This is a genomic window from Methylobacterium sp. Leaf361 (assembly GCF_001424445.1).
Taxonomy (GTDB): domain Bacteria; phylum Pseudomonadota; class Alphaproteobacteria; order Rhizobiales; family Beijerinckiaceae; genus Methylobacterium.
The window spans coordinates 1-229,733 of record NZ_LMPY01000078.1 but is presented as its reverse complement, the minus strand read 5'-3'; the positions used below and the strand labels follow the sequence as shown (position 1 = coordinate 229,733).

Annotated in this window: 194 protein-coding genes, 1 tRNA gene and 3 pseudogenes (1 of these 198 running past the window's edge); 111 read left to right on the top strand and 87 right to left on the bottom strand. The window is 72.7% G+C overall.

Annotation, left to right across the window (positions count from 1 at the left end; translation table 11 throughout):
- The 4 genes from ASG32_RS30630 to purQ form a co-directional block, all read left to right on the top strand.
- A protein-coding gene (locus tag ASG32_RS30630; protein ID WP_012321283.1) for an ActR/PrrA/RegA family redox response regulator transcription factor crosses the window boundary here: on the top strand, positions 1-165 show its 3' portion. It extends 435 nt beyond the left edge of the window; only the last 165 of its 600 coding nucleotides appear in the window; the start codon falls outside the window, past its left edge; its stop codon occupies positions 163-165.
- 104 nt (positions 166-269) lie between these two features.
- A complete protein-coding gene (locus ASG32_RS30625) occupies positions 270-509 on the top strand; it encodes a hypothetical protein (protein ID WP_012321282.1) in 240 nt (79 codons plus the stop codon).
- 176 nt (positions 510-685) lie between these two features.
- A complete protein-coding gene (gene purS / locus ASG32_RS30620; protein ID WP_056533729.1) occupies positions 686-925 on the top strand; it encodes a phosphoribosylformylglycinamidine synthase subunit PurS in 240 nt (79 codons plus the stop codon).
- Complete coding sequence (gene purQ / locus ASG32_RS30615) at positions 925-1,605, top strand: phosphoribosylformylglycinamidine synthase subunit PurQ (protein WP_056533727.1); 681 nt, start codon at positions 925-927, stop codon at positions 1,603-1,605. Before purS ends, purQ begins: the two co-directional genes overlap by 1 nt.
- Positions 1,606-2,036: 431 nt before the next feature.
- Here purQ and ASG32_RS30610 read toward each other — a convergent pair whose 3' ends face one another.
- The 5 genes from ASG32_RS30610 to ASG32_RS30590 form a co-directional block, all read right to left on the bottom strand.
- A complete protein-coding gene (locus ASG32_RS30610; RefSeq protein WP_056533724.1) occupies positions 2,037-4,472 on the bottom strand; it encodes a penicillin-binding protein 1A in 2,436 nt (811 codons plus the stop codon).
- A 170-nt stretch (positions 4,473-4,642) separates the two neighbouring features.
- The gene (locus tag ASG32_RS30605; RefSeq protein ID WP_056533722.1) at positions 4,643-5,902 is read right to left on the bottom strand and encodes an N-acetylmuramoyl-L-alanine amidase; all 1,260 of its coding nucleotides are present in this window, start codon (positions 5,900-5,902) and stop codon (positions 4,643-4,645) included.
- A 136-nt stretch (positions 5,903-6,038) separates the two neighbouring features.
- Entirely contained in the window at positions 6,039-6,482 is a 444-nt protein-coding gene (locus ASG32_RS30600) for a hypothetical protein (RefSeq protein ID WP_244492307.1), read from the bottom strand.
- A gap of 409 nt (positions 6,483-6,891) precedes the next feature.
- Positions 6,892-7,248: a phasin gene (locus tag ASG32_RS30595; RefSeq protein ID WP_026605054.1), complete on the bottom strand. Its 357-nt coding sequence runs from the start codon at positions 7,246-7,248 to the stop codon at positions 6,892-6,894.
- Positions 7,249-7,578: 330 nt separating this feature from the next.
- Entirely contained in the window at positions 7,579-8,850 is a 1,272-nt protein-coding gene (locus ASG32_RS30590) for a glycosyltransferase (protein WP_056533718.1), read from the bottom strand.
- 124 nt (positions 8,851-8,974) lie between these two features.
- On the opposite strand from ASG32_RS30590, the gene ASG32_RS30585 reads away from it, so the two are divergent.
- Complete coding sequence (locus ASG32_RS30585; RefSeq protein ID WP_056533716.1) at positions 8,975-10,240, top strand: glycosyltransferase family 4 protein; 1,266 nt, start codon at positions 8,975-8,977, stop codon at positions 10,238-10,240.
- Positions 10,241-10,451: 211 nt separating this feature from the next.
- Entirely contained in the window at positions 10,452-10,628 is a 177-nt protein-coding gene (locus tag ASG32_RS34665; RefSeq protein WP_165923182.1) for a hypothetical protein, read from the top strand.
- Positions 10,629-10,649: 21 nt separating this feature from the next.
- Here the strand turns inward: ASG32_RS34665 and ASG32_RS30580 are convergent, their stop codons facing one another.
- The 5 genes from ASG32_RS30580 to ASG32_RS30560 form a co-directional block, all read right to left on the bottom strand.
- Entirely contained in the window at positions 10,650-13,169 is a 2,520-nt protein-coding gene (locus tag ASG32_RS30580; RefSeq protein ID WP_082558118.1) for an EAL domain-containing protein, read from the bottom strand.
- A 94-nt stretch (positions 13,170-13,263) separates the two neighbouring features.
- Positions 13,264-14,946 carry an acyl-CoA dehydrogenase family protein gene (locus tag ASG32_RS30575; protein WP_056533714.1) on the bottom strand — a complete coding sequence of 561 codons (1,683 nt, stop codon included), beginning with the start codon at positions 14,944-14,946 and terminating at the stop codon, positions 13,264-13,266.
- A gap of 232 nt (positions 14,947-15,178) precedes the next feature.
- Positions 15,179-15,385, bottom strand: coding sequence for a hypothetical protein (locus ASG32_RS30570; protein WP_012321270.1), 207 nt, complete (start codon positions 15,383-15,385; stop codon positions 15,179-15,181).
- A gap of 116 nt (positions 15,386-15,501) precedes the next feature.
- The gene (locus ASG32_RS30565; protein WP_056533712.1) at positions 15,502-17,064 is read right to left on the bottom strand and encodes an FAD-dependent oxidoreductase; all 1,563 of its coding nucleotides are present in this window, start codon (positions 17,062-17,064) and stop codon (positions 15,502-15,504) included.
- A gap of 126 nt (positions 17,065-17,190) precedes the next feature.
- Positions 17,191-18,099 carry a DMT family transporter gene (locus ASG32_RS30560; RefSeq protein ID WP_056533711.1) on the bottom strand — a complete coding sequence of 303 codons (909 nt, stop codon included), beginning with the start codon at positions 18,097-18,099 and terminating at the stop codon, positions 17,191-17,193.
- A 229-nt stretch (positions 18,100-18,328) separates the two neighbouring features.
- Here ASG32_RS30560 and ASG32_RS30555 point away from each other — a divergent pair, with 229 nt between their 5' ends.
- Positions 18,329-19,216 carry a YihY/virulence factor BrkB family protein gene (locus ASG32_RS30555; RefSeq protein ID WP_056533709.1) on the top strand — a complete coding sequence of 296 codons (888 nt, stop codon included), beginning with the start codon at positions 18,329-18,331 and terminating at the stop codon, positions 19,214-19,216.
- A gap of 49 nt (positions 19,217-19,265) precedes the next feature.
- On the opposite strand, the gene ASG32_RS30550 is transcribed toward ASG32_RS30555, so the two are convergent.
- Together ASG32_RS30550 and ASG32_RS30545 are read right to left on the bottom strand one after the other, a co-directional pair.
- Entirely contained in the window at positions 19,266-21,041 is a 1,776-nt protein-coding gene (locus tag ASG32_RS30550) for a glucan ABC transporter ATP-binding protein/ permease (RefSeq protein WP_056533707.1), read from the bottom strand.
- 368 nt (positions 21,042-21,409) lie between these two features.
- Positions 21,410-21,907 (bottom strand): CAP domain-containing protein, encoded by a 498-nt coding sequence (locus ASG32_RS30545; protein WP_056533705.1) that lies wholly within the window; start codon positions 21,905-21,907, stop codon positions 21,410-21,412.
- A gap of 186 nt (positions 21,908-22,093) precedes the next feature.
- Between ASG32_RS30545 and ASG32_RS30540 the strand changes: the two genes are divergently transcribed.
- Positions 22,094-23,194: a GGDEF domain-containing protein gene (locus ASG32_RS30540; RefSeq protein WP_056533703.1), complete on the top strand. Its 1,101-nt coding sequence runs from the start codon at positions 22,094-22,096 to the stop codon at positions 23,192-23,194.
- Here ASG32_RS30540 and ASG32_RS30535 read toward each other — a convergent pair.
- On the bottom strand, positions 23,147-25,864 hold the full coding sequence (locus tag ASG32_RS30535; protein ID WP_056533701.1) for a DUF3772 domain-containing protein: 2,718 nt from the start codon (positions 25,862-25,864) through the stop codon (positions 23,147-23,149). The two genes, ASG32_RS30540 and ASG32_RS30535, sit on opposite strands and share 48 nt — an antisense overlap.
- Before the next feature lie 521 nt (positions 25,865-26,385).
- Here ASG32_RS30535 and ASG32_RS30530 point away from each other — a divergent pair.
- Positions 26,386-26,934: an HNH endonuclease gene (locus ASG32_RS30530; RefSeq protein WP_020094004.1), complete on the top strand. Its 549-nt coding sequence runs from the start codon at positions 26,386-26,388 to the stop codon at positions 26,932-26,934.
- Between the two features lie 16 nt (positions 26,935-26,950).
- Here ASG32_RS30530 and ASG32_RS30525 read toward each other — a convergent pair whose 3' ends face one another.
- From ASG32_RS30525 to ASG32_RS30515, 3 genes are all read right to left on the bottom strand, one after another.
- Entirely contained in the window at positions 26,951-27,154 is a 204-nt protein-coding gene (locus ASG32_RS30525; protein ID WP_244492306.1) for a hypothetical protein, read from the bottom strand.
- Positions 27,155-27,232: 78 nt separating this feature from the next.
- Positions 27,233-28,177 (bottom strand): outer membrane beta-barrel protein, encoded by a 945-nt coding sequence (locus ASG32_RS30520; protein WP_056533697.1) that lies wholly within the window; start codon positions 28,175-28,177, stop codon positions 27,233-27,235.
- Between the two features lie 275 nt (positions 28,178-28,452).
- Entirely contained in the window at positions 28,453-29,427 is a 975-nt protein-coding gene (locus ASG32_RS30515) for an outer membrane beta-barrel protein (protein WP_056533695.1), read from the bottom strand.
- Positions 29,428-29,663: 236 nt separating this feature from the next.
- Here ASG32_RS30515 and ASG32_RS30510 point away from each other — a divergent pair, with 236 nt between their 5' ends.
- Positions 29,664-30,005: an MmcQ/YjbR family DNA-binding protein gene (locus ASG32_RS30510; protein ID WP_056533693.1), complete on the top strand. Its 342-nt coding sequence runs from the start codon at positions 29,664-29,666 to the stop codon at positions 30,003-30,005.
- A gap of 50 nt (positions 30,006-30,055) precedes the next feature.
- On the opposite strand, the gene glmM is transcribed toward ASG32_RS30510, so the two are convergent.
- The 6 genes from glmM to pal form a co-directional block, all read right to left on the bottom strand.
- A complete protein-coding gene (gene glmM, locus ASG32_RS30505) occupies positions 30,056-31,396 on the bottom strand; it encodes a phosphoglucosamine mutase (RefSeq protein ID WP_026605059.1) in 1,341 nt (446 codons plus the stop codon).
- Positions 31,397-31,465: 69 nt separating this feature from the next.
- A complete protein-coding gene (locus tag ASG32_RS30500) occupies positions 31,466-32,278 on the bottom strand; it encodes a sulfite exporter TauE/SafE family protein (protein ID WP_056533691.1) in 813 nt (270 codons plus the stop codon).
- A 303-nt stretch (positions 32,279-32,581) separates the two neighbouring features.
- Positions 32,582-34,504, bottom strand: coding sequence for an ATP-dependent zinc metalloprotease FtsH (gene ftsH, locus ASG32_RS30495; RefSeq protein WP_056533689.1), 1,923 nt, complete (start codon positions 34,502-34,504; stop codon positions 32,582-32,584).
- A 48-nt stretch (positions 34,505-34,552) separates the two neighbouring features.
- Entirely contained in the window at positions 34,553-35,590 is a 1,038-nt protein-coding gene (gene tilS / locus ASG32_RS30490; protein WP_056533833.1) for a tRNA lysidine(34) synthetase TilS, read from the bottom strand.
- A gap of 107 nt (positions 35,591-35,697) precedes the next feature.
- Positions 35,698-36,687, bottom strand: coding sequence for a tol-pal system protein YbgF (ybgF, locus tag ASG32_RS30485; protein WP_056533687.1), 990 nt, complete (start codon positions 36,685-36,687; stop codon positions 35,698-35,700).
- 113 nt (positions 36,688-36,800) lie between these two features.
- The gene (gene pal, locus ASG32_RS30480) at positions 36,801-37,295 is read right to left on the bottom strand and encodes a peptidoglycan-associated lipoprotein Pal (RefSeq protein WP_012321252.1); all 495 of its coding nucleotides are present in this window, start codon (positions 37,293-37,295) and stop codon (positions 36,801-36,803) included.
- 350 nt (positions 37,296-37,645) lie between these two features.
- Here pal and ASG32_RS30475 point away from each other — a divergent pair, with 350 nt between their 5' ends.
- Positions 37,646-38,050 (top strand): response regulator, encoded by a 405-nt coding sequence (locus ASG32_RS30475; protein ID WP_056533685.1) that lies wholly within the window; start codon positions 37,646-37,648, stop codon positions 38,048-38,050.
- Positions 38,051-38,129: 79 nt separating this feature from the next.
- Here the strand turns inward: ASG32_RS30475 and ASG32_RS30470 are convergent, their stop codons facing one another.
- Positions 38,130-39,179, bottom strand: coding sequence for a WcbI family polysaccharide biosynthesis putative acetyltransferase (locus ASG32_RS30470; RefSeq protein ID WP_042675849.1), 1,050 nt, complete (start codon positions 39,177-39,179; stop codon positions 38,130-38,132).
- A gap of 74 nt (positions 39,180-39,253) precedes the next feature.
- Between ASG32_RS30470 and ASG32_RS30465 the strand changes: the two genes are divergently transcribed.
- The 3 genes from ASG32_RS30465 (at position 39,254) to ASG32_RS30455 (ending at position 42,204) form a co-directional block, all read left to right on the top strand.
- The gene (locus ASG32_RS30465) at positions 39,254-40,321 is read left to right on the top strand and encodes a GSCFA domain-containing protein (protein WP_042675851.1); all 1,068 of its coding nucleotides are present in this window, start codon (positions 39,254-39,256) and stop codon (positions 40,319-40,321) included.
- Between the two features lie 288 nt (positions 40,322-40,609).
- Positions 40,610-41,209 carry a nitroreductase family protein gene (locus tag ASG32_RS30460; RefSeq protein WP_056533683.1) on the top strand — a complete coding sequence of 200 codons (600 nt, stop codon included), beginning with the start codon at positions 40,610-40,612 and terminating at the stop codon, positions 41,207-41,209.
- A 155-nt stretch (positions 41,210-41,364) separates the two neighbouring features.
- Positions 41,365-42,204 carry an SHOCT domain-containing protein gene (locus ASG32_RS30455; protein ID WP_082558125.1) on the top strand — a complete coding sequence of 280 codons (840 nt, stop codon included), beginning with the start codon at positions 41,365-41,367 and terminating at the stop codon, positions 42,202-42,204.
- A 94-nt stretch (positions 42,205-42,298) separates the two neighbouring features.
- On the opposite strand, the gene ASG32_RS30450 is transcribed toward ASG32_RS30455, so the two are convergent.
- The gene (locus tag ASG32_RS30450) at positions 42,299-43,324 is read right to left on the bottom strand and encodes a KpsF/GutQ family sugar-phosphate isomerase (RefSeq protein ID WP_056533680.1); all 1,026 of its coding nucleotides are present in this window, start codon (positions 43,322-43,324) and stop codon (positions 42,299-42,301) included.
- Positions 43,325-43,552: 228 nt separating this feature from the next.
- On the opposite strand from ASG32_RS30450, the gene ASG32_RS30445 reads away from it, so the two are divergent.
- Positions 43,553-44,986, top strand: coding sequence for an FAD-linked oxidase C-terminal domain-containing protein (locus ASG32_RS30445; protein WP_056533678.1), 1,434 nt, complete (start codon positions 43,553-43,555; stop codon positions 44,984-44,986).
- 131 nt (positions 44,987-45,117) lie between these two features.
- On the opposite strand, the gene ASG32_RS30440 is transcribed toward ASG32_RS30445, so the two are convergent.
- The 4 genes from ASG32_RS30440 to ASG32_RS30425 form a co-directional block, all read right to left on the bottom strand.
- Entirely contained in the window at positions 45,118-45,651 is a 534-nt protein-coding gene (locus ASG32_RS30440) for a MucR family transcriptional regulator (protein WP_026605062.1), read from the bottom strand.
- A 391-nt stretch (positions 45,652-46,042) separates the two neighbouring features.
- Positions 46,043-47,263 carry an ABC transporter permease gene (locus ASG32_RS30435; protein WP_056533675.1) on the bottom strand — a complete coding sequence of 407 codons (1,221 nt, stop codon included), beginning with the start codon at positions 47,261-47,263 and terminating at the stop codon, positions 46,043-46,045.
- A gap of 97 nt (positions 47,264-47,360) precedes the next feature.
- Positions 47,361-47,855, bottom strand: a complete 495-nt coding sequence (locus ASG32_RS30430) for a DUF4112 domain-containing protein (protein ID WP_056533673.1) — start codon at positions 47,853-47,855, stop codon at positions 47,361-47,363.
- A 141-nt stretch (positions 47,856-47,996) separates the two neighbouring features.
- Positions 47,997-49,166 (bottom strand): aminotransferase, encoded by a 1,170-nt coding sequence (locus tag ASG32_RS30425; RefSeq protein ID WP_199866182.1) that lies wholly within the window; start codon positions 49,164-49,166, stop codon positions 47,997-47,999.
- A gap of 366 nt (positions 49,167-49,532) precedes the next feature.
- Here ASG32_RS30425 and ASG32_RS33605 point away from each other — a divergent pair, with 366 nt between their 5' ends.
- The 5 genes from ASG32_RS33605 to ASG32_RS30405 all read left to right on the top strand — a co-directional run bounded on the left by ASG32_RS33605 (position 49,533) and on the right by ASG32_RS30405 (position 59,753).
- Positions 49,533-49,709, top strand: a complete 177-nt coding sequence (locus ASG32_RS33605; protein ID WP_199866181.1) for a hypothetical protein — start codon at positions 49,533-49,535, stop codon at positions 49,707-49,709.
- A gap of 298 nt (positions 49,710-50,007) precedes the next feature.
- The gene (locus ASG32_RS30420; protein ID WP_056533671.1) at positions 50,008-51,414 is read left to right on the top strand and encodes an MdtA/MuxA family multidrug efflux RND transporter periplasmic adaptor subunit; all 1,407 of its coding nucleotides are present in this window, start codon (positions 50,008-50,010) and stop codon (positions 51,412-51,414) included.
- A gap of 64 nt (positions 51,415-51,478) precedes the next feature.
- Complete coding sequence (locus ASG32_RS30415) at positions 51,479-54,604, top strand: MdtB/MuxB family multidrug efflux RND transporter permease subunit (RefSeq protein ID WP_056533669.1); 3,126 nt, start codon at positions 51,479-51,481, stop codon at positions 54,602-54,604.
- The gene (locus ASG32_RS30410; RefSeq protein WP_020094027.1) at positions 54,601-58,068 is read left to right on the top strand and encodes an efflux RND transporter permease subunit; all 3,468 of its coding nucleotides are present in this window, start codon (positions 54,601-54,603) and stop codon (positions 58,066-58,068) included. The genes ASG32_RS30415 and ASG32_RS30410 overlap by 4 nt, the downstream gene beginning before the upstream one ends.
- A gap of 170 nt (positions 58,069-58,238) precedes the next feature.
- Positions 58,239-59,753 (top strand): efflux transporter outer membrane subunit, encoded by a 1,515-nt coding sequence (locus ASG32_RS30405; RefSeq protein ID WP_082558117.1) that lies wholly within the window; start codon positions 58,239-58,241, stop codon positions 59,751-59,753.
- Between the two features lie 53 nt (positions 59,754-59,806).
- Here ASG32_RS30405 and dmeF read toward each other — a convergent pair whose 3' ends face one another.
- Positions 59,807-60,784, bottom strand: coding sequence for a CDF family Co(II)/Ni(II) efflux transporter DmeF (gene dmeF / locus ASG32_RS30400; protein ID WP_056533667.1), 978 nt, complete (start codon positions 60,782-60,784; stop codon positions 59,807-59,809).
- Positions 60,785-60,900: 116 nt separating this feature from the next.
- On the opposite strand from dmeF, the gene zwf reads away from it, so the two are divergent.
- A complete protein-coding gene (gene zwf, locus ASG32_RS30395) occupies positions 60,901-62,427 on the top strand; it encodes a glucose-6-phosphate dehydrogenase (protein ID WP_056533665.1) in 1,527 nt (508 codons plus the stop codon).
- A 164-nt stretch (positions 62,428-62,591) separates the two neighbouring features.
- Here zwf and ASG32_RS30390 read toward each other — a convergent pair whose 3' ends face one another.
- The 3 genes from ASG32_RS30390 to ASG32_RS30380 form a co-directional block, all read right to left on the bottom strand.
- Entirely contained in the window at positions 62,592-63,557 is a 966-nt protein-coding gene (locus ASG32_RS30390; RefSeq protein ID WP_056533663.1) for a homoserine kinase, read from the bottom strand.
- A 117-nt stretch (positions 63,558-63,674) separates the two neighbouring features.
- The gene (gene ispH, locus ASG32_RS30385) at positions 63,675-64,676 is read right to left on the bottom strand and encodes a 4-hydroxy-3-methylbut-2-enyl diphosphate reductase (protein WP_056533661.1); all 1,002 of its coding nucleotides are present in this window, start codon (positions 64,674-64,676) and stop codon (positions 63,675-63,677) included.
- Between the two features lie 136 nt (positions 64,677-64,812).
- Entirely contained in the window at positions 64,813-65,673 is an 861-nt protein-coding gene (locus tag ASG32_RS30380) for an NlpC/P60 family protein (RefSeq protein WP_056533659.1), read from the bottom strand.
- 345 nt (positions 65,674-66,018) lie between these two features.
- On the opposite strand from ASG32_RS30380, the gene ASG32_RS30375 reads away from it, so the two are divergent.
- Positions 66,019-66,351, top strand: a complete 333-nt coding sequence (locus tag ASG32_RS30375) for a hypothetical protein (protein WP_020094034.1) — start codon at positions 66,019-66,021, stop codon at positions 66,349-66,351.
- Between the two features lie 61 nt (positions 66,352-66,412).
- Here the strand turns inward: ASG32_RS30375 and ASG32_RS30370 are convergent, their stop codons facing one another.
- Complete coding sequence (locus ASG32_RS30370) at positions 66,413-67,123, bottom strand: MgtC/SapB family protein (protein ID WP_056533658.1); 711 nt, start codon at positions 67,121-67,123, stop codon at positions 66,413-66,415.
- A 245-nt stretch (positions 67,124-67,368) separates the two neighbouring features.
- Here ASG32_RS30370 and ASG32_RS30365 point away from each other — a divergent pair, with 245 nt between their 5' ends.
- From ASG32_RS30365 to ASG32_RS30325, 9 genes are all read left to right on the top strand, one after another.
- On the top strand, positions 67,369-68,406 hold the full coding sequence (locus ASG32_RS30365) for a MoxR family ATPase (RefSeq protein ID WP_056533656.1): 1,038 nt from the start codon (positions 67,369-67,371) through the stop codon (positions 68,404-68,406).
- A gap of 146 nt (positions 68,407-68,552) precedes the next feature.
- Complete coding sequence (locus ASG32_RS30360) at positions 68,553-69,422, top strand: DUF58 domain-containing protein (RefSeq protein WP_199866180.1); 870 nt, start codon at positions 68,553-68,555, stop codon at positions 69,420-69,422.
- A gap of 51 nt (positions 69,423-69,473) precedes the next feature.
- Positions 69,474-69,971, top strand: a complete 498-nt coding sequence (locus ASG32_RS30355) for a DUF4381 family protein (protein WP_056533654.1) — start codon at positions 69,474-69,476, stop codon at positions 69,969-69,971.
- A gap of 8 nt (positions 69,972-69,979) precedes the next feature.
- Positions 69,980-71,002, top strand: a complete 1,023-nt coding sequence (locus ASG32_RS30350; RefSeq protein WP_026605067.1) for a VWA domain-containing protein — start codon at positions 69,980-69,982, stop codon at positions 71,000-71,002.
- Positions 71,003-71,102: 100 nt separating this feature from the next.
- Positions 71,103-72,032, top strand: a complete 930-nt coding sequence (locus ASG32_RS30345; RefSeq protein WP_056533652.1) for a VWA domain-containing protein — start codon at positions 71,103-71,105, stop codon at positions 72,030-72,032.
- Positions 72,032-72,952, top strand: a complete 921-nt coding sequence (locus ASG32_RS30340; protein WP_056533650.1) for a tetratricopeptide repeat protein — start codon at positions 72,032-72,034, stop codon at positions 72,950-72,952. Before ASG32_RS30345 ends, ASG32_RS30340 begins: the two co-directional genes overlap by 1 nt.
- Positions 72,946-74,247, top strand: coding sequence for a BatD family protein (locus tag ASG32_RS30335; protein ID WP_056533648.1), 1,302 nt, complete (start codon positions 72,946-72,948; stop codon positions 74,245-74,247). Before ASG32_RS30340 ends, ASG32_RS30335 begins: the two co-directional genes overlap by 7 nt.
- Before the next feature lie 96 nt (positions 74,248-74,343).
- Entirely contained in the window at positions 74,344-74,814 is a 471-nt protein-coding gene (locus ASG32_RS30330; protein WP_199866179.1) for an EF-hand domain-containing protein, read from the top strand.
- A gap of 179 nt (positions 74,815-74,993) precedes the next feature.
- Positions 74,994-75,503, top strand: a complete 510-nt coding sequence (locus ASG32_RS30325; protein ID WP_020094045.1) for a hypothetical protein — start codon at positions 74,994-74,996, stop codon at positions 75,501-75,503.
- A 113-nt stretch (positions 75,504-75,616) separates the two neighbouring features.
- On the opposite strand, the gene ASG32_RS30320 is transcribed toward ASG32_RS30325, so the two are convergent.
- On the bottom strand, positions 75,617-76,447 hold the full coding sequence (locus ASG32_RS30320) for a pyruvate, water dikinase regulatory protein (RefSeq protein ID WP_020094046.1): 831 nt from the start codon (positions 76,445-76,447) through the stop codon (positions 75,617-75,619).
- 487 nt (positions 76,448-76,934) lie between these two features.
- Between ASG32_RS30320 and ASG32_RS30315 the strand changes: the two genes are divergently transcribed.
- From ASG32_RS30315 to ASG32_RS30305, 3 genes are all read left to right on the top strand, one after another.
- Positions 76,935-78,125 (top strand): uroporphyrinogen decarboxylase, encoded by a 1,191-nt coding sequence (locus ASG32_RS30315; protein ID WP_056533646.1) that lies wholly within the window; start codon positions 76,935-76,937, stop codon positions 78,123-78,125.
- Positions 78,126-78,133: 8 nt separating this feature from the next.
- Entirely contained in the window at positions 78,134-78,565 is a 432-nt protein-coding gene (gene hemJ, locus ASG32_RS30310) for a protoporphyrinogen oxidase HemJ (protein ID WP_020094048.1), read from the top strand.
- Positions 78,566-78,630: 65 nt separating this feature from the next.
- Positions 78,631-78,996 carry a lysozyme inhibitor LprI family protein gene (locus ASG32_RS30305; protein ID WP_056533644.1) on the top strand — a complete coding sequence of 122 codons (366 nt, stop codon included), beginning with the start codon at positions 78,631-78,633 and terminating at the stop codon, positions 78,994-78,996.
- A 10-nt stretch (positions 78,997-79,006) separates the two neighbouring features.
- On the opposite strand, the gene ASG32_RS30300 is transcribed toward ASG32_RS30305, so the two are convergent.
- The 7 genes from ASG32_RS30300 to ASG32_RS30270 all read right to left on the bottom strand — a co-directional run bounded on the left by ASG32_RS30300 (position 79,007) and on the right by ASG32_RS30270 (position 85,827).
- Positions 79,007-79,735 (bottom strand): amino acid racemase, encoded by a 729-nt coding sequence (locus ASG32_RS30300; RefSeq protein WP_056533641.1) that lies wholly within the window; start codon positions 79,733-79,735, stop codon positions 79,007-79,009.
- A 96-nt stretch (positions 79,736-79,831) separates the two neighbouring features.
- The gene (locus tag ASG32_RS30295) at positions 79,832-80,683 is read right to left on the bottom strand and encodes a LysR family transcriptional regulator (RefSeq protein ID WP_056533639.1); all 852 of its coding nucleotides are present in this window, start codon (positions 80,681-80,683) and stop codon (positions 79,832-79,834) included.
- 23 nt (positions 80,684-80,706) lie between these two features.
- Positions 80,707-81,699 carry an ATP phosphoribosyltransferase gene (gene hisG / locus ASG32_RS30290; protein ID WP_056533637.1) on the bottom strand — a complete coding sequence of 331 codons (993 nt, stop codon included), beginning with the start codon at positions 81,697-81,699 and terminating at the stop codon, positions 80,707-80,709.
- Positions 81,696-82,838: an ATP phosphoribosyltransferase regulatory subunit gene (locus ASG32_RS30285; RefSeq protein WP_056533635.1), complete on the bottom strand. Its 1,143-nt coding sequence runs from the start codon at positions 82,836-82,838 to the stop codon at positions 81,696-81,698. The genes hisG and ASG32_RS30285 overlap by 4 nt, the downstream gene beginning before the upstream one ends.
- A gap of 194 nt (positions 82,839-83,032) precedes the next feature.
- Positions 83,033-83,275 carry a hypothetical protein gene (locus tag ASG32_RS30280; protein WP_056533633.1) on the bottom strand — a complete coding sequence of 81 codons (243 nt, stop codon included), beginning with the start codon at positions 83,273-83,275 and terminating at the stop codon, positions 83,033-83,035.
- 92 nt (positions 83,276-83,367) lie between these two features.
- On the bottom strand, positions 83,368-84,915 hold the full coding sequence (gene hisS / locus ASG32_RS30275; protein ID WP_056533631.1) for a histidine--tRNA ligase: 1,548 nt from the start codon (positions 84,913-84,915) through the stop codon (positions 83,368-83,370).
- 408 nt (positions 84,916-85,323) lie between these two features.
- Positions 85,324-85,827, bottom strand: coding sequence for a DUF3429 domain-containing protein (locus tag ASG32_RS30270; protein ID WP_056533629.1), 504 nt, complete (start codon positions 85,825-85,827; stop codon positions 85,324-85,326).
- A gap of 502 nt (positions 85,828-86,329) precedes the next feature.
- Between ASG32_RS30270 and rho the strand changes: the two genes are divergently transcribed.
- The 12 genes from rho to ASG32_RS30210 all read left to right on the top strand — a co-directional run bounded on the left by rho (position 86,330) and on the right by ASG32_RS30210 (position 97,153).
- Positions 86,330-87,616 (top strand): transcription termination factor Rho, encoded by a 1,287-nt coding sequence (rho, locus tag ASG32_RS30265; RefSeq protein ID WP_085986776.1) that lies wholly within the window; start codon positions 86,330-86,332, stop codon positions 87,614-87,616.
- A gap of 358 nt (positions 87,617-87,974) precedes the next feature.
- The gene (locus tag ASG32_RS30260; protein ID WP_056533625.1) at positions 87,975-88,586 is read left to right on the top strand and encodes a nucleoside triphosphate pyrophosphatase; all 612 of its coding nucleotides are present in this window, start codon (positions 87,975-87,977) and stop codon (positions 88,584-88,586) included.
- Between the two features lie 12 nt (positions 88,587-88,598).
- The gene (locus tag ASG32_RS30255) at positions 88,599-89,594 is read left to right on the top strand and encodes a cation diffusion facilitator family transporter (RefSeq protein WP_056533623.1); all 996 of its coding nucleotides are present in this window, start codon (positions 88,599-88,601) and stop codon (positions 89,592-89,594) included.
- Positions 89,591-90,439: a shikimate dehydrogenase gene (locus ASG32_RS30250; protein ID WP_056533819.1), complete on the top strand. Its 849-nt coding sequence runs from the start codon at positions 89,591-89,593 to the stop codon at positions 90,437-90,439. The genes ASG32_RS30255 and ASG32_RS30250 overlap by 4 nt, the downstream gene beginning before the upstream one ends.
- Complete coding sequence (gene coaE, locus ASG32_RS30245; protein WP_056533621.1) at positions 90,436-91,074, top strand: dephospho-CoA kinase; 639 nt, start codon at positions 90,436-90,438, stop codon at positions 91,072-91,074. The genes ASG32_RS30250 and coaE overlap by 4 nt, the downstream gene beginning before the upstream one ends.
- Positions 91,075-91,140: 66 nt before the next feature.
- Positions 91,141-91,356: a hypothetical protein gene (locus tag ASG32_RS30240; protein ID WP_056533818.1), complete on the top strand. Its 216-nt coding sequence runs from the start codon at positions 91,141-91,143 to the stop codon at positions 91,354-91,356.
- 72 nt (positions 91,357-91,428) lie between these two features.
- A complete protein-coding gene (gene dnaQ / locus ASG32_RS30235; protein WP_056533619.1) occupies positions 91,429-92,154 on the top strand; it encodes a DNA polymerase III subunit epsilon in 726 nt (241 codons plus the stop codon).
- A gap of 223 nt (positions 92,155-92,377) precedes the next feature.
- Positions 92,378-93,610: a PHB depolymerase family esterase gene (locus ASG32_RS30230; RefSeq protein WP_056533617.1), complete on the top strand. Its 1,233-nt coding sequence runs from the start codon at positions 92,378-92,380 to the stop codon at positions 93,608-93,610.
- Positions 93,611-93,726: 116 nt separating this feature from the next.
- Positions 93,727-94,632, top strand: coding sequence for a TIGR01459 family HAD-type hydrolase (locus ASG32_RS30225; protein WP_056533615.1), 906 nt, complete (start codon positions 93,727-93,729; stop codon positions 94,630-94,632).
- A gap of 244 nt (positions 94,633-94,876) precedes the next feature.
- Complete coding sequence (locus tag ASG32_RS30220; protein ID WP_020094066.1) at positions 94,877-95,275, top strand: DUF350 domain-containing protein; 399 nt, start codon at positions 94,877-94,879, stop codon at positions 95,273-95,275.
- A 7-nt stretch (positions 95,276-95,282) separates the two neighbouring features.
- Positions 95,283-95,993, top strand: a complete 711-nt coding sequence (locus ASG32_RS30215) for a DUF1190 domain-containing protein (RefSeq protein WP_056533613.1) — start codon at positions 95,283-95,285, stop codon at positions 95,991-95,993.
- Positions 95,993-97,153 (top strand): glutathionylspermidine synthase family protein, encoded by a 1,161-nt coding sequence (locus ASG32_RS30210; RefSeq protein ID WP_056533611.1) that lies wholly within the window; start codon positions 95,993-95,995, stop codon positions 97,151-97,153. Before ASG32_RS30215 ends, ASG32_RS30210 begins: the two co-directional genes overlap by 1 nt.
- 22 nt (positions 97,154-97,175) lie before the next feature.
- On the opposite strand, the gene ASG32_RS30205 is transcribed toward ASG32_RS30210, so the two are convergent.
- Positions 97,176-97,763: a hypothetical protein gene (locus tag ASG32_RS30205; RefSeq protein ID WP_056533609.1), complete on the bottom strand. Its 588-nt coding sequence runs from the start codon at positions 97,761-97,763 to the stop codon at positions 97,176-97,178.
- Positions 97,764-98,052: 289 nt separating this feature from the next.
- On the opposite strand from ASG32_RS30205, the gene ASG32_RS30200 reads away from it, so the two are divergent.
- Positions 98,053-99,018, top strand: a complete 966-nt coding sequence (locus tag ASG32_RS30200; RefSeq protein ID WP_056533607.1) for a YiiG family protein — start codon at positions 98,053-98,055, stop codon at positions 99,016-99,018.
- A 28-nt stretch (positions 99,019-99,046) separates the two neighbouring features.
- Here the strand turns inward: ASG32_RS30200 and ASG32_RS30195 are convergent, their stop codons facing one another.
- Positions 99,047-99,883: a hypothetical protein gene (locus tag ASG32_RS30195; protein WP_056533605.1), complete on the bottom strand. Its 837-nt coding sequence runs from the start codon at positions 99,881-99,883 to the stop codon at positions 99,047-99,049.
- A gap of 101 nt (positions 99,884-99,984) precedes the next feature.
- A complete protein-coding gene (locus tag ASG32_RS30190) occupies positions 99,985-101,055 on the bottom strand; it encodes a DUF4424 domain-containing protein (RefSeq protein ID WP_056533603.1) in 1,071 nt (356 codons plus the stop codon).
- Positions 101,056-101,525: 470 nt separating this feature from the next.
- Here ASG32_RS30190 and ASG32_RS30185 point away from each other — a divergent pair, with 470 nt between their 5' ends.
- The 8 genes from ASG32_RS30185 (at position 101,526) to ASG32_RS30150 (ending at position 114,451) form a co-directional block, all read left to right on the top strand.
- Complete coding sequence (locus tag ASG32_RS30185) at positions 101,526-102,104, top strand: peroxidase-related enzyme (protein ID WP_056533601.1); 579 nt, start codon at positions 101,526-101,528, stop codon at positions 102,102-102,104.
- Positions 102,105-102,431: 327 nt separating this feature from the next.
- Positions 102,432-104,687 (top strand): ATP-binding protein, encoded by a 2,256-nt coding sequence (locus tag ASG32_RS30180; protein WP_056533600.1) that lies wholly within the window; start codon positions 102,432-102,434, stop codon positions 104,685-104,687.
- Positions 104,687-105,148, top strand: a complete 462-nt coding sequence (locus ASG32_RS30175) for a response regulator (RefSeq protein WP_020094074.1) — start codon at positions 104,687-104,689, stop codon at positions 105,146-105,148. The genes ASG32_RS30180 and ASG32_RS30175 overlap by 1 nt, the downstream gene beginning before the upstream one ends.
- The gene (locus tag ASG32_RS30170) at positions 105,145-106,872 is read left to right on the top strand and encodes a response regulator (protein ID WP_056533599.1); all 1,728 of its coding nucleotides are present in this window, start codon (positions 105,145-105,147) and stop codon (positions 106,870-106,872) included. Before ASG32_RS30175 ends, ASG32_RS30170 begins: the two co-directional genes overlap by 4 nt.
- A 210-nt stretch (positions 106,873-107,082) precedes the next feature.
- Complete coding sequence (locus tag ASG32_RS30165) at positions 107,083-110,322, top strand: PAS domain-containing protein (RefSeq protein ID WP_056533597.1); 3,240 nt, start codon at positions 107,083-107,085, stop codon at positions 110,320-110,322.
- Between the two features lie 175 nt (positions 110,323-110,497).
- Positions 110,498-111,115: a heme-binding protein gene (locus ASG32_RS30160; protein ID WP_056533595.1), complete on the top strand. Its 618-nt coding sequence runs from the start codon at positions 110,498-110,500 to the stop codon at positions 111,113-111,115.
- A gap of 290 nt (positions 111,116-111,405) precedes the next feature.
- Entirely contained in the window at positions 111,406-114,012 is a 2,607-nt protein-coding gene (locus tag ASG32_RS30155; protein WP_056533593.1) for a TonB-dependent receptor, read from the top strand.
- 208 nt (positions 114,013-114,220) lie between these two features.
- Positions 114,221-114,451: a hypothetical protein gene (locus ASG32_RS30150; protein WP_056533591.1), complete on the top strand. Its 231-nt coding sequence runs from the start codon at positions 114,221-114,223 to the stop codon at positions 114,449-114,451.
- A gap of 32 nt (positions 114,452-114,483) precedes the next feature.
- Here the strand turns inward: ASG32_RS30150 and paoC are convergent, their stop codons facing one another.
- From paoC to ASG32_RS30120, 6 genes are all read right to left on the bottom strand, one after another.
- Positions 114,484-116,703, bottom strand: coding sequence for an aldehyde oxidoreductase molybdenum-binding subunit PaoC (gene paoC / locus ASG32_RS30145; RefSeq protein ID WP_056533589.1), 2,220 nt, complete (start codon positions 116,701-116,703; stop codon positions 114,484-114,486).
- Between the two features lie 3 nt (positions 116,704-116,706).
- A complete protein-coding gene (locus ASG32_RS30140) occupies positions 116,707-117,657 on the bottom strand; it encodes a xanthine dehydrogenase family protein subunit M (protein WP_056533587.1) in 951 nt (316 codons plus the stop codon).
- A complete protein-coding gene (gene paoA, locus ASG32_RS30135) occupies positions 117,654-118,229 on the bottom strand; it encodes an aldehyde dehydrogenase iron-sulfur subunit PaoA (RefSeq protein WP_020094082.1) in 576 nt (191 codons plus the stop codon). The genes ASG32_RS30140 and paoA overlap by 4 nt, the downstream gene beginning before the upstream one ends.
- A 294-nt stretch (positions 118,230-118,523) precedes the next feature.
- Positions 118,524-118,721, bottom strand: coding sequence for a hypothetical protein (locus tag ASG32_RS30130; RefSeq protein WP_012321181.1), 198 nt, complete (start codon positions 118,719-118,721; stop codon positions 118,524-118,526).
- A gap of 138 nt (positions 118,722-118,859) precedes the next feature.
- Positions 118,860-121,319: an EAL domain-containing protein gene (locus ASG32_RS30125; RefSeq protein WP_056533585.1), complete on the bottom strand. Its 2,460-nt coding sequence runs from the start codon at positions 121,317-121,319 to the stop codon at positions 118,860-118,862.
- A 228-nt stretch (positions 121,320-121,547) separates the two neighbouring features.
- A complete protein-coding gene (locus ASG32_RS30120) occupies positions 121,548-122,018 on the bottom strand; it encodes an NUDIX hydrolase (RefSeq protein WP_020094084.1) in 471 nt (156 codons plus the stop codon).
- Between the two features lie 245 nt (positions 122,019-122,263).
- On the opposite strand from ASG32_RS30120, the gene ASG32_RS30115 reads away from it, so the two are divergent.
- Positions 122,264-122,737, top strand: coding sequence for a CYTH domain-containing protein (locus ASG32_RS30115; protein ID WP_056533583.1), 474 nt, complete (start codon positions 122,264-122,266; stop codon positions 122,735-122,737).
- 89 nt (positions 122,738-122,826) lie between these two features.
- Positions 122,827-123,075 (top strand): hypothetical protein, encoded by a 249-nt coding sequence (locus ASG32_RS30110; protein WP_020094086.1) that lies wholly within the window; start codon positions 122,827-122,829, stop codon positions 123,073-123,075.
- Between the two features lie 42 nt (positions 123,076-123,117).
- Here the strand turns inward: ASG32_RS30110 and ASG32_RS30105 are convergent, their stop codons facing one another.
- The 3 genes from ASG32_RS30105 to ASG32_RS30095 all read right to left on the bottom strand — a co-directional run bounded on the left by ASG32_RS30105 (position 123,118) and on the right by ASG32_RS30095 (position 125,049).
- Positions 123,118-123,702, bottom strand: coding sequence for a hypothetical protein (locus ASG32_RS30105; RefSeq protein ID WP_056533581.1), 585 nt, complete (start codon positions 123,700-123,702; stop codon positions 123,118-123,120).
- Between the two features lie 283 nt (positions 123,703-123,985).
- Positions 123,986-124,213 carry a hypothetical protein gene (locus ASG32_RS30100; protein WP_056533579.1) on the bottom strand — a complete coding sequence of 76 codons (228 nt, stop codon included), beginning with the start codon at positions 124,211-124,213 and terminating at the stop codon, positions 123,986-123,988.
- Positions 124,214-124,440: 227 nt separating this feature from the next.
- Positions 124,441-125,049 (bottom strand): PAS domain-containing protein, encoded by a 609-nt coding sequence (locus ASG32_RS30095; protein WP_056533577.1) that lies wholly within the window; start codon positions 125,047-125,049, stop codon positions 124,441-124,443.
- Between the two features lie 170 nt (positions 125,050-125,219).
- On the opposite strand from ASG32_RS30095, the gene ASG32_RS30090 reads away from it, so the two are divergent.
- From ASG32_RS30090 to ASG32_RS30075, 4 genes are all read left to right on the top strand, one after another.
- Complete coding sequence (locus ASG32_RS30090; protein ID WP_056533575.1) at positions 125,220-125,525, top strand: hypothetical protein; 306 nt, start codon at positions 125,220-125,222, stop codon at positions 125,523-125,525.
- An 84-nt stretch (positions 125,526-125,609) separates the two neighbouring features.
- On the top strand, positions 125,610-127,181 hold the full coding sequence (locus ASG32_RS30085) for an ABC transporter substrate-binding protein (protein WP_056533573.1): 1,572 nt from the start codon (positions 125,610-125,612) through the stop codon (positions 127,179-127,181).
- A gap of 534 nt (positions 127,182-127,715) precedes the next feature.
- On the top strand, positions 127,716-129,050 hold the full coding sequence (locus ASG32_RS30080) for an MFS transporter (protein ID WP_056533571.1): 1,335 nt from the start codon (positions 127,716-127,718) through the stop codon (positions 129,048-129,050).
- A 143-nt stretch (positions 129,051-129,193) separates the two neighbouring features.
- Positions 129,194-129,607, top strand: a complete 414-nt coding sequence (locus tag ASG32_RS30075; protein ID WP_020094093.1) for a VOC family protein — start codon at positions 129,194-129,196, stop codon at positions 129,605-129,607.
- A 166-nt stretch (positions 129,608-129,773) separates the two neighbouring features.
- On the opposite strand, the pseudogene ASG32_RS35500 reads toward ASG32_RS30075, so the two are convergent.
- Both ASG32_RS35500 and ASG32_RS30070 read right to left on the bottom strand, forming a co-directional pair.
- Positions 129,774-129,869, bottom strand: a pseudogene (locus ASG32_RS35500) (porin family protein); the annotation flags it as partial.
- Between the two features lie 4 nt (positions 129,870-129,873).
- Entirely contained in the window at positions 129,874-130,611 is a 738-nt protein-coding gene (locus tag ASG32_RS30070; protein ID WP_056533569.1) for an outer membrane beta-barrel protein, read from the bottom strand.
- Between the two features lie 503 nt (positions 130,612-131,114).
- On the opposite strand from ASG32_RS30070, the gene ASG32_RS30065 reads away from it, so the two are divergent.
- Together ASG32_RS30065 and ASG32_RS33140 are read left to right on the top strand one after the other, a co-directional pair.
- Entirely contained in the window at positions 131,115-132,635 is a 1,521-nt protein-coding gene (locus ASG32_RS30065) for a hypothetical protein (RefSeq protein WP_056533567.1), read from the top strand.
- An 84-nt stretch (positions 132,636-132,719) separates the two neighbouring features.
- Positions 132,720-132,881 carry a YqaE/Pmp3 family membrane protein gene (locus ASG32_RS33140; RefSeq protein ID WP_020096541.1) on the top strand — a complete coding sequence of 54 codons (162 nt, stop codon included), beginning with the start codon at positions 132,720-132,722 and terminating at the stop codon, positions 132,879-132,881.
- 691 nt (positions 132,882-133,572) lie between these two features.
- Here the strand turns inward: ASG32_RS33140 and ASG32_RS30060 are convergent.
- Positions 133,573-134,181 (bottom strand): glutathione S-transferase family protein, encoded by a 609-nt coding sequence (locus ASG32_RS30060; RefSeq protein WP_056533565.1) that lies wholly within the window; start codon positions 134,179-134,181, stop codon positions 133,573-133,575.
- 96 nt (positions 134,182-134,277) lie between these two features.
- Between ASG32_RS30060 and ASG32_RS30055 the strand changes: the two genes are divergently transcribed.
- The gene (locus ASG32_RS30055) at positions 134,278-134,997 is read left to right on the top strand and encodes a YafY family protein (RefSeq protein ID WP_056533563.1); all 720 of its coding nucleotides are present in this window, start codon (positions 134,278-134,280) and stop codon (positions 134,995-134,997) included.
- A 30-nt stretch (positions 134,998-135,027) separates the two neighbouring features.
- Here ASG32_RS30055 and ASG32_RS30050 read toward each other — a convergent pair.
- Positions 135,028-135,104: transfer RNA gene (locus ASG32_RS30050), tRNA-Arg, on the bottom strand.
- 235 nt (positions 135,105-135,339) lie between these two features.
- Here ASG32_RS30050 and ASG32_RS30045 point away from each other — a divergent pair.
- Positions 135,340-137,529, top strand: coding sequence for an FUSC family protein (locus ASG32_RS30045; RefSeq protein WP_199866178.1), 2,190 nt, complete (start codon positions 135,340-135,342; stop codon positions 137,527-137,529).
- 14 nt (positions 137,530-137,543) lie between these two features.
- Here the strand turns inward: ASG32_RS30045 and ASG32_RS30040 are convergent, their stop codons facing one another.
- Positions 137,544-137,774, bottom strand: coding sequence for a hypothetical protein (locus ASG32_RS30040; RefSeq protein WP_020094261.1), 231 nt, complete (start codon positions 137,772-137,774; stop codon positions 137,544-137,546).
- 295 nt (positions 137,775-138,069) lie between these two features.
- Between ASG32_RS30040 and pth the strand changes: the two genes are divergently transcribed.
- From pth to ASG32_RS30020, 4 genes are all read left to right on the top strand, one after another.
- A complete protein-coding gene (gene pth, locus ASG32_RS30035; protein ID WP_026605103.1) occupies positions 138,070-138,678 on the top strand; it encodes an aminoacyl-tRNA hydrolase in 609 nt (202 codons plus the stop codon).
- 45 nt (positions 138,679-138,723) lie between these two features.
- The gene (locus tag ASG32_RS30030; RefSeq protein ID WP_056533559.1) at positions 138,724-138,903 is read left to right on the top strand and encodes a hypothetical protein; all 180 of its coding nucleotides are present in this window, start codon (positions 138,724-138,726) and stop codon (positions 138,901-138,903) included.
- A 3-nt stretch (positions 138,904-138,906) separates the two neighbouring features.
- Positions 138,907-140,004: a redox-regulated ATPase YchF gene (gene ychF / locus ASG32_RS30025; RefSeq protein ID WP_056533557.1), complete on the top strand. Its 1,098-nt coding sequence runs from the start codon at positions 138,907-138,909 to the stop codon at positions 140,002-140,004.
- 150 nt (positions 140,005-140,154) lie between these two features.
- Entirely contained in the window at positions 140,155-141,144 is a 990-nt protein-coding gene (locus tag ASG32_RS30020) for a MaoC family dehydratase (protein WP_056533555.1), read from the top strand.
- Positions 141,145-141,151: 7 nt separating this feature from the next.
- On the opposite strand, the gene ASG32_RS30015 is transcribed toward ASG32_RS30020, so the two are convergent.
- Both ASG32_RS30015 and mtnA read right to left on the bottom strand, forming a co-directional pair.
- The gene (locus ASG32_RS30015) at positions 141,152-141,847 is read right to left on the bottom strand and encodes a class I SAM-dependent methyltransferase (protein ID WP_056533815.1); all 696 of its coding nucleotides are present in this window, start codon (positions 141,845-141,847) and stop codon (positions 141,152-141,154) included.
- Between the two features lie 234 nt (positions 141,848-142,081).
- Positions 142,082-143,185 (bottom strand): S-methyl-5-thioribose-1-phosphate isomerase, encoded by a 1,104-nt coding sequence (gene mtnA, locus ASG32_RS30010; protein ID WP_056533553.1) that lies wholly within the window; start codon positions 143,183-143,185, stop codon positions 142,082-142,084.
- Between the two features lie 166 nt (positions 143,186-143,351).
- Here mtnA and ASG32_RS35495 point away from each other — a divergent pair.
- The 7 genes and pseudogenes from ASG32_RS35495 to ASG32_RS29980 all read left to right on the top strand — a co-directional run.
- A pseudogene (locus ASG32_RS35495) lies at positions 143,352-145,076 on the top strand (DNA translocase FtsK 4TM domain-containing protein); the annotation flags it as partial.
- A gap of 1 nt (position 145,077) precedes the next feature.
- Positions 145,078-146,083: pseudogene (locus tag ASG32_RS35490) on the top strand (FtsK/SpoIIIE domain-containing protein); the annotation flags it as partial.
- Between the two features lie 692 nt (positions 146,084-146,775).
- The gene (locus ASG32_RS30000; RefSeq protein WP_020094268.1) at positions 146,776-147,258 is read left to right on the top strand and encodes an Hsp20 family protein; all 483 of its coding nucleotides are present in this window, start codon (positions 146,776-146,778) and stop codon (positions 147,256-147,258) included.
- A gap of 142 nt (positions 147,259-147,400) precedes the next feature.
- Entirely contained in the window at positions 147,401-147,919 is a 519-nt protein-coding gene (locus ASG32_RS29995; protein ID WP_056533551.1) for an Hsp20/alpha crystallin family protein, read from the top strand.
- A gap of 131 nt (positions 147,920-148,050) precedes the next feature.
- Positions 148,051-148,479, top strand: a complete 429-nt coding sequence (locus ASG32_RS29990; RefSeq protein ID WP_056533549.1) for a hypothetical protein — start codon at positions 148,051-148,053, stop codon at positions 148,477-148,479.
- Between the two features lie 28 nt (positions 148,480-148,507).
- Entirely contained in the window at positions 148,508-148,852 is a 345-nt protein-coding gene (locus ASG32_RS29985; RefSeq protein WP_056533547.1) for a hypothetical protein, read from the top strand.
- A gap of 24 nt (positions 148,853-148,876) precedes the next feature.
- Complete coding sequence (locus tag ASG32_RS29980) at positions 148,877-149,233, top strand: hypothetical protein (RefSeq protein WP_244492304.1); 357 nt, start codon at positions 148,877-148,879, stop codon at positions 149,231-149,233.
- 25 nt (positions 149,234-149,258) lie between these two features.
- On the opposite strand, the gene ASG32_RS29975 is transcribed toward ASG32_RS29980, so the two are convergent.
- The 3 genes from ASG32_RS29975 to ASG32_RS29965 form a co-directional block, all read right to left on the bottom strand.
- Positions 149,259-150,299, bottom strand: a complete 1,041-nt coding sequence (locus ASG32_RS29975; RefSeq protein ID WP_056533545.1) for an aldose epimerase family protein — start codon at positions 150,297-150,299, stop codon at positions 149,259-149,261.
- A 4-nt stretch (positions 150,300-150,303) separates the two neighbouring features.
- Positions 150,304-151,578 (bottom strand): hypothetical protein, encoded by a 1,275-nt coding sequence (locus ASG32_RS29970; RefSeq protein WP_056533543.1) that lies wholly within the window; start codon positions 151,576-151,578, stop codon positions 150,304-150,306.
- A gap of 245 nt (positions 151,579-151,823) precedes the next feature.
- Positions 151,824-152,657, bottom strand: a complete 834-nt coding sequence (locus tag ASG32_RS29965; RefSeq protein WP_244492302.1) for a hypothetical protein — start codon at positions 152,655-152,657, stop codon at positions 151,824-151,826.
- 302 nt (positions 152,658-152,959) lie between these two features.
- Here ASG32_RS29965 and ASG32_RS29960 point away from each other — a divergent pair, with 302 nt between their 5' ends.
- Genes ASG32_RS29960 through ASG32_RS29950 form a run of 3 tightly spaced genes read left to right on the top strand, consistent with a single transcriptional unit; the run spans position 152,960 to position 155,481 of the window.
- Positions 152,960-153,913, top strand: a complete 954-nt coding sequence (locus tag ASG32_RS29960; protein WP_020094276.1) for a lipid kinase — start codon at positions 152,960-152,962, stop codon at positions 153,911-153,913.
- On the top strand, positions 153,910-154,680 hold the full coding sequence (locus ASG32_RS29955; protein WP_056533539.1) for a TerC family protein: 771 nt from the start codon (positions 153,910-153,912) through the stop codon (positions 154,678-154,680). Before ASG32_RS29960 ends, ASG32_RS29955 begins: the two co-directional genes overlap by 4 nt.
- Positions 154,681-154,695: 15 nt before the next feature.
- Positions 154,696-155,481: an ABC transporter substrate-binding protein gene (locus ASG32_RS29950; protein WP_082558115.1), complete on the top strand. Its 786-nt coding sequence runs from the start codon at positions 154,696-154,698 to the stop codon at positions 155,479-155,481.
- Positions 155,482-155,851: 370 nt separating this feature from the next.
- Here the strand turns inward: ASG32_RS29950 and leuS are convergent, their stop codons facing one another.
- Positions 155,852-158,437, bottom strand: coding sequence for a leucine--tRNA ligase (gene leuS, locus ASG32_RS29945; RefSeq protein ID WP_056533537.1), 2,586 nt, complete (start codon positions 158,435-158,437; stop codon positions 155,852-155,854).
- 268 nt (positions 158,438-158,705) lie between these two features.
- Between leuS and ASG32_RS29940 the strand changes: the two genes are divergently transcribed.
- The gene (locus tag ASG32_RS29940; protein ID WP_199866183.1) at positions 158,706-159,413 is read left to right on the top strand and encodes a YggS family pyridoxal phosphate-dependent enzyme; all 708 of its coding nucleotides are present in this window, start codon (positions 158,706-158,708) and stop codon (positions 159,411-159,413) included.
- 33 nt (positions 159,414-159,446) lie between these two features.
- On the opposite strand, the gene ASG32_RS29935 is transcribed toward ASG32_RS29940, so the two are convergent.
- Positions 159,447-160,004, bottom strand: a complete 558-nt coding sequence (locus tag ASG32_RS29935) for a L,D-transpeptidase family protein (protein WP_056533533.1) — start codon at positions 160,002-160,004, stop codon at positions 159,447-159,449.
- A gap of 377 nt (positions 160,005-160,381) precedes the next feature.
- On the opposite strand from ASG32_RS29935, the gene ASG32_RS29930 reads away from it, so the two are divergent.
- The 9 genes from ASG32_RS29930 to holA all read left to right on the top strand — a co-directional run bounded on the left by ASG32_RS29930 (position 160,382) and on the right by holA (position 169,655).
- A complete protein-coding gene (locus ASG32_RS29930) occupies positions 160,382-161,068 on the top strand; it encodes a response regulator transcription factor (protein WP_020094282.1) in 687 nt (228 codons plus the stop codon).
- A 65-nt stretch (positions 161,069-161,133) separates the two neighbouring features.
- Positions 161,134-161,625, top strand: a complete 492-nt coding sequence (locus ASG32_RS29925; RefSeq protein ID WP_020094283.1) for a Crp/Fnr family transcriptional regulator — start codon at positions 161,134-161,136, stop codon at positions 161,623-161,625.
- Positions 161,626-161,661: 36 nt separating this feature from the next.
- Positions 161,662-162,537, top strand: a complete 876-nt coding sequence (dapD, locus tag ASG32_RS29920; RefSeq protein ID WP_020094284.1) for a 2,3,4,5-tetrahydropyridine-2,6-dicarboxylate N-succinyltransferase — start codon at positions 161,662-161,664, stop codon at positions 162,535-162,537.
- Positions 162,538-162,563: 26 nt separating this feature from the next.
- Positions 162,564-163,418 carry an alpha/beta hydrolase gene (locus ASG32_RS29915; RefSeq protein WP_056533531.1) on the top strand — a complete coding sequence of 285 codons (855 nt, stop codon included), beginning with the start codon at positions 162,564-162,566 and terminating at the stop codon, positions 163,416-163,418.
- Between the two features lie 161 nt (positions 163,419-163,579).
- Entirely contained in the window at positions 163,580-164,467 is an 888-nt protein-coding gene (locus tag ASG32_RS29910; RefSeq protein ID WP_056533529.1) for a phosphatase PAP2 family protein, read from the top strand.
- A gap of 130 nt (positions 164,468-164,597) precedes the next feature.
- A complete protein-coding gene (locus tag ASG32_RS29905; protein WP_056533527.1) occupies positions 164,598-166,829 on the top strand; it encodes a TonB-dependent siderophore receptor in 2,232 nt (743 codons plus the stop codon).
- 107 nt (positions 166,830-166,936) lie between these two features.
- Entirely contained in the window at positions 166,937-167,896 is a 960-nt protein-coding gene (locus tag ASG32_RS29900) for an AEC family transporter (protein ID WP_056533525.1), read from the top strand.
- A gap of 169 nt (positions 167,897-168,065) precedes the next feature.
- Positions 168,066-168,611, top strand: coding sequence for an LPS assembly lipoprotein LptE (gene lptE / locus ASG32_RS29895; protein WP_056533523.1), 546 nt, complete (start codon positions 168,066-168,068; stop codon positions 168,609-168,611).
- Between the two features lie 6 nt (positions 168,612-168,617).
- Positions 168,618-169,655: a DNA polymerase III subunit delta gene (holA, locus tag ASG32_RS29890; RefSeq protein WP_056533521.1), complete on the top strand. Its 1,038-nt coding sequence runs from the start codon at positions 168,618-168,620 to the stop codon at positions 169,653-169,655.
- Positions 169,656-169,946: 291 nt separating this feature from the next.
- Here the strand turns inward: holA and ASG32_RS29885 are convergent, their stop codons facing one another.
- The 4 genes from ASG32_RS29885 to mnmG all read right to left on the bottom strand — a co-directional run bounded on the left by ASG32_RS29885 (position 169,947) and on the right by mnmG (position 174,289).
- Positions 169,947-170,840 carry a ParB/RepB/Spo0J family partition protein gene (locus tag ASG32_RS29885; RefSeq protein WP_026605106.1) on the bottom strand — a complete coding sequence of 298 codons (894 nt, stop codon included), beginning with the start codon at positions 170,838-170,840 and terminating at the stop codon, positions 169,947-169,949.
- 61 nt (positions 170,841-170,901) lie between these two features.
- On the bottom strand, positions 170,902-171,759 hold the full coding sequence (locus ASG32_RS29880; RefSeq protein WP_020094293.1) for an AAA family ATPase: 858 nt from the start codon (positions 171,757-171,759) through the stop codon (positions 170,902-170,904).
- Positions 171,756-172,391: a 16S rRNA (guanine(527)-N(7))-methyltransferase RsmG gene (gene rsmG / locus ASG32_RS29875; protein ID WP_056533519.1), complete on the bottom strand. Its 636-nt coding sequence runs from the start codon at positions 172,389-172,391 to the stop codon at positions 171,756-171,758. Before rsmG ends, ASG32_RS29880 begins: the two co-directional genes overlap by 4 nt.
- Entirely contained in the window at positions 172,388-174,289 is a 1,902-nt protein-coding gene (gene mnmG, locus ASG32_RS29870; RefSeq protein ID WP_056533517.1) for a tRNA uridine-5-carboxymethylaminomethyl(34) synthesis enzyme MnmG, read from the bottom strand. Before mnmG ends, rsmG begins: the two co-directional genes overlap by 4 nt.
- A gap of 402 nt (positions 174,290-174,691) precedes the next feature.
- Here mnmG and ASG32_RS34660 point away from each other — a divergent pair, with 402 nt between their 5' ends.
- Positions 174,692-174,841 carry a hypothetical protein gene (locus ASG32_RS34660; RefSeq protein WP_020094296.1) on the top strand — a complete coding sequence of 50 codons (150 nt, stop codon included), beginning with the start codon at positions 174,692-174,694 and terminating at the stop codon, positions 174,839-174,841.
- Positions 174,842-174,989: 148 nt separating this feature from the next.
- Here the strand turns inward: ASG32_RS34660 and ASG32_RS29865 are convergent, their stop codons facing one another.
- Positions 174,990-175,211: a heavy-metal-associated domain-containing protein gene (locus tag ASG32_RS29865; RefSeq protein WP_026605107.1), complete on the bottom strand. Its 222-nt coding sequence runs from the start codon at positions 175,209-175,211 to the stop codon at positions 174,990-174,992.
- 68 nt (positions 175,212-175,279) lie between these two features.
- Positions 175,280-176,152 (bottom strand): MipA/OmpV family protein, encoded by an 873-nt coding sequence (locus tag ASG32_RS29860; protein ID WP_244492316.1) that lies wholly within the window; start codon positions 176,150-176,152, stop codon positions 175,280-175,282.
- A 240-nt stretch (positions 176,153-176,392) separates the two neighbouring features.
- Between ASG32_RS29860 and ASG32_RS29855 the strand changes: the two genes are divergently transcribed.
- Complete coding sequence (locus ASG32_RS29855) at positions 176,393-177,928, top strand: EAL domain-containing protein (protein WP_082558114.1); 1,536 nt, start codon at positions 176,393-176,395, stop codon at positions 177,926-177,928.
- Between the two features lie 52 nt (positions 177,929-177,980).
- Here ASG32_RS29855 and ASG32_RS29850 read toward each other — a convergent pair whose 3' ends face one another.
- The 5 genes from ASG32_RS29850 to bla form a co-directional block, all read right to left on the bottom strand.
- The gene (locus tag ASG32_RS29850) at positions 177,981-179,267 is read right to left on the bottom strand and encodes a porin (protein ID WP_056533513.1); all 1,287 of its coding nucleotides are present in this window, start codon (positions 179,265-179,267) and stop codon (positions 177,981-177,983) included.
- 117 nt (positions 179,268-179,384) lie between these two features.
- On the bottom strand, positions 179,385-180,233 hold the full coding sequence (panC, locus tag ASG32_RS29845) for a pantoate--beta-alanine ligase (protein ID WP_056533511.1): 849 nt from the start codon (positions 180,231-180,233) through the stop codon (positions 179,385-179,387).
- Positions 180,234-180,329: 96 nt separating this feature from the next.
- Positions 180,330-180,686, bottom strand: coding sequence for a hypothetical protein (locus ASG32_RS29840; protein ID WP_020094302.1), 357 nt, complete (start codon positions 180,684-180,686; stop codon positions 180,330-180,332).
- 78 nt (positions 180,687-180,764) lie between these two features.
- Entirely contained in the window at positions 180,765-181,274 is a 510-nt protein-coding gene (locus ASG32_RS29835; protein WP_056533509.1) for an aminoacyl-tRNA deacylase, read from the bottom strand.
- An 11-nt stretch (positions 181,275-181,285) separates the two neighbouring features.
- Positions 181,286-182,188: a class A beta-lactamase gene (gene bla, locus ASG32_RS29830; RefSeq protein WP_056533506.1), complete on the bottom strand. Its 903-nt coding sequence runs from the start codon at positions 182,186-182,188 to the stop codon at positions 181,286-181,288.
- 122 nt (positions 182,189-182,310) lie between these two features.
- On the opposite strand from bla, the gene mnmE reads away from it, so the two are divergent.
- Entirely contained in the window at positions 182,311-183,636 is a 1,326-nt protein-coding gene (mnmE, locus tag ASG32_RS29825) for a tRNA uridine-5-carboxymethylaminomethyl(34) synthesis GTPase MnmE (RefSeq protein WP_056533504.1), read from the top strand.
- A 50-nt stretch (positions 183,637-183,686) separates the two neighbouring features.
- On the opposite strand, the gene ASG32_RS29820 is transcribed toward mnmE, so the two are convergent.
- Together ASG32_RS29820 and ASG32_RS29815 are read right to left on the bottom strand one after the other, a co-directional pair.
- A complete protein-coding gene (locus ASG32_RS29820; RefSeq protein ID WP_056533502.1) occupies positions 183,687-184,166 on the bottom strand; it encodes a hypothetical protein in 480 nt (159 codons plus the stop codon).
- Positions 184,167-184,284: 118 nt separating this feature from the next.
- Positions 184,285-185,907, bottom strand: coding sequence for an ABC-F family ATP-binding cassette domain-containing protein (locus ASG32_RS29815; RefSeq protein WP_056533501.1), 1,623 nt, complete (start codon positions 185,905-185,907; stop codon positions 184,285-184,287).
- 195 nt (positions 185,908-186,102) lie between these two features.
- Here ASG32_RS29815 and ASG32_RS29810 point away from each other — a divergent pair, with 195 nt between their 5' ends.
- Positions 186,103-186,363 (top strand): hypothetical protein, encoded by a 261-nt coding sequence (locus tag ASG32_RS29810; protein WP_020094308.1) that lies wholly within the window; start codon positions 186,103-186,105, stop codon positions 186,361-186,363.
- 147 nt (positions 186,364-186,510) lie between these two features.
- On the opposite strand, the gene ASG32_RS29805 is transcribed toward ASG32_RS29810, so the two are convergent.
- Positions 186,511-187,422 (bottom strand): neutral zinc metallopeptidase, encoded by a 912-nt coding sequence (locus ASG32_RS29805; protein WP_056533500.1) that lies wholly within the window; start codon positions 187,420-187,422, stop codon positions 186,511-186,513.
- 155 nt (positions 187,423-187,577) lie between these two features.
- Positions 187,578-188,483 carry a uracil-DNA glycosylase gene (locus ASG32_RS29800; RefSeq protein ID WP_082558113.1) on the bottom strand — a complete coding sequence of 302 codons (906 nt, stop codon included), beginning with the start codon at positions 188,481-188,483 and terminating at the stop codon, positions 187,578-187,580.
- A 237-nt stretch (positions 188,484-188,720) separates the two neighbouring features.
- Between ASG32_RS29800 and ASG32_RS29795 the strand changes: the two genes are divergently transcribed.
- The 4 genes from ASG32_RS29795 to ASG32_RS29780 all read left to right on the top strand — a co-directional run bounded on the left by ASG32_RS29795 (position 188,721) and on the right by ASG32_RS29780 (position 195,566).
- Positions 188,721-190,394, top strand: coding sequence for an electron transfer flavoprotein-ubiquinone oxidoreductase (locus tag ASG32_RS29795; RefSeq protein ID WP_056533498.1), 1,674 nt, complete (start codon positions 188,721-188,723; stop codon positions 190,392-190,394).
- 186 nt (positions 190,395-190,580) lie between these two features.
- Positions 190,581-192,449: a tetratricopeptide repeat protein gene (locus ASG32_RS29790; RefSeq protein ID WP_020094312.1), complete on the top strand. Its 1,869-nt coding sequence runs from the start codon at positions 190,581-190,583 to the stop codon at positions 192,447-192,449.
- A gap of 223 nt (positions 192,450-192,672) precedes the next feature.
- The gene (locus tag ASG32_RS29785; RefSeq protein WP_056533809.1) at positions 192,673-193,632 is read left to right on the top strand and encodes an OmpA family protein; all 960 of its coding nucleotides are present in this window, start codon (positions 192,673-192,675) and stop codon (positions 193,630-193,632) included.
- 260 nt (positions 193,633-193,892) lie between these two features.
- Positions 193,893-195,566, top strand: a complete 1,674-nt coding sequence (locus ASG32_RS29780) for a formate--tetrahydrofolate ligase (RefSeq protein WP_056533496.1) — start codon at positions 193,893-193,895, stop codon at positions 195,564-195,566.
- A 154-nt stretch (positions 195,567-195,720) separates the two neighbouring features.
- On the opposite strand, the gene ASG32_RS29775 is transcribed toward ASG32_RS29780, so the two are convergent.
- On the bottom strand, positions 195,721-197,088 hold the full coding sequence (locus ASG32_RS29775) for an 8-oxoguanine deaminase (RefSeq protein ID WP_056533494.1): 1,368 nt from the start codon (positions 197,086-197,088) through the stop codon (positions 195,721-195,723).
- Between the two features lie 215 nt (positions 197,089-197,303).
- Here ASG32_RS29775 and ASG32_RS29770 point away from each other — a divergent pair, with 215 nt between their 5' ends.
- Positions 197,304-197,831, top strand: coding sequence for a MarR family transcriptional regulator (locus ASG32_RS29770; protein ID WP_020094317.1), 528 nt, complete (start codon positions 197,304-197,306; stop codon positions 197,829-197,831).
- Complete coding sequence (locus ASG32_RS29765) at positions 197,828-198,535, top strand: response regulator (protein WP_020094318.1); 708 nt, start codon at positions 197,828-197,830, stop codon at positions 198,533-198,535. The genes ASG32_RS29770 and ASG32_RS29765 overlap by 4 nt, the downstream gene beginning before the upstream one ends.
- A gap of 27 nt (positions 198,536-198,562) precedes the next feature.
- Here the strand turns inward: ASG32_RS29765 and ASG32_RS29760 are convergent, their stop codons facing one another.
- Positions 198,563-198,799, bottom strand: a complete 237-nt coding sequence (locus tag ASG32_RS29760; protein ID WP_056533491.1) for a hypothetical protein — start codon at positions 198,797-198,799, stop codon at positions 198,563-198,565.
- Positions 198,800-198,900: 101 nt separating this feature from the next.
- Positions 198,901-199,725, bottom strand: a complete 825-nt coding sequence (locus ASG32_RS29755; RefSeq protein WP_056533489.1) for a hydratase — start codon at positions 199,723-199,725, stop codon at positions 198,901-198,903.
- Positions 199,726-200,049: 324 nt separating this feature from the next.
- On the opposite strand from ASG32_RS29755, the gene ASG32_RS29750 reads away from it, so the two are divergent.
- The 4 genes from ASG32_RS29750 to ASG32_RS29735 all read left to right on the top strand — a co-directional run bounded on the left by ASG32_RS29750 (position 200,050) and on the right by ASG32_RS29735 (position 207,183).
- On the top strand, positions 200,050-202,392 hold the full coding sequence (locus ASG32_RS29750; RefSeq protein WP_056533488.1) for a TonB-dependent siderophore receptor: 2,343 nt from the start codon (positions 200,050-200,052) through the stop codon (positions 202,390-202,392).
- A gap of 10 nt (positions 202,393-202,402) precedes the next feature.
- Positions 202,403-204,022: a PepSY-associated TM helix domain-containing protein gene (locus ASG32_RS29745; protein WP_056533486.1), complete on the top strand. Its 1,620-nt coding sequence runs from the start codon at positions 202,403-202,405 to the stop codon at positions 204,020-204,022.
- Positions 204,023-204,372: 350 nt separating this feature from the next.
- On the top strand, positions 204,373-204,819 hold the full coding sequence (gene nikR / locus ASG32_RS29740) for a nickel-responsive transcriptional regulator NikR (protein ID WP_056533484.1): 447 nt from the start codon (positions 204,373-204,375) through the stop codon (positions 204,817-204,819).
- 225 nt (positions 204,820-205,044) lie between these two features.
- Positions 205,045-207,183 carry a TonB-dependent receptor plug domain-containing protein gene (locus ASG32_RS29735; RefSeq protein ID WP_199866177.1) on the top strand — a complete coding sequence of 713 codons (2,139 nt, stop codon included), beginning with the start codon at positions 205,045-205,047 and terminating at the stop codon, positions 207,181-207,183.
- Positions 207,184-207,270: 87 nt separating this feature from the next.
- On the opposite strand, the gene ASG32_RS29730 is transcribed toward ASG32_RS29735, so the two are convergent.
- Positions 207,271-208,206: a helix-turn-helix domain-containing protein gene (locus ASG32_RS29730; RefSeq protein WP_056533482.1), complete on the bottom strand. Its 936-nt coding sequence runs from the start codon at positions 208,204-208,206 to the stop codon at positions 207,271-207,273.
- A gap of 226 nt (positions 208,207-208,432) precedes the next feature.
- Between ASG32_RS29730 and ASG32_RS29725 the strand changes: the two genes are divergently transcribed.
- Both ASG32_RS29725 and ASG32_RS29720 read left to right on the top strand, forming a co-directional pair.
- Positions 208,433-209,404, top strand: coding sequence for a bifunctional helix-turn-helix transcriptional regulator/GNAT family N-acetyltransferase (locus ASG32_RS29725; protein WP_056533480.1), 972 nt, complete (start codon positions 208,433-208,435; stop codon positions 209,402-209,404).
- A 322-nt stretch (positions 209,405-209,726) separates the two neighbouring features.
- A complete protein-coding gene (locus tag ASG32_RS29720; protein WP_056533478.1) occupies positions 209,727-211,418 on the top strand; it encodes a methyl-accepting chemotaxis protein in 1,692 nt (563 codons plus the stop codon).
- Positions 211,419-211,647: 229 nt separating this feature from the next.
- On the opposite strand, the gene ASG32_RS29715 is transcribed toward ASG32_RS29720, so the two are convergent.
- Positions 211,648-211,920 (bottom strand): hypothetical protein, encoded by a 273-nt coding sequence (locus ASG32_RS29715; RefSeq protein ID WP_020094328.1) that lies wholly within the window; start codon positions 211,918-211,920, stop codon positions 211,648-211,650.
- A gap of 319 nt (positions 211,921-212,239) precedes the next feature.
- On the opposite strand from ASG32_RS29715, the gene ASG32_RS29710 reads away from it, so the two are divergent.
- The gene (locus tag ASG32_RS29710; RefSeq protein WP_199866176.1) at positions 212,240-214,060 is read left to right on the top strand and encodes an amidohydrolase; all 1,821 of its coding nucleotides are present in this window, start codon (positions 212,240-212,242) and stop codon (positions 214,058-214,060) included.
- 16 nt (positions 214,061-214,076) lie between these two features.
- Here the strand turns inward: ASG32_RS29710 and ASG32_RS29705 are convergent, their stop codons facing one another.
- On the bottom strand, positions 214,077-215,003 hold the full coding sequence (locus tag ASG32_RS29705; protein WP_056533477.1) for a LysR family transcriptional regulator: 927 nt from the start codon (positions 215,001-215,003) through the stop codon (positions 214,077-214,079).
- A gap of 116 nt (positions 215,004-215,119) precedes the next feature.
- On the opposite strand from ASG32_RS29705, the gene ASG32_RS29700 reads away from it, so the two are divergent.
- From ASG32_RS29700 to ASG32_RS29680, 5 genes are all read left to right on the top strand, one after another.
- A complete protein-coding gene (locus ASG32_RS29700; RefSeq protein ID WP_056533475.1) occupies positions 215,120-216,436 on the top strand; it encodes a citrate:proton symporter in 1,317 nt (438 codons plus the stop codon).
- Between the two features lie 37 nt (positions 216,437-216,473).
- Positions 216,474-217,811 carry an acyclic terpene utilization AtuA family protein gene (locus ASG32_RS29695; protein ID WP_056533473.1) on the top strand — a complete coding sequence of 446 codons (1,338 nt, stop codon included), beginning with the start codon at positions 216,474-216,476 and terminating at the stop codon, positions 217,809-217,811.
- A gap of 18 nt (positions 217,812-217,829) precedes the next feature.
- Positions 217,830-218,174 (top strand): hypothetical protein, encoded by a 345-nt coding sequence (locus tag ASG32_RS29690; protein WP_056533471.1) that lies wholly within the window; start codon positions 217,830-217,832, stop codon positions 218,172-218,174.
- 98 nt (positions 218,175-218,272) lie between these two features.
- The gene (locus ASG32_RS29685) at positions 218,273-218,560 is read left to right on the top strand and encodes a hypothetical protein (protein WP_020094334.1); all 288 of its coding nucleotides are present in this window, start codon (positions 218,273-218,275) and stop codon (positions 218,558-218,560) included.
- A 574-nt stretch (positions 218,561-219,134) separates the two neighbouring features.
- Positions 219,135-221,171 carry a TonB-dependent siderophore receptor gene (locus ASG32_RS29680; RefSeq protein ID WP_056533469.1) on the top strand — a complete coding sequence of 679 codons (2,037 nt, stop codon included), beginning with the start codon at positions 219,135-219,137 and terminating at the stop codon, positions 221,169-221,171.
- Positions 221,172-221,455: 284 nt separating this feature from the next.
- Here the strand turns inward: ASG32_RS29680 and ASG32_RS34795 are convergent, their stop codons facing one another.
- On the bottom strand, positions 221,456-225,574 hold the full coding sequence (locus ASG32_RS34795) for a non-ribosomal peptide synthetase (protein ID WP_056533805.1): 4,119 nt from the start codon (positions 225,572-225,574) through the stop codon (positions 221,456-221,458).
- Positions 225,575-229,733: the final 4,159 nt, after the last annotated feature.

Here is a 229,733-nt window from a genome sequence, read left to right as displayed (position 1 = left end):
CGGGCCGACCCGCCCGAGAACCCGATGTCGGCGGACCGGGTCCGCTGGGAGCACATCCAGCGCGTCTACGAGCTGTGCAGCCGCAACGTCAGCGAGACCGCCCGGCGCCTCAACATGCACCGGCGGACCCTGCAGCGGATCCTGGCCAAGCGCGCGCCGCGCTAGGCGGTCGCCCGGGCCGATCGGTTGCATCGCCCCGCCTCTGTGGGCTAGCTGCGCGGGTCCCGGACGGTTCGTCCGGGACCCGAATCTTTTCGAGGGCGGATCTCGTGAACGGGCGCAACGCCATCACCATCATCAGCATGATGGTCCTCGTCGGCACCGAGGTGTTCGCCGTGGCCATCGCGGCGGGCTGGGCAATCGCGGGCATCTTCGATCTCGGCGACCGGGTCGGGCACGTCCTGATGGGGCTGTTCAGCCTGTTCGCGGCCTGGATCATGCTCCAGCTCTGGCGCCGGGCGACCAGCATCGAGCCCCTGCGGGGCCCGGCTCCGGCGGCGCATCGCTGAACGAGCGCGCACGGGCGACTTTTCCGTTCAAGTTGCATCCAGCAGCGGAATGATCCCTATGCGTGCGGCGTGTTCGACAGTGCGCCGGCCTTCCTGTTAGAAGCGACCGGCGACGGTCTGTGTGACGTTGTCGCAGGTCACACCCCCGTCCCGACACGCGTGAGACCCGTAGATCCATGAAAGCCCGTATCATCGTCACCCTGAAGACCGGTGTGCTGGACCCGCAGGGCAAGGCGATCGAGGCCGCCCTCAGGTCCCTCGGCATCGAGGGCGTCGACGGCGTCCGTCAGGGCAAGGTCTTCGACATCGAGGTGTCGGCGGCCGACGGCGCCGCCGCCGAGGCGACGCTGCGCGCGGCCTGCGAGAAGCTCCTGGCCAACACCGTCGTCGAGAACTACGCGATCGAGATCCTCTGATGCACGCCGCGGTCGTCGTCTTCCCGGGTTCCAACCGCGAACCGGACGTCGTCCGGGCCCTGCGACGCTCCGGCGCGCAGGTGAGCCTCGTCTGGCACGCGGACCACGCGCTCCCCGCCGGCACCGACCTCGCCGTCCTGCCCGGCGGCTTCTCGTACGGCGACTACCTGCGCTGCGGCGCCATCGCCGGCCGGGCCGCCGCCATGGACGCAGTCCGGGCCCACGCGGCCCGCGGCGGCCTCGTGCTCGGTATCTGCAACGGCTTCCAGATCCTGTGCGAATCGGGCCTGCTGCCCGGCGTGCTGATGCGCAACATCGACCGGCGCTTCATCTGCCACCGGCAGACGCTGCGGGTGGAGCGCACCGACACCCGCTTCACCAGCGCCTACACTCAGGGTCAGGTGATCGACGTCTGCGTCGCCCACGGCGAAGGCAACTACTTCGCCGATCCCGAGACGCTGGCGCGGATCGAGGGCGAGGGCCGGGTCGCCTTCCGCTACTGCGACGCGACCGGGGCGATCACCGTCGAGGCGAACCGCAATGGCTCCCTCAACGCCATCGCGGGCGTCCTGTCGGAGACCGGGAACGTCCTCGGGATGATGCCGCACCCGGAGAACTTCGTCGAGGACCTGGTCGGCGGGACCGACGGGCGCGGGCTTTTCGACAGTCTGGCGGCCTGAGATCGACGCTCGAAAATTTGTCTTAACCCGGCATTAAGGTTTTCGAGGCATAAACAGGCATCCAGTGATCTGGATGTCGAGTTGGACATGTTCGTCCGCTCTGTTTTGATGCCTCCCTGATGACTCCTCGAGCCGCTCCCTCCGGGGCGGCTTTTTTCTGTGCGCCTGCGGAGCGCGACGCGGGTCGGTGCCGAGGGGCGGGTCTCGCCCGAGAACGGCCCGCGCGGACTTGGCCGCCGCACCTTCCGGCCCTTCGGGCAAAGCTGCGCGATCCCGGACGGCGCCGGTCGCGATCGCGGGCCTCTCGCCCCGGCGATGACCCGTCCGTCGCACCGTCGCCCCGGATCCGTAACGCGAAAGCCCAGGCCGGGCGGACCCGACCTGGGCTGAGAGCGATCTCGGCTGACAGAGGCTGGGCGGGGCGAGCCGCCTCAGTACAATCCGCCGGCCTGAGCGGCCCGGTCGGGATCGGGCGCGACCGCCGCCGGGGCGGCCGCCTGGCCGCCACCGCCGCCGGAGGACGGTGCCGAGTAGGAATCCGGCGGCGCGGTGCCCGGCTTGAACGCCTCCAGGATCGTCCCGGCGCCCTCCCCCGAGCCGGCGCGGGTGCCGCTCGCGAGGTTGATGCGGATCAGCTTGATGCCCGGGGGCACGCGGAACGGCGTCGGCGGCTTGTCCTTGAGGGCCGTCTTCAGGAACTCCAGGGCGATCGGCGCCGCCAGGCCGCCGCCGGTGGCGCGGTCGCCGAGCGAGCGGGGCTTGTCGAAGCCGATATAGATGCCGACCGCCAAGTCCGGCGAGAAGCCCACGAACCACGCGTCCTTGGCGTCGTTCGTCGTGCCGGTCTTACCGGCGAGCGGCTTGCCGATCTGCTTCAGGATCGTGGCGGTGCCGCGCTGGACCACGCCCTCCATGATCGAGACCATCTGGTAGGCGGTCAGCGGGTCGAGCACCTGCTCGGAATCGTCCACCAGCTTCGGCTCGTCCTGGCCCGACCACTTCTCGGCGTCGCAGCCGATGCACTTGCGGTTGTCGTGCCGGTAGATCGTCTCGCCGATGCGGTCCTGGATCCGGTCGATCAAGGTCGGCCGGATGCGCCGGCCGCCGTTGGCCAGCATCGAGTAGGCGGTGACCATGCGCATGACCGTGGTCTCGCCCGCGCCGAGCGACATGGGCAGCACCGGCAGCATGTCGTCGTAGACGCCGAAGCGGCGGGCGTACTCGGCGATGAGCGGCATGCCGACATCCTTGGCGAGCCGGACCGTCATCAGGTTCTTCGAGTGCTCGATGCCGTAGCGCAGGGTGTGCGGGCCGCCCGACTTGCCGTCGTAGTTCGAGGGCGTCCAGGCCTCCTGGCCGGGGCCGGCCTCGATGGTGATCGGGGTGTCCTGGATGATCGAGGCGGGGGTGTAGCCGTTGTCCAGCGCCGCCGAGTAGACGATCGGCTTGAACGAGGAGCCGGGCTGGCGCATCGCCTGGGTGGCGCGGTTGAACTCGGACTCGTCGTACGAGAAGCCGCCGACCATCGCGTGCACGCGGCCCGTATTCGGGTCCATGGCCACGATGGCGCCCGAGACCTCGGGCTTCTGGCGCAGGCGGAACTGGCCGCGGCCGCCGTCCATCGCCTCGACATAGACCATGTCGCCGGGCTGGAGATTGGCGCGGCCGGCCCAGCGCATGCCCTCGGGGACGATCACGCCGGTCTCGCGGTCTTTGCCGACCTGGCCGGAGGCCTCGCGCCGGGGCTGCAGGCCGATCTGCACGCCGCCGCCGCCGTTGCCCAGCACCACGGCGAGCCGCCAGGGCGCCACGTCGCCGAGCGCCGGAACCTCGGCCGCCGCCATGCCCCAGTCGCGCCCGGTCAGGTCGACCTTGGTGACCGGACCGCGCCAGCCATGGGCCTGGTCGTAGCGCACGAGGCCGTCGACCAGCGCCTTGCGCGCCCAGGCCTGCATCTTCGGGTCGAGGGTCGTGCGCACCGAGAGGCCGCCCTCGTAGAGCTTCTTCTCGCCGTAGCGCTCGGAGATCTCGCGGCGGACCTCCTCGGTGAAGTAGTTGGCGTTGGCGGCGTTCGGGAAGGCGACGCGCGGGTTGACGCCGAGCGGCATCTTCTTGGCGGACTCCGCCTCCTCCCGGGTGATGTAGCCGTTCTCCGCCATCAGGCGGATGATCTCGTTGCGGCGGTCGAGGGCCGCCTGGGTCTTGCGGTAGGGGTGGTAGTTGTTCGGCCCCTTCGGCAGGGCGGCGAGGTAGGCCGCCTCGTTGATGGTCAGTTCGTGGACCGACTTGCCGAAATAGTCGAGCGCGGCGGCCGCGACGCCGTGCAGGTTGCGGCCGGGCACGATCGTGCCGAGGAAGATCTCGTTGAGGTAGAGCTCGAGGATCTTGTCCTTCGAGTAGGCCGCCTCGATGCGGAGCGCCAGCAGCGCCTCCTTGATCTTGCGGTCGTAGGTCTGCTCGGAGGAGAGCAGGAAGTTCTTGGCGACCTGCTGGGTGATGGTCGAGGCGCCCTGCCGCTTGCCCGACTTGGCGTTGGTCAGGAAGGCGCGCACGATCCCCTCGGGGTCGATGCCGCCGTGCTTGTAGAAGTTCTTGTCCTCGGCCGACAGGAAGGCCGCCACGACGATCTTCGGCATCGCCTGGATCGGCAGGTACAGCCGGCGCTCGCGGGCGTACTCGGCCAGCAGCGAGCCGTCCGCCGCGTGGACGCGGGTCATCACCGGCGGCTCGTAATTGGAGAGCGCGGCGTGGTCGGGCAGGTCCTGGCTGTACTTCCAGTAGAAGTAACCGCCCACCGCCGCGCCGACCACGAACAGCACCGCGGCGGCGCTGAACAGGATCCCAAAGAAACGGAGGATCAGACGCATCCGGTGTTCCGCTCGTCGCTGGCCCGGCCGAATGCCGGAATCGGCTCATCCGGCGCGTGCACCCCGCGCGCTGCGCGGCCGGCCCCCGGACGGTCCCGTGAGACCCCCTCGGAATGCCGGTTTCGGCGGCCATGCGACGGGGCGTCGGACGTCCCGTATCGACACTCTATCTATGGTGAAACTGGGGCGGCGGCCGCCGCGCGGCGCGTCGGGGCCGGCCGGCCGAGCGTGGCGCGGTTGGTGAAGAACTGGTCGATCGCCTTGGCCATGGAGCCGGTGACGTCGGCCCGCCACTCCGGCGATTGCAGCATCTCCAGGTCGCGCTTGCTGGAGAGGTAGCCGAGCTCCACGAGCACGCTCGGCACGTCGGGGGAGCGCAGCACCACGAAGCGCGCCTCGCGGTGGGGCTTGGCGCTCATCTTCATCACGGGGGCGAGCTGGCCCATCAGCGTGCGGGCGAAGCCCGACGAGAAGCCCCGCGTCTCGCGCAGGGTCAGCTCCTGCAGGATGTCGGCGATGTCCGGCGGCGCCTCGGCGGCGTCGACGCCCGCGGCGGAATCCGCCCGGTTCTCGCGCTCGGCGAGCTTGGCGGATTCGGCGTCCGTGGCCTTCTCGGAATTGGTGTAGATCGTGGCGCCGCTCACCTGGGGTGCCGCCGAGATCGAGTCCGCGTGGATCGACACGAACAGGTCGGCCCTGGCGTCGCGGGCGAGGCGCACTCGCTCGGCCAGCGGCACGAAAACGTCGCGGTCGCGGGTCATCCGGACCCGGTAGCGGCCGCCCGCCTCCAGCTTCGCCACGAGGGCCTGGGCGAAGCCGAACACGATGTCCTTCTCGAACACGCCGCCCACCGCGATGGCGCCGGGATCGGTGCCGCCGTGGCCGGCATCGACCATGATCAGCGGCCGCTGGTCGGCGGGCTCCGGCGCCGCGGCGCGGGCCTGGGCGGGGGCGGGATCGGCGGTGGCGGCGGCCTTGCGGAACGCGTCGCGGTCGGCGCGCTGCAGCGGGATCGTGAGCAGCACCGCGCCGTCGCGCGGCCGCGTCGCGGTCTCGATCTTCCCGACGATGGCGGGCGCGGTGAGGTCGATCACGATGCGGGACCGCCCGGGCGCGAACAGGCCGTAGCGGAAGCTCTGCACGAGGCCGTCGCGGCGGCTGCCGGTCCCGGAATCGAGCTGGAAGTTGACCTCGGGCAGGTCGATCACCGCGCGGTCGGGCCGCTCCATCACGAAGCCGCGGGCCTCGACGGCCCGGGACAGCGTCAGGGTGAGGCGCGTGGTGCCGGCCTGGCTCGCGACGTCGGTCCCGATGGCGACGGCCGGCTTCTCGCCGTTCTGCGCGGCAGCCGGCATCCCCGCCAGCGCCGGCAGGAGCGCGACGGCGAGGCGGAGCCATGCGGAACGGATCAGGCGCGCGCAGTTCGGCATCGGTCCGGTGTCGTCTCCCGTGCCCTCCGTTAAGGCATGGGACCGGCTTGGTTAACGGGTCGTTGCCGCCGCGGGTTCGATCGGGCCGGCCTTGTGGCCGGGATGCGACAAGTCCCGGCCGCCCGGGCGCCGCGCCTCAGCGGTACGCGACGACCCGGCTCGCCTGCCCGACCACCGTGACCCAGCAGGTCAGGGACGCGTCGGCGGCCCGCTGGACCTCGCCGACCTGCAGGCGGATGACGTCGGCCGGCGAGCGGGCACCCGAGAGCGCCCGCAGATGCGCGACGGCCGCCTCGCCCTCGCCGCGCACGTAGCGGGCGATGATCGAGCCGATCTCGACGACGTCGAGGCGGTCGGGGGTGAAGCTGATTCGGTTCGCGGCCGCGGCGCGTCCCGGACCCGCGCCCGGCACCGGCGGGGGGGCGATGTCGATCACTGCCTCGTCTCCGGAGTCGGCTTCGAACTCGGCTTCGGACGTCGTCGCGGCGGCTGTGGCCCCCTGGTCGGACGGGACCACCGCGCTGTCGGGCGCGGTCTCGGCCGCGGCTTCGGACGCCCCACCGGGTGCCGCGGCGGTCATGACGGCGTCCACCGTCTCGGCGCCGGTCCGGACGGCCTCGGCGGAGTGGTCAGGCGATTGGTCAGGCGCCGGAGCGGGCGCTGTTGCGGGCGCTTGATCAAGTTCATCCGCCGCGATCGGGGCGGCTGCGGCCTGGATCTCGGGGGGGGCCGACGCGTCCTGCAACGGCTGGGGCGTCCCGGCGGGACGGCTCCTCGGTCGACGCGGCTTTCCCATCGCGCGATCTCCTCCTGTCGGCGTCGGCCCGTCTCGACGGAGCGGCGGCCGGAGGTCGTGCGCGGCCGGCTCGCCGGCGGTGTCGGCGCCGGGCCCGTGACGCCCGGGCGTCAGAGCGGGGGATCCGGCGGGCCTGCACGGCCCTGCCGGATCCCAGTCTTCGTGCCCCGATCGCGGACCGGGGCAGCCGGCCTCAGCGGGCGGCGGCGTTCTGCGCCAGGGTGCCGTAATCCTTGGCCTGGGCCTGGAGCGCGGCGAACTGGCTGCGGACGAACTCGGACTGGAGCTCGAACGCCTCGCGGAGATCCTTCGTGCGCACCAGCTTCTGGGCGAAGTCGAAGGTCGCGTTGGCGTTGGCCTGCGCGTGATCGAACCCCTTCGCGACCGCGGCGCTGAGGGTCGACTGGAAGGTCTGACCCGAGGCCTGGACCTGCTCGGCGGCCTTCACGGCGTTCGCCATCATGGTGCCGACGGCGGTCCGGGCCTGGTCGACGCTCTTGTCGGCGAAGTCGCGCATCTCGGTCGGGATCTCAAAGTTCGGGGTCTGCATCGATGTCTCCAGCATCATCCTTGGAGCGGGACGCCGCATGCGTCCGCGTTGACGCCCCCCTATATGTTGCACCGCAACAAGAAGTCAAGTGCAGGTTCGGGGCGCACTCACGGATCCGGAGGCCCGATAAAGTTCCGATCCGATGATATCACGAAGTCATCGGCACGGTGCCGCGGCCCGATAGCAGGTTGCGAGCAAGCTACAACATTGACTCAGGCGGCTAAGATTGCTGATCCGGGCGGAAACCCGAGTGGCAAAAAACTATCTCCCTGTCCAGAGGGGCGCGAACGGATCGTGAATTCTTCTGGTATACCAAGCACACCGGAGGATTCAGGATCGTTGCTCCAGGGCGAGCGCGGGTGGATGCTGCATCGCACCGGCCGCCGATTCGGCTAGGCCGGCGTAGAGCGCGCGGAGCGCCGCCGTGTGCGCCGCCAGACCCATCGGGGCCACCCGGAAGAGGCGGCGCGCCTCGGCCCCGAGGGCGGCCGCCAGGGCGTCGTCCCGGAGCGCCGCGAACGCCTCGGCGAGGGGCGCGATCTCCGGCGCGACCACGAAGCCGGTCCGGCCGTGCCGGACCTTCTCGGCGGCGCCGGAGCGGTCGGAAGCCACGACCGGAATGCCGGCCGCCAGCGCCTCGTAGACCGTGAGCGGCCCGGTCTCGTACCAGCGGGAGGGCGCGGCGAGCGCCCGGGCGCGGGCCCGGAGCGTCGCCCAAACCGCCTCGGGCCGCTGCCAGCCGATCACCTCGACGCCGTCCCGGGCGCGAAGCTCCGCCTCCAGGGGGCCGGCGCCGATGAACAGGGCCGGGAGCCCCGCGGCGCGGGCGGCGTCGGCCACGAGGTCGGCGCCCTTCTCGCGGGTGAGGCGCCCCACATAGGCGATCGCGTCGCCGCAGGCGGGCTCGGCCGCCGGCCCGTCCGGGAGCCGGACGGGATTGTCGATCCTGTGATGCGCTAGGGCGTAGCCGCCGAGGAGGGCGCCGAGCCGCTGGCGGCTGGCGTCGCAGACATGGATGGCGTGGAGCGGGCGGCGTCGGCTGGCCCTGCCGACGACCTGACGCAGCGCCGCGGCGCGGGCGACCCGCACCGCCTTGTGCACCCGGCTGCGCGGGTCGCAGGGCGCCGCCAGGCAGGCGGCCGACAGGGGCGCGAGCCCGCAGGGCTCGGCCCGGTCGAAGCGGTAGTAGACGCCGTTCGGACAGGCCAGGGCGTAGTCGTGCAGCGTGACGACCAGCGGCACCCCGGTCTCCGACAGGACCGGGACGATCGCCGGCGACAGGGTCCGGGTCCACTGGTGCAGGTGGATGCAGTCCGGCGGCGCCGCGAGGCCGGCGAGGGCGGCGGCGAGCCGGCGTGCGGCGGCCGCATGCCAGATCCCGGCGGCCGCGGCCCGCGCGGCGCCGAGCGACCAGATGTCGGGCAGGCCGAGGTCGATCCGGCGGATGCCGGCATGGTCGAGGAGCGGGTCGACGGGACCCGGGATCGCCTGGATGTAGGTGACGCCGAGGCCGGCCTCGGCGAGCCCGCGAGCCGATTCGAGCGCGACCTTCTCGGCGCCGCCGCTGGCGGCCGCGAACTCGGCCAGGATCACGACGTGCACGGTGAACCCTCCCGGGGATCGATCGCTCTCGCGCGCCGGGAGGATGAGGCAAACCGGTTTACGGGCGATCAACCGCGGCCGGATACAGCTGTCGGTCCCGGATCGCAGCGGCGGAAGTCCTGACGTGCACGTCGTCCTCGTCGCAGACCACGCCGCGATCAACGGCGGCCAGGCCAAGGTCGCCATCGAATCCGCCCTGGGGCTCGCCGCCCGGGGGGTCCGCGTCAGCCTGTTCGCCGCGGTCGGCCCGGTGGACCCGCGGCTCGAGCCGGCCGGCGTCCGGGTGGTCTGCCTGGACCAGGACGACGTCACCACGGCGCGCAGCAAGCTCGCCTTCGCGGCCCAGGCGATCTGGAACGGGCCGGCCTGCCGCGCCCTGGCGGCGGAACTCGCCGCCTGCGATCCCCGCGACACGCTGGTCCACGTCCACGCCTTCGCCAAGGCGCTGTCGCCGTCGATCGGCACCGCGCTCCGGGCCTCGGGGCTGCCCTGCCTCTACACGATGCACGAGTTCTTCCTCGTCTGCCCGACCGGCGGCTTCTACGCCTACCCGGCGCAGCGGATCTGCCACCGCACCCCGATGTCGCCCGCCTGCATCGTGGCGAACTGCGACGCGCGCAGCTACCCGCGCAAGGTGGCCCGGATGGTCCGCCATGCCGGCCTCGCCCACGTGGCCCGGTTGCCGGAGCTGTTCGCCCACGTCATCACGATCAGCGACCTGCAGGAGAGCGTCGTGCGGCCGCTCCTGCCCCGCGGCACCGCCTTTCACCGGGTCGACAACCCCATCGCGGTGGCGCCGGCGCCGGTCCACGACGGGCCGCCGGGCGACTTCCTGTTCGTCGGGAGGATCTCTACCGAGAAGGGCGCGCCGATCTTCGCCGAGGCGGCCCGCCGGGCGGGCGTGCGGGCGGCCTTCGTGGGCGACGGCCCCGAACGGGCCGACCTCGCCGCGCGCTATCCCGAGGCGGTGATGCTCGGCTGGCGCGACGCCGCGGCCGTGCAGGCGCTGATGCGGCGGGCCCGGGCGCTGGTCTTCCCGAGCGTCTGGTACGAGGGCCAGCCGCTCACCGTCTACGAGGCGCTGGCCTGCGGCGCGCCGGTGATCGTGAGCGACGCCTGCGCGGGCCGCGAGGCCGTGGCCGACGGCGAGACCGGATTCTGGTTCCGCTCGGGCGACCCGGACGACCTCGCCGCGCACCTGCGCCGCCTGACCGACGACGGCCTCGCCGCCCGGATGGGCCGGGCCGCGCACGAGCGCTACTGGGCCGCGCCCCTGACCCTGGACACCCATCTCGACCGTCTCGAGGCCGTCTACGGGACGGTCCTGCGCGAGGCCGCGGCCCGCGTGCCGGCCCACGGCCCGCTCGGGCGGCCGTTCGCGACCGCCTGAGGACGATTCCGGTGCGCACGTCCTCGCGAGCGCGGCGGAGCAATCCAGGGCAGCGGGTCGCCTCGGCACGCGGCGCGGTTCTGCGTCGCTCCGCTGCGCGCGCGATGACGGGGCGCACCGATCAGGCCCGAAAGATCGGAAACACCCGCCCTCCCTCGCGTTGATGCCCACCGGCACCCTTGCGTGCCTCCGTCACGGACGAGCGAGCGACATGGCCGAGACCCACAAGCCGAACGAGACCAAGCCGGGCTTCCAGCAGGGCAGCGCCAAGCCGGGCGACGCCAAGAACCCCGACAACAAGCAGGAGAAGCTGAACGAGCGCCTGGACGACGCCCTGGAGGAGACCTTCCCGTCGAGCGACCCGGTCTCGGTGAAGGTCACCAAGTAGGTCCCGCGCGGGCCGGGCGGATCAGGCCGCCCGGTCGTCCGGGACCGCCTCCCGCGCGCGCTCGATCAGGCGGCGGGCCTCGGGGCCCGGGACCGCGCGGCTGAACAGGAAGCCCTGCACCTCGTCGTAGCCCTCGGCGCGGAGCATCGCGAGTTGATCGGCGGTCTCGACGCCCTCGGCCGTGGTGGCGATGCCGAGGCTGGTGCCCAGGCTCGCCACCGCGCGCACGATCGCCGTGCAGTGGGTGTTCTCGCCGACTTGGCTCACGAAGGAGCGGTCGAGCTTGATCTTGTCGAACGGGAAGCTGCGCAGGTAGCCGAGGCTGGAATAGCCGGTCCCGAAATCGTCCATCGCGATCCGGATGCCCATGGCCCGCAACGCGTGCAGCGTCGCGAGGTTGGCGGCGCTGTCGACGAGCAGGACCGATTCGGTGATCTCCAGCTCGAGGCGCCGCGGGTCGAGCCCCGCGGCGGCGAGCGCCCCGCGCACGGTCTCGACCAAGTCGCGGTTGCGGAACTGGATCGGGGAGAGGTTCACGGCGAGCCGGATCGCCTCCGGCCAAGTCGCCGCCTCGGCGAAGGCGGTCTGCATCACCCAGGCGCCGATCGGCACGATCAGGCCGGTCTCCTCGGCGAGCGGCACGAACTCGGCCGGAGAGACCGGGCCGTGCTCCGGGTGGTGCCAGCGCAGCAGCGCCTCGAAGGCGAGGATCCGACCGGCGCGGGCATCCATCAGCGGCTGGTAGACCAGCGAGAACTGGCCGCGGGCGAAAGCCTCGCGCAGCTCGTTCTCGCGCCGCCGCCGCGCCTGCACCCAGGCATCCATCTCCGGCTCGAAGCACCGGAAGGTGCCGCCGCCCTCGGCCTTCGCCCGGTAGAGGGCGAGGTCGGCGTTCTTCATCAGCGTCTCGGGATCGGTTCCGTCCCGGGGCAGGCAGGCGACGCCGATGCTGGTGCCGATGTGGCAATCCTGGCCGTCCAGCCGGAAGGGGCGGCCGAGCTCGGCGATCACCCGCGCGACCAGCCCGTCGGCCAGCGCCGGGAGGTCCGGCCCGCGCACCAGGATGGCGAACTCGTCGCCGCCGAGCCGGGCCACGAGGTCGTCCTCGCGCAGGCAGCCGGCGATCCGCTCGGCCGCCTCGCGCAGCAGCGCGTCGCCGACCGGGTGGCCCAGCGTGTCGTTGACGATCTTGAACTTGTCGAGGTCGAGGCAGAGCAGCACCGCCGCCTCGCCGTCCCGGGCGTGGCGGGCGATCGCCTCGGCGAGGCGGTCCCGGAACAGCACGCGGTTCGGCAGCCCGGTGAGCGCGTCGTGATGGGCCATGTGGGCGATGCGGGCCTCGGCCCGGCGCCGCTCGGTCATGTCGATGGCGGCCTCGAGCACCGCCTGCCGCCCCTCGAACGGCATCGCCCGCTGGAACAGGGACACCTCGATCGCGGAGCCGTCGGCGCGGCGGTGGAGGGTGCCGGTGGGCGGCAGGCCGGGTGCCGGCGCCGCGTCGGCGGCCATGGCGAGATCGGCCGGCGCCCGCTCCAGGAACTGCTCGCGGCTGTAGCCGTAATGGGCGATGGCCGCGTCGTTGACCGCCAGGAACCGGTCGCGCGCGTCGGCCACGACCCACATCGGCACCGGGTTGTTCTCGAACAGGAGCCGGAACGAGGCCTCTCGGGCCTTGATGTCGCCGACATCCGTCATCGTGACCGAGACGAGATCGCCGACGCAGCCCGCCTCGACCTTGAGGTAGAGCGTGCCGCCGTCGGAGCGGGGACGGCTCAGCTCGAAGGCCGCGCGCCCGCCCCGCTCGACCATGGCGGCGAGCGTCGCGATCGTCCGCGCGGTGACGGCCCCCGGGAAGAGCTGGCCCACGCGCTGCCACTGCAGGGCGGCGGCGGGGCGCTCCAGCAGGCGCTCGGCCCCGCGGTTGAGGGCGACGATCTTGAAATCGACCGGCCGGCCGGCCGCGTCCCGGACCGTGCTGAGGGCCAGGATGCCCTGGTCGGTGGCGGTGAACATCGCCTGGACCAGCTCGGTCCGGACGCTCGCCCCGTCGAACCCGACCAGCACGAACGGCTCGCCCCAGCGGTTGCCCAGGGGCACGCCGACGAGGCGGGTCGACGTCACCACCCCGGCGGCGAGGCGATCGCACCGGGCGTAGGCGGGCTGGCCGGACGTGAGGGCGGCCGCGACCATCTCGTCGACGGGCTCGCGCAGCTCGATCGGGAGCGCGTCGACTGGGAGGGTCTTCGTCGGGATGATCTCGGCCGGGACGATCCCGGACAACGAGCCCTCCGCGCCTTCGGCACCCTGCGCGAGCCAGGCGCCGAAGACCTGGCCCGCCCAGAGGATCCGGTCGGCCCGCCCGTCGCGGGTCGTCACCAGGGCGGCCCGGTCGGCGAGGCGGCCGAGGCTCCCGAGCACGACGGCCTCGTAGGACGGGATCGGCGCCCCCGGCGTCCGGCAATCCTGCCAGTGCCGGAGGAGGTTCTTGCCCGTCTGTCCGTCATCGTGCTGCGCGCTCACCGAGCCGCCCCAGTTGTTCACCGGGCGCCAGGAAGCAGGGACTTCGTTTAAGCCGGGTTCATATGCCGACTTATAATCCCATGATACGTACTATTCCCCAGCTCTAGCCAGGATTTCAGGCAGACTCGAGCAGCCGGCGGGCGATCACCTGCGCCTGGATCTCCGCAGCGCCCTCGAAGATCGAGAGGATGCGCGCGTCGCACAGGATCCGGCTCACCGGGTACTCGAGCGCGAAGCCGTTGCCGCCGTGGATCTGGAGGGCGTTGTCGGCCGCCGCCCAGGCGACGCGGGCGCCGAGCAGCTTCGCCATCCCGGCCTCTAGGTCGCAGCGCTTGCCCTCGTCTTTCTCGCGGGCCGAGAAGTAGGTGAGCTGGCGGGCGATGTTGATCTCCACCGCCATCATGGCGAGCTTGTCGGCCACCCGCGGGAAGTTCACCAGCGCCTTACCGAACTGGACCCGCTCCTCGGCGTAGCGCAGGCCGACGTCGAGGGCCGACTGGGCGACGCCGATGGCGCGGGCCGCGGTCTGGATGCGGGCCGACTCGAAGGTCTGCATCAGCTGGGCGAAGCCCTTGCCCTCGACCTCGCCGAGCAGGTTGCCGCCCGGCACCTCGAAGCCCTCGAAGGCGAGCTCGTACTCCTTCATGCCGCGGTAGCCGAGCACCTCGATCTCGCCGCCCGACAGGCCCTGGACCGGGAAGGGATCCTCATCCGTGCCGCGGGGCTTCTCGGCGATCAGCATGGAGAGGCCCTTGTGGCCCTTCTCCTCGGGCTTGGTGCGCACCAGCACCGTCATGATGTCGGCGCGGACCGGGTGGGTGATCCAGGTCTTGTTGCCGGTAATCTTCCAGACGTCGCCCTCCTTCACCGCGCGGGTACGCAGGCTCGCGAGGTCGGAACCGGTGTTCGGCTCGGTGAAGACGGCGGTGGGCAGGATGTCGCCGGAGGCGATCTTCGGCAGGAAGCGCTGCTTCTGCTCCTCGGTGCCGCCGCACAGGATCAGCTCCGCGGCGATCTCCGAGCGGGTGCCCAGCGAGCCGACGCCGATATAGGCGCGGGACAGCTCCTCCGAGACCACGCACATGGCGGTCTTCGGCAGGCCCATGCCGCCGTACTCCTCGGGGATCGTCAGGCCGAAGACGCCGAGTTCGGCCATCTTCTGCACGATCTCCATCGGGATGTAGGCGTTCTTCAGGTGCCACTCGTGCGCCTGATCGACCACCTCGGCCTTGCCGAAGCGGCGCATCTCGGAGCGGATCGCCTCCATGTCCTCGTCGAGGCCCGAGGCGCCGACGGTCGCCGAGCCGCCGCCGTCGCGCATCAGCGCCACCAGGGCGGCGCGGTTCTCGGGGGTGTTGCCATCGGCGATCAGAGTCTCGACCGCGTCCGTGCGGTACGGGGCCACCTCCTTGGCGGTGAGGCCGAGCGACCCGGTGACGCGGACCATCTCGCCCTGGCTCATCGGGATGCCGGAGAACAGCTGGTCGAGATACTCGCCGGCGCCGATCCGGACGAGGAGCGCCTCGGTCTCGCCGAACCGGCCCTCCCCTTGCAGGCGCTCGGCGTAGCCGCCGAGCTCGTTCACCGCCTCCGCGTAGGTCGCGAGCCACGCGAGCCCGTGGGCGGCGTGCTGCTGGCCCTCGAGCTTGGCCGCGTCGATCCGCCCGTCCGTCCCGAGGATCCGCGTGCGGACCCGGCGCGTGGCCTCGGCGGCCAGCGCCTTCGCGCTCTCACCGGCGGCCTTGGTGAGGGCCACGAGATCCTGCGGCTCGGTCTGGATGGCGGGGGATGCGGACATGGTTCTCTGCTCGCGTGGCGTCTTCTTGGATCGGGTCTTTTAACCTGCCGCGGTCCAGAGCCGAAGCAGATTTCGTTTGCCTCGCCTTGAACTGAAGTTGAATACCGGCGCTGGCGGGCCGGCGCGCAGCCCTGCGAAGTCAAGGCCTGACCGGCGCGGCGACGCGCGACGCTCCGGACACTGATGATCGTGCCTTCAGCCTACTGAAACCTGCTCGCCGGACGGCCCCGGCTCAGCGCCTCTGCTCGCACCGGGTCTTCAGGTAGGACCCGTCCTCGCCCTTGAAGCCGGCATTGGCCGCCAGGACCGGACCCTGGACGAGGCATTCCTGGAGCGTGTGGGCCGGGCCCGTCACCACGTCGATAGCGGTCTCGCGCGAGCAGTCCGGGGCCTGGACGGAGGCGGCGCAGATGAGGGCGACGACGATGATCTGGTTCATGGGGCCTCCCGTGCGGGCCCGGCTCACGAGACGGCGGGCGGCGTCTACCGAAAGATGGACCGCCCGACCTTGTTCCCTCGGTCCGGCCGCCCCGACGTGGCGCCGATGTCGCGCCGTCACACCAGCCCGGCGAGATCCGCACCGGCCTCGATCCGGTCGGGGGCGGGCACGCGGCCCTCGCCCAGCAGGTGGAGGAACGCCGTGAAGGCGGGGTTGCGGCCGATGCTGCAGGCGGCCACCGCGCGGTTGTCGCGGACGTAGTAGGCGATGAAGTCGAGCGCCGCCGGGTCGCCCTGCAGGATGATCCGCTCGAAATCCGGCGCGTAGCCGCCGTAATCCAGGCGCTTGTCGCCCTGGTTGCTCCAGAAGAACGGCGCCCCCGCGAAGGCGCCGGTGGCGCCGAGCATCGCCCGGGCGACGTGCGTGCCGTGCTGCTGCGCCAGCCGCCAGTGCTCGATCCGCGCCGTGACGCCGCTGCCGCGCTCCGGGAAGGCCGCGATGTCGCCCGCGACCCAGACGTTGTCGGCGAGCTTCAGTTCGGCGCCGACCGGGAGGCCGCCGGACTCGTCCGGCTCCACCCCGGCGACGATCCCGGTCTCCGGCGCGGCGCCGGCGCCGATCAGCACGAGGTCGCCCGGAAGCCGCGCGCCGTCCTCGGTCTCGACGGCCTCGACGGAGCCGGTGCCGGCGATCCGCGCGACCGTGCCGGTCACGAAGGTCACGCCGTTGCCGGCGTGGTAGCGCTTCAGCGCCGCACCCACGGCCTCGCCGAAGCGCTTGGCGAAGGGGACCTCCTCCCGGGACAGGACCGTCACCGACAGGCCGCGCTTGGTCAGGAAGGCCGCGGCCTCCAGGCCGATGAAGCCCGCGCCGATCACCACCACGCGCGTCGCCCGTTCCACCGCGGCGCTGAGGCGCACCGCGTCGTCGAGGCTGCGCAGGGTCATGACGCCGTCGAGATCCCTTCCCTCGAAGTCCGGCACCACCGCGCGGCTGCCGGTAGCGATCAGCAGCGCGTCGCCGGTGAGTGTGCGCCCGTCCGCCAGCGCGACGCTGCGGCCGGCCGGATCGATCCGGGTCGCCTCGGCCTCGACCCGCTCGACCCGGTGGGCGGCGGCGAAATCCGGCTCCAGCAGGGTCTTCTCGGCCGGGGTGGGCTTGGCCAGGAACTGCTTGGACAGCTTGGTCCGGTCGTAGGGCGGGTGGCCCTCGCGGCCGACCAGGGTGATCGCCCCCGCGAAGCCCTCGCGCCGGAGCGTGGTGACGCAGGCGGCGGCGGCCGCACCGGTGCCGACGATCAGGACATGCGCGACGGGCGTTTCCGCCCGCTTGGCCGGAGGAGGCTCAGGGCTGAGGGTCGCCACCGCCTCGCCGCCCTCGATCCGGACGGGATAGCGGGTCAGCGCCTCCAGCGCCGGCGGCTCCTCTAGGCTGCCGTCGGCGACCGCGAAGGCCGCCTTGTGCCAGGGGCAGTAGAGCCGGCCGCCGCAGATCTCGCCCTTGGCCAGCGGCGCGCCGAGATGCGGGCACTTCGCCTGGAAGGCGCGCACCCCGTCGGCGTCGCGCACGAACAGCACCGCGTCGTCGCCCGCGGCCCCCTCGCCCTTGCCCTCGGCCTTGCCGCCGAGAGGGATCGCGTCGAGGGCGAGGCGGATCTCGCGGGGCTTGTCCTGGTTCATCCTCGCCTCGCGCGCTGCCGGCCCGGGCCGATCCGGCCCGCGCGCACCAAACCGCGAGGGCGCGAAGGGTTTCCGCGCCTTCCGTCGCAGGGGTCGCGGCCTCGGCGGCGACCGCCCGCGGCCATCTCAGCCGCGGCTCGCCACCGCAACGCCGAGGGCGGCGAGCGCCATGCCGGCGCCCTGCATGGGGGTCAGCACCTCGCCGAACAGCAGGTAGCCGAGGACGGCCGCGACCGGCGGCACGAGGAAGAACAGGGCGGCGACGCCCGCCACCGCGCCCCGCCGGATCAGCACCAGCAGCAGCAGGATCCCGGCGACCGAGTTGACCAGGACCGCCCAGCTGAGGCCGAGCCACAGGGCGGGCGCCGGATCGAACGCGGTGCCGCCGAAGGCGAGCGCCAGCGGGATGGCGCAGGCCATGCCGCCGACGAACTGGAGGGTCGCGCCGGCCAGGAGATCGACCTGGCCGCCGGTGCGCTTCTGCCAGAGCGTGCCGAGGGTCAGCGCCAGCACCCCCAGGAGGCTGACGGCCAGCGCCGCCGGCGGGATCCCGGACGGGTCCGTGGCGCCGAGCTTCGGGGCGAGCACGAGGCCGGTGCCGACGAAGCCCATGAGGATCCCGAGCGCCCGCCGGCCGCTGACGCGCTCGCCCAGCAGCGGCTGCGCCAGGAGCGCGGTGAGCAGCGGCTGGAGGCTGCCGACGAGCGCCGCGATTCCGGCCGGCAGCCCGTGGCTCACCGCCCAGAAGACGCCCGACAGGTAGACGCCCTGCATCAGGAAGCCCGCGACGACCGGGTCGCGCCACCCCGCCCGGTCCGCCGGCCAGCGCACCCGGGCGGCCGCAGCGATCAGGGCCAGCACCAGGGCGACGGCCGTGAAGCGGATTGCGGTGAAGGCCAGCGGATCGACGTGCGGCACGACCGCCCGGGCCGAGATGAAGCCCGTGGCCCAGATCGGGATGAACAGCGCCGGGAGAGCGCCGGACGCGAGCGTCGACGGGCGGGAGAGCGTAGGCATGGCCGCCGGACGGAGCATGCCGGCGCGCCCGGCGCAACGGTGATCTTGCCCGTGGGGCGCGACCGGCACCGGCGTGGCGCGGACGCGTCACCGGCCGCCGATCGGGACCGGAGCGGGCCGACGGCGTTGACGCGCGGGTGCCGGCGCCGTTCATCGGCGGACCTCTCCCGGAGAGGGCCGCCCCGAGGATCGCGCGATCGAGGATCGTTGGACACCCGTGAAACCCCTCCGCAGCGGATTACAGGTCATGGGCGTCGCCGCGCAGCGCTTCGTCTCCCATGACGGCTGGGCGATCGCGAGCCACATCGCGCTCTCGAGCCTGACCTCGCTGTTCCCGTTCCTGATCCTGCTGGCGGCGCTCGCCGGCCTGTTCGGCACCCAGTCGCTGGCCGACGAGGCCGGGGTGCTGATCTTCGACGCGTGGCCGCGGGAGATCGCCAAGCCGATCGTCGGCGAGGTGCACCGGGTGCTCACCGAGCAGCGCAGCGGCGTGCTGACGCTCGGCGCGCTGTTCGCCCTGTACTTCTCCTCCTCGGGCGTCGAGAGCCTGCGGGTCGGGTTGAACCGGGCCTACGGCCTGCGCGAGAGCCGGCCCTGGTGGCTGACCCGCCTCGAATCGATCGGCTACGTGATCTGCGGCGCCTTCGCGATGCTGGCCTTCGCGCTGCTCGTGGTGCTGGGGCCGCTGATCTGGCGCAACGTCGTCCTGGTGGCGCCGGGCCTGGAGCCCCTGAGCCTCACGGTGGCGATCGGGCGGATCGCCGTCACGGCCCTGCTGCTCGCCGTCGTGCTGGTCATCGCCCACAAGTTCGTCGCGGCCGGGCGGCGCTCGATCCTGTCGGTGCTGCCGGGGATCGGGGTGACCCTGCTCCTGTGGTTCTTCGCCGGCCTCGGCTTCGGCTACTACCTGGACCGGTTCTCCAACGCCTACGCGTCGACCTACGGGGGGCTGGCCACGGCGATGGTGTTCCTGGTCTTCCTCTACTGGCTCGCCGCCATGTTCCTGTTCGGCGGCGAGATCAACGGCACGGTGATCGCCGCCCGCCGCACCCGCCTGCAGGCGAAGATGCTGGCGCGCCGGGCCGAGATGGAGGGCCGCAGGGCCGGGACGGGGGTCCCGGGACCAGGCGCCTGACGCCTCTCGGCCCCCGCCCCGACGACGCGGTGGCCCCGGCGGCGGCGGCTCACGCCGCCAGCGCCAGCCCCTCGTCCTCCTCCGCCTGGGCCGCCATGAACTGCGCCCGGGCGAGCTCGGCGAAGCGGCCGCCCTCGGCCACCAGCTGGTCGAAGGTGCCGGCCTCGACGATCCGGCCCTCGTGGAACACCAGGATCCGGTCGGCGTCGCGGATCGTCGCGAGGCGGTGGGCGATCACGAAGGTGGTCCGCCCCTCCATCACGGTCTCCAGGGCGCCCTGGAGCTTGCGCTCGGTGGCGGCGTCCAGCGCCGAGGTCGCCTCGTCGAGGATCAGGATCGGCGGGTTCTTCAGGAGCGCCCGGGCGATCGAGAGCCGCTGGCGCTCGCCGCCCGAGAGCGACCGGCCGCGCTCGCCGATCACCGTGTCGAGCCCGTCGGCCTGGCGCGCCATGAAGGCGCTGGCCTGGGCGCGCTCCAGCGCGTCGAGCATCTCGGCGTCGGTGGCGTCGGGGCAGCCGACCTGCAGGTTCTCGCGGATCGAGCGGGCGAACAGCATCGGCTCCTGGAACACCACGCCGATGTTGTGGCGCAGCGAGGCGAGGCCGACGTCGCGGATGTCCATGCCGTCGATCCGGATCGCGCCGGAGGCCGGGTCGAAGCTGCGGTGCAGGAGGCCGAGCGTCGTCGACTTGCCCGAGCCGGTGGTCCCGACCAGCGCGATCGTCTCGCCGGGCTTGGCGGTGAACGAGACCCCGTCGAGCGCCTGGCGCCTTCCGTCGTACGAGAAGGCGACGTCCTCGAAGGTGACCGCGCCCTCGAAGCGGGCGACCTGCCGGGCGTGCGGCCGGTCGGCCACCGCCGGGACGGTGTCGTAGATCTCGAAGAACTCGGCGATCTTCGGCGCCTGCTGGAACAGGCCGTTGACGAAGCCGACCACGTGGTCGAGCCGGGCCACGAAGGCGGTGGCGAGGCTCATGAAGGCCACGACCTCGCCCACCGTGGTGGTGCCGGCCTGGTAGAGCCAGATGCCGGTGACGAAGATCGCCGTCATGGTGATGGTCGCGGAGGCGCGGGTCGCCACGTTGGCGAGCGCCCACCAGGACAGGACCGGGATCTGCGCGGCGAGCAGGTTGGTGATGATGCCGCGCATCGCCTCCTTCTCGGCCTTGGCGCGGGTGAAGGACTGGATCACCGCGACGTTGCCGAGGGCGTCAGAGGCGTGGGCGGCCAGCCCCGAGTTGAACGCCTCGACCTGGCCCTGCAGCGTCTCGGTCCGGCGCATGACGAAGGTGGTGAGCGCCGTGAAGGCCAGCACCAGCACCACTAGGATCGAGCCGAGCTGCCAGTTGATGAACAGGGTCATCGGCAGGAGCACGCCGAGCGAGACCAGGGCGACGAGGTGGTCGCGGAAGAAGCCGAGCCACAGCCACGCCATGCCGTTCGTGCCCTCCAGCATCGCCTTCAGGACGCGGCCGGAATGGTTGGCCGAGTGGAAGGCGAGCGGCAGGTCGAGGACGTGCTCGAAGTAGCTCGCCATCGACGACAGGCGGTTGCGGTGCGCCAGCCGGTCGGCGTGGAGCGCGATGAACACGCCCGCCGCGATGGTGAAGAAGCCGAACGCCACCCAGGCGGCGAGCAGGGGCAGCATCGTGCCCATGGCGTCGCCGCCGCGCTTGAGATGGGTCAGCTGGTCGATGATCCGGCCCATCAGCAGGGGCTCGGCGAAGGCCGCGATCGCCAGGACCACGTTGGTGACGGCCAGGCCTATCGCCAGCCGCCGCTCTGCCTTCAGAAATCCCAGGACCCGCCCGTACAGACGAACCATCGTACCGCTCCGCCACCCCTGGCGCGGCCCGTGTGACCCGGGTCTCACGCCTTCACCGAGGAGGTCCGCGCGGCCGGCATGCGTGCCGGATCCGCGTCAAACCCCTCGTACGAAACGGGTATGCCAGCGCCTGCCTGAACGGGCGATGACGGGCCGATACAGGTTCGAAACAGTCGCCTTTACGGTTGCTTCAGCAAAGTTTCTCGAAGCTTAGCGCGGACCCGCCGCGTCCTGGACGCGCGGGCGGTGCCCGACGGCTCGGCGGCATCGGCGCGCCGTTCATGATCGACGGCGTCCGGCTGTCCGGACGACCGATTCGCCTCCCGCCGGCGAGGCCCCCTCCATGCCGGCCGACCGGTGGGGTGCCGCTACTTCGCGGTGAGGAGCGCCCAGTAGACCTTGTACTTCGAGCCCGGGGCGTAGGCGGTGGCGATCCCCATCCGGGTCGCCCCGGGCGCCAGCATGGTGGCGTCGTGGGGCGGGCTCTCGCGCCAGCCCGAGAAGGCCTCGGCCAGGGTGTGGTAGCCCGCCGAGAGGTTGGCGTTGACGTTCGCGTAGCCGAGCCGCTCGACGGCGGCTTTGACGGTCTGGGCCCGGCTCGGCCGGTCGGCGAGCGCCATGGCGGCCGCCTCGGCCTCGGCGAGGCGCTGCAGTTCGGGATCGACCGTCAGCGGCGGCGCGCCGCGGTTGCGGCGGTAGGACGAGATCATGTCGCGGGCCGCCTCGACGTCGATATGCGCGCTGTTGCTGGCGAGCGGCAGGTAGATGCTCGGCAGCCCGGCGCTGCTCGGCAGCCCGGCGCTGCTCGGCGGCTGGGCGGCGCAGCCGCCGAGCAGCGCCGCCGCCAGTGCGGCCGGGCCGACCATCCGGGCCCCGGTCCTGATCCGGGCGAGCCCGCGCCCCGCATGTCGACCGTCCCGATCGCGTCTCGTCACGTTTCACCCATCCCTGCGACGGCCCCACCGCCCAGCCGCCATATAGGGGCTGCCGCTCGGCCGCGCATCGGACGGTTAGGGCTTCCTCAAAGGCCCTCCGTCTAAAATCGCACACCGATGACGACCGCGCGTTCCCTGGCCCCGGTGGATCCGCCCCGCGACCGACCCGTCGGCGGGTGCGCGGACCCGTCGACCGCGTCTGAGGCCGCAGTCGAGGCGGCGTCGGAGGCCGCGGCCGCGCGCGCCCTCCAGCGGGCGATCCTCCGCCAGCAGGCCGGCCTGCTGGCGCGGCAGGAGCGTGCCCTCGCGTCCGCCGGGATGGGCCTCTGGTCCTGCCGCCTGCGCGACGGCGCCCTCGACTGGTCCGGGGGCGTCCACGACCTGTTCGGCGTCCCCCGGGGCGCGGCGCTGCACCGGCCCCGGATCCTGGACCTCTACGAGCCGACCTCGCGACGCCTGCTGGAGACGGTCCGGCACCGGGCGATCGCCGGGAGCGGCGCCTTCGTGCTCGACGCCGAGATCCAGGCCGGGGGCCGGCGGCGCTGGATCCGGATCCGCGCCGCGGTCGAGGCAGAGGACGGGCACCCCGCCCGGCTGTTCGGAACCAAGCAGGACGTCACCGAGGAGATCGCCCGGTTGGCCGAGCTGAGCCGGCGCGCCGAGTGCGACCCGCTCACCGGGCTGGCGAACCGCCGCGGCTTCGAGGCGCGGTTCGAGGCCTGGACGGACGGCGCCGGTTCGGATCCCCTCGGCGCCCTGCTGCTGATCGACCTCGACGGGTTCAAGCCGGTCAACGACGTCCACGGCCACGCGGCCGGCGACCTGTGCCTCCGGCGCTCGGCCGCGCGGCTCGCCGCCGTCTGCCGGGACGCGGCCCTCGTGGCCCGCATCGGCGGCGACGAGTTCGCCGTGCTCCTGCGGGCGCCCGTCGACCCGCTCGCGCTGGTGGAGCGCGGCCGGCGCGTCGTCGCCGCCCTGAGCCGGCCGATCCCGTATCGCGGCCGGGAGTTGCGGATCGGCGCCTCCGTGGGGATCGCGGTGGGAGACGCCGCGGGTATGTCCAGCGGGCGCGGGGGCCGCGCCCGGCTGTTCGACTGGGCGGACGCGGCCCTCTACGCCGCCAAGGACGCGGGCGGGAACGCCGTCCGGATCGTCCTCGGCGGCGGCCGGTCAGGCACCGGCGCTGCGCAGCCCGCGGTCGCGCTGGGGGCGGGCTGATTCGCCGCCCTCGGGGACCGGCGCCGGCTGGATGAAGCGGCTGGCGATCTCGCCCATCGCGCTCTGCATCGTGTCGAGGCCCTGCACGGTGACGATGCTGGAGCCGGGCCCGAGCGGCGGGATGAAGCCCGCCTCCGAGAGGGTCGCGAACACCGAGAAGTTCAGGTCGGTCACCACCTTCTGGCCGAGGCTCACGTCCACGATCCAGACGAGCAGCTCGAATTCCAGGAACGGGTCGCCGATCTTCTTGAACACCACCCGGGGCGGGGGCTCCTTCAGGATGTCGGAGTGGCTCTGCGCGCAGGCCGTGATCATCTCGGCGGCGCGCACCGGGTCCTGGTTGCGCAGGACGCTCACCGTGATGCTGACGCGCCCGGTCCGGTCGCCCCGCACCCGGTTCTTCACCACCCCGGAGATCAGGTTCGAGTTCGGCACGATCACGGCCGAGCGGTCGAAGGTCTGGATCTCGGTGGAGCGGACCGAGATCCGCTTCACGATGCCCTCGGAATCGCCGATCACCACCTGGTCGCCGACCCGGATCGGGCGCTCCCACAGGAGGAGCAGGCCGGAGACGAAGTTGTTGACGATCGACTGGAGGCCGAAACCGATACCGACCGACAGGGCGCCGGCCACGATGGTGAGCTTCTCCAGGCTCAGGCCGAGATACGAGAAGGCCAGCGCCAGCGCGATCAGGAAGCCGCAATAGCCCGCCACCGTGGTGATCGAGTTGCGCAGGCCCGCGTCGAGGTCGGTGGCCGGCAGGTAGGTGTTCTCCAGCCAGCGCTGCACCCCGCGGGTGATGAACACGCCCATCACCAGGATGCCGATCCCGAAGGCGATGCTCGAGAGCGAGATCGTGACGTCGCCGACCTTGAAGCCGAAGAAGGCCTGCCGGACCGACGAGACGATGTCGGTGGAATCGAGTCCCCAGGGCGCCAGCACGAGGATCGCGGCCGCGAGGAACAGGACGAGCCGGGTCGCGCCGGTCGTCAGGACCGAGATCTGGTTGAGCGAGCGCTTGCGCAGGCCGGTATTGGCCTGGAGCGTGGTGGCGAGCCGCGTCTCGTCGCTGAGCGCGCGGCCGACGAAGATGTCGACGCTCTGGACCAGCAGGTAGAGCAGCACGAGGACGGCGGCGTCCCAGATCAGCTGGTCGATCAGGAAGGCCGCGAAGGCCACGTAGCCCACCAGCGCGCCGAGCCCGATCAGCGCCACCGCGGCCCAGCCCAGGAGCCGCGCCGGCCCGCCGATGCCCGTCGTGGTCTTGGTCGGCACGTAGGGGCCGAAGCAGGCCTCCTCCTCCTGCTCGGTGTCGGCGAACCGGTGGAGGCCGACCGCGAGGATCAGCGCGGTGGCGACCGCCCCGATGCCCCGCGTGGCGATGGAGATCGGCAGGGCCGCCGAGATCCCGGAATTCAGGGCCTCGACGGACTTCACCACGGTGATCACCGTGGCGATGCCGACGGCGAGCCGGGTCAGGCGCGTGGCCGCCGCGTCGCTCACCGGGGCGGGCCGCCACGCCGGCTTCTCGGGGCTGAGCAGCCCGTCGCAGAGGGCCTCCACGAAGGCGATGAAGGCCAGCCCTCCGAGGATCGCGGCGGCGACCGGCAGGAGCCGGGACGGCAGCAGGTTGGTGGAATCGAGGGCGTAGTAGACCGCGTAGGATCCGGCCACCGCCGGCACCGTGCCGAGCAGGATCACCCGCCAGGCGGCGAGCATCACGGCGCGCCGCGACGGGTCGGTCTTGGTGGCGTCCCGGCGGGCGCCCTTGGGGGCGATGTTGCGCCGGCCGAAATACAGCGCCACCGAGATCCCGAAGGCGAGCCCCAGGAACAGCAGGTTGGCGAGGTTGCCGTTGCGGGAAAACAGCAGCCCGATATCCGACACGGCGCTCTGCAGGGCGCGCGTGTCCCGGGGGACGTCGCCCATCACCTTGGTCCAGAGACCGGGGCCGACCAGCGGCTGGGAGCGCTGGAGCAGGTCGCGGGTGAACGATTCGCGGCGGCGATTCGAGACGCGGTCGACGATCTGGTCACCCTGCACCACCAGGGAGCGGGCGAGGCGCTGGGTCTCGTCGATGCGGGTGACGGCGGCCTCGCGCTCGGCGCGCTCGGCGGCGACGTCGGCGCTCTCCTGGGTATCCTTGGGTTTCGGCCCGAGCTGGGCCAGGCGCTCGCGCGCGGCCTCCAGCGGCGCGTCGAGCCGGGTGACCAGGGTGCGGATCTCGTCGGTGACCGTCACGGCGCTGTCGCGGATGGCGGTGAGGTCGGCCACCGTCAGCTCCGTGTGGCCGAGCTGCTTCTCGCGGGCGTCGAGCTCGGTCTTGGCGGCGTCGAGCTTGGCTCGGACCTTCTTGAACTGCTCGGGAACCTCGGCCTTGGCGGCCGGCGGGGGCGCGGGCTTCGCTTCGGCGGGTTTCGCGTCGGGCGCCTTCGCGTCGGGCGCCTTGCCGTCCGCGGGCTTGGCGTCGGGCGCGGCCTTGGTGTCGGCGGACTTGTGATCGGCGGGCTTCTGATCGGAAGACTTGGCGGCGGGCGCCGGATCCTGGGCGAAGGCCGGCAGGGTCAGGGCCGCCGGGGTTGCGAACACCAGCGCGGCGAGCAGGGCGAGTGCGCGGGACGGGCGCGGCGCGCCCTCCGGCTTCCGGGTCCGCGCTGGGATACGATGCATGAGCAACCTCTCGTCGGGCGCGCGGCGGCCGGCCGGAGTCCGGCATCGGCGAATCGGCGGCGATCGGGGACCGGGCGGGCCTCCTGGCGGCCGGGCGCTCTGGGCGAGCAATAGGGCGAAACCGTGCCGCTGCCCACCCCGGGCCTGATCCCGCGCCGGGTCCCGACTCCTCGAGCCCGCTGTGGGTGCGTCCCCGGGGCTCATCCGGAAAAGCTTCACAAGGGTGTCACGCTGGGATTAGATGAACACCTGATGGACAGGGCCTTTTCGTTGCTACGCGAAAGGGCGCGGCCGGTGGCGATACCGGCTCGGCCCGGCCGCGTTCCGGATGCTACCGCATCGACCGGCGCCCCCGCGCGCCGGCCCGCCGCCCTGTTGTTCCCTCTGTCTCTCCCGTCAAGCCGTCGCTCCGCGCGCCGGCTCGTCCCGTATCGGCCCCGGGCCGGTTCGGACGGGCCGGCGGGGCGGCGGCATGGTCCCGCGCGTCTCACGCGCCAGAGCTAGTCCGAAGAGTCGCGCCGATGATGGATCTCCAAACCCTCGTCCTCAACGCGGATTATCGGCCGCTCTCGTACAATCCGCTCTCCCTCTGGTCGTGGAAGGACGCCTTCACAGCCCTGTTCCTCGACCGCGTCACCCTGGTGGCGAGCTACGACGTCGAGGCGCGCTCGCCCTCGCGCGCGCTGCGGGTGCCGAGCGTCGTGGCGCTGAAGAACTACGTGGCGCTGGCCCGCAGCCCGGCCTTCACCCGCTACAACATCTACCTGCGCGACGGTTTCAGCTGCCAGTATTGCGGCCTGCGGCTGCCCTCGGGCGGCCTGACCTTCGACCACGTGGTGCCGCGCTCCCGGGGCGGCCTGTCGAGCTGGGAGAACGTCGTGGCGGCCTGCTCGCCCTGCAACCTGCGCAAGGCCAACCGAACGCCGGACGAGGCGGACATGCCGCTGATGACCGAGCCCCGGCGGCCGACGCGCTACGAGCTGCACCACCGGCAGCCCGAGTTCGATCACCGCCAATACCATCACACCTGGCTCGACTACCTGTACTGGGACAGCGAGCTGGAGAGTTGAGGGCGGCGCGGAGACCTCACCAAGCCGGCTCGCGGCGGGGCGGCTCGTTGTACATCGGGACGTTGTGGTTGCGCGGCAGGTAGCCCCGCACCAGGACGGGCGGGGGGACGGCGGGAACGGCCGGCACCGGCCTCACCCGGACGATCCGGCGCGTCGGGTGATGCGCCCCGCGGCGCTCCGCGAAAGCCGGTCCGTGGGCGAGCACGAGACCAGCGAGCAACGCAGTGCGCGACGCCAGGTGCCACAGCCTCGAGGGACGGTCAGTCATTGTCAGGATCCGGCCGGCGCGGGGGAATGATCAGAACTTGAGGGCCGCACCGCCGCGGACGGTATTCAGCTCCGCCTTGTGACCGTTGAAGTCCTGGAACCGCACATACTGGTACTCGCCGCGCACCAGGATGTTCGGCGTGATGGCGTATTCCAGGCCGAATCCGAGGGCGACGCCGCCGATGGTCTTGGTCCGGGCATTCGCGGTCAGCGTCGTCGGCGCGTACGGGACGGTCTGGACGCCCTGCCCGGTCGGCGTCGAGTTGTTAAGCGGGAAGTTCGGATTGAAGCTCGCGTAGCCGTGATTGTAGACGGCCACGGGCTGCCCAGTGGTCAGGGCCTGGTTCGCCGCGTAGGTGGTGGCGCTGTAGCCGTAATTCTGAACCGCCACGGTGTCGTTGATAGTCACGCGGCCGATCGCGGCGCCGGCGGTGACGTAGGGGAGCAGATTGCCGAACGCGTAGCCGGCCCGGCCCCGGATGGTACCGTAATCCTCGATCCGCGTGTTCGAGGTTCCGGACAGATTCACGTCTTCGGAGACACCTCCGGCGGTCGTCACGTTGCGACCGATGCGGTTGGTCGACCAGCTTCTCTGATCCGTGTGCGTGTAGTCGGCCTCGATGCCGAGGACGATATCGTCGAATTGCACGTTGTATCCGGCGAAGGCACCGAAGCTCGCCCCGTGGGTTCGCGTGCCCGGCAATGACAGAATTTTAGAGACGCTGAATTCAGTCTCGATGTCGCGATAGCTGAAGTAATTCGCCAGCGTGGACTGCATCGCGTTGCGCTGCGACAGGCCGCCCGACGTGAAGCCGCCGTGGCCGCCGACATATACGCCGCTCCAGTCGACCACCGGGGCCGGGACCGGGTCGTAATCCGCGCCGCGCAGGTAATCGTAATCCAGATCCGCGGCGCGCGCGGTGTTCACGCCGCAGAGACCGAGAACCGCCAGCAGCGGGAAAGTGACGGTACGCATCGGGATCGTCCTGGGACGGAAAAGACGGACGGCGGATCGAGCCTCGACACGGTGATACGCCGGTAACCTTAATTCTCCGTTGCTCGACTGCGATAGGTCAGTCCCGATCCGGGGATGCCAGTCCCGGGACGTCGTGGCGGTTATTGGGTCGGGCAAGGACGGGCTGAGGACAGGCCGAGAACCGGACCTGTCGCGACGGGGCGCCGAAACGCGAGACGGCGCGGAGACCCTCCGCGCCGTCGTCGTCCGTCAAGGGGATCGCGGTCGAGGCGCGATCAGTACTTGCGCACCAGCGGGCCGGGGATGGGCTCCGGCATCAGCGGCGGCAGCGGGGCCGCCACGAAGCCGCCGAGGTAGTAGCGCAGGCCGATCTTCACGTCGTGCGCCTCGATGTCCTTGATCTTGATCGCCTGCAGGCTGCCGGTGCAGCACGGGACGAAGCCCGGGCCGGTCTCGGCCTTGCCGAGGTTCAGGTAGCGGTAGGCGAGTTCGATCTTCAGCGCGTCGGTCACGTTGTAGGCGAGACCGGCGTGGAGCGCCCAGGCGAAGCTGCCGCCGGTCTTGTCCTTGTAGAACTTGCTGCCGCTGTTGGTGTTGTAGACCGGATTGCCGTTCGGGTCGTAGACCGGGGCGTACGGGATGCAGCCGCAGCCGGCATTGGTGTAATCGTACGCGTAGGTCGGGCTGGTGAACTGCTGGTTGGTCGAGTAGCTCGAGACGTGGTTAAATGCGTAGCCGACGCCGCCGCCGATGAACGGCGTGATGCCGTACCACGTGCCGAGGTCGAAATAGGCGTTGGCCAGCACCACCGCGGAGTCGAAGTTGCCGCTCGACTTGTTCACGCCGTACGAGCCGAGCCCGTTGTCGAAATCCGGGCCCTTGTAGTACTCGCTGCCGCGCAGGCCGGTGGAGTAGCGGTACTCACCGGTGATGTCGCCGCGCAGGAACGGGGTGAACTGGTAGCCGACGCCGACGCCCGCGAAACCGCCGCCGCCGACCGCGTTGCCGAAGGCGCGGTTGGACTCGGCGTAGCCGGTGTAGTCGTAGGCGTCGCTGTAGCGCGGACGGGTGTAGATGCTCGCGCCCACGTCGCCACGCAGGTACCAGCCGCCGCCGACCTCGATCGGCGGGGGCGGCGGGGGCGGGGGCGGCGGCAGCATCAGATCCGCGGCCGCGGCGAGGCAGGGCGCACCGACGCTCGCCGCGAGCGTCAGGCTACGCACCAAAGCGTTCAGCTTGGAGCGGGCCATGAGGATTCCTTCACTGGACTCGTGAGCCGGACGCGCGGCGCGCGGTCCCGGGGTACGAGGGCAGGATGGAAGGAACGTCTTAAATCCGGCTTAACGTTAAATGTTAGGCTTGCGCATCCGTTGCCGAACTGTCGAAACGGATATCCGGGCGAGACTTGCTTGTTTCGGCTGCGCTGCGCCGCCGGGGTCAGCGCAGTTCTTCTGTGGGGGCCGGACGGCGCGGGGGCTGAGGCCGCATGGGACCCGACGACGTGCGCATCCTGGCGCTGATGCTGCCCGAGGCGGTAGCGGGCGCCCACAGCGGCAACCCGGATTTCCGGGTCGGCGGCCGGGTCTTCGCGACCCTCTGGGTCGAGGAGGCGCGGGTCGTGCTGCGCCTCGCGCCCGCCGATCAGGCCGCCCTCTGCGAGGCCGAGCCGGACCTGTTCGCGCCGCTCGACGGCGCCTGGGGGCGGCGGGGCTGGACCAATCTCGACCTCGACCCGTGTGCGGAGGAGATTCTGCGAGCGGCGCTGCTGGCGGCGTGGCGGATGACCGCACCCGCGGAGCTGCGCGCCGCCTACGCCGATCTGGGCTGACTCGGGCTGCCCCCTTCGGAGTCGAGCCGCGCCCCTCCGGGGCTCCGGCCTCAGGCCGCCGCGCGGGTGACGGCGTCGACCACCTCGTCGACCACCGCGTTGACGAGGCCGCGGTCGTCGCCCTCGGCCATGACGCGGATCACCGGCTCGGTGCCCGACGGGCGGATCACGAGGCGGCCGGCATTGCCGAGCCGCTCGCGGGCGTGCTCGATGGCGCTGACCACGCTGTCCTCGCGCAGGGGCTCGCCGCTCCGGTAGCGGACGTTCTTGAGGATCTGCGGCAGCGGGTCGAAGCAGTGGCAGACCTCGCTCACGGGCCGGTTCTGCCGCTGCACCACGCTCAGCAGCTGCAGGGCGGCCACGAGGCCGTCGCCGGTGGTCGTGTAGTCCGACATGATGATGTGGCCGGACTGCTCGCCGCCGAGGTTGTAGCCGTGCGCCCGCATGTGCTCGAGGACGTAGCGGTCCCCCACCGCCGTGCGGGCCAGGGTCAGGCCGAGGCCGCCGAGGAACCGCTCCAGGCCGAGATTCGACATGATCGTCGCGACCACGCCCGGCTGCGTCAGGCGCTCGTCCTCCTTCCAGGAGCGCGCCACGACGGCCATGAGCTGGTCGCCGTCGACCACTTGGCCCTTCTCGTCCACGATCAGCACCCGGTCGGCGTCGCCGTCCAGCGCGATGCCGATATCGGCCCGGCGCTCGCGCACCATGTCGATCAGGGCCGCGGGCGCGGTCGAGCCGACATCCCGGTTGATGTTGAACCCGTCCGGCTCGGTGCCGATGGCGATCACCTCGGCGCCGAGCTCCCACAGGGTCTCGGGGGCGACCCGGTAGGCCGCGCCGTTGGCGCAGTCGACCACGACTCGCAGCCCGTCCAGCGTCACCTGCCGCGGCAGGGTCCGCTTGGCGAACTCGATGTAACGGGCGTGCACGCTCTCGATGCGCTTGGCCCGGCCGAGGTCGTTCGAGCCGGAGAGGCGCTTGTGCATGTCGGCGTCGATCAGCCCCTCGATCTCGTGCTCGATCGCGTCGTTGAGCTTGAAGCCGTCGGGCCCGAACAGCTTGATGCCGTTGTCCTCGAACGGGTTGTGCGAGGCCGAGATCATCACGCCGAGATCGGCCCGCATCGAGCGGGTCAGCATCGCCACGGCCGGCGTCGGCACCGGCCCGAGCAGGAGCACGTCCATGCCCACCGAGGTGAAGCCGGCGACGAGCGCGGTCTCGATCATGTAGCCCGAGAGGCGGGTGTCCTTGCCGATCACCACCCGGTGGCGGTGGTCGCCGCGCTGGAACACGAGGCCGGCGGCCTGACCGACCTTGAGGGCGAGCTCCGGCGTGATCACGCCGTTGGCCCGGCCCCGGATGCCGTCGGTTCCGAAATACTTGCGCACCATCACGTCTCCGGCGCCCGGTCTCGCGGACCCGGCACAGCTTAGCAGATTATCGCGCCCGCCGGCGGCTCACCGGCCGGCAGAGTCAACGGGGTGCTCCCCGACAAAGGCGGTCGAAATGGGGCGCCCGGCGCGCTGCAGGAGCCGCGGCGCCGAGGCCGAGACCAGCGCGAGGCCCGAGACGGTCAGCAAGCCGAGCACGAGCCGGCGGAAGGCGACCTCGCTGAGGCCGAGATAGATCCGGGTGCCGAGCAGCGTCGGGACCAGCATCGCCGGCAGGACCACCGCCAGGATCGGCAGCGTCGCCCGGGTGACGAGCCCCGCGGCGAGGTAGGTCGCCAGGGTGACGCTGAGCATCGCGAGGTTGAAGTTCTGGATCACCGAGCGCTGCACGTCGCGCTCGTAGCGGCGCAGGGTGCACCAGAGGGTCGGCAGCACGCCCGTGAAGCCGCCGAGCCCGCCCATCATCCCGCCGCCGAGGCCCACCGCGGCGTCGGCGAGCCGGCCGCCGGCCGCGATCCGCGGCAGGTTCCGGGCGAACAGCATGGTCGGGCACCAGACCATCAGCAGGAGGCCGAGGAGCGTCTTGAACCAGTCGGCGTCGAGCCGCGGCAGCAGGAGGACGCCGAGGGGGATGCCGGCGAGGCCGCCGAGCACGAAGGGCGCGAGGCGCCCGGTCTCGAACCCGCGCCGGACCGAGACCGCCGCGATGACCTGGCCCGTGAAGGCGCCGGAGACGGCCAGCACGGCGGCGAGCTGCGGGTCGATCACCCAGGCCCAGAACGACAGGGCCGTGAGGCCGAAGCCGAAGCCCGACAGGCCCTGGACGAAGCCGGCGACGACGGCGCCGAGGGCGACGACGAGATAGGTCGAGACCGGCATCGGGGGTTTCGCGGCGGCCTGTGGAAGGGACCTGTGTTTCCGATTCGGCGGAGTCCGCCGAGCCTCCGGCCAAGCCGACGCGCGCGATCCGCCGACAGGAGGGCCGGTTTGTCACGGGAGACGCGGCGACAATCACGCGTCGCCGGCGAACGCCGCCGCTGATGAGGGAGCGCGACGCGGCCCCGCGCGCGGTCCTGACAGCGTCCTGAAAGCGCGCCGAATCCGCACGCGCGTCGAAGGAGGCCGCACGGAACGAAAAAGGGCGCCTCGCGGCGCCCCCTTCGCTCGTCCGATTCCGCGACCTCAGGCCTGGGGCTGCGGCTCCAGGCCGCCGTCGCTCTCCTTCGGCCGGCCGCGGCCCGCCGAGGGGACCGAGGAGCCCCGGGCCGGGGTCGGCGGCACGTCGCCGCCGTCGCGGATCGGGGGCTGGCCCTTGAGCAGGTTGCGGATCTCCTCGCCCGAGAGGGTCTCGTACTCGAGGAGCCCCTGGGCCAGGGCCTCCAGGTCGTCCTTGTGCTCGGCCAGGATGCGGCGCGCCTCCTCCAGGCCGGTCTCCACGAGGCGGCGGACCTCGGCGTCGATCTTCTGGGCGGTCGACTCGGAGACCGATTGCTGCCGGCCCATCGACATGCCGAGGAAGACCTCGTCGTTGTTGTCGCCGTACGCGACGGTGCCGAGCTCGGGGCTGAAGCCCCAGCGGGTCACCATCATCTTGGCGAGCCGCGTCGCCTGCTCAATGTCCGACTGCGCGCCCGAGGTCACCTTCTCGCGCCCGAAGATCATCTCCTCGGCGATGCGGCCGCCCATCATGATCGCCAGCCGCGAGGTCATCTGCTCGAAGCTCATGGAGAGCTTGTCGCGCTCGGGCAGCTGCATGACCATGCCCAGCGCCCGACCGCGCGGGATGATGGTCGCCTTGTGCACCGGGTCGGTGGCCGGGACGTTCAGCGCCACGATGGCGTGGCCGCCCTCGTGGTAGGCGGTGAGCCGCTTCTCGTCCTCGGTCATCACGAGGGTGCGCCGCTCGGCGCCCATCATGACCTTGTCCTTGGCGTCCTCGAACTCGTGCATCGTCACGATGCGTTTTCCGCGTCGAGCGGCGAGGAGCGCCGATTCGTTGACGAGGTTCATCAGGTCGGCGCCCGAGAAGCCCGGGGTGCCGCGCGCGATGGTCTTGAGGTCGACGTCGGGGGCCAGCGGCACCTTGCGGACGTGGACGCGCAGGATGCGCTCGCGGCCGGTGACGTCCGGGTTCGGCACCATGATCTGGCGGTCGAAGCGGCCGGGACGCAGCAGCGCCGGGTCGAGCACGTCGGGGCGGTTGGTCGCCGCGATGATGATGACGCCCTCGTTGGCCTCGAACCCGTCCATCTCCACGAGGAGCTGGTTCAGGGTCTGCTCGCGCTCGTCGTTGCCGCCGCCGAGGCCGGCGCCGCGGTGGCGGCCGACCGCGTCGATCTCGTCGATGAAGATGATGCAGGGCGCGTTCTTCTTGGCCTGCTCGAACATGTCGCGCACGCGGCTGGCGCCGACGCCCACGAACATCTCGACGAAGTCGGAACCCGAGATGGTGAAGAACGGCACGTTGGCCTCGCCCGCGACCGCCCGGGCGATCAGGGTCTTACCGGTGCCGGGCGGGCCGACGAGCAGCACGCCGCGCGGGATCCGACCGCCGAGCCGCTGGAACTTCTGCGGGTCGCGCAGGAACTCGACGATCTCCTGGAGATCCTCCTTCGCCTCCTCGACGCCGGCGACGTCGTCGAACGACACGCGGCCGTGGGCCTCGTTAAGGAGCTTGGCCTTCGACTTGCCGAAGCCCATGGCGCGGCCGGCGCCGGACTGCATCTGGCGCGAGAGGAAGATCCAGGCGCCGATGAAGACGAGGATCGGCAGCCAGCTCACCAGCAGCTGGATGAACCAGGGGGTGTTGTCGGACGGCGGGCGGGCGGTGATCGTCACGCCCTTGCCCTGGAGCTTGGAGACCAGGCTCGGGTCGTTGGGCGCGTAGCTCGTGAAGTTGCCGCCGCCCACGTAGGTGCCGGACACGTCCTGCCCGGAGATCACCACCGACTGGATCTTGCCGGCATCGGCGTCGTTCAGGAGCTGGCTGTAGGCGATCTCGCTGCCGCCGCCCCGGTGACCCGGGTTCTGGAACAGGGTGACGAGGGCCAGCACCAGCAGGAAGATGACGACCCACAAGGCAAAGTTGCGAAAATTCGGGTTCATCGATCAATCCCTGGCGCGTGCGACCCCCAGGACGGACCCGCCACGCGGCTATTCCGATCCATCCGTGCACACTCCGCCAATGTAGGCGGGGGGCTCTCCCTTGCCAAGTAAGTCGGGAGACCCTGCGGCGAGGGCAGCACCTGCGGGTCCGTGCCGGCGCGGCGGCTCCGGGGCGAGGTTCACGCCCCCGCCCGCGTCGGCGGCGACGAGGATCCCCGCGAGGGTGCGGCGGACCGGCTCCCGGCGACGCAGGGCCGGCAGGAGCGATTCGAGGACAAGGGCCTCGAGGCGCTCGAGGCGGCGCGGCGCCGCGCCGGCCCGGGCCAGGGCGAGATCCAGGCAGCGAAGGGCCACGGCGTCCGGCAGGACCGCCAGGGCGCGCCCGTCGAGGCGCAGGCCCGCGCCCGTCTCCGACCCGGGCCGGAGCGCCCCGTCGAGGGCCTGCTCGGCCGCGCCCCGGAGCGCGGCCTCGTCGCGGGCGGCGCGCTCGGCGAGCCGGGCGAGGCGCGCCCGGGTCAGGCCCTCGCGCTCCAGGGCCGGCCAGGCCGCGCGCAGGCGGCCGCGGGCGAAGCGCGGATCGCCGTTGGCGGGATCGCGCAGATACCCGATGCCGCGCGCCGCGCACCACGCCACCAGGCTCGCCTTCGGCAGGTGCAGGAACGGGCGCCCGAGGGCGAGGCCGGGACCGAGGTCCCGCTCGGCGCGCATGCCGGCGAGCCCCGCGGGGCCGCTGCCGGCCGCGAGCCGGATCAGCACCGTCTCGGCCTGGTCATCCCGCGTGTGGCCCGTCAGCACGAGCCCGGCCCCGACCGCCCCGGCATGGGCGGCGAGGAGTGCGTAGCGGGCGGTGCGGGCCGCGTCCTGCAGGCCGGTGCCGGGCTTCGCGCCCGTCCAGGTCAGGGTCGCGTGGGGCAGGTCCAGCGCCCGGGCGGCACGGCCGACGCCCTCGGCCTCCGCGCCGGATTCCGGCCGCAGGCCGTGATCGACGGTCGCCACGCGCAGGGACGCGCCGGTCGCGTCGCGCAGGTGCGCGGCGGCGTGCATCAGGGCGCTCGAATCGGGACCGCCCGAGACGGCGAGGAGCACGCTCCGCCCGCCGCGCGCGGTCCGGTCGAGCCAGGGGCGGAGGGCGCCGAGGACTGGGTCGCCCGAGTCGCCCGAGTCGCCCAAGTCGCTCAGAGCGCCCGAGACGCTCAGGCGCCGCAGCGGGCGCGCTTCTGCTCGCGGGCGACGCCCTGGCGGACGCCGGTGCCGGCATTCGGGAACTTCCGGTCCAGCTCGGCCAGGGTCGCGCAGGCCTGCTCGCGGGCGCCGAGCGCGTTGAGCGTGACGCCGAGCTTCAGCATGGCGTCGGGGGCCTGGGCGGAGCGGGCGTAGTCGGTGGAGACCTTCAGGAACTGCTCGGCGGCCTCGCGGTTGCGGCCGCGGGCGAGGTAGCTCTCGCCGAGCCAGTAGGTCGCGCCGGCGACCCGGTTGTCGCGCGGGTGCGACTGGATGAACTGGCGCAGGCCCATCTCGGCCTGCTCGTACTGCTTGGCGCGGTACAGCTCGACCGCGGCGTCGAAATCGGCGGCCGGATCGCCGGTCCGGGTCGCCGCCACGCTCTCGGAGGGCCGCGCCGGGATCGCCCCGGTCCGGGCCGGCGGCCGCAGGTCCACGGGCTCGTCGTAGCCGGAGGTCCCGGCCTCCGCGTCCTCCTCGCCGGACTCGTTGAGCGCGCCCTGGGGCAGGCGCTGCGGCCGGGGCGCCGCCTCGGCGGCCTCCTCGGCCTCGCGGGGCGGCAGCGGCGCGGAGGGCCGCGTGCTGCCGAGCTGCACCGGGGCGCCCGGGGCTCCGGGGGCCTGCGACGGGTCAAAGGCGTCGCCGCGCTTCCCGGGGCGGCCGGCGCCCGGATTGCCGCCGTTGACGGGCCCCGACGGCGCGGGCGCGGCCGAGGGTTTGCCGCCCTTGCCCTCGTTCAGGCGGTACTCGACGTCCTCCTGGAACTTGCGCAGCTGCTCCTTGAGCTGGCGGTTCTCGTACTGGAGGGTCTCGATCTGCCCGGCCATCATCCGGGACTGGTTCTCGATGCGGCCGAGGCGCACCACCAGTTCCGAGGCGTCCTGCGCGGCGGCCGGGTGGCCGAGGAGCGCGGCACCGAGGGCGGTGGCGAGGGCGAGGCGGGTGCGAAGGTGGGCGGGCATGGTTCGGCTGCGGTCCGGTGTCGGCGCGAGGCCCTAACAGATGCGCCGCACCGCGGCAAAACTGCGGCGCGGAGGCGGCCGCATGCCGCCTCCGGACTCGTTCGCGCGGCGGCCTACGCGCCGGCGCCGCGGTCGAGGACGATCACCGCGCGGCGGTTCTGCGACCAGCAGGAGATGTCGTTGCACACCGCCACCGGCCGCTCCTTGCCGTACGAGACCGTCCGCATCCGGCTCGCCGCGATGCCGCGGGTGGCGAGGTAGTCGTTCACCGCCTGGGCCCGGCGGGCGCCGAGGGAGAAGTTGTACTCGCGGGTGCCGCGCTCGTCGGCGTGGCCCTCGATGATGAAGGTGTAGCGCGGGTAGCGCTGCAGCCACGCGGCCTGCTTGTCGAGGGTCGCGGTCGCGGTCGGCGTCAGGTCGGTGGAGTCCGACTCGAAGAAGACCCGGTCGCCGATATTGACGACGAAGTCCTGCGCGCTGCCCGGGGTGGCGGCGCCAGCCCCGAAGGCGGAGGCGTCGGCGAGGTCCTTGTCGTTGCTGCAGGCGCCCAGGCCGAGGGCGGCGACGAGCGCGAGGCCGAGGGCGGCGGCGCGGAAACGCTGGGGCATGGTCTGAAAAACTCCTCGAGCGGTGCCGAAGGCCGGCTGCTGGTCTTCGAGGCGGGTCCGCGTAATCCTGGCGCCGTTGGTAGGCGGGGTTGGTTAAGCGACGGTTCCGCCGGGCGGCGCGGGGGCGTGGTGACGGTCCGCACCGATCGACGGCGTGCGCTGACGCACCCGGACGCGCCCGGAATGCGGCGGCGGCGGGGCGGCGGGCCGCGACGCGCCATTTCGGCCGCCCCGGTTGCGGCGCTGCAACAGGCGCCGCGCGTCCCGCCGGTAACGGTTGCGGGCCGGTCTTTAAGAGATCCTCAACCCTATCGGTCCCTTATCGGTGGGCCGAACACCGGACCTCCCGCATGCGCCCCGCCCAGAGCGTCCTCATCGTCGAGGACAGCTACCTGCTCCTCGAGATCGTCGCGAGCCTGTGCGAGACGCACGGCATCCGGGTGATCGAAGCCTCGACGGGCGAGGCCGCGCTGACCGTCCTGCGCGACCGGGGCGCGGCGATCGACTGGCTGTTCACCGACATCCACCTGCCCGGACTGATCGACGGCTGGACGGTGGCCCACGCCTTCCGGGCGATCCATCCGGACCGGCCGGTGGTCTACACCTCGACCGACACGCACGGCCGCAGCGGCGTGCCGGGCAGCCTGTTCCTGCGCAAGCCCTTCCAGATGCAGGAGGTCAACCGCCTGGTCCGGATGATGGTCGAGGGTCTGGGCGAGGCTGGCTCCGACAGCCGGCTCTGCGCGGCGGGCTGAGTCACGGACCCTTCCGGGCGGGACCGTCGTCGCGCGCGCCGCGAAGCGACCCGGGACGCCGCGGCGCCCGGAGGCGGCCTCAGCCGCCCCGGAACAGCGCGACGATCTCCGGCGCGGCGAGCCACGCCTCGACCCGCGGGCAGGCGAGATCCCCGGGGGGCATCGCGTCGTAGAGGGCGAAGCTCGCCGCGACGAAGCCCGGCAGGTCGTAGAGCACCGGGAAGTCGTCGCCCCGCGGCTTGGTCTTGAACAGGTACGAGCCGGTCAGGCCGAAATGCTCGGCGATGGGCGGGTAGATCGGCCAGACCACGTCCTGGGCCAGCTCGTCGCCGAGGTAATCCTCGATCTCCACGGGCTCGGGCGTGAGCCCGTTCTCCTGCAGCAGCCGCCTCGCGATGTCGCCGAGGACGTGGACCTTGGGATGGTTCATCAGGTGCATGAAGGCGCCGCGGCGCGCCCAGCGGGTCACCTCGCGCTCCAGCCCGAAGCCCAGGGCGTCGGCCGCGCCGACGAGCTCGCGCACCGCCGGATCCCAGTGGTCGAGGTAGCCCAGGCGGGCGAACACGTCCTCGCGGAACAGGGCGGCCGTGCGGCCGGCATCGAGGCCGAGCCGGTGGGCGGTGACGACGATCGCCGAGTGGTACTGGCCCAGCGGCGACGGCGTCAGCTTCAGCGCGGCGAGGTCCGACGCCTGCCCGACATAGACCATGTCCGGGTGGAAGGCCGAGAACACGATCGACGGGAACAGCTTGAGCCGCGGGTCGGCCGCGCGCACAGTGGCGGCGTCGCCGCCGGGGATCAGCCCGGCCGGGAAGGCCTGCGAGAAGACGTGGTCGTGGGCGCGCAGGGTCCGGATCAAGCCGTCGACATGGCCGTGGTCGCGCTTCAGCGAGCCCATGGGCAGGTAACGGACCGGGCTCTTCGGCGCGAGCAGGCGCATGGCCCGGGCGATGCCCCGGGCCTGGCAATTGCCCAGCACCGCGATGCTCGGCCCGTCACGGGTCGTGGCGGTGCGGGCGCGGTTCCGCCATGGTGTCGCCCAGGTGGGGGCCCAACGGGTAGGCGTCCAATCGGTCGCCGAGCGGGTGAACGCGCTGCGGGCGCGCCGGGGCAGGTCGTTCAGGGCCACGTCGCGTGCCGGTGTCAGCGGACGGAACAGCGCCCCCGAGGGCCTGCCGCCGTCGTGAAGAAGAGGGTTCGAAGATGGCGTTGAATCCGTATACGGGTCTACCGGCCGAGCGATTCTGGCGCAAGGTCGTCACCAACGTGCCGCCCTTCGCGGTCAATCCGCACCCGAAGGACACGTTCGTGATCGGACCGACCGACAAGGTCGCCACCGGCGGCTCGTGCTTCGCCCAGCGGGTGGCCGAGGCGGTGCGCGGCGCCGGGTTCAACTACTACCTGACCGAGCCGCCGACCCCCGGCATGAGCGCCGAGGAGGCCAATGCCCGCCAGTTCGGCACGTTCTCGGCGCGCTACGGCAACCTCTACTACACGCGCCAGTTCGTGCAGCTGTTCGACCGGGCCTACGGCACGTTCGAGCCGGAGCTGAAGGCGTGGCTGCGCGACGACGGCCGCTACGTCGACCCGTTCCGCCCGACCGTCGAGCCGGCGGGCTTCGCCAGCGAGGCCGAGGTGGTCGCGGCGCGCGACGCGCACCTCGCCGAGGTGCGCCGCCTGTTCGAGACGCTCGACGTGTTCGTGCTGACGCTCGGCCTCACCGAGGGCTGGCGCTGGCGGGCCGACGGCGCGGCGCTGCCGCTCGCCCCCGGTGTCGCGGGCGGCACGTTCGACCCCGCGCTCTACGAGTGCGTGAATGCCGGCGCGGGCGAGGTGCTCGGTGACCTCAACGGCTTCCTCGACCGGCTCTGGAGCGTGAACCCGAAGGCGCGGGTGATCTTCACGGTCTCGCCGGTACCGATGATCGCCACCTACATGGACCGGCACGTGATGGAGTCGAACAGCTACTCCAAGTCGGTGCTGCGGGTGGCGGCCGGCGAGGTGGTCGGCCGCGGCGACCCGCGGGCGGTCTACTTCCCCGCCTACGACATCGTCACGAGCAACGTGAATGCCGGGCGCTACTACAACGAGGACCAGCGCACCATCAACGACGCGGGCGTGCGCCACGTCATGCGCCTGTTCCTGGCGACCTTCGCGCGCGACCGGGTCTCGCCGGCGCCGACCCACGCCCCCGTCGACCTCGCGGCCGAGTTCGAGGGCAATGCCGGCGTGATCTGCGACGAGGAGGAGATCGAGCGCAGCGTGGCGTGACGGGGGGCCGAGATCGTCACCGGAGCGGCCGCGGCCATCGGGCGGCCTGCATCGTCTTCACGAGCGTAGCGAAGTGACCCAGGGTAACGCGACATCGACAGTCGTGGCGCTGCCTGGATTGCTTCGCTCCGCTCGCAAAGACGGCAGCGCTCCGAAGATCCCGCCGGGCAAACGCTCGAGCCCTTCGCGACCGTCACGGCGGCCGGGGCGATCCCGCGTTTGCCTCCAGCCCGGCCTTTCGGGCAAGCTCGGCCGCCCGGGCGCTCGCGCCTATCGGAGACGAATCCCTTGAGCCTGCCCCCGCCCCGCCACGCCGACCACGACATCGATCCGGTCTTCGTGAAGCGGCACTCGCCCCGCGCCTTCACGGGCGAGGCCGTGCCCGAATCCGAGCTGATGCGGATGATCGAGGCGGCGCGCTGGTCGCCCTCCGCCTACAACTCGCAGCCCTGGCGCTTCCTCTACGCGCTCCGGGGCGACGCCCACTGGGACACGTTCTTCGACCTGCTGGTGCCCGGCAATCAGAAATGGGTGTCCGGCACCGGCGCGATCCTGTTCCTCGTCTCGAACGGGCTCATGAAGGTCGGCGACGAGCTGAAGCCCTCCTACAGCCACTCCTTCGACGCCGGCACCGCCTCGCTGGCCTTCCAGCTCCAGGCGATCCACCAGGGCTGGCACGCCCACGGCATGGTCGGGTTCGACCACGTCCGCGCGCCCGCGGTGCTGCGTCTGCCCGAGAACCACCGGATCGAGGCCGCCTTCGCGGTCGGCCGCAAGACGCCCGAGGCGGACCTCACCGAGGAGCAGCGGCCCCGCGAGACCCCGAACGGCCGCCGGCCGATCACCGACTTCACCATCGCGGGACCGTTCCCGCAGGCCGCCGGCTGAGACGGGCCGGAACCCGCTCGGACGGCCGGGGATTGGCTCCGCATCGCGACGCCGTCGCAGGTCCGTGGGCGCAGGCCCACGGGCTCGACCCGGGCCGGCAGGGGGCCGCCGCCGCGCGCCTCCTGTCCGCCCTCCGACGCTTCGGGAGCTGGCTCATGGATCCGTCCGACACCGCCGCGTCCGACCCGTTCCGGGATGACGGGCCGTTCGACCCCGTCCCCGGGCTGCAGACCGTCGCCGACCGCCACGGGGTCAGCCCGGACGCGGTGCGCCACCTGGTCCGGGCCCTCGAGCGTGGCCACGGCACGATGGCGCAGTTCGACCATCCCGATCTCGGCGGGATGGGGCAGTGGTTTTCCGGCGGGATGGTGATGGTCGGCCGGATGTTCGACGACGCGCTGAAGGCGCGGGTCGACGCGCTCTGCACCGAGCTGGCCGGGGCGCTCCCGGCGGGCGGCTTCTCGGAGGCCGCGCCCGCGGCGCGCCGGGGCGGCGGCGAGTGGTGGCCGGCCGGCCTCGGGGATCCGGCGAGCACCGGCGCGCAGAACGGGCTGCGCTACGCCTATTTCCCGGACAGCCGGCGGCTCGCCGTCGACGCGGGGTCCGGGGTCGCGCTGTACGATACCGGCGAGCACCGCATCACCGGAGTTTCCCAGGCGAACGGCAGCCTCGGCTTCACGGGACCGTCCGGGGCCGTCGCCCTCGACCGCCTGCGCCGGATCGAGGCGGAGGTCGCGGCGCCGCGCCAAGCGGATCCGGGCCAGGTGGACCCGGGCCGAGCGGACCCGGGCCGAGCGGACCCGGCCGAGATCCCGGCGAAGGCCGCCCCCGCCGCTTCGCCGGCCGCTGCGGCTGCCCCTTCGGCGGCCCCGGACCGGTCGTCTCCGGACGCGATCCTCGCGACCATCGAGCGGCTGGCCGAGCTGCACGCGCGCGGCGTGCTCACCGACGCGGAGTTCGCGACCAAGAAGGTGGAGTTGCTGGCCCGGCTGTGAGGGGCGCCCGGCCGCCGCATCCTCCGCCCCGTCCTAAGGCGCGGAGGCCTCGCGGGATGTGGGCGCGGATCGGACCTGCCGGGTCCGGACGGCCTCAGGCGATGCCGACGCGCAGCAGGTCGTGGACGTGCACGATGCCGACAGGCCGGCCGTCGGTGACGGCGAAGACCGCCGTGATCAGCCGGCGGTTCATCAGCTCCAGCGCGGCCTGGGCCAGCTTGTGCGGCTCCACGGTCACCGGGTCGCGGGTCATGACGGTCGAGACCGGCGTGTCGAGGAGCGCCGGACCCATGTGGCGGCGCAGGTCGCCGTCCGTGACGATGCCGACGAGGCGGCCGGCCGCGTCCGTGACGCCGACGCAGCCGTAGCGCCGCGCCGCGATCTCGATCATCACCTCGGACATGAGGGCGGTCTCGTGCACCAGCGGCATGTCCTGGGGCCCGTGCATCACCTGCTGCACGGTCCTGAGGCGGGCCGCGAGGGTGCCGCCCGGATGCAGGGTGTGGAAGCGCGCCGAGGTGAAGCCGCGCCGCTCCAGGAGCGCCACCGCCAGGGCGTCGCCCAGCGCCAGCTGGATCAGGCTGGAGGAGGTCGGCGCGAGGTCGTGCGGGCAGGATTCCCGCACGCGGGGCAGTTCCAGCAGCACGTCGGCGGCCTTGCCCAGGGTGCTCTCGCCGTTGCGGGTAATCGCCACCAGAGGGATCGAGAACCGGCGGCTGAAGCCGACGAGGTCGGACAGTTCCGCGGTCTCCCCCGACCACGACAGCGCGATGATGACGTCGTCCCGGGCGATCATCCCGAGGTCGCCGTGGCTCGCCTCGGTCGGGTGGACGAAGAAGGCGTGCGTGCCGGTGGAGGCCAGCGTCGCGGCGATCTTGCGCCCGACATGCCCGCTCTTGCCGATGCCGCTGACGATGACGCGGCCCTTGCTCTGCAGGATGGTCTGCACCGCCTCCTCGAAGGCCGCGCCGAGCCGGCCCTGGAAGGCGGCGCTCGCCTCCTGCAGGGCCGCGATGCCGAGCTGGAGGCTGCGGATCCCGAGGTCGCGGGTGGTGGCGAGATGCGCCGACGGCGCGTCGTAGCGGTCGTCGCGCAGGGCGCTGGAGGCGGGAGCGTTCATCGTGTCCGTTCTTGACCCGTCGACCGGATCCGGCACCGGGGGCCGGAATCGGGGAGCGGCGCAGCGAGGCGTCTCCGGCGACGCTAGGCAGCCGTCGTGGTTGAAATGTGACGCGGGGACGACGCAGCGCCGCACGCCGATTGAAGGCGCGGCCGCCGGGGTCCATGCTCCCGGCACGCCATCCCGCGCGCCGTCTCGCGCCGCGGGCCCCAGGAGGGCAAGAGCCCCATGACCATCCGCTTCTCCGACCCCGATCCCGCGATCCTCGCCCGCCGCGAGGCGATCCTGGCCGGCCTCGCGCCCCTGGTCGCGCCGGAGGCGCTGGTGGTCAGCGAGGACGAGCGCCGGGCCTTCGAGACCGACGGGCTCACCGCCTACCGGCAGATGCCGCTCGCCGTGGTGCTGCCCTCCACCACCGCGGAGGTCGCCGCCGTGATGGCCTACTGCCACGCCAACGGCGTGCGGGTCGTGCCCCGGGGCGCCGGCACCTCGCTCGCGGGCGGCGCCATCGCGCAGGCCGACGCGATCATCCTCGGCGTCGGCAAGATGACCCAGGTCCTCGACATGGACTTCGCCAACCGCACCGCCCGGGTGCAGAGCGGCATCACCAACCTGGCGATCTCCGGGGCGGTCAGCCACGAGGGCTTCTTCTACGCTCCCGACCCGTCGAGCCAACTCGCCTGCACGATCGCGGGAAACATCGCGATGAATTCGGGCGGCGCGCACTGCCTGAAATACGGCGTGACCACCAACAACCTGCTCGGCGTCACCCTGGTGCTCAACGACGGCACCGTGGTGGAGATCGGCGGCCAGCACCTCGACAGCGGCGGCTACGACCTGCTCGGCCTCGTCTGCGGCTCGGAGGGGCAGCTCGGCATCGTCACCGAGGCGACCGTGCGGATCCTGCGCGCCGCCGAGGGCGCGCGCCCGGTGCTGGTCGGCTTCTCGAAGGTCGAGGATGCGGGCGACTGCGTCGCGGCGATCATCGCGGCCGGGATCATCCCGGTGGCGATCGAGTACATGGACCGCGAGGCGATCCTCATCACCGAGGACTTCGCCCAGGCCGGCTACCCGCGCGACGCCGAGGCGATGCTGATCATCGAGGTCGAGGGCTCGGACGCCGAGTGCGACGCGATGCTGGCGCGGATCGAGACGATCGCCCGGGATTTTCGACCGACCAGCCTGCGCGTCTCGCGCTCGGAGGCGGAATCGGCCGCGATCTGGAAGGGCCGCAAGTCGGCCTTCGGGGCGACCGGCCGGATCTCCGATTACATCTGCATGGACGGGACGATCCCCACCGGCCAGCTCGGGCCGGTGCTGGAGCGGATCGGCGCCATCTGCGCCGAGAAGGGCCTGCGCGTCGCCAACGTGTTCCACGCGGGCGACGGCAACCTGCACCCGCTGATCCTGTTCGACATTAACACGCCCGGCGAATTGCAGAAGGCCGAGGCCGCGGGCGACGAGATCCTGAAGCTCTGCGTCGAGGTCGGCGGCTGCCTAACCGGCGAGCACGGCGTCGGCATCGAGAAGCGCGAGTTGATGCGCTTCCAGTACGACCAGGTCGATCTCGAGCAGCAGATGCGGGTCAAGGCGGTGTTCGATCCGGACTGGATGCTGAATCCCGCCAAGGTGTTCCCGCTGGACGGGCGCCTCGCGGCCTGAGCCGCGCCGCGCGCGGGGTCCGGCCGAGAGCTTGGCCGAGAGCCCGGCCAACAGGTCTGCGAACAAGTCCGGACCGGTGCGGGCGCGATCGTCTCCGATCGCCCGCCCCCGTCCGGGCCTCGCGGCCGCGCTCAGGCGGCCTCGACCTTGCGGCTCGCCCGGGTCTTGGTCGCGGCGGTCTTGCGGCGACCGGAGGCAGGGGCGGAGGCGGCAGCCTCCTCCTCGGCGGCGGCCTTGTCGGACGCCGGGGACCGGCCCGGCTGGCCGAGGCCGAGGCTCTTGGCGAGCGCCGAGCGCTGCGCCGAGTAGTTCGCCGAAGTGGTCGGGTAATCGGCCGGCAGGCCGTAGCGCTCGCGGTAGGTCTGCGGATCGAGACCGTGCTTGGTCAGGTGACGCTTCAGCGTCTTGTACGACTTCCCGTCGATGAAGCTGACCAGCCCGTCGGGGCGGATCGACTTGCGGATCTGGGCGGGCGTCGGCCGCTCGACGCTCTCGGTCGCCGGAGCGACGGGGCCGGCCCCGATCGTGTTCAGCGCCTCGTGGATGCTCGCGATCAGGGCCGGCAATTCGGCCGAGGGCAGCGAGTTGTTGGAAACGTAGGCCGCGACGACGTCCACGGTCCGCTCGATGAAATCCAATTGCGATGTCGGCGCAGCTTCTGACATTCTCTCGTTCCTCGGCACAAATGCCTGATGGGATCCCCACTTTTCGCGAGTTAAGTCAGCGTCCGAAAAATGCAAGCCGCGCCATACAATTATCTGTGATGAGACCGAAGTCTAACTCTGCATCACGCGGCGAGGCTTACAGGGTATGGTTGCATTGGCGCCACTTAATGGACACTTCTGAGAGGCTTTATCGGTGTCCGCCCGGCGAATGCTAGTCGCTTCCTCGAAGCGGGTTTTCGCAACCGGCAGAGACCTTTACCCCCGGGTCAGGGGCCGGCTCTAGACGGTCGTATACGATTGCCGCCCGGTCGTGCGGGCACAATGCGCAATCTTCGTACAGTTGTGCGAGCGCGGGGCGAGGCCCTGCGTCATTTTCGCAACCCGCGCGGCCTCAGGCGAAAGTCTTGCGCGGATCGAAGGCGTCCCGCACGGCCTCGCCGGCGAAGACGAGCAGGCTCAACATCACGGCGATGACCAGGAAACCGGTCAATCCGAGCCACGGCGCGGTCAGATTGTCCTTGCCCTGCGCGAGAAGCTCTCCGAGGGACGGCGAGCCCGGCGGCAGGCCGAAGCCGAGGAAGTCGAGCGAGGTCAGGGTGGTGATCGAGCCGTTCAGGATGAACGGCAGGAAGGTCAGCGTCGCCACCATGGCGTTCGGCAGCAGGTGGACCGTCATGATCCGGATATTCGACAGTCCCAGCGCCCGGGCCGCCCGGACATACTCGAAGTTCCGCGCTCGCAGGAACTCGGCGCGCACCACGCTCACCAGCGCGACCCAGGAAAACAGCAGCATGATCCCGAGCAGGACGAAGAAGCCCGGGGCGATGAAGGCCGAGATGATGATGATCAGGTAGAGGGTCGGGATGCCGCCCCAGACCTCGATGAAGCGCTGGAAGGCGAGATCGACCCAGCCGCCGAAATAGCCCTGCACGGCCCCCGCGATGACCCCGATCACCGACGAGACCGCGGCCAGGATCAGACCGAACAGGACCGAGATGCGGAAGCCGTAGATCACCCGCGCCAGCACGTCCCGCGTGGTGTTGTCGGTGCCGAGCCAGTGCTGGGGAATGTCCGCGCAGGTCGAGCCGCCGAGCTTCTCGGCGACGGGCTTGCACTGCGCGTCCGTGAGCATCCAGGTCGGCGGCGACGGCGAGGGCGTCGGCAGGTCCTCGTTGATCGTGTCGTACGCGTACGGGATCGGCGGCCACAGCGCCCAGCCGTTCGCCGCGATCTCCCGGCGGATCTCGGGGGAGCGGTAGTCGGTCGTGGCGAGGAAGCCGCCGAACTTCTCCTCCGGATAGTCGACCAGGACCGGGACCAGCCACTCGCCCTTGTAGGACATCACGATCGGGCGGTCGTTGGCGATGAACTCCGCGAACAGGCTGAGCACGAACAGGACCGTGAAGATCACGAACGATCCGTAGCCGAGCCGGTTGCGGCGGAAATTGTCGAGGCGGCGCCGGTTGATCGGCGACAGCCGGGCGCGCCGGCCGGCGGCCCCGGGCAGGACCGGCGGCGGCGCGCCCTCGTCCGGCCGCAGGACCAGCGGCTGGGCGCCGGGCATCGGCGCGGGCACGACCTCGCTGTCGCCGGGACGCGTGACCTCGTTCATCCGTGCTGCCTCCCGAGCCGCGTCGCGCGCGCGCCGGCCGCCCCGATATCCGGGCGGCCCCGCGACCGGTCGGCCGCGGGACGGAGGCCGGGAACGCTCAGCCGTCGAGCCGGGTCGCGGTGCCGTCGATCTCGGTGGGACGCAGGTTGCCGCTGCGCTCCAGCCAGCGGCGCAGCAGCCGGACGTTGCGGCGGTTGGCCTTGAAGGCGGCGTCGAACAGGTCGCCTGCCACCGGCACGGCGCCGATCAGCCCGTCGAAGGCCACGTTCAGGCCCATCCGGGCCACAAGCCAGCGCGGCGCCCCGAGGCGCTTCGCCTCGTAGACGATGAAGGACGAGATCACCATGCCGGCCAGGTCGCCGATCACCGGCACGAGGCCGATCAGCGCGTCGAACCCGACCCGCCGGTTGATGCCCGGGATGACGAAGGCGGTGTCCATCAGGTGGGCCAGCGTCTCCAGCCGGGCGAGGCTCGCCTCCCGTCCGAGATCCGCCGACAGGTAGGGGGGCCGGGGGCCGGCGCGGGTCTCGCCTCCGGGGAAGGTCTCGGCACGGGCGAAACGCCCGGCCTGGGCAGCCTGGGTGAAGTCCATGGTCGGGATCCGTCGGGAAGCCATCGTCCCCAACGATGTGGCCCCCCGCCCGGATCCCCGCAAGGACGGCGCCCGCTCGGCGCGTGCGGTCCGCCGTGATGCCCGTCGTGCTGCCCGTCATGCCGACCCTCGAGCCGACCCTCATGCCCCGGCCCCCGGGAGCCCGCGCATGCGGTCGAGCGCCGCATCCAGGGTGGCGTCGTCCTTGGCGAAGCAGAGCCGGACGAGGCCGCGCACGGAGGCGTCCGGGTAGAAGGCGCTCACGGGGATCGCCGCGACGCCGTGACGGGTGACGAGGGCCTCGCAGAAGGCCACGTCGTCGGCGTGGCCGCGGGCGGCGATGTCGATGTTGAGGAACCACGTGGCCCGGGCCGGCAGCACGGTGAAGCCGAGCCCGCGCAAGCCGTCCGCGAGCCGGTCGCGGGACCGGGCGTAGCCGGCGCGCATCGCCTCGAACCACGGGGCCGGCTTGCCCAGCCCGTAGGCCACCGCCTCCTGGAGGTTCGGGGGCGTGGTGAAGGTCAGGAACTGGTGCGCCTTGGCGAGCCCGCGCATCAGCCGGGCATCGGCCATCACGAAGCCGACCTTCCAGCCGGTGAGGGAGAAGATCTTGCCGGCCGAGCCGATCTTGACGGTCCGCTCCCGCATCCCGGGCAGCGCCATCAGCGGCCGGTGGCGCGCGCCGTCGAACACCACGTGCTCCCAGACCTCGTCGCAGAGGGCGGTCACGTCGAAGCGCTGGCAGTAGCGGGCGAGCAGGTCGAGGTCCTCGGGCGCGAACAGGGTGGCGCTCGGGTTGAGGGGGTTGTTCAGCACCACGACCCGGGTCCGCGCCCCGAAAGCCTCCGCGAGCGCGGCCTCGTCGAGGCGGAAGTCCGGGGGCCGGAGCGCCACGACCCGCGGCACGCCGCCCGCCCGCCGGACCAGGGGCAAATAGGCGTCGTACATGGGCGCGAACAGCACGACCTCGTCGCCGGGCTCGATCAGCGCCAGGAGCGCGCCGGCCAGGGCCTCGGTCGCCCCGGAGGTGACCATCACCTCGGTCTCCGGGTCGAGGACGAGGCCCTGGTGCTGCGCGTAATGGGCGGCGACCGCCTCGCGCAGGGCCGGCAGGCCCATCATCGGCGGGTACTGGTTCCAGCCGTCCAGGAGCGCCCGCGCGCCCCGCTCGCGGACATCCGCCGGCCCGGCATCGTCCGGGAATCCCTGGCCGAGATTGATCGCACCGTGGACCCGCGCGAGACGCGACATGGTCTCGAACACGGTCGTGGGCAGCGCGTCGAAGACGGGGTTGATGACGGCGGACCTCATGCGGCGCGGCACGGGGTACGGCACGCGGCGCCGGGCATCGAGAAAGTCGGCATGGCGGGTCTCGGCATCGCCGGCCTGTAACATGGCCGTCGCGCGTTGCGGAATGTGCGCGGTCGCACAGACCCGGTCTCCGGCGCACCGGGGCCTGCTGACGAATGTTGACATTCATCACCCGTCTCTTAGGTTCGGATCACGGCCGGAGCGGCGCACACGCCGACGGAGCTTCGCCCCCTCGCCCCGTCGGCGGGGCGCCGCTCCGGTCCCCAGAAGGGCCATCGACTTGCGGGTCGGTGGCCCTTTCGGCATGTCCGGACGCGGCCGCACCCGCTCACGCCCCGCTCGCTGGGTCGGCCACCGGATACGACGATGCGGCCCTCCTCACGCGCGTTCCTCGGCTGCCTGGTGCTGGCGCTGCTGATCGGCGGCCTCGGACTCGGCCTGCGCCGCGCCGTGGCCGTCACCCCGGTCGATCCCGCGTTCCGGGCGGTGCTGCGCGCTTATGCGGTACCGGACGCGTCCGGCGGGCCCCAGCAACAAGAGTGAAACGTCGCCGCCCTAGTGACGGCGCATTGGCCGGGCACCGGTGGAGGGCGCCGCGAGGTGCGCGAGCGGCGCGGCCGCGGGTGTCCATGACGCCGCGGTAAGGAGCCGTTCGGGGCCCGGACAGCTTTATGGGCTTACGCTCCCGTACACGGGATCGGAGTCGTCGGGTCCCGCGGGACCGGGCGGCTTCAGGACGGGCTTCCGGGACGCGGCGTTCCGGGGGCGGCATGGGGGCTTAGACAGCGAGGGATAGGGTGCCGCCGGTCGCGCAGACGACCGTCCTGTGCTCTAGTCAGGCATGAACGAGAGTTCACCGATCCGGACCGACACGGCCCGCGCCTACCAGCCCGGCGAGGCGCCCGCGCGCGAGGTCCGGACGCGGCGCTTCCGCCCGATCCGCTGGCTCGTGATCCTGGTGCTGCTCGCCGGCGCCGGGGCGATCGGCCACCGCTGGTACGAGGCCCGCACCGGCAAGGGCGCCGAGCCGGCGACGGCGCATCACACCGGCGGCCACGGCGGCCGGCGCGGCGGGGCCGACATGCCGCAGGCGGTGGGCATCGCCAGCGCCACGACCGGCGACATGCCGGTGGTGCTGCAGGGCCTCGGCACCGTGACGCCGCTCGCCACCGTGACGGTGAAGTCGCAGATCAGCGGCTACCTCACGCAGGTGCAGTTCCGGGAGGGCCAGACCGTGAAGGCGGGCGATGAGCTCGCCCGGATCGATTCCCGCCCCTACGAGGCGCTGCTCGCGCAGTACCAGGGCCAGCTCGCCCGCGACCAGGCGCTGCTTCAGAACTCGAAGCTCGACCTGCAGCGCTACCAGACGCTGAACCGCCAGGACTCGATCTCGAAGCAGAACGTCGACACGCAGGCCGCCCTGGTGAAGCAGAACGAGGGCACGGTCGCGGCCGACCAAGCGCTCGTCGACCAGCAGAAGCTCAACATCGCCTACACGCACATCGTCTCGCCGGTGGACGGCCGCGTCGGCCTGCGCCAGGTCGACCAGGGCAACTACATCTCGGCCGCCTCCACGGCGATCGTGGTGGTGACCCAGCTCCACCCGATCTCGGTGGTGTTCACCCTGCCGGAGGACGACGTGTCGCGGGTGATGCGGCAAGTGCGGGCGGGCGCGAAGCTCACCGTGCGGGCCTACGACCGCGGCGACGCCCACGAGATCGCCACCGGCCGCCTCGACACGGTCGACAACCAGATCGACACGACCACCGGCACGGTGAAGCTGCGCGCGCTGTTCGACAATTCCGACGAGGAGCTGTTCCCGAACCAGTTCGTCAACGCCAAGCTGACCGTCGACACGGTGCGGGGCGCGACGCTGGTGCCGAATTCCAGCCTGCTCCAGGGCACGCCCGGCACCTACGTCTACCTGATGGACGGGGACAGCAAGGTCACGGTCCGGCCGATCAAGACCGGCGAGACTGACGGGACCCACACGGTGGTGGTCTCCGGGCTGAACCCGGGTGACCGCGTCGTCACGGACGGCACCGACCGGCTGAAGGACGGCGCGCCGGTGCGCATCACCGAGGGCGCGCCGGCGGCCGCCGGCGACGGCAAGGCCGCGGCGGCGAAGCCGGACGGCAAGGCTGACGGCAAGGGGGAGGTGAAGCCCGCCGCGCCGGCCGACGCGGCGACGGATTCCCAAGGGACAGCGGAGGGCGGTCGTCGGCACCGGCGCCGTCAGGCGCAGTGAGGACAACTCTGGCGCGACGCTCCCTCTCCCCCCTCCGCGGGGGAAGGGATAACGGGAGCGCGTCATGAACCCGTCCCGCCTGTTCATCCTGCGGCCGGTGGCCACGACGCTGCTGATGCTGGCGATCCTGATCGTCGGCGGCGTGTCGTACCTGAACCTGCCGGTCTCGGCGCTGCCGGCGGTCGATTACCCGACGATCCAGGTCCAGACCTTCTATCCCGGCGCCAGCCCCGAGGTGATGACCTCCTCGGTGACGGCGCCGCTGGAGCGGCAGTTCGGCCAGCTCGCCAACCTCAACCAGATGACCTCGCAATCCTCGGCGGGCGCCTCGGTCATCACCCTGCAGTTCAGCCTGGACCTGCCGCTGGACATCGCCGAGCAGCAGGTCCAGGCGGCGATCAACGCCGCCGGCAACCTCCTGCCCTCCGACCTGCCGGCGCCGCCGATCTACGCGAAGGTCAACCCGGCCGACGCGCCGGTCCTGACGCTGGCGCTGACCTCCAAGACCCTGCCGCTCACCCAGGTTCGGGATCTGGCGGAGTCGCGCCTCGCGCAGAAGATCAGCCAGGTGGCGGGCGTCGGCCTCGTGAGCATCTCGGGCGGCCAGCGCCCGGCCGTGCGGGTGCGGTTCAACGCGCGGGCGCTCGCCGCCTACGGGCTCAACATCGACGACCTGCGCACCACCATCACCAACCTCAACGTCAACACGCCGAAGGGCACGATCGACGGGCCGAAGCAGTCCTACGCGATCAACGCCAACGACCAGATCCGCGACCCGAAGGCCTACGACGCGGCGATCATCGCCTACCGCAACGGCGCCCCGGTGATGCTCTCGGAGGTGGCCGACGTGGTCGAGGGGCCGGAGAACACCAAGCTCGGCGCCTGGGCGGACGCGACGCCGGCGGTGATCCTGAACATCCAGCGCCAGCCCGGCGCCAACGTCATCGCGACCGTCGACAAGATCAAGTCGCTGCTGCCGCAGCTCCAGGCGAGCCTGCCGGCCGCCGTCGCGGTGGCGCCGCTCACCGACCGGACCACCACGATCCGCGCCTCCGTGGAGGACGTGCAGTTCGAGCTCGGCCTCGCCATCGCGCTCGTGGTGCTGGTGATCTTCCTGTTCCTGCGCAGCCTGTCGGCGACCCTGATCCCGAGCCTGTCGGTGCCGCTGTCGCTGGTCGGCGCCCTGTCGGTCATGGACCTCTACGGCTTCTCCCTCGACAACCTGTCGCTGATGGCGCTCACCATCGCCACCGGCTTCGTGGTCGACGACGCCATCGTGGTGATCGAGAACATCGCCCGGCACGTGGAGGCCGGCGACTCGCCCCTGGAGGCGGCGCTCAAGGGCTCCCGCGAGATCGGCTTCACCATCATCTCGCTGACCGTCTCGCTGATCGCCGTGCTGATCCCGCTCCTGTTCATGGGCGACGTGGTCGGGCGGCTGTTCCACGAATTCGCCATCACGCTGGCGGCCACGATCATCATCTCGGCGGTGGTCTCGCTGACGCTGGTGCCGATGCTGTGCGCGCGGCTCCTGAAGCACGTCCCGGAAGCCGGCCACCGCCGCCGGGAGGGCGTCCTCTCCCGCCTGGGCCGGCGCGCCATCGACGGCACGATCGAGTCCTACGGCCGCTCCCTGCGGGTCGTCCTCAACCACCAGGGCCTGACGCTGCTGGTGGCGCTCGGCACGCTCGGGCTCACGATCTACCTGTTCGCGGTGATCCCGAAGGGCTTCTTCCCCGTGCAGGACACGGGCGTGATCCAGGGCATCACCCAGGCCGACCAGTCGGTCTCCTACGCCGCCATGGCCGAGCGCCAGCAGCGGATGGCCGAGATCGTCCTCAAGGACCCGGACGTGGCGAGCCTGTCGTCGTTCATCGGGGTCGACGGCCAGAACGTCACGCTCAATTCCGGCCGGATGCTGATCAACCTGAAGCCCCGGGACGCGCGCACCGCGACGGCGAGCGCGATCATCCGGCGGATCTCGGCGGCCACCGCGAACCAGCCCGGCATGCGGCTCTACATGCAGCCGGTCCAGGACCTGACGATCGACACCGCGGTCTCGGCGACCCAGTACCAAGTGATCCTGGAGAGCCCGAACATCGACGATTTCGAGACCTGGGTGCCGCGCTTCACCGAGGCGCTGGCGAAGTCGCCCGTGGTCACCGACGTGGCGAGCGACCACCAGGGCCAGGGGCTCGCCGCCTACGTGACGATCGACCGGCCCACCGCCGGCCGCTACGGCATCACCCCGGCCACCATCGACAATGCCCTCTACGACGCCTTCGGCCAGCGGATCATCTCGACGATCTTCACCCAGTCCAACCAGTACCGGGTGATCCTGGAGGCCGACCCGAAGCTGCACACGACGCTCCGCAGCCTCGACGCGATCTACCTGCCCTCCTCCACGGCGACCAACGGGCAGGTGCCGCTCTCGGCGGTCGCGCGGATCAGCGAGCGGCGGGCGCCGCTGCTGATCTCCCATCTCGGCCAGTTCCCGGCCACCACCGTGTCGTTCAACCTCGCCCCCGGCGCGGCGCTGGGGCAGGCGGTCGAGGCGATCGACAAGGTCAAGGCCGAGATCGGCCTGCCGCCCTCGTTCCGGGTGGTGCCGCAGGGCTCGGTCTTCGCTTTCCAGTCGGCGCTCGGCAACGAGCTGTTCCTGGTCCTGGCGGCGATCGTGACCGTCTACATCGTGCTGGGCGTGCTCTACGAGAGCTTCATCCACCCGATCACGATCCTCTCGACCCTGCCGTCGGCGGGGATCGGGGCGCTGCTCGGCCTGATGCTGTTCGGCCTGTCGCTCGACATCATCGCGGTGATCGGCATCGTGCTGCTGATCGGCATCGTGAAGAAGAACGCCATCATGATGATCGACTTCGCGCTCCAGGCGGAGCGCGAGGACGGGCTCGAGCCCCGCGAGGCGATCTTCCAGGCCTGCCTGCTGCGCTTCCGGCCGATCCTGATGACGACGCTGGCGGCGCTCTTCGCCGCGGTGCCGCTGATCCTCGGCACCGGCGTCGGCTCCGAGCTGCGCCAGCCGCTCGGCATCTGCATCGCGGGCGGCCTGATCGTCAGCCAGGTGCTGACGCTGTTCACCACGCCGGTGATCTACCTGGCCTTCGACCGGCTGGAGCGGCGGATCTCGGGGCGGCGGGGGCCGGATCTCGCGCCCGGCGAGGCGCTGCCGTGAACATCTCCGAGCCGTTCATCCGGCGGCCGGTGGCGACCACGCTGCTCACGATCGGCGTGCTGCTCGCCGGGCTGTTCGCCTTCCTGAAGCTGCCGGTGGCGCCGCTGCCGCAGATCGACTTCCCGGTGATCCTCGTCCAGGCCCAGATGGCTGGCGCCTCGCCCGACACCATGGCCACCACCGTGGCGGCGCCCCTGGAGCGGCGGCTCGGCGCCATCGCGGACGTCAACGAGATGACGTCCACGAACTCCCTTGGCTCGACCCGGATCGTGCTGCTGTTCGGCCTCAACCGCGACATCGACGGCGCGGCCCGCGACGTCCAGGCCGCCATCAACGCGGCGCGCGCCGACCTGCCCGCCTCGCTCCGGCAGAACCCGACCTACCGGAAGTTCAACCCCGCCGACACGCCGATCATCATCCTCGGCATGACCTCGGAGACGCTGACCCGCGGCCAGGTCTACGATTCCGCCGCCACCGTGGTGCAGCAGAAGCTGTCGCAGCTGCCGGGCGTCGGCAACGTCGATATCGGCGGCTCGTCCCTGCCGGCGGTGCGGGTCGAGCTCGATCCCACGGCCCTGTTCAACTACGGCATCGGCCTCGAGGGCATCCGGGCCGCGCTCGCCTCCGCGAACGCGAACTCGCCCAAGGGCGAGATCGACGCGGGCGACCGCCGCTACCAGCTCTACGCCAACGACCAAGGCCGCAAGGCCGCCGATTACCGCGACATCATCGTGGCCTACCGCAACGGCGCCGCGGTGAAGCTCACCGATGTCGGGCAGGTGCTCGACGGGGTCGAGGACAAGCGCAACCTCGGCATCGTCAACGGCAAGCCGGGCGTGCTGCTGTTCGTCTACAAGCAGCCCGGCGCCAACGTGGTCGAGACCATCAACGCCGTGAAGGAGGCGCTGCCGCAGATCACCGCCTCCCTGCCCGGCGGCATCGACATCAAGCTCACCGGCGATCGCAGCGCCACGATCCGCGCCTCCCTCGCGGCCACCGAGGAGACGCTGCTGGTGGCGGTCGGCCTCGTCATCCTGGTGGTGTACGGCTTCCTGCGCTCCTGGCGGGCCACGCTGATCCCGGCGGTCGCCGTGCCGATCTCGATCGTCGGCACCTTCTCGGCGATGTATCTGCTCGGCTACTCGCTCAACATCCTGTCGCTGACCGCGCTGATCATCGGCACCGGCTTCGTGGTCGACGACGCCATCGTGGTGCTGGAGAACGTCCAGCGGCACATCGAGGAGGGCAAGCCCCGGCTCCAGGCGGCGCTGATCGGCGCGCGGGAGGTCGGGTTCACGGTGATCTCGATGAGCCTGTCACTCATCGCGGTGTTCCTGCCGATCCTGCTGATGGGCGGCCTCGTCGGCCGCATCTTCCAGGAATTTTCGGTGACGCTGTCGCTGTCGATCCTGATTTCCTTGGTGCTCTCGCTCACGACCACGCCGATGATGTGTGCCCGGCTGCTCCGGGCCGAGGGGCATGGTCCCAATGGCGAACCGCCGGCCGGCCGCCGGCCGAACCTGCTGATCCGGATTTTGGAGGGCGGCTTCGCCCGGCTGCTCGGGGCCTACGCGCGGACGCTGGAGGTGGCGCTCGCCCATCCGCGCCTCGTCCTGCTTAGCCTGCTCGCCACGGTCGGGCTCAACGTCTACCTCTACATCATCGTCCCGAAGGGCTTCTTCCCCGAGCAGGATACCGGGCAAATGATGGGCGGCATCCAGGCCGACCAGCGCATCTCGTTCCAGTCGATGGAGAAGAAGCTCACGCAGGCGACCGCGATCGTCGGGGCGGATCCGGCGGTCGAGAGCGTCGTCGGCTTCACGGGTGGCCGCGGCACCAACTCGGCCAACGTCTTCGTCGGCCTGAAGCCGCTCAACGAGCGGGCGCCGATCTCGGCCGTGATGGCGCGGCTGCGGCCGAAGCTCGCGCAGGTCGCGGGCGCGCGCCTCTACGTCTTCCCCCGCCAGGACCTGCAGATGGGCGGCCGCCAGAGCTTCGCCCAGTACCAGTACACCCTCCAGGGCGACACGGCCGAGGAGCTGTTCGCTGCCGCCCCGAAGCTGGTGGCGGCCCTGCAGAAGGACCCGACCTTCGCGGACGTGACCTCGGACCAGCAGGAGGGCGGGCTGGAGAGCCGGGTCGTGATCGACCGGGCGACCGCGTTCCGCTACGGCATCACGCCGAACAAGATCGACAACACCCTCTACGACGCCTTCGGCCAGCGCCAGGTCTCGACGATCTACAACCCGCTGAACCAGTACCACGTCGTGATGGAGATCGCGCCGCGCTACCTGGAAACGCCGGAGACGCTCAAGCAGATCTACGTCTCGACCTCGGGCGGCAACGCGCCGGGCTCGGCCACCACCAACGCGGTCGCTGGCACGGTGGCGGCGGGCGGGACCGTCAACACCAACGCGGCGACCGGCACCAGCAGCCCGGGCAGCGGGTCGTCGGCGAGCGCCGCGACCGGCGTCGCCACGGGCTCCGGCGCCGTCGGCGGCTCGGGCACCGCGGGCGCCGTCGCGGCGGCGGCGGCCGCCGCCTCCGCCAGCACGGCCGACACCGCCTCGAACGCCGCCGCCATCGCGTCCGACTCGGCCCGCAACGCCTCCGCCAACGCCATTGCGGCGAGCAAGGGCGGCGCCTCGTCGAGCGCGCCGGTCTCGGCCGCCAAGGAGACGATGGTGCCGCTCTCGGCCTTCGCGCGGATCGAGCCCGGCAGCGCCCCCGTGCAGGTGAGCCACCAGGGCCTGTTCGTGGCGACCACGATCTCGTTCAACCTCGCCCCGGGCAAGAGCCTGTCGGACGCCACCGACGCCATCGACCGGGCCATGGCCTCCCTGCAGCTGCCCGCCACGATCCACGGCGAGTATGCCGGCGCGGCCAAGAACTACGTCGCCTCCGCGTCGCGCCAGCCGCTGCTGATCCTGGCGGCGATCCTGGCGGTCTACGCGGTGCTGGGAATCCTCTACGAGAGCTTCGTGCACCCGCTGACGATCCTCTCGACCCTGCCCTCGGCCGGCGTCGGCGCGGTGCTGGCCCTGCTGGTGACGGGCACCGACTTCACCATCATCGCGCTGATCGCGGTGTTCCTGCTCATCGGCATCGTGAAGAAGAACGCGATCATGATGATCGACGTGGCGATCGACGCGGAGCGGACCCGGGCCGCAAATCCCGTGGACGCGATCCGCGAGGCCTGTCTCCTGCGCTTCCGGCCGATCATGATGACGACGCTGGCCGCCATGCTCGGCGCCGTGCCGCTGATCCTGGCCAACGGCGAGGGCGCGGAGCTGCGCCGCCCGCTGGGCATCGCCATCGTCGGCGGGCTGATTGTGAGCCAGATCCTGACCCTCTACACCACCCCCGTCGTCTACCTCACCCTCGATCGCCTCCGGCACAGGGTGCTCAACCGGCGCAGGCGCGGCGGGCGGAGCGGAGAAGCGGCGCTGCCGGCCGGAGAGTGATGGTTAAGGTTTCACGTGAAACAGCGGCGGCCGCGATCGCGCGCGGGGGTTCCTCCAACCCACCTCCTCATCCTGAGGTACTGCGCAGCATCCTCGAAGGAGGGCTCCAGCCAGGCGCGCGATTCCTGGAGGGCTCCTTCGAGGCCTCCGCTACGCTCCGGCACCTCAGGATGAGGTTCAGGGTGGGCGGTGCGCTTTTTACCCACCAACGGCTCCGCACCCTCGCATCCCTCCTCCTCGCCGCCCCGCTCCTCGCCGGCTGCGTGGTCGGCCCGGACTACACCCGGCCCTCCGTGGAGACGCCGCTGGCCTACAAGCAGGGCGGTGTCCGGGAGGACAGCCCGGCCTACGTCGCGGCGCGGAAGAAGGGCTGGCGCGAGGCCCGGCCCAGCGACGCGGTCGAGCGCGGCGACTGGTGGCGGGTGTTCAAGGACCCGACCCTCGACCGGCTGATCCGCCTCGTCGACGTCGACAACCAGTCCCTCCGGCAGGCGGTGGCGAATTACCGGCAAGCCCGGGCGCTGGTCGCCTCCGCGCAGGCAGCCCTGTACCCGACGGTGATCGGCGCGCCGAGCATCACCCGGACCGGCAGCGGCACCGCCACGCGCACCAACGTGGCGCTGCTGGGCCAGGCGAGTTGGGAGCTCGACCTGTTCGGCGGCACGCGCCGCACCATCGAGAGCGAGGCGGCCCTGGCGCAGTCCGACGCCGCCACGATCGCGCTCACCCGCCTGAGCATCCAGGCGGAGATCGCGGCCGACTACCTGACCGTGCGCTACGCCGATTCCCTCCAGAAGGTGCTCGACGAGAACGTCGAGAACTTCAAGAGGACCCTGGCGATCACCGAGAACCAGTACGCCGCCGGCGTCGCGGCGCGCTCCGACGTGATCACCGCGCAGACCCAGGTCCAGACCATCCAGGCCCAGGCCATCGCGGTGCGCCTGACCCGGGTGCAGTTCGTCAACGCCATCGCCACCCTGATCGGGCGGCCCCCCTCCGAGGTGTCGATCCCGGTATCCGGCATCCCCCGCAGCCCGCCGGGCGTGCCGGTGGGCATCCCCGGCGACCTGCTGGAGCGGCGGCCCGACGTGGCCCAGGCCGAGCGCCTCGTCCAGGCGCAGAGCGAGCGCATCGGCGTGGCGGTGGCGGCCTTCTTCCCGACCGTGACGATCTCGGCCCAGGGCGGCATCTCGGGGGCGACCCGCAACGGCCTGCTCTCGGCGGCCAACCAGGTCTGGTCGGTGGCGGCCTCCGGCAGCGAGGTGCTGTTCGACGGCGGCGCCCGCACCGCGGCGCTGCGCTCGGCCGAGGCCGGCTACGACGCGGCGGTGGCCAATTACCGGCAGGTGGTGCTGGCCGCCTTCGCGGAGGTCGAGAACCAGATGGCGGCTTTGCGCATCCTCGGCCAGCAGCAGGGGGCGCAGGACACCGCCGTGGACCTGTCGCGCAGGGCCGTGGAGATCACCCTCAACGAGTACCGGGCCGGCACCCAGAACTTCACCACGGTGGTGACCGCGCAGAACCTGCTCGTGAACAACGAGGTCAACGCCCTTCAGGTGCGACTGAACCGCTTCACCGCGGCGGTCACGCTGATCCGGGCGCTCGGCGGCGGCTGGGACGTGCGCGCCCTGCCGAGCGATTCCGAGCTGAAGGGCCCGAGCCTTCCGATCGACCGGGGCGGCTAGGCGGTCCGCCCCGACGAGTAGCGGCCGCCGGGCCGAGCGCCCGCGCGGGACCTTCAGGCCGCCGCGGCGTGCCTCCCGCAGGGCTGGACCTCGACGGTGACGTGGCTCAGGCCCTTCACCCCGGCGAGGCGCGCCTTGTAGTGGGCGGGCGGCTGCGGATCGTCGCTGACGAGGGCGATCACGGCGGCCCGGTGGCCCGGCCCGATCTGCCAGAGATGCAGGTCGCTGACCCGGTCGCCGCCGATCTCCAGGCGCTCCCGGATCTCCCGGGTGGCCGCCGGCGAGGGCCGCGCGTCGAGGAGCACGAGGGCGGCCGTCCGCAGCAGGCTCCACGACCACGCCAGGATCACGGCGGTGCCGACGAGGCCCATGGCCGGGTCGAGCCAAGCGAGGCCAAGATAGCGCCCGCCGAGCAGCGCCACGATGGCCAGGACCGACGTCAGCGTGTCGGCCAGGACGTGGACGTAGGCGGCCCGGAAGTTCGTGTCGTGGCCGCCGTGGCCGCCGTGCGCGTGGCCGCCGTGATGATGGCCGCCGTGCGCGTGGCCGTGATCCTCGTGGCCGTGGCCGTCGTGGCCGTCGTGCAGCAGCCAGACGCTCGCGAGGTTCACGGCGAGCCCCAGGACCGCGATCGGGATCGCCTGACCGAAGCCGATCGCCACCGGGTGCAGCAGCCGGTCGAGGCTCTCGGCGCCGATCAGCAGGGCGATCAGGCCGAGCAGCAGCGCGCTGGCGAAGGCCGCGAGGTCGCCGAACTTGCCGGTGCCGAAGCTGAAGCGGGGATCGTCCGCGTGGCGGCGGGCGAAGTGGTAGGCGAGCGCCGCGATGCCCAGGGCCGCCGCGTGGGTCGACATGTGCCAGCCGTCGGCGACCAGCGCCATCGAGCCGAGCCACGTGCCGCCGGCGACCTCCGCCACCATCGTGACGGCCGTGAGCGCGACCACCGCCCAGGTCCGGCGGGCGTGCCGATCGTGCCGGTCGCCCAGGAAGACGTGGCTGTGGGCCCAGGGCTCGAGGGAATGGGTATGCATGCGGGGTTCCTTGATCCTAGCCTCGGCGCAGCATAGCCCAAGGGGCACCGGAACGGGCCTCGCCGCGGCGGGTTGTCAGGCCGGTTTGGTGCAGTGCAGCCACACGGGAGTCAGGGATGGCCGAGCCGACGACAGCCCTCAAGGACACGGCAGCCTGCGGCACGCAGCCGGCGCCGCCCTGCACGCTGGTGATCTTCGGGGCCGGCGGCGACCTCACCAAGCGCCTGCTGATGCCCTCGCTCTACAACCTCGCCGGCGCCGGCCTGCTGTCCGAGGGCTTCTCGATCCTCGGCATCGATCACAATGACGGGACGGACGAATCGCTCCGCGAGAATCTCACCCAGACCCTGGAGGCGTTCAGCAAGGACCCGACCTCGGAGTTCCACGCCGACCACATCGACCCGAAGAGCTGGGGCTTCATCCGGGATCGGCTCCACTACCTCAAGGGCGATTTCGAGAAGCCCGAGACCTACGCGGCCGTGAAGCAGCGGGTCACCGGCAGCGCGGTGTTCTACTGCGCGGTGGCGGCGCGCTTCTTCGGGACGATCGTGGACGGGCTCGGCCAGGCCGGCCTGCTCAAGCAGGAGGGCGACACCTTCCGCCGCGTGGTCATCGAGAAGCCGTTCGGCTCCGATCTCGCCTCGGCCCGAGAGCTGAACGCCCGCATCCTCCGCCAGGGCGACGAGAGCCAGTTCTACCGGATCGACCACTTCCTGGGTAAGGAGACCGTGCAGTCGATCATGGCGTTCCGCTTCGCCAACGGCCTGCTGGAGCCGGTCTGGCGGCGGGAATACATCGACAGCATCCAGATCACGGCGGCCGAGACCGTGGGCGTCGAGGAGCGGGGCGGCTTCTACGAGCCGACCGGGGCGCTGCGCGACATGGTGCCGAACCACATGTTCCAGCTGCTCTGCATGGTCGCCATGGAGCCGCCGAACTCCTTCGACGCGGAGGCCGTGCGCACCGAGAAGGCCAAGCTCGCCGAGGCCGTGAAGCCGATCCCGCCTGAGGACGCGGTGCGCGGCCAGTACACGGCCGGCACCTCGGAGGGGCGCGACGTGCCCGCCTACCGGGACGAGCCGCACGTGGCGAAGGACTCGGTCACCGAGACCTACATCGCCCTGAAGCTCAACATCGAGAACTGGCGCTGGGCCGGCGTGCCGTTCTACGTCCGCACCGGCAAGCGCATGACCGGGCGGCGCACCGAGATCGCGGTGCTGTTCAAGCCGGCGCCGTTCAAGATGTTCGAGGACACCCCCACGGCCGACCTCGCGCCCACCGTGATGCGGATCCAGATCGATCCCGATCACGGGGTCAGCACCGAGTTCAACGTCAAGGTGCCGGGACCGCAGATGAAGATCGGCCGGGTGCGCTCCGGCTTCCGCTACAAGGACTTCTTCGCCGACCGGCCGAATGTCGGCTACGAGACGCTTCTCTACGATTGCATGACCGGCGACGCGACGCTGTTCCAGCGCGCCGACAACATCGAGGCCGGCTGGGCGGCGGTCGATCTGCTGCTCGAGGGCTGGCCGCAGGCGGAGGTGAAGTTCTATCCCGCGGGCAGCGCCGGCCCGGCGGAGGCCGACGCGCTCCTCGCCCGCGACGGGCGCCACTGGCTGGGACTGGACGGCGAGACCGACTGAACGGTCCGACCCGGGGCGCGCGAACGCTGCTCAGCGCCACCGCCGGGATCTCCGCGCGGTTGTTGACGGTGTGGGCTTCGCCCCCCGACAGCGCCTCGCGGGTGCCGCCGAAGAATCGGGATCACGCCCCAAGCCGCCCGGTCCCGTCGGCGCTCACCGGCCCCTCAGTGCGGCCGCCCGTAATCCCGGGCGTCCCGCGCCTGCCGGTGGTAGGTGAGCCGGCGATCGAATTCCCGCGGATCCTTCGGCTTCACCAGGGCGCCCGCGGGCACGTTCAGCCAGTCGACCAGCCGGGTGAGCATGAAGCGGAGCGCGGCGCCCCGGCACAGGACCGGCAGGGCGGCGACCTCGGCGGCCTCCAGGGGCCGCACGGCCTCGTAGCCGGCGATCAGCGCGGCGGCCATGTCCCGGTGGAAGGTGCCGTCGGGGTCGAAGCACCACGCGTTCAGGCAGACCGCGAGGTCGTACGCGAAGGCGTCCGTGCAGGCGAAGTAGAAGTCGATCAGGCCCGACAGCGCGTCGCCGATGAAGAACACGTTGTCGGTGAACAGGTCCGCGTGGATGACGCCGCCCGGCAGGTCGCGAGGCCAGTGCGCCTCCAGGACGGCGAGGTCCTCCCAGGTGCGCGCCGCGAGGCCGGGCTCGACCGAATCGGCCTGGGCCTCGGCCTGCGCGAAGAGCGGGCGCCACGCGGACACCGAGAGATTGTTGTCCCGCACCATCGGGAAGTCCCGGCCGGCGGCGTGCAGCTCCGCGAGGGCCCGGCCGAGTTCCCGGCAATGCTCGACGCCCGGCGCCTTGACCGAGACGCCCTCCAGGAAGCTCACGATGGCGGCGGGCCGGCCGCAGAGCTGGCCGAGGGCCTGGCCGGCCCGGTCGCGCACGGGCTGCGGACAGGCGAGGCCGCGGGCCGAGAGGTGCTCCATCAGCCCGATGAAGAACGGCAGGTCCTGTTCCCGGACGCGCTTCTCGTAGAGCGTCAGGATGTAGGCGCCCTCGGTCGTGTGCAGGAAGAAGTTCGAGTTCTCGACGCCCTCCGCGATGCCCTTGAAGGAGAGCAGGCTGCCGATCGCGTAGGCGGACAGGAACTCGGCGAGCGCCGCGTCGGATACCTCGGTGTAGACGGCCACGTGTCTGCGCTCTGATGTCGGAAGTTCGATACGGCAAGGGGCGCCGAAGCGCCCCCGCACAAAGCCTGCCGCGCCCCGAGCCTGAAGCGTCGGACCCGCGCTGTCGGACCGGACCGCCTACTCGGCGGCCTCGCTGCGCAGCTCCCGCGGCAGCGGGAAGACCATGTCCTCGATCACCGTCGAGACCGTGTCGACGATCACGTCGTAGCGGGCCGCGAAGGCGTCGATGATCTCCTCGACCAGGACCTCGGGGGCCGAGGCGCCGGCGGTGAGGCCGAGCTTGCGGATTCCCTCGAAGGCCGGCCAGTCGATCTCCTCGGCGCGGAGCACGAGGCGGGTGATCGGGCAGCCGACGCGCTCGGCGACCTCGCGCAGGCGCTGCGAGTTCGACGAGTTCGACGAGCCGACCACGATCAGGGCGTCGACCAGCGGCGCCACCTGCTTCACCGCCTCCTGGCGGTTGGTGGTGGCGTAGCAGATGTCGTCCTTGTGCGGCCCGGTGATGTTCGGGAACTTCTTCTTCAGGGCCTCGACGATGTGCCGGGTGTCGTCCACCGACAGGGTCGTCTGGGTGACCCAGGCGAGGTTGTCGGGATTGTCCGGGGTCAGGGCCGCGATCTGCTCGAGATCCTCCACGAGGGTGATCGAGCCCTTGGGCAGCTGGCCCATCGTGCCCACCACCTCGGGATGGCCGGAATGGCCGACCAGCAGGACGTGGCGGCCGCGCTTGTGGTGGATCTCGGCCTCGCGGTGGACCTTGGTCACCAGCGGGCAGGTGGCGTCGATCGTCGTCAGCCCGCGCGAATCAGCGTTGGCCGGGACGGTCTTGGCCACGCCGTGGGCGGAGAAGATCACCGGGGCGCCGCCGTCCGGCACCTCGTCGAGCTCGCGGACGAAAACGGCGCCCTTCCGCTTCAGGCTCTCCACGACGTACTTGTTGTGCACGATCTCGTGGCGGACGTAGACGGGCGGCCCGTAGATGGCGAGCGCCCGCTCCACGACGTCGATGGCCCGCACCACGCCGGCGCAGAAGCCGCGCGGGGCGCAGAGCAGGATCTCCAGCGGCGGCTTGCCGGCGGTGCCCGGGACGGGCTCGGGGGTCGCGATATCGGCGGTCATGCGGGGGATGTGGCGAGGGCGGGGCTGTCCTGTCAACAGGACTGGCCCAGGAACCGGGCGGGAAGAGGGAAGCGGACCCGCTCCGTGGCCCCTCTGTAGCACGATTGCCGCGGGAATGGGACCCGCGCCGGCTCCCTCAGAGCCGCCGGATCCCCGTCACGGCGCCGAAGCTGTGCGCCGCGATGCGGGCGACCGCCCCGGCGAGCGGCTCCGCGGCGACCGCCATGTGGTGGCCGTTGGCGTGGATCAGCGTCTCGGGATCGACCATCAGCCCGACATGGCCGCGCCAGAAGACGAAGTCGCCCCGGCGCAGGCCCGCGACCTCCGGGCGCGCGGGGTCGAACGTCAGCGCCTGCCCGAGGGCCCGCTCCTGCATGTCGGCGTCGCGCGGGCAGGGCAGCCCCGCCGCGTCGAGGCAGAGCTGCACGAGGCCGGAGCAGTCGAGCCCGAGGCTGGTGCGGCCGCCCCAGAGATAGGGGGTCCCGGCGAGCCGCGCGGCCGTCGCGGCGTAGTCCGGCTCGCGCGCGTCGACGGGCGCGCAGTGGCGGGCGAACACGTAGCCGCCCGGCGTCTCCAGGTAGGCGCCCGCCTCCCCCGTCGCGGCGAGGCGTGCGCCGAGGCTGAGATGGCCGAGGACCGGCCGCTTCAGGTCCGGCTCGGGATACAGGAAGGTGCGCAGGGCGGTGACGCGGTGCGTCGGCTCCGGATCGGCCGGACCGAGGCTTTCGGCCGGCAGGTAGCCGACGTAGCCGTCGCGGGCGAGCTGCACGAAGGCGAAGCCGTCCGCCGTGTCGTAGAGGTCGACCGCGTCGCCCAGCAGCGCCTCGGTGTCGAGCGCCGCGTCGGCGGCGGGCGCGCGGCGCAGCGGCGCCGACGGCGATGTCACCCGCCGCGGCGTGCCGGCAACGTAGCGCGCCGCCGCGACGCGGTCCCGCAGGCGGAGATCGGCGACGTGCGGCCGGGCCGGGGTCAGCCGGGGATCGAGGCTCTCGGTCATCCGCGGACCCTACCACGCCGGGCTGAAGCGCAGGTAAGCGCGGGCTCGCCGGACTGCGCCACTATGACGCATCGGGGCGCGTTTCCGAAGTTGGGCAGAAAGCACTGGCCCGCGGGACGCCCGAAACTCCGGCAGATCGGACACCGGATGCCCGAAGCGGCCCGAGCCTGCCCAAGCGCGCGGCAGCCGGCCTCACAGCCGCGCCACTGCGCGTCTGCTCCGCGTCTCCCCCGCGCTATCCGCCGGCGAGACATGTGCGGGAGGCGCCCATCACACGTTTTTGATGCACTGCACAACCTGTCCGGAAGGCGCTATGTCTGGTGCATGAAGACTGCGAGTCGCCCCGTGAAGAAGACGCAGAAGAGCTTCGCCGACCTGCCACCGATCCGCGTCCGCCGCGAGCCGCCCACCGTGAGCGAGGCGGTCGCCGCCGCGCAGGACCTCGCGGACGACGTGGAGCAGCAGGTCGAGATCGCCGCCGGCCTGATGGGCCTGCCGGCCGACGAGGTCCGCCCCCACGTCCTGGCGGCCAAGAAGGCCAAGCCGGAGCGCACCCCCGAGCGGATCCTGACCCAGGCGAGCCCGAGCCGGGCCCCGCGCACCGTGGTGGTGGAGCGCCGCACGCGCCCGACCGTGGTGATCGAGCGCCGCAGCCGGCCCCTCGACCCGCGTCGCTGACGGCCCGGGTCACCCGCCGGAGGGCGGCCCTCGGGATCGCCGCCCCGCCCGCGCGCCGCGCTCAGTCGGCGGTCTGCACCGACCACGTGGCGTGGCGGATGCCGGGCATGCGGGCCAGCTCGTTGGTCACGGCGTCGAGTTCCTCCGCCTTGACGGCGCTGGCCGTGAGCGTCGCCACCACGTCGACCGCGCTCTCGCCGCGCTCCTCGATCTCGACGCTGCCGACCGGGTAGTTCGCCGCCTCCAGGCGCTCCACCAGCAGGTCCTGCGCCGGCCCGGCCTCGCCGGGCGCCGTGGTGACCTGGACCTCGTAGGTCGCCTCGGTGGCGGATTCGCGGATCGGCGCGCGGTTGATGGCGTTCACCAGCGGCCGGAGCGCGGTGTTGCAGGCGAGCACCGTCACCATCACGAACACCGCCTCCAGGGGCAGGTCGGCGCCGCAGAAGGCCCCGACCGCGGCCGAGCACCACAGGGTCGCGGCCGTGTTGAGGCCGCGGACGTTCATCCCCTCCTTCATGATCACGCCGGCGCCGAGGAAGCCGATGCCGGAGATCACGTAGGCCACGGTCCGGACGCCCCCGTCCGGACCGGTCAGACGCATGCCGAGATCCACGAAGGCGCTCGCCCCGACCGCGACCAGCACCGCCGTGCGCAGGCCCGCGGTGCGCTGCCGGTACTGCCGCTCGGCCCCGATGATCGTGCCCAGCACGAAGGCCACGAGCAGGCCGATCGCGGATTTCAGTTCTTCGGGGAGGGCGGCGTAGCTGGTCATCCGGCGTCTCATGGGAGCGGAGAGGTGACGGAACCGTGACACCATGGCCCGGCCGGGACCGGAAAGCGTGTCCGAAGCGGGATTGACGGCCGCACCGGGCAGCGGGCACACCGGCAAGAGCCTGAGGATCCCTTAAGAATCCGGGACCCGGCCGAGGAGACGTGCAGGATGCAGCACACGGCCCAGGACAAGGCCCGGGACATGGCCCGACGGGCGGATCCGCTCCGCACCGGATCGTTCTCCGCATGAGCGGCGCCACGAGCGGCGCCCTCGCCGAACGCAGGCCCGACACCGCGCCCGACACCGGGCCCAGCAGCACGCCCGACGCCGCCCTGCACGGCCGCGTCATGGCGCTGCGCGAGGGGCTCGAGCGCGGCCTGATCGGCAGCGCCGGCCTCGTGGAGCGCCTGCTGATCGGGCTCCTCACCGGCGGGCACCTGCTGATCGAGGGCGCGCCGGGGCTCGCCAAGACCCGCGCGGTCAAGCGCCTCGCCGACGGCCTCGACGGCTCCTTCGCGCGCATCCAGTGCACCCCGGACCTGATGCCGGCCGACCTCACCGGCACCACCGTCTGGCGCCAGGACAGCGGAACGTTCGAGTTCCTGCCCGGCCCCCTGTTCCACGCCCTCGTGCTGGTGGACGAGGTCAACCGCGCCCCTCCGAAGGTGCAGTCGGCGCTGCTCGAATCCATGGCCGAGGGGCAGGTGACGGTCTCGGGGACGACCCACCGCCTGTCCGACCCGTTCATGGTCGTGGCGACCCAGAACCCGATCGAGCATGCCGGCACCTTCCCGCTGCCGGAGGCGCAGCTCGACCGCTTCCTCCTCCACGTCGTGGTCGACATGCCCGACGAGACCACCGAGCGGGCGATCCTCGACCTCGTGGAGGGCGAGATCACCCACCACGTCGACGCGATGACCGTCCGGCTGTCGCTGGCGGACGTGCGCGCCGCTCGGGAGGCGGCGCTCGCCACCTACGTGTCGCCGGCCCTCAAGGACTACCTCGTCCGGCTGGTGGCGGCGACCCGCACCGACGCGGCCGCCCCGGACCTGCGCGCCATGATCGAGCACCCGGCCTCCCCGCGCGGCACCCTGGCGCTGATGATGGCCGGCAAGGCCCGGGCCTGGCTGCGGGGGCGCGACCACGTCACGCCCGAGGACGTCGCGGAGCTGGCCCGCGACGCCCTCTCCCACCGGATCGGCCTGACTTGGCGGGCGGCCGCCGAGGGCCGGACGGCGCGCGGCCTCGTCGGCGAGCTGGTGCAGCGGGTGCGGGCGCTCTGACGGTGTTCGGGTTCGGGCAGGCGCGCCGCAGATCCCCTCTCCCCGCCGCGGGGGCGGTCGGCCCGACCGCTGGGGGCCCCTTCCCCGCCCGGGAGGCGGGGCGAGACCGCGCCGAGCACGGCATCCACCTCTCGGGCGAGGCCCTGATGGGCCTGCGCCACCTCGCCCGGCGGGGCTCCGCGCCCGCCACCCGGACGCTGGCGGGCCTGCCGGGCGGCATCGTCACCCGGCGCCGCGGGCGCGGGTCGGAGCCGGAGGACGTCCGCCTCTGGTCCGAGGGCGACGACCGCCGCTTCATCGACCGCAACGCCACGGCCCGCACCGGGCAGCTGCACGTCCGCACCCACCACGACGAGCGCGACCGCGCCGTGGTGCTGCTCGCCGATTTCCGGCCCGGGATGCTGTTCGGCACCCGCCGGGCCCTGCGCTCGGTGGCGGGCGCCGAGGCTCTGGCGCTGCTCGGCTGGCGGATCGCCGCCGACGGCGGCCGGGTCGGCCTCGCGGTCGCCGCGGCCGGCGCGCCGACCGTGCTGCGGCCGGCGGGCGGCGAGCGCGCCATGATCGCGGTCACCGGCGCCCTCGCCCAGGCCCACACCGACGCCTTGAAGGCCGAATCCGGCGCGCCGGCCCGCGCGGAGCCGCCGCTGGAGGCGACGCTCGCCCTCGCCCGCAGCCTGCTGCCGGCCGGCGGCCACCTCGTCATCGCCAGCGCCCTGGACGATCCCGGCCCGGGCTTCGACGAGCTCCTGACCCTGCTCGCCGAGCGGATCGCCATCCGGCTGATCCTGGTGAGCGACGCCTTCGAGCGCGCCCGGCCGCCGGGCTACTACCCCTTCGCCCTCGCGGACGGCCGCCGCGGGACCGCGCTGCCGACCGCGGGAGGACAGGCGGACGCGTCCGCCGAGGCCCGGCTCGCCGACTACGCCCGCCGCGGCATCGCGGGCGTGCGCCTCGACGTCGAGACCGGCCCGGAGGCCTACGCGCCGCTCATGGAGCGCCTCGATGCCGTGCTGTGAGGCCGGACCCGGCGGCGCGATCCCCGGCGACCTGATCCGCGGCGCGACCCGATGAATCCCGTCGCGCCCGCCGAGATCCCCCTGTCCCTCGACCAGCTCCGGGGCCTGCACCTGCCCGGAGGCGCCGCCGGCGCCGTGCAGGGCGAGGTCGTGGCCGCGGCCGCCCTGGGCTTCCTCGCCGCCCTGCTGGTCGGGCTCGTGCGCTACGCGCGCGGCCGGGCGCGGGCCACCCTGCGCCGGGCGGCGCTCGCCGAGCTCGCCCGGAGCCGGGGCCTCGACCCGGAGGCGCGCCTCGTCGCACAGGCCCGGCTGCTGCGCCGACTCGACCGATCCCTCGACCGGTCCCTCGACCAGTCCGGCGAGGCAGGAACCGGGACCCGGGCGACGGGCCCGGACTGGGCGGCCCGGCTGGACGGGCTGTTCCGGACCGACTTCTTCACCCGGGGCGCCGGCCGGGTGCTCGCCGACGGGCTGTACCGGCGACAGGATCCCGACCTCGACGCCCTGGACGCCGAGCTCGCCCGCCTGATCGGGCGGCTGCGGGCATGAGCGGATTCCTGCCCGCGTGGCTCAGCGCGCTCCTGTCGGCCTTCGACCTCGCCGCGCCCTGGGCGCTGCTGGCGCTGCCCCTGCCGCTGCTGGCCGCGCGCCTGATCCCGGCGGAGCCGGAGGGCGGCAGCGGCGCCCTGCGCGTGCCCGCCACCCTGGTGGCCGGCGCGCGCGCCGGCGCCGACCGCGCGGCCCGCGGGCGCCGGCGGGCCCTGCTCACCTGGACGCTGTGGATCGCCCTGGTGGCGGCGCTGTCGGGCCCGCGCCTCGTCATGCCGGCGGCCGCCCTCCCGGCCTCGGGCCGCGAGATCATGATCGCCATGGACCTGTCGGGCTCGATGGAGCGGCGCGACTTCGCCCTCGACGGCGAGACCGTGAACCGGCTCACCGCGGTCAAGCGCGTCGGCACCGACTTCATCCGGCGCCGGGCCGGGGATCGGATCGGCCTCGTGATCTTCGCCGACCAGGCCTACGTGGCGGCGGCGCCGAGCTTCGACACCGCGGCGGTCGCCCGGGCGCTGGACGAGGCCACGATCGGCATCAGCGGCCGCTCAACCGGCATCGGCGACGGCCTCGGGCTCGCCCTGCGCCGGCTGGACCCGCGGGACGCCGGGGGCGACGCCGCCGGGGCCAGGCCGGGCGAGAAGGCCGCGAAGGCCGTGATCCTGCTGTCGGACGGCGCCAACAATGCCGGCCAGACCGCCCCCAAGGACGTGGCCGAGCTCGCCAAGGAACTCGGCATCAAGGTCTACACGATCGCCCTGGGGCCCCGCGACATGGCCGACGCCGACGGCGAGCAGGACGTGGTCGACACCGAGACCCTGCGCGACATGGCGCGGGCGAGCGGCGGCGAGGCGTTCCGGGTGCGCACCACCGAGGATCTGGTCCGGGTCGCCGACGCCATCGACCGGCTGGAGGGCGGACGCGCCCTCGCCCCGCCCCTGCCGCTCCGCCGGGACCTCTGGCCCTGGCCGGCCGCCCTGGCTTTCCTCAGCGCCGCGCTCCTGCTGGCCAGCCGGAGGGGCGCGTGATGGTACGATACCCCGCGCCCCCGACCCTCCCCCGCGTCCCGCGGTGCCGGGGCGCGGCGCCGGCCTCGGGGGCGGGAATGCGGGTCGGAGGGTCCGCCCGATGAGCGCCCTCGACGCCGTCGCCCTCCTGCGCCCCTGGTGGTTCCTGGCGATCCCGGTCGTGGTCCTGCTGGCCCTTCGCGCCGCGTGGCGCTCGGCGCCGCTGGGCGACTGGGCCCGGGCGGTCGACCCGGCGCTGATGGCCCATCTCGCCCGGGCCGGCGCGGTGCTCGGCGGCCGGCGGCAGGCGAACCTCGCCGCCGCGCTGGCGGCCGGGCTGATCGCCCTGGCGCTGACCGGCCCCGCGGTGGAGCGGGCGGACGGGCGGACCTACCGCAACCTCGACGAGACCGTGCTCGTCGTCGACCTGTCGCGGTCGGTCACCGAGGGCGGCAACCTCCAGGGCGTCCGGCAGGCCGCCGCCGCCGTGGCGGAGGCCGCCGGCACCCGGGCGGTCGCCCTCGTGGTCTACGCGGGCGACGCCTACCTCGCCGCCTCCCCGACCACGGACCGCGACAGCCTCGGCACCACCCTGTTCGCCCTCGACGCCGACACGGTGCCGGACCGCGGCTCGCACCCCGAGCGCGGGCTGGCGCTGGCCCGCCGCACCCTCGCGGAGGCCAACGTGGTGGCGGCCGACGTGGTGCTGATCAGCGACGGCGACGGCATCGGCGAGGCCGCCACCCGCGAGGCCCGCGCCATCGCCGAGCACGGCTGGCGGCTCCAGGCCCTCTACGTCCCGGCCGACAAGCCGCTGCCGCCCGGCGCGCCGAAGCCCGACCGGACCGCCCTCGACGCCCTCGCCCGGGCCGGCGGCGGCACGGCCGCCGACATCGCGACCCCGGGCCCGGTGCTCGACGCGGTCGGGGCCGGCCTCGCCCAGCACCTCGCGGCGGGCGGCTACGGCGTCCTGGCCTACGCGGATCTCGGGCGCTGGCTGCTGCTGCTGGCGGCGCTGCCGGCGCTGCTGCTGTTCCGCAGGAGCGCGTGATGCGGCTGACCCTTCCCGAGACCGGCCTCGCCGCCCCGCTCCGGGCCGGCCTGCCGCCGCGCTGGCGGCGGCTCGCCCGGATCGCCGGCCTCGCCCTCGCCGGGATCGGCCTCCTGGCGCTGCTCGCGGTCTCGCAGCCCCGCACCGGCTTCGGGCGGCTGCTGATGGGTCTCGGCCTGCCGGGCCTCGCCGCGGACGTGTTCGTCGATCCGGCCTGGCGCGCCGCCGCGCTCTACGAGGCCGACCGCTACGAGGAGGCGGTCGCGCTGTTCCGTGCCGGCGGGCGGCGGGCGAGCTACAATCTCGGCAACGCTCTGGCCAGGGCCGGCGATCTCGACGGGGCGCTCGCGGCCTACGACGAGGCCCTGCGCTTCAACCCCCGCGACGCCGACGCCCAGGCCAACCGCTCGCTGATCGCCCGGATGCGAGCCGAGGTGATCGACCGCGGGCCCGGCGGCGGCATCGCCAACGGCACCGCCCAGTACGGCGCCCGCTACAACAACACCGCCAACCAGGACCAGAACAACGACATCAACGCCGCCTCCAGCGGCGAGGGTCTCGCCGGCAACAAGGAATCGAACGCCAGCGCGTCGCTGCCCGGCAACAGCAAGGTCGCCCGCCGCGGCAAGGCCGAGCAGCAGTCGATCGACGCCGGCAAGGGCCAGGCCCGGGGCTCGGCCGGCGACGCGGCCGGCCGCGGCCGGACCGGCGGCGGCTCAGCCATGGTGGCCGAGGCGCCCGAGCGCGAGGTCCGCCGGGTGACCAAGAGCTTCGAGGCCCACGAGATCCGCCCGGACCGGCTCTGGCTCCAGACCCTGCCGGACGATCCCGGCCGCTATCTCAAGCTGCGCCTGCGCGCCGAGCAGACCCGCCGGGTCGAGGCCGGCACCGCGATCCCCGCCGGGAGCAACCCGTGGTAAGTGTTTTCGGCGTTTCCGAGCGGCGCGCCCTGACCCGCGCCCTGCCCCGTGCCCTCATCCTTCTCGCGCCCTTCCTCGCCCCCCTGCCCGCCCGGGCCGAGATCGAGCCGGGCGACCTCACGCTGACGGTGACCGCGGAGCTCAACGGCAACAGTGCCCCCTTCCCCCGCGAGATGGTGCTGCTGAAGATCCACGGGGTCTACAAGCAGCCGATCCTGCTCGAGGAGGTGGTGCAGCCCTCCCTCGCGAACTTCTCGTGGACGCAGCTCGGCCGCGACCACTGGAGCCGGACCAAGCTCCCCGATGGCCAGAGCGCCATCGCGTTCGACCGCACCGTGGCGGTCTTCCCGCACCATGCCGGCCAGTTCACCATCGAGCCGTTCGTCCACAAGCTCACCGTCAACGATGTCGGCGAGCGGCGGGTCGTCGAGGTCCGCTCGAAGCCGATCCCCTTCCCGGTCGCACCCTGGACCGAGCCCACCGGCGGCCCCGACGCCAAGGAGCCCTGGTGGCTGCCCGCCAAGGACGTGGCGATCACCGATTCCTGGAGCCCGGACCCGGAGACCATCAAGGTCGGCGAGACCACCCGCCGGATCGTCACCCTGGAGGCCCAGGGCATGGTCGCCGAAGGCCTGCCGCCCCGGCCGGTCATGCGCACCCGCGGCATCATCACCTTCGCGGGCCCCGTCACCCGCGAGACGCTGCTGACGCCCTCGGGACCCGTGGCGCGGGCCACCTACCAGTGGGACGTGAAGCCCGGCGTTCCGGAGATCATCCCCCTCGACGCCATCGCGATCCCGTGGTTCGACACCAACACCCGCACGATGCGCGAGACCGAGATCCCGGCCCGGCAGATCGGCGGCGGCCTGCCCGACCACGAGACCGAGCGGGCGCCCCCCGCGATCCCCTCGCCCCTCGTCGTCGCCGCCTCGGCGCTCGCCGCCTTCGGGCTGGGCCTCGCGCTGATCGGCTTCGGCCTCGGGCGGCCGCGCCTGCGCCTCTCCAGCGCGGCGCTGCGCTCCTTACGCGCGGCGGCCCGGGCCGGCGACCCGGCCGGGTTCCGCGCGGCCCTCGACGCGGCCCAGCGGGACGCCCCCGACCTCGCCCGGACCTGGCGGGCGCGGCCCGACCTCGCGGCCGCTTTCGCGGCCCTCGACCGGGCGGTCTTCGGCGCGGCGGGCGCGCCCGTCCCGGATCTCCGGGCCCTGGCCCAAGCCCTGTCGGGCGCCGCGCCTGGGGAAGCCGCGGCCCCCGCGGCGGACCGGCTCGCACCGCTCGACGGCCCGATCCGCTGAGCGCGGCGTGGCTCCGCATCTCGTGAAGGCGGGCGCGGGAACGCAAGCCGGGACCGGGATTTGGGCTGCCGGAACCGACCGGCACCGGAGAGCCCCATGCCCGCGACCCCGCACCGATCCGCCCGCGCCGCCACGCGCCGCCCGACCATGGGCGCCCCGACCGTCGCCCTCGCCACCGCCCTCGTGACCCTCCTGATCCTGCCGGCCGCGCTGCCGTCGGCGGCCCTCGCCCGGTCCTCCGGCACCGAGCGCGCGCTGAAGATGGTCGACACCGACCACGACGGCACGATCGACCTGGCCGAGGCCCAGGCCGCCGCCGGCAAGGTCTTCGACGCCGCCGAGACCGACAAGGACGGCACCGTCGACGCCAGGGAGCTGAAGGGCCGGCTCAGCAAGAAGGACCTGAAGGCCGCCGACACCGATTCCGACGGCACCCTCGACCGCAAGGAATACCTCGCCCTCGTCGCGCAGCGCTTCAAGGCGGCCGATCCCGACAACGACGGCACCCTCGACGCCAGGGAACTCAAGTCTCCGGCGGGGCGCAGCCTGCTGCAGCTCCTGAAGTAAGCGCGCCTCCCGGACCTGCCGCCGTTGCACAGTTCATGAGCAAGTATTATTCCTGTGCAACGGCTCACGTTCTGAGCAGGCATCAATATTTTGCACTATCTTGCGTCATCTGAATTGGCCTCGTAGGTTTCGGTTATCCGAGCGGTAAAGCATCGGGTGAACCACCAGGGAGGAGCGCGATGGCACGCGCCAACGAGGTCAAGGACAGGTTTCGCGCGCGGCTGCAGGCGGCCGACGAGCGCAGCAACGACTTCCGGCGGAAGCTGCTCGAGGACGGGTCCCGGGCGCTCCAGCCCGTCATGGGCGTGCTGAACCTGATGGCCGAGGTCCTCAACGAGGAGGACAACGTCCACGGCAGCATCACCGGCCTCGAGGCGAAGATCGATCAGGACAACTTCATCAGCCTGTGCGCGCAGCTGCGCGGCACCGAGTCCGAGCAGAAGATCAAGATCAAGTACGGTCCGGAACTCGGCGGCAGCAACTACATCTCGGTCTCGGGCCTGAACCAGCGCTACAACGAGCGCCTCGTGCCGGGGGCGGCGAGCTGCTCCATCGGCCGGACGGTCGGCAGCGACATCCAGCTCGACGAGCACCGGGGCGACGAGCTGGCCGAGGTGGTCCGCGAGGTCGTCGAGGACTTCTACGCGGCCCAGATCGAGCAGCGCAGCCACTTCGCCTCCGCGCGCTGACGCCAGCGGCGCCGCGAACCGATCCGCGCGCCGCCGGCATCCGCCGGCCCGCCCCCGTCCTCGGGGGGACGGCCGGACCCCGCCGAAGGGCTCGGCCCTTCGGAGGCCCCGCCTCAGTCGGCGATGAACTTCAGCCGGTGGTCGCGGTAGAGGTCGACGATCGCCGCGGCGGTCTCCTCGATGGACCGGCGGGTGACGTCGATCGTCGGCCAGCGGTTCTTGGTGAACAGCCGGCGGGACATGGTGATCTCGTCCGCCACCGCCGAGCGGTCGACGTAGAGGGACGATTCGTCGGCGTTGAGGCTCGACAGCCGGTTCTGCCGGATCTGCACGATGCGCTCCGGCGACGCGAACAGGCCGACCACGAGGGGCTTGCGGGCCCGCTCGATCGCCGGCGGCAGCGGCATGCCCGGCACCAGCGGCAGGTTGGTGGTCTTGAGGCCGCGATTGGCGAGGTAGATCGAGGTCGGCGTCTTCGATGTCCGACTGACGCCGAGCAGGATCACGTCGGCCTCCTCCAGATTGTCCGGCAGGTTGCCGTCGTCGTGGGCCAGCGTGAAGTTCATCGCGTCGATGCGCTTGAAGTACTCGGCGTTCAGCATGTGCTGGGCGCCGGGCCGCGCCGTGGTCTCGGCGCCGAGATACGCGCGCAGCAGGTCGTGGACCGGCCGCAGCACCGACAGGCACGGCGAGCCGGTCTCCCGGGCGACCTCCTCCAGCCGCTCGCCGAGGTCGCCCCCCACCAGCGTGTAGAGGACGAGGCCCGGCGCGGCCCGGATCTCCGAGATCACCCGGTCGAGCTGCGCGGCCGAGCGCACCAGCGGGTAGACGTGCTCGATCGCCGACACGCCCTCGTACTGGGCGGCGGCCGCGCGCCCGACATTGATCAGCGTCTCGCCGGTGGAGTCGGAGACGAGGTGGAGGTGGAAGTAGCTGCGGCCCATTCCGATCGCCTCTGCGGTCGACCTCTCGGCCGACTGTGCGGTCGCCTCACGCGGCGCCCACGTTGTCCACCGCCGGCCGCCAGGGGAGTCGATGAGTGTGGATAGGATGCCCCGCCGGGCCGGTCCAGGGCGATCCCGGTGCGCGCTGTCGACTCCGCCGTTCACAGGCAGATGATCGGGACGCGCCGAATCCGGCTCTCTGGACGAATCGGCCGCGAATCCGGCGCCCGTACACGACTCGGCGTTGCCAAGGCGCTGTCGGACCATCCGGTTCTCGCAAGTTGGCGGAAATCCTTTAAAGCCTCGTTAACGGCGCGGCGGCGGGGACCGCCTGTGGACGCTTTTGTGCCCCCGAGATTCGGCCCCCCAGAAGAAAAAACAGACTCCAAGATTCTCTCTTATCTTTTCGAAGGGGCCTGTGTGGGGATCGGCGCGCCTCGACTCGACAGGACGCCCGCCGACGGGCATGCGGGGTGAGGGATACGGGATGGGAGCGACCATGACGGGGACGGAGCGCGAGCCCGGGCAGACGACGTCGGGGACGACGTCCGAGCGCAAGGTGCTGCGGGTCCTCGAGGGCGAGGCGATCGGGCCGCCCCCCGCCTGGATGATGCGCCAGGCCGGGCGCTACCTGCCGGAATACCGGGCGACCCGGGCCGAGGCCGGCTCGTTCCTCGACCTCTGCTACAGCCCGGACTTCGCCGTCGAGGTGACGCTCCAGCCGATCCGGCGCTTCGGCTTCGACGCGGCGATCCTGTTCTCCGACATCCTGGTCGTCCCCCACGCGCTCGGCCAGGACGTGCGCTTCGTGGAGGGCGAGGGACCGCGCCTCGACCCGCTCGACGGTCGGGACGCGTTCGCGCGCCTGCGGGAGGCCGGCGACCCGGCGATCATGACCCACCTCGCGCCGGTCTTCGAGACGGTGACGCGGCTGCGGGCCGAATTGCCGGGCGAGACCACGCTGCTCGGCTTCTGCGGCGCGCCCTGGACGGTGGCGAGCTACATGATCGGCGGCCGCGGCACGCCGGACCTCGCCCCCGCGCGGGCCCTGGCCGAGGGCGACACCGCCCTGGTCGACACTCTGATCGACCGCCTCGTCGCCGTGCAGACCGAGTACCTCGTGCGCCAGCTCGAGGCCGGCGCCGACGCGGTGCAGATCTTCGAGTCCCACGCCGGCACCCTGCCGCGCGCCGTGCCCTCTGCCGTTCCGGCCTCGGGCGGCACGGTCGAGCCCGTCGGCGATGTCGCCGAGAGCGCCTTGCCGGGCGCACCTGCCTCCGATGCCCTCACCCGCTGGTCGCTGCGGCCGATCGCCCGCATGGTGGCGGGCGTCCGCGCCCGGGTGCCGGGGGCGAAGATCATCGTGTTCGCCCGCGGCTCGGGCCTCGACGGCCACGCCCGGGTGGTGCCGGAGACCGGCGCCGACGCCGTCGGCGTCGACTGGGGCGTGGACCTGAAGGCCCTGCGGGACACGGTGCCGGCCGCGACGGTGACGCAGGGCAACCTGCATCCCGACACGCTGATCGCGGGCGGCGTGGCCCTCGACGCGGCGGTGGACGCGGTGCTCGCGGCGACCGCCGGCCTGCCGCACATCTTCAACCTCGGCCACGGCATCACGCCGCAGACGCCGGTGGCCCATGTCGAGCGGATGCTCGCGCGGCTGCGCGGCCAGGGCTGAGGCCGCGCGTGCTGTACGACTGGATCAAGGCCCTCCACGTCATCAGCCTGATCGCCTGGATGGCCGGGATGCTCTACCTGCCCCGGCTGTTCGTCTACCACGCGAGCCTGCCGCCCGGCGCGGAGGCGCAGTCCGCGACCTTCAAGGTGATGGAGCGCCGCCTGCTCAAGGCGATCATGAACCCCGCCATGATCGCCACCTGGGTGTTCGGGCTGGCGCTCGCCTGGATGAGCGGCTTCTACGCGAGCGTCTGGCTGCAGGCGAAGTTCGCGCTGGTGCTCGCGATGTCGGGCATCCACGGCTGGCTCGCCCGGATGGTCAAGGATTTCGCCGCCGACCGGAACACCCGCGGGCACAAGTTCTACCGGGTGCTCAACGAGGTGCCGACGCTGCTGATGATCGGCATCGTCATCCTGGCGATCGTCAAGCCGGGCCTCTGATCCCGCGATCCCGCGATCCTGTGATCCCGGCCGGAGCCTTTCCGCGGCCGGCCCGTTGGGAGGCCATGTCGAAGCCTCTCGTCCTCGCCCTCGCGCTGGCCGCCCTCGCGGGCCCGGTCGCCGGCGCGATCACCGCGTCCCCAGCCCGGGCCGCGAGTTTCCCGTGCGACAGGGCCGAGGCCCCCGACGAGAAGGCGATCTGCGCCCATCTCCCCCTCAACGACCGGGACGTCGAGATGGCGACCCGGTTCGAGATCCTGAAGAGCGTGCTTCCGATGGGCGGCCAGGCCAAGCTGCGCGACGACCAGGAGGCGTGGCTGACGGAGCGTCGCACCTGCGGCGGCGACGTCGGCTGCCTGACGGCCGCCTACGACGCCCGGCTGAAGGTCCTGCGCGGGGTCCTGGCGGAGTTCGCCAAGCAGGGCCCGTGAGGTCCCGCGCTCAGGCCGCGCGCGGCAGGGCCGCGGCGTCGACGCGGCAATCCGGCCGGCACGCCGCCACGCAGGCGCGCGCCAGCGCCTCGGTGGCGTCGACCAGCAGGCCCGACGGGTCGCTCCCGGCGAGCGCGAGCGGGATCTCCGTGCAGGCCATCACCACCCGGTCGCAGCCGGCCTCGGCCAGCGCCCGGACCTGCGCCTCCAGCAGCGGCGTCGCCTCGGCCACCCGGTGCGCCTTCACCAGCCGGATCGCCGCCGACACCGCGGCCTGACCTGCCTCATCGGGTGCGCGGCACGCGAGCCCGTGCCGCGCCAGCCGCTCCGGGTAGAGCCCGGACCGCAGGGTGCCGTCGGTGGCGAGCAGGCCGATCCGGCCGCCGCTCCCGGTCCCAGTCCCGCTCCGTGCCAGGGTCTCGGCCACGGCGTCGACGATGTGGAGGATCGGCAGGGCGGTCGCGGCCTGCAGCGCCGCGTGCCAGTGATGGGCAGTGTTGCAGGGGATCGCGATCCGGGTGGCGCCCCCGGCCTCGAGCCGCGCCAGGGCGGCGCGGAGCGCCGGCAGCGGGTCCGGGCCGGTGCCCAGGATCGCGTCGGCGCGGTCGGGGATGTCGACGGCCGAGCAGACCAGGGTCGGGATGTGGTCCTGATCGCGCCCCGCGGGCGTCGCCTGCACGAGCTTGGCCAGGAAATCCACCGTGGCCATCGGGCCCATCCCGCCGAGTACACCGAGCATCGCCGCCTCCGACCGTCGCGGTCGCCCTGATGGGCCGCGGCGGCGCGGGAATCCAATGCCGTGTCGGCACCGGCCATGCCGATCCGGCACCGGTTCCTAGGGCCCCGCCGCCAGTGCGGCGGCCGCGGCCCAGACCGCCTCGACCGCGCCGCCGCGCCCGGCCCTGCGGTAGAGCCGGATCTCCAGCGCCGTGCCCGGCCCGGCCGCCACGAGGCTGCCGTCGGCGAGCTCGCGGGCGACGAGGCTCTCGGGCAGCCACGCGCGGCCGTGGCCCGCGAGGACCATGAACTTCAGGGCCTCCGCCATGGCGTTCTCGTTGACGTGGGCGGCCGCCGCCCCGTCACCGGCGAGCGCCGCGACCCGGCCCAGGAACGAGTCCCGGGGGTAGCCGAGCCCGGGCCGGTCCGCGGCCGGCCCCGGCCGGTGCACTGGCACGAGGCTGTCCCGGCCGATGGTCAAGTGCGGGAAGGCGGCCGGGTCGAGGGGGATCGGCACCAGGGGATGGTGGTAGGTCAGCAGCAGGTCGTAGCCGCCCTCGGCCAGCGCCTGCACGCAGGCGTGGAAATCGTCCGGCAGGAGCCGGCTGCCGAGCGGCCCGGTGCGGGCCTCGACGTCGCGGAACCAGCCCGGGAAGACGGTCAGCGCCAGGGTGTGGAGCGCCGCCACCGAAACGGTCCGCGGCGGCGGCCGGATCCGGGCGCGGAGCGCGTCGCGGCTGCCGTGGAGCCGCCGCACGGTCTCCTCGGCGGTCTCCAGGAACAGCCGGCCCTCCGGCGTCAGGGCCGTCGGGTAGGTGCTGCGGTCGACCAGCGCGACGCCGAGCCAGCCCTCGAGCGCCCGGATGCGGCGGCCGAAGGCCGGCTGGGTGACGTGGCGCTCGACCGCCGAGCGCGAGAAGCTGCCGGTGCGCGCGAGGCTCAGGAAGTCCTCGAGCCATTTCAGCTCCATCTCGGCTCCATCGCGCGGCGGTCTCAGAGCCGCGCCAGGAGCCGCTCCGCCAGCGGGTTCTCGGCCGCGAAGGCGTAGTCGACCCGCCGCACCGTGACGGCCCGCGCGCCGGCCTCGACCAGGGCGCCGGCGAGCTCGAACACCGCGGCCTCCCGGCAGCGAAGGACGATCTCGCCGTCGGCTCCCCGCGGCGCGCCGTAGGGCAATTCGGCCTCGTGCAGGCCCGCGAGCGTGGCGAGGTCGATCGTGCCGCTCTCCGGCAGGGCGGCGCGCACCTCGCGGGTGGTCCGGGCGCGCTCCTCGGCGGCGATGCGGCCGAGCACCGTGCGGAGCGCGGCCCGCTGGCCCTCGCCCCAGGGGGCCTTCAGCGAGGCGACGAGGTTCGCCTCCGAGCGCAGGATGATGCCGTCGTCCAGCACCTTCAGGGCGTTGGCCGAGAGCGTCGCCCCCGTGGTGGTGATGTCGACCACGATCTCGGCCGAGCCCGCCGCCGGCGCCCCCTCGGTGGCGCCCAGGCTCTCGACGATCCGGTAATCGGCGACGCCCTTCTCGGCGAAGAACCGGCGGGTCAGGTTCACGTACTTGGTGGCGACCCGCAGGCGCCGGCCGTGGCGGGTCCGCATGCCGGCCGCGACCTCGTCGAGGTCGGACATGTCGCGCACGTCGATCCAGGCCTGGGGCACGGCCACCACCACGGTGGCGTTGCCGAAGCCGAGCGGCGTCAGCAGCTCGACCTGGCCGCGCACGTCCGGCAGGGTCTCGCGGATCAGGTCCTCGCCGGTGACGCCGAGATGGGCGGCGCCCGAGGCGAGCTGCGCGGCGATCTCGGAGGCCGAGAGGTAGCGCACCTCGACGTCGGGCACGCCGATGAGCTTGCCCCGGTAGTCGCGGGCGCCCGCGCCTTGAGCGAGCTTCAGCCCGGCCCGGCCGAAGAACGCGCTGGCATTCTCCTGCAGGCGGCCCTTGGACGGGACGGCGAGGATCAGCGGCATGGCGGCCGCGTCCGAGGCACTCATCGGCCGGCTCCCGCCACGCGCTCGATCCAGAAGGTGCATCCCACCGCCGGCAACGGCGCCGGGCTGCCGAGATGGCCGAGCAGGCCGTCGTAGCGGCCGCCGCCGACCAGGGTCGGGCCGTCCCGCTCGGTCACCTCGAAGATGAAGCCGGTGTAGTAGTCGAGGTTGCGGGCGAAGCCGCCCTGGAAGCGGAAGCGCTCGATCGGCAGGCCGCGGGCCGCGATGAAGCCGGTGCGCTCCTCGAACAGGTCGAGGGCGGCCGCGAGGGCGTCGTGCCGCAGGCCCGCGTCGGCGACGAGCGCCCGCAGGTCGCGGGCGGCGGCGTCCGGATGGCCGGCGATCGCCCGGTAGCGGTCGAGGAGCGCGCGGTTCTCGGCGTTGAGCCCGGCGCCGCCATGGGCCTGCGCGGAGGCCTTGGCGAGGAAGCGCTCGGCGATCTCGCCGGCGCTGCGCCCGCCCACGGCCGAGATCCCGGCGATCGCCAGCACGTCCTCCACGAAGGCGCGCACGCCCCGCGGGTCTTGGCCCTGGATCGCCGCGAGCAGGCCCGCGTGGGGATCCTCGGGACGGGTGCCCTCGGCGCCGTTGGTGACGGCGTCCAGCGAGCGCCCGGCGGCCAGCGCCCGGAGCGTCCGGCGCTTGGCGGCGGGCGGGACCGCGAGCCCGTCGAGGAGCGCCACGGTCAGGCCCATGTCGCCGAGCCGCACCGCCGGGTCGGTCCGGCCGAACAGGGCGAGGCCCTCCAGGGCGAGGCCCAGCACCTCGGCGTCGGCCGCCGGCGTGTCGGTCCGCCCGATCGACTCGATGCCGGCCTGGAAGAACTCGTCGGGCTCGTCGGCGGCGAGCCGGAAGACCGGGCCGCAATAGCTGTAATCGGCCGCCTGCCCGTCGGCCTCCGCCCGGTGCAGGCGGCAGACCGGGATGGTGAATTCGGGCCGCAGGCACAGCTCGGCGCCGCCCGCATCCTGGGTGACGAAGATCCGCCGGCGGATATCCTCGCCCGAGAGTTCGAGGAACGGCTCCAGCGGCTGCAGCACCGGCGGCGTCACCGGCCGGTAGCCCGCCGCCGCCAGATGCGCGGAGAGCCGCGCGCGCGCCGCGTCCCCCGCCCCCGTCTCGCCCGCCTCCGGTCGTGTCATCGCGATCCACCTCGCGGGGCAATCCACCTCGCGGGCGCTCTGTAGCAACCGCGACCGGACTTGGCGACACGCACCCGGGAAGCGTGGGGCCGGCGCGCCGCGCAGGACTGCGCAGACCCCGCGCCGCGGCCGGATTCCGCTACGGCGTCAGTGACCGGACCGGCTCAGAGCGGCTCAGAGCGGCTCAGAGCGGCTCAGAGCGGCCGGAGGCTGCCGAGGCGCGCGCCGCGCGGGCGCCGGGCCGGCTTGCGGCGGGCCAGCACGGTCAGGGCGGGCGCCCCCGCCATCCCGGCGCTCAGGATCGGCGCGCTGCCGGTCCCGGGCGTGGCCTGCGCGACGGCGCTGGGCAGCCGGCCGAGGACCGGCCGGGCGGCCCAGGCGGGTCCCGCGCCGGCGCAGACCAGGCCGAAGGACAGGACGAGGATCTTCGCGCGCATCCCGACATCTCCGCGGCACCGACCGACGACAACGCCGCCGGAGCCTCTGCGTTCGACGTGCGGTTCGACTTACGGTTCGATGCGCGAGTGTCTCAGATCTCCGTTGACGGAAAATGCCGGGCCAGCACGGCGCGGACCTGCGCCACCAGGTCGGCCTCGGGACACGAGAATTGCGCGGGCCGCGCGGCCTTCCACTCGGCGTTGCTGGCGATGGACTCGGCCGCCCTGGCGCCCTCGATCAGGTCCTTGATCTGGACCTCGCCGGCCAGGCGCTCGTTCGAGCCCTGGATCACCGCCACGGGCGCGCGGCGGCGGTCGGCGTACTTCATCTGCGCCTTCATGCCGGCGGCGCCGAGGTAGAGCTCGGCCCGGATGCCGTCGGCGCGCAGGAGCGCGACGAGCCGCTGGTAATCGGCCATGTTCTCCCGGTCGAGGACCAGCACCACCACCGGCCCGGGGGCCTCGGCGCCGGCGATCAGGGGGCTGCCCACGAGCTGGAGCGCCGAGAACAGCCGCGAGACGCCGATCGAGAAGCCGGTGGCCGGGACCGGCTCGGCCCGGAACCGCCCGACGAGGCCGTCGTAGCGCCCGCCGCCCGCCACCGAGCCGAAGCGCACGGTCTGGCCGTCCTCGTTGGTGACCGGGAAGGTCAGCTCGGCCTCGTAGACCGGGCCGGTATAGTACTCGAGGCCGCGCACCACGCTCGGATCGGCCCGGATCACGTCGTGGCCGTAGCCGGCGGCGGCGCAGAGGCGCATGATCGCGTGCAGCTCGGCGATGCCCTCGCGGCCGGTCTCCGAATCGCCGACCGCCTCGTGCCAGCCGGCGAAGAACTTCTCCCAGAACGCCACCTTGTCGGCGCCGTCGCCGGCATCGGCCTGGAACGACACGTAGGCGAGGATCCGGCCGATCGCCGTGGCGTCGAGGCCCGCGCCCTTGGTGAAGTCGCCGCTCTCGTCCTTGCGGCCGCCGCCGAGCAGGTCGCGCACCCCGTCGACGCCGAGCCGGTCGAGCTTGTCGATCGCCCGCAGGACCGTAAGGCGCTGGCCGGCCTTGTCGGGACCGGCGAGCCCGATCGCCTCCATGACGCCGTCGAGCACCTTCCGGTTGTTGACCTTGACCACGTACTGGCCGCCGAGCCCGAGGCGGTTCAGCGTGTCGGCCATCAGCATGCAGGTCTCGGCATCGGCCGCGACGCTGCCGGCCCCGACGATGTCGGCGTCGAACTGCATGAACTGGCGGAAGCGGCCCGGCCCCGGCTTCTCGTTGCGGAAGACGTAGCCGGCCCGGTAGCTCCGGTAGGGCTTGGGCAGCCCGTCGTAGTTCTCGGCCACGAACCGGGCCAGCGGCGCCGTCAGGTCGTAGCGGAGCGACAGCCACGCCTCGTCGTCGTCCTGAAACGAGAACACGCCGGCGTTCGGACGGTCGAGGTCGGGCAGGAACTTGCCCAGGGCCTCGGTGTACTCGACGAACGGCGTCTCCAGGGCCTCGAACCCGTAGAGCTCGAAGCTCCTGCGGATCGTCTCCAGCATCCGCCCCTGCGCGGCGATCTCGCCGGCGCGGCGGTCGACGAAGCCGCGCGGCAGGCGGGGCTTCAGGGTCTCGGCCTTCTCGGCCTTCGGGGTCTCGGGCTTGGACATGGGCGCATTCGCTCTCGCGGACCCGGAATCCGGGTCCCGCATCGAATCTTCGATCGTCTCCGGCGGGCGGAGATCCTGCGGCCGGGCTCTAGAGCATGCCGGGCGAAAGGGGAATTCGGTTCGCGGGCGCTCTGGCCGCCCGATCATCCAGCCCGATCATCCAGCCCGATCATCCAGCAATGTCGTCCTTGCGGGCGGAGCGAGCGATCCAGGCAGCGCCACGCTTGTCGAGGTCGCGCCACCCTGGGTCACGTCGCTGCGCTCGTGATGACGGAAAGGGCGCATCGACCGGAGCGGTGAAGCGGAACCCTGCCGGACTCCGCGCGCGCCCGTGCGCCTCTTCCCGGATCGAGTTCTGCTTCGCTCCCCCGGTCCGGCACAGGGCGCGGTTCACCCGGACCAAAGACCTCAGTACGGCGCCGTCAGCTTGAGCCAGAGCAGTGCCGCGAGACTCACCACGGCGATCGGCATCTGCAGCGGGCGCAGGCGGGCATGCGACAGCGGCACCTCGCCGGCGCGCGCCGCGATCGGGTCGAGGATCCCGATGGCCGCGTAGCCGAGGATCAGCATCGCGAGGGCCGGCACCGCCTTGCCCATCACCGCCGCGAACAGGCTGCCCAGCCCGAGGCCGTAGAGGACCAGCATGGTGACGATCTGCGACACCTGCGGGCCGCCCTCGGTCCGGAAGCTGACGCCGCGGCGCACGCCGGCCAGGAACAGCAGGATCGAGGCGGCGTAGAGCAGGGTGAACAGCGCCACGAGGTAGTCGAGGGGTTTGCCGTTCAGCCACCACGTCACGGCGGTGCCGACGGCGATCGGCAGCATCGGGCCGAAGCCGAAGACGATCTCGAGCCAGGGGATCCGGCGCGGCTCGTGCGTGGTGAGGGTGCGTCCGGTGGCGTCGTCGCGCATGGCGGTCTGGGGGAACTCTCGATTCGACGGTCTGCTGCGCCGCAGCACCGGGACAGGGAACGGCCGCGCACCGGCCCGGTTCCGAAACCCGGGTCCGGGCCCGGTTCGACGCGGCCCGTGTAGCGCCGCCGCGGCGCTCCGGCGAGGCCCCGCCGGTTAGTAAACGCGTCACCCGGTCGCCCGCGTCCCCGTCGGCGTCCCGGGCCAATGTCCGGGCCCTTGAGTGCGGGCGAGAAAGGCGTTATCTGTGTGGGGCCCTCATCACAAGGTCTGCGCCGCAGCGCGCCCGTGAGCCGCGAGGGTCCTGCCTCATCGGTTTCGCCAACCTGACCCCGGGCCCCTCGCCGCAGCGCGGCCCGCTCTCCGGTGCCCATCCCCCGGGCACCTGGCACTGAACCGGCCCTCCCACCACCTCCGTCGGTTGCAAGATACCCCCATGACGCCAAATCCCGACGCCCTCGCCGACGATATCGAGACCGCGGAGCCGGCCGACGCGCCGACCATGCCCGCCGCCCTCGAGGGCGTCCGCGAGGTCAAGCTCCAGGACCTCAAGTCGAAGACGCCGACCGACCTGACGGCCTTCGCCGAGGAGGTCGAGGTCGAGAACGCCTCGACCATGCGCAAGCAGGAGCTGATGTTCGCCATCCTGAAGCAGCTCGCTGCCAAGGAGGTCGAGATCATCGGCTCGGGCACCGTCGAGGTGCTGCAGGACGGCTTCGGCTTCCTGCGCTCCTCCGACTCGAACTACCTGCCCGGCCCGGACGACATCTACATCTCGCCGACCCAGATCCGCCGCTTCGGCCTGCGGACCGGCGACACCGTCGAGGGCCCGATCCGCGGCCCCAAGGACGGCGAGCGCTACTTCGCGCTCCTGAAGGTCAACACGATCAACTTCGAGAATCCTGAGAAGATCAAGCACAAGGTCCACTTCGACAACCTGACGCCGCTCTTCCCGACGAAGCGGTTCAAGCTCGAGCTGGACAACCCGACCAAGAAGGATTTCTCGCCGCGGATCATCGACATCGTGGCGCCGATCGGCAAGGGCCAGCGCGCCCTGATCGTGGCGCCGCCGCGCACGGGTAAGACCGTGCTGATGCAGAACATCGCGCAGTCGATCACCCTCAACCACCCCGAGTGCTACCTGATCGTGCTGCTCATCGACGAGCGGCCCGAGGAGGTCACCGACATGCAGCGCTCGGTGAAGGGCGAGGTCATCGCCTCGACCTTCGACGAGCCGGCCACCCGCCACGTGCAGGTCGCCGAGATGGTGATCGAGAAGGCCAAGCGCCTCGTGGAGCACGGGCGCGACGTGGTGATCCTGCTGGATTCCATCACGCGCCTCGGCCGCGCCTACAACACCGTGGTGCCGTCCTCCGGCAAGGTGCTGACCGGCGGCGTCGACGCCAACGCCCTGCAGCGGCCCAAGCGCTTCTTCGGCGCCGCCCGCAACATCGAGGAGGGCGGCTCGCTCTCGATCATCGCCACGGCGCTGATCGACACCGGCTCGCGCATGGACGAGGTCATCTTCGAGGAGTTCAAGGGCACCGGCAACTCCGAGATCATCCTGGACCGCAAGGTCTCCGACAAGCGCATCTTCCCGGCGATCGACATCACCCGCTCGGGCACCCGCAAGGAGGAGCTGCTGGTCCCGCCGGATTCGCTCAAGAAGACCTACGTGCTGCGCCGCATCCTCAACCCGATGGGCGTCACCGACGCGATCGAGTTCCTGCTCGACAAGCTGCGCCAGACCAAGAGCAACGGCGACTTCTTCGACTCGATGAACACCTGAGGCTGTCCCCGGCCGCGGGCATCGCCGCCGTCCCCGCGAGCGGAGCGATCCAGGCGGCGCCGCGGTGGCAAGCCGCGCGCTGGCTGGGTCACGTCGCTGCGCTCCGGTCCCTCAGGATCGGGGAGCGGATGGGACGGGGGTCGCGCCCGCCGTGCGGGACGCCTGTCCCGGGGCGGCACGAAACGCGATTCCGGCCCGATCGGGCCGTTGACCGTCTCCTAACCGGCCTCTGCCAAGGTTCCATCCGGGCGCCAGGTAGCGTATCGGCCCCGCGACAGCCCCGCCGGCCGGTCCATCCCGGCGGCGGGGCTCGTCGCAGCCGGCTTGCACCGATCCCCGGATCCGTGACACTGGCGCGATGCCCCGCTCGCCCTGGACCGGTCCGGATCCGCTCCTCCTCGCCTCGACCAGCCCGACGAGGCGCCTCCTCCTGGAGAGCGCCGCCCTGCCGGTCGAGACCGCTGCCCCGGACGTCGACGAGCGCGCCCTCGAGGCGGCGAGCGCCGGCCTGTCCCCGCCCGACCTCGCCCTGCACCTCGCCCGCGCCAAGGCCGAGTCGGTGGCGGCGCGTCATCCCGGGCGGATCGTCCTCGGCGCCGACCAGGTGCTCGACCTCGACGGCACCGTGTTCCACAAGCCGGCCGACGGCGCGTCGGCCCGGGCCCAGCTCGCCCGTCTGTCCGGCCGCACCCACGCCCTTCATTCCGCCGTGGTCCTGGCCGGGGCGGTCGAGGACGCCTTCGTGGAGACCGCGCGGCTGACCCTGCGCCCCCTCGATGAAAGGGCGATCGCGGCCTATGTGGACTGCGCCGGCGCGGAGCGCGTGCGGGCGAGCGTCGGCGGCTACCAGCTCGAGGGGCCGGGGATCCACCTGTTCGAATCGGTCGCGGGCGATCACAGCACCGTGCTGGGCCTGCCGCTTCTGCCGCTCCTCGCGCGGCTGCGCGCCGCCGGGCTTCTGGCTTTCTGAGGGAGTACCGCCTTGGCGGGACACGACCATTCGCACGGCGGCCACGGGGGGCATTCCCACGGCGGCCACGCCCAGGGCGGTCATGCCCATGGCGGCCTCGGCGGCCACGCGCACGCGCCGAAGGATTTCGGCACGGCCTTCGCCATCGGCATCGTGCTCAACACCGCCTTCGTGGTGATCGAGGCGGCCTACGGCTACCTCAGCAACTCCATGTCGCTGGTAGCCGATGCCGGCCACAACCTCTCGGACGTGCTGGGCCTCGCGGCGGCCTGGATCGCGGCGATCCTGGTGCGCCGCCGCGCCAGCGCGCGCTTCACCTACGGCTACCGCGGCTCCTCGATCCTGGCCGCCCTGTTCAACGCCGTGTTCCTGCTCATCGCCATGGGGGCGGTGATCTGGGAGGCGCTGGTCCGGCTGGTCCACCCGGAGCCCGTCGCGGGCACGACGGTGATGGTGGTGGCGGCGGTGGGAATCCTGGTCAACGGCCTGACCGCGTGGCTCTTCGCCAGCGGCGCCAAGGGCGACATCAACGTCCGCGGCGCGTTCCTCCACATGGTGGCCGACGCCGCCGTCTCGGCCGGGGTCGTGGTGGCGGGCCTCGTGATCCAGCTCACCGGCCTCGCCTGGCTCGACCCGGCGGTCAGCCTCGTCATCGCCGCCCTGGTGGTCTGGGCGACCTGGGGCCTGCTGCGCGACAGCGTGGCCATGTCCCTCGACGCCGTGCCGCCGGAGATCTCCCCGGACGCGGTGACCGGCTTCCTCCTCGAGCGGCCGGGCGTCGCCGGCCTCCACGACCTGCATATCTGGCCCATGAGCACCACCAGCGTCGCCCTGACGGTCCATCTCGTGATGCAGGAGGGGCATCAGGCCCACCGCCAGCCCGGCAACGGCTTCCTCACCGAGACCGCCGAGGGCCTGCGCGACCGGTTCGGCATCGGCCACGCCACCCTCCAGGTCGAGGAGGCCGGCGGCCCGGCCTGCCGCCTCGCGCAGGATTGCGCGGCGTGAGCGGCGCGATCCCCCGCGCCTTCGTGGTCGGCCACCCGATCGCCCACTCGCGCTCGCCGCTGATCCACGGCCACTGGCTCGCCGTGCACGGGATCCCGGGCTCCTACGAGCGGCTCGACGTGGCCCCGGAGGCCTTTCCGGACTTCATCCGCGCCCTGCCCGCGTCCGGCTACCGGGGCGGCAACGTCACCATCCCCCACAAGGAGGCGGCCTTCGCGCTGGTGGACACGCTCACGCCGCGGGCGAAAACCATCGGCGCGGTCAACACCCTGGTGGTCGGGCCGGACGGGCGGATCCGCGGCGACAACACCGACGCGCCGGGCTTCTGCGCCCATCTCGACCACAGCCTGGGCGCGGCCTGGCCGGACCGGGCGGGCGGCACCGCCCTGGTGCTCGGCGCCGGCGGCGCGGCGCGGGCGATCGTGGTCGGGCTCGCCGAGCGCGGCCTGCGGCGCGTCTGGGTCGCCAACCGCACCGCGGCCCGGGCCGAGGCGGTGGCGGCCCTCGCGCCGGGCGTCGGCGCGGCGCTCGCCTGGGACGACCTGCCGGCGGCGCTTCCCGGAACAGGCCTCCTCGTCAACACCACGTCCCTGGGCATGAAGGGCCAGCCGCCCCTCGCCGTCGACCTGTCGCCCCTGCCGGCGGACGCGGCCGTGGCCGACATCGTCTACGCGCCCCTGGAGACCGAGCTCCTGGCGGCGGCGCGGCGGCGGGGGCTCGCCGCCGTGGACGGGCTCGGCATGCTGCTGCACCAGGCGGTGCCGGGCTTCGCGGCGTGGTTCGGCCCGCGCCCCGCCGTCACCCCCGAGCTGCGCGACCGGATCGTGGCGGACCTCGCCGGATGACCCCGAAGGCCGGATCCGGACCCGTCATCCTCGGGCTCACCGGCTCGATCGGCATGGGCAAGTCGGCCACGGCCCGGATGTTCGCGGAGCGCGGCGTCCCGGTCCACGACGCCGACGCCGCCGTCCACGCCCTCTACGGGCCGGGCGGCGCGGCCGCCGCGGCGATCGGTGCGGCCTTTCCCGGCGTGCTCGACGATCGCGGCGGCGTCGACCGGGCGCGGCTGCGCGCCGCGGTGCTCGACGCGCCCGACCGGATGGCGGCGCTGGAGGCCATCGTCCATCCCCTGGTCCGGGCGGCCAGCACGGACTTCCTGGCGCGGCACGCGGCGGCGCCGCTGGTCGTCCTCGACGTCCCGCTCCTCTACGAGACCGGCGGCGAGGGCCGCTGCGACGCGGTCGCGGTGGTGAGCGCCCCGCCCGAGATCCAGCGCGACCGGGTGCTCGCCCGTCCCGGCATGACCGAGGCGGCCTTCGCGGCGATCCTGGCCAAGCAGATGCCCGACGCCGAGAAGCGCGCCCGGGCAGATTTCGTCATCGACACGGGCCGGGGTTTCGCCGCCGCCGAGGTCGCGGTCGCGCGGATCGTCGCGCGACTGACGGCGCACCGTGCGCCGCCGCACCGCGGCGACGGATGAAACGCCCGGAGGATTGAATATCTGCGGTTGTGTTCCGGGGGGAATACGGACGGCAGGATGGACGTGATGGCGCGGCGCTGGGGCGGGATTGATCGCATTCGATCGGGCGGCATCCGGGCCGCAACCCTTCTCGCGCTGCTGGCGGCCGGGCCCGCGCAGGCCCAGTACGCCGCCAGCTGCCCGCCGCCGAAGAAGGTCGCGGCCGGCGCCTGCGTCACCGCCTGTCCGGGCGGCTACGAGGACCGGGGACCCGTCTGCGTCTACCGCAACACGTCCCGGTGAGGGGCACGGGAGCTTAACCCCTCCGCCGTATCCCGCTAGGGTCCGCCCCCACCCCCGCGAGTCGCGAGACCCATGCTGCGCGAGATCGTCCTCGACACCGAGACCACCGGCACGGAGGCGAAGGGAGGCGACCGGCTGATCGAGATCGGCGCGGTGGAGCTCCTCAACCACATCCCCACCGGCCGGACCTTCCACCGCTACTGCAACCCGCAGCGGCCGGTCTCCGAGGGCGCCTTCAACGTCCACGGCCTGTCCGACGCGTTCCTCGCCGACAAGCCGCTCTTCGCCGAGATCGTCGGCGAGTTGCTGGCCTTCCTGGCCGACGGGCGGCTCGTGATCCACAACGCGCCTTTCGACGTCGGCTTCCTCAACATGGAATACGCCCGGCTCGGCGCGAACGCCCCGCCGCCGATCCAGCTGGAGGACGTCGTCGACACCCTGCCGATGGCCCGGCGCAAGCACCCGGGCGCGGCCAACAACCTCGACGCCCTCTGCAGCCGCTACGGCATCGACAACACCCGGCGCACCAAGCACGGGGCGCTCCTCGACGCGCAGATCCTGGCCGAGGTCTACGTCGAGCTGCTCGGCGGCAAGCAGACCAGCCTCGGCCTCCTGGAGGCCGCGACGGCCGCCCCGGTGGCCGGCTCGGCGGCCCTGGCGTCGGCGGCTCCGGCGGCGCCCCGCCCCTACCGGTCTCGCCTCACGGATGCAGAGCGCGCCCGGCACGACAGCTTCCGCGCGAGCCTCGGTCCTGCCGCGATCTGGGCCGAGTATATCGGGGCGGACGATCCGGCCTGATCGCCGGTCCGTCCCGCTCTCCGATCCGCACGCCTGCCGCGCGCCGCCGGCTGTTGCCGCATCGCACAGGGGCGTTTATTGCAATGCACAAAACGCCGTCGACGGAGCCTCTCGCGGGGTGACGGAGGCTGGCCCGCGCGGTGTCGGTGCGCTCCCTCGGGGGAGGCACGGGCGCGCCGGATCCGGTCGTGACGGAGATGCTGAGGCAGTGAGGCGCGCACGCATGACCGAGGATTTCGGCAGTCGCGACGGACAGCGCGACGACAAGACCGGCCCGTCACCCTTCGCCGACATGATCGAGGCCACCCGCCTGACCGGCCTCGGCCGGCTCGAGGAGGCGACCGCCCTCATCCAGCGCAGCCTCGGGGGGCAGAAGGCTCCGCCCGCCGATCCGCCGGCCGCGCCGCAGCCTCCCGCGCGCCGCGACGCGCCTTCCGCCGAGACGCGCAGTCCCGCGGCGGAGTCCGGGACGCGGATGCGCGAGGTGGTGGGGCAGGTCGTGCGCGGGCTCGCGCCGGTGCTGAAGGGCCTGGGCAACCCGCTCCGGTCGCCGGCCCCGCCGCCCGCCGACCGGGCGGGCGGGACCGGGGGGCGCTTCGTGTCCCTGACCCATGCCGAGCCCGCCGGCACCCGCGAGTACAAGCTGTTCATCCCGAGCCACCCGGACCGGGCGGCGCCGCTGATCGTGATGCTGCACGGCTGCACGCAGAACCCGGACGATTTCGCCGCCGGCACCGGCATGAACACCCTCGCCGAGCGCGCCGGCGTGTTCGTGGCCTACCCGGCCCAGAGCCGCCAGGCCCACGCCCAGCGCTGCTGGAACTGGTACGAGCCCCGGGACCAGGGCCGCGGCGCGGGCGAGCCGGCGATCATCGCGGGCCTCACCCGCGCGATCATGGCGGAGCACCCGATCGACCCGGCCCGGGTCTACATCGCCGGCCTGTCGGCCGGCGGCGCCGCCGCCCTCAACATCGCCCGCGCCTACCCGGATCTCTACGCCGCCGTCGGCGTGCATTCGGGCCTCGCGGCCGGCTGCGCCCGGGACCTCGGCTCGGCGCTGATGGCCATGCAGGTCGGCGCCCCGGGCCTCGGCGCCCCGACCGCCTTCGGCACCCCGGCGCCCGCGACCCGCGTCCCGACGATCATCTTCCACGGAGAGGACGACGGCACGGTGAGCGTGCGCAACGCCGACCAGGTGCTGGCCCAGGCCAAGGTCGCCGGGCTGACGCCGCGGTCGGAGACCTTCGAGGGCCGCGGCCACCCCTTCACCCGCACCCGCTACCGGGACGAGGCGGGCCGGGTCGTGGTCGAGGATTGGCGGGTGCGCGGCGCCGGCCACGCCTGGTCCGGGGGCCGCCCCGACGGCAGCTACACGGATCCCGAGGGGCCCGACGCGTCCCGGGCGATGCTCGACTTCTTCGCCGAGCACCGGCTGGGCCCGGCCGGGCGCCCGTAGGGGGTTTCCGGAGGGCCGCGCGCTCTGGCGGGTTGTCAGGACGCGGCCCTGCTATATCGCAGGGCGCTGCCCTGCTCCCACAAAAGGTCCCGGACCTTTTGCATCCAGGACCTCCCATGAGCACCACCCCCGCGCCGATCCCGACCCTCCAGGGCCTCGCCGAGGTCGCCGACCGGTACGACCTGATCCTCTGCGACGTCTGGGGCGTGCTGCACGACGGTCAGACGGCCCACACGGCCGCGGGCGAGGCGCTGATCCGCTTCCGCGGCCTCCCGGGCGCGCGGCCGCGCCGGGTCGTCCTCGTCTCGAACGCGCCCCGGCCCGGCGACGGCGTCGGCCGCATCCTCGACCGGTTCGGCGTGCCGCGGGAGGCCTACGACGCGATCCTGACCTCGGGCGACCTCACCCACGACCTGATCGCCGCGCGCCCGGGTGCCCGGATCCGGCATCTCGGGCCGGAGCGCGACCTCGGCATCTTCCAGGGGCTCGACCTCAGCCTCGTCCCGGGGCCGGAGGCCGACCTCGTCGTCTGCACCGGCCTGTTCGACGACCGCAGCGAGACCCCGGACGATTACCGGCCGGAGCTGGAGCGCCTCGCCGCCCGCGGGCTGACCATGATCTGCGCCAATCCGGACCTCGTCGTGGAGAGCGGCAACCGCCTGATCCCCTGCGCGGGCCTGCTCGCGGCGGCCTACGCGGAGATCGGCGGCCCCGTGGTCTACGCCGGCAAGCCGCACCGCCCGGTCTACGAGGCGGCGCTCGCCAAGGGGGCAGCGCTCACCGGGGCGGCGCTCGCCGGGGCCCCGGTGGACCCGGCGCGGGTCCTGGCGATCGGCGACGCGATCCGCACCGACATCGCCGGCGCCCGCGGCGTCGGCATCGCCAGCCTGCTGGTGGCCCGCGGCATCCACGCGGAGGAACTCGGCGTCACGGCCGCGCATCACCGCCTGGGCGACGTGGCGGAATGGCTCGGCCGGCAGGCGGTGCATCCGGACGCGGTGATCGAGCGGCTGGTCTGGTAGCGGCCGGTCCTCCGAGGCGGGTCCTCCGAGGCGGGTCCTGCGCGTATTGCCGCCAGTCTAACCCTCTGAAATCCCCGACAAGCTTGACACCGCGCGGGAAATTGCGTGGATTCGCGCGTGTGAATCGGTCCCGCGCGCAGCAATCAGCCCCGATATCCGCTTCGCGTGTCGGGCGATTCGACCGGGAGACCTGTCCGGCCGCGATGCTCGCGACGATCGGAACCGGCGAGACGGCAGGTCTTGCGTGACCCTCGTCTCCGGACTGCCCGATTTCCTGCTCTATCTCGGCACCGCGACCGGGCTGATCGGCCTCTACCTGCTGATCTACACCCTCGCCACCGCGCACAACGAGCTCGCGCTGATCCGCCGGGACGTGACGGCGGCCGCCGTCGCGCTGGGCGGGAGCCTGGTCGGCTTCACCCTGCCGCTGGCGGTGGCGATCTACAACGCGCGGTCGCTGCTCGACTGCCTGATCTGGGGGCTGATCGCCCTGGTGATCCAGATCGCGATCTACTGGCTCGTGCGCCTCGCGGTGCCGGACCTGTCGCGGCGCATCGAGGAGGACCGCGCCGCCGCCGCGATCCTCCTCGGCGCGGCCTCGCTGGCGGGCGGCGTCGTGAACGCCGCCTCGATGACCTATTGAGGGGCCGGTGACGGAGACCGCGCCACGTCCCGACGCAGCCTCCGACGCAGCCTCCGGCGGGCCCGGGACCGGCTTCGCCGCCACCCGCCGCTCCAAGCGCTCGGCCGCCGTGTCGCTGGTCCTGGTCGCGGGCGCCGGCGCGGCCGCCCTGACGCTCGGCGGCCTCGACCCGTCCCAGCGCGAGGAGGAGGCGCTCGTCTACGGGACGCTCGGCGCCTGCATCGCCCAGCAGCTGCGCGGCGCCGAGGCCTGCATCGCCGCCTACACGAGCGCGCAGGAGACCTACGCGGCGACGGCGCCGCGCTACGAGACCGAGGCCGATTGCCAGCGCCACCACGGGACCGGCGGCTGCACCCCGGGCGCGCAGGTCACGGAGGCCGCGCGCGGCCGCTACCTGCCGGTGATGGCCGCCTTCATGATGGGGCGCACGGACGCGCAGGACCTGCCGGTCCAGCCGCTCTACCCGCACGCGCCCGAGGAGGAGCGCGACGAGGCCGGGGCCGCGACGGCCGGGCACGGCGGCGGCTACTGCACCGGTGCGGGCGGGCGGGTCGCCTACGCGGGCGGCGCCTCGCGGGTCCACGTCCCCGCCTCGGTCGCCCGCACCACGAGCGCGACCCCGCGCACGATCAGCCGCGGCGGCTTCGGCGGCACCGGGCGGGCGACGGCGTTCTCCGGAGGCTCGGGCGGCCGTGCGGGCGGGTTTGGGGGCGGCTGATGCGCCGGGTGCCGGTCCCGGAGCGGCCCGACTGGCGCCAGCACGCCGCGCGGGCCGGCTTCACCTTCCACACGTTCGACGGCGCCCCCTACTGGGACGAGAGCGCCTACTACGCCTTCGGCCTCGCGGAGATCGAGGACGCCATCGAGGCGCCGAGCGCCGCGCTGCACGACCTCTGCCTCGCCTTCGTGGACCGGGCGGTCCGGGACGCGGCGATCCTCGCCTCGCTGCGGATCCCCGAGCACGCCTGGGACGCGATCCGGGCGAGCTGGGCGCGGCGCGATCCCAGCCTCTACGGGCGCTTCGACTTCAGTTACGGGGGCGACGGGCCGGCCAAGCTCCTCGAGTACAACGCCGACACGCCCACCGCCCTCTACGAGAGCGCGGTCTTCCAGTGGCTCTGGCTGGAGGACGGGCTGGCGCGGGGGCGCCTCCCCGCCGGCGCCGACCAGTTCAACACCCTGCACGAGGCGCTGGTGGCGCGCCTCGCCGCCGTGGCGCCCCCGGAGGGCGTCGCCTTCGCGGGCTTCCCCGACGCGCCGGAGGATCGCGGCACGCTGGCCTATCTCCAGGACTGCGCGCTCCAGGCCGGCCGCCCCGCCCCCTTCCTGCCGGTCGAGGCGATCGGGCTCGACGCGGACGGGCGCTTCGTGGACGCGGCCGGCGCCCCGATCGGCTGCCTGTTCAAGCTCTACCCGTGGGAGTGGATGTTCGCCGACCCGTTCGGCCGCGCGGTCGGCGCGGCCGCGACCCGGTTCCTGGAGCCGCCCTGGAAGGCGGTGCTCTCCAACAAGGGGCTGCTGGCCCATCTCTGGGCGATGGCGCCGGGCCATCCCAACCTGCTGCCGACCTATTTCGAGGAGGATCCGGCCAAGGCCGCGCTGGGCCGGAGCTTCGTGAAGAAACCCCTCTACGGGCGCGAGGGCGCCAACGTGCTGATCGTGCGCGACGGCGCCGTCGCGGCGCGCGACGAGGGGCCCTACGGCGGCGAGGGCTACGTGCGGCAGGCCCTGGCGGAGCTGCCCGATTTCGCGGGCCGCCGCGCGCTGGTCGGCAGCTGGATGGTCGGCGACCGGCCCGCCGGCCTGTGCCTGCGCGAGTCGGACGGCCTCATCACCACCGACCGGGCCCGCTTCGTGCCGCACCTCATCGACCCGTGACCGGGTCCCGAGCCGCCGCGGCTCACCGGCCCAGCGCCGCGAGCTCCCGCCGCATGTTCGACCGCGCCGGCCCCTCCAGCGCCGCCCGGGCCCGGGCGGTGACGAACAGCGGCCGGCCGGATGCGAGGGCCCCCCGCAGGAAGGCCGCGCGCCCCTGCCGGTAGGCGGCCGCGCCCACGACCGGGACGAATTCCCGCGCCACGCCGGCGGCGTAGCCGTCGTAGGCGTTGGGCGCCGCCCCCAGGATCGCCATGTCCATGTCAAGGAAGAGCGCGACGTCCGCGGCCGGGAGACCGTCCGGGACGGCGTGCCGCTCGGTCGCCAGGATCATCGTCTCGGCCGCCGCCAGCGTGGGCGCCGGGACCGCGCCCTCCGGCAGCGCCCGCAGGAGCGCGGCGCTGCGGCGCTCGTTGTCCGCGGCGCCCGGCCGGTAGACGGCGTCGTGGAACCAGATCGCCAGTTCCACCGCGTCGGGATCCCGGACCATCCCGCGGCGGGCGCGGAACGCTTCCAGCAGCGCGTCGATATGCGCCTGGCCGTGATAGACCCGGTGCGGCTCGGCCAGCCGGGCGCGCAGGTCAGCCAGGATGCGGGGATGGCCGTCGAGCATCGGCCGATGCTCTACCCGATCCGCCGCCGCGGGACGAGGCGGATCGCGCCGCAGGCCCGGGAAGACGCTCCGGGCACCCGCGATGGACTTCCCGGCCTCGCGCTCCGACGCCCCGCGAGATCATCGTTCCCGTGACGATGATCGGGGATGTGATCGTCGAACGCTCCGATAGACGCGCCGCTGTCGATCCCGAGAGATCTATTGGGCGCGATCGACCCGATCCCGTGTCTGGTCTTCGCGCGGAACGCCGGCTACAGGGGCAGAACCATCTGGAGGATCCCCAGCGCCCATGAGAGCGACGAGCCTGAGAACGACGACTTGGTTGATGCTGACGGCGCTGCTCGCCGCCGCCCCGGCCCGTGCGCAGGCCCCCGCGCAGGCCCCTGCCCCGGCACCGGCGGGGCCGGCGACCAAGCCCGAGAGCGATCCGGCTCAGGAGACGATCCGCAAGCTCAACGCCTATGTCGGGCTCCTCAACCGGACCCTGCGGGCGCAGGAATCGCTCGGCCGCTATCAGAGCTGGGTCAACATGAAGACCGGTCCGACCGGCCGCGAGCGGATCATCTACGGCCTCTACGGGCTCTACGACGTGCGCGGCGAGATCGCGAAGGCGGAGGCCGCGACGGCGCAGCCGCCCGCGATGCCGGACCTCGACGGCGCCGTGAAGACCTACATCGCCGCCTATCAGGCGCTCGCCCCGACGGTCACCGAGGCGGAGGGCTACTACGAGCGGCAGGATTACCGCGCGGACAAGATGGAGCAGGGCAAGGCGCTCCACGCCAAGCTCGCCGTCGCGGGGCCGGCCTTCCTGGCGGCGCGCGCCAAGGTCGACGCCGCGCTGCGGGTCGAGAAGGAGAAGAGCGACGCGCTGGAACTCGCCGCCATCGAGGCGCGGGAGGGCCGCAAGGCGCGCTGGCACGTCGCGAACGTGATGACCGCCTGCCGCAAGGTCATGGACCTGCTGCCCACCGACGCCAAGCCGGTCGTCGACATGGCGGCCTTCGACGCCGCGCTCGGGCGCTACGCCGTCGCCGTGAAGGACATGGACGGGTACAGCGCCGCCAACCCGAACTCCTTCCACGTGTTCGAGAGCCGGCCGCGCGCGCTCCTGGGCAAGCTGCGCGAGTTCGACGACAAGCTCGCCAAGGCCAGGGGCGACGCCCGGCGCGGCGCCGGGCGCGACGTGACCTGGATCGTGAACGACTACAACATGATGGTGTCGACCGCGCAGACGGCCACGACCTTCTCGCGGTGACCGGGGGCGTCCGGGACCCGGGGCGCCGTCAGCGGGCGCTCCGGCCCGGTTCCGTCAGCCGCAGCGAGGTCGCGGCCGTGGTGACGGCCGCCTGCCAGCGCGCCTGCTCGGCCGCGGGGTAGCGGACGCGCAGGGTGACGAAGGCGCCGCCGCGGCCGCCCGCCAGCAGGGTCTTCCGATACAGGATCCCGGCCGCCGTCGTGCAGGAGAGCACGATCCAGCCGGGCTTGCGCGCCGCGTATTCCGGCGGCTGCCGCAGGCAGGTCTTCCGGTCCGCGGCCACGACGGCGTCGAGATCCTGGTCGAGCACGTCGTTCAGGCCCGACACCGTCAGGTGCAGGTGGCCGTCGGCCGAGCGGAAGGCCTGCCCGTCGCCGTTGTCCGGCGGCGGCTCCGCGACGAGGTCGGCGGGCACGTCGACGGAGAAGCCGAAACGGGCGTTGACCACGTGGCGCAGCGCCGGCGTGTCCGGCAGCGCCCGGCTCCAGTCGCGCCGGACCTGCGCGATCCGCGCGGTGTAGGCCCGCGTCAGGCAGGCCGTGTCCGGGCAGGCATCGCGGACCCGCGCGCGCCAGCGCGCGTGGTCCTCGCCGAAGGTGTCGATCGCCTGGCCGGTCTCGCCGTCGACCCCGCGCGTCTCGCCCACGATCCGGTCGAACAGGCGCCTGAGTTCCTCGTCCAGCCGCGTCAGGGCGGGGTCGGCACAGATCAGCGTCTCGACCCTGTCCCGGATCCCGGCGCAATCCGGCGCCGCCCGGGCGCCGACGGTGCCGAGCGCACAGACTGCGCCGACGAGGCCGGATCGGAGGATCGATCGGGGAAACGATCGCGGGCTCAGGCGCGCCGGACGGGCTTGGCTACGCACGGATATCCCTCCTGTGGCGGTCTGGACGCGATCGGCCGTGCGGTCCCGGCCGGCTCGGGCCGTCGGGCCCTCCGGATCCGGGCAGGATGGCGCGCCGCCACTCATCGGCCCGTCGTGGTCTTGAGCATCAGGATGTCGATGTCGCGCCGGGGCACGTAATCCGTCACGACGCTCTCGAAGGTCGTCGGGCCGGTCTTGCGGAGTCCGGTGGCGCAGAACGACACGAGCGTCGTCGGATCGCCCTTGTCCACGGTCAGCTTGAACGTGCCGATCGGCCCGGCCCAGTTGCCGCCGGAGGTGATCACGTAGGACAAGTACTGCTCGAAGGCCTGCACCCCCTGCCCGCCCGCCGCCGCGATCCTGCGGGCGAGCCCCTGGGCCGCCTTCAGGAAGGCCGCGTCCGTGCAGTATTTCCGCGCGTACTCGGCCTTCTCGTCGGCGCCCTCGGTCGGGGTCCCGAACGACAGGCTGGAGAGGCCGCCGACGCCCGGAACGTAGCTCTGCCGGACGACGACGTCGCGGCCCGCCGGGAAGACCTGCCGGCGCCAGAACTTCGACCGCAGGGTCCAGACCGGGAACAGGCTCGTCGTGCCCTTGCCCATGTCCTGGGGCTCCAGGAGGCCGTCCGCCACGAGGCCGCGGCGCTGATCGGCGCCCAAGGCGGCCAGCGCGGCCTCGGTCGCCTCGACCGTCGGGACGAGGGGGATGCCGAGGCTCCGCAGCCGCCCGGTCACCTCGACCTCCGGCTTGCCGGCCGGCGTGACGAAGGCGCGCTGCTCGACCTGCGAGTCGACCGGCCGGCCGTCGACCTCGGTGGTGAAGCGGAGGAAGTTGTCGTGCTTCGGGTCGGCGATGCTCAGCATCGCGTCGGGACCCCCGGAGATGTCGGGCATCGGGAACGCGATCGTCGTCTCGACGTCCCGGTCGGTCAGGTTGCGGAAGCGGTAGACGATCCGCACCGCCTTCTCGGACAGGAAGAGGTCCTCGGAGACGAGGGCGATCCGGTCCGTCTTCTCCAGGACGAGACCGCCGGTCGCGAGGGTCGCGACGCTGTCGTCGGCCCGGGCCGGACGCGGCAGGGCCGACGACAGGGCCGCCGACAGGATCACCGACAGGATCACCGGCAGGAGCAGGGTCAGGCGCGGGATGCGGGTCGTGGATGGGATTCGCACGGCTGTCGGGCTCGCGGGTTGGATCCGTCGGTGCGGGGCGGGGTGAGAACCGGCGCGTCGCCGGTCAGCGATCGGCGGGCGGGTCTCGGACGATCCGGTCACGCCTCCGGCTCAGTCGCGGAGCGGGCTCGGCAACCGTCGGTCCCGGTGGGAGACGGGCCTCGATCCGCCGCCCCAGGGCGGTGAGCGCTTCGGCGAAGGCGTCATCGGTCGCACACCATCCTCCCCGCGGCGCGCCCGCACGCGCACCGCCGAATCTCGGACGGACCGAATGGAAGCTTTCGGGCAGAGTTGAGGCCGACCGAGAGGGCCATGTCAGGTCGAGGCGTCAGGTCGAGGCTGTGAGAAGACACCGCCGTCGGCGGCCGCGCGCGATTGCGCCGCCGCGACCGTTCGGTCTATCGGCTGCCCGGGATGGCCGGCGGCCCCGGGCGCCGGCTCGATCCGCGACGATCTGCGAGGAGCGCCCCGTGCCAGCCGAAGACGCCCCGATCGGCCGCTTCCCGATCCCCCGCCTGGAGACGCTGCCGGACGACATCCGCGCGCGGATCGAGGCGGTGCAGGAGAAGTCCGGCTTCATCCCGAACGTGTTCCTCGTGCTCGCCCACCGTCCGGACGAGTTCCGGGCGTTCTTCGCCTACCACGACGCGCTCATGGACAGGCCGGGCAACCTGACCAAGGCCGAGCGCGAGATGATCGTGGTGGCGACCTCGGCCATCAACCAGTGCCAGTACTGCGTGATCGCCCACGGGGCGATCCTCCGGATCCGCGCCAAGGATCCGCTGATCGCCGACCAGGTGGCGATCAATTACCGCAAGGCCGACATCACCGACCGGCAGAAGGCGATGCTCGACTTCGCCATGCTGGTCAGCCAGTCCGCGCATCAAGTCGGGGAGCCCGCGTTCGCGGCGCTCAGGGCCCACGGCTTCGACGACGCGGATGCCTGGGACATCGCCGCCATCGCGGCCTTCTTCGGCCTGTCGAACCGGCTGGCGAACGTCAGCAACATGCGGCCCAACCCGGAATTCTACGCGCTGGGTCGCGGCTGACGGCGCGGCGTCCCTCGCCGCCGGTTACCGGACCGCCGGAGCGGGTTCCGGGCGTCCACCACGCCTTCAGAAGGCTCGGCGCCCCCGCGGGACCGCCGGAGCCCCGCCGTGCGACCTGGCGTCGCGCGCGCGGAGCGGATGAAACGGCTCCGGCCCTCTGAGCCCGGCGGCGACCGCGCGCGGGGACGGGGCGCGGACGGGGCGCAGACGGGGCGCGGACGGGGCGCGCCGTCCTTACCAGTGCTTTAAGCCTATAGGAGCCGCCCGGTCCGGCTGTTAACAGGCGTTAAATTTTGTGGCCGACCCGGTGAGGGGGCGAATCCCGGCTTGAACCTTCGAAGCGGCGCGGCCCAGCGTCTCGACCTGACCGCGTGCGATCGCGAGCCCATCCACATCGTCGGCAGCGTCCAGCCGCACGGGTTCCTGCTCGGCCTCGAGGCCCGGTCCCTCACCATCGTCCAGGCGAGCGCCAACGCCCCCGCGGCGGCCTCCGTCGGCACCGTCCTCGACGCGGCCCTGCCCGACCTCGCGGCCGTCGTCCGCCACCACCTGGAGGCGGCGGAGCCCCAGGACGGCGCCCTCTATCTCCGGACGGTGACGCTGGAGACCGCCGGCGGGCGCCAGGCCTACGAGGTCGCGGCCCACCGGGTCGACGAACTCGTCGTGCTGGAGCTGGAGGAGATCGACGCGGCCGCGGCCGAGATCGGCGTCGACGTGCTCACCCCGCGCCTGCGGGCCTTCGTCGAGCGCCTGCAGACCGCCCGCACCGTCGAGGACCTCTGCCAGTTCGTCGCCGAGGACATCCGCCAGATCACCGGCCTCGACCGGGCCCTGGTCTACCGGTTCGACCGCGACTGGCACGGCACGGTGCTGGCGGAGGCCGGCAACGGCGTCCTGCCCTCCTACCTCGACCTGCGCTTCCCCGCCTCCGACATCCCGGCCCAGGCGCGCGAGCTCTACCGCCGGAACCGGCTGCGCATCATCCCGGATGCCGGCTACGTCCCCGTGCCGATCCGGCCGGCCACCACGCCCTCCGGCCGGCCGCTGGACCTCAGCCAGTCGGTGCTGCGCTCGGTCTCGCCGGTCCACGTCGAGTACATGCGCAACATGGGCACGATGGCGTCCATGTCGGTGTCGATCCTCGTCGACGGCGCCCTCTGGGGCCTGATCTCCTGCCACAACCGCGCGCCCAGGCGCGTGCCCCTCCAGGCGCGCAACGCCTGCGACGTGCTCACCCAGATCTTCGCCCTGCAGCTCTCGGCCCGCGAGCGCGGCGCCCAGTCCGAGAAGCGGCTGGCGCTGGGCGCCGTGCAGGCGCGCCTCCTCGCGTTCATGGCCGAGGAGGACAGCTTCGTCGACGGCCTGCTCAACCACCCCGACGACGTCCTGGCCCTGGTGGACGCGACCGGCGCCGCGGTGGTGACGGCCGACCGCTGCCGGCTGCTCGGGGCGACGCCGACCGAGCGCGAGGTCCGCACCCTCTATCGGTGGCTGTCCGAGCGCGAGGATGCCGAGGAGGTCTTCGTCTCCGAGGCCCTGTCGGAGGCGTTCCCGGCCGCCGCCGCCTTCGCCGACCGGGCGAGCGGCCTCCTGGCGATCTCGGTCTCGAAGAAGTACGCGAGCTACATCCTCTGGTTCAGGCCCGAGGTCGTGCGGACGGTGAAGTGGGGCGGCAACCCCGTGAAGGCCGTCCGGCCCGACCCGGAGGGCGGCCCGGACCGGTTGCACCCGCGCAAGTCGTTCGAGATCTGGAAGGAGACCGTGCAGGGCCGCTCCCTGCCCTGGTCCGACCCGGAGGTGGAGGCCGCCAAGGACCTGCGCGCCTCGGTGCTCGGCATCGTGCTCCGCCGGGCCGAGGAGCTCGCCGCCATGAGCGAGGAGCTGCAGCGCTCGAACAAGGAGCTGGAGGCGTTCTCGTACTCGGTCAGCCACGACCTGCGCGCGCCGTTCCGCCACATCGTCGGTTACGCGAACCTGCTCAAGACCCGCGAGGGCGCCCAGCTCTCCGACAAGGGCCGGCACTACGTGGAGACGATCATCGAGGCGGCCTTCTCGGCCGGCACCCTGGTCGACAGCCTCCTGAGCTTCTCGCAGATGGGCCGGCACGCCCTCAACAAGGTCTGGGGCGACATGAACGCCCTGGTCGAGGAGGTCCGCCGGAAGGTCCTGCGCGACGTCACCCCCGACCGGACCCTCCGCTGGGAGATCGCGCCCCTGGGCCGCGCCTATGCCGACCCGGTGATGCTGCGGCTCGTCATCGAGAACCTGCTGTCGAACGCCGTGAAGTACACCCGCGGCACCCCGGAGGCGGTGATCGCGATGGGCAGCCTCCCCCCTCGGGAGGGCGAGGCGGTCTACTACGTGCGCGACAACGGCGCCGGGTTCGACATGGCCTACGTCGACAAGCTGTTCGGCGTCTTCCAGCGGCTGCACCGGGTCGAGGAGTTCGAGGGCACGGGCATCGGCCTCGCCAATGTCCGGCGCATCGTCGAGCGCCACGGCGGCCGGACCTGGGCCGAGGGCAGGCTCGGCGCGGGCGCCACCTTCTACTTCACCCTGCCCATCCGGGAGGAGGCCCACTGATGGCGGGACTGAAGCCCATCCTCCTGGTCGAGGACAACCCGAACGACATCGAGCTGACGCTGGCGGCGCTCGAATCGAGCCAGCTCGCCAACGAGATCGTCATCTGCCGCGACGGCGCCGAGGCCCTCGACTTCATCTACCGGCGGGGCGCGCACGAGAAGCGGCAGGCCCAGGACCCCGCGGTGGTCCTGCTCGACCTGAAGCTGCCGAAGGTCGACGGCCTGGAGGTGCTCGCCAAGATCAAGGGCGACCCGGTCACCCGCCAGGTGCCGGTGGTGATGCTGACCTCGTCCCGCGAGGAGACCGACCTCGTGCGCTCCTACGATCTCGGGGTGAACGCCTTCGTGGTGAAGCCGGTCGCCTTCGAGGAGTTCTTCGCGGCGATCAAGGAGATCGGCGTGTTCTGGGCCCTCCTCAACGAGCCGCCGCCGTACCGGGGAGGCTGGCCATCGAACGCGTGATCGGACCTTCCGCGGGGCCGCTGCGGGTCCTCCACCTGGAGGACAGCGACCTCGACGCCGAGCTGATCGAGGCCGAGCTGGAGACCCTCGGGCACCCGGTCGCGATCGAGCGGGTGATGACCCGCGACGCCTTCGCCCGCGCGGCGGTCGCCGGCCGGCACGACCTGATCCTGGCGGACTACGTCCTGCCGACCTTCGACGGCGTGAGCGCCCTCGGCATCGCCCGGGCGCAGTGCCCCGACACGCCGTTCATCTTCTGCTCGGGCACGCTCGGCGAGGACGTCGCGGTCGAGGCCCTGAAGAACGGCGCCACCGACTACGTCGTCAAGCAGCGCCTCGACCGCATGCCGCGCACGATCGTCCGGGCGCTCGCCGAGGCGCGGGCGCGCGCCGACAAGCGCGAGGCCGAGGCCGCCCTGCAAGCGCTCAACGAGACGCTGGAGGTGCGCATCGCCGAGCGGACCCGCGAACTCGCCGCGGCGAACGAGGCCCTCCAGGCCCAGATCGTCGAGCGGGAGCGGGCGGAGGACGCCTTGCGGCTCGCCCAGCGCCTGGACGCGGTCGGCCAGCTCACGAGCGGCGTCGCGCACGACTTCAACAACCTGCTGACGGTGATCGCCGGCAACATCGAGTTCCTCGAGAGGGTCGTGTCCGACACCCGCTCGAAGCGCCGCCTCGCCATGATGCGCGGGGCCGCCGAGCGCGGCGCCCGGCTCACCGCGCAGCTCCTCGCCTTCTCCCGTCGCCAGCGCCTGGAGCCGACGCCGGTCAGCCTCAACCAGACGGTCGCGTCGATGCGCGACCTGCTGCAGAGCTCGATCGGCGGCGCGGTCCGGATCGAGACGACCCTTCAGCCCGACCTGTGGCCGGCCCTGGTCGACGCCACCCAGATCGAACTCGTGATCCTGAACCTCGCCATCAACGCCCGCGACGCGATGGCGGTGGGCGGCCGGCTCGCCATCGAGACCGCCAATGTCAGCGTCACCGGGGCGCCGACGCGGCCCGAGCAGCCGGTGCCCGGCGCCTACGTCATGGTGGCGGTGAGCGACACCGGCACCGGGATGACGCCCGACGTGCTGGCGCGGGTGTTCGAGCCGTTCTTCACCACCAAGGAAGTCGGCAAGGGGTCGGGTCTCGGGCTCGCCCAGGTCTACGGCTTCGTCAAGCAGTCCGGCGGCGGCATCCGGATCGACACGGTCGCGGGCGAGGGCACCTCGATCAAGGTCTACCTGCCCCGGGCCGCGGAGCCCGAGGGCGCCGTGCCCCGCCTGCCGGCCGCGGCCGAGGCCGCGCGGACGCACCCGCCCGGGAGCGGCCCCCGGCTCCTCGTGGTCGACGACGACGCCGAGGTGCGCGAGGTGACGACGACCCGCCTGATCGAGGCCGGCTACGCGGTGCGCGAGGCGGCCTCGGGCCTCCAGGCCCTGGCCGCCCTGGAGGCGGATCCGGGCGTCGACCTCGTCGTGATGGACTTCGCCATGCCGGGCATGAACGGGGCCGAGACGGCCCTGGAGGTGCGGAAGCGCTGGCCGGCGCTGCCGGTCCTGTTCGTCACCGGCTTCGCCGACACCACCGCCCTGACCGAGGCCGGCGCCGTCGGCGCCGACGCGATCGTGCTGAAGCCGTTCCGCGTCGGGGAACTCGAGGGCAAGGTCGCCGCCGCCCTGGCGGTGCGCCCGCCGGCGCAGCTCCGGCTGATCTCGGGCCGCGACAGGAGCGCCTGAGAGGGACGTCGCGCGGGCGTCCCGCTGGCGTCCCGCTGGCGTCTCTGGGGCTCTCCCGGGCGTTCTCCACACGGCGTGCGGGCCCCGCACGGCGTCTCGGGCGGCGCGTGCGCGCCGACGCGGTTGCGCGAACCCGCCCGCTGGGGCACCGATGGCGCTGTCCTGTCCCGCCGGTTCCTCGCCCCATGTCCGAGTCACGCGCCTGGTCCGATGCCTGAGACCGTCGGGACCGCGCCCCCGGCCTTCCTCGTGGAGGGCGGTGCGATGGGCGCCCGGATCCGCGCCCACGACTGGTCCGGCTCGCCGCTCGGCCCGCCGGACAGCTGGGCGCCCTGCCTGCGGGCGACCCTGAGCCTGATCCTGGGATCGCGGTTCCCGATGTTCGTGGCGTTCGGGCCCGACCTCGTCTTCCTCTACAACGACGCCTACGCGGAGATCCTGGGCGACAGGCATCCCGCGGCGCTCGGCGCGCGCTTCCGCGACGTCTGGAAGGAGATCTGGCCGGAGATCGGCCCCCTGATCGACCGGGCGCTCGCCGGCGCGGCGACGTGGTCCGAGAACATGCCTCTGACCATGAACCGGCACGGCTACGACGAGCCGACCTGGTTCACCGTCTCGTACGCGCCGGTGCGCGACGAGGCGGGCCGGGTCGCCGGCCTGCACTGCGCCTGCACGGAGACGACCGGCCGCGTCCAGGCCGAGGCGCGCCTGCGCGAGGCGGAGGCCCGGATCCGGGCCCTCGCCGACCACCTCCCGGGCGGCTACGTCTACCAGCTCGCCATGGCCCCCGACGGCGCCGACCGGCGCTTCCTCTACGTGTCGCAGGGCTTCGAGCGCATGACCGGCCTGGCGGCCGGGGACGTGCTCGCCGACCCGGCGGTCGCCTACGACCTGATCCTGCCGGAATACCGCGCCGCCGTCGCCGAGGCGGAGGCCGCCGCGATCCGCGACCTCGCGCATTTCGACGTCGCGGCGCCCATGCGCCGGCCGGACGGCACCCACGTCTGGACGCGCATCATCTCGGCCCCCCGCCGCGTCGGCGACACGCTGGTCTGGGACGGGCTGCATCTCGACGACACGGTGCGCCGCCGGACCGAGGAGCAGCTGCGGGAGAGCGAGCGGCGCCTGCGGCTCGCGACCGAGGCGGCCGAGATCGGCCTCTGGGACGTCGACGTCGTCGCCGACACCCTGTTCTGGCCCGCGCGGGTCAAGGCGATGTTCGGCATCTCGGCCGACGTGCCGGTCACGATGGCCGATTACTACGCCGGCCTGCATCCCGAGGACCGGGAGGCCACGAGCGCGGCCTACGCCTCCGCCCTCGATCCCGCGCGGCGCGCCGTCTACGACGTGGAGTACCGCACCGTCGGCAAGGAGGACGGCGTCGTGCGCTGGGTCGCCGCCAAGGGGCGCGGGATCTTCGAGGTCGCGCGCTGCGTGCGGGTGATCGGCACGGCGATCGACATCACCGCCCGCAAGCAGGCCGAGGAAGCCCTGCGCGCCAGCGAGGCGCAGTTCCGGGTCCTGTCGCAGGTGCTGCCGAACTTCGTCTGGGCGACCGACGCGGCCGGGGCGGCGAACTGGTTCAACGCGCGCGTCTATGCCTACGCGGGCCGGGAGCCCGGCACCCTCGACGGCGCGGGCTGGCGGGGGATCATCCATCCCGACGATCAGGACCGGGTCGACGAGGAATGGCGGGCGGCCGTCCGGTCGCGGGCCGACTACCAGTCCGAGTACCGCCTGCGCCGCGCCGACGGCGCGTATCGCTGGTTCCTGGCCCGGGCGCAGCCGGTCCTGGGCGCCGACGGCGCGGTCACCCGCTGGGTCGGCACCAGCACCGACATCGACGACCAGAAGCGGCTCATGGCCGAGCTCGTGCGCTTCAACCTGACCCTGGAGCAGCGCGTGGCCGAGCGCACGGCCGAGCACGACCGGGTCTGGCGCAACTCGCGCGACCTGCTGGCCGTGGTCGGGGCCGACGGCATCTTCCGCGCGGTCAATCCGGCCTGGCAGACGATCCTGGGGCACGAGCCCGCCGCGGTGGTGGGGCGCAGCTTCCTGGACTTCATCTGGCCCGAGGATGCGGGCGCGACCCAGGAGGCGCTCGAAGCGGCCGCCGCGGCGCGCGACCTGACCGATTTCGAGAACCGCTACCGGCACAGGGACGGCACCCTGCGGCTGATCTCGTGGCGCACCTCCGTCGAGGGCGCGCAGGTCTACGCCTACGGCCGCGACGTCACCGCCGAGAAGGCCCAGGCCGAGGCGCTCCGGCACGCCGAGGAGGCGCTGCGGCAGTCGCAGAAGCTGGAGGCGGTGGGCCAGCTCACCGGCGGCGTCGCCCACGACTTCAACAACCTCCTGACGATCATCCGCTCGTCGGTCGACTTCCTCCGCCGGCCGGACCTGGCGGAGGAGCGCCGGTCCCGCTACCTCAACGCCGTCTCGGAGACGGTGGACCGCGCGGCGAAGCTCACCGGCCAGCTCCTCGCCTTCGCGCGGCGACAGGCGCTGAAGCCCGAGATCCTCGACGTCGGCGCGCGGCTGCGCGGCGTGGCCGACCTCCTCGACACGGTCACGGGCGCCCGCATCGCGGTCGTGACCGAGCTGCCGGAGCGGCCCTGCTTCATCCGGGTCGATCTCAGCCAGTTCGAGACCGCGCTGGTCAACATGGCGGTGAACGCCCGGGACGCCATGGACGGCGCCGGCACGCTGACCCTGCGCCTGCGCTGCGGCGCGGCGCTGCCGCCGATCCGCGGCCATGCCGGCGCGCCCGGCCCGTTCGCGGCGATCGACCTCGTCGACACCGGCACCGGCATCGCGCCGGACGTGCTGGCGCGGGTGTTCGAGCCGTTCTTCACCACCAAGGAGGTGGGCAAGGGCACCGGACTCGGCCTGTCCCAGGTCTTCGGCTTCGCCAAGCAGTCCGGCGGCGACGTCGCGGTCGAGAGCGCGCCCGGCCGCGGCGCCACCTTCACGCTCTACCTGCCGCAGGTCGAGCCCGAGGCGTCCTGCGCCGCCGCCGCGGAGGCCGCCGCCCTCGACCCCGGCGGCGCGGGGCAGCGGGTTCTGGTGGTGGAGGACAACATCGAGGTCGGCCGCTTCGCCACGCAGATCCTGGAGGATCTCGGCTACGCGACGACCTGGGCGACCAACGCCGAGGAGGCGCTGGATCAGCTCGGGGCCGACGGCGCGGCCTTCGACGCCGTGTTCTCCGACGTGGTCATGCCCGGCATGGGCGGGATCGCGCTGGCCCGGCTCCTCCGGCAGCGGATGCCGCACCTGCCGGTGGTTCTGGCCTCCGGCTACAGCCACGCCCTCGCCCAGGAGGGGATCCGCGAGTTCGAGCTGCTGCCCAAGCCCTACTCCGCCGACCAGGTCTCGCGCGTGCTGCGCAAGGTCGTCGGCGCGCGGCGGAGGCGGCCGAGAGGCGGGCAGCAGGGCGGGCAGCCCTGACGCGGCGGGGCGCTGCCGGGACCAGCGGAGACCTGACAGAGACCTGACAGAGACCTGACAGAGACCTGACAGAGGCCTGACGCCGCAGCCGGGCGGCGACGGGCTCTCCCGGCGCCATGTTCCCGCGGGAGGTTCCGCGCGCGCGGGAGACGCCGCGCCCGCCCCCGGAGGTCCCATGGACAGGGTCATGTACGCGCTCGTCACCCTGGCGGAGGCGGTGCTCGGGATCTTCGGCGTGCGGGCGCTCTACGAGCAGCCCGCCTACGCGGTCGTCGAGCGCCTCGACCGCGGGGTCGAGATCCGGTCCTACGCGCCGCGCCTCGCGGTCGAGACCGACGCGCGCGGCCAGGGCGACGGCGACGCCTTCGGGCGACTGTTCCGCTACATCACCGGCGCCAACCGGGCGGGCGACCGCATCGCCATGACGGCGCCGGTCGAGAGCGGCGGCCAGTACATCGCCCAGCGCATCGCCATGACCGTCCCGGTGGAGCGGGACGGCACCGGCACGATGCGGTTCTTCCTGCCCCGCGCGGTGGCGGCGGCCGGGGCGCCGGCCCCGACCGAGCCGGGCGTCCGGCTGGTCGCGGTCCCGGCCGAGCGGGTCGCGGCCCTGCGCTTCTCCGGCCGCCTCACCCCGGAGGCGCGGGCCGCGCAGGCGGGCATCCTCGCCGCCGTCCTGGCGGCGGCCGGCCGCGCACCGGCGGGCGCGCCCTTCGTCATGGGCTACGACCCGCCCTTCGCGATCCCGTTCCTGCGCCGGAACGAGGTCGCCGTCCGCCTGCCGCCGCCGTGAGAGCCGGGACCGGTCCTGACGACCCGGCGCGCGGCCTCGGACGCCGCCCCGAGGACCGGCCCGATTGCGCAATTATCCCGCGATGTCCTTCATAATAATCCCGAAGACTTGCCGCGATCTTCCTCTTTTGTTGTCTTTGCGCCACAGGCCCGATCATTCGAGCCCGCAAGTCGTCCCCCGCAGGGATTAAACAGAATGTGAATTGAGGTCGCGACCCAACCCGAGATCAGTGAGGCGCACGCAGCCGACGCGAAGCGGCGCGTGCCTTCGAATCCAGGTTGGGGGAAGATATGCGGGCCCTGCGAGGCAGCTTGATCGCGTCCGTGGCTCTGTTGCCGGGTGTCGCGCAGGCTCAACAATCCGTCACCCTCGGCGAGATCAGCGTCGTCTCGACGTCGCCGGTGGGTGCGGGCGGCGGCAATTCCAGCGGCGTCCAGAATCTCGATACGCTCGCCCAGACCGCGCCGACCTTGCCGGCCCCGGCCGGCGGGGTGCGGCTGCGCGGCTCCGAGCAGCCGCTCAACAAGATCCCCAGCACCGTCGAGACCGTCACGGCCCGGCAGATCGAGGTCGATCAGGGCTCCGACAACGTGATCGCCACGCTGGCGCGGCGCACGCCCGGGGTGAACCTCAACGACTCGCAGGGCAATTCGAACCGGGTCGATCTCAGCTACCGCGGCTTCACGGCCTCGTCGGTGCAGGGCGTGCCGCAGGGGCTCGCCGTCTACCAGAACGGCGTGCGCATCAACGAGGCCTTCGGCGACGTCGTCAATTTCGACCTGATCCCGCCGCAGGCGATCCAGCGCATCGACGTGGTCACCGGCAACCCGGTCTTCGGCCTCAACGCCATCGGCGGCGCGGTCAACATCCAGATGAAGAACGGCTTCACCTGGCAGGGCACCGAGATCTCGGCCTGGGGCGGCTCGGACGCGCGCACCGCCGGCTACCTCGAGTACGGCAAGATCTCCGGTCCCTGGAGCTTCTACTTCACCGGCGACGGCCTGAACGACCGCGGCTGGCGCTACCAGAGCCCGAGCACGATCGGCCGCCTCTACGCGGATCTCGGCTACCGCTCGCAGGATTCGGAGTTCCACCTGATCGGGCTCGCCGCCCGCAGCTTCTACGGCGCCGCCGCCGCCACGCCGGTGGACTTCACCCATCTCGACCCGCGGGCGATCTTCACCTACCCGCAGACCCAGACGACGCAGGTGGGCACGCTCCAGCTGACCGGCCGGGTCGACCTGTCGCCGACCTGGGACCTCGCCGGCAACGCCTATTACCGGCGCTTCAGCGAGTTCTACGTCGACGGCAACCAGGGCAACTTCGAGAACTGCAGCAGCCGCAGCAGCTTCCGGGGCTCGCTCTGCTACCAGGACGACGCGTTCAACGTGAACGCGCCGCCCACCAGCCAGGTGGCGGCGCGCCGGGCCTACGCCAACCAGTTCGCGATCCTGGGCCTGAACAACCAGACGATCCCGTTCGTCCGGAACATCCCGTACGGCACGATCGACACGACCCGGACGGAGGCCGAATCCTACGGCGGCTCGCTCCAGGCCGCCAACCGCGACCGGATCTTCGGCCTGAACAACGCCTTCGTGGTCGGCGGCAGCGTCGACGCCTCGAATTTCTCGTTCAAGTCGGCGAGCCAGCTGGGCGTGATCAACCCGAACCTGTCGATCACCGTCGATCCGAACAACCCGTATTACGGCACGATCCCGGGCCTCGGCACGCCGGACATCCGCACGCTGGGGGCGATCGGCCTCGCGCCGGGCAACGTCAGCGGCTCGACCCTGTATCTCGGCCTCTACGCCACCGACACGCTGGATGTGACCGACCGGCTGTCGCTGACCGGCGGCTTCCGGCTCAACTACGCCCGCATCCAGACCCGGGACCAGACCGGGTTCTCGCCGGACGTCACCGGCGTGCACGAGTACACCAAGGTCAACCCGCTCGCGGGCCTGACCTACCAGTTCGACCCGGCGCTGAACCTCTACGGCGGCTACTCGGAATCGAACCGCGCCCCGACCCCGCTGGAGCTGTCCTGCTCCAGCCCGACCCAGCCGTGCCTGCTGCCGAACTCGCTCGTGGCCGATCCGCCGCTCAAGCAGGTCACCGGCCGGACCTACGAGGCCGGCTTCCGCGGCGTGATCCCGGCCTTCCTGTCGGGCGGCGCCCTCACCTACAAGGCCGGCGTCTACCGCACCGACCTGAGCAACGACCTCTACCAGGTCGCCGTCGCGGGCAACGCCGCCCGCGCCTACTACATCAACGTCCCGGCGACCCGGCGCCAGGGCATCGAGGTCGGCGCCGAGTACGCGGTCACGCCCGACCTGCTGGTCTACGCCAACTACGCCCTGGTCGACGCGACCTTCCAGTTCAACGCGACCCTCTCGTCGCCCAACAACCCGCTGGCGAGCACCGGCGCGGCCGGCGGCGCCGTGGGCGGCGACGTGATCCCGAACGGCGGCATCCGCGTCCGGCCGGGCGACAAGATCCCGCTGATCCCCGATCACCAGATCAAGGCGGGCTTCGAGTACAGCATCACCCCGAACTGGCGCTTCGGCCTCAACGTCTCGGCGTTCTCGTCGTCCTACTACCGGGGTGACGAATCGAACCTCAACCGCAAGCTGCCGGCCTACTATGTGATGAACCTGACGACGAAGTATCAGGTCAGCAAGAACCTGGAGATTTTCGGGCTGATCACCAACCTGACCAACAACCGCTATGCCACGTTCGGCACCTTCGCCGAGACGGGCGCAGTGGCCGGCAACCTGTCGATCAACGACCCGCGGACCACCACCCTGGCGCAGCCGCTCTCGATCTACGCCGGCCTGACCTACCGGTTCGGGGCGGATCCGGTCCCGATGGCGCCGGAGCCGATCATCCGGAAGTACTGATCCCGTCCGGGGGGGAACGACGGAGCGAGGGGCCGCGGGATCCGCGGCCCCTCTTCCGTTCGAGCCCGCGCGCCTTCGCGCCCGGACGATGAGCCCGGTCTTTCAAACCCAGATGAGTGCGGCCGCCGACCCGATCTGTATCCCTGATCGGCCGCCGGCGAGGCTTGCGGGCGCTCCCGTCCCGGTCATCCCGATCCTGGAGACACCCATGCCGCGCTACTTCATCGACACCGCCGACCACGTCGCCGTCCGGGACGACGAGGGCACGGTCCTCCCGGACCGGGCCGCCCTGCGGGACCTGCTGCGCCGGACCCTGACGGCGCTCCTGCACGACGAGGGCGAGGAGACCGGGGTGAACGACTTCACCGCCAGCGCCTACGACGAGGACGGTCGCCTCGTGATGCGGGCCCGGGCCAGCTTCCACGTCGTGGACCCGTAGGGGACGCCCGGCAGGACGTCCCCGCACCCCTGTCAGGCCGCGTCCGGCATGCGGTCGAGAAGCTTGTCGAGGGTGATCGGGTAGTCGCGCACGCGGATGCCGGTGGCGTTGTAGATCGCGTTCGCGACCGCGGCGCCGACCCCCGAGATGCCGAGCTCGCCCACGCCCTTGGTTTTCATGGGCGAGGACATCGGGTCGACCTCGTCGAGGAAGATCACCTCCTGGTGCGGGATGTCGGCGTGGACCGGCACCTCGTAGCCGGCGAGGTCGTGGTTGGCGAAGAAGCCGCGCTTGGTGTCGACGGCCAATTCCTCCATCAGGGCCGCCCCGGTGCCCATGACCATCCCGCCGATCACCTGGCTGCGGGCGGATTTCGGGTTGAGGATGCGGCCCGCCGCGCAGACCGCCAGCATCCGCCGCACCCGGACCTCCGCCGTATAGGCATCCACCGCGACCTCGACGAAGTGGGCGCCGAAGGTCGAGACCTGCTGGGTCTTCGAGAACTCACCGAACTCGATCGCGTCCTCGGCCACGAGCTCGCCGTCGGCGGCGGCCCGGGCGAGCGGGATGGCGCGGTTGCCGGCGCGGACCTCGCCCTCCTCGAACACCGCGTCGGTGGCGTTGAAGCCGAGCTTCTGCGCGACCGCCTCCCGCAGCTTCACGCAGGCCGCGTAGACGCCCGCGGTCGACGAGTTGGCGCCGAACTGGCCGCCCGAGCCCGACGAGACCGGGAAGTCCGAATCGCCGAGCCGCGCCACGACCCGGTCGAGGGGCACGCCCATCATCTCGGCGGCGGTCTGCGCGATGATCGTGTAGCTGCCGGTGCCGATATCGGTCATGTCGGTCTCGACCGTGACCGTGCCGTCGGCGGAGAGCCGCACCCGGGCGCCCGACTTCAGCACCATGTTGTCGCGGAACGCCGCCGCCATGCCGTGCCCGACGAGCCACTGCCCCTCCCGGACCTGTCCGGGCTTCGGGTTGCGCCTGGCCCAGCCGAACCGCTCGGCGCCGAGCTTGAGGCAGCCGACGAGGTCGCGGTGGGAGTAGCGCAGGTCCGGCTGGGTCGGGACGACCTGCGTGTCGTTGCGGATGCGGAACTCCACCGGGTCGAGGCCGAGCTTCTCGGCCATCTCGTCCATGGCGACCTCCAGCACCGCGAGGCCCGGGGCCTCGCCGGGGGCGCGCATGGCGTTGCCCTCGGGCAGGTCGAGCCGGGCGAGCTTCATGGCGGTCAGGCGGTTCGCCCCCGCGTAGAGGTACTTGGTCTGGTTCACGGCCGTCTCGGGATCGCCCTCCGGCAGGTTGCCCGAGACGCTCTCGTGCGCGATCGCCGTGATGGTGCCGTCCCGCTGGGCGCCGATCCGGACCCGCTGGATCGTGGCCGGGCGGTGCGTGGTGTTGTTGGCGATCAGCGGGCGGGTCAGCGCCACCTTGACCGGCCGCCCGGTGGCCTTCGCGGCGAGCGCCGCCAGCACCGCGTCGGCGCGCACGAACAGCTTGCCGCCAAAGCCGCCGCCGACATAGGGCGCGTCGAGCCGGACCTTGTCCTTCGGCAGGCCGAGCATCTTGGCGAGGCTGCCGTGGCCCCAGCCGATCATCTGGTTGGCGGTCCAGAGCGTGACCCGGTCGCCGTCCCAGGCCGCCGTCGTGGCGTGCGGCTCCATCATGGCGTGGCTCTCGTCGGACGTCGTGTAGGTCGCGTCGAGCGTCACGGGGGCCTGCGCGAAGGCGCCCTCGAAGTCGCCGGTCCGCTCCTCGCCGTTGCCGCCGCTGCCCTCGCCGCTGTCGGCCGGGACCGGCTCGGCGGTCTTCGCCGCGGCGGCGAGGTCGAACGCACCGGCCTCGGGGGCGTAATCGACCGTCACCAGGAAGGCGGCCGCCCGGGCCTGCTCGAAGGTCTCGGCCACCACGACGGCGATCGCCTGATGGTAGTGCTGGATCACGTCGCCGCCGAACAGGTAGGCGACGTTCATCACGCCGCGCTCGATCCGCGGCGTGTCGAGGGTGGTGACGACCCCGATGACGCCGGGCGCCTGCCGGGCCGAGGCCGTGTCGATGCTGCGCACCCGGCCCTTGGCGATGGCGGAGCCCAGCACGTAGCCGTAGGCGGCGTCGGGGGCCGCGTCGTGGCGCTCGTACGCGTAGGGCGCGGTCCCGGTGGTCTTGTACTTGCCGTCGATGCGGTCGGTGGGCAGGCCCACGACCTTGAGGCGGTCGATCGGGTTCGGACCCGCGGCGGTGTCGAACTTCATGGCTCAGTCCCTCGCTTGGTTGAGCGCGGCGCCGAGGGTCCGCTCGGCGAGCTTCAGCTTGTAGGCGTTCTCGTGGGTGGGCTTGGCGTCGGCGAAGACCCGGGCCGTCACGGCCCTGGCGCCCTTCGGGAGATCGGCCTCGGCCGCCTCGAACCGCCAGGGCTTGTGGGCGACGCCCCCGAAGGCGACGTGGCCCGTGCCGTCCTTGCCCAGGATGGCCGCCACCGAGACCAGCGCGTAGGCGTAGGAGGCGCGGTCGCGGACCTTGCGGTAGATGTGCGTGCCGGGAACGGGCTTCGACAGCGTCACCGCGGTGATGAGCTCGCCGGGCTCGAGATTCGTGTCGCGCGACGGGTCGTCGCCCGGCAGGCGGTGGAACTCGGCGATCGGGATCTTCCGCGCGGCGCCCCCGGCGTCGATCGTCTCCACGGTGGCGTCGAGGACGCGCATGGCCACCGCCATGTCGCCTGGATGCGTGGCGATGCAGGCCTCGCTGGCGCCGATCACCGCCAGCTGGCGGCTCACGCCGTCGAGCGCCGAACAGCCGGAGCCCGGCCGGCGCTTATTGCAGGGCTGTGCGGTGTCGTAGAAGTACGGGCAGCGGGTCCGCTGCAGCAGGTTGCCGGCGGTGGTCGCCTTGTTGCGCAGCTGACCGGAGGCGCCGGCGAGCAGCGCGCGGGCGAGGACACCGTAATCCTTGCGCACTCGCGGATGGGCCGCGAGGTCGGTGTTGCGCACCAGGGCGCCGACGCGCAGGCCGCCCTCCTCGGTCGGCTCGACCGTGTCGAGGCCGAGCCCGTTCACGTCCACGAGGTGGCGCGGGGTCTCGATCTGCAGCTTCATCAGGTCGAGCAGGTTGGTGCCGCCGGCGATGAACTTGGCGTCGGGCGTGGCGGCGACGGCGGCGGCCGCCTCGGCGGGCGTGCCCGGGCGCTCGTACGTGAAGGACTTCATGCGCGGCTCCCGGCGACTTCGGTGATCGCCTCGACGATGTTGGAATAGGCGCCGCAGCGGCAGAGGTTGCCGCTCATCCGCTCGCGGATCTCCGTCTCGGTCACCTGCGGCGCGGCGCCGAGATCGGCCGTGACGTGGCTCGGGATGCCGGCCCTGATCTCCTCCAGGACGGCCACGCCCGAGCAGATCTGGCCCGGCGTGCAGTAGCCGCACTGGTAGCCGTCGTGCTTGACGAAGGCCGCCTGCATCGGGTGCAGGCTGTCGGGCTGCCCCAGGCCCTCGACGGTCACGATCTCGGCGCCCTGGTGCATGATCGCCAGCGTCAGGCAGGCGTTGATGCGCCGCCCGTCGACGATCATCGTGCAGGCGCCGCACTGGCCGTGATCGCAACCCTTCTTGGACCCGGTGAGATGCAGGTGCTCGCGCGCGGCGTCGAGCAGGCTGGTGCGGGTGTCGAGTTCGAGCGTGCGCCGCTCGCCGTTCACCGTGAACGTGACGGCGGCGAGGACCGGTGCGTCGGTCCGCGCAGGTCTGGCGCCCGGGTCCTGGGGCACGGTTTCGGCGCTCACCATCAAGTCTCTCTCCGGTTCAGATCACGAAGGCGCGGACGGGATCCCGGTCGCCGGGGCCTGCGGGCGGAACATCCCGGCGGAACATCCCGGCGGAACATCCCGGCAAGACATCCCGGCAAGACATCCCGCAAAGCGGCGGCACCCTGGATCGGCTCCAAGGTAGAGCCCGCTCCCGCGATGGTCAGGGGGGCGGCGCGGCCGGGGACGCGAAAGTTGCGGCGGGCCGCGCCGGGCCCCGCCCAAACGAAAGGGCCGACCCGAAGGCCGGCCCCGATCGTCGCGCGGCGGACGCGCCTACTCGGCCGCGGTCATCTCGGCGGTGTAGTGGCCGCACCAGTCCTGGGCGGCGACCACCGGCCAGAGACCCTTGGACTCGGGCGCGGGCTGGCTGACCGGCGGGTTGAAGCGGCACAGGCCGGCATCGTTCTGCGCGACGGCGCCGTTGCCCTTGTGCTCGTCGAAGAACCGGCAGGTCTCGCACTTGGCGTTCATGGTCGGGCTCCTGTGAGGCCGGCGGCCCGGGGGCCGTCCCGGCGGGGGACGAGAGCTTGGACCTTAGAAGTGATCCAATCTGCGGGGCCAACGTCGGAGCGATCGGGCGGGTTCCCGGCGGCGGATCGGCGATCCCGCTCAGCCGACCGCAGCGAGGCCCGGCTCGGCCCGGGCGGATTCCTCGGCGGGGCCGGCGGGACCGCCGACCGCGGCGGCGTAGTCGGTGATCGGGCGCGGCCTGCCGAACAGGAAGCCCTGCATCTCGCCGCAGGCCTCCTCGGTCAGGAACTTCATCTGCGCGTGGGTCTCGACGCCCTCCGCGACGACGCCCATGCCGAGGCTGCGGCCGAGGCTGAGCACGGCCCGGACGATCACGGCGGCCTGCGGCCCGGTCCCGAGCTGCGCCACGAAGGAGCGGTCGATCTTCAGCTTGTCGAACGGGAAGGCCTGGAGGGTCGCGAGCGACGCGTAGCCGGTCCCGAAATCGTCCATGCTGATCCGGATGCCGTAGCTCTTCAGGCGGCGGAGGATGCCCACGGCCCGCGCCATGTCGTTGATGATGATGCTCTCGGTGACCTCCAGCTCCAGGCGGTCCGGCGAGAGACCGGTCTCGGCCAGGATCGCCAGGACGGTCTCGGGCAGGCCGGGCTTCTGGAACTGGCGGGGCGAGAGGTTGACGGCGACCTTCAGGGGCTGCGCCCACTGGGCCGCCTCGCGGCAGGCCTCGCGCAGCACCCAGTCGCCGAGCGCCACGATCAGGCCGGTCTCCTCGGCCAGGGGCACGAACACGTTGGGCGACACGCTGCCGCGGACCGGGTGGGTCCAGCGCAGGAGCGCCTCGAACCCGACGAGCGCCCCCGTGTGGCCCTCCACCTGCGGCTGGTAGTGCAGGCTCAGGGTGTTGTCGTCGAGGGCCTGGCGCAGGTCGCGCTCGAGCACCCGCCGCTCCTCGGCCTCCTCGTCCATGGCGGGGGTGAAGATCCGGTACGTGCCGCGGCCCTCGGCCTTGGCCCGGTAGAGGGCGAGGTCGGCGCGGCGGTACAGCGGCTCGGCATCCGTCCCGTGCTCGGGGGCCAGCGCGATGCCGACGCTCAGGCCGACGCCGACCCGGTGCCCGCCCACGCTGAACGGGCTGTGGAACAGCGCGATGAGGCGCTCGGCCAGGACCTCGGCCTCGGCCGCGCCGCCGGCGGAGAGCACGGCGAACTCGTCGCCCCCGAGCCGGGCCACCGCCCCGTCCCCCGCGATGCCCCGCAGGCCGGCCGACACGCGCCGGAGGAGCTCGTCCCCGGCCTGGTGGCCGAGGCTGTCGTTCACGCTCTTGAAGCCGTCGAGGTCGAGGTACAGGACCGCGCAGGCGCCGCCGCGCTGGACGATGTCGACGAGGCTGCGCGCGAGGGTCTCGTGGAACAGCGCCCGGTTCGGAAGGCCGGTGAGGACGTCGTGGCGGGCGAGGCGCGCCACCTCGGCCTCCGCGGCCTTCCGCTTGGTGATGTCGGTGAAGGTCCGCACGAAGCCGCCATCCGCCAGGGGCACGGTGCGGATCTCGAGCACGAGGCCGTTGGGCCGCGCCCGCTCGTGAACCTGCGTCTGCCCGGCCTCGCCGCGCTCGATCCAGGTCCGGATCGAGCGGTCCGGGCGCCGGCGCTCGCGGCGGCTCGCCTCGTGGCGCAGCACAGCCCGGTAGCTCGGCCGCGCCTGCATCATCGCCCGGGGCAGGTCGAGGAGCGCCAGCGCCCGCTCGTTGCAGACCCGGACCACGCCGCCGGCGTCGACCATGATGAGGCCCTGGTCCATGCTGTCGAGGGTGGCGTCGAGCAGCAGGGTCTTCTCCCGCAGCATGCGGCCCTGCCGGGCCAGGGCGACGTTGATCCGGCGCAGGTGGTCCAGCATCAGCGTCAGCGCCGCGAAGGCCAGGATCACCGCCATCACGCCGGCGATGCCGCCGGCCAGGACGCCCCGGGCGAGGCCGAGCTGCGGGACCGCCAGGGCCGGGTCCGGCACCACGCGGGCGGCCGCCATGGCGAGGAAGTGCAGGATCGCGATGGCGAGGGTCAGGACGGTCGCGGCCGCGAGCCGGGCCCGCGCGCCCGCGCTGCCGACATGGATGGCCATGCCGGCGGCCGCGAGCCCGCAGCCCGCCGCGATCGCCGTGGCGGCCATGGCGGGGTCCCAGGTGAAGTGCCCCGGCAGCCGCACGCCGGCGATGCCGAGGAAGTGCATGCAGGCGATGCCGATCCCGAGCACGAGGCCCGCCCCCGCCCCGGCCCAGCGCGACGGCGTGGCCCGGGCGAACAGGAAGGCCACGGTGGCGGCCGCGATCGCGACGATCAGCGAGAGCAGGGTCGTGCGCGGCTCGTAGCCCAGCACCACGCCGGGATCGTAGCCCAGCATGCCGATGAAGTGGGTGCTCCAGATCCCGGCCCCGATCGAGAAGCCCGAGGCCAGGAGCCAGACCGGCCCGTGCCCGTCGGCGCGGACCTGGACGCGCTGCTCCAGCTTGAGGGCCACCGCGCAGGAGATCCAGCACACGCAGGCGGCCAGGGCGACCACCCAGCCGGTATGTTCCTCGGTCAGGCAAGCGAACGCGCGATACATCGAGGTGCCCCGCCCATCTGCGACGGCGGGAACCTTAACCCGCGGATACTAATCAGAAGTTGCATTTCGCCCGGACACGGGTCCGATCCGCGATGCGGACGAGGCTCTTCCGGGCGCCGCCGGGCGCCGGTCAGGCCGCAGATCAGGAGTTGTATCTTCGGGCGCGGCGGCGGTCCGCCCGCCCGTGCCCGTCGCGGCGCCCGTCGCGGCGCCCGTCAGCCGCGCCCGTCAGCCGCGCCCGTCGCCGCGGATCTCGATCGGCCGCGCCGCGAAATCCGTCAGGAGTTCCTGGAGCTCGTCCTCGTGGACGAGGCGCGCCGCCTCTTCGGGCGCGAACCATTGCAGGGTGCGCTGGGCCTGTTCCGGCCAGCGCTCGTGCTGGGCCTCGACCCGCAGCGGGTAGACGCGGACCATGCAGGGGAAGGCGCGGCCGTGGTCGAAGCGCTTCTGGTAATGGTACCGTCCGACCGGGTTCGCGGCGATCTGCCCCTCGAGCCCCGCCTCCTCGTAGGCCTCCCGCGCGGCGGCCTGATGGGCCTTCCGGCCGGTCATCGGCCAGCCCTTCGGGATGATCCAGCGTCCCGTATCCCGCGAGGTGATCAGCAGGACCTCGATCCGGCCGTCGGCGCCGACGCGGAACGGCAGGGCCGCCACCTGCTTGAGCGGTTTGACCTGCGCCTTGCGGAGCAGCTTCTTCAAGTTCGGCCGCTTGGATGCCGTCTTCAGCGCTGACCTCGCGGACGGAGAAGGGCGGGATTTCTGATGATGCTTCTGCAATCGACGGCCTCCTCACGCTTTTACATAAGTTTAACACGATCCCATTGCAGCCCGCGCGCATTGGCACCGAGCCATGCCTGTAACGCTGTGCTCATCTCCGCCAGGCGGCTTGTCGCGGGCCGGCTTGTCGGCGAAGGCTGACGCCTCAAACGTCCACGAGGCGCGGCATGGCTGTCGAGATCGAGCGCAAGTTCATCGCGAACCCGTCGGTTCTGGCGCTGTGCCGGGCGGGGACGCCCCTGGTTCAGGGATACCTCTTCACCGACGCGGCCAACACGATCCGGATCCGCCGGGCCGGTGAGCGCGCGCTGATCACGTGGAAGAGCCCGCGCCGCGGCGCCAGCCGGGACGAGATCGAGTTCGCCATCGCGCCGGAGGACGGCGCGGCGCTCCTCGCCACCGTGCCGCCCGGCCGGCGGCTCGAGAAGACCCGCTACCGGGTCGCGCATGCCGGGGCGGTCTGGGACGTCGACGTGTTCGGCGGGAACCTCGCTGGCCTGATCCTGGCCGAGATCGAACTGGAGCGCGAGGACCAGCCGGTGGTGCTCCCTCCCTGGGTCGAGCGCGAGGTCACCGACGACGCGCGCTACCGCAACTCGCGGCTGGCCGCGGGACCGGTGCCGGAGCGGTGGGCGGCCTAGGTCCCCGACGCGCCGGGCGGATCCGTCCGGTCGAACATCTCGAACATCCGGGCCCGTGAACATCCCGGGGCGGCCACGGTTCTCACGGCATGCCCCGGACCCTGATCACCTGGACGCAGGACGAGACCGCAGGCGTGCCGCTCCCGCGCTTCGTCGGCCGGGTCGGGACGGTCGTCGTGGGGATCTGCGCCTACGACGGATCGAGCCGGTTCTGGACCTGGTGGAGCCCGCTGGCCGAGGACATCTGGGGGCACGGCCAGGACGCCGAGGGCGCCCGGCAGGGCTGCGAGGCCTGGCTGCGCGGATGGCTCGAGAACTTCAGGCCGTTCTTTACCTGACGCGGCCGGCCGCGAGGGCGCGGCCGGGCCGTCGGCGCGGGATCAGCGCATGAAGTGCGGCAGGCGCCGCTTCCAGCGCTCGCCGAGCCGCAGCTCGTTCGTCCGCCGCCCTGCCGTCGACCGGGGCGACGGGCCCTGACCCGACGTGGGACCCGACGTGGGACCAGACGCGGCCGGCGGCGGGACGCGGGCGGGCGCCTCGTCGACGGGCAGGGCCGGCGGCGGGGCCGGGCGCGGCGGCACCGTCTGCACCTGCGGGAGCGCGTCCCGCGCGGCCGCCCGCGGCCGCCCGCGCCGCGCCCGCGGCGCCGGAACGGTCTCGGCGGCGGGGTCCGTCGCGGCCTCGTCGGCGGCCTCGAGGACCGGCTCGGCCGGGGCCTCGAACATCGGCATGAGGCTCGGCAGGACGCGGCGCACCGGTGCGTCCGGCACCTTCCGTTCCGGGCGCGGCGCCGGTGCCGCCTGAGGGGCGGGCGCGGGTGCGGGCGGCGCGAGGGCGGCCTGCGCCAGTTCCGGCCACAGGATCTTGTCCGGGCGCGGCCGCGCCTCGGTGGCAGTCAGCGTTGTGCGGGCCGAACGGGTCTGCTTGACTTCGACCATGAACGGTCGCGCGCTGCGGCGCTTCATGTAAGATGATCCTTGGAAGCATTCGAGCGCGCATGTCGGCGGCACGAACACACCGAGGTTAAGCCTGATCTCGGCCGTTGTCCAGAAAGACGACGTCGTACTGGTCAAATTTCTCTTTAGTCGAGATGGGCCGCGGTCGTTTCCAGGCCTCGGGTCGTGAAACCGAAGGCGTGATCGCCCGAGCACCTGCGGACACTGCCCCGTCGCCGCCCGGCGAGGGGGCGATCCGCTGCGGGGCGATCTGTTGCGGGGCGGGCGTCGCGCGCGATCGGGTCGTCCGGGATCAGGCGGCCTGCGCCTGCGCCGGGCGGCGCCGCAGGGGACCGGGCGCCCCGAACAGGGACTGGTACAGCGCGGCCGGCGTCCGCGCCTCGCCGCTGCCGTCCGTGATCGTCACCTCGGCCATGCCGGCCGCGATCAGGCTCATGCCCTGATCCAGGGCGTTCAGGACCGAGGCGTGCTGGTAGGCGAACCGGCGCGCGGACAGGCGTGCGGTGACGGTGAAGTGCATGACGACGATCCCGGGAAGCCGGACCCGCCGGGTCCGGACGGCAACGGCGCGCGCGACGCGCTCGGGTGAGAACGGGGCTCCGGCAACGCCGCTGCCGGTCCCGCACCTGCTCGCGGCCAATAAAGTCGTTATCTTGACGAAAGCTTGTTCATCCCCGCTTTGCACCAACAAGGCGAACAAGTAGCGGCTGAATTTAGTGGTTGCCGCCGCGCCGCTGCCGTCACGCTTCAGTTCAGGCGGCGGCGCCGCTCCGCGACCTGCCGCCGGGCCAGCCGTCGCCCCAGCGCCATCAGCAGCGCGTCCGCCTCGGCCTTCAGGGCCGGATCGCCCAGCGCCGCGACGGCGTCCTGCGCGGCGAGGGCGTGCTCGACCGCCCGGTCCAGGGGCGTGTCGCCGAGGTCGGGCGCGGTCGCGCCGCCGATCGCCTCGCGCGCGCGCAGCGCCGTGATGTCCACGAGGATCCCGCGCCCGCCCGTCGGCCGGCCGCGACGGTCGCTGGTGAAGCGGCCGCGCGCCAGGACCCAGCGCATCCGGCCGTCGACGGAGATCACCCGGTACTCGGCGACGTAGGAACTCCCCGCCGCGACGCTGCGGCGGATCAGGGTGTCGACCCGGTCGCGGTCGTCGACGTGGATGGCCTCCTCGTAGACGGCCAGCGGGATGCCGGATTCCGCCGCGGTCGGATCGACCTTGAACAGGAGGGCCACCAGGGCGTCGACCCGCACCCGGTCCGTCGCGGGGTCCCACGCCCAGTGCCCGATCATGTCGGCGGAATCGAGCGCGATCTGGAAGGCTTCGGGACAGGTCTGACCGACGGACGCGTTGGTCTTGGGCATGGCGGTGTACGTGTGCGGCTCCGGTCCGGTCGATCTACGGGTTCGGTAGCTGCAACCTCAAGACTTCTTTTACGCATTCATGCAACTGTTGCGTGCTGGCCACTCGCGTCCTGCCGGTCTTCTGTATTATGAATGCTCGAGCCAGCCCGCGCGCCAGAGCCTGACCGCCGATGGGATCGAAGTCACCTGTCCGGAGCGGATCCTCCGGGGCTGCGGCGCCCGAGGACGACCTGTTCGAGCGCTCCGCACCGCCGCACGCGCCGGGTGCCGGGCGGCTGCTGCAGCGGATCGCCGACGCGCTGCAGGTTCCGGCCACCTCCCTGTACGGCCCACTGGGCGCGGAGCGGGGCGCCGGCGTCGCGGGCGGGCGTGCCGACGAGGCCGACGCCCTGCTGCATGCCTACCGGCGCATCGACGATCCCGAGATCCGCCGCCGCGTCCTGACCCTCGTGCAGGATCTGGCGGCCGCACGCTGACCGGTGCGCCCGTGATGCGCTTGTGATGCGCTTGGCCCGCCGCGTGCTAACCTGAGCGGGATTGCAACGCTCGGGCGAGTCGGCATGCTGAACAGACGATCCTTCATGGCCCTGTCGGGGGCCGCCCTCGCGACCCCGGCGCTGGCGCAGGGCAGTGCCGCCCGGACGCTCAAGTTCATCCCGCAGGCCGACCTGACGGTGCTCGATCCGATCTGGACGACCGCCTACGTCACCCGGAATCACGGGCTCGCCGTCTTCGACACGCTCTACGGCACCGATGCCGCCTACGCCGCCCAGCCGCAGATGGTGGCGGGCCACACGGTGGAGAACGACGGCAAGCTGTGGCGCCTCACCCTGCGGCCCGGGCTGACCTTCCACGACGGCAGCCCGGTCCTGGCCCGCGACTGCGTGGCGAGCGTCGCGCGCTGGGGCAAGCGCGACGCGATGGGCCAGACGCTCATGGCCTACACGGACGACCTCTCCGCCCCGGACGACCGGACGATCCAGTTCCGCCTGAAGAAGCCCTTCGCGCTCCTGCCGGACGCGCTGGGCAAGGTCGGCTCCTCGATCTGCGCCATCATGCCGGAGCGTCTCGCCAAGACCGACCCGTTCACGCAGGTGACCGAGATGGTCGGCAGCGGCCCGTTCCGCTTCAAGGCGGACGAGCGCGTGGTCGGCGCCCGGGTGGTCTACGAGCGCTTTGCCGGCTACGTCCCCCGCGAGGGCGGCGAGCCGCAATGGACCTCGGGCCCGAAGCGCGTCCACGTCGACCGGGTCGAGTGGAACGTCATCCCCGACCAGGCCACCGCCGCCTCGGCCATGCAGACGGGCGAGATGGACTGGTGGGAGCAGCCACCGGCCGACCTCGTGCCCACCCTCCGCGGGCTGACGACGCGGATCACCGACCCGACCGGCCTGATCGGCTGCCTGCGGATGAACCAGCTCCAGCCGCCCTTCGACAATCCGGCGATCCGGCAGGTGCTGCTGAAGGTCGTCGACCAGACCGACTTCATGCAGGCGGTGACCGGCACCGATCCCAAGCTGATCCACGTGCCGACCGGCTTCTTCTGCCCGGGCCTGCCCATGGCGAGCGACGTCGGCCTCGACGCCCTGACCAGCAAGCGCGACTACGCGGGCGCCAAGGCGGCGCTGGCGGCGGCCGGCTACAAGGGCGAGAAGGTGGTGCTGATGGGCGCCTCGGACTTCCCGAGCCTGAAGGCGCTCGCCGACGTGGCGGCCGACATGCTCACGCGCGCCGGCTTCAACGTCGACTATCAGGTCATGGACTGGGGCTCGGTGGTGCAGCGGCGCGCCAAGAAGGAGCCGGTCGCCCAGGGCGGCTGGAGCGCCTTCTGCACCTTCTGGGCGGGGCTCGACCAGGCGAATCCCGCGGTCAGCGCCTTCCTGCGCGGGACCGGACAGAGCGCCGCGATCGGCTGGCCCACCAGCGCGAGGATCGAGGCGCTGCGGGACCAGTGGCTGGACGCCCCGGACACCGCCGCGCGCAAGCGGCTCGCGGGCGAGCTCCAGCAGCAGGCCTTCGTCGACCTGCCCTACCTGCCCCTCGGGCAGTACTTCAACCAGACCTCGTACAAGCCGTCCCTGACCGGCGTCCTCGACGGCGTGCCGGTGTTCTGGAACGTCAAGAAGGGCTGAGGCGCAGGGGTCGCCCTCTTTCAAGACCTCGAGACGTGGGCGCGGGATCAGCGGCTCCAGGTCCGTGCGTGCGCGCCTTTTCCGGGTACCCGAACGCGGAGAGGGTCGCGGTCCGGCGACAGGGATCGCGCAGAACTGGCTCCGTGCCTTTGCGAGCGCAGCGAAGCAATCCAGCTGCGCCAAGCTTGACCGATGTCTCGCATCCCTGGGTTGCTTCGCTGCGCTCGCAAAGACGAACAGGCCATCGGCATCCCTACAGCCCCGCTGCACGAGCCTACTGTGTCGCCGGCACGGCGTAGTTCAACGGTATCCTGCCACACGAATACGCCGTTCCCTCCAACAAGTCCGATCGATTGAAGCCGCGCGAGCGCTTCCCAGCCGCATCGGGAACGGGGTAAGCAGATTCGGCACAGGTCACCGCCAGAGATGACCGGCCCGCGAGGAAGCCCGAGATATCCGTCTCACCGCCATCGCGGCGGTGCATCGACGCCCTCGACGCCGCGCGGATTCCATGACGCGACGAGGACACGCTCGATGACAGGCTTGGCGACAGGCTCCCCGGACGAGGCCGCCCTGGAACGCTCGGCGATGCGCAGGATCGGCTGGCGGCTCGTGCCGTTCCTGATCCTCGCCTACTTCGTCTCCTTCCTGGACCGCGTGAATGTCGGCTTCGCGGCGATCCAGATGAACCACGATGTCGGCCTCTCGGCGACCGTGTTCGGCTGGGGCGCCGGCATCTTCTTCCTCGGCTACTTCCTGATGGAGATCCCCAGCAACCTGATGCTGGAGCGCTTCGGGGCGCGGCTGTGGATCGCCCGGATCATGGCGACCTGGGGGCTCATCTCCGCCGCCATGGCCCTGGTGCAGGGGCCGTGGTCGTTCATCGGCCTGCGCTTCCTGCTGGGGCTCGCCGAGGCCGGCTTCTTCCCCGGCGTGATCCTCTACCTGACCTACTGGTTCCCCTCCGCCTACCGGGCGCGGATCATCGGGGTCTTCATGATCTCGATCCCGATCTCGTCGTTCCTGGGCTCGCCGATCTCCGGCGCGCTGCTCAACGTGACGGGGTTCGGCCTCGCCGGCTGGCAGTGGCTGTTCATCCTCGAGGGCCTGCCGGCGGTGTTCCTGGCCGTCGCGGTCCTGTGGCTCCTGCCGGACGGCCCGCGGGACGCGGCGTGGCTGCCGGCGGCCGAGCGGGACTGGCTGGAGCGGCAGCTCCGGGCCGAGGCGGCGCGCAACACCCGCAGCGGCCAGCCCGCGAAGCCGCCGCTCTGGGACATCCTGCGCGACCGGCGGCTCGCCCTCTTCGCCGCGATCTATTTCGGCTCGACGGCGAGCAGCTACGGGCTGTCGTTCTGGACGCCGCAGATCGTCAAGAGCTTCGGCCTCGGCAACGTCGAGACCGGGCTCCTGAACAGCATCCCGTACGGCTTCGCGTCCCTGGCGATGGTCCTCTGGGGCCGGCACAGCGACCGGACCGCCGAGCGGCGCTGGCACCTCGCGCTCTCGTTCCTGATCCTGGCGCTGGGGCTCGCGGGCGGCACGGTCCTGTCGGGGCTCGGCCCGGTCGTGGCGGCGCTGACGATCGCCGCCATGGGCGTCTACATGCTCAAGGGCCCGTTCTGGGCGCTCGCGACCGAGCAGATGCCGCCCGCCACGGCGGCGGCGAGCATCGCGGCCATCAACGCGGTCGGCAATCTCGGCGGCTTCCTCGGCCCCTACCTGATCGGCGCGATCAAGGACGGGACCGGCAGCTTCACCCTGAGCCTCCTGCCGCTCGTGGTCTTCGCCCTGCTCTCGGCCGCCCTGTCGCTGGTGCCGGGCCGCGCCCCGCGCCCCGACTCGGGCGCGCCGCGGCCGTCGGCCGTCTGAGCCCGCGGCGAACCGAGTCCGGGACCGGCCGGTTGGCCCGGTGCGGCCGCCGCCCGGCGCTGCGCCGGCCCGGACTGGACCGGCCCGGACCGGACCGGACGGGGTCCCGCGGGCCGTGACCGCGCCGCCGCCAGGAGATCGCCGTGCCCGAGCTCAACGCCATCCTGGAGACGGCGCTGTACGTCGCGGACCTCGACCGCGCCGAGGCCTTCTATCGCGACACGATGGGGTTGCGCTGCCTCTTCACCGACTTCCGCATGCGCGCCTTCGACGTCGGCGGCCGCGGCGTCCTCCTGCTCTTTCCGGAAGGCGGGTCCCTGCAGCCGATCGAGACGCCGGGCGGTCTCATACCGCCCCATGACGGCCGCGGCCCGGCCCATATCGCGTTCTCGATCGACGCCGACGCCCTCGCGCCCTGGGAGGACCATCTCGCGGCCGCCGGCGTGGCCGTCGAGGGCCGCACCCGCTGGCCGCGGGGGGGCGTCAGCGTCTACTTCCGCGACCCGGACGGGCACCTGCTCGAGCTGGCCACACCCGGCCTCTGGAAGGGCTACTAAGGCGGCGCCGGGTCAAGTCCGGGTCAAGTCCGGGTCGAGGCCGGGCCGGATTCCGGCCGCCCGAACGGCGAAGGGGCCGCCTCCTGTGGGARGCGGCCCCTTCGCGTGTCGGGTCGGGTGCGACGGTCGGGATGCGAGCGTCGCACCCGACCGCCGCTGGTCGATCTCAGTAGGAGCCGAACTTGTAGTTCAGGCCGGCGCGGACGACGGCGAACTCGTCGGAGCGGCGGCCGATGCCGCTGTAGACGACCGGGAAGTTGTTGGTCTCAGTAGGAGCCGAACTTGTAGTTCAGGCCGGCGCGGACGACGGCGAACTCGTCGGAGCGGCGGCCGATGCCGCTGTAGACGACCGGGAAGTTGTTGGCGGCGTTGATGACGAACGCGCCCTGGTTGCGGGTGTTGCGGTCGAGGTTGACGTACAGGCCTTCGACCTTGAGCGTCACGGCCGAGGAGCGGAAGAAGTTCAGGAACGAGTCGGTGGGCAGGGCGTACTCGATGCCGCCGCCGACGGCCCAGCCGGTGCGGAAGCTGTCGTTGCCGGCRTAGCCGCCGAAGGAGCGGTCGGCGCTGCCCGAGCCGTAGGCGAAGCCGCCGGTGCCGTACACGAGGGTGCGGTCGAAGGCGTAGCCGAGGCGGCCGCGGACGGTGCCGAAGAAGTCGAGGCTGGAGAGGCCGCGCGGGTCGGTGACGTAGTAGCCGGGGGCCAGCGCGCCGGAGACGAAGGCGCTGTTCCGGTTACGGCCGAAGTCGAGGTACTGGGCGTCGGCCTCGACACCGATCACGAGGCCGGAGCCGGGGGTGATCTGCCAGTTGTAGCCGATCTGGCCACCGCCGGAGAAGCCGTCCTGGCTGCGGGCGTTGATACCGAAGTAGGCGCCGGTCCAGGTGAAGACCGGGACGGGGGTGAACACCGGCGGCGGGGCGGCGCGGCGCGGCAGGTCGGCGGCCGAGGCAGCGGCGGTGAGGGCCGTGAAGGCGGCCAGCGAGGCCAGGAGCTTGGTCATGTCGGTTCCCCGAATGTGTGATCTGGCGGTGTGGCTACCGATCACCGGGGAAAATGGCTGTAGTTTTGAGGTCACACCGCCTGTCGAAGGCCCGAAATGCCAGAGTAAAGCATCCTTCAAGACGCGACGAAGCGCGGAAATACAGCGCGCATTACGCGGGCGAGCGCGCCAACAACACGGCAGCGTTTTGGTTGCATCGAAATGTCGGGTTGGCACCGGGTGTGACGGGCACGCCACACCCGGTGCCGGTCGGCCGCCGGACGGCGCGGCGGCGATCCCGATCGCTCCCGCGGGATCCCGACACCGGCCTGGGCGACCCGGCAAGGTGCCGGAACGCCCCCGCCGCCGCGAGACAGGGTTTCATCCCGCGGATCCCGATCGAGGGTCCGATCACCCGCGCGTCCCGGGCCGCGATCCGAAGTTATGACTCCTGTTACCAACAGGAAAATAGATGGACTCGACAGTCGTCGTCGCGACGACCGCGCGATGGGAACCGGGGCGCCATGCATGTGAGAGTTCGCCTCGACGGCGCGAACCCGCGGCGCTGGCACGTCGCGCTGCTGGACCGGCTGTCCGGCCTGCCGGGCATCGCGGCGGTGAGCGTCGACGCCGCGCCCGGTCTGGAGGAGTGGCCGGCACAGGCCGACCTGCTGTTCCGCCTGGAGGCGCTGATCTTCCGGCTGACGCCGAACGGGTCGCGGCCCGTGCCGCCCGCCGATCTCGCGGCCTGGACCCGTCCCGGGACCCCGGACCTCGTGCTCGACCTGTGCGGCGACGCGGCCGCCTCCTGCCCGGTCTGGCGCGTGGCCTACGACGGCGGCCTCGGCGAGACCGGCCTGCTCGCGAGCCTGCTCGCCGGCCGGGTCCCGCAGCTCGACCTCCTCGAAGGCGGCACCGTCGTCGCCGCGGGTCGGCTCGGCTCGGACTACCGGGGTTCCATCGCCGTCTCGTTCGAGGATGCCCTGTCGCGCACGGCGACGCTCGTCGCCGCCGCCCTGCGGGCCCGGTCGGACGGCCGCGCCTTCGCGGCGACGCCCGCCGCGGCCGCGGCCGCGCCCGCCCGTCCGGGGCGGATCCTGGCGTCCCGGCCGGCGCGGCTCGTCGCCCGGAGCCTCGTCGGGCGCCTGTACAGGCTGTGCTACCACGCCCCGCACTGGCGCACCGGGTGGCGGACCCTCCGCGGGCCGGACCTCGTCGCGCTGGGCCGCCATCCCGCGGAGGGCTGGCAGGTGCTGCCCGACGACGGGCGGCGCTTCTACGCCGACCCGTTCCCCCTCGCGGTCGACGGGACGACCCACGTCTTCGTGGAGGAGTTTCCGCACGCGACCGGCAAGGCGATCATCTCGGCGGTCCGCTTCGGGCCGGACGGACCCGAGGGGCCGCCCGTCCCGGTGCTGGAGGAGCCGCACCACCTCTCCTACCCGTTCGTGTTCGCGCGCGCGGGCTCCGTCTGGATGGTGCCGGAGAGTTCCGCGGCCGGCACGGTCGATCTCTACCGGGCGACCCGCTATCCGGGCGGCTGGGTGAAGGAGGCGACGCTCCTCTCCGGCGTGGTCGCGAGCGACGCGACGCTCCTCGAGCACGGCGGCCGCTGGTGGATGTTCGCCACCGTCCGGGACGCGCCCGTCGGCGCCCCGCCCGGATCGGGCTGCCACCACGACGCGCTGTATCTCTGGTCCGCGCCCGACTTCCGGGGGCCGTACGCGCCGCATCCGGCCAATCCCGTGCTGGTCGACCCGTCCTTCGCCCGGCCCGCGGGCCGGATCGTCGCGCGCGACGGGGTCCTGATCCGGCCGGTCCAGGATTGCGCCCACGGTTACGGACGCGCCCTGTCGCTGGCGCGCATCGACCGGCTCGACCCGGAGGGGTTCGCCCAGACCATCCTCGACCGGATCGAGCCCGGCCCGGCCTGGCCTGGCAGCTGCCTCCACACGCTCAACACGGGCGGCGGGATCGAGTGCATCGACGGCTCCGGTCGGGCCTCGCGTCTCAGGGCGTATCTGAGCGCGCGGTCCGACGCCTAGGCCGGGCCGCGGCGGAAGCTCGGCCGTCCGGAACCAGCCGCCGCGATCCGTGTTCGCTCACGAACGCGGAAACCCGTTGCCCCCATGATCATGATCCTCATCTGCTTTCTCGCGCCGTGGCTCGCCATGTTCCTGCGCGGAAAGGTGTTTCAGGGCATCCTCTGCATCATCCTCCACCTGACGATCATCGGATGGATCCCGGCGACGATCTGGGCGCTCGTCGTCACCCGCAAGGAAACGGCCTGACCGGGGCGGAGCGGCCGGGATCGGCGGCTCCGCCGCGCGGTCCGATCCCCGCATACGGGAACGGCGGGGCTCTCGCCCCGCCGCTCACGCCGTCCGTTCGGGCAGTCCGTCGCCCGGGCGGCCCCGAGGACTGCCGCGGCTCAGAAGCCCATCAGCACCCCGGCCGAGCCGGTCACTGTCATCGCGAGGCCGCCCAGGAAGGCGCCGATCATCGCGTAGGAGAAGCCCTTCAGGACCATGTCGTGCACTCCTTTCATCAAGCGGCGGGTCCTCAGCCGGACCCGGTCGGTTCGTCTGCAATGATGATGCCGGATCGGCCGGCTGCGTGCGGTGCGAAGAGTCACGCTGCGCTGCGGAACCGTTCGGCGCGCGTTCAGGCGGCGGCGGTCAGCGAGACGGCCGACGGGTCCGTCTCGCTCACGCGAAATGGGCCGGCAGGCTAAGGGCCTGCGCGTAGGTCACGAGGGCGACCGCGCCGGCGATCAGGGTCGCCACCAAGGCGATGCGGTTGGTCCAGGTCATCGTCGTCTCCATCGGGTTCGCGACTGTGTTCGCGGTGTGATCCCGATGTACGCCCAAGCTTTCGGGCCCGGCGTGTCCCGGAACACCCGCGGTCGCCGGAGCCGCTCGGAATCGCCGCGCGCGGGCCGCTCCCGGCCACCCGGGAATCGCGAGCGGCGCCCCGTCGGCGCTAGGCAGATTGCGGCCCCGACGCGCCGTCCTTCGCCGCGGCGCGCAGGGCGGCCGGGCGCGCCCGGCAGCGGTCCAGATAGGCATCGAGGGCCGCGCTCGCCGGGAAGGCCGCGCGGCCGAAGCCCAGGGCGCTGCCGATCAGGATGTCGGCGCCGGAGAACCGCGCGCCCATCACGTAGGGGCCGCGCGCCAGGGCGGCTTCCAGGCGGTCGACCACCGCCGCGTGGTTCCGGCGCTTCTGCGGTGATCCCGCGAGCTCACCCGTCAGGCCGGCGAACAGCGCGGGCTCGAACTCGGCGACGTACCAAGCCAGCCACGTCAGGTACGCGCCGCGCTCGGGGGCGCCCACCGCAGGCGCCAAGCCGGCTTCGGGGAACGTCTCCGCCAGGTAGAGCACGATGGCCTGGGACTCGGTGACCAGACCGCCCGCGTGCAGGACGGCCGGGACGCGCTTGTCAGGATGCGGGTTGGTGGCGTCCGGCACGCCCTCGCCCGTCATCGGCCGGAAGATCGAGACCGGCGCGATGGTGTAGCGAACTCCCATCTCCTCCAAGAGCCAGACGATGCGCGAGGAGCGCGATTGCGGGGCGTGGTACAGGGTGATCATGGCGCGGTTCCTGTCGGCACGGCGCGCGGGATGGCCGTGGCGGGAGGACTTGTAGGGACGCCCTGCTGACAGCATTCTGTCAGCAGGAGTCGGTGGATGCGGCGCGCGGACAGGCTGTTTCAGATCATCCAGATCCTGCGCCGCTCGCCGCGCCCGGTGACGGCCGCCGAGATCGCCCGGGAGCTGGAGGTCTCGGTCCGCACGGTCTATCGCGACGTCGCCGACCTCGTCGGCCAGCGCGTGCCGATCCAGGGCGAGGCCGGGCTCGGCTACGTGCTCGGCGAGGCGTTCGACATGCCGCCGCTGATGCTGACGCCCGACGAGATCGAGGCGGCCGTCCTCGGCGCGCAGTGGGTCGCGGGACGGGGCGAGCCGGTCCTCGCCAAGGCGGCGCGCGATCTCATCGCCAAGATCACCGCCGTGGTCCCCGAGCGCCTGCGCCCGCTCATCGCCGATCCGTCGATCGGCACGCCGACGGCCTTCGCGCAGGCCGCGGACGGGATCGACGTCGCCCGCGCGCGGGCCTGGATCCGCGAGGGCCGCAAGATCTGCATCCAGTACCGCGACGTCCGCGGCGATCCGAGCCGGCGCGTGATCTGGCCGGTGATCGTCGGGTTCTTCGATCAGGCCCGGATGGTGGCCGGCTGGTGCGAGCTGCGCGGGGCGTTCCGGCACTTCCGCACGGACCGGATCACGGACGCCGAGTTCCTGGAGGAGCGGCACGGCCTCCGGCCCGCCGTCCTGCGGGCGCGCTGGAAGCGGAGCCTGCCGGACCGGCAGGAGGCGGCGAACCCCGCCGCGCCGGCCGCGCCGTAGGGCCGGATGACAGGGCCACGGGGAAAGACCTGGCGACCCCGGTAGGGCTCGAACCTACGACCTGCCGCTTAGAAGGCGGCTGCTCTATCCAGCTGAGCTACGGAGTCGGGGCCAGGCGGCCCCAGAAGCCACGGGCTCGCCCGAGGGTCAAGCGCGCGGGGCGAGGACCGGCGCGGCGTCCCGGATCGGGCCGAGGATGGAGAGACTGCCCCGCGGCGATGCGCCGGACGCGCCTTAGCGATCCGGCGCCGGGAGCGGGCCGGGGTTGCGCGCCGCCGCGGATCCGGTCAGGCCGGAGCGCGGTTCATGCCGGGGCGCCGCGCCCCCGTCGGGAGACCGAGCTTGACCGCGCCGAGTCCCACAGCCTCGCCCCCCGGACATGTCCGGCGCCGCCGCCTCGCCGCCGGCCGGGGCAGCCTGAGCCGGCCGGGCGGCGATCTGCGGCGCCTGCCCACGGGCCTCGACCTACGGAACGTGCGGCTCGTGGAGGGCGTGCGCGCCGCCTTCGCGTTCGGCGTCGTCATCCTCCTCAACATCTGGATCCAGTGGTCGCCGCTGCTGACCATGGCGCTCGCCGCCAACCTCGCCTGCTTCTGCGACAACGGCGGCCCGATGCGGGCGCGCCTGCGCGTCCTCACCGCCTTCTCGTTCCTCGGCGGGCTGCTCTGGGCCGGCCTCGGCCTGATCCAGCCCCTCGGCCTGCCGGTGGTCGTCCCGGTCGCCTGCGCGCTGATCTTCGCCTGCTCGTACGCGCGCGTCTGGAGCGTGCAGGCCCAGTCGGCCGGCAACGTGCTCGTGGTGGTCCTGTGCATCGCCCTCGACCGGCCGCTCGACGTCGCGCAGGCGGCCGTCACCGCGGCGATGTTCGCGGCCGGCGGTCTCTGGGCGACCTTCCTGGCCCTGGTCATCTGGCGGCTGCACCCGTACCGACCGGCCCACCGGGCGGTGGCGGAGGTCTGGCACAATCTCGCCCGGCTCTGCGGCGACCTCGAGCGGCTCGTCGCCCTGCCGGAGCCCGACACGGCCGCCTTCGACGGCCACGCGCGGGGCCACCGCCGCGGCGTGCGGGCGAGCATCGAGACCGCGCGGACCATGATCCTCGACCTCGCCCGCTCCCGCGAGCGGGTCTCGGACCGCACCGCCCAGGCCCTGCTGCGCCTGGAGAGCGCCGAGCAGATCTTCGCCGCGCTGATCGCCGTGGGCGAGTTGATCGACAGCCGGCCCGACGCGCGCCGCCGGGCGCTCGCCAAGGTCTTCCTGCGGCGCCTGCGCCCCCTGCTGGTGACCATCGCCCGGGCGATCCGCGACGACGTCAACCTCGACCTCGGCCGCCTGGAGCACTCCATCGCCCGGGTGGCCGACGGCCTGTCGGAGGACCCGACCCAGGCCCGCCTCGCCGACCGGATCGCCGGGCGCGTGCAGCTCGGCGCCAAGCTGTCGACGCCGGAGGGCTACCGGCCCGGCGGCACGATCACGGAGGGCGGCAGCCTCGACCGCTGGACCCGCTACGTCGGGCCGCTGGCGCAGAACTTCACCCTGGCCTCGCCCAACCTGCGGCACGCCCTGCGGGCGAGCGCGGTCGCGGCGCCGGCGCTCGCCGCCACCCTGACCTACGCGGGCGCCTTCACGCACTGGCTGGTGATGACCGTGGTGCTCACCATGCAGCCCTTCTACGCGGCGACGTGGCAGCGGGCCCTGGAGCGGATCGGCGGCACGGTGCTGGGCGGCCTCGTGGGGGCCGTGCTCGCCTACTACGCCACGAGCCCGCTGGCGGAGGCCGGGCTCATCCTCGTGCTCAGCATCGTCGGCTTCGCGGCGCGCCAGATCTCGTACGGGTTCTTCGTCACCTGCCTGACGCCCCTCGTGGTGCTGCTCGTCGAGTTGCTGGAGCCCGGCCACAGCTCCTGGGAGATCGTCGCCATGCGGGGCGGCTTCACGGTGCTGGGCGGCGTGATCGCGGTGGCGAGCTGCCTCGTGCTCTGGCCGATCTGGGAGCCCGATCAGGTCCGGCAGGAGCTGCGCCGGGCGCTGAAGGCCCAGGCCGGGCTCGCCGAGGCGGTGCTGCGCGCGCCGCCCGGCGAGGGCCGCGAGGCCGCGATCGCGGCGCAGAGCCGCGAGGCCGGCCTCGCCCTCAACGATCTGGAGGCGGCGCTCTCCCGCGCCCTGCAGCAGCCCCGGGCCGGCAGCCACCCGGAGGTGGAATCCGCCCTGGTGGCCGACGCGACCCTGCGCCGGATCAGCGCCCGGCTGATCGTCCTGCGGCACGCCCCGGAGGCGGCCGCCCCCGAGGCGGAGCCCTGGCGAGCCTGGATCACCGCGACGCTGGCGGCCCTGGGCGCCGACAGGCCCGTGCCCGAGCGGCCGGCGCTGGATCGCGGACAGTCGCTCGTGCGCCTCGTCAGTCAGGTCGATCTTCTGGTCGGGACCCTGCGGCCCGGGGAGATCCGGGCCGCGACGGGGGTCGATGGCGGGGCCCCGGCTTCGAGCGACGGGACCGAGGCGCATGCCGGTCAGCCCGTCCTGCCGTCCTGACGGACGGCCTCCCGTCAGAACCGCGGCAGGGCGTTGGCCGGGCCGCCGGCATGCGGGCCGCTGTAGCGGTAGGCGGCCGGCCGGGCCGGGCCGGCGGCGTCCCGGTACAGGACGGGGGCGTTGCCGACCCAGCCCGAATAGGCCGAGGCCGGGTAGGGCGAGTGCTTCGAGTCTAGGCCCTGCGCGAGGGCGGGCGTGGCGACCGCGGCGACCAGGGCGGCGGCGGCGAGCATGCGAACGGTCATGATGATCTCCGAGTGTCTTCGTATGACTTCGACGGGAAGTCATCCGGTCAACCGTGTCGAGTGAGGAAGATCGTCGTCGCGATGCGCTGGGCGGCGGTCTTGATCGCTCCGGCTTTGCTTGGCCGAATGTGACCTCTCAACGGAGATACTCTGCCCCGGGTTCGACCGCCGCCGTGCGCTGGCGCACGGGGAGACGCGGCGCGGGCCGGAAGGCGCGCGACGGGTCCGGGCACGGCCGGGGATGCGTCCCGCGCCGAAGCGTGGCACAGACCGCGGCCTGAGAGGGATGCAGACCATGCGGCTGATCGTCGGCCTCGGAAACCCGGGCGCGCGCTACGCGGGCAACCGGCACAATATCGGCTTCCTCGCCGTCGACGCGATCGCCCGCCAGCACCGGGCGAGCCCGTTCCGCCACCGGTTCCAGGGCGAGGCCGCCGAGGTGGTGCTGGGCACCGAGCGGGCGATCCTGCTGAAGCCCTCGACCTTCATGAACGAGTCCGGCCGCGCGGTCTCGGAGGCGCAGCGCTTCTACAAGATCCCACTCAGCGACGTGATCGTGCTGCACGACGAGCTCGACCTCGCCCCCGCCAAGCTCCGGGTGAAGCTCGGCGGCGGCAATGCCGGCCATAACGGCCTGCGCTCGATCACCGCGCAGTGCGGCAACGATTACCGCCGGGTGCGGCTCGGCATCGGCCATCCCGGCGACAAGGCGCTGGTCCATGCCTACGTGCTCAACGATTTCGGCAAGGCCGAGCTGCCCTGGGTCGAGGATCTCTGCCGGGCGGTGGCCGACCACGCCGCCCTGCTCGCCGCCGGCGAGGACGCGAGCTTCCAGAACAAGGTCCACCTCGCTATGGCCGGCCGCGGCTGGGACGACGTGAAGACGCTGGGCGCCAGAAATTGACACGCCCACACGGGGACGGGATATCGGGGCGGGCGAGAGGGTCCGATGAAGGCGGTGCGCGTCGCGCCCGGCTGTCGGCGGTTCGATTGCCTCCCGGCGGCCGCGGCCCGGCGCGTCGGTGCCGCGCGCTCGACCGAGGACGGGGCGCGCGGCGTCGTGTTCGCGGGCCCGATTCTCATCAACCCATTCCGCGCGTCGCCCGACGACGCGCTGCGACGGAACTGACCCATGGGCTTCAAATGCGGCATCGTCGGCCTGCCGAACGTCGGCAAGTCGACCCTCTTCAACGCGCTGACGCAGACGGCGGCCGCCCAGGCGGCCAACTACCCGTTCTGCACCATCGAGCCGAATGTCGGCGAGGTGGCGGTGCCGGATCCGCGGCTGAATGACCTCGCCCGGATCGCTTCCTCGAAGGAGATCATCCCGACGCGGCTGACCTTCGTGGACATCGCCGGCCTCGTGCGCGGCGCCTCCAAGGGCGAGGGCCTGGGCAACCAGTTCCTGGCCAATATCCGCGAGGTCGACGCCATCGCCCACGTGGTCCGCTGCTTCACTGACGGCGACGTCACCCACGTGGAGGGCAAGGTCGATCCGGCCGCCGACATCGAGACCATCGAGACCGAGCTGATGCTCGCCGACCTCGACAGCCTGGAGCGCCGCGCCCAGTCGCTGGAGAAGAAGGCCAAGGGCGCCGACAAGGAGGCCAAGGAAACCCTCGACCTCGTCAACCGCGCCCTGCCGCTGCTGCGCGACGGCAAGCCCGCCCGCCTCGTGGAGCGCAAACCCGACGAGGAGAAGCTGTTCCAGTCGCTCGGCCTGATGACCGCCAAGCCCGTGCTCTACGTCTGCAATGTCGACGAGGGCGACGCCGACAAGGGCAACGCCTACTCGGACGCGGTCTTCGCCCGCGCCAAGGCGGAGGGCGCCGTGGCGGTGGTGGTCTCGGCCAAGATCGAGAGCGAGATCGCCGTGATGCCGGAGGCCGACCAGGCCGAGTTCCTGGAGGCGGTGGGCCTCGCCGAGCCGGGCCTGAACCGGGTGATCCGCGCCGGCTACGACCTGCTCGGCCTCGTCACCTACTTCACGGTCGGCCCCAAGGAGGCCCGCGCCTGGACGATCACCAAGGGTACCCGCGCGCCCGGGGCGGCCGGGGTGATCCACTCGGATTTCGAGAAGGGCTTCATCCGCGCCGAGACCATCGCGTTCAAGGACTACACGGCGCTCAACGGCGAGGCCGGGGCCCGGGACGCCGGCAAGCTCCGGCTGGAGGGCAAGGAGTACGTGGTGCAGGACGGCGACGTGCTGCACTTCCGCTTCGCCAACTGAGGTCGGCCCCACCCCGTCATCGCGCGCGCAGCGACGCGACCCAGGGCAGCGCGACATCGGTGAGCGCGGCGCCGCCTGGATCGCTTCGCTCCGCTCGCAAAGACGGCGATCCCGATCGCCTGCCCCACTGATCAACGTGACGAGCCCGCCATGCCCGATCCCGCCCTGGAAGACTTCTCCGTCGGCGACGTGATCGTCGGGGAGCCGCTGACGGTGACCCGCGACGACATCGTGGGCTTCGCGAAGGATTTCGACTTTCAGCCCTTTCACCTCGACGAGGCGGCGGCGGAGACGACCTTCGCGGGCCGGCTGATCGGCTCGGGTTGGCACACGGCGGCCCTGGGCATGCGCCTGCTCCAGCAGGGGCCGTTTCGGGGCGGCTCGTCGCTGGGCGCGCCCGGCATCGACGAGCTGCGGTGGCTCGCGCCGGTCCTGCCGGGGGACGCGCTGACGCTGACCTTCCGGGTCGCGGGCCTGCGCGACTCGGCCTCGAAGCCGGGCCTCGGCTTCCTGACCGCCGAGGTCGCCCTCGCCAACCAGCGCGGCGAGACGGTCCTGACCCAGCGCTTCACCTTCATGCTGGCCCGCCGCGGCACCGATCCCCTGCCCCCGCGGCCCGTGGAGATCGGCGTGCCGGGGCCGGTCACCGAGCCGGAGGATGCCGAGATCCTGCCGTTCCTGCGGGACGCCGAGATCGGCGCCGTCCGGGAGCTGGGCGCCTACCCGTTCAGCGCCGAGGCGATCGTGGCCTTCGCGCGGGCCTACGACCCGCAGGCCTTCCACCTCGACCACGACGCGGCCAAGCGCAGCCATTTCGGCGGCCTCTGCGCCTCCGGCTGGCACACGACCGCCGCCTACATGAACCGGATGCTCACGACCCGCGCCCGGGACGCCGCCTACACGGCCGCCCGCGGGCCGGTCCCGGAGGCGGGCCCCTCCCCCGGGTTCAAGAACCTGCGCTGGCTGAAGCCGGTCTACGCGGGCGACACGGTCCGGTTCAGCGCCAAGCTCACCGACAAGCGCGCCTCGGCGTCGCGGCCGGGCTGGGGCTTGGCCTTCGCGCGCAACACCGGGGTGAACCAGCGCGGCGAGGCGGTCTTCGCCTTCGACAGCGCGGTCTTCCACCAGTGGGAGCCGTGAGCGGGCCTCAGGCCGGCGCCTTGCCGAGCACCGCGAGGGACTGACCCAGATACACGCCCGACGGCCACGGCGCCGCCGTGCCGTCGAGGAACGTCACGCTGTCGAAGCCGATATGGTCGGCCCAGGTCTGCCAGACGCTGCGCTCGATGAACGTGTTGAGGTGCGGCACCGTGCTGGTGCGCTGCTCGCCGACCGTCTTGGTGAAGACGCCCCAGTGCGAGGCCATGCTGAACTCGAGGTACGAGGCCACGACGCGGCCCCCGGGCCTGAGGGCGCGGTGCATCTCCTCCAAGTAGATGTAGCACTCCGTGTGCAGGAGATGCGTGAACACGCTGAAGGCCGAGACGAGGTCGACGCTGCCGTCGGCGACCGGCAGCGACAGCGCCGTGTTCCGGGCGAAGCGGTAGTCCCTGGGACAGCGGCGCTTCGCGTAGTCCAGCAGGTCCTGAACGACGTCGAGGCCCAGATACGCGACGCTCGCGGTGCGGGCGAGATGCACCGCCAGGCGCCCGGAGCCGCAACCGAAATCGACCACCGACTGGCCGTCCCGGAGCCCGAAATGCTGGAGGATCTCGCACTCGATCGCGCCGATGCGGTCGTAGTCGCCGCCCACCGCCACGCTCATCGCCTCGTCCAGGGGCAAGTCGCGCATCAGTCGGCGGACGTACGCCTCATAATCCTCGACGAAATGAAATTTCGCCATCGCGGCCACCTCGAAGGTGTCGAGATCGGACTGGGATGATCAGTCCATCCGCCGTCGAGATTTGTTCTTCCCCACGACGCTCCGGCATCCGTTCTGCCGAACACCGTCGAGCCGCGAAAGCGGCCGCGCGGATACGGGGCGCGAATTGCCCCCGAGGCTGCCTTTTCGGTCACACCGCGTTCGGGAAGACCCGGATACTGCGCCGGGCGGCCGCGGCTGCGGGAGAATCCGCCCTCACGCCGCCCGGCGGCGCTCCGGATAGAGATCGTACAGGCCCTCGCGGCTCGCCGCGCAGATGCCGCGCTCGGTGATGATCCCGGTCACGAGGCGCGACGGCGTCACGTCGAAGGCGGGGTTGGCCACCGGGCTGCCGGGGGAGACGACCTCGATCGTGGCGAAGCCGCCGTCGGGCAGCCGGCCGGTCATGTGGGTGACCTCGCGCCCGTCGCGCTCCTCGATCGGGATCTCCTTCACCCCGTCGTCGAGGGTCCAGTCGATGGTCGAGAACGGCAGGGCGGCGTAGAACGGCACGCCGTTGTCGTGGGCCGCCAGCGCCTTCAGGTAGGTGCCGATCTTGTTGCAGACGTCGCCGCTCGCCGTGGTCCGATCCGAGCCGACGATGCAGAGATCGACGCCGCCGTGCTGCATGAGGTGGCCCCCGGCATTGTCGGCGATGACCGTGTGCGGCACGCCGTGGCCGTTCAGCTCGAAGGCCGTGAGCGCGGCACCCTGGCTGCGCGGCCGGGTCTCGTCGACCAGGACGTGGACCGGCACGCCCCGCTCGTGGGCGGCGTAGATCGGCGCGAGCGCCGTGCCCCAGTCCACCGTCGCCAGCCAGCCGGCATTGCAGTGGGTCAGGACCGTGACCGGCCGGTCGCCGCCCCTTGCCGCGTGGAGGTCGGCGATGATCTGGCCGCCGTGGGCGCCGATCGAGCGGCAGCTCGCCACGTCCTCCTCGGCGATGCGGCCGGCCTCCGCGAAGGCGCGGGCGAAGCGCTCGTCCGGCGCGACCTGGCGCAGGTTGGTGGAGACCCGGTCCAGTGCCCAGCGCAGGTTGATCGCGGTCGGCCGCGTCGCCGCGAGGGTCGCCACCGCCCGGTCGATCCCGTCGTGGGACGCGTCGGCGCGCATGGCGAGCGCCAGCCCGTAGGCGGCCGTGACGCCGATCAGCGGCGCGCCCCGCACGATCATCGTGCGGATCGCCACCGCGGCGTCCTCCAGCGTGGCGAGGCGCTTCAGCTCGAACGCGAAGGGCAGGCGGGTCTGGTCGATCACCTGGACGCTGAGGCCGTCCGGGTCCGGGAAGATCGTTCGGTAGGGCTGGCCGTCGATGTTCATGGCCGCCCCTGTGCCACAGCGGGGCGGATTTTGCACCCGTGGAGCGGACGGCGACACCCTGGTGATGCGCGGCCGGGCGCCGGTGAGCCTTCCTCAACCTTAGCAGGTCGTTAAGGGGGTCGTGCCTAGCCTCGGGGGTAAGTCCCCGTCCTGCGTCCGGTCCCGCATGCGCTCGCTTCGCCGTCCCGCATCGCCCTACGAGACTTTCGTCGACAGCGTTCGCCCGTTCCTGGGCAAGCGCCTGACGGAGCTCGGCGGCTTCGTGCTGTTCACCGGCGCGGTCGCGCTGACCGTGGCCCTGGCCACGTGGTCGATCGACGACCCGAGCCTCAACCACGCCACCGACCACGCCGCCCACAACGTCCTCGGCCAGCCGGGCGCCGTCGTGGCCGACCTCGCCATGCAGATCCTGGGCCTGGGTTCCCTGGCCTTCGTGCTGCCGCCGGTGCTCTGGGGCATCCGGCTGATGCGGGAGCGCAACCTGCCCGAGGGCGGGCTGCGCATCGCCCTCTGGATCATCGGCTTCTGCGCCGCGAGCGCGGTGGCGAGCGCGCTCCCGCCGACGACCCGCTGGCCCCTGCCCACCGGCCTCGGTGGCGTGGCCGGCGACGGCCTGCTGTCGATGGCGCGGGTGATCGTCGGCGCGGTCTCGTCGGCGGCGGCCCACCTCGTCGGCTTCGGCTACGCCGCCGTGGCGATCCTCAGCCTGACCGGCGCCTGCCGGTTCGGCGCCGTCGAGGAGGACAGCCTGCACGACGATCCCTACCCCGTCCGGCGCGCGCCGGCGCGGGGCCGGGATTCGGGCCGCGACGAGCGCGAGGATTCCGACGAGCCGAGCCTCGGCCTCGTGGGTGTCGGCGCCCTGGCGCAGGGGCTGATGGGCCTGCGCGGCGCCGCGGCCGACCGGATCGCCGCGTGGCGCGCCGGCCGGGCCGAGCCGATCGACGGCGCGTCGCCCGCCCTCGCGGCCCGCCGCGCCTTCACGGACGCCGATCTCCCCTGGGCCGAGCACCTGCCCGAGGGCCGGCAGGCCGGCGCGAGCCGGCGCGAGCCCGTCTTCGACGCGTCCGAGGACTCCCCCGCGGCGCCGGCCCGCCGCGCCGCGCCGCCGCGGGACGACGCGGAGGACGATCCGGACGCGTTCGAGGCGCCGCAGCGCCCGGTCCCGCCGCGGGCCGAGCCGACCGCGTCCCGGGTGGCGCCGCCGCCCGCAGCGCCCGTGCCGGCACGGCGCGCCCCCGCGCCGCCCGTCCGTCCCGAGGATTACGCCCTGCCCGCCCTCGACCTGCTGGCGGCCCCCCGCGGCCCGTCCCAGGCGAGCCTGATCTCGGCGGACGCGCTGGAGCAGAACGCCACGCTGCTGGAGGCGACCCTCGGCGATTTCGGCGCGGCGTGCGCGGCGACATCCTGGCGGTGCGGCCGGGCCCGGTCGTCACCCTCTACGAGCTCGAGCCCGCGCCCGGCACCAAGTCCAGCCGCGTGATCGCGCTCGCCGACGACATCGCCCGGTCGATGTCGGCGGTCTCGGCCCGCGTCGCGGTCGTCCCCGGCCGGAACGCCATCGGCATCGAATTGCCGAACGCCAAGCGCGAGACGGTCTATCTGCGCGAGCTCCTGGCCTCGACGGACTTCGCCGAGAGCAAGCACAAGCTGGCGCTGTGTCTGGGCAAGAACATCGGCGGCGAGCCGATCATCGCCGACCTCGCGCGCATGCCGCACCTCCTGGTCGCCGGCACGACCGGCTCGGGCAAGTCGGTGGCGATCAACACCATGATCCTGTCGCTGCTCTACCGGCTGAAGCCCGAGGAGTGCCGCCTGATCATGGTCGACCCGAAGATGCTGGAGCTGTCGGTCTACGACGGCATCCCGCACCTGCTCTCCCCGGTCGTCANGGCTGAAGCCCGAGGAGTGCCGCCTGATCATGGTCGACCCGAAGATGCTGGAGCTGTCGGTCTACGACGGCATCCCGCACCTGCTCTCCCCGGTCGTCACCGACCCCAAGAAGGCGGTCATCGCCCTCAAGTGGGCCGTGCGCGAGATGGAGGAACGCTACAAGAAGATGGCCAAGATCGCGGTGCGCAACATCGACGGCTACAACGCCCGGGTCGCCGAGGCGGCGGCGCGCGGCGAGGTGCTGACCCGGACCGTGCAGACCGGCTTCGATCGCCACACCGGCGAGGCCGTGTACGAGGACGAGGCGATGGATCTGGCGCCGCTGCCGTACATCGTGATCGTAGTCGACGAGATGGCCGACCTGATGATGGTGGCCGGCAAGGACATCGAGGGAGCGATCCAGCGTCTGGCGCAGATGGCGCGGGCGGCGGGCATCCACCTGATCATGGCGACGCAGCGGCCGTCGGTGGACGTGATCACCGGGACGATCAAGGCGAATTTCCCGACCCGGATCAGCTTCCAGGTGACGAGCAAGATCGACGCCCATCGGGCAGCTGCCCCTCGACATCCTGCCGGGTGCATGGGCCGTTCTGCTCGGACAGCGAGGTCGAGAGCGTGGTCGCCCACCTCAAGCGCCAGGGCCGCCCCAGCTACCTCGACGCCGTCACCGCCGATGACGAGGAGGGCGCGACCGAGAAGGGCGGCGGCAAGGGCAAGGCCGGCGCCGCGGAACTCGAACTCGACGGCGCCGTGTTCGACCAGGGCTCCTTCGGCGAGGCTGGCGGCGACCTCTACGACCAGGCCGTGCAGGTCGTGCTGCGCGACCAGAAGGCATCGACGAGCTACATCCAGCGCCGGCTGCAGATCGGCTACAACCGCGCCGCCTCCATCATGGAGCGGATGGAGATCGAGGGCATCGTCGGCCCGGCCAACCACGCCGGCAAGCGCGAGATCCTGGTCGCCGGGGCGACGCACAGTTCGGCCGGGATGTACGACGACGAGTGAGACGCTGTCCGGGCCGCCTCGCCACGGGGCGGCCCGGACGTCGCATCTTCGCCACAGGGCGAGGTTCTAAAAGGGGGCTNGCTGCAGATCGGCTACAACCGCGCCGCCTCCATCATGGAGCGGATGGAGATCGAGGGCATCGTCGGCCCGGCCAACCACGCCGGCAAGCGCGAGATCCTGGTCGAGGAGGCGGTCGGCTGAGAGCGGGGCCTGCCGCGTCCGCGGCACCCCCTCCCTCGTGCGGCCGACGCGTGTTCGCGGTGCGCCCTGCGACGGAGCACGACGCGCCCCCTCTCCCGAGCGGGAGAGTGTTGGGGTGAGGCATGGGAAGTCTCCGGACAGGGCACGCGTTTGACGCGCGGACGGGGCGCGCCGTCTTCTGAACGTTCGCGTCCCTCACCCTGTCCCTCTCCCGCACGGGAGAGGGGACCCGCGCTCTCATCCTGACGGACGGACGGACGAACCGAGACCGCGAGCGCGTGCAGCCGGCGGCTCAGCAGGAGAGGCCGCGCAGGTCGGATCACCGTATTCGGCCAGCCCTCGCCCAACCCGAAAAATTTCGCGCGGCGCGGAACCGACCCTTCACCCGCACGTTACGCGCGTGCGAGGCCTGGAAACGGGCTCGCTCTGAGGGCGCCGGGCACGGTGTCCGGCGCTGCTTGTAGTCACGTTGCTCGTCGGAGGATGTGGTTATGAGGACGTACGACGTTTCGCCCCTGTTTCGGTCGTCCATCGGGTTCGACCGCCTGTTCGAGCTGATCAACCAGGCCGACCGCGTCGAGCCGTCGGCCGCCTGGCCGCCCTACAACATCGAGAAGGTGGCCGAGGACCAGTACCGCATCACCATGGCGGTCGCGGGCTTCACGCCCGACGAGATCGAGCTGACCCAGCAGGACACCACGCTCCTCGTCTCGGGTCAGAAGGCCGCCCAGGAGGGTGAGAAGCACTATCTCTACCGCGGCATCGCGGCCCGCACGTTCCGCCAGACGTTCAATCTGGCCGAGCACGTGAAGGTCGTGGGCGCGTCGCTGGAGAACGGCCTGCTCACCGTCGCGCTGAAGCGCGAGGTGCCGGAGGCGCTGAAGCCCCGCCGCATCGCCATCGGCGGCACGACGGCCGCGTCCGGCCAGGACAACGCCCCGGCGCAGATCGCCCGCGAGGCCAAGGCGGCCTGAATGGCAGCCTGAATGGCGGCCTGATCCGGTGCCCCGGGCGGCGCGCCCGGGCACCCCTGTCGACACGGATGACATCCCTCACGGGTCCGCGGACCCGCGGGCCCGTTCCCACGACTGCACCGCATTCGATGGAGCGAGGACCATGAGCGTGAGAGATCTGATTCCCTGGAACCGCACCCCCGCCCCGGCGCCGGCCGCCCTGTCGCAGGAGCCGGCCAGCCCCTTCCTGACGCTGCACCGGGAGATGAACCGCCTGTTCGACGACGTGTTCGGCGGGTTCGGCGGGATGCCGAGCCTCGCGGGCCGCGGCTTCGGCTGGCCCCATGTCGAGCTGGCGGAGGCGGACGGCGCGCTCCGCGTCTCCGCCGAGCTTCCCGGCCTCGACGAGAAGGACGTCGAGCTGCTCATCGCGGACGGCGTCCTGACCCTGAAGGGCGAGAAGCGCGCGGAGACCACCGACACGGGCCGCGGCTATTCCGAGCGCAGCTACGGCCGCTTCGAGCGGTCGATCGCCCTGCCCGTGCCGGTGGAGGAGGACAAGGCCGAGGCGACGTTCCGCAACGGCGTCCTCACGGTGACGCTGCCGCGCGCGGCCGAGGCGCCGGAGCGCCGCCGGCGCATCGCCATCAACGGTACCGGCGCGCCGGCCGCCAAGCACTGAGCCGGGCCCTGGGCCGACCCTGGGGGTGACCGCCTGCGCGGTCGCGGACCCGAACGCATGACGCGACGGCCGGCGCGGCCCGATCGGGCGTGCCGGCCGCCCCAGCCTTTGCTCACGATGAGGAGGGTCGCATGCAGCCGATCGATACCAACTCCGTCCATCCCGCGTTCCATCCCGAGATCGGGCGCCTCGGTCCGGTGGCGGCCGCCAGCCTGAGGCCGCAGGCGGTCGAGCCGTTCGAGGCCTTCGTGGCGCCGGGCGACGTCTTCCGGCATCCCCGGGAGGTGCTGCGCAATCCCGGCCTGTCGCGGGCCGAGAAGCGGGCGATCCTGGCCTCCTGGGCCTCCGACGCCCGCGCGGTCGAGTCCTGCCCGACGCTGCGCTGCCTGCCGGGCTGCCGGGCCGAGCCCGTGCCGCTGAGCGCGATCCTGGAGGCGCTCCAGGCGCTCGATGAGGGTTCGGCACCGCCCGCAGCCCCGCCGCCCGAGCCCCCCGTCCCCGCGGCGCTCATCCGGCGCTGGGAGCGCGGTCCGGCCGGACCGGAGCCCCTGCTGAACTGAGCCGGGAACTGAGCCGGGGAGGCGCGTGATGGCAACCTTCGACCTGCGGGGTGGGCACGGGCTCCTGCCCCGGACACGGCGCGGCCGGCGCGGAGGGCCGGCGCGGACCACCGACGGCACGGTGCTCAGCCGCTGGCTCCTGTCCGTGGCCCTGTGCCTCGCCCTGGCGGCGCCCTGCCCGGCGCCCGCCCTGCCCTGGGTGCTGGCGGCCCTGCTGAGCCTGTCGGGCTTCGCGTGGCTCGGCCGGGCGATCACGCGGGCCGGACCGCCGGCCAACGCCCGACACCTGACCGCCTGGGACGCGGCCCTGCTGTCCTTCGCGGCGAGCTTCGCCGTCCAATCGGCGGCGCGCCTCGGCCTCTTCGGCGGCTGAGCGCGCTCCTCCAGGGAGGCAACCATGCAAGATGGGACGATCGGAATCGGACACGCCAGCCCGCCCGGCCCGGCGGCCGCGCGCCTGCCCGACCTGGAGCGCGCCCTGGTCAACCCGGCCACGGTGTTCGACACCCCGGCTGCGTTGCGCGATCATCCCCGGCTGCTCCCGAGCTGCAAGCGGGAGATCCTGCGGCGCTGGGCCTGGGACGAGTACCTGAAGGAGGTCGCCGCGGCCGAGGGCATGGCCGAGGGCGAGCCGTCGCGGCTCGACGCCGTGAAGGCCGCCCTCCTGGCGCTCGGCGAGGCGCGGCGTCCCGATCCCGCCGCGCCGACCGCCGCGATCCCGGCGCCCCGGGCGCTCGATCGCGCGGCGGCCTGAGCGCGCCGCGGCCGTCACTCGACCATCACACGACCGAGAACCGGAACTCCGTGGCGGCCGCGAAGGTCTCGCCCGGCCGCAGGACCGCGGAGGGGAAGCCGGGCTGGTTCGGCGCGTCCGGAAAGCCCTGCGTCTCGAAGCAGACGCCGTCGCCCGACCGGTAGATCCGCCCGGACGGGCCGATCAGGCGCCCGTCGAGGGTGTTGCCGCTGTAGAGCTGCAGCGCCGGCTGCGTGGTCCAGACGTCGAGCCGCCGCCCGCTGCCGGGATCGACGCAGGTGACGGCCGGCCGCAGCGTCCCGGCGGCCCCGCGCAGCGCGAAGGTGTGGTCGTAGCCCTTGGCGAAGGTGAGCTGCGGGTCCCCGGCGCGGATCCGCGCTTCCAAGGCCCGCGGCGCGCGGAAATCGAACGGCGTCCCGGCGACCGGCAGCAGCGCGCCGGTGGGGATCTGGGTCGCGTCGGTCGGCGCGAAGGCGTCCGCCTCGACCTGCACGACGTGGCCGAGGACGCTGCCCGCCCCCTCGCCGGCGAGGTTGAAGTAGCTGTGGTTCGTGAGGTTCAGGACCGTGGGCCGGTCGGTCACCGCGGCGTAGTCCACGCGCAGCACGCCCTCCTCGGGCAGGCTGTAGGTGACGCGGACGTCGAGAGTGCCCGGAAACCCCTCCTCCCCGTCCGGGGAGCGGCGGCTCAGGACGAGGCGCGTCGCGTCGGAGAGTTCCGCCCGCCACAGGCGCCGGCCGAAATTCTCCGGGCCGCCGTGGAGGGTGTTGGGGGCCTCGTTCACCGGCAGCCGGTAGTCGTGCCCGTCGAGGCTGAAGCGCCCGCCCGCGATGCGGTTCGCGTAGCGGCCGACGATCGCGCCGAAGCTCGGGCTCACGGTCTCGTAGCCCGCCAGGGTGTCGAGGCCGAGCACGACGTTGGCCGGACGGCCGGCGCGGTCGGGCACCTCGATCGCCGTGACGGCCGCACCGTACTCGATGACGGCGACGCGCAGGCTGCCCCGGCTCAGGGTGTGGCGGCCGACCGGTCGGCCGTCCGCCGTCGTGCCGAACGGTTCGGCCGGCATCCGGCTAGCGCTTCCAGACGCCGAGCCGCTCGCTCCGGGCGTGGTCCTCGGCCGCGACCAGCTCCGGGCTCGCCTCCGGGGCGGCGCGGCCGCCGCCGTTGAACAGCACCACCTCGGAGAGATCGCGACCGTCCACGAGGCAGTTCATGTTCGCGCTGCCGGGGGCGGGCTGGCAGGTCACCGACCGGTTGCCGATGTACCGGGCCAGCTCCTCCGCCTGGCCGCCCCGCACCCACTCGACGCCGAACAGATGCACGACCTTGCCGCCGACCTTGAGGGTCGCGGTATCGATCACCTGGGCCTGTCCGGTCACGGCGTTCGGCGGCAGCGGCGCGTCGGGCTCGGGATCGCCGCCTGTCTCGGGGGGCGGCGTCACCGTGTCGGGGGCCGAGGCCGGGGGGCCTGCGGGCCGCGCGTTCGGCGTGGCGCCGCTCGGGGCTTCCGCGCGGGGATCCGTGCGGGAAGCGGTCGGGGCGGCGGGGCGCCCGGCTTCCGGCGCGGAGCGGTCCAGCACGAGCCCCGCGGCGAGCACCGCCACCAGGGTGCCGGCGACGGCGCCGAGGAGCAGCCGGCGCTGCCGGCGCGCGCCGTCATCGATCCCGCCCCCGCCGAGGCTGAGGCGGTCGCGCACGTGGCCGAGGCCGTCGCGCAGCGTCTCGCCGAACCGTCCGGGACCGCTGTTCCAGGCCGCCGCCGGATCCGCGCCCGCGGCCGGCCCGGCCTCCGCGTCGACGGGCGGGCGGGCGAAGCGTCCGCGCAGGTTCGTCCGCAGGCTGGCGAACCGGCCGGCGGCGGTCTGCGCCAGCACGCGGCCCTGCTCGGAGGAGCGCTCCGCCAGGGAGCGCGCCCGCTCGGACTGGGTCCCGACGAAGCGGGCGGTCGCGGCCTTCATCTCGTAGGCGCCGCTCAACAGGGACGAGTCTCGGGCCTCCTCGGCGGTCGCCGGGGCCGGTTCGGGCTCGGGCTCCGGCGGCAGGAACAGGGCGGGATGGCGCGCGCGCAGCTCCGCGACGAGGTCCGCCAGGGTCATCGGCTCGGAGGTGCCCTCCCGCCGCCGCGCGGCCCCGTGGCGGTCGAGGACGCGGAGGCCGGTCCCGGACTCGTCCGGGGCGCAGGCGGCCTCGGCCAGGAGCTCCAGGGTCCGGACCGCGACGGGGCGCGGACGCGCGCGCGCGATCTCGGCCCGGATCGTCTCGCGCAAGGCGAGGCGGCCGGGACTGTCGAGAACCGGCCGGGCCGGCTCCGTCTCCTGTTGCTCCACCACCGTTGAAGACGTCATTCACCCGATCCCGGCATCACCGACGCGCGGCGCGAAGGAGGCTCGATCGCGCCTCCCGACGAAGGGCGCCCGCGGGCGCCCCACGGAACGCCCGACCCGCGGGACCGATCCCGCGACGCGCCCCGCCGCACGCTTCCGTCGCTGGCGCCCATTTAGACGCCCTTGCAGACGTTCTTGTAGGGGCCGCCGCACACCCCGGGCGAGCCCGTGCCCGCCGCGCGGTGGCGGATCGCGACGCGCGGCTCTTACGCCTTGCCGGGCGAGGCGGCCAGGGTTCCGGCCTGGATGCTCCGCCGCAGGACGCGACCGGTCTCGCCGAGGATGTAGGGCCGCGTCCCGGCGAAGCCCACCTCCAGGACCAGCTCAGCCTCGCCGCTGGACACGGCGCCCCGGCCCGGATTGGCGGTGCGGAAATCGACGATCGTGCGGATCGTGCAGGTCTCGGTGTCGCAGGCGGCGCGCATCGCCCGCGGCTCGTAGCGCCGCTCGGGCCAGCGCTGGACGAAGCTGCGCTTCTCGGCGACCAGGGCCGCCGTGGTGATCGGCCGCCCGTAGAAGCGCACGCGGGTCGCGTAGTACTGGGTCGCGGCCCCGACCATGGTGTCGCTCGGACCCGAGACGGTGGCGAGATAGCTCGTCGTCAGCGCCCGGGCGGCGGCCACGCGCTCCGCCGACGCGCCCGGCGCCGGGGCGGTCGCGGCCGGCGTCTCGGCGAGCCGGTGCGGGTGGCGCGCGGGGTGGTGCAGGTGTTCCCGGACCGGCGGACGCTCCAGGGCGGCTGCCCGCTTCGGTCCCGGCGCCCGCGTGGCCGCCGCCTTCGGCAGGGCGTCCTCGCCCGGCTCAGGTCTGGCGGCCTGCCGGACCGGCTCGGCGGCGCGCACCGGCGCTTTCGCCGCGTCCTTCGCTGCCTCCTGCGCCGATTCCTTCCCCGGACCCTGCGCGGAACCCTGCGCCTGCGCGGCGGCCCGGGGCGGCGGGTCGACCCAGGCGCTCTGGGCGGCGGCACCGCCCGCGAGGGCGAACGGCAGGAGCATGCCGAGGGCGAGGGCCTGGGGACGGACGGGACGTGTGGCGGACATCGGTGCCTTCCTGGCGGCCGGGGCGGGCATCATGGAGAACGCGCCCGCGTGGGTCGGGGGTTCCACGAAGGGCTCGGGCGCGCCCACATCCTGCCGAACTCCGCGACGGCGACCAGCCCGGAATTGCGGGGATGATGGGGTTGCGTTCGTGCGTTTGGGTACCAAGTCGGGGACAGACTTGGCCTTTGGCCGGTCCCGGGTTCCCTACCGCGTTCCAGACTGCCCGCTCCCCCGTGCACCGAGGCTCCCTTGGCCCGACCTGAGACCGAGTCGCCCTCCGGCCCGCTTCCCGGGAGCGCGCGATGAGCACGCAGCCGCGCCGGGCCCTGCTGCTCTGCAACGCCAAGGCGCGCAACGGCGCCCTGGATCTCGACGAGGTGCGGGAGATCCTGCGGGCGGGCGGCATCGAGCCGGAGGAGCCGCCGCCGGAAGCCGATTGCCGCGACGTGATCCGCGACCGGGCCGGCGCGGTCGATCTCGTGATCCTGGGCGGCGGCGATGGCACCATGAACTACGCCGCGCCCGCGCTGGTGGCGAGCGGCCTGCCCTTCGCGATCCTGCCGCTCGGCACGGCGAACGACCTCGCACGCTCCCTCAACCTGCCGCTCGACCCCCTGGCGGCGGCCCGCTTCATCCCGACCGCGCAGGCGCGGCCGGTGGATCTCGGCTGGGTCAACGGCCACTACTACTTCAACGTGGCGAGCATCGGCTTCTCGGCGGAGCTCGCGGGCGAGCTGACGTCCGAATCGAAGAAGACCTGGGGCGTCCTCGGCTACGCGGTGGCGGCCGTCCGGGTCTTGCGCCGGGTCCGGCCCTTCACGGTGACGATCGAGCACGACGGCGTGGTGGAGAAGGTCACCACGATCCAGGTTTCGGTCGGCAACGGGCGCCACTACGGCGGCGGCATGACCGTGGAGGAGAGTGCCGCGGTCGACGACGGCAAGCTCGATTTCTACAGCCTGGAGATCAAGCACTGGTGGCGGCTCCTCGCGCTGCTGCCCGCCCTGCGGCGGGGCACGCACGGGCGCGCCGCCGACGTGCGGGCGTTCCACACCCAGGAGATCCGGCTCTCGACCCGCAGGCCCCGGCCGGTGAACACCGACGGCGAGCTGACCACGCGCACCCCCGCCCATTTCAAGGTCTTCCCGAAGATCCTGCAGGTCCTGGCGCCCGAACCGGTGCGCGGACCGGCCCCCTTCGACCTGACGGCCCTCGGGAGCCGCCTGTTCCCGACCAGCGAGGCACCGCGCCCGTGACCGATCTGCTCCAGCTCGCCAGTCAGCCCGCCGTCTGGGCTGCCCTCGCCACGCTCGTGGTGATGGAGGTGGTGCTCGGCATCGACAACCTGATCTTCATCTCGATCCTGACCAACAAGCTGCCGCCCGAGCATCAGACGCGGGCGCGGCGCATCGGGATCGGGCTGGCGCTGATCCTGCGGCTGGGGCTGCTCGGCACGGTGGCGTTCATCGTGCACCTGACCGAGCCGGTCTTCTCGGTGCTGGGCCAGGACTTCTCCTGGCGCGACATGATCCTGATCGGCGGCGGCCTGTTCCTGCTCTGGAAGGCGACCAAGGAGATTCACCACACGGTGGATCCGGAGCCCGAGACCCCGGGCGTGACCGGGGGTACGATCGGCTTCGGCGCGGCGATCGGCCAGATCCTGCTCCTCGACCTCGTCTTCTCCATCGACTCGATCATCACGGCGGTCGGCATGACCGCGCACGTGCCGGTGATGATGGTGGCGGTGGTGGTCGCCGTGGTGGTGATGCTGGTCGCCGCCGAGCCGCTCTCGGCCTTCATCGCCCGGAACCCCACCGTGGTGATGCTGGCCCTCGGCTTCCTGATCATGATCGGCATGACGCTGATCGCCGAGGGGTTCGGCGCGCACGTGCCGAAGGGCTACATCTACACCGCGATGGCCTTCTCGGCCGGCGTCGAGGGCCTCAACATGTTGGCCCGCCGGCGCCGCCGTCCCGCCCGGGACGGCGGCGCCGCGTCGACCGGTCCGGCGCGGCGCGCCTGAGAGGGAGCGACCGTCATGCGGATCCGCGCGGCCCTCCTCCTCCTGCTCCTCCCCGCCGCCGTCCACGCGGAGACGAAACCGATGGCGCCCGATCCGACGGTCCTGCACGACCTCGCCCCCACCGGCACGCTGCGGGCGGCGATCAACCTCGGCAATCCGGTCCTGGCCCAGGCCGGCGCCGACGGCCCCGCGGGGGTGTCGGTCGACCTCGCGCGGGCGCTGGCGGCCCGGCTCGGCGTGCCGGTGGCGTTCGTGACCTTCCCGGGGGCCGGCGCGGTCTCGGGCTCGGCGGGCTCCGGGACCTGGGACATCTGCTTCCTGGCGATCGACCCGAAGCGGGCGGAGGGGATCGCCTTCACGGAGCCCTACGTGCTGATCGCCGGCAGCTACCTCGTGCCGGCCGCCTCGCCGATCCGGTCCCCGGAGGCGGTGGACCGCGACGGCGTGCGCGTCTCGGTCGGGCGCGGGAGCGCCTACGACCTGTATCTGACCCGCGCCCTCCAGCACGCGACCCTGGTGCGGGCCCCGACCTCGGCCGAGGCGATCACGGCCTTCGCCCGGGACGGGCTCGACGTCGCGGCCGGCGTGCACCAGCCCCTCGCCGCCTACGCGGCGGCGCACCCGGAGGTGCGGCTGCTCCCGGGCCACTTCATGGAGATCCCGCAGGCGATGGGAACGCCGGTCGGGCACCCGGCGGGCGCCGCGTATCTCGCGGATTTCGTCGCGCGGGCGAAGCGGGACGGGCTGGTGCGGCGCGGCCTGGAGGCCAGCGGACAGGATCCGGAGCTGGCGGCGCCATGAGTTATCGGCGGCCATCGAACCCGCACACCTCGTCCTGAGGTGCGAGCGGAAGGCGCCTCGAAGGAGCCTCGAAGGAGCCTCGAAGGAGCCCTTTCAGGGCTTGTGCGGCCGACTGGATCCCTCATTCGAGGCCTGCTGGGGCAGGCACCTCACGATCGGATCTACGGACGGACAGAGGATCGAGCGGAACCTCACGATCCGGGGTTCTCTCCATGTCCCGAGGAGTCTCTCGGCCGGCGTCACGCGCTCCGTCATCACGAGCGAAGCGAAGTGACCCAGGGTAGCGCGACCTCGGTGGGCGTCGTGCCGCTGGGTTGCTTCGCTCCGCTCGCAAAGACGGTCAGATCGATGCCATCAACCGGACGCCGGATCACACCACGAGGTTCACGATCCGCCCCGGCACCACGATCACCTTCCGCGGCGCCTTGCCCTCCAGCACCTTCTGGACGGCCTCCAGCGCCAGGGTCGCGGCCTCCACGGCCTTGGCGTCGGCGTCCCGCGGCACGGTCACGTCCGCGCGCTTCTTGCCGTTGATCTGAACCGGCAGGGTGATCTCGTCCTCGACCAAGAGCCCCGCCTCGGTCTCGGGCCAGGGCGCCTGGGCGACGAGGCCGCCGCGGCCGAGGACGGACCAGCACTCCTCGGCGAGGTGCGGCATCATCGGGGCGATGAGCTGCACCAGGATGCCGGCCGCCTCCTGGGCGGCACCGGCCGAGACCGGCCCGCGCAGGCCGTCCTCCAGGGCGTTGGCCAGGGTGTAGATGTGGGCGACGCAGCGGTTGAAGCGCAGGCGCTCGATATCGTCCTGCACGGAGGCGAGCGCCCGGTGGGCGGCCTTGCGCAGGGTCAGGTCCGCGGCGCCGTCGCCCGCCGCCTGCCCGGCCGCGTTCACCAGCCGCCAGACCTTCTGGACGAACCGGGCAGCGCCCTGCACGCCCTCCTCGGTCCAGATCACGTCGCGCTCGGGCGGCGAGTCGGACAGCATGAACCAGCGCGCCGTGTCGGCCCCGTAGCTCGCGATGATGTCGTCGGGGTCGACCACATTCTTCTTCGACTTCGACATCTTCTCGATCGGGCCGATCGCGATCGGCGCCTGAGTTTTCACGTGAAACGCGCGGCGCTCACCCTCCTCGGTGGCGAAGCGGATCTCGGCCGGCGGCACCCAGGCGCCGGCCGCGTCCTTGTAGGTCTCGTGGACGACCATGCCCTGCGTGAACAGGCCGGCGAACGGCTCGGCCACGCCGGCCCAGCCGGTCTCGCGCATCGCCCGCATGAAGAACCGGGCGTAGAGCAGGTGCAGGATCGCGTGCTCGATGCCGCCGATATACTGGTCCACCGCCAGCCAGCGGTCGACCACGGCGCGGTCGGTGGGCGCGTCCGCCAGCCAGGGCGCGGTGAAGCGCGCGTAGTACCAGGACGAGTCGACGAACGTGTCCATCGTGTCGGTCTCGCGCCGGGCCGGCGCGCCGCAATGCGGGCAGGGCACGTTCCGCCACGCCGCGTCGCGCTCCAGCGGGTTGCCGGGCTGATCGAACGACACCTCCTCGGGGAGCTTCACCGGCAGGTCGGCCACCGGCACCGGGACCGGGCCGCAGCTGTCGCAGTGGATGATCGGGATCGGGCAGCCCCAGTAGCGCTGCCGGGAGACGCCCCAGTCGCGCAGGCGGAACTGGACCTTGCGCCGGGCGACCCCCTCCCCTTCGAGGCGCCGGGCCACGGCCTCGAAGGCTTCGTCCGTGCTCATCCCGTCGAGGAAGCGCGAGTTGATCATCCGCCCGTCCTCGACATAGGCGGTGTCGGTGATCACGAAGCTCGCCGGATCCTGCCCCTCCGGGCAGACCACGGGCGTGTTGCCGAGCCCGTACTTGTTGGCGAAATCGAGGTCGCGCTGGTCGTGCGCCGGGCAGCCGAACACCGCGCCGGTGCCGTACTCCATGAGCACGAAGTTCGCCACGTAGACCGGCAGCTCCCAGGACGGGTCCAGGGGATGGCGGACGGTCAGGCCGGTGTCGAAGCCGTGCTTCTCGGCGGTGTCGATCGCGGCCTGGGCAGTGCCGGTGCGACGGCACTCCTCGATGAAGGTCTGCAGCTCCGGCCGTCCCTCGGCCAGCGCGGCGGCCAGGGGATGGTCGGCGGCGATCGCCAGGAACTTGGCGCCGAACAGCGTGTCGGGCCGGGTCGTGTAAACGGTCACCGGATCGGCCGCGCCGGCCGCCGGCCGGGCCAGGGCGAACTGAACCTCCAGGCCCTCCGAGCGGCCGATCCAGTTCTTCTGCATCAGCCGGACCTTCTCGGGCCAGCGGTCCAGCCCGTCCAGGGCGGTCAGCAGGTCCTCGGCGAAGTCGGTGATCTTGAAGAACCACTGGGTCAGCTCGCGCTGCTCCACCAGGGCGCCGGAGCGCCAGCCGCGGCCGTCGATCACCTGCTCGTTGGCCAGCACCGTGTGGTCCACCGGGTCCCAGTTCACCTTCGCGGTGCGGCGGGTGACGAGGCCCTTGGCCAGGAAGTCCAGGAACATGCGCTGCTGGTGCTTGTAGTAGTCGGGATCGCAGGTCGCGATCTCCCGGCTCCAGTCGAGCGACAGGCCCATGGCCTTCAGCTGGTCGCGCATCGACGCGATGTTGGCGTAGGTCCAGTCCCGCGGGTTGACCTTGCGCTCCATGGCGGCGTTCTCGGCCGGCAGGCCGAAGGCGTCCCAGCCCATCGGGTGCAGCACGTTGAAGCCGCGGGCGCGCTTGTAGCGGGCGACCACGTCGCCCATCGCGTAGTTGCGGACGTGGCCCATGTGGATGCGCCCCGACGGGTAGGGGAACATCTCGAGCACGTAGTATTTCGGGCGGCCGTCGGCATTGTCGGTCTCGAACAGCCGCTTCTCGGCCCAGGCCTCCTGCCAGCGCGGCTCGGCATCCTTGGCGTTGTAGCGCTCGACGGGCTGGGGGGCGGTGCTGGCGGTCATGGATCCGGCTGCGTCAGGGGCTCGTCGGTCATTCCGAAGGATGACCACGGCACGGTCGCGCCGCGATAGCATATCTGCGCCGCAGCCGGTCAACGCGGCGCGCGATTCGGGCTTGCGCGGGGCGCGCGAACGCATAGGTCGGCGGGGATCAGGCGCGACGACGACGCGCGCCGAGGCTCATACCACGCAGACCGACGCCCGGCAGCGACAGGACAGGCACGCCATGGACGACGCGACGACCGGCACGAATGCCCCTCCGACCGACGGGATGGGACAGAGGACCGACAAGCTCCCCGTCGGTCAGGCCGATGTCGCGGCCGGGCTCGCCGAGGTGCGCGCCGCCATCGCCCGCGCGGCCGAGGATTCGGAGCGCGACCCGGCCGAAGTGCAACTCGTGGCGGTCTCCAAGACCGTCCCGGCCGAGGGCATCCTGCCGGCGCTGAAGGCCGGCCATCGCGTCTTCGGCGAGAACTACGTCCAGGAATCCACCGCGAAGTGGCCGGCCCTCCGCCACCGCTTCCCGGACGTGGAGCTGCACCTCGTCGGGCCGCTGCAATCCAACAAGGCCCGGGAGGCGGTGGCGCTGTTCGACGTGATCCACTCCCTCGACCGGCTGTCGCTCGCGGCGGCCCTGGCCAAGGAGATCGAGCGGTCCGGCCGGACCCCGAAGCTGCTCATCCAGGTCAACACCGGCGCGGAGCCGCAGAAGGGCGGCGTGCTCCCGGACCAGCTCGCCACCCTCCTCTCGGAGTGCCAGGAGACCCACGGGCTGGCGATCCAGGGCCTGATGTGCATCCCGCCCGCGGACGACCCGCCCTCGGCCCATTTCGCCCTGCTGGCCCGGCTCGCCCACGAGCACAACCTGCCGATCCTCTCCATGGGCATGAGCGCGGACTTCCCGGCGGCGATCCAGCTCGGCGCCACCCATGTCCGGGTCGGGACCGCGATCTTCGGGGCCCGGACCCGGAAGGCATGACGCTGGGCCCGGGCCTGAACCTGTGCCCGGGCCTCAGCCGATCCGCAGGTGCGTCCGCGGCCCGAGGCGCCCGAGCAGGCGCAGGAGATCGGCCCGGGCCAGGGCGACGCAGCCCTCCGTGGGGCGGTAGCCGTCACGGGCGATGTGCAGGAAGATCGCCGAGCCCCGCCCCTTCCGGATCGGGGCGCGGTTGTAGTCGAGGTCGATCACCACGTCGTAGAGCCCGTCGCCCCGCCACATCGATTCGGTGCTGACCCCCGGGGCCGGCAGGCGGATCGGCCGGTTGTAGCGGCGGTCCCGGCTCTCGTCGCACCAGCCGTCGTCGGGGCGGGTCGCCCGCAGGGGCAGCAGCGTGCGCGGCCGGACCGCGAGGTGGTCGGGCCGGTACGCGCCGCCGCGCAGGCGGAAGCGCCCGCGCGGCGAGCCGCCGTCGCCCTCGCGCTTGTCGCCGACGATCCCGCCCGCCCCGAGGGCGCAGGGAATCACCGCCGGGCCGACGAGGAGCTGCCCACGCCGCCGGTCCCCGACGAGGGCGCGGACGCGGATCTCCCCCAGGGTCAGGCGGATGGGTCCCCTGCTCGGCCGCCGCATCTCCGTCCTCCCGAATCCGCCCGGTCCCGGGGCCTTATGCCCGGGATCGGTACTTCGAACCGGTGAAAAATTGCGCACAAGGCAACTTCCGGCCACAAAGGATGCTCTATCTCTCGGTTGAACCCGGGCCGCCGAGCCGGGATTCGGGAGCGCGCCAGCCCCCCGCCGCGCCGCGGGGACCGCCGCCGTGATCCCGGAGCGGCGCGCCCCCGATCCCGCAGCCCGTTCGCCGGGGCGCTTGTCACGGCGGCGAAAGGATGCGGAAACACAAGCCTGGGTAGGGTCGTCCCGCGATCCTGCCGAGATCTGACATCATCGCATGCTGCACCCGGCAGGCGGCCCTCGCCCCTCCCGCAGCACGCATTGGGGCCCGGACGATGCCGAATGTCTACCGCCTGCTGATCTGCGACGACGACGCGGTCCTGCGCGATACCCTGACCGAGCAGCTCGATCTCTGCGACGAGTTCACGGTCTTCACCGAGGCCAACGCCACCGACGCGATCCGGCGGGTCGCCGCGGAGCGGATCGACCTCGCCGTCATGGATGTCGGCCTGCCCGACCTCGACGGGCGCGAGGCTGTGCGCCGGATGCGCGCCGCCGGCTTCCGCGGCCCGGTGATCATGCTGACCGCCCAGGATTCCGAGGCGGACCACGTCGAGGGGCTGGAGGCCGGCGCCAACGACTACGTCACCAAGCCGTTCAAGTTCGGCATCCTGCTGGCCCGGATCCGCGCCCACCTGCGCAGCCACGAGGCCTCCGAGGACGCGGTCTTCCAGATCGGCCCGTACACGTTCCGCCCGGGCGCCAAGCTCCTCGTCGGCGAGCGCGGCTCCAAGCTGAAGCTCACCGAGAAGGAGACCGCGATCCTGCGCTTCCTCTACCGGGCGGGCCGGGCCGTGGTGAACCGCGACACCCTGCTGGCCGAGGTCTGGGGCTACAACGCCCAGGTGACCACGCACACGCTGGAGACGCATATCTACCGGCTGCGCCAGAAGATCGAGCCGAACCCCGCCACCGCCGCGATCCTCGTGACCGAGGGCGGCGGATACAAGTTGCTGCCCTGACGAATTGAAGCTTTACGTGTAGGCGATCCGGCGGGTTCGCGTATGCGCAGGGTGGTGAGGCGTTCTTGGGGCTCGACGACGATATCGCGATCCTCGCGGCCGCGCCGCTGTTCGGCTTCCTCGACCGGGACGCCCTGCGCCTGCTGACCTTCGCGGCCGAGCGGCGCGACCTCGCGGACGGCGACCTGCTCTTCGCCCGCGGCGATCCGGCCGATGGCGGCTTCGTGGTGATGGCGGGCACGATCCGCCTGGAGCCCCGGGTTCCGACGGCCGAGCCGGTGCGGGCCGGGCGCTCGGCCCTGATCGGCCAGCTCGCCCTGTTCGTGCGCGGGACGCGCCCGACCGAGGCCCGGGCCGAGGGGAGCGCCGCGGTGATGCGGATCACTCCGATGCTGATGCGCCGCGTGCTGGAGGAGTTCCCCGCCGCCGCGCGGGCCGTCCACGACACCCTGGCGGACGACCTCGCCGGCCTGGTGACCGATCTCGATCAGGTGCGCGAACTGCTCGAGGTCATCGACGGCATCTCCTCAGGTGACAGCTCCGGTGGCCGCTTGTAAGCACGGGCTCCCGCCGCAAGAGTTCTGACCCGTCCCATGTCCCAGGCCGGCAAGCCCCATTCCGATCTCGCCCATTCCGATCTCGCCCAGACCATCGAAGCCGCCTGGGACGACCGCGCCAACGTGTCGACCGCCACCAAGGGCGCGGTGCGCGAGGCGGTCGAGGCGGCCCTGGAGCTGCTCGATTCGGGTAAGGCCCGCGTCGCCGAGAAGTCGGGCAACCACGACTGGGTGGTGAACCAGTGGCTGAAGAAGGCGGTGCTGCTCTCCTTCCGCCTCAACGACATGGCGACGATCGAGGGCGGCCCCGGCGGCGCGCCCTGGTGGGACAAGGTCGCGTCGAAATTCGCCGGCTGGGGCGAGGCCGAGTTCCGCGCCGCGGGCCTGCGCGCCGTGCCGGGCTGCTTCGTCCGCCGGGGCTCCTACATCGCCCCCGGCGCCGTGCTGATGCCGAGCTTCGTCAATCTCGGCGCCCATGTCGGCGAGGGCACGATGGTCGACACCTGGGTGACGATCGGCTCCTGCGCGCAGGTCGGGAAGAACTGCCACATCTCGGGTGGCGCCGGCATCGCCGGCGTCCTGGAGCCGCTCCAGGCCAACCCGGTGATCATCGAGGACGACTGCTTCATCGGCGCCCGCGCCGAGGTGGCGGAGGGCGTCATCGTCGGCCAGGGCAGCGTCCTGTCCATGGGCGTCTATATCGGCGCCTCCACCAAGATCGTCGACCGGACCACCGGCGAGGTCATGTACGGCCGGGTGCCGCCCTACTCGGTGGTCGTCTCGGGCACGATGCCCGGCAAGGCGCTGCCGGACGGCACGCCGGGCCCGGGCCTCTACTGCGCGGTGATCGTCAAGCGCGTCGATGCCGGCACGCGGTCCAAGACCGCCATCAACGAGCTGCTGCGCACCTGATTCATCCGGGACCTGGCGGGAGCGCGATGGAGACGTCCGAGCTGACCCTGACGGTGGCGGGCCGGACGGTGCCGACCCCCTGCGACCGGATCGGGGCGGGGCCGGACGCGCTCCTGCTCCCGGCCCTGTCGACCATCTCGGCGCGGGCCGAGATGCGCGGCCTCGCCGGCCGCCTCGGGACGGAGTACCGCTGCCTCGTCCCCGACTGGCCGGGCTTCGGCGCCCGGCCGCGGGCGCGGGTGCCCCTCGCCCCGGCGACCTTCCACGCCTTCCTGGACGCCCTGCTGGCGGCCGCGCCCGGCCCCTACGCCCTCGGCGTCGCGGCCGGCCACGCCGCCGGCTACCTCGTGGCGGCGGCGCGGCGCCACCCGCGGGCCTTCGGGCGGCTGGTCCTGGTGGCCCCGACCTGGCGGGGACCGCTGCCCACCGCGATGCCGGGGCGGGCGCACTGGTTCCCGCGCATCCGACGGGCCGTGGAGGCCCCGATCCTCGGCGAGGCGCTCTACCGGATCAACATCAGCCCGCCGATCATCGGCCGGATGATGCGCGCCCACGTCTACGCCGACGCGGCCCGGGTCACCCCGGCGGTGATCCGCGACAAGCACGCCATCACCCGCCAGCGCAACGGCCGCTTCGGCACCGCCGCCTTCGTCACCGGCGGCCTCGACCCGGTGGGCAGCCGCGACGCCTTCCTGGCCCTGTTCGGCGACGGCCTGCCGCCGACCCTGGTGCTGCGCCCCGCGGGCGCCCCGCGGCGCTCGGGCGCCGAGATGGACGCCCTCGTCGCCGGCGGCCGCGTGACCGCCGCCGCGATCCCCGGCGCCCTGAGCCCGCACGAGGAGCATCCGGACGCCGTGGCCGCCGCGATCCGGGCGGCGTGAGCGCGGCGCGCGGGCCGGCGCGTGTGACAAGCGGCCCGGATCGCCGCCGCCCCGCCCTGGACAGGCGTGTGTGCCTGTGCAGGGACTGAACGGGCCGGCTGAGCCGTTCCTCCGGCAGCGGGCGCGCCCCGCAGATTCCATCCGAGAGAGTCCCGGATCCGATGCTGCGCACGCCGTCCCTGCCCCTCCTCGCCCCGGCCGCCCTCGTCCTCCTCCTGACCGTCGCGGCTCGCGCCGACGATTCCCCCCGCCCTGCCCCCTCGGCCCCCCCGGCAACGCCCGCGGCCCCGTCCCTCGGTGCCGACACGCTGAAGCCCGGCAAGCCGGCCGTGAAGCCCTACTTGGCCGACGCGGCGGTGCCGGACGCCGTCCAGTTCCTGCCCTCCCCGCCGGCCCACGACGCGCCCCTCGACAAGGCCGACCGGGCGGCCTTCAACAGCACCCGCGCCCTCAAGGGGTCGCCGCGCTGGGAGCTGGCCGCCAACGACGTGTCCGAGGGCGCCGCCGCCGTCCTGGAGAACTTCGCCTGCGTGCTCGGCACCCGGATCGATCAGGCGCGGGTGCCGGCGGTGATCAACCTCCTGGAGCGCGCCCGCCTGGATCTCGCCCGGGCGACGCGGGGACCCAAGGTCCATTACCGGCGCCTCCGCCCGTTCGTCGGCAACGAGGCGCCGATCTGCGTGCAGCGCAGCCAGGCCCTGGCCGACAGCTTCAGCTACCCGTCGGGCCACGCCACGCAGGGCTGGGCCTACGCGCTGATCCTCGCGTCTCTGGTGCCCGAGAAGGCGACCCCGATCCTGGCCCGCGGCCGGGCCTACGGCGAGAGCCGGATCGTCTGCGGCGTGCACTGGCTCAGCGACGTGGCCGCGGGACGCCTGACCGGCACCGCGGTCTTCGCCGCCCTGATGGGCGACGCGGCCTTCCGCGCCGATCTCGACAAGGCCCGCGCCGAGCTTCGCGGCGCCCTCGCCAGCCCCGGGACGGTTCCCGATCAGGCCGCCTGCACCCGGGAGGCGACCGCCCTGCGGGAGCCCCCGCTCGAGTTCTAGGCGCGAACGATTGTAGATTTGAACGCTTCCAAGTGTGTGATTTGCAACACGTTTTCGGCTTGATCGAGCGGCCGTGATCGATGGTACGGGAGCCCCGGGCGCCGTGTAGAGGCGCGTTCGTGGGTCCCCGATGTCGTTTCGTTCCGCTCCGTCCGGTCTGCTCCTCGCCACCACCGCGCTGACCACCGTCGCCCTGGTCCCGGCGGCCGCCGCGCAGGGCGCCGCCGTCCAGCTCGACGAGATCTCCGTGGAGGCCGCCCGCCCGGCCGCCGCGGCCCCGACGGGCGTCGGCGGCGGCGGCGACAATGTCAGCCGCGGCGACGGCGGCGGCGCGGCCACCAGCGGCGGTGGCGGCGGCCCCTCCGGCGTCACCGGATACGTGGCGCGCGTGAGTCCCGCGGCGACCAAGACCAACACGCCCCTGCTCGAGACCCCGCAATCGGTCTCCGTGGTCACCCGCGAGCAGCTCAACGACCGCAACGTGCAGGATCTGGCCCAGGCGATCGCCTACACGCCGGGCGTGTCGAGCAGCGTGTTCGGCTTCGATCCCCGCTACGATGCCTTCTACATCCGCGGCTTCAGCGCGACCTACAACGGCATCTTCCGCGACGGTCTGCGCCTCAATGCCGTCGGCCTGACGATCCCGCGCAGCGAGCCCTACGGGCTGGACGCGGTCACCATCCTGAGGGGGCCGGCCTCGGGCCTCTACGGTCTCGGCTCGCCCGGCGGCATCGTCGACTCGACCTCGAAGCGCCCGGTCTTCGTACCCTTTGGAGAGGTGCAGTTTCAGGCCGGCAACTACGATCGCTTCCAGGGCAATTTCGACATCGGCGGCCCGGTGGCGGGCACCGACGGGACGATGGCCTACCGCGTGACCGGCGTGAAGCGCCAGTCCAACACCTACCTGCCCGGCGGAGACGACGACCGCACCTTCATCGCCCCGTCCTTCACGTGGCGCCCGGATTCTGACACCAGCTTCACCTTCCTCAGCGAGTATTTCGAGTCGCGCCTGCCGGGAACGTCCTTCTTCTACAACGATCCGGGCTTCCGGGTGACCAATTTCTACTCCGGCGATCCGGCGCTCAACCAGTACAAGCAGCAGCAGTATCGCGTCGGCTACGCCTTCGAGCACAGGTTCTCGCCGGACCTGATCTTCCGTCAGAACTTTCGCTACTACGACGTCCGCGCGGATTACGATTACACGTCGATCACGGGGCTGAACCCGGCCCGGACCCTGGGCGCGCGGACGGCCGGCGCCTACCTGGACACGCTGAGCCAGATCTCCCTCGACAACCAGCTCGAGGGCCGCTTCACCACCGGTCCGATCCAGCACACCCTGATCGGCGGGGTCGATTACGCCCATTACGACTACACGCGCGCCTTCGGTTTCGGGGCCGCGCCGGACCTCAACCTCCTGACCTTGAACTACGGGCAGCAGGTCATCGCCCGGCCGCGCTACACGAACTTCCAGAGCCAAGCGCAGGATCAGATCGGCGCCTACTTGCAGGATCAGGCCAAGCTCGGGCGCTTCGTGCTGACCCTCACCGGCCGGCACGACTGGGTCTTCCAGAACACGAGCGACCGGACGGCCGGCACGGTCGCCGACCAGACCGATCGGGCCTTCTCGGGCCGCATCGGCCTGAATTACCTGCTCACCGACTTCCTGGTGCCCTACGCCAGCTACGCCACGACCTTCACGCCGCAGGTCGGCGTCGACGTGAACGGGAACCCGTTCAAGGCCGCGACCGGCGACCAGATCGAGGCCGGCGTGAAGGCGGCCATCCCGAACACCAACATCACGACGTCGTTCTCAGGGTTCGACATCGTGCAATCGTCGCTCCTGCGGCAGGATCCGAACAACATCGCCAATCAGGTCGCGACCGGGTCGGTCGAATCGAAAGGGTTCGAGGCCGAGCTGACGGCGAACTTCGCGCCGGGAACCAACCTGACGCTGTCCTACGCCCACCTCAACCTTCGCTATCTGCGCCAGACCTCCCTGGTCACCGGGCGGCCGATCGACGGCAACGCCCTCTCGGGGATCCCGGGCGACAGCTTCACCGCCTTCGGGACCTATCAATTCGCGCCCGGCTCGCCGCTGGCCGGCCTGCAACTGGGCGGCGGCGTCCGCTACGCCGGGACGAGCTTCGCCGACGACGAGAACACCGTCCGCAACCCGACCGTGACCCTGTTCGACGCGCTGGTCGCCTACGATTTCGCGGCCCTCGACCCGAAGTACAGGGGCTTCCGCGCGCAGATCAACGCGTCCAACATCTTCGACCGCAGCTACACGACCTGCCAGGCCGGGTTCTGCTACCGCGGCGCGCCCGCGACGGTCATCGGCAGCCTGATCTACCGCTGGTAATGTCCGGGAGCGGGGGCCGCGGCATGGCAGGTCCCCGTCCCCGGCACTGGAGCCGGGATCGGAAACCGTCCTAAGGCCGGAGCATCGTCCTCCGACCCGGACCCGCCATGCTCTCGACCCTGCTGGTCGTGCTGCCGATCTTCGCGCTGATCTTCGCCGGCTGGCTGGCCCGGCGCGTCGGCGTGCTCGGGGCCGCCGCCACCACCGAACTCAACCGGTTCGTGGTCTTCCTGGCCCTGCCGGCGCTGCTGTTCGACGTGACCGCGCACGCCCACTGGAGCACCATCTGGAAGCCCGGCTTCATCGGCGCCTTCGGACTCAGCAGCCTCGCGATCTTCGCCCTCGCCGTGCTGATCCGCGGCGGGGCGGGGCGGCCGCTGGCGGACGCCGCGGTCGACGGGCTCAACGCCGGCTACGCCAATACCGGCTTCATGGGCTTCCCGCTGGCGCTCGTCGCCTTCGGGCCGGAGGCGCTCGCGCCCACCACGGTGGCGGCGATCCTCACGGTCTGCGGCGTCTTCGCGGTGGCGATCGTGCTCATCGAGACCGGGCTGCGGCGCGAGGCGGCCGCGTCGGGGAGGGGCGGCGGGGCGCGCCGGCCCGTGTGGTGGACGGTCGGCCGCTCGCTGGTGCGCAACCCGCTGCTGGTGGCACCGGCGCTGGGCGCGCTGGTGCCGAGCGCCGGCCTCGCCGTGCCGGACGCGGTGGCCACGTTCCTGAAGCTCCTCGGCGGCGCGGCGGCGCCCTGCGCCCTGGTGGCGCTCGGCCTGTTCCTGGCCCAGCCCCGCCAGACCGGGGGCGGGCAGGGGCGCACCGCCGCGCTGCTCGTCGGCCTGAAGCTGGTGCTCCACCCGCTCCTGGCCTACGGCCTCGGCCGCTACCTGTTCGACCTGCCCCCGCTCCTGCTGCACACCGCGGTGCTCATGGCTGCCCTCCCCACCGGCACCGGGCCGTTCATGCTGGCGGAGTTCTACCGGCGCGAGGCTGACCTGACCGCCACCGTGGTGCTGGTCTCGACCGTGCTGGCCGTCGTGACGGTCTCGGCCTACCTCGCGGCGATTGCCTAGGCGGCCCGGTCGATCCCGGGCTCTCCGGACGGCCGCAGCCTCACATTCGGAAACCGGGCGACCACGCTCTTGCCGCAGAGGAATCGTAACGTTTGCCCCGTAGCGTCGTGGCGCGGAACGCCGTGTCCGCGCTAGAACGATCCGACAGGCAGGGGCGGAACGACGGCGGATGGTGGGTTCGGGAGTTTCCATCGCGGGGCGGATCGCCCGCCTCGCCTGCGCGACCGGCCTGGCGCTGAGCCTCTCGGCCTGCTTCCGGCCGCTCTACGGGCCGACCGCCTCGGGGGAATCCGTCCAGGCCCTGCTCGCCTCGGTCCAGGTCGACGACGTCGCGATGGCCCAGGGCCAGGAGCGCCTCGGCCACTACCTGCGCAGCGAGCTGGTCTTCGACCTCGACGGGTCCGGCCACCCGGCGACCAAGCGCTACCGGCTGAAGCTCTCGGGCTCCGAGATCGTGCAGACCCCGATCGTCTCCTCCACCACCGGCCGCGCCGAGGCCGGCACCCTGGTGGCCAACATCAAGTACAGCCTGGAGGATATGGGCGGCACCAAGGTCTACACCGAGGGCGTCGCCACCTCGACGGCGACCTACGACCGCTCGGTGCAGCGCTTCGCCAGCCAGCGGGCGGCGCGGGACGCTGAGATCCGTCTGGCCAGCGTGCTGTCCGACCAGATCAAGAGCCGCCTCGCCGCCGTCCTCTCGACGAAGCCGTAATCCGACGTGACGGCGGTCAAGGCCGGCGAGATCGAGGGGCTGATCCGGCGCGGGCCCGATCCGCGCATCCCCGTCATCCTGGTCTTCGGGCCGGATACCGGCCTGGTGACCGAGCGGGCCCGGAAGCTCGCCGAGGATTTCGTCGACGACCCGGCCGACCCCTTCGCGCTGGTGCGGATCGACGGCGACGCCCTCGCCTCCGATCCGGGCCGGCTGTGCGACGAGGCCGGGACCCTGGGGCTGTTCGGCGGCCGGCGGTCGATCTGGGTCCGGCCCGGCACCCGCAACTACGCGCCGGCCGTCGAGGCTGTGCTGGGCGCGGCGGTCGCCGACGCCCGCATCGTGGTGGAGGCCGGCGACCTCGCCAAGAACAACCCGCTCCGCACCCTCTGCGAGCGCTCGCCGAAGGCGCTCGCGATCCCCTGCTACGCCGACGACGAGCGGACCCTCTCGGACCTGATCGAGCGCACCCTCCAGGAGCGCGGCCTGCGCATCGACCGCGCCGCCCGGGAGGTCCTGGCCCGCAGCCTCGGCGGCGACCGCCGGGCGAGCCTGATGGAGATCGAGAAGCTCGCCCTCTACGCCGCGGGGGAGGGGGACTGGACCGTGACCCTCGAGCACGTGGAGGCCGTGACCAGCGACGTCGCGGCGAGCGTGCTCAACACCCTGATCGACGCCGCCTTCGACGGCCGCCGCGACGCGGTGGAGCGCGACTACCGCCGCTTCCGGCACGAGGGCCTCGACCCGGGCGTGGTGCTGGGCTCGGCGCTGCGGCACGCCCTGACGCTGCTCACCACCCGCCTCGACAATCCCGACAAGACGCCCGCCACGATGGTGGCGACGTGGCGGGGCCTGCATTTCAAGCGCAGGGCCAGCATCGAGGGCCAGCTCGGTGCGTGGCCGCCCGGGACCCTCCGGCAGGCCGTGGCGGCCCTGCAGGAGGCCGTCCTCGCCTGCCGGCGGGCCGAGCCCGACCTGGCCCACGCGCTGGCCTCGGCGGCCCTCCTGCGGGTCGCGGAGGCGGGTGCGCGGCGGCGGCGCTGAGGCCGCGCCGTCGGTGGCGCGGATTGCCTATCCCGCACCGGAGAGGGGGGTACCGCGCGACGGTCCCGGCCGGAGAGGCCCGCATGCGAGACGGCTGCGACACGACCCGACGCGGACACCGACGCGCGATGTCGATGCTCCATCGCCCGGCCCGGACCGCCTGACCTGAGCGAGACACCGCGCCCTCTACCACCGCGCGCCGCGGCCTGCTGACCACCCTCGTGCCGGGCCCGCGCCGACCCCGCGCCGGGCTCGCTGAGCCCGGGCCCCCGGGCTGGCCGGGACGGTTCCTCAGGCGTCCGAGACCTTGAACCGGTTGAGGAGGGCCTGCAGCTCGTCCTGGGTCTCGTAGCGGATGCGGATCTCGCCCGAATCGGCGTCCTTGGGCTTGTAGGAGACCGGGACGCCGAGGGCCCGGTGGATCCGCAGTTCCAGGTCGCGCACCGTCGCGGGACGCTCGGCCGAGAGGCGCGGGCGCCCGGGGCGGGGCGTCTCGGCCGGGGCGGCCTCCGCGGAGGCGATCGCCTCCACGTCCCGGACCGACAGGCTCTCGGCCACGACGCGCCGCGCCGTCGCCTCCGGATCGCGCACGGCCAGCAGCGCGCGCGCGTGGCCGGCGGTCAGCTCGCCCGCGGTGACCCGCTCCTGCACGGACAGCGGCAGGTTGAGCAGCCGGAGCGTGTTGGCGAGATGGCTGCGGCTCTTGCCGAGGATCTCGGCCAGCTCCTTCTGGGTGTACGAGAAATCCTTCATCAGGCGCTCGTAGCCGGACGCCTCCTCGATCGCGTTGAGGTCGGTGCGCTGGACGTTCTCCAGGATGGCGAATTCCAGGGAGCCGCGATCGTCGATCTCGACCACCACCACAGGCACCTCGTCGAGGCCGGCGCGCTGGGCGGCCCGCCAGCGCCGCTCGCCGGCCACGATCTCGAAGGTCCCGGGCACGTCGCCGATCGGGCGGACCACGATCGGCTGGATGATGCCCCGCTGGCCGATCGAGGCCGCCAGCTCGGACAGCTCCGTCTCGGCGAAGCTCCGGCGCGGGTTGCGCGGGTTGGCGCGCAGGAACTCGATCGGGACCCGGCGCTGCTCCTCGGCCTTGGCCGAGGCCTTGCCGGCCTCGTTGAAGTCACCGATCAGCGCCGCGAGCCCGCGCCCCAGTCGAGGCTTCGCCCCCTCCTCCGCCATGATCGCCACCCGTGTCACGCTCCACACTCGCCCCTCGAACCGGGAGGGGGACTCAAACCCGTCAGGCCGCGGCCGGAACCCGGCCCTCGCGCTGGATCACCTCCGAGGCGAGGCGCAGGTAGGCCTGACTGCCGGCGCATTTCAGGTCGTACAGCAGCGCCGGCTTCCCGTGCGAGGGCGCCTCGGAGATCCGGACGTTGCGGGGGATCACGGTCTCGTAGACCTTGTCGCCCATGAAGCCGCGCACGTCCGCCACGACCTGGGCGGAGAGGTTGTTGCGCGGGTCGAACATCGTCAGCACGATGCCCTGGATCGTCAGCTTCGGGTTCAGGGCGCCGCGGACCTGCTCGACGGTGCGCAGCAGCTGGCTGAGGCCCTCCAGGGCGAAGAACTCGCACTGCAGCGGCACCAGCACCGCGTCGGCGGCCGCCAGCGCGTTGATGGTCAGCAGGTTGAGCGAGGGCGGGCAGTCGATCAGCACGTAGCTGATCCGGCTGAGGCTCGGCGCCTGGGTCAGGCTCTTCAGCACGCCGCGCAGCCGGTGCGCCCGATCGGGGAGGGTGGCCAGCTCAAGTTCCAGGCCGAGGAGGTCCATGGTCGAGGGCGCCAGCGACAGCCGCGGCACGGCGGTGGGGACCACCGCCTGCGCCAGCGAGGCCTCGCCGGCCATGACCTCGTAGGTCGAGACCCGGCGCTTGGCGCGGTCGATCCCGAGACCCGTGGAGGCGTTGCCCTGCGGGTCGAGATCGACGACCAGCACGTCCTCGCCGATCGCCGCCAGGGCGGTGCCGAGGTTGATCGCGGTCGTGGTCTTGCCGACGCCGCCCTTCTGGTTGGCGAGCGCCAGAACGCGCAGAGGGCGTCGCATGGATGAATCCATGGACCTGTCGGCGGGGTCGCCGAGGATCGCTTCGCTCATCGGTGGCTCGGGGCGGCGAGGGCAGTGACGCGCACGATCCGGGCTTCGGAATCGGTCCGGCTCGGCACGAGGTCGTTAACGACTCTCCACTGCGCGCCGGCCTGGGTCAATTCGGCTTGTACGTCCCGCCCCTTCGGAAACAGGCCGGTGGTGCCCGTTTTCAACAGAGGCTCCGTCCAGGCGAGGAGCTGCGCCATCGGGGCGAGGGCGCGGGCGCAGACCACGTCGGTCCCGACGTACTCGCCGATCACCGCCTCGATCCGGGCGTTGCGCACCCGCGCCGGCGCCCCGGTGAGCCGGGCGGTCTCGGTGAGGAACGCGCATTTGCGCGCGTTGCTCTCGACGAGGTCGACCCGAACGCCGCGCTCCCGTCCGGCGATGGCCAGGATCAGGCCCGGTATCCCCGCGCCGGAACCGAGATCGAGCCACGTGCGGGCCTCCGGCGCGAGGTCGAGGAGCTGCAGCGCGTCGTCGATGTGGCGACTCCAGACCTCCGTCAGCGTCGCTGGGCCGACGAGGTTCTTGATCGGCTGCCAGCGCCGCAGCTGCGCCACGTAGAGGTCGAGCCGCTCCGCTGTTTCACGTGAAACACCGGCCGCCGCCAGGATGCGGGCGCGATCCGGATCGCTCATGCCGGGAGCCGGTCCGCGGGGGACGACGCCGCGCGCGCGCCGCGCCGCGCGTGGGCGGCCAGCAGGGTGAGGGCGGCCGGCGTCACGCCCTCGATCCGCGCCGCCTGTCCCAGGGTCCCGGGGCGCACGGTCTCGAGCTTCACCCGCATCTCGTTCGAGAGGCCGCTGATCGCCGCGTAGTCCAGCCCCGCCGGCAGGCGCACGGCCTCGTCCCGGCGGAAGGCCGCGATGTCGGCGTCCTGCCGGTCGAGATAGACCGCGTAGGTCGCGTCGGTCTTCATCCGGTCGGCGATCCGCGGGGCGACCTCGGCGAGGTCCGGCCACACCGCCGCCAGGTCGGACCAGCCGATCTCCGGGTAGGCGAGGAGCTGGAAGCCGGTGCGGCGGATGCCGTCGCGGTTCAGGACGATCCCGTGGGCCGCGGCCTGGCTCGGCGTCAGGCTCACCGCGTCAAGGCGGGCGCGCGCCGCGTCGAGCGCCGCCTGCCCGGCCGCGAAATGGGCCGCCCTGTGTCCCCCGACGCAGCCCAGCGCGATCCCGCGCGGCGTCAGCCGGGCGTCGGCGTTGTCGACCCGCAGGGACAGCCGGTACTCCGAGCGCGAGGTGAACATCCGGTAGGGCTCGCTGACACCCTGGGTCACGAGGTCGTCGATCATCACGCCGAGATAGGACTCGGCCCGGTCGAAGCCCGCGATGCCGAGGCCGCCCGCGTGCCGGGCGGCGTTGAGGCCGGCCACCAGCCCCTGGCCGGCGGCCTCCTCGTAGCCCGTCGTGCCGTTGATCTGGCCGGCCAGGAACAGGCCCGGCAGGCTCTTCACCTGGAGGCCGACGTCGAGTTCCCGGGGGTCCACGTAATCGTACTCGATGGCGTAGCCCGGCCTCAGGATCGCGGCCCGCTCCAGTCCGGGGATCAGGCGGACGAGGTCGTGCTGCACCTCTTCGGGCAGCGCCGTGGAGATGCCGTTCGGGTAGATCGTCGGGTCGTCGAGACCTTCGGGCTCCAGGAAGATCTGGTGCCCCTCCCGGTCGCCGAAGCGCACGACCTTGTCCTCGATCGACGGGCAGTAGCGCGGGCCTCGGCTGGCGATGCCGCCGGAATACATCGGCGAGCGGTGCAGGTTGGCGCGGATCAGGTCGTGGACGGCCCGGCTCGTCCGCGTGATGCCGCAGCGGATCTGCGGAGTCGTGATCCGCTCGGTCAGCGTCGAGAACGGCACCGGCTCGGCGTCGGCCTCCTGCATCTCCAGGCCGGACCAGTCGATGGTCCGCCCGTCGAGGCGCGGGGGCGTGCCGGTCTTCAGGCGCCCGAGGCGGAGGCCGATCCGGTCGAGGGTCCGCGCCAGCCCGACCGCCGGCGCCTCGCCGACGCGGCCCGCCGGGATCTGCCGCTCGCCGATATGGATCAGGCCGCGCAGGAACGTGCCGGTGGTCAGTACAACCGCGCCGCAGGCGAGGGTTCGGCCGTCGGCCAGGACGAGGCCGCGGAGGCGGCCCTCGGCGTCGAAGGCCAGATCCTCGCAGGCGCCGGCGATGACCGTCAGCCCCTCGGTCCCGGCCACGGCCGCCTGCATGGCGGCCGCGTAGAGCTTGCGGTCGGCCTGGGTCCGGGGGCCGCGCACCGCCGGACCCTTGCGGCGGTTGAGCAGGCGGAACTGGATGCCGGCCGCGTCGGCGACCCGGCCCATGAGACCGTCCAGGGCATCGACCTCGCGGACGAGGTGGCCCTTGCCGAGGCCGCCGATCGCCGGGTTGCAGGACATCGCCCCGATCGTCGCCGGATCGTGGGTGACCAGCGCGGTGCGCGCGCCGCAGCGCGCCGCGGCGGCGGCGGCCTCGACGCCGGCATGGCCGCCGCCGACGGCCGCGACGTCGAACCGGGCGGAGGAGGGGGTGAGCATCGGGTACCGAGCAGCCTTTCGCGGACATCCCGCCGCGGGTGCGAGGAGCGCCCCTGGCCGTGCACGGCGGGTGGGCGCGGGACCGGCGGATCTGCCGGGAGGTCTAAGCGCGCGAAGGCGCGCGGGTCAACGCGTCCCGCCCGCCGCAACGACGCCCCCTTGCCGGCGGCGGATCCTCTGAATGCGGTATTCAGAGCGCCCGCCCCGCGAAGATCTGTCGTTCCCACGCGCATTGCTGTCGCGGAGCCCGCGAGGACTTGGGCGTCGCGCCTTGTCAGCAGCTGCGGGCCGTGCAAATCTTGCGCCGTGACGCGATCCTGTGCGGACAACGCCGTCCGGCAGGCCCACGAGAGGGACCGTTTTCGCCGCGCCGCCGAGCGACGCGCGAGGAGGAGACTCGAGATGTCGTCGCTGACAATCGGCCTGGGCGCCGCCTGTTGCGCGGCCGGCGCCGCCGCCCATTTCCTCGACCGCACCCGGCGCAAGGAAGGCCTGTTCGGCCTCGCGGGCTTTGCCCTGCTCCTGACCGGGATGTTCCTGAGCCGCTCCTGAGGGCGGTTCCCGGGGGCGCGTCGTCTCGGGCCAGGCTTCCCGCCAGGCTTCCCGGCCGAGCGTCGCGCCGGCCGGGAGGACCGCACCGTGCGCGCGGACGGCCGCACGGTGCCTCCCGCGGCCCGCGAACGCGGGGCGCCGAGCCGGCTCAGCCGGTCATGGCCGTCGCGGTGTAGCCGGCCTTGGTCAGGGCCTCGGCGATGGTCAGCGCCTGCGCGTCGGTGCGGATCGCCACGCGCGCGGCGTCCCGGTCGACCTGCACGTCGGCCGCGGGATCGATCCGTTTCACCGTGCGGGTCACCGCGGCGGCGCAGCCGTCGCAGGTCATGCCCTCGACCCGCATCAGCAGGTCGGCGCGCGTCTCGTCCATCGGGGCCTCCATAACCGCTTCCCCGGGATGTCGGGGCCCGGCGGGGCCGGCGCAAGCCGGGTGTCGGCTCAGAACAGCGCCGGCATGCGGAAGGCGTAATCGATGCGCAGGCCGAACTGATACTGGTTGGGGTTGCCGAATGGGCGCCGCACCAGCGGGCTGTTGCCGGAGGCGCCCAGGATCCGGGTGTAGCCGGCATAGGCCGTGTAGGCCCAGGTCTCGCTCTGCGTGTAGGTCACGCCGCCGAGCACGCCGGCCGAGTAGAAGCTGCGCGGATCGTAGGGGGTGACGCGCCCATTCAGCGCCGCCTCGATCGGCGAGACGCCGAAGTATTTCCGGGCGTAGCTGGCATCGCCGACATTGAGGCGTGGCCCGATGGAGAACAGGAACTTCTCTGCCGGGATCAGGTAGTCGGCCGCCACCGAGCCGACCGTTCCGTGGTGCCCGTAGACGCCCTGGCGCAGCTCGACGCGGGTCCGGATGAACGAGACCGGGTAGAACTCCGCGAACACGCCGGGCTCCACGGCGAAGCGGGCGTCGCGGAAACCGTACAGGTGGCGCCGGTCGTCGCCGTAGTAGCGCCCCGGCACGAAGCGCGCGGTCGGGCCGATGCGGAACGACTCGGTGTCGAAGAGCGAGAAGCTGAACCCGTCGTCCGGCGTCGAGAAGCGGCGCGGCTCGCCGACCCGGCGGATGTCGATCGACGGGTAACCGACGGCCGTGTAGTCGCTCGCGCCCGGATAGCGCGGCACGGCCTGGATCGAGCCGCTCAGCGTGACGATCCAAGTGTTGGGATCGACCATCGCGAAGGTCGGCGTGGTGCGCGGAAGATCCGCGCCGAGATCCGCGGCCCGCGGCGCCGTCGTGCCGAGGGTCGCGAGGAGCGCGCCGGCGCCGAGAACGGCGCGAAATCGGGGAGTACGCGGGGGGGCGGGCGTCATGGCCACGCTTTATGGTCCTTTTTCATCCCGTCCGCATTCGCAAGCCGCGCAACCCTCCCCGGATCGCCCCGCAATCGGGTCCGCCGTGATGAATCCGCAACGTTCCAGCGGGCGCGGGCGTCACACCGCCCGGAATTAACAGGCGGCGACGCGCCATCGCGGTCCCTGAGCCTTGCCGGGCGGGGTGCGGGCGGCCAATGATCCTGCGATTCGGTTCGCGCCCGGTGGGGATCGCTCGGGATGTCCCCCGGCGACCGGCGCGCGTTCCTGGCAGGTGTTCAGACGATGGTCCCGGTCCTCGGCCGGTACGCGGGGCTGCTGACGGTCGGCCTTCTCGGGCTCGTCGTTCTCGGGCCGCTCGCGGTGTTCCTGCCGCTCTGGAGTGCCCTGACGCTCGGCGCCGCGGCCGCCCTGGCGGGCGGTCTCGCCCTGACCCGTATCGCCACCCTCAAGGCGCGCTGCGAGAAGCTGTCCGGCGAGGTCGATCTGCTGTCCCGGCGCCTGCTCAAGGTCGAGACGGCGGCCGCGACCGCGGCGGCCCAGCCGCGGCCCGAGACCGCCGAGGCCGCCCTGCGCGCCCAGATCGAGGAACTGACCGTCGAGTTCGGGCTCCTCAGCGGGATCGTCCGCGACCTCACCACGGTCGTGAGCGCCCAGGATGCCGAGATCGCGGGCCTCAAGGCCAAGCCGGAGATCGCGCCCGAGATCGGGCCCGCGATCGCACCCGCCGAGGCGCCCCGGCCCCTGCCCGCGGTGCCCGGCGCAGCCCTTCCGGATGCCGCAGCGGCCCCGTCGCCGCAGCCCGTGCCGGTACCGCCTCCGCAGATTCAGGCCGCCCCGCTCGAGCAAGTCCCGCCCCGGTCTCAGCTCGCCCCGGCCTCGGCCCCGTCCGTCCCGGCGCGGCCGATTCCGCCGCGGCCGATCCCGCCCCGGCCCGCAATCCCCCCCGCGGACGAGGGCGCGATCGTCGCGGCCTTCGAGGGGGACGGTCTGGAGATCCACCTGCAGCCGGTGGTCACCCTGCCGCAGCGCAAGGTGGTGGCCTACGAGGCGCTGGCCCGGCTGCGGATCGGCGGCCCCGGCGCGCCGCCGGCCGAGCCCGAGGTTTTCCTGCCGGTGCTGGAGCGCTACGGGCGCACCACCGAACTCGACCGCCGCATGCTGCAGCGGGCCACGATCGTGGCGCGCCACCTCGCCCGGCGCGGCAGCGAGACCCTGCTGACCTACGGGCTGTCGCCGCTGTCGCTGTTCGAGCCCGGCCTCCTGCGCGAGCTGGCCCGTACGGCCGCCGACGATCCGGCCCTGGCCGGCCTGACCATCGCGCTGCCGCAGGAGAGCTGGCGCCGTCTCGATGCCGGCCAGCGGGGCCTGCTCGCGCCCCTGCAGGGTCGGATCGGGTTCAGCCTCGACCGCCCGGACGACCTCCGCTTCGATGCGGCCGAACTCGCGGCGCTCGGCATCGGGCAGGTCAAGGTGCCGGCGGAGATGCTGCTCCGGCCCGGCGCGGGCCGCGGCACCCTGTCGGACATCGCCCTGGAGGACACCGCGCCGGCCCTGGCCCGGGCCGGGATCCGCGTCGTCGCCACGGGCGTCGCCGACGAGGCCGACGTCCCGGACCTGATCGACCTCGACGTGCCGTTCGCGCAGGGGACGGCCTTCGCGGCTCCGCGCCCGGTGCGCGCGGAGGTCCTGGCGACCCCGCCCGCCGAGGAGCCGACGCCCCCGCCGGAGCCGGAGCGGCGCCCGTTCCGGTCGGTCCTGCGCAGGGCGGTGTGAGAGCCCGTGTGAGGGGCCGTGCCCGGGCACGCTGCCGGCCCGGCGGTCCCCGTCACCAGTAGATCTGCAGGCGCGCGATCACCGTGTCGACCGAGAACGGGCGGGTGCCCAGCGTCTCGGCCTGGGCCACCCCCGGCTGCACGCGCCCGTGCACGACGTTCCCGATCAACCGGAGGTTGGGCTCGGGATACCAGCTCAGACCGAGGGTCACGTCCTGCTCCATGCCCCCGCGGAAGCCCCGGGCGTCCAGGTCGACGGCGCTGTAGCGCGCCGCCAGCTCGAACACCCCGATCCCGCCCCGGGAGAGCCGCTGCGCCTCCGGAACCGTCACGCCCCGGAAGGTCGCGTAGGTGGTGCCGCTCTGCGGCGTCAGCGCGTAGGCGCGGCCCTCGCCGTTGAGCACCAGGGCCGCCTCGACGTAGCCGCCCTGGAAATCGAGCGCGGCGCCGGGCTGGCCGGGACCGCGGAACGGCTGCAGCGTGGCCCGGATGTACTCGGCCTGCACCAGGAGCGGACCGCGGCGGTAGGCCAGCTCAGCGCCGAGGCGCGACACGCTGGCGGCGTCGGGGAGGTCGCCCGTATCCACCAGGGGGCGCTCGAACAGGAAGGCGCCGGCGGGGCTGGAGAAGCTGAAGGCCCCGTCCGACCGGGACCGGCTGCGGAAGACCCCGGCGAGACCGAGATGCAGGGTCTCGTCCCCTTCCATGATCGGCGCGACGGTGGCGCGGGCCGCCACCGCGACACCGTCCCCGTCGATGCCGCTGCTGGCGGCGTTGCCGAAGACGCCGACCACCGCGGTCCAGGCCGCCCCGTGGTGCCCGGCGGCGAAGCCGAACCGGCGCTCCGGCACGAGGGCGTTGGCCACCGAGCGCTCGGCGAACAGCGTGTCGTTGTTGCTCTGCAGCCATTCCAGGCTGAAGGGCTCCTTCATGTTGCCGAGCGTCAGGATCGTGTCCGGAAGCCCCTTCCAGGCGACCAGCGCGTCGTTGATCGGCAGCATCGGGTCGGCGAAATCGTACTGGAAGGCGATCACCCAGTCGCGGCCGATCGTGAGCGTCGGCTCGATCCAGGCCCGGCGCACGGCGACGTTGTCGGGGAAGGCCTCGGGCAGGTCCGGCCGGCTGAAACCCGCCGCGCCGCCGTCGATGTGCAGCCGCCCGCCGATCTGGAGCTTCACGTCGGGCTCGGGGAAGGTGAGCGTCAACCCCTTCGCGTCGTAGCGCAGGCGCTCGCCGTAGGGGCCGGCCATCCCCTCGAACGCGTCCTCGCCGGCGCTGGCGGGGCCCGCCAGGGCGAGGGACACGGCCAGGATGGCCGGTGCGGTGCGCGTTCCGATCACGCGACCAGCAGAGAGCAGGTCGGCCGGGCGGCGCCAATCACCTGGCGCAGTTAAAGCCGGAAATCCGCGCGTCGTGGCCCGGCGGCCACGACCGTCGGCGGTCGGACCGGCGCCGGCCTAGACGGCGCGATTGTCGATCAGCCGGGTCCGGCCCAGGAAGGCCGCGGCGATGACGCGGGCCGGGCCGTCGACCCGCTCCACCGGCACCAGGGTCCGGGCATCGCAGACCGCGAGGTACTGGACGCGGAACCCCGCCGCCTCCAGCGCCGCCCGCCCGGCGGCGATCCGGCCGGCCACCGGGGTGCCGTTGCGGGAGGCGGAGGCGATCTCGGCCAGGACGGCCTGGAGCTTCGGGGCGACAGCGCGCTCCTCGGCCGAGAGGTAGCGGTTGCGCGACGACAGCGCGAGGCCGTCGGGCTCGCGCACGGTCGGCACGCCGCGGATCTCCACCGCGAGGTCGAGATCCGCGGCCACCTGCTGGAGCACGCGGAGCTGCTGGAAGTCCTTCTCGCCGAACAGGGCGACGTCCGGCCGGACCTGGTTGAGGAGCTTGGTCACCACCGTGGCGACGCCGGCGAAATGGCCGGGCCGGAACGGCCCGCACAGCCCCTCGGTCAGGCCCGCGACCTCGATCCGGGTGGCGAAGCCCGGCGGGTACATGGTCTCGGCGCCGGGCGTCCAGGCGGCGTCCGCGCCGGCCCCCGCCAGCAGGGCCAGATCCGCGTCGAGGTCGCGGGGGTAGCGGGCGAAATCCTCGTTCGGGCCGAACTGGGTCGGATTGACGAAGATGCTGGCCACGGTCCGGCGGCCGATCCGCCGCGCCTCGGCCACGAGGGCGAGGTGCCCGTCGTGCAGGGCGCCCATGGTCGGGATCAGGACGACGCGCTCGCCCGCCGCGCGCCACGCGGCCACGCATCCGCGCAGGGCTGCGAGGTCGCGGAAGGACTGGAAGGTCGACTCGGACACGGCACGGGCTCCGGGGGAGGGCAGGGCCGGTCTAGAGCATGATGCGGGGCGGTGGAATCCGGCAGTCGACGCCGGACCGCGCCGTCGCGGTCGGCGTCAGGGGCAGTAGGGCAGGAGGGAGCGCCCGAAGGGGTCGTCCACGCCCAGCGGCGGCGTGAAGCCGTAATAGCTCGGATGCCCCAGGCCGTACTCGGAGCCGACGTAGCTCGGATCGTCCGGGGCGTTGGTCGGCACGGGCACCCGCCGGGGCGTGCAGCCCACCGGCACGCGACGGGACCGGACCGCGTAGACCGGCCGACGGTCGAGGCCGTCGTTGCGCGGGAAGAAGCGGGGGCTGCCGCCCACGCCCGCCTCGGCGCCGTAGCGGACGTCGAGATCGGCCGCCCGGCCCGGTACCGCGAGCAGCAGGACGAGTCCGAGCGCCGTCACCGCCCTGCGCGCCGTCTCCCGCATGCCGCCCCTGCGCCGCCTTCGTCTCTGTCGGAAGGCGACACCGTGCGACGGCAGAGTAAACGAGTGATTACCGCGGGATCACGTCAGCGACACGACGAGGGCGTCCATAACGGCGGCCAGATCGCCCTCGGTCAGCCGGATCTGCAAGCCGCGGCCGCCGCCGTTGACGTGGATCTCGGCCGCCGGCTCGGTCAGGGATCCGGCGTCGATCGCGGTCGGGAAGGACCGCTTCTGTCCGAGCGGGCTGATCCCGCCGACATGGTAGCCGGTCAGCCGCTCGGCATCGGCCGGCTTGAGCATGGACGCGGCCTTGCCCGAGAAGGCGGCGGCGACCCGCTTCATCGACACCTCCCTGTCGGAGGCCACGAGCAGGCAGACTGTCCGTCCGTCCACCGACGCCATCAAGGTCTTCAGCACGCGTCCCGGGTCCACCCCGAGTGCTTCCGCGGCCTGCAGGCCGATGCGCGGCGCGTCCGGATCGTACGCGTAGACGTGGAGGCTGTACCGGATGCCGGCCTTGTCGAGGGCGAGCGTCGCGCGGGTCGTCTTGGAAAGTGTCTTGTTGGGTGTCTTGGCGGCTGTCTTCATGGTTCGTCCGGTCAGGTCGAATGGGCGCGCGCGGCGATGAGACGGCCGATCTCCGCGTAGGCCGCCGCGCAGGTGTCGGGGGAAGCGGTCGATTGCGTGACGTAGACCGCCGCGAGGATCGGGGCGCGCCCCGGCGGCCGGAGGATCGCCACGTCGTTGACGGTGCCGTTGTCGCCGCTCCCGGTCTTGTCGCCCGCGATCCAGTCGGGCGGCAGGCCAGCCCGCAGGCGCTTCCGGCCGGTCTCGCAGGCGACCATCCAGGCCTCCAGCCGGGCGCGCGAGTCCGTCGACAGGACGGTTCCGAGGAGGACACGGCCCAGGGTCGCCCGCATGGCGTCCGGCGTGGTCGTGTCGCGCGGGTCGCCGGGCAGTGCGGTGTTGAGAGTCGGCTCGGTCCGGTCGAGGCGGGTGACAGGATCGCCGGTGGTCCGCAACCACGCGGTCAGCGCCTCTGGGCCGCCGAGATCCGCCAGGAGCAGGTTGGCGGCCGTGTTGTCGCTCCAGATCAGCGTGGCCGCGCACAGGTCCGCGACGCTCATCCGCCCGGTCCCGGCGCCGGCCTCCAGCGCCTTCCGGGTCACGGGCGCGTAGCTCAGGAGGTCCCCGGCCCCGTAGCTGACGACCCGGTCGAGGGTCTCGCGGCCGGCATCGACCCGCGCCAGGACCGCCGCCACCGCCAGCGCCTTGAAGGTGCTGCACATCGGGAAGCGCGCGTCGGCGCGGTAGGCGGCGAGGACGCGGTCCGCCGAGGCGGCCGCGATCCCGAGGCGGCCGCCGAGCCGGTGCTCGATGGCGGCCCAGTCCGGCTCGGCCTCCGCGGCGCGCGCGGGCAGGACCGGGGACGCGGGGAGGGCGGCGGCGAGGGGCGCGGCGAGCAGGCCGAGGCCGACGGCGCGGCGGTTCCAGACGATCATGGCGGATCCCCGTTCGAGATCGCGACGGCGCAAGCGGGCGCGGCGCGTCGGCGCCGGGATGGTATAGGGCGGCCGCGATTGTTTCACGTGAAACTCCGCCCCTCGCGCGGCCCTGTGGGACCATGATCGATACTGACACCCTCTTCGCGCCGGCCAGCGGCTTCGGCCGGGCCGCCGTCGCGGTGATCCGCATCAGCGGCCCGGCCGCGCGCGACGCGCTCGTCGCCCTGGGCGGACGCCTGCCGCCGCCCCGCCGGCTGTCGCTGCGGAGCCTCCGTGATCCCCACGACGGCACCGAGCTCGACCGGGCGCTGGTGGCGTGGTTTCCCGGGCCCGACACCTACAGCGGCGAGGATATGGCCGAGCTGCACCTGCACGGCGGCGCGGCCGTGCGGATGCGCGTCCTCGCCACCCTCGCCCGCCTCCCGGGCTGCCGGGCCGCCGAGCCCGGGGCTTTCACCCGGCGGGCCGTCCTCAACGGGCGGATGGATCTCGCCGAGGCGGAGGCCGTCGCCGACCTGATCGACGCGGAGACCGAGGGCCAGCGCCGGCAGGCCCTGCGCCAGCTCGACGGCGCGCTCAGCCGGCAGGTGGCCGCGTGGCGCGCGGAGGCGATCGACTGCCTCGCCGCCGCGGAGGCCGCGCTGGACTTCGCCGACGAGGGGGACGTGGACGATGCCGGGCTCGACGCGGCGCTGCTCGACCGCGCCGCCCGCCTGCGCGACGCGATCGCCGCGGCGCTGCGCGACGGCCAGCGCGGTGAGCGCCTTCGTGACGGGTTCACGGTGGTGCTGGCGGGGGCTCCCAACAGCGGGAAATCGACCCTGCTGAACGCGCTGAGCCGGCGGGACGTGGCCATTGTGTCGGACAGCCCGGGGACGACCCGCGACGCCATCGAGGTGCGGCTCGACCTCGGCGGCCTGCCGGTCCTGCTGGTCGACACGGCCGGGCTCCGCGAGACCGCGGAGCCGATCGAGGCGGCGGGGATCGTGCGGACGCGGGCGCGGATCGACACGGCCGATCTCGTGGTCGCCCTCAAGCCCCCCGGCAGCGCGGTCCCGGATCTCGGGCCGGCGCGGGGCCCGGTCCTGACCGTGCGTACCAAAGCCGATCTTTTTGCCGGCTCAGAACAGGAGGGTGATCCGGTGGACGTGACGGTCTCGGCCCATACCGGCGCCGGCATGGACGCCCTGCTCGATGCGATCCAGGCCGCGGCCGAGGACGGTCTCGGCACCGGCGACGCGCTCATCACCCGCGCCCGGCACAGGGCCGCGCTGGAGGCCTGCATCGGCCATCTCGATCGCGTTTCGGGGAGTGCGGGCGGTCTCCCGGAGCTGGCCGCGGAGGATCTGCGGCTCGCGGTGCGGGCGCTCGGCGCGGTCGCGGGCCATGTCGGCGTCGAGGACGTTCTCGACCGGCTGTTCAGCGGGTTCTGCATCGGGAAATAGATTTAAAGCCGGCAACCAATCGGGCTGGAATCGGGCCCGACGCGGCTTCGCTACTGGGGGATCCGCAGGATCCGCGGCCGCCAGATCCCGAGCGCCACGTTCGCGGTCGCGACCGCCAGCAGGACCCAGAGGGTGCCGCGCTCGCCGGTCAGCGAGACGGCCAGCACCGCGGGGTCGACGAGGCCCGCCAGCGCGCGGGCACTCTGCTCCGCCTCCTGCTTCATCGGGCCCTGGACGTAGACCAGCCCGCCCTCGAACATCAGGACGCCGGTGGCGAGCTTCACCCACGCCCATCCGGCGTTGAGGAAGGCGCGGTTCAGCGCCATCGCCAGCAGGCCCGACATCAGCGTCACCGCCAGGGCGGGCAGGAAGATCCAGGTGGCGACGGCGCCCATCGCGCCCCGCATCGCCGCGTAGCCCGTCAGGGCGGACGGCGCGGGCGACAGGCTCAGCATGACGACCAGGGACGCCATGGCGCCCAGCAGCCCCGCGGACCCCATCGTGTGGAGGAATTTCAGCAGGCGTCGCACGGCGTCTCACCCGGGCCGTTTCGGCGCAGCCTAGCGCGGGGCGTCGGGGGGCGATAGCGGCGCGCCGGTCGCAGGGCTCCCGGCCGGAACGCGGCGCCCGCGAGGACGGAGCGGACCGTCAGCTCCGGAGGCCCGGCGCCTCCTGGCCGGTGCGGGCCACGTACTCGGTGTAGCCGCCGCCGTACTGGTGGATCCCCTCCGGCGTGACCTCGAGGACCCGGTTCGAGAGGGCGGCCAGGAAGTGCCGGTCGTGGGACACGAACAGCATCGTCCCCTCGTAATTGGCCAGCGCCTCGATCAGCATCTCCTTGGTGCCCATGTCGAGGTGGTTGGTCGGCTCGTCGAGCACCAGGAAGTTCGGCGGGTCGTAGAGCATCAGCGCCATGACCAGCCGGGCCTTCTCGCCGCCCGAGAGCACCCGGCAGCGCTTCTCGACGTCGTCGCCCGAGAAGCCGAAGCAGCCGGCCAGCGCCCGCAGCGACCCCTGGCCGGCCTGCGGGAAGGAATCCTCCAGGGTCTGGAACACCGTGCGGTCGCCGTCGAGCAGGTCCATGGCGTGCTGGGCGAAGTAGCCGAGCTTGACGCTGCCGCCGACCGTGACCGAGCCGTCGTCGGGCGCGGTGGTGCCGGTGACGAGCTTGAGCAGCGTCGACTTGCCGGCGCCGTTGATGCCCATCACGCACCAGCGCTCCTTGCGCCGCACCGAGAAGTCGAGTCCCTCGTAGATCGTGCGGCTGCCGTAGCGCTTGTTCACGCCCTTGAGCATCACGACGTCGTCGCCCGAGCGCGGTGCCGGCTGGAACTCGAAGGCCACCGATTGCCGCCGCCGGGGCGGCTCGACGCGCTCGATCTTGTCGAGCTTCTTCACCCGGCTCTGCACCTGGGCGGCGTGGGAGGCCCGCGCCTTGAACCGCTCGATGAAGGCGATCTCCTTCGCCAGCATCGCCTGCTGGCGCTCGTACTGCGCCTGGGCCTGCGCCTCGTTGAGCTTCCGCTGGCCCTCGTAGAAGGCGTAGTCGCCCGAGTAGGTGGTGAGCGCGCCGGCGTCGATCTCGATGATCTTGGTGACGATGCGGTTCATGAACTCGCGGTCGTGCGAGGTCATCAGCAGGGCGCCGTCGTAGGCCTTCAGGAACGATTCGAGCCAGATCAGGCTCTCGATGTCGAGGTGGTTGGACGGCTCGTCGAGGAGCATCACGTCCGGGCGCATCAGCAGGATCCGCGCGAGCGCGACGCGCATCTTCCAGCCGCCCGAGAGGGCGCCGACGTCGCCGTCCATCATCTCCTGGCTGAAGCTCAGCCCGTCGAGCACCTCGCGGGCCCGGCCCTCCAGCGCGTAGCCGTCGAGCTCCTCGAACCGGGCCTGGACCTCACCGTAGCGCTCGATCAGGGCGTCCATCTCGTCGGCGCGGTCCGGGTCGGCGAGCGCCGCGCCGAGCTCGGCGAGCTCGGTCGCGACCGCGCTCACGGGGCCGGCGCCGTCCATCACCTCGGTGACGACGCTGCGGCCGGACATCTCGCCGACATCCTGGCTGAAGTAGCCGATGGTGATGCCCCGGTCGGCGGCGACCTGCCCCTCATCGGGCTGCTCCTGGCCGATGATCATCCGGAACAGCGTGGTCTTGCCGGCCCCGTTCGGGCCGACCAGGCCGACCTTCTCGCCCCGCTGGAGGGCGGCCGAGGCCTCGATGAAGACGAGCTGCCGCCCGTTCTGCTTGGTGATCTTGTCCAGGCGTATCATGGCGGCGGGCGCTGTCCGGGAGGTCGCTGTCCGGAAGGTGTCCGGGAGTATCCCGGCCGCTTACGGCATCGGCCGACGCGGCGCAAAGGCAGGGTGCCGCAGTGCGGGATAACGCTTGCGTCCGGCGCAGGCCTGGGCGCATCCCGGGACCCGGGATGAGGCTCGGCCGTTGCCCTGGGCAACATGAGGATCGCGATGCTGTTCGGTTGGTGGATGACGGGCATGGACATGGCCATGCTGGGGCTGGAGGCGCAGGGCGTCATCGCGCAGCGCATGGCGATGTTCGCCCTCGGCGGCCCGGCGGCCCAGGCCGAGGCGCAGCTCATGGTGACCGAGAAGATGCTGGCTGCCGGCGAGGCGGCCCTCATGCTCGCCGCAGGCGCCTCGAACGGCAAGGTGATCCGCAGCTACCGGCGGAAGGTCCAGGCCAACGCCCGGCGTCTGAGCCGGGGGTGAGGCGCATGGCCGCCGGATCTCCGCGCGCCGTCAGTGCGAGCGCAGCGAAGCAATCCAGCGGTGCCACATCCGGCGACGTCACGTTACCCTGGGTCGCTTCGCTGCGCTCGCGATGACGGGGGCGGCTCGTGAAGCCGCGATCCGCCTTCAGTTATTGGCCGTCCGGAACGTGTCGCAGGACTTGGTCTGGCCGCTCTTGTAGCCGGCCATGAACCAGCGCTGGCGCTGGGCTGAGGAGCCGTGGGTGAAGGAATCCGGCACCACGTAGCCCCGCGAGCGCTGCTGGAGCGCGTCGTCGCCGATCTGCGCGGCGGCGTTCAGCGCTTCGTCGATGTCGCCCTGCTCGAGCTCGGCGTACTTGTCATTGGAGTTCTTGGCCCAGACGCCGGCGAGGCAGTCGGCCATCAGCTCGATCCGCACCGAGAGGGCGTTCGCCTCGGTCTTGCTGGAGGCCTGCTGCTGGCGCTGCTGGACCTTGCCGAGGATGCCGAGCACGTCCTGGACGTGGTGGCCGACCTCGTGGGCGATGACGTACGCGTAGGCGAAGTCGCCCTTCACGCCGAACTTCGAGGCCATCTCCTTGAAGAAGCCCGTGTCGAGATAGACCTTCTTGTCCAGCGGGCAGTAGAACGGGCCCATCGCCGCCTGGGCCGAGCCGCAGCCGGAGCGCGTGCCGCCGGTGTAGAGCACCAGCGTCGTCGGGGTGTACTGCTTGCCGGTCTGCTGCGGGAGGATCTGGCTCCACACGTCCTCGGTGTTGCCGAGGATCTTGGACGCGAACCGGCCGCTGTCGTCGGTCGGGGCCTGGCGCCGCTTGGCCTGGGTCTGCGGGTCGACCTGCTCCTGCTGGCTGCGGCCGCCGCCGCCGATCTGCTGGGCCCCGCCGATCAGGATCGCCGGGTTGATGCCCGTAAAGTAGCTGATAATCAGCAGCACCACGATGGTGCCGATGCCGAGCCCGCCGGCGCCGCCGCCGGGAAAGCCCATGCCGCCACCGCCGCCGCCCTCGCCCCGGCGATCCTCGACGTTGTCGGAGCTGCGTAGATCTTCCCAGCGCATGGTTGGGTCCCGCCATCGGTGCTGCGCCGGCCGCCTCGGGCGGGCCGGGATTGGCTGTGCGTCGTCGTGTCCGGCCGATGGCGCGCCAGCAGCGGGAACGAAGCTCTAATGGCGGGAGGGGAGAGCCGGTTCCGTCACTCCGGTCAAGCTCGCGGTCAAGCTTTCCCGTCGAGGAGGGCGCGCAGGGACCGGAAGTCCCGCCACGCGAGGCGCTTCTGGACCGGCTGGCGCAGCAGGAAGGCGGGGTGGAGGGTGGCGAGCAGCTTCACCTCGCGGTTCGGCAACTTGTACGGGAAGAGGCGGCCTCGGGTCCGCAGGATGCCGTCCTTGGTGCCGGTCAGCGTCTGGGTCGCGGGCGCGCCGAGGCAGACGATGATGTCCGGGTCGACGAGTTCGATCTGGCGCTCCACGAAGGGCCGGCACACCGCCACCTCCTGGGGGGTCGGGTTGCGGTTGCCCGGCGGCCGCCAGGGCACGATGTTGCCGATATAGGCGCTCGTTCGGTCGAGCCCGACCGCCTTCATCATCTTGTCGAGGAGCTGGCCCGAGCGGCCCATGAACGGCTTGCCGATCCGGTCCTCGTCGGCGCCGGGCGCCTCGCCGAGAAACATCACCCGCGCCTCGGGATTGCCGTCGGCGAAGACGAGGTTCTTCGCCGTGAAGCGCAGCGGGCAGGCGTCGAAATCCGCGAGAATCCGCTCGAGCTCGTCGAGGGACTTGGCCTGCCGGGCCCGGGCGCGGGCGTCGCTCGCGGCCTCGTCGGGCTGGGCGCTGGCGGCGCGGCCGAAGGTGCGCGGCGCCGCGGTGGGCGCGGCCGTGCTCGGGGGCGCCGATCCGGGGGGCGGCACGAGCGTGTTGGCGACCGGGCTGACCGGCTGCTCGGCGGCCCGGGGGGGCGCCCGGCGCGGCGCGCGCAAGGTAGGCGCGGGCGTGTCGGCCTCGTTGAAGCGGTCGTGCGGCTGCTCGTCGAGCGCCGCGTCGGCCCCGGCCTCCACGTGGAAGTCGAGATAGGCGATCAGGTCGGCTTGCGCGTCGGTGGGGCTCGGCATGGGACTCAGCATGTGGGATCGCCGGGGCCTGTGGACAACTCGCCGAATCGCTCCGGGTGGCAAGGACTTGCGTGACCGAACAGCGCGGCGCGGCGCAGCGCTGTGACGCCGTCCCCTGCGGCAAAGGGAACTTTGCCTTGAGCTTGAGCGTCGGCAACTTGCCTTTCTAGCTTGGAATCGCTTGAGACGGCATCAGGAAGGCCGGCCCGGCGACGAACCGGGCGCCGGAACAAGAAAAGGAACCCGAGGATGGCGCTGCCCGAACGCGAGAGCATGGATTTCGACGTGGTCGTGGTGGGCGCCGGCCCGGCCGGCCTCGCCACCGCGATCCGCCTGAAGCAGCGCGCCGCCGAAATCGGCGAGGAGATCTCGGTCGTCGTCGTCGAGAAGGGCTCGGAGGTCGGCGCCCACATCCTGTCGGGGGCGGTGATCGACCCGATCGGCCTCGACCGGCTCCTGCCGGAGTGGCGCCAGGACCCGGAGCGGCCGCTCAAGACGGAGGTGCAGCGCGACGAGTTCATGATGCTCACCAAGAACAGCGGCATCACCCTGCCGAACGTGTTCTTCCCCAAGCTCATGTCGAACCACGGCAACTTCGTCGGCTCGCTCTCGAACGTCTGCAAGTACCTCGGCGCCCAGGCGGAGGCGCTCGGCGTCGAGATCTACCCGGGTTTCCCGGCCTCCGAGGTGCTGTTCGACGGCAACGGCGCCGTGGCGGGCGTCGCCACCGGCGATCTCGGCATCGGCCGGTCCGGCGAGCCGCGCGAGGACTACACCCGCGGCATGGAGCTGCGCGCCAAGTACACGGTGTTCGGCGAGGGCGCCCGCGGCAACCTGACCAAGGGTCTGATCCAGCGGTTCGAACTCAACCGGCACAGCGACCACTTCAAGTACGGGCTCGGCGTGAAGGAGCTCTGGCAGCTCGCGCCCGGCAAGTTCGAGCCCGGGCTGGTGCAGCACACGATGGGCTGGCCGCTGCCCAACAAGGCCGGCGGTGGCTCCTGGCTCTACCACTTCGATGACCACCTGCTCTCGGTCGGCTTCGTCACGCACCTGAACTACGAGAACCCGACCCTGTCGCCGTTCGAGGAGTTCCAGCGCTTCAAGACCCACCCGATGATCGCCGAGACGTTCGAGGGCGCCAAGCGCATCGGCTACGGCGCGCGCGCCATCATGGAGGGCGGCTGGCAATCGGTGCCCAAGCTGGTCTTCCCCGGCGGGTGCCTCGTCGGATGCTCGGCCGGCTTCGTGAACGTGCCGCGGATCAAGGGCTCGCACAACGCGGTGCTGTCCGGCATGCAGGCGGCCGACGCCATCGCGGACGCCCTGAAGGCGGGCCGCGCCGGCGACGAGCTCACCGCCTACGAGGCCGGATGGCGCGACAGCCCGATCGGGCAGGACCTGAAGGCGGTGCGCAACGTCAAGCCGCTCTGGTCCAGGTACGGCACGCTGGTCGGCGTCGGGCTCGGCGGGATCGACATGTGGGCGACCAGCATCCTCGGCGCCTCGCCGTTCGGCACGCTGTCCCACGGCAAGCCGGATCACGCCTGCCTCAAGCCGCTCTCGGAGGTGACGCCGATCGTCTACCCGAAGCCGGACGGCAAGCTGACCTTCGACCGGCTCTCCTCGGTCTACCTGTCGAACACCAACCACGAGGAGGACCAGCCGCCCCACCTGAAGGTCCGCGATATGGAGCTGCAGAAGGCGTCCGAGCACGACGTCTACGGCGGTCCTTCGGCCCGCTACTGCCCGGCCGGCGTCTACGAGTGGGTGGAGGATTCTTCAGCCAGCGACGGCGTGCGCTACCAGATCAACGCGCAGAACTGCGTCCACTGCAAGACCTGCGACATCAAGGATCCGAACCAGAACATCGACTGGGTGACGCCGGAGGGTCCGGGCGGGCCGAACTACCCGAACATGTGAGGTCAGCCCTCGGCCGAGGGGCCGAGGACGGGAAGGCGGACGACCCGGGCATCCGCCCCCGCGCCATCCTTTCGCCTTGCGGGGCTGGCGGGATGGGTTCAGTGTCCCCAACGTTTTTTCGGGGATGCCCCGCCATTCTCGCGCCCGGCCCCCGACGGGCCGGCGCCCAGGAGCCGCGATCGGTTCATGATGATGACACGCGCCCGCCGGAGCGTTTCGGCGCTCGCCCTGCTGCTCGCCGCCGGGCTCCCGCAGACCGTGCTCGCCGCGCAGCCGAAGGAATCGACCCCGGTGCTCGACTACGAGCCCGCGGACTCGCTCGAGGGCAACTTCCTCTCCGCCTACATCGCGGGCGCGTCGCGGGACACGGCGGCGGCGGCGACCTTCTACCGCGAGGCGGTGAAGGCCGACCCGCGCAACGCGGAACTCGTCGAGCGCGCCTTCATCTCGCTGCTGGCCGACGGCGCCCTGCCGGACGCGTTCCGCACCGCCGAGAAGCTGATCGCCCGCGATCCGACCAACGGCCTCGCCAACCTCTCCCTCGGGGTGCGCCAGATCAAGGCCGGCCAGTGGGCCGCCGCCCGCCAGAACTTTTCCCGGAGCGGCCGGGGCGCCGCCACGGACCTGACCGCGACGCTGCTCACCGCCTGGTCCTACGCGGGCGCCGGCGACAGCAAGAAGGCGCTGGAGACGGTCAACAAGCTCCGGGGCGAGCGCTACTACAACACCTTCCGGGACTACCATGCCGGCCTGATCGCCTCGGTGACCGGCGACAACGCTGAGGCCGAGCGCCGCCTCAAGGCCGCCTACGACGCCGACCACAACACCCTGCGCATCGTCGACGCCTACGCCCGCATGGAGGCCAGCCTCGGCCGCACCGACCTGGCGATCCAGGCCTATTCCGACTTCGACCAGCTCTCGCCGCGCCACCCGCTGGTGCGCGACGCCCTCGAGAAGCTGAAGGACGGCAAGCCGCTCACGCGGCTGATCGGCACCGCCCAGGAGGGCGCCGCCGAGGTGCTGTACGGGCTGGGCTCCGCCGGCTCGACCCAGGGCGACGAGCTGCCCGCGGTGATCTACCTGCGGCTCGCCCTCTACCTCGCCCCCGACCACGCGCTGGCCCGGCTGACGCTCGCCGACACGCTCGACCGGATGAAGCAGCCCGAGCGCGCCAACGAGGCCTACGCGCAGATCCCGGCCAATTCCCCGCTCAAGCTCAACGCCGACATCCAGATCGGCCTGAACCTGGAGCAGATGGGCAAGGGCGACGAGGCGCTGGCCCATCTCGACGCGGCGATGAAGGCCCACCCGGACGACATCGACGTCATCACGGCGCTGGGCAACGTGCAGCGCGCCCGCAAGAAGTACGAGGAGGCGGCGGCCACCTACACCCGCGCCATCGACCTGATCGGGAACCGGCCGCAATCCAACTACTGGACGACCTACTATTTCCGCGGCACCGCCTACGAGCGCGCCAAGCAGTGGCCGAAGGCCGAGGCCGACCTGAAGAAGGCCCTGTCCCTGGTGCCGGCCAACCAGCCGGCCGCCAAGGCGCAGGTGATGAACTACCTCGGCTATTCCTGGGTCGACCAGAACATCAACATCGACGAGGCGTTCAAGCTGCTGCAGCAGGCCGCCGACGCGAGCCCGCGGGACGGCATGATCGTCGACAGCCTCGGCTGGGCCTATTACCGCCTCGGCCGCTGGGACGACGCGGTGCGCGAGCTGGAGAAGGCGGTCGAGCTGAAGCCCGGCGATCCGACCATCAACGACCACCTCGGCGACGCCTACTGGCGCTCGGGCCGGCGCCTCGAGGGCAAGTTCCAGTGGCAGCACGCCAAGGACCTGAACCCCGAGCCGGACGACCTCACCCAGATCAACGCGAAGTTGAAGGACGGGCTGCCCGACATCGAGAAGCCCACCGCCACCGCCGAGACGGTTCCGGCCCCGGTCGCCGCCCCGCACAATCCCGACAACCCGGAACTCCCGAAGGGCGCCCCCCAGCCGCACGAGGCGCCGGGCTCCGCCGACAAGGCCAAGAAGTCGGGGGGCTAGGCCTCCCGCCAAGTCCCGCCTCGGGGCGGTGCGGCTGCCGCGCCGTCCCGACGATGCGCGGGCCATTTCGGGACGCGAGGCCGCGAGATCCGGCCCGCGCCCGCCGCCCTGTCGCGGCTTCGGGCGCCCGCGCTGCGGCCCGGAGGCCGTAGGTCGAGCGACCTAATTGCCCACCGATCCGCGCCCGCTATCGTCGCGCCTCCGCAACGTTCCGGAGTGCGACGTGAGAGCGCTGAAGCCTGTCTGTGTCCTGCTGGTCCTCGCCTGCGCGGCGTCCGGGATCGGGGCCGATCCCGCGCGGGCGCAGGACGCGGCGGCGGCGGCGAAGGCCTTCGCGCTCGATTCCGTTCCCGTCTCGGCCGCGCCGCTCGGCCGCTTTCCCTACTTCGCGCTGCCCGACGGCTACCAGCCGGTGAACCCGCCCGAGACGCGGGAATTCGGGCATTTCCTGTTCTGGACCGGCGCAGCGCTCCACGAGGTCGAAGGCAAGGTCTTCCAGTCCCTGATCGGTCCCAAGGACGGCAAGACCTACTCCGCCTACGAGCTGAAGAAGAACATCGAGGCCGTGCTGACGCAGGCCGGCGGCCGGAAGATCGCCGACGGCCGGATCCCCAACTCCGTGACGGAGACGCTGCCGGAGGAGATCCGGATCGGGATGTATGAGGGCCTGGGCGACATCTACAACGTGCCCGCCCAGACCTGGGTGATCCGCCGGCCGGACCGGCAGATCTGGGTGCATTTCGTGCCCGACAGCTTCACCGCGGCCTGGACGATCCTCGAGACGAAGCCGTTCGTGCAGACCGCCGCCCTCCTGCCCGCCGAGCGGCTGAAGCAGGATCTCGACAAGACCGGGAAGGCGGTGATCCAGGTCAACTTCGCCACCGACAGGACCGAGATCCTGCCGGCCTCCGCCCCGCAGATCGACGCGGTGGCGGCCCTGCTTCGGACGGATCCCGGCCTGCGGCTCGCGATCAACGGCTACACGGACGGGACCGGGGCCGCCGCGCACAACCAGGCCCTGTCCGACGGCCGTGCCAGAGCGGTGATGGCGAGGCTCGTCGGCGCCGGCATCGCGAAGGACCGGCTGAAGGCCAAGGGCTTCGGTTCAGCCAGCCCGGTCGCCGCCGACGACAGCGAGGCGGGGCGGGCGCAGAACCGGCGCGTCGAGCTGGTCAAGTTCTGAGCGGCGCGGGCACGCGAAGACCCCCGGCGGCCGGGCTCGGACGGACCATCCGGGAGCGCGCCGGCGTCGGAGCGGGGGACAGCGCGATCGACAAGAGTATTTTGTCCGCCAGCTCATAAAAATCGACGCGCATTTTCGCGAGCTTTGACGCACAGTGCGTGGCCGTTCGCGGGCGGCCACGCCGCGTCCCGCCCGGCAGGAGATTCGCACGGCAAGAGCCGGCGGGCGGGCACGTGCCCGCGACCCAGGGAGGAAGGCCCATGCCGTCAGACATCGAGATCGCCCGCGCCGCGACCCTGAAGCCGATCGCGCAGGTCGCCGAGAAGCTCGGCATCCCGGATGACGCGCTCCACAATTACGGCAAGCACATCGCCAAGATCGACCACGGCTACATCGCCGGGCTGGAGAGCCGGAAGCCCGGCAAGCTCGTGCTGGTGACGGCGATCTCCCCGACGCCGGCGGGCGAGGGCAAGACCACCACCACGGTGGGCCTCGGCGACGCCCTGAACCGCATCGGCGAGAAGACCATGATCTGCCTGCGCGAGCCCTCGCTCGGGCCGTGCTTCGGCATGAAGGGCGGCGCCGCTGGCGGCGGCAAGGCGCAGGTCGTGCCGATGGAGCAGATCAACCTGCACTTCACCGGCGACTTCCACGCCATCACGTCGGCCCACAGCCTCGCGGCCGCGCTGATCGACAATCACGTCTACTGGGCGAACGAGCTCAACATCGACGTGCGCCGGATCCACTGGCGCCGCGTCGTCGACATGAACGACCGGGCCCTGCGCGCGATCAACCAGTCGCTCGGCGGCGTCGCCAACGGCTTCCCCCGCGAGGACGGGTTCGACATCACGGTGGCCTCCGAGGTGATGGCGGTGTTCTGCCTCGCGCGTGACCTCGCCGACCTGGAGGAGCGCCTCGGCCGGATCGTCATCGCCGAGACCCGCGACCGCAAGCTCGTCACCCTCAAGGACGTGAAGGCCACCGGCGCCATGACGGTGCTGCTCAAGGACGCCCTGCAGCCGAACCTCGTGCAGACCCTCGAGGGCAACCCGGCGCTGATCCACGGCGGTCCCTTCGCCAACATCGCCCACGGCTGCAACTCGGTGATCGCCACGCGGGCCGGCCTGCGGCTCGCCGACTACACGGTGACGGAGGCCGGCTTCGGCGCCGATCTCGGCGCCGAGAAGTTCCTGGACATCAAGTGCCGGCAGGCGGGCCTGACCCCCTCGGCCGTGGTGGTGGTGGCGACGGTCCGCGCCCTCAAGATGCACGGCGGCGTCGACAAGAAGAACCTCGGGTCCGAGAACATCGACGCCCTGGAGAAGGGTTTCGCCAATCTCGCCCGTCACGTCACCAACCTGCGCGGCTTCGGCCTGCCGGTGGTGGTCGGCGTCAACCACTTCCACGCCGACACCGACGCCGAGCACGCCAAGCTCAAGGACCTGTGCCGCGAGCGGCTCGACGTCGAGGCGATCACCTGCCGCCACTGGGCCGAGGGCGGTGCCGGGGCCGAGGAACTCGCCCGCGCGGTGGTGAAGCTCAGCCAGGCCGAGCCGGCGCCGATCCGCCACGCCTACGAGACCGAGAGCCGGCTCACCGACAAGATCCGGGCGATCGCCACCAAGCTGTACGGCGCCGCCGACATCCAGATCGAGACCAAGGCCGCCGGCAAGCTCGCCACCTTCGAGAAGGACGGCTACGGCCACCTGCCGATCTGCATGGCCAAGACCCAGTACTCCTTCTCCACCGACCCGACCCTGATGGGCGCCCCCGAGGGCCACATCGTCGGCGTGCGCGACGTCCGGCTCTCGGCCGGCGCGGGCTTCGTGGTGGCGATCTGCGGGGAGATCATGACCATGCCGGGCCTGCCCCGGGTGCCGGCCGCCGACACGATCCGGCTCGACGCCAACGGGCAGATCGACGGGCTGTTCTGAGAAACGTCGCGCGGGGCTCGCCCACGGGCGGGCCCCGCCGTTCGTCGTTGCGAGCGGAGCGAAGCAATCCAGGGACACACCGCATCCGGAGATCGCGCGCTGCCCTGGGTCGCTGCGCTCGCGATGACGGAGCGGGTCGGATCAGGGGCCGCCCCTACGCGTCCCCGAACAAGTCCACCGCCAGCCGAGAATGCGCCTCACGCAGCATCCCGGTATCGACCCCGAGCGGCTGCGCGTCGATCACCCGCCAGCGCCCCGCGACCATCACCCGGTCGGCCCGGGTGGCGCCGCACAGGACGAGCGCCGCCAGCGGGTCGTGGGCACCGGAGAAGCGCAGCTCGTCCAGGGTGAACAGGGCGAGGTCCGCCTCGCGGCCCGGCGCGATCCGGCCGATATCGGAGCGGCCGAGGCAGGCGGCCGAGCCCTCGGTCGCCCAGCGCAGGGCGTCGAGATGCGTCACGGCCTCCGCCCCGTAGGTGAGCCGGTTGATCATGAGGGCGTGGCGCACCCCCTCCATCAGGTTCGAGCTGTCGTTCGAGGCCGAGCCGTCGACGCCGAGGCCGACGGGCGCGCCCGCCGCCTCCAGCTCGCAGGTGCGGCAGCGGCCCGAGGCCAGGGTCATGTTCGAGGTCGGGCAGTGGCAGACACCGACGCCGGCCGCGCCGAGCCGCGCGACCTCGGCATCGGTGAAGTGGATGCCGTGCGCGAGCCAGACCCGGTCGCTCAGCCAGCCGACCTCTTCGAGGTACTCCACCGGGCGGCAGCCGAACATCTGCTGGCAATAGGCCTCCTCGTCGCGCGTCTCGCCGAGATGGGTGTGCAGCCGGCACCCGCTGCGGGCGGCGAGCTCCGCGCTCGCGCGCATCAGGCGCTCGGTCACCGAGAAGGGCGAGCAGGGGGCGAGGGCGATCTGCACCATCGCCCCGGGGGCGGGATCGTGGAACAGGTTCAGCACCCGCTCGCAGTCCGAGAGGATCGCGTCGTCGTCCTGGGTCAGGGCCGCGGGCGACAGGCCGCCCGCCCGGTCCGACAGGCTCAGGGAGCCGCGGGTGAGCGCGGCCCGGATCCCGAGGTCGCGGGCCTCCGCGACCTGGATGTCCATCGACGCCTCGAGGCCCTTCGGGAACAGGTAGTGGTGGTCGCCCGCCGTGGTGCAGCCCGAGAGCAGCAGCTCGGTGAAGGCGACCCGCGTGGCGAGCCGGAACGCCTCCGGGGTGATCCGCCCCCAGACCGTGTAGAGCGCCTCCAGCCAGGGAAAGAGCGGCTTGTTGAGCGCCAGCGGATGGGCGCGGGTCAGCGTCTGGAAGGCGTGGTGGTGGGTGTTGATCAGCCCCGGGATGACCACGTGGCGCGACGCGTCGAAGGTCGCGTCCACGGGCGCGGCGGGCCGCGCGCCCGCCGGCACGCACTCGACGATCCGGGTGCCCGCCACCACGATCCCGCCGCCGGCGCCCTCGGCCAGGACGGCGCGCGGGTCGCGGATCCAGAGGCGTCCCGATCCCGGTTCCCCTGCCTCGGCCATGCGCGTCCGCTCCCGTCGCCCGAGGGCCTGCGTAGCGGAGGCGTCGGACCGGGGGCAATCCCGCGGGTACACGCTTGAGGATCCGGGGCGGTCGGCGCCCCGGGCGCCCCGGCCAGGGTTGACGGGCCCCGGCCGCCTTGAGAAACGTCATGGGGACTGACCTATCACCCGTTGGGAGCGGCCGCGCCGTGACACGGACAGCCCCGCGCGAGGAGATGTTCGCGCCGAAACCCGTCCCGGGCGCCGCGCCGGCCGCCCTCGGCAGCGACGACCTGATCGAGCTCCTGTTCTTCGCCTACCGGGATTTCGTCGGCGATCCGGACAGGATCCTGGCCGATTACGGGTTCGGCCGCGCCCATCACCGGGTGCTGCACTTCGTCGACCGGTACCCGGGCCTGACGATCGCCGAGCTCCTCGACATCCTGCGCATCACCAAGCAGAGCCTGAACCGGGTGCTCAAGGACCTGATCGGGCAGGGCTACGTCGCGCAGAAGCCCGGTTCCAGCGACCGGCGCCAGCGCCTCCTGTACTGCACCGAGGCCGGCGCCGGGCTCGCGGCCGACCTGACGCGGGTCCAGGCCCGCCGCCTCGCCCGGGCGCTCGCGGCGCCGGATGCCCGGGGCTCCCCGGAGGACTTCCTGATGGCGATGATCGAGCCGGAGGACCGGCCGGCGGTCCAGCGCCTGATGGCGCGGCGCGGGGGCGGGGCCGAGGGGCAGGTCGACGCGGAGGAGCCCGCGTGAGCCACGCCGCCCGGTCCGACCTGCCCGACGAGGCGCCCCACGTCCTCGTGGTCGACGACGACCGCCGCCTGCGCGAATTGCTCGCCCGCTACCTCACCGACCAGGGCTTCCGGGTCACTGCGGCGGCGAGCGCCGCGGAGGCGCGCGCCCGGGCCCAGAGCGTCGTGTTCGACGCCATGGTGCTCGACGTGATGATGCCCGGCGAGAACGGCTTCGACTACGCGCGCAGCGTCCGCGAGACCTCGCGCGTGCCGATCCTGATGCTCACGGCCCGCTCCAACCCGAACGACCGGGTGATGGGGCTGGAGATCGGCGCGGACGATTACCTGCCGAAGCCGTTCGAGCCGCGGGAGCTGACGCTGCGGCTCAACAACATCATCAAGCGCAGCGTGCGGCCCCGCGCGGCCTCCGCCGAGGCCGTGACCTTCGGGCCCTTCGCGTTCCGGATCGACCGGGGCGAGCTGCGCCGGGACGACGAGCTGATCCGCATCACCGAGCGCGAGCGCGAGATCCTGACGATCCTGGCGACGGCGGGCGGCGCCAATGTCGAGCGCGAGCAGCTCGCCGGTCCGGGCGGCGCGGCGGCGGAGCGCACCGTCGACGTGCAGATCAACCGCCTGCGTCGCAAGACCGAGGTCGATCCCGCCAACCCGGTCTTCCTGCAGACCGTGCGGGGCGTCGGCTACCGGCTCGCGGTGGATTGAGCCGCCCGCGGGCCGCCGCCGGGCGGCTCAGACCACCCGCGGCGTGTCGGGTTTCAGCTTGAGGGCCTTGGCGATCCGGGTGGACAGGCTCCCCACGATCGCGAGGCTGGCCGACGGGCCGGCGAGGGCGCGGACGGCCTCCAGCGCCTCCTCGGCGCTGGGCTTCATCACCGCGTAGACCGTGGCGCCGGGCGCCGCGCCGGCGCCCTCCGCGGTGACGGAGACGAGGAAGGTCGTGTGGCGTCGCCGCGGGCGTCCAGGCATGGTCCAGCATTTGGCATGTCGGCTAACCATCACCAATGCCTGAGACCCGGAGCCGGCCGGGAAACCGCACGCACCCGGCACGATAACCCGTGCCGGGTCTCTCAGATCAGGGCAAGGTCGATGCCGGAAAGCCGCAGCCCGTCGAGGCGCGTGCGCCATCGCTGACCGGAGGCGACGGGCAGCGCGTCCGTCAGCGTGCCCGTCGTGACGACAGTCCCGGCCGCGAGCGGTGGGGCCACCGGATCGTTAGCCAGCGCATCGACGAGGTGGGCCAGGGCCGCGAGCGGCCCCGTCCCGAGCACGCAGCCGCCACCGCCCCGGTCCGCGACGGCCCCGTCCCGCAGTAGCTCGACGGTGAAGCCGGCGAGTTCGCCGAGCCAGGCCGATCGCGCGTCCGCGGCGATCCGCACCCGCTCGCCCACCACCAGCAGCCCGTGCAGGCCGAAGGCCGCGACGGTGTCGGGCGCCGCGAAGCGCCAGCCCGGATAGAGCGACTGCACGATCTCGAAGCCGCTCGCCGCCCAGTCGAGGCAGGCGATCAGCGCCGCGGCATCCATGCCGGGCTCGGGCGCGCGCGCCAGCCCGAACACGATCTCCGGCTCGATCCGCGGCTCGACGAAGGCGGCGAGCGGCACCGGCTCCGACAGGGCGGCCCGGTCGCGGAGGGTCGTGTCGTAGACGTGCCCCCAGATCGGCGCGCGGACGCCGTAGCGTTCCCACAGGGTCGTGTTGGTGAAGCCGATCTTGTAGCCGACCGGCCGCTCGCCGCGCTCCCCGCGCAGGACCCGGACCGCCTCGGCCACCCGGTAGGCCGCCGGTAGGTCGAGGGCCGGATCCCAGTCGGTCAGCGGCGCGATCGGGCGGCGATGCTCGTGCGCGGAGAGGATCGTGCGGGCATGGGCCGCGGCGGAGATCGGCTCGGTCATCGGCGCACGGCGTGAGGGCCGACGGGGCGGCACCCGCGCCGGGCCGCCTCGATCGCGGCCGACTGATCTTACCCGAGGTGACCGTCGCCGGGAACGCGCGCTCTGTCGCTGCGCCGCCGACGCTCGCCGGCCCGTCCCCCGCGGGGAGCGCGCTCCCGGAGCGTTCGCTCCCGGCCCGGCCGCGCGCAGCATATTTTCATTAGAGGAATACCAAAATACGTTTCTTAAAGATGTGTCATCAGAGGCACATACTGCTCACGGATCCGTGATAGCTGGGCATCGGCGCGTATCTTCGCCCAGTAATTCCTGTTTAGAGTCGGTATAATGTCGAGATATGTCAATGACCGGGCCGCGTCGCGCGCGTTCGATCGTGCGGAGAGGCTGCTCCGGATCGGGTTTGTATCGTCGACATCTATACTCACGCTCGGGGCGGCCGCGCTCGCCCAGCCCGCGCCCGCCACGGACATCGAGCTGTCCGAACTCAGCGTGACGGGCGAGGCGCGCGGGCGCAGCCTGAACAGCGATCTGTACGGGCGCGGCGGGGCCACCGGGCCGGTGCCCGGCTACGTCGCCAGCCGCAGCACGGTCGGCACGAAGACCGACACGCCGATCCTGGAGACCGCGCAGTCGGTGTCGGTCATCGGGCGCCAGCAGATCGAGGACCAGAACGCCCTGACCATCAATCAGGCGCTGCGCTTCACCCCGAGTGTCACCACCGAGCAGCGGGGCGGCGCCGGCTCGACGCGCCTGGAGCAGTTCTACATCCGCGGCTTCACCGCGCCGATCTTCCTCGACAACATGGCGCTGCCCGGTAACCGCGACGCTTTCCCCAGTGTCGATCCCTACCGCCTGGAGCGGGTCGACATCATCAAGGGGCCGGCCTCGGTCCTCTACGGGCAGTCCGGTCCGGGCGGCCTCGTCAACCTCGTCTCGAAGGTCCCGCAATTCGTCCGCCACGGCGAGATCTTCGTCCAGGGCGGCGGCTTCAGCGAGGTTCGCGGCGGCTTCGACGTCGGCGGCCCGATCGCGTCCGACATCCCGGGTCTCGCCGACCAGTTCGCCTACCGGGTCATCGGCCTCGGCTGGAACGGCGACGGCCCGGCCGTGACCACCAAGGTCGAGCGCGCCTTCATCAACCCGAGCCTCACGTGGCGGCCCTCCGCCGACACCTCGCTCACGGTCATCGCCAACTACCAGCGCGACCCGTTCTCGGGCTTCTACGGCGGCTTCCCGGCCGTCGGCACGGTGTTCCCGCGCAATTTCGGCAGCGGCGTCTTCGGCCGGCTGCCGGTGAACTTCTACGACGGCGACCGCACCATCGAGCGCTCCGACCGCACGCAGGCCTCCGTCGAGTACCTGTTCGACCACCGGATCACCGAGAACCTGCGCTTCCACTCGGCCGGCCGCTATCTGCGCTCGAACGGCGACTACCGCAGCGTGTTCACGACCTTCGGCGACGTCAACGGCCCGTACACGAGCGGCCCGATCATCGGCCGGTCGGTCGGCGGCACCCAGGTCGACATCGAAGCCTACACGATGGACAACAACTTCATCGCCGATTTCGACACCGGCCCGATCGCCCACACGGCGCTGCTCGGCGTCGACCACCGGACCTTCAGCACGCGGTCCGTCACCGGCCCGTTCCCGGCGACGACGAGCCTGAACGCCCTCGCCCCCGACCACGACCTGCCGATCCGGTTCCCCGCCTTCACGTCGACCTCGCGGATCGACGCGCAGCAGACCGGCGTGTACTTCCAGGATCAGGCGAAGTTCGACCGCTTCATCCTGACGCTCGGCGGCCGCTACGACACCGCCCGGCAGACCGGCCCGACCCGCACCTTCGCGCCGAACGGGCTGACCATCCAGGACGTCCCGGCCGAGGCCTTCACCGGCCGCGCCAGCCTGCTCTACCTGTTCGACAGCGGCGTCGCCCCGTACGTCTCCTACAGCGAGGCGTTCGAGCCGATCGTCAACGGGCGGATCTTCGACGCCGCCTTCGGCTCGGCCGGGCGCATCCCCGTCCCGATCGCCAGCAACCAGTACGAGGCCGGCATCAAGTACCAGCCGCCCGGCACCGACATCCTGCTGACCACCGCGTTCTTCGACATCCGCCGCTCGAACGCCACCACCACCGACCCGGTCAATCCCGGCTTCGTCGTGCAGACCGGCGAGGTCGGCGTGCAGGGCGTCGAGTTCGAGGCGCGCGCCACCCTCGCCGAGGGCCTCAGCCTGATCGGCGGCTTCTCGCTCCTCGACATCCGCAACGTCCGCGACACCGGCTTCACCACGAACGACCTGACCCGCCGGCAGGTGCCGCTCCAGGGCCTGCGGCCGGTGCAGGTGCCGGACACGACGGCCTCGCTGTTCGTCGATTACCGCTTCACCGACGGCCCCCTCATCGGTCTCGGCCTCGGCGGCGGCGTGCGCTACCTCGGCCCGTCCTGGGGCGATCCCGCCAACACGTTCCAGGTGCCCGAGAGCGTGCTGGTCGACGCCGTCGCCTCCTACGACATGAAGCACCTCGACCCGCGGCTCGCCGGCCTCAGCGCGCAGATCAACGTGCAGAACCTGCTCGACGAGCGCTACGTGACCGGCTGCTTCACCTACTCGGGCTGCTATTACGGCCTGCCGCGCACGGTCTACGCGACCCTGCGCTACCGCTGGTGAGGCGGCCGCCGTGGGCAAGACCTTCCGGCAGTCGATGGCGTGGCTCCACGCCTGGTCGGGCCTCGTCGTCGGCTGGGTGCTGTTCGCCGTCTTCGTGACGGGCACGGCGAGCTACTACCGGCCCGAGATCTCGCAGTGGATGCGGCCCGAGCTCCGCACCGACCGGACCTTCGGGCCGGCGGAGCTCGCGGCGGCGGCCGAGCGCGGCGTCGCCCACCTGCAGGCCCATGCGGGCGGCGCGCGGACGTGGTTCCTCGCGCTGCCGCGGCCGGACCGGCCGGTGCTGGAGCTGTTCTGGCGGACCGGCCCGGGCCGGCCGCCCGGCCACGTCTTCCTGGATCCCGACAGCGGCGCGCCGGCGGCGGTGCGGGCGACGCGCGGCGGCGACTTCCTCTACCGCTTCCACTTCGAGCTGAACCTGCCGCCGCTCTGGGGCCGCTGGATCGTCGGCGCCTGCGCGATGATCATGCTGGTGGCGCTGATCTCGGGGATCGTCACCCACCGGCGCATCTTCGCCGACTTCTTCACCTTCCGGCGGGACAAGTCCGCCCAGCGGGGCTGGCTCGACGCGCACAACGTCACGGGCGTGCTCGCCCTGCCGTTCCACCTGATGATCACCTATACCGGGCTCGCCACCCTCATGGTGATGTACGTGCCCTGGGGCCTGAACACGGCCTATCGCGGCGACAGCCAGCGCTACTTCGCCGAGTCCGGCCAGATCACCGCGCCGCGCCCGCCCGCCGGCCAGCCCGGCACGCTCGTGCCGGTCGGGCCGCTGGTGGTCCGCGCCCTGGCGATGCGGCCGGAACCCCTGGAGCGGATCACGGTGGTCAACCCGGCGGACGCGCGCGCCACCGTGGTGGCGGTGTTCGAGGAGCCGCACGGCCTCTCCCACGAGCACCCGCAGATCGCCTTCGACGGCGTGACCGGCGCGGTCCTGGAGGTGCGCGCGGGCGGCCTGCGGCCGGCGACCAAGACGTTCACCGCGATGGTCGGCCTGCACGAGGCGCACTTCGCCGGCCCGGCCCTGCGGGTGCTGTTCTTCCTGTGCGGCCTCGCCGGCAGCGCCATGGTGGCGACCGGGCTGCTGCTCTGGGCGGTGGCGCGCCTGCCCAAGGGGGACGCGCCCCGGGGCTTCGGCCTGCGCCTCGTCCAGGGCCTGAACGTCGCGACCATCGCCGGCCTGCCCGCGGCCGTCGCCGCCTATTTCCTGGCCAACCGGCTGCTCCCCGCCGCGCTGCCCGCGCGGGCGGAGTGGGAGGTCGGGGCCTTCTTCGCCGTCTGGCTGCTCGTCGCCGTGGCGGCGCTCCTGCGCCCGGCCGGGCGGGTCTGGTCGGAGACGCTGACGGCGGCGGCCGCGTTGTACGGCGCCGTCGCGGCCGCGGATGTCGGGCGCCTCGTCGCGCTCCGGCTCGGCGGCGACGCGCCGGTCGAGCCGGTCTTCCTCGCCTTCGACGGCGCGATGCTGGCCCTCGCCGCCCTCATCCTGCTCGCGGTCCGCACGATCGCGCGGCGCGGCGGAGCGTCCCGCGGCCCCGCGGAGGCCGCCGGGCTCTCGATCGCGGGGCACGCGCGGCGGGATCAGGCCCGGTCCGGCATGCCGGTACCGGGAGATCGGGAGCCGATATGATAAAATTGAACTGGTATATTGAACCCAGTGCGGCGAACTAATTCAAAATAATTCCCGAAGCCTGACATATATCGGATGCGCGTCGACTGTATCTGTGCAGAATGGTTCGGCCGGCATGCCAGCCGGTCGCGCCTGTGTCGTCGATTTTCACGCCCTTGATCCTTCGGCCCAGGCGTTCCAGCGCGGTCCATCCCAAGCGCACGCTGGACATGTCCCCGAGACCCAGAACTTGAGCCTCGAGGCGCGGCCCTCGGGGCTCTTTTTCTGCCGCGCCGGGCGATGCGGGCCCGGCGGCTGTTCACGGGCCCCGCGTCCCCGTACCAGAAGGCCACGGGAGCGGCAGGACGGGCATGCAGCGCATCACCATCACCATCGACGACGCCCTGCTGACGGCGGTCGACGACCTCTGCGCGCGGCGCGGCTACGGCAGCCGCTCGGAGGCGGTGCGCGACATCGTCCGCGACGCCCTGGCGCCGGTCCGCGCCGCGGAGACCGGGGGATCGGCGGCCTGCTACGGAGCCCTGAGCTACGTCTACAGCCACGGCACCCGCGACCTGGCCCGCCGGCTGACCGGCGAGGGGCATGAGCACGGCGTCTCGATCGCCAGCCTGCACGTGCACCTGACCCACGACGCGTGCCTTGAGGTGGCGGTCCTGCGCGGGCCGGTGGCCCGGATGCAGAGCTACGCCGACGCCGTCGTCACGCAGCGCGGCGTCCGCTACGGTCACCTGCACCTCATCCCGGAGGGTGACGACGCCCGCACCCATCCGGGCCACGGCGACGACGGCCCGGGGTGAGGGCGCCCCCCGCCCGCGATCCAGCGCCCCGTCGACTGCGCCCCACGCGCAACACGGCCGGCCTAATCCGCCCGTATGACTTTTTCGTATGTTTATCATACGGGCGGCGTGCGAGAGTCCGGGGATCGCCACGCCTCGCCCGGTCTGCCGGTGTCCCGCCCGACTTCCCGCCCGACTTCCCGACCTGTCTGCCGTCACCGGCCTGCCGCCCCCGGCCTCCGCGCCGTGACCCGGCTGCTCGCCGCGGGCGGCCTCGTCGTCGCGACCGCCGGGCGCGGCTGGGCGGCGCCGGGTGAGGGCGCCCCGACACCGTCGGCCGTCACCCTGTCCGAGATCTCGGTGGTCCCAGCGGCGCCTCCGGTCATCCCCGCGACGGACGGGCCCGGCGCCAGCGCCGGCTATGTCGGCGGCGTCACCGGGATCGGCGGCGCCCTGCTGAGCGTCGACGCGGCCAGCGCCGGCCTCATCGGCGGGGCGGTCCTCAACGCCCGCCCGGTCACGCGGCCCGGCGAGGTGCTGGAGGCAGTGCCGGGCCTGATCGTCACCCAGCACAGCGGGGAGGGGAAGGCCAACCAGTACTTCCTGCGCGGCTTCAACCTCGACCACGGGACCGACATCGCCATCAGCGTCGACGGCATGCCGGTCAACATGCGCACCCACGCCCACGGCCAGGGCTACGCCGACCTCAACTTCCTCATCCCCGAACTCGTCGGCGCGGTGGAGTACCACAAGGGGCCGTACTTCGTGCGCGACGGCGACTTCGCCTCCGCGGGCTCGGTGCGCATCGACTATCTCGACACTGTGCGGAAGAATCTCGCGCTGACCTCGATCGGCAGCTTCGGCTACAAGCGGGCCCTGTCGATCGCCTCGGCGCCGCTGGGTGAGGGCACCCTTCTGGTGGCCGGCGAGGCGCAGGTCTACGACGGGCCGTGGACCGTCCCGGACGCGCTGCGCAAGCTCAACGGCGTCGCCCGCTACAGCCAGGGCACGGCGCTGGACGGGTTCGCGGTCACCGGCATGGCCTACGCGTCCCGCTGGACGGCCACCAACCAGATCCCGGAGCGGGCCGTCGGCGCGGGGCTGATCGGCCGCTACGGCACCCTCAACCCCACGGATGGCGGCGACACCGCCCGCTTCTCCCTGTCGGGGCGGTTCAGCGCCACGGACGACACCGGCATCACCCGGGCCTCGGCCTACGTGATCCGCTACCAGATGAACCTGTTCAACGACTTCACCTACTTCCTCAACGATCCCGTCGGCGGCGACCAGTTCCACCAGCTCGACCAGCGCGTCCTCGGCGGCGGCGAGGTGCTGCACATCTTCCAGGGCGACCTGTTCGGCCGGCCGCTGGAGGTCGAGGTCGGCGCCCAGACGCGGACGGACTCGATCCGCGTCGGCCTGTTCAACACCGCCTTCCGCCAGTACCGCTCGACCGTGCTCGACGACCGCGTGCTGGAATCGAGCGGCGCCCTCTACCTCGACACGCGGGTGCGCTGGACCGAGTGGCTGCGCACGAGCGTCGGCGTGCGGGCGGACGGCTACTACGCCGACGTCCGCTCGGACACGCCGGCGAACTCGGGACGGGCCACCGACGGCATCGTCAACCCGAAGCTCTGCCTCGTGCTCGGACCGTGGTCCGACACCGAGATCTACGTGAATTACGGCGGCGGCTTCCACTCGAACGACGCGCGCGGCGTGACCGCCACGGTCGATCCCGCGAGCCCCCTGTTCAACATCACCCGGTCGCCCTTCCTGGTGCCCTCCACGGGCTACGAGCTGGGCCTGCGCAACCGGTCGATCGCCGGGCTGGAGACGAGCCTCGCCCTGTTCCGGCTCGACTTCGCCTCGGAGAACATCTTCCAGGGCGACACCGGCACCACGGAGCCGAGCCGCCCGACCCGCCGGTTCGGCGTCGAGTGGACGAACCGCTACGCGGTGACGCCGTGGCTGTCCCTGGACGGAGATCTGACGATCACCAACGCCAGGTTCTCCAGCTACGACCCGGCGGGCAACCGGGTGCCGGAGGCTCCCACGACCATCGCGTCGGCGGGCGTGACCTTCGGCGAGCCCCTCGGCTGGTTCGGGAGCCTGCGGGTCCGCTATTTCGGGCCGCGCCCGCTCATCGAGGACAACGCGATCCGCTCCCGGGCGACCGCCCTGCTCAACGGTCGCATCGGCTACCTGTTCGACACCGGGGTGAGCGTCTCGCTGGACGTGCTCAACCTGACGAGCAGCAAGGCCGACCAGATCACCTACGCCTACGTCTCGCGCCTTCCGGGCGAGCCCGCCGAGGGGCTGATCGACCGCGTCTTCCACCCGGTGGAGCCCACGGCCGTGCGCCTGACGATCGCCGGGCGGTTCTGACCGCCGGCGCCACGACGACACGCGGGCCCCGACCCCCTCGCGGCAGACCCACGCCGCGACGGACCTCGTCCCGGCGTCCCGGTCGCGTCAGCCGCCGCTGCGCGAGACCCGGTAGTCGCGCGGGGTCAGGCCGTAGGTCTCCCGGAACGCGCGACTGAGCTGGGCGCCGCTCCCGAAGCCGTAGGCCTCCCCGATCGCGCCGATCGACCGCGGCTCCAGCGGATTGTCGAGGGCGGCCCGCACGGCCGCGAGGCGCTGCCGCGCGCGGTAACGCGCCACCCCACCTTCCGGCTCGAACAGGCGGTAGAGCTGGGAGCGCGATATGCCGAGCGCCCGCGCGATCGCGTCGATCCGGGGCGGCGTGTCGAGCTGGCCGCGGATGAACCGCTTCGCGGCCCTGAGCCGGGCGGCCTCGAGCGGCGCGGCCGCGCGGGCCGCTCCCTCCAGGCTCGGGCGCGCGCAGGCCGCGACCATGTGGAGCGTGGCCTGCGCGATCGGGGCGGCGTCGGTCGCGGTGATCGCGCCGCTATGCGCGGCCAGGCTCCGGATATGGTCGGCGAGCAGGCGGCCCGCGCCGCCGGTCAGGATCAGCCCGTGCATCGCGTCCTCGTCCGGCAGCACGGTGGCGATGGAGGCGCGCGGGACGGCCAGGATCAGCGAGTCCGTCTCCGGCACCCGGCTGCGGCGGTACGGCTGCGACAGGTCGTTGAGGCTGACCGCGCCCGCCGGAACCTCCGCCACGCCCCGTTCGGTCTCGACGCTGTAGGCGTGCCGGCTGAGGTGCAGGACGAACCCGTCCTGACCGTCGCGCCGGATCCGGGAGCGGGACCGGGCCGGCCCCTGCGGTGCGGCGCTCATGACGCGCAGGGCCATCGGGCCGATCAGCGTCGTCTCGATCCGGCCCGAGAAGCCGTGCGGATCGGCATCGAGGTCGTGGGCTGCGAACAGCGCGCGCCACGCGGCGAAGCGGTCGCGCTCCGGCAGGGCATCCGTCGTGAAGAGGGAACGGGGTACGACGTTCACGGCGGGACCGATGAGCGAGGGTTGAGGGATTTTACCTTACGTTGCGCGATCGACCAGTGCGCACGGGACACAATCTACGATCTGACGCGACCCGCTCCCGCGGGGCGACGGTCTGTACCCTGGGGCCATCGTCCCATCGCGGCAGTGTCGCGATGCGCCGACCTTCGGGCCATCAGGGCTTGCGAGAAACATAACGCATTATATAAATCGTGTCGGGAGGACCGACATGCCGGCAGACATCCTCGACGAACTCGGGCCGCTGTTCCTGGGCAGCCGCCTCAAGCGCCTCGCCGACCGCTTCCAGGCCGACGCCGCCCGGATCCTGCGGGACGAGGAGCTCGGCATCCAGCCGGCCCAGTTCCCGCTCCTCGCCGCCATCGACCGCTACGGGCCGCTGACCATCGGCGACGCCGCCGCCGCCCTCGGCGTCAGCCAGCCGGCGGCCACGCGCACGGCGGCGAGCCTCGTCGCGCTCGGCTTGCTCGAAGAGGCGCGGTCGGACGCGGACCTTCGCCAGAAGGCGCTGTCGCTCAGCGGTGCGGGCGAGGCCCTGATGGCGCGCGCCAAGGACGCGCTCTGGCCGCGCGTCGACAGGGCCGTCGCGAGCCTGTGTGCCGGCCTGTCGGGCCCCCTGCTGGACCAGGTCGCCGCCCTGGAGCGCAGGCTCGACGCCGTCCCGTTTGCGGCCCGCATCTGCCAGGACGGCGCGGCCGGCGACGCCGCGACGGGCCTGACGATCCGGGACTACACGGACGCGCTGGCGGGCCGCTTCCGCGACATCAACGCCGAGTGGATCGAGGCGATGTTCGCGCTGGAGGAGAACGACCGCCGGTTCCTGTCCGATCCCCGCGGCGAGATCCTGGACCGCGGCGGGCTCATCCTGTTCGTTGAGTCGGCGGATCTCGGGATCGTTGGCACCTGCGCGCTGATGCGGACGGAGGCGGGCTGCTACGAGCTGACCAAGATGGCCGTGTCCGCGCGGGCCCGGGGCCGCAAGGCCGGCGAGCACCTGCTGCGGGCGGTGCTGGCCCGCGCCGCGGCCATGGAGATCGAGACGCTCTACCTGCTGACCAACACCAAGTGCGCGGCCGCGGTGCACCTGTACGAGAAGGTCGGGTTCCGGCACGACCCGGAGATCATGGACCGGTTCGGCCGGCGCTATGCCCGCTGCAATGTGGCCATGCGCTATCCCCTGTGACGCCGCGCGCCCGACGCGCCGAGGGCGACCCGTTCCCGGTCGTGCCGCCCGGCGCGGCGACGAAGCGCGGATCCCGGCCGTGCGCGGGCCCGCGCGGCGCCGCAGCGAGCCGCTCCCATCCGCGGAGGACAGCTGCACGCTCTGCGTCAGATCTCGTTCAGCAGTGACGATGTGCGGACAGACAAAATGATGGACCCGAAGAGTTCAACTGAAAATTGATTTTGGCGATCTGTTTGTGAGAGCATCAGCAACAGATCCCGTAACGGAATCTTATCGTCGCGCTTCCATCTTGGTGGCCCCGCTCTGGAGCTGCGCTCGGACAATGAAAGCTTGGTTCGCGAAACTCTCGATCCAGCACCGGCTGGTCGGAGCACTCGGGCTGCTCATCGTCTGTCTGCTCCTCGTCGGCGGCGTGGGCCTGCACGCCGTCGGCGATCTCGCCGAGGACCAGGTCCGCCTCGGCAACGGCACTCTGCCCCGCGTGCGCTACGCCGGCGAGCTGCGCGGCAACGTGATCGACGTGCGCGTCAGCGTCGTGAACCACATCCTCTATCCCGAGGCCGCCCACATGCGGGCCGAGGAGGCGGCCCTGGCGAAGAAGACGGAGGCGGTGGCCGCCGCGATGCGCAACTACGCGCCGCTGATCGACGGTCCGAAGGAGCGCGCGCTCTTCGACGTGTTCGACCGGGAATGGAAGAGCTACCTCGCGGCGATCCCGGCCGTGCTGGAATACTCGCGGACGGGCCGCAAGGATCTGGCGCTGCGCGAGAGCTTGGTCGGCGTCCGCCCCCACATCAAGGCGGCCTCCCAGGCGCTCGAGGAGATCGTGGCGCTCAACAACGCCAGCGGCGAGACGGCGATCGCCCAGGGAGCGGCCGCCGCCTCCGGCGCGAAGCGGCTCATGCTGGCGATCGGCGCCATCGCCCTCGTGCTCGCGACCGCGCTCGGTGCGCTGATCGTGCGGAGCATCGCCGCCAGTGTCCGCGCCGTGCTGGAACCGATGCGGCGGCTGGCGGCCGGGGACCTCGCGGTCGCGATCCCGCACCAGGGCGAGCGGAACGAGATCGGCCAGATCGCCGACGCCGTACAGGTCTTCAAGGATTCGGGGATCGAGGCGCGGCGGCTGGCCGCCCTCCAGGCCGAGGCCGACGCCGCCAAGATGCGCCGCGCCGAGCTGCTCGACCGCATCACCCGCGGTTTCGAGCGGGAGGCCGGGGCGCTCACGGACGAGCTGACCGCCGCCGCCACCGAGATGGAGGCGACCGCCGCCTCGATGACCGAGATCGCCGCGCAGACCACCACCCTCGCGGCGAGCGTCTCGGTCGCCGCCGAGCAGACCTCCGGTAACGTCCAGCAGGTCGCGAGCGCGACCGAGGAGATGGCGGCCTCCGTGCAGGAGATCAGCGGGCAGGTGACCCATTCGGTCGAGATCGCCGCCTCGGCCATCGCGCGCGCGCAGGAGACCGGCACCATCATCCGGGAGCTGTCCGACAGCGCCGACCGGATCGGCGCGGCGGCCGGCCTGATCTCGGGCGTGGCGAGCCAGACCAACCTGCTCGCCCTCAACGCCACCATCGAGGCGGCGCGCGCCGGCGAGGCCGGCCGCGGCTTCGCGGTGGTGGCCGCCGAGGTCAAGACGCTGGCCGAGCAGACGGCCCGGGCGACCCAGGAGATCTCCGCCCGGATCGGCGCGATCCAGTCCGCCACGCGGGGCGCGGTGGAGGCGGTCCAGGGCGTGAGCCGCACGATCGACGACATGTCGGGCACCGCCACCCACATCGCCTCGGCGATCGAGGAGCAGGGCGCGGCCACGCGCGAGATCGCGCGGAACGTCCAGGCGGCCGCGCACGGGACCCGGCAGGTCACGGGCCATATCGGATCGGTGCGCGAGGGGGCCGGCGAGACCGGATCGGCCGCGACGCAGGTTCTCGACGCCGCGCGCACCCTCGCGGTCCGGTCCGACGGGCTCAGCCGGGCCGTCCGCAGCTTCCTGGACGAGGTCCGGGCCGCCTAGAGCTGCGCCCGATCGAGGCGCGACGGGGCGATCGCCGAGCCCGTGCCGTCCGCGGTGCGGGCCCCTCTCCCGCACGGCAGAGGGGGCATGGCGCGGCTGCCCCGACCGGAGCGTCTGTCTTCCGGATCTGTCTTCCGGAACGGTGCACAACGACTTGGACCGCCGCCCGCGTGAGGCCCCGCGGGTCGACGCGCCGGTCGGCCCGGGGATCGGGCAGCCCCGCCCGCGCTCAGTTGCAGCCGTCGCAGATGCTGCGCTCGATCTTGTTGAGCCGGGCGCGCTCGTGCTCCTGCACGGCGCGCGGCGGCACCTCGCCCGGGCCGAGGGACGTGCCGGGGGGTTTGGTCACGCCGAGGCTGTTGGTGTTCGGCGCCGTGATCGTCGTGGCCGGGCCGCCACCCGTGCCGGTCTGGTCGGGCGCCAGGCCCTGGGCCGCGAGGGTGGCCGGGACGGCCAGGCTCAGCAGGGCCAGGCCCGCGGAGCGGAAGAGGGTTCGGGTCATCGTACCTCCCGTCGTCGAGCGCGCGTGAAACAGCTTGGCAGTATCCGTCGCCTCCCGAAACCGCCTTCGTCCAGTCGTGAGCCGGATGGCTCCACTATCCACCGTAATCCGACTGGCCGATAGAGTCCCGACTGCGCTCAGAGCGATCGCTTGGCGGACCGGTTCGGCTGCCGGCTCGGTCGGTCCGATCCTATCGCGCGATCATCGGGCGAAATCTATCCAGTCAGATCTTAGTCGATCGCTAATAAATATTAGCTAAGTATTTGCAAGAGCGGGATCGGGTCCCGTCGGGAGCGGATCCGGGAACAGGGAGCCTCGCATGTGCGTCGCGTGTGACTGGGCGCCCCATTTCCAGGCCTTCGGGGGCGGGCGCGCCGTCAATCGGCGCGCGGTGCTGCGGTCGGGCGCGGCCATCACCGCGACGGCGCTCGCGCTGGACCTCGTCCCGACGGGCGCCCGCGCCGAACCGGGGAGCGGCCGCGCGGCCGCGGCGGGGCCCGCCGACGTCGTGTTCCACAACGGCCCCGTCTACACGGTGGCGGGGCCGGCCCCCTGGGCCGAGGCGGTCGCGGTGCGCGGCAACACCATCGTCCATGTCGGTGACGCGGCCGGCGCGCTGGCGCTGGCCGGCCCGGCCACGCAGGTGGTGGATCTCCAGGGCCGGCTGCTGATGCCCGGCTTCGTCGAGGGCCACACCCACCCCTTCCTCGGCGCGTTCCTGACGTCCGGGGTCGACCTGCAGCGCGAGAACCTCGCCCAGGTCCTCGCGGCCATCGAGGCCTACGCGAAGGCGCATCCGACCGGGCCGATCCGCGGCTTCGGGTGGCGCGTCGACATGTTTCCCCCGGAGGGTCCCAACCGGGCCGAACTCGACGCCATCCTGCCGGACCGGCCGGCCTTCTTCTTCGCCATCGACGGGCACAGCCTGTGGGCCAATTCCAAGGCGCTGGCGATGGCCGGCGTCGACCGGGACACGCCCGACCCGATCCCGCGCTTCAGCTACTACGCGCGCGACCAGAAGGGCGACCCCACCGGCTACGTGCTCGAGGTCAACGCGGTCCTCGGGCTGGTCAACGCCGTGGAACCCATCAGCGTCGCCGCCATGGGCAGCCTGCTGGAGGGCTGGCTGCCCAAGGCCGCGGCCGCCGGCATCACCACGGTCTTCGACGCGGGCGTCCCGCCCGTCGGCAGCGATCAGGCCGCCATCATCGCGCTCTACGTGGAGGCCGAGAAGCGCGGCACGCTGCCGTTCCGCGTCTCCGCCTCCTACTCGGTGAAGTCGCTGCCGATCGACGACACGGTCGAGCAGTTCAACGCCGTGCGTCGGCAGGTCTCCGGCGAGCTCGTGCACGTCGACATCGTGAAGATCGTCGGCGACGGCTCGCAGGGCGGCTACACGGCGTGGCTGATCGAGCCCTACGCCGACCTGCCCGACTCGACCGGAGGGTCGCCCTTCACCGAGGCGCAGTGGCACGACCTCGTCGGCGCGGTCGACGCGGCGGGCTTCGACGTCCACGTCCACGCCTGCGGCGAGCGGACCGCCCGCGTCGCCCTCGACGCGATCGAGAAGGCCGTCGCGAACAACCCGGCCCGCGACCGGCGGCACGCCATCGCCCACCTGGTCTATGTCGAGGACAGCGACGCGCCCCGCTTCGCCCGGCTCGGCGTGACCGCGCAGTTCTCGGCCAACTGGTCTTCGGCCGATCCAGACACGCTGCAGAACATGATGGCGCGCTACGGCGCGCACCGCGCCAGCCGGATGTACCGGACCAGGACGATCCTGAAGCAGGGCGGGCGGGTCTCCTTCGGCACGGACTGGCCGGCGGCCGGCTACGTCTCGACCTACGAGCCCCTCACGTCGATCCAGGTCGGCGTGACGCGGCAGCTGGTCGGCCGGCCGGACGCGCCCGTGCTGAGCCCCGCCGACGAACGTCTGACGGTCGCGGAGGCGATCCACGCCAACACGATGGGCGCCGCCTACCAGCTCCGCATGGACGACAGGATCGGGTCGGTGGAGGTGGGCAAGCGCGCCGACCTGATCGTCCTCGACCGCAACATCCTGACGATCGATCCGCACGAGATCCACCGGACCAAGGTCGCCCTGACCATGATGGACGGCGTCGTGCGGCACCGGGCCTGAGGACCTGGCCGACCGGTCAGGGGCCCGGCGCGGCGCCGGCGGCCGTCCCGCCCGGATCCGCGAGCCGGTCCGCCACCAACCGGCAGAACGCCTCGGCCGCAGGCGGCATCGTCCGCCCGGCCTTCTTGATCAGGCAGACCGGACGCTCGAACAGCGGGTCGTCGATCGGCCGCGAACGGAGCAGGGGCTCGGCCCGGATCTCCCGCGCCGCGCCCGGGAGGATCGTCAGGCCGAGGCCGGCCCGGACCATGCTGACAGCGGTCATCATGTAGGTGGCCTCGCAGGCCACGCGGGGCAGGCGGCCCGAGCCGACGAAGGCGCGGTCGACCACCGCCCGCACGCTCGTGGCCGGGTCCATCAGGATCAGCGGGTGCTCGGCGAGCGCCGCGATCGTGACCCGGGGCAGCGCGCCGATCGGGTGATCGGCGGGATAGATCACGTGCAGGGCGTCGCGCGTCCGGTGCAGGACGCCGATCTCCGGATCGCGGACGTCGCCGCCGACGATGCCGAGATCCGCCTCCTCCTCGCGCACGAGGTCGAGCACCCGCTGCGCGATGACGTCCTTGATCCGAAACGTCACGGCGGGGTGCTCGGCGCGGAAGCGGACGATCGCGTCGGACAGCACGCTCGCCGCGAAGGACGGCAGCGTCGCGACGCGCACGACCCCGTGGCGCCGTGCCGCGAGGTCGCGGGTGTCGACCACCACGGCGTCGAGGTCGCGCAGCACCCGCTCGAACACGGGCAGCAGCTCGCGGCCGAGCCGCGTCGGCGCGACGGTGCGGCTGGTCCGGTCGAGGAGCCGCGCGTCGAGCATCTCCTCCAGGCGCTGGATCTGAACCGTCAGGGCGGGCTGCGACAGGTTCAGCAGGGCGGCCGCGCGGGTGAAGCTGCCGACCTGGACGACGGACACGAAGGCCCGCACCTGCCGCAGGTTGAGATCCATAATCTCAAGCTATCGCTGCGATCCGATCTTTTCAATTGTGTCATGAAGCCGTCCGCCGTTTCCTGATCCGATACAGGCGCGGGTCCGAACCGCGCCGGCGCCAACGGGAGGAACGGATGCTGGCCCTGCTCGGCCTGTGCACGATCGCGCTGCTGCTCGCCGTCATCCTGACCAAGCGGATGTCGCCCCTCGTGGCGCTGATCGTCATCCCGGTCGCGGCCGCCCTGATCGGCGGGTTCGGGTTCGACACCGGCAAGTTCGTCCTCGCCGGCCTGCAGAGCCTCGCGGGCGTCGTCGGCATGTTCGTGTTCGCGATCCTGTTCTTCGGCATCGTCAGCGATGCCGGGATGCTCGACCCGATCATCGACCGGATCCTCGCCCGGGTCGGCACCCGCCCCACCCGGATCGTGCCCGGCACCACCCTGCTGGCGCTGCTGATCCACCTCGACGGGTCGGGCGCGGTGACCTTCCTGATCACCATCCCGGCGATGCTGCCGCTCTACGACCGCGTCGGCATCGACCGGCGCGTCCTGGCCTGCGCCGCCTCGATGGCGGCGGGGGTGAACTTCCTGCCCTGGACCGGGCCGATGATCCGCGCCTCCGCGGCCCTCAAGCTGCCGATCCCCGAGATCTTCTCGCCCCTCGTGCCGGTACAGGCGGTCGGCCTCGTCTTAATCTTCGCCGCCTCGTACTGGCTCGGCCTGCGGGAGGAGCGCCGTCTGGCCCTCCTTCCCGGGGCGGCGGGGTCCGCGCCCGGCCCGGCCACGACCGCCCGGACCCTCAGCGACGCGGAGCGGGCCCTGCGCCGGCCCGACCGCTTCTGGATCAACATCGTCCTCACGGCCGCGGTCCTCGGGACGATGGTGCTCCTGGCCGAGAAGGTGCCGCCGGCGCTGATGTTCATGCTCGGCACGGCGCTCGCGCTGGTCATCAACTACCCGCAGGTCGACGCCCAGCGGCAGCGCGTCGACGCGCATGCCAGGGCCGCGATCCTGATGGCCTCGATCCTCCTCGCCGCCGGCGTGTTCACGGGGATCATGCAGGGCACCGGCATGCTCAGGGCCATGGCTCAGACGGCCGTCACCTTCGTGCCTCCCGAGATGGGGCGCCACATCCCGTTCGGGCTCGGCCTCGTGTCGATGCCCCTGTCGATGCTGTTCGACCCGGACTCGTTCTACTTCGGCGTCCTGCCGGTGGTGGCGGAAGTGGCCCACCAGCTCGGCGTCCCGCCGGTCCAGGTCGCCCAGGGGGCGCTGCTCGGCCAGATGACGACGGGCTTCCCCGTCAGCCCGCTGACGCCCGCGACCTTCCTGGTCTGCGGCCTGACCGGGATCGACCTCGCCGACCACCAGAGATTCACCTTCCCGTTCCTGCTGGCGGCCTCGGTGGTGATGACCCTCGCCTGCGTCGTCCTCGGCGTCTTCCCCCTCTGATTCCCCTTTGACTCCCTCAGACAGCGGAGAGCGCGCCATGAGAACCGTCCGCCTCGGCGCCGGCGCCGGCTATGCCGGGGACCGCATCGAGCCCGCCGTCGAACTCGCCGAGCGCGGCGACCTCGACTACCTCGTGTTCGAGTGCCTCGCCGAGCGCACCATCGCGCTGGCGCAGCAGGCGAAGCTGCGCGACCCCGAGGGCGGCTACGATCCGCTGCTGGAGGCGCGCCTGCGGGCCGTGCTCGGGCCGTGCCGGGCCCGCGGCATCCGCATCGTCACCAACATGGGCGCGGCCAACCCGGTCGCCGCCGCCCGGAAGGCCGGGGCGCTCGCGCGGGAGATGGGCCTCGCCGGCCTGCGGATCGCCGCGGTGACCGGCGACGACCTGCTCGACGCGGTGCGGGCGGGCGACTTCGTCCTGGAGGAGAGCGGCGAGCCGGTCGCCGGCCTCGGCAACCGCGTCGTCTCGGCGAACGCCTATCTCGGCGCGGCGCCGATCGTGGCCGCCCTCGCGGACGGCGCCGACGTGGTCATCACCGGCCGCGTCGGCGACCCGGCCCTGTTCCTGGCCCCCCTGGTGCACGCCTTCGGCTGGGCGATGGACGACTGGGAGCGCCTGGGCCGCGGCACCCTCGCGGGCCACCTCCTCGAATGCGCCGGCCAGATCACCGGCGGCTACTTCGCCGATCCGGGCTGCAAGGACGTACCGGACCTCGCGCGCCTCGGCTTCCCCATCGGGATCGTGGCCGAGGACGGCACGGTCGAGATCACGAAGGTCGCGGGTTCGGGCGGCCGGATCAGCCTCGCCACCTGCAAGGAGCAGCTGCTCTACGAGGTGCACGACCCGGCGCGCTACATCCAGCCGGACGTGGTCGGCGACTTCTCCGAGGTCGAGATGGAGCAGGTCGGCCCCGACCGCGTCCGGGTGCGCGGCGCGACGGGCGCGCCGGCGACGGGCCTCCTGAAGGTCTCGGTCGGGTACGTGGATTCCTATATCGGCGAGGGGCAGATCTCCTACGCCGGGCCCGGCGCCCTGGCCCGCGGCCGGCTCGCCCTGTCGGTGGTGCGCGAGCGCCTCGCCCTCACCGGCGTGGCGACGACCGAGCTGCGCTGCGACCTGATCGGCGTCGACGCGCTCCACGGCGCGGCGCTGTCGGGCGAGCGGGAGCCCTACGAGGTCCGCCTGCGGGTCGCCGGGCGGACCGAGACCCACGCCGAGGCCGTGCGGATCGGCAACGAGGTCGAGACGCTCTACACCAACGGCCCGGCCGGCGGCGGCGGCGCCTGGAAATCGGCCCGCGAGGTGGTGGCGGTGCAGTCGGTCCTCGTCCCGGCCGCCCTCGCCCGGCCGCGCGTGCACGTCGTCGAAGCCTGAGAGCCGGGAGACCCGAGGATGAAGCTGCGCGCTCTCGCCCATGCCCGCACGGGCGACAAGGGCAACACGTCGAACATCGCGCTGATCGCCTACGACGCGGCGGATTACGAGCACCTCGCGGCGCACGTCACGGCCGAGCAGGTGCGGGCGCATTTCCGCGGGATCGTGACCGGCGACGTGACACGCTACGCGTTGCCGAAGCTCGGGGCGCTGAACTTCGTGCTCACGGAGGCGCTCGGCGGCGGCGTCACCCGCTCCCTGGCCCTCGACGCGCACGGCAAGAGCCTCGGCGCCGCGCTCCTCGATCTGGACCTCCCGGACCTCGGCGCCGGCCGAGCCGCACGCGGAAGCCCGAGACGGTGAGGGGCGAGGCCGCCGCGGCATGATCGCGATGCGGGTTCGAACCAGAGGCCGCCCATGACCGTTGACGGTCGTTCAGCGTGACCGTTCGAAGAGCCCAGATGGACCGCCCCCGCCGCGTCGGACTGCCCTGGTACACCCCGGAGCAGTACCCAGCCCTGCGCACCAGCCTCGCGGACGGCGCCAAGCTGCCCCCCGACTACGAGACCTGGCGCGTCGCCACGGAGCAGATGGAACGGGAGGTGCAGCGCAGCGGCGTCGAGGTCGTGCGCGTGCCGGTCGAGCCGGAGATCTTCGCGGCGTGGTGCGAGCGCGCCGGGCTCCCGCGCGACGCCGCGGCGCGCGCCCGGTACGCGGCCGCCGCGCTGGCGGCGGACTGGGCCGTCTGAGAGCGGGCGTCGATCCGGGCGTCGATCCGGGCCCCGAGCCGGGCCCCGAGCCGGGCGATGTTCGGCGGGCCCCCGCGCCCGCGTCACGGATCACGTCGATCCCGCCATCCCTGCCGGGTTGTCCTGCGAGGACTAGCACATCGCAGTAGAGCGGTTGTGCGCAACTCTCTTCCGCCGATTTCGCGCGGAGCGATCGGGCGGGGCAGACCGGGGAAATCTCGCAAATTAGAATTATTACATGTTGATTTTGTCTCTGATCTGCAACTGAACTGCCGTTATAGGCTCACAGGCGAGCTTGACCTATTGCGTTCCTGTGCGGCGGCCGCGCAGATGGAGGTCTCGCAGCCGAATCCGACCGCGGCGGCTGCAGCGCCCAAGAGTTGCCTGCATGTGCGTCGATTTCGCTCCCGCTCCGTCCGATCGACCACAGAAGCGCCTCCCGTATTGGGGGCCGCTCCTGCTGTCGGCGGCCGTCGGTATCTCGTTGCCCGCCGACGAATTGGCCGCGCAGCCGGTGAGCGGCGGACAGACTGCTGTCACCCTCGACGAGATCCAGGTTGTCGGACAGGGAGGATTGTCGCCCAACACGGCGACCGGGCCGGTCAACGGTTACGTCGCCAAGGCGAGCGCGTCCGGCACGAAGACGGACACGCCGATCATCGAGACGCCGCAGACGATCAACGTCGTGGGCGCCCGTCAGATACGCGACGAGGGGGCCTCGACGCTGGCCGAGGCCCTGGCCTACACGCCCGGCCTGAGCAGCCAGGCCGTGGGCGGCTTCGCCAAGGTCTCGGACGGTTTCACGATCCGCGGCTTCACCGTCGAGGCGGGCAATTCGGGGCTGCTGCGCGACGGTCTGAAGCTGCAATCGGGCGTCTATGACGGGACGCAGGAGCCGTACGGGCTGGAGCGCCTGGAGGTCCTCAAGGGCGCGGCGTCGATCCTGTACGGCCAGCTCTCGCCCGGCGGCATCGTCAACGCCGTCAGCAAGCATCCGCTCCAGACGCCGTTCAACGAGATGAACGTCAGCTTCGGCCAGTACAATCGCAAGGAAGTGTCGGGCGATTTCACCGGACCGCTCACCGACGACGGCGCGTGGTCCTACCGGCTGACCGGGCTGATCCGGAACAGCGACAGCTATCTCGCGTACACGCCCGACGACAAGCGCTACATCGCGCCCGCGATCACGTGGCGGCCGTCGACGGCGACCTCCGTCACGCTGCTCGGCTACTATCAGGAGATCCACACGCGCTTCCAGCCGCCGCTCTCGGCGGTCGGCACGCTGCTGCCCAACGGCCGATTCCCCCGCTTCGCCATCGACCGGTTCTACGGCGAGCCCGCCTTCGACCGGTACGATTCCCGGTCGGGCGCGATCGGCTACCAGATCGACCACGCCTTCTCGGACTCGGTCCGGCTGCGCCACGCCCTGCGCTACTACCAGTCGGGGGTCGACTGGGACTACCTGCTCCCGAACGGGCTGCTGGCGAACCGGCAGGTCGCGACGCGCGGCATCAGCATGCGCAACGAGAACGCGACGGGCGTGGCGTCGGACACCTCGCTCGAGACGAAGTTCGTCATCGGCCCGACCGCGCACACGCTGCTGACCGGCATCGACTACTACCGCAGCTTCCTGAACTCGGAGCGCTACACCAACGGCACCGTCGGCAATCTGAACGTCTACGCCCCGGTCTACGGCCTGACCTACCCGCGGATCAATTACGCGATCAACACCGGCTCGAAGAGCCTGCTCGACCAAGTCGGTATCTACGTCCAGGATCAGGTCAGGTTCGACCGCTTCGTCTTCCTGGCCGGCGGCCGCCAGGACTTCGCGCGCACGCAGGTCCTCACCTATCGCACCGGCACGCAGCTCGATCAGAACGACAGCGCCTTCAGCGGGCGGCTCGGCCTGCTCTATCTCGGCGATTACGGGCTGGCGCCCTACGTCTCCTACAGCCAGTCCTTCCAGACCTTCGCGGTCACCGACCGGAACGGCAATCCCTTCCAGCCGTCGCTCGGCGAGCAGTACGAGGGCGGCCTGCGCTGGGAGGTCCCGGGCGCCGACACCCTGCTCAGCGCCGCGTTCTACCGGATCAACCAGACGAACGCGCTGGTGGCGGACCCGGTCAACCCGGTCTTCAGCACGCAGGCCGGGCAGGTCCGCTCGCAGGGCTTCGAGGCCGAGGCGCGGACGAATTTCGGCCCGCTGGAGGCGGTCGCCTCCTACTCGTACACCGATGCCCGGCAGACGCGGACCACGGTCGCGGCGAACTTCAACCAGCGCCTCGACCTCGTGCCCTACAACCAAGCCGGCGTGTTCGGCACCTACGACATGGGCCTGTTCGGGATCCCGGGCCTGCGGCTCGGCGGCGGCGTGCGCTACGTCGGCAGCTCGAACATCTCGGGCGCGACCTTCGACTCGCGCGCGGCGACCCTGTTCGACCTCGTGGCGCTCTACGATTTCGGCGTCGCCGACCCGAGCCTCAAGGGGTGGCGCGCCCAGATCAACGCCCGCAACGTCCTCGACCATTCCTACGTCACCTGCGTCACGGTGAATGGCTGCCGGTACAGCGAGCCGCGCAACGTGTTCGGGACCCTCACATACCGGTGGTGAGCCTCTCGTCGGCGGTCGCCCCCACGCGGGGCGGCGGGTCCGGACGCGGCGGGACCGCGCCCGGGCATCTGCGTCGGACGGCCGCCGTGACCCCGCCAGCGTCGGCCCCGGCCGGATCGGCGCGCGATCCCTGATCCGACGCGCCCCTGCGCCCGCCGCGGACCGGGAGCGCCGCGCGCTCCGGGTCCCCGCCGCCGCGGCCCCTCGTCCCGTGCGCGGGAGCAGAGATCGGCGCCGTCCTGTCGGGATCGACGCGGGCCCTCGCGGAAGGGCCCGCGCCCGGATCAGGCTTCGGCCGCGTCGAGGGCCTCGGCGAACGCGTCCTGGAACGCGGTGCTCCGGAGGATGTCCAGGTGCCGCGCGCCGGGAATGATCCTCAGGTCCGCGACGGGCGCCAGCGCGCTCCAGTCGCGCAGGCGCTCCGGTCGCGTCAGCGAATCCGCGGCCTGGAAGACGTGCACGGGCCGCGCCAGCGGCGCGAAGGCGTGGCGCTTGGCCCGCACGCGCTTGTCCAGGAGGGCCCACAGCTCGAACTCGCGCGCCGTCAGGTCGGGCCCGTCCGCGGGCAGCTCCGGGTTGTCGATGAGGTAGGCGTCGAGCGCCTCCCGCTCGTCCGCGTCCATGCGGGCGATCAGCCCGCGCCACTGCTCGGCCATCCGCGAGCCGTCCAGCCAGTCCGCGCGCCACCGCGCGGCCAGCGCCCGCGCGTCCGCGTCCAGAGCCCGCGGCGGCGCGAAGGGCACCGACTCGAACACGTCCACGAGGCCCAGGAAGTCGACGCGCACGCGCCCGTCGAGACGGCGCGCGGTCTCGTAGGCGAGGTCGCCGCCGGACGACCAGCCGACCAGCGCGCACCGGCCGCCCGGCGCGTGCGCGGCGATGCAGTCCGCGTAGGCGCCGCTCAGCGCGGGCACGTCGTACCCCTGCCAGCGCGCCTCCGTGTAGACGTGGCTGACGAAGCCGTGGACCGGCCGCTCCGGGCCGAGCCGCGCGGCCAGCGCGGCGAACTCGGTCGCGTTGGCGATCAGGCCGGGGACGCAGAAAAGCGGGGTCCGTCCGCCCTCGCGGCGGAGATGGACGATCTCCGGCCCGCGCGGAGCCGCCGGCGCGACGCGTTCGGCGAGGTCGGCGAGGCTCTTCGCGCCGAGGATCTGGGCGAGGGTGAGGGTCTTGCCCCCCGCGACGCCTTGTCGGCGGATGCGCGCGAGCATCTTCAGGCTCAGGATCGAGTCGCCGCCGAGGTCGGCGAAGGCGTCGTGGCGGCCGATCGCGGACGGATCCAGGCCGAGGAGGTCGGCCCAGAGGGCGGCGAGCGCCCGCTCCGTCCCGTCCCGGGGCGGATCCTTCCCGTCCGTCCCGCGCGCCGCCTCCAGCGACGCCAGGGCGCGCCGGTCGAGCTTGCCGTTGGGGGTCAGGGGCAGCGCGTCGAGCCGGGTCAGGCTCGTCGGCACGAGGGCCGGCGGCAGGCGCTCCGCGAGTCGGGCGCCGACCGCGGCGAGGTCGAGGTCCGGGTCGGCCACGACGTAGCCGGCGAGGCGCGGGCCCTCCGCCCCGTCGGCCTCCGGTTCGGCGAGCGCGATGACGGCGGCGTCGCGGATTCCCGGAAGCTCGCGCAGGGCCGCGGCCGCCTCGCCGGGCTCGACCCGGTGGCCCCGAATCTTCACCTGGTCGTCGGCCCGGCCCACGAAGGCGAGGCTGCCGTCGCGGAGAAGCCGGACGCGGTCGCCGGTCCGATAGAGGCGCGCCCCGGGGCCGGCATGCGGGTCCGGAACGAACCGCTCGGCGGTGAGGCCCGGCCGGTCGAGATAGCCCCGCGCGACCTGCGGCCCGCCGAGGTAGAGCTCCCCCGTCGCGCCCGGCGGCACCGGTGCGAGGAATCCGTCGAGCGCGCGCGCGCGGACGCCCGGGAGCGGCGTCCCGATAGGCGCGCCGCCGGCCCAGCGTCCGGCCCCGTCCTCCGGGCCGAGCGCACCGTCACGGTGCTCCGCCCCCGCGCGGACCTCCTGGCACAGCGCGCCGACCGTCGCCTCGGTCGGCCCGTAATGGTTGACCACCCGGCAGCCGGGCTTCAGCGCGGCGATCCGGTCGACGAGGGGCCAGCGCAGCGCCTCGCCGCCGAGGATGAGGAGCCGTTCTGGCAGCGCGGCGGCGGGGTCGGCCGCCTGGAGCAGCGCGCCGAGGTGGCTCGGCGCGATCTTCAGGGCGTCGATCCTCCGGCCCCCGGCCGCGTCCCCCCCGACCGCCGCGGCGAAGCGGTCGGGGTCGAGGGCGGTCTCGTGGTCGAGGAGGTTGAGTTCCGAGCCGCCGGCCAGCGCGCCGAACAGCACGGTGTTGCCCAGGTCGGCCGCAACGGTCGAGGCCATCGCGACGTGGCCGCCGGCGGGCAGGCCGACGCGCGCGAGAATTCCGGCCACGTACTGCGCGAGGCCGCCGCGGGTCACGACGACCCCCTTGGGCCGGCCCGTGGAACCCGAGGTGTAGAGGATGTAGGCCGCAGCGTCGGGATGCGGCGGCGCGGCCGCGAAGGGCGGGGCCGCCGCGTCCTCGGCCGGGTCGAAGCGCGCCGCGATCACCGGCCGGTCGGGCCGGTCGCCCGGGACCGGCTCGCCCAGGACGAGGCAGGCCCCGCACTCGGCCACGAGGTCGGCCCGGCGGGCGGCCGGGAGGCCGGGATCGATCGGCACGTAGGCGGCGCCGGTCTTGAGGATCGCCAGGAGGCCGAGCACCCATTCGGGGCCGCGGTCGAGATGGAGGGCGACCCGCGTCTCCGACCTCGCCCCGTCCGCGGCCAGCCGCGCGGCGAGGCGGTCCGAGGCGGCATCCAGCTCGGCCCGGCTGTGGGAGCGCCGGCCCTGCCGCAGGGCGGGCGCCTCCGGCGCCTCGGCCGCGCGGGCGCGCCAGGCCGCGACCACGTCGAGCGCGACCCCGTCGAGCGCGGCCGGGTCCGTCGCCGCGGCCGGGGCGGGGCTCGCCAGCGCGTAGAGCGGGCGGTCGGGTTCGGCCACCGCCGCGGCGAGCAGCGTCGCGAAGGTCTCGGCCAGGCCCGCGACGGTCCCGGGGTCGAACAGGTCGCGGGCGAAGGCCAAGCGGCCGCACAGGCCCTCTGCGGAATCGACGAGATCGAGGCTGAGGTCGAAGTGGACGTCGCCCCCGTCGAGGCCGCGCAGCCGCATCGGCCGTCCGGCGAACCGGGCGTCGGGCGGGGGCGCGGCCTGCTCGGTGACCTTGACCTGGAACAGCGGGTGGAGCCCGGGCCGGCGCTCCGTCGCCGACGCCGCGACGATCCGGTCGAACGGCAGGTCGGCGTGCGCCTGGGCGGCCAGCAGCCGATCGCGGACCTGCCGGAGATGGACGCGGAACCCGTCGCGCGGGTCGACCCGCGCCCGCAGGACCCCGATGCCCGTCAGGTGGCCGACCATGCCGCGCGTCTCGGGCCGCGCGCGGTCGGCGAGCGGCAGGCCGACGCGCACGTCCGCGCCGTCGCCGTAGCGCGCCAGCGTCAGGGCGAACCCCGCGAGGGCGGCCATGAACGGCGTCGCGCCCTCGCGGCGGGCGAGGCTCCGCAGGGCCTCGCTCACTTCGGGCGGGATCCGGAACGCGTGGATCCCGCCCGAAGCGGCGCGCTCCGCGCGGCGGGACCGGTCGAGGGGCAGCGGCGTCTCGGCCGGGGACGCGCCCAGTTCCGAGCGCCAGTACGCGGCCTGGCGCGCGGCCTCCCCGGCCTCGAGCCGGCCGTGCTGCCAGAGGGCGTAATCCGCGTACTGCACGGGCAGCGGCGGCAGGCCGTCGGCCCCCGCCTCCCGCGACTGGGCCGCGTACAGGGCGTCGAGGTCGCGCAGCAGCAGGGGGATCGACTGCCCGTCGGCGGCGATGTGGTGCAGGCCGAGCAGGATCCGGTCGGTGCCGTCCCCGAGGCGGTGCAGCTCGACGCGGAGCAGGGGGCCGGCCTCCAGATCGAACGGCGTGCGCGCCAAGGCCTCCGCGAGGGCGTCGCTGCCGGCGGCGTCGAGCCCCTCGCGGACCCGGATCGGAACCGGGGCGGCCGGGTGGACGCGCTGGCACGGCTCGCCCTGCGGATCCAGCCCGAAGGTGGTGCGCAGCGGCTCGTGGCGCCGCACGAGGTCGTCGACGGCGGCCTGGAGCCGCGCCGGATCGAGGGTCCCGGCGATCTCGACGAGGCCGGTCAGGTTGTAGGCCGGGCTCAGGGGCTCGCGTTGCCAGGTCAGCCACAGGCCGCGCTGCGCCGCCGAGAGCGGCAGCGCCGTCCTGTCGCCGTCCGCCGGGACGATCGGCAGGGTGGCGAAGTCGATCCCGTTCTCGGCGAGCTTGGCGAGGAAGGCCCGGCGCTGCTCCGGCGCGAGCCGGGCGAAGCGTCGCGCGATCTGCGTGGCCTGAAGGGTCATGTCCGCGTCGCTCCTGCCGCCGTCTCGATCGCGTCGAGCCAGCTCTCCATGTCGGTGAGGTCGGCCGCCCCGGCCCCGCCGGTGCGGCCGGTGCTGCCGTCCGCGTCGATCCGGGCGGCCAGATCCGCCAGCGTCGGGTGATCGAAGACCGCGCGCAGCGGCAGGCGCGGTCCCAGGCTCTCCTGGACGGCGGCGACGAGCTTCATGACGAGGATGGAATCGCCGCCGCGCTCGAAGAAGGTGTCGGACCGGGCGACGGCGTCGGGTCCGGGCAGGCCGAGCACCGCGGCCCAGAGATCGGCGAGGCGCCGCTCGGTCGCCGTCCGCGGCGCGTCGGCGTCCCGGGCGGACGCGTCCGCGTCGGGCTCGAGCAGGGCGCGGGCGTCGAGCTTGCCGCTCGTCGAGAGCGGCAGGGCGCCGAGCAGGACGATCGCGGCCGGCACCAGGGCCTCGGGCAGGTCGCGGGCCAGGGCGCGGCGCAGCTCCTGCGGGTCGGGGTGCGCGCCCGGCGCGGGCACCGCGTAGGCCACGAGCCGCGCGGGGCCGTCGGGTTTGCGGCGGGCGACGACGGCGGCCTGGGCGATGCCGGGTTGCGCCCGCAGGGCGGCGGCGACCTCGCCGGGCTCGACGCGCTGTCCGCGGATCTTGACCTGCTCGTCGGCGCGTCCGCGGTAGTCGAGGGCGCCGTCGGGGCGGCGGGCGGCACGGTCCCCGGTGCGGTAATAGACGGCCTGGGCCTGGCTGNAGGGCGGCGGCGACCTCGCCGGGCTCGACGCGCTGTCCGCGGATCTTGACCTGCTCGTCGGCGCGTCCGCGGTAGTCGAGGGCGCCGTCGGGGCGGCGTGCGGCGCGGTCTCCGGTGCGGTAGAGGCGCGCGCCGGGCCTTCCGAACGGGTCGGGCACGAAGCGCTCGGCGGTCAGGCCGGGGCGTCCGAGGTAGCCGCGGGCGAGGCCGGTGCCGCCGATGTAGAGCTCGCCCACCACCCCAACCGGCACCGGGTGCAGCGCGTCGTCGAGGACGTGGAGCTGCGTGTTGGCGATCGGGTGCCCGATCGGCACCCGCGGGGCGTCCGGCTCGGGCCCGCAGGTCCAGGCGCTGACGTCGATGGCCGCCTCCGTCGGCCCGTAGAGGTTCGCCAGGTCGGCCCGGCTCTGGGCGCGGACGGCGGCCGCGAGGTCGGGGGCGAGCGCCTCGCCGCTGCACACGATGCGGGACAGGCTCGGGCAGGCGGCGAGCCGGCCGGACGCCAGGAACGCCTCCAGCAGGGCGGGCACGAAGTGCACGATCGTCACCGCGTCCCGCCGGATCAGGGCGGCCAGCGCGTCCGGATCGCGGTGGGCCTGCGGCGGCGCCATGACGAGGCGTGCGCCGCTGACGAGGGGCAGGAGGATCTCCCAGACGGCGACGTCGAAGGAGACCGGGGTCTTGTGCAGGATCACGTCGGCGGGGCCGACCGCGAAATGGGCCCGCATCCAGGCGAGGCGGTTGGCGATGGCGGCGCGGGTGTTGGCGCAGCCCTTGGGCGTTCCGGTCGAGCCGGACGTGTAGATGAGGTAGGCCAGGGCGTCCGGGTGCGGCGCCGCGGCCGGCAGGGCGGGATCGTCCGCCGCCTCTGCCAGATCCGGGGTGAGGATCTGCAGGTCCGGAAGCTCCGCCGGCCCGGGCATCCGCGCGGCCAGCCCGGACTCGGTGACGAGGAGGCGCAGGGCCGCCTCTCGGGCGGTCGCGACGAGGCGCGGGCGCGGCAGCTCGGGGTTGAGGGGCAGGATCGCGGCCCCCGTCTTGAGAACGGCGAGCCAGGCGACGAGCAGCGCGCAGGACCGCTCCAGCCCGACGCCGACCAGAGTGTCGGGACCGACCCCGGCGCGGGCGAGGCGGCGGGCCAGCGCGGAGGCCGCGCTGTCGAGGGCGCGGCGGGTGAGCGCGCCCTGCCCGTCGGTCACCGCGATCGCGTCCGGGTCGTGCGCCAAGTGGCCTGCGAAGGCGGCGAGGACGTCGCCGGCGCCGTCCGGRTAGGCCCGGGCGGTCGCGTTCGCCGACCCGATCACCGCCCGGTCGCTGTCGGGCAGCGGCKGCGGCAGCGCYCCGAGCGGGGTTGCCGGGTCGGCCTCCGCCAGGGCGGCGAGCTGGGCCACGAAGGCGGCGAGCAGCGCCTCGGCGTCCGCGTGTCCCAGGCGATCGGCGGCGTAGCTCAGGCGCAGGGCCAGCCGCGTCCCGTCGGGGCCGGTCTCCGGGTGGACCACCAGGGTGACGGGGTAGTGCGTGGTCTCGGCGACGATGGCCGGGCCGAGGCGCAAGGCGTGCGGGTCGGCAGCGTCGCCGTCCCCGTTTCCGTCGCCGTCCCGTCCGTGGCGCGCGGCGGCGAGGGCGGCGTCGACGGGGTAGTTCTCGAACACCACGAGGCTGTCGAACAGGCCGCCCGTCCCTGTGCCCGTGCTCGCGCCCGCGGCGCCGGCGAGGCGCTGGATGGCGGCCAGGGGCAGGTGGCCGTGCTCGCGCAGGCCGAGACCGGCCTCCTGCACGCCCGCCAGCCAAGCGCCGAGCGGCCGGGCCGGGTCGAGGTCGACGACCACCGGCAGGGTGTTGATGAACAGCCCGAGCACGGTCTCGGCCCCGGGCAGGTCGGCCGGGCGCCCGGCCACGGTCGTGCCGAAGGCGACGCGCGCCTGCCCGGTGCGGGCGGCCACGAGCCGGGCCCAGGCGGCCTGGACGCAGGTGTTGAGGGTGAGGTGCGCGGCCCGGGCGCGGGCGAGCAGCCGCCCGGCGGTGGCCGGCGGCACCCGGTGCCGGACCTCGCCGTGATGCCGGACTTCGCCGTGGCCGGGCGGGCGCTGTCCGTCGCGGGCGCCGGGCGTGCCGGGCGGGTCGAAGGTGTCGGCGAGGCGGGTGGGGGCGTCGAGGCCGGCGAGGGCGTCCTGCCAGAAGCGCTCGGCGGCGGCCCGCGGCTGGCGGGCGAGCCAGGCGAGGTAGTCGGCGAAGCGTCCTGTGACGGGCTCGGGCTCCTCTCCGCGGTAGCGGGCGAGCACCTCGGCGACGAGGCGGGCGGTGCTCCATCCGTCGAGGATCAGGTGGTGGACGGTGAGCACGAGGTGGTGGCGGTCCGGTCCGGTGCGGACCAGGACGAGGCGCAGGAGCGGGGCCCGGGCGAGGTCGAAGGGCCGGGCGCGCTCCTCGGCGGCCAGGGCGGCGAGGCGAGCGGCGAGGCGGTCGGCGCGGGCATCCTCGTCCGGGGCGTCCTCGTGCGGCGCGTCCTGGCTCGACGGCTCCCCGGTCCAGTCGAGGCGTGCGAGGGGCAGGGGCACGGGGTCGAGGACGGCCTGGAGGGGCGGGCCGTCGGCGGGGTCGAGGATGGCGGTGCGCAGGACGTCGTGGCGCTCGAGGGTGGCGCGGACGGCGCGGGCGAAGCGGTCGGGGTCGAGGGGTTCGAGGTCGAGGCGGACCTGGTTGCGGTAGGCCGCGTCCCCGGGGGCGAGGCGGGCGTGGAAGAGCAGGCCCTCCTGCAGGGGGGTGAGCGGGTAGAGGTCGGTGAGGCTGTCGGGGGCCAGGGCGTGGCCGGCCAGGAGTGCGTCGAGGCCGGGTTGGTCGAGGCGGGCGAGGGGCAGGTCGGCGGGGGTGGGCCGTCGCGGGGTGCCCGGGTCGGCGCAGTGGTCGACGAGGGCCTGGAGGGTGTGCCGGGTGTCGCGGGCGATGGCGGCGATGGCGGCGGCGTCGTGGCGGTCGGGGCTGAAGCGCCAGGCGAGGTGGAGGCGGCCGTCGCGCACGAGGGCGGTGAGGGTGAGTTCGGCGCCCGCGGGGCTGTGGGGGTCGCGCATGGGCCCCGCGCTCTCGGGGGCGAGGGCGAAGGGCGCGTCGGGGTCGGCGCGGTCGGCGTCGATCTGGCCGAGGTAGTTGAGGAGGATGCCGGGCTCGGGTGTCGCGGCGATGCGGTGGCGCAGGTCCGCGACGGGGCCGTGGCGCAGGAGGTCGTGGCTGAGGTCGGGCTGGGGCAGGGCGCGGCGGGCTTCCTTGACCCGGCAGAGAGCAGCACCGAGGGCATGGCCGCGGGCGGCGTCGTCCGGCGGCAGGTCCGGTTCGCCGCCGAGGGGATCGAGCCGCAGCGGCACCAGCGTGGTGAACCAGCCCACCGTCCGGCTCAGGTCGTGGCGGGGCAGGGTCGGG

Bases quoted from the DNA above. Each gene is read 5' to 3' on its own strand.
- ASG32_RS30125 (WP_056533585.1), bottom strand. From the start codon at position 121,319: ATGTATCGCGCGTTCGCTTGCCTGACCGAGGAACATACCGGCTGGGTG.
- ASG32_RS30115 (WP_056533583.1), top strand. From the start codon at position 122,264: ATGGCTGTCGAGATCGAGCGCAAGTTCATCGCGAACCCGTCGGTTCTG.
- ASG32_RS30150 (WP_056533591.1), top strand. From the start codon at position 114,221: ATGCCGCGCTACTTCATCGACACCGCCGACCACGTCGCCGTCCGGGAC.
- ASG32_RS30445 (WP_056533678.1), top strand. From the start codon at position 43,553: ATGACCATCCGCTTCTCCGACCCCGATCCCGCGATCCTCGCCCGCCGC.
- ybgF (WP_056533687.1), bottom strand. From the start codon at position 36,687: ATGCCCGCCCACCTTCGCACCCGCCTCGCCCTCGCCACCGCCCTCGGT.
- ASG32_RS30205 (WP_056533609.1), bottom strand. From the start codon at position 97,763: ATGCTCGACGGCCATCCCCGCATCCTGGCTGACCTGCGCGCCCGGCTG.
- ASG32_RS29770 (WP_020094317.1), top strand. From the start codon at position 197,304: ATGTTCGCGCCGAAACCCGTCCCGGGCGCCGCGCCGGCCGCCCTCGGC.
- ASG32_RS30260 (WP_056533625.1), top strand. From the start codon at position 87,975: ATGCCCCGCTCGCCCTGGACCGGTCCGGATCCGCTCCTCCTCGCCTCG.
- ASG32_RS29980 (WP_244492304.1), top strand. From the start codon at position 148,877: ATGCAAGATGGGACGATCGGAATCGGACACGCCAGCCCGCCCGGCCCG.
- ASG32_RS30240 (WP_056533818.1), top strand. From the start codon at position 91,141: ATGGCGCGGCGCTGGGGCGGGATTGATCGCATTCGATCGGGCGGCATC.
- ASG32_RS29715 (WP_020094328.1), bottom strand. From the start codon at position 211,920: ATGACCCGAACCCTCTTCCGCTCCGCGGGCCTGGCCCTGCTGAGCCTG.
- ASG32_RS34665 (WP_165923182.1), top strand. From the start codon at position 10,452: ATGGCCGAGACCCACAAGCCGAACGAGACCAAGCCGGGCTTCCAGCAG.
- ASG32_RS30370 (WP_056533658.1), bottom strand. From the start codon at position 67,123: ATGACCAGCTACGCCGCCCTCCCCGAAGAACTGAAATCCGCGATCGGC.
- mnmG (WP_056533517.1), bottom strand. From the start codon at position 174,289: ATGCTCACCCCCTCCTCCGCCCGGTTCGACGTCGCGGCCGTCGGCGGC.
- ASG32_RS29695 (WP_056533473.1), top strand. From the start codon at position 216,474: ATGAGAACCGTCCGCCTCGGCGCCGGCGCCGGCTATGCCGGGGACCGC.
- ASG32_RS30325 (WP_020094045.1), top strand. From the start codon at position 74,994: ATGGCACGCGCCAACGAGGTCAAGGACAGGTTTCGCGCGCGGCTGCAG.
- ASG32_RS30080 (WP_056533571.1), top strand. From the start codon at position 127,716: ATGACAGGCTTGGCGACAGGCTCCCCGGACGAGGCCGCCCTGGAACGC.
- ASG32_RS29930 (WP_020094282.1), top strand. From the start codon at position 160,382: ATGCCGAATGTCTACCGCCTGCTGATCTGCGACGACGACGCGGTCCTG.
- ASG32_RS30175 (WP_020094074.1), top strand. From the start codon at position 104,687: ATGGCGGGACTGAAGCCCATCCTCCTGGTCGAGGACAACCCGAACGAC.
- ASG32_RS30340 (WP_056533650.1), top strand. From the start codon at position 72,032: ATGCGGCTGACCCTTCCCGAGACCGGCCTCGCCGCCCCGCTCCGGGCC.
- ASG32_RS29960 (WP_020094276.1), top strand. From the start codon at position 152,960: ATGAGCACGCAGCCGCGCCGGGCCCTGCTGCTCTGCAACGCCAAGGCG.
- pal (WP_012321252.1), bottom strand. From the start codon at position 37,295: ATGCCCCAGCGTTTCCGCGCCGCCGCCCTCGGCCTCGCGCTCGTCGCC.
- ASG32_RS29865 (WP_026605107.1), bottom strand. From the start codon at position 175,211: ATGGACGAGACGCGCGCCGACCTGCTGATGCGGGTCGAGGGCATGACC.
- dapD (WP_020094284.1), top strand. From the start codon at position 161,662: ATGTCCCAGGCCGGCAAGCCCCATTCCGATCTCGCCCATTCCGATCTC.
- ASG32_RS30465 (WP_042675851.1), top strand. From the start codon at position 39,254: ATGGCGTTGAATCCGTATACGGGTCTACCGGCCGAGCGATTCTGGCGC.
- ASG32_RS29750 (WP_056533488.1), top strand. From the start codon at position 200,050: ATGTCGAGATATGTCAATGACCGGGCCGCGTCGCGCGCGTTCGATCGT.
- ASG32_RS30535 (WP_056533701.1), bottom strand. From the start codon at position 25,864: ATGCATCGTATCCCAGCGCGGACCCGGAAGCCGGAGGGCGCGCCGCGC.
- leuS (WP_056533537.1), bottom strand. From the start codon at position 158,437: ATGACCGCCAGCACCGCCCCCCAGCCCGTCGAGCGCTACAACGCCAAG.
- ASG32_RS30515 (WP_056533695.1), bottom strand. From the start codon at position 29,427: ATGGCCCGCTCCAAGCTGAACGCTTTGGTGCGTAGCCTGACGCTCGCG.
- ASG32_RS30540 (WP_056533703.1), top strand. From the start codon at position 22,094: ATGACGACCGCGCGTTCCCTGGCCCCGGTGGATCCGCCCCGCGACCGA.
- ASG32_RS30440 (WP_026605062.1), bottom strand. From the start codon at position 45,651: ATGTCAGAAGCTGCGCCGACATCGCAATTGGATTTCATCGAGCGGACC.
- ASG32_RS29985 (WP_056533547.1), top strand. From the start codon at position 148,508: ATGGCAACCTTCGACCTGCGGGGTGGGCACGGGCTCCTGCCCCGGACA.
- ASG32_RS29780 (WP_056533496.1), top strand. From the start codon at position 193,893: ATGCCGTCAGACATCGAGATCGCCCGCGCCGCGACCCTGAAGCCGATC.
- ASG32_RS30575 (WP_056533714.1), bottom strand. From the start codon at position 14,946: ATGTCCGCATCCCCCGCCATCCAGACCGAGCCGCAGGATCTCGTGGCC.
- ASG32_RS30600 (WP_244492307.1), bottom strand. From the start codon at position 6,482: ATGACCGCCGCGGCACCCGGTGGGGCGTCCGAAGCCGCGGCCGAGACC.
- mnmE (WP_056533504.1), top strand. From the start codon at position 182,311: ATGATCGATACTGACACCCTCTTCGCGCCGGCCAGCGGCTTCGGCCGG.
- zwf (WP_056533665.1), top strand. From the start codon at position 60,901: ATGGCCGAGCCGACGACAGCCCTCAAGGACACGGCAGCCTGCGGCACG.
- ASG32_RS29935 (WP_056533533.1), bottom strand. From the start codon at position 160,004: ATGCGGCGGCCGAGCAGGGGACCCATCCGCCTGACCCTGGGGGAGATC.
- ASG32_RS30355 (WP_056533654.1), top strand. From the start codon at position 69,474: ATGAATCCCGTCGCGCCCGCCGAGATCCCCCTGTCCCTCGACCAGCTC.
- ASG32_RS30040 (WP_020094261.1), bottom strand. From the start codon at position 137,774: ATGACCGTTCGCATGCTCGCCGCCGCCGCCCTGGTCGCCGCGGTCGCC.
- ASG32_RS30380 (WP_056533659.1), bottom strand. From the start codon at position 65,673: ATGACCGAGAGCCTCGATCCCCGGCTGACCCCGGCCCGGCCGCACGTC.
- ASG32_RS29900 (WP_056533525.1), top strand. From the start codon at position 166,937: ATGCTCTCGACCCTGCTGGTCGTGCTGCCGATCTTCGCGCTGATCTTC.
- ASG32_RS30565 (WP_056533712.1), bottom strand. From the start codon at position 17,064: ATGAACCAGGACAAGCCCCGCGAGATCCGCCTCGCCCTCGACGCGATC.
- ASG32_RS30510 (WP_056533693.1), top strand. From the start codon at position 29,664: ATGGGACCCGACGACGTGCGCATCCTGGCGCTGATGCTGCCCGAGGCG.
- ASG32_RS30420 (WP_056533671.1), top strand. From the start codon at position 50,008: ATGAACGAGAGTTCACCGATCCGGACCGACACGGCCCGCGCCTACCAG.
- ASG32_RS30365 (WP_056533656.1), top strand. From the start codon at position 67,369: ATGAGCGGCGCCACGAGCGGCGCCCTCGCCGAACGCAGGCCCGACACC.
- ASG32_RS30130 (WP_012321181.1), bottom strand. From the start codon at position 118,721: ATGAACGCCAAGTGCGAGACCTGCCGGTTCTTCGACGAGCACAAGGGC.
- rsmG (WP_056533519.1), bottom strand. From the start codon at position 172,391: ATGAGCGATCCGGATCGCGCCCGCATCCTGGCGGCGGCCGGTGTTTCA.
- nikR (WP_056533484.1), top strand. From the start codon at position 204,373: ATGCAGCGCATCACCATCACCATCGACGACGCCCTGCTGACGGCGGTC.
- ASG32_RS30285 (WP_056533635.1), bottom strand. From the start codon at position 82,838: ATGACACGACCGGAGGCGGGCGAGACGGGGGCGGGGGACGCGGCGCGC.
- ASG32_RS29795 (WP_056533498.1), top strand. From the start codon at position 188,721: ATGGCGCTGCCCGAACGCGAGAGCATGGATTTCGACGTGGTCGTGGTG.
- ASG32_RS29725 (WP_056533480.1), top strand. From the start codon at position 208,433: ATGCCGGCAGACATCCTCGACGAACTCGGGCCGCTGTTCCTGGGCAGC.
- ASG32_RS29860 (WP_244492316.1), bottom strand. From the start codon at position 176,152: ATGACGCCCGCCCCCCCGCGTACTCCCCGATTTCGCGCCGTTCTCGGC.
- ASG32_RS30345 (WP_056533652.1), top strand. From the start codon at position 71,103: ATGAGCGCCCTCGACGCCGTCGCCCTCCTGCGCCCCTGGTGGTTCCTG.
- ASG32_RS29905 (WP_056533527.1), top strand. From the start codon at position 164,598: ATGTCGTTTCGTTCCGCTCCGTCCGGTCTGCTCCTCGCCACCACCGCG.
- ASG32_RS30200 (WP_056533607.1), top strand. From the start codon at position 98,053: ATGAGAGCGACGAGCCTGAGAACGACGACTTGGTTGATGCTGACGGCG.
- ASG32_RS29805 (WP_056533500.1), bottom strand. From the start codon at position 187,422: ATGCGCTGGGAAGATCTACGCAGCTCCGACAACGTCGAGGATCGCCGG.
- ASG32_RS30055 (WP_056533563.1), top strand. From the start codon at position 134,278: ATGCGGCGCGCGGACAGGCTGTTTCAGATCATCCAGATCCTGCGCCGC.
- ASG32_RS30305 (WP_056533644.1), top strand. From the start codon at position 78,631: ATGTCGAAGCCTCTCGTCCTCGCCCTCGCGCTGGCCGCCCTCGCGGGC.
- ASG32_RS33140 (WP_020096541.1), top strand. From the start codon at position 132,720: ATGATCATGATCCTCATCTGCTTTCTCGCGCCGTGGCTCGCCATGTTC.
- ASG32_RS30230 (WP_056533617.1), top strand. From the start codon at position 92,378: ATGACCGAGGATTTCGGCAGTCGCGACGGACAGCGCGACGACAAGACC.
- ASG32_RS29790 (WP_020094312.1), top strand. From the start codon at position 190,581: ATGATGATGACACGCGCCCGCCGGAGCGTTTCGGCGCTCGCCCTGCTG.
- ASG32_RS29840 (WP_020094302.1), bottom strand. From the start codon at position 180,686: ATGCGGGAGACGGCGCGCAGGGCGGTGACGGCGCTCGGACTCGTCCTG.
- ASG32_RS30500 (WP_056533691.1), bottom strand. From the start codon at position 32,278: ATGCCGGTCTCGACCTATCTCGTCGTCGCCCTCGGCGCCGTCGTCGCC.
- ASG32_RS34795 (WP_056533805.1), bottom strand. From the start codon at position 225,574: ATGACCCTTCAGGCCACGCAGATCGCGCGACGCTTCGCCCGGCTCGCG.
- ASG32_RS29815 (WP_056533501.1), bottom strand. From the start codon at position 185,907: ATGATACGCCTGGACAAGATCACCAAGCAGAACGGGCGGCAGCTCGTC.
- purS (WP_056533729.1), top strand. From the start codon at position 686: ATGAAAGCCCGTATCATCGTCACCCTGAAGACCGGTGTGCTGGACCCG.
- ASG32_RS29700 (WP_056533475.1), top strand. From the start codon at position 215,120: ATGCTGGCCCTGCTCGGCCTGTGCACGATCGCGCTGCTGCTCGCCGTC.
- ASG32_RS30315 (WP_056533646.1), top strand. From the start codon at position 76,935: ATGGGAGCGACCATGACGGGGACGGAGCGCGAGCCCGGGCAGACGACG.
- pth (WP_026605103.1), top strand. From the start codon at position 138,070: ATGCGGCTGATCGTCGGCCTCGGAAACCCGGGCGCGCGCTACGCGGGC.
- ychF (WP_056533557.1), top strand. From the start codon at position 138,907: ATGGGCTTCAAATGCGGCATCGTCGGCCTGCCGAACGTCGGCAAGTCG.
- ASG32_RS30065 (WP_056533567.1), top strand. From the start codon at position 131,115: ATGCATGTGAGAGTTCGCCTCGACGGCGCGAACCCGCGGCGCTGGCAC.
- ASG32_RS30330 (WP_199866179.1), top strand. From the start codon at position 74,344: ATGCCCGCGACCCCGCACCGATCCGCCCGCGCCGCCACGCGCCGCCCG.
- ASG32_RS30430 (WP_056533673.1), bottom strand. From the start codon at position 47,855: ATGGACTTCACCCAGGCTGCCCAGGCCGGGCGTTTCGCCCGTGCCGAG.
- coaE (WP_056533621.1), top strand. From the start codon at position 90,436: ATGACCCCGAAGGCCGGATCCGGACCCGTCATCCTCGGGCTCACCGGC.
- ASG32_RS29710 (WP_199866176.1), top strand. From the start codon at position 212,240: ATGTGCGTCGCGTGTGACTGGGCGCCCCATTTCCAGGCCTTCGGGGGC.
- ASG32_RS30360 (WP_199866180.1), top strand. From the start codon at position 68,553: ATGGGCCTGCGCCACCTCGCCCGGCGGGGCTCCGCGCCCGCCACCCGG.
- ASG32_RS30455 (WP_082558125.1), top strand. From the start codon at position 41,365: ATGGATCCGTCCGACACCGCCGCGTCCGACCCGTTCCGGGATGACGGG.
- lptE (WP_056533523.1), top strand. From the start codon at position 168,066: ATGGTGGGTTCGGGAGTTTCCATCGCGGGGCGGATCGCCCGCCTCGCC.
- ASG32_RS30520 (WP_056533697.1), bottom strand. From the start codon at position 28,177: ATGCGTACCGTCACTTTCCCGCTGCTGGCGGTTCTCGGTCTCTGCGGC.
- ASG32_RS30155 (WP_056533593.1), top strand. From the start codon at position 111,406: ATGCGGGCCCTGCGAGGCAGCTTGATCGCGTCCGTGGCTCTGTTGCCG.
- ASG32_RS29800 (WP_082558113.1), bottom strand. From the start codon at position 188,483: ATGCTGAGTCCCATGCCGAGCCCCACCGACGCGCAAGCCGACCTGATC.
- ASG32_RS29755 (WP_056533489.1), bottom strand. From the start codon at position 199,725: ATGACCGAGCCGATCTCCGCCGCGGCCCATGCCCGCACGATCCTCTCC.
- ASG32_RS30530 (WP_020094004.1), top strand. From the start codon at position 26,386: ATGATGGATCTCCAAACCCTCGTCCTCAACGCGGATTATCGGCCGCTC.
- ASG32_RS30085 (WP_056533573.1), top strand. From the start codon at position 125,610: ATGCTGAACAGACGATCCTTCATGGCCCTGTCGGGGGCCGCCCTCGCG.
- ASG32_RS30320 (WP_020094046.1), bottom strand. From the start codon at position 76,447: ATGGGCCGCAGCTACTTCCACCTCCACCTCGTCTCCGACTCCACCGGC.
- ASG32_RS34660 (WP_020094296.1), top strand. From the start codon at position 174,692: ATGTCGTCGCTGACAATCGGCCTGGGCGCCGCCTGTTGCGCGGCCGGC.
- ASG32_RS30020 (WP_056533555.1), top strand. From the start codon at position 140,155: ATGCCCGATCCCGCCCTGGAAGACTTCTCCGTCGGCGACGTGATCGTC.
- ASG32_RS30570 (WP_012321270.1), bottom strand. From the start codon at position 15,385: ATGAACCAGATCATCGTCGTCGCCCTCATCTGCGCCGCCTCCGTCCAG.
- rho (WP_085986776.1), top strand. From the start codon at position 86,330: ATGCCCGCCGCCCTCGAGGGCGTCCGCGAGGTCAAGCTCCAGGACCTC.
- ASG32_RS29810 (WP_020094308.1), top strand. From the start codon at position 186,103: ATGCTGTTCGGTTGGTGGATGACGGGCATGGACATGGCCATGCTGGGG.
- ASG32_RS29855 (WP_082558114.1), top strand. From the start codon at position 176,393: ATGTCCCCCGGCGACCGGCGCGCGTTCCTGGCAGGTGTTCAGACGATG.
- ASG32_RS30545 (WP_056533705.1), bottom strand. From the start codon at position 21,907: ATGGTCGGCCCGGCCGCACTGGCGGCGGCGCTGCTCGGCGGCTGCGCC.
- ASG32_RS30210 (WP_056533611.1), top strand. From the start codon at position 95,993: ATGCGCCGGGTGCCGGTCCCGGAGCGGCCCGACTGGCGCCAGCACGCC.
- ASG32_RS30435 (WP_056533675.1), bottom strand. From the start codon at position 47,263: ATGAACGAGGTCACGCGTCCCGGCGACAGCGAGGTCGTGCCCGCGCCG.
- ASG32_RS30225 (WP_056533615.1), top strand. From the start codon at position 93,727: ATGAGCACCACCCCCGCGCCGATCCCGACCCTCCAGGGCCTCGCCGAG.
- ASG32_RS29690 (WP_056533471.1), top strand. From the start codon at position 217,830: ATGAAGCTGCGCGCTCTCGCCCATGCCCGCACGGGCGACAAGGGCAAC.
- ASG32_RS30270 (WP_056533629.1), bottom strand. From the start codon at position 85,827: ATGCGCGACGACGCCACCGGACGCACCCTCACCACGCACGAGCCGCGC.
- ASG32_RS30060 (WP_056533565.1), bottom strand. From the start codon at position 134,181: ATGATCACCCTGTACCACGCCCCGCAATCGCGCTCCTCGCGCATCGTC.
- ASG32_RS29975 (WP_056533545.1), bottom strand. From the start codon at position 150,299: ATGCCGGCCGAACCGTTCGGCACGACGGCGGACGGCCGACCGGTCGGC.
- ASG32_RS30110 (WP_020094086.1), top strand. From the start codon at position 122,827: ATGCCCCGGACCCTGATCACCTGGACGCAGGACGAGACCGCAGGCGTG.
- ASG32_RS29685 (WP_020094334.1), top strand. From the start codon at position 218,273: ATGGACCGCCCCCGCCGCGTCGGACTGCCCTGGTACACCCCGGAGCAG.
- ASG32_RS29915 (WP_056533531.1), top strand. From the start codon at position 162,564: ATGGAGACGTCCGAGCTGACCCTGACGGTGGCGGGCCGGACGGTGCCG.
- hisS (WP_056533631.1), bottom strand. From the start codon at position 84,915: ATGTCCAAGCCCGAGACCCCGAAGGCCGAGAAGGCCGAGACCCTGAAG.
- ASG32_RS30550 (WP_056533707.1), bottom strand. From the start codon at position 21,041: ATGGTTCGTCTGTACGGGCGGGTCCTGGGATTTCTGAAGGCAGAGCGG.
- dmeF (WP_056533667.1), bottom strand. From the start codon at position 60,784: ATGCATACCCATTCCCTCGAGCCCTGGGCCCACAGCCACGTCTTCCTG.
- ASG32_RS30610 (WP_056533724.1), bottom strand. From the start codon at position 4,472: ATGCGTCTGATCCTCCGTTTCTTTGGGATCCTGTTCAGCGCCGCCGCG.
- ftsH (WP_056533689.1), bottom strand. From the start codon at position 34,504: ATGAACCCGAATTTTCGCAACTTTGCCTTGTGGGTCGTCATCTTCCTG.
- purQ (WP_056533727.1), top strand. From the start codon at position 925: ATGCACGCCGCGGTCGTCGTCTTCCCGGGTTCCAACCGCGAACCGGAC.
- ASG32_RS29705 (WP_056533477.1), bottom strand. From the start codon at position 215,003: ATGGATCTCAACCTGCGGCAGGTGCGGGCCTTCGTGTCCGTCGTCCAG.
- paoC (WP_056533589.1), bottom strand. From the start codon at position 116,703: ATGAAGTTCGACACCGCCGCGGGTCCGAACCCGATCGACCGCCTCAAG.
- ASG32_RS29720 (WP_056533478.1), top strand. From the start codon at position 209,727: ATGAAAGCTTGGTTCGCGAAACTCTCGATCCAGCACCGGCTGGTCGGA.
- ASG32_RS30425 (WP_199866182.1), bottom strand. From the start codon at position 49,166: ATGAGGTCCGCCGTCATCAACCCCGTCTTCGACGCGCTGCCCACGACC.
- ASG32_RS30475 (WP_056533685.1), top strand. From the start codon at position 37,646: ATGCGCCCCGCCCAGAGCGTCCTCATCGTCGAGGACAGCTACCTGCTC.
- ASG32_RS30140 (WP_056533587.1), bottom strand. From the start codon at position 117,657: ATGAAGTCCTTCACGTACGAGCGCCCGGGCACGCCCGCCGAGGCGGCC.
- ASG32_RS30090 (WP_056533575.1), top strand. From the start codon at position 125,220: ATGGGATCGAAGTCACCTGTCCGGAGCGGATCCTCCGGGGCTGCGGCG.
- ASG32_RS30015 (WP_056533815.1), bottom strand. From the start codon at position 141,847: ATGGCGAAATTTCATTTCGTCGAGGATTATGAGGCGTACGTCCGCCGA.
- ASG32_RS29995 (WP_056533551.1), top strand. From the start codon at position 147,401: ATGAGCGTGAGAGATCTGATTCCCTGGAACCGCACCCCCGCCCCGGCG.
- ASG32_RS30095 (WP_056533577.1), bottom strand. From the start codon at position 125,049: ATGCCCAAGACCAACGCGTCCGTCGGTCAGACCTGTCCCGAAGCCTTC.
- ASG32_RS30450 (WP_056533680.1), bottom strand. From the start codon at position 43,324: ATGAACGCTCCCGCCTCCAGCGCCCTGCGCGACGACCGCTACGACGCG.
- ASG32_RS29880 (WP_020094293.1), bottom strand. From the start codon at position 171,759: ATGAGCGAAGCGATCCTCGGCGACCCCGCCGACAGGTCCATGGATTCA.
- ASG32_RS29970 (WP_056533543.1), bottom strand. From the start codon at position 151,578: ATGACGTCTTCAACGGTGGTGGAGCAACAGGAGACGGAGCCGGCCCGG.
- ASG32_RS30165 (WP_056533597.1), top strand. From the start codon at position 107,083: ATGCCTGAGACCGTCGGGACCGCGCCCCCGGCCTTCCTCGTGGAGGGC.
- ASG32_RS30300 (WP_056533641.1), bottom strand. From the start codon at position 79,735: ATGCTCGGTGTACTCGGCGGGATGGGCCCGATGGCCACGGTGGATTTC.
- ASG32_RS30160 (WP_056533595.1), top strand. From the start codon at position 110,498: ATGGACAGGGTCATGTACGCGCTCGTCACCCTGGCGGAGGCGGTGCTC.
- bla (WP_056533506.1), bottom strand. From the start codon at position 182,188: ATGATCGTCTGGAACCGCCGCGCCGTCGGCCTCGGCCTGCTCGCCGCG.
- ASG32_RS30105 (WP_056533581.1), bottom strand. From the start codon at position 123,702: ATGAAGCGCCGCAGCGCGCGACCGTTCATGGTCGAAGTCAAGCAGACC.
- ASG32_RS29760 (WP_056533491.1), bottom strand. From the start codon at position 198,799: ATGCCTGGACGCCCGCGGCGACGCCACACGACCTTCCTCGTCTCCGTC.
- paoA (WP_020094082.1), bottom strand. From the start codon at position 118,229: ATGGTGAGCGCCGAAACCGTGCCCCAGGACCCGGGCGCCAGACCTGCG.
- ASG32_RS30405 (WP_082558117.1), top strand. From the start codon at position 58,239: ATGAGGTTCAGGGTGGGCGGTGCGCTTTTTACCCACCAACGGCTCCGC.
- ASG32_RS29835 (WP_056533509.1), bottom strand. From the start codon at position 181,274: ATGAAGACAGCCGCCAAGACACCCAACAAGACACTTTCCAAGACGACC.
- hisG (WP_056533637.1), bottom strand. From the start codon at position 81,699: ATGAGTGCCTCGGACGCGGCCGCCATGCCGCTGATCCTCGCCGTCCCG.
- ASG32_RS30555 (WP_056533709.1), top strand. From the start codon at position 18,329: ATGGGCGTCGCCGCGCAGCGCTTCGTCTCCCATGACGGCTGGGCGATC.
- ASG32_RS29950 (WP_082558115.1), top strand. From the start codon at position 154,696: ATGCGGATCCGCGCGGCCCTCCTCCTCCTGCTCCTCCCCGCCGCCGTC.
- ASG32_RS30560 (WP_056533711.1), bottom strand. From the start codon at position 18,099: ATGCTCCGTCCGGCGGCCATGCCTACGCTCTCCCGCCCGTCGACGCTC.
- ASG32_RS30030 (WP_056533559.1), top strand. From the start codon at position 138,724: ATGAAGGCGGTGCGCGTCGCGCCCGGCTGTCGGCGGTTCGATTGCCTC.
- ASG32_RS29965 (WP_244492302.1), bottom strand. From the start codon at position 152,657: ATGTCCGCCACACGTCCCGTCCGTCCCCAGGCCCTCGCCCTCGGCATG.
- ASG32_RS30295 (WP_056533639.1), bottom strand. From the start codon at position 80,683: ATGGAGCTGAAATGGCTCGAGGACTTCCTGAGCCTCGCGCGCACCGGC.
- dnaQ (WP_056533619.1), top strand. From the start codon at position 91,429: ATGCTGCGCGAGATCGTCCTCGACACCGAGACCACCGGCACGGAGGCG.
- ASG32_RS29990 (WP_056533549.1), top strand. From the start codon at position 148,051: ATGCAGCCGATCGATACCAACTCCGTCCATCCCGCGTTCCATCCCGAG.
- ASG32_RS29940 (WP_199866183.1), top strand. From the start codon at position 158,706: ATGGGACAGAGGACCGACAAGCTCCCCGTCGGTCAGGCCGATGTCGCG.
- ASG32_RS30100 (WP_056533579.1), bottom strand. From the start codon at position 124,213: ATGCACTTCACCGTCACCGCACGCCTGTCCGCGCGCCGGTTCGCCTAC.
- ASG32_RS30000 (WP_020094268.1), top strand. From the start codon at position 146,776: ATGAGGACGTACGACGTTTCGCCCCTGTTTCGGTCGTCCATCGGGTTC.
- ispH (WP_056533661.1), bottom strand. From the start codon at position 64,676: ATGACCGCCGATATCGCGACCCCCGAGCCCGTCCCGGGCACCGCCGGC.
- ASG32_RS30605 (WP_056533722.1), bottom strand. From the start codon at position 5,902: ATGCCGAACTGCGCGCGCCTGATCCGTTCCGCATGGCTCCGCCTCGCC.
- ASG32_RS30415 (WP_056533669.1), top strand. From the start codon at position 51,479: ATGAACCCGTCCCGCCTGTTCATCCTGCGGCCGGTGGCCACGACGCTG.
- ASG32_RS29775 (WP_056533494.1), bottom strand. From the start codon at position 197,088: ATGGCCGAGGCAGGGGAACCGGGATCGGGACGCCTCTGGATCCGCGAC.
- ASG32_RS29910 (WP_056533529.1), top strand. From the start codon at position 163,580: ATGCTGCGCACGCCGTCCCTGCCCCTCCTCGCCCCGGCCGCCCTCGTC.
- ASG32_RS30280 (WP_056533633.1), bottom strand. From the start codon at position 83,275: ATGCGCGCGAAGATCCTCGTCCTGTCCTTCGGCCTGGTCTGCGCCGGC.
- ASG32_RS29885 (WP_026605106.1), bottom strand. From the start codon at position 170,840: ATGGCGGAGGAGGGGGCGAAGCCTCGACTGGGGCGCGGGCTCGCGGCG.
- ASG32_RS30595 (WP_026605054.1), bottom strand. From the start codon at position 7,248: ATGCAGACCCCGAACTTTGAGATCCCGACCGAGATGCGCGACTTCGCC.
- mtnA (WP_056533553.1), bottom strand. From the start codon at position 143,185: ATGAACATCGACGGCCAGCCCTACCGAACGATCTTCCCGGACCCGGAC.
- ASG32_RS33605 (WP_199866181.1), top strand. From the start codon at position 49,533: ATGCGGCCCTCCTCACGCGCGTTCCTCGGCTGCCTGGTGCTGGCGCTG.